The sequence below is a fragment of the Sphingorhabdus sp. genome (assembly GCF_023910635.1).
In the GTDB taxonomy this organism is placed as follows: domain Bacteria; phylum Pseudomonadota; class Alphaproteobacteria; order Sphingomonadales; family Sphingomonadaceae; genus Sphingorhabdus_B.
Window position 1 is genome coordinate 57,672 of the sequence record NZ_JAAVVZ010000002.1, and the last position, 230,686, is coordinate 288,357.

Here is a 230,686-nt window from a genome sequence, read left to right on the forward strand (position 1 = left end):
GACATGACGACAAGCGGGAAGGTTTGCCCAGCGATCGGCTTGGCGTCGGCTACGGCGATGCCAGTTTCCGCAATATTCAGCGGTTGCTGGCCGGGCAATGCACGACGGTGCTTGTAAAGCGCTCTGGCGGAAGAGTCAGTAGTAACGGCAGGATACCAGAAGCGAACGCTTATGGTGCGATCTCCGACAGCCAGATCATGCATGCGCGTACCGATGCCAAAAGCACCGACTATTGCCAGTTCAGGCATTTCGGCTGAGTGACCTGCGGTCGGCTTTGTAGACTGGACTTGTCCTTGCGCCGTACCAGCAGAAATCGCTGCTATTAAGGTTACAAGGGCTATGATCGGTCGCGGCATGATTGAGATGGTCCCGTTACTGCTTCGTCGGAGCGGCAGGCGAAGGGGTTAGCTTCGCCTGCCCTGGCAGGAGGGGCTGCCAGTAGATCAATTTGGTCTGCTTACTGAAAGCCAACGCGAAGGCTTAGGCCGAAGGTCCGCGGATCCAGTAGGAAAGCACTACGGAAACTGCCAACCAATTCGGAGTTCACTTCCAGCCAAGTGATACTGTCTTGGTTCGTCAGATTCTTGACAAAAGCGGTTACGCTCCAATCTTTGCTGCTGTTGCCGATCTTGACCGAAGCATCGAGTTGGCTCCAGCTGCCAACTCGGTCTGCCGGTACGTTGAATTCGCGCGAGTGAAAGCCGGACTGCGAATAGAAATCGACGCGCGGGCGAACGGCCCAGTCGTTTCCTGCCTCAATCGTATATTCCGCAGCCAACTTTAGCGTACGGCGCGGCGCATTCGGAAGCTGATTACCTTGGATCTGGAACAGTGCCTTGCCGCGCGACGGATCAGACGACCGGAAATCGCTGCGGACCGTTGCGTCCAGCAGGCCCAGATTGGCTTCAAGACGCAGCGGCTCTATCGGCGTATAGACCAACTCAGCTTCTATGCCCCTTACCCGCGACTTTGGAATGTTGGTGTTCGCCACAGCGGTTCCGACAAGGTTGCCAACGATCAGGTTGGAGTATTCGTAATTGAACAAGGCCAGGTTCAATCGGCCCTTTCCGTCCATGAACGTATTCTTGGCGCCAAGTTCATAGGCATCGATGACCTCGGATTCGAAAACCGGAATAGTGTTGTTGCCCGGGTTGAACCCACCGGATTTAAACCCGCGCGAGAACGACAGATATATATTGGTATCCTGCGTAAATGAAACCGCCGGCTTCCAGTTTAGGATCGCGCGTCCAGTGACCTTATCAAAGTCCGCATCCCCGATGAAAAACGGGCTTAGTGCAAAAAGGCCGGAAGCGGTTTCGATATGCTTTTTATCATGGGTGTAGCGTAATCCACCGGTAAGCTTGAGATTCTCTGCAAGATCGACATAGGCTTCGCCGAATACGGCATAAGATTCAACCTGCCCCAACCGCGTATTGAACTTTGAAACAGCGCCCGACAATCGGTTGGCCGGGGTCCATGTATCGACATAACCGGAGCCACGCGAGTTCAGATAAAAGCCGCCCAGGATAAAGTTAAAGCGCCCATCCAAGCGTGAAGCAAGGCGTAGCTCCTGGCTGAACTGCTTTTGCGTGCCGCCGCCAGTCTGCGACGTGCGGTATTCCGTTGTGGTTACCGGACGACCTGACAACAGGTAGGTCATCACGCCGTTGCCATTACCGGCATCGGGGATCACGTGGCTCCCGAACGTACCGGGATTAAAGGCATTGGGCCGATATCCCTGATCGAAATCACGCTCGCTTGAGTTGTTGCCGTCACGCAGACCGGTCACTGCAGTGAGCGTAAGACTCCCTAGCTCTTGATTAATCTCCAGAGTCGCGAGGAAGTCCTCGGCTTTCTGGAACGGTTTTACGTCGATCACAACTTCGCGCAGATTGGTCGGATTTGTCGCAAAACTATTAGGTCGAACACGCCCCGCGAGAAAAATGTTGTCGATGGTGAAGTTGGTTGTCGGGAACGCTGCTGAAACTGAATTTGGAGAACAGCCAAAGGCCGGATCGGGCGTGCAGAGCGACTTGGCAGCGTTCTGCCGGTCTGAATCTTCCTTAAAATATGTCAGCGTAAGGTCGACCGTTGTGGAACTCGATGGTTCAAAGCGCGTACTAGAACGCAAGGTGAACTGGTTGCGACCATCAACCATGGAACCATCAAGCAGGTTCTTTGTATAGCCGTCCCGATTGATGTAATTGGCCGCGAAGCGTTGAGAGAGGCCGTTAGCCAGAGGAATGTTGATAGCCGCATTGGTTCGAATGCCGCGCGGGCTTTCGCCCTGGAGTTCTAAATAACCTTCGAAGCTGTCCGTCGGTCGGCGCGTAACGAAGTTGATGGCGCCGCCAGTTGTATTCCGACCGAACAAGGTGCCCTGCGGGCCGCGCAGAACTTCGATCCGCTCCATGTCGAAGAATTCGCCGAAACTGCTACCGGACTGCAAGAACACGCCATTCACGAGAACGCCGATATTGGTGTCGCCCGTTCCGCCGTATGAGGCGGACCCGACGCCGCGGATGGTAATGTTACGGTTGGCCGAAAGCGTCACATTGGGTGCGTTGAACTGAAGGTCCTTGCTATCCTCTACGCGCGCCGCTTCGAGTGCCGCGGCATTCAGTGCCGTTATCGCGATCGGAACGTCCTGGACATTTTCGGCTTTCTTCTGTGCCGTTACTACGATCATATCACGATCGTCGGCGGAGTCATTATTTTCGGCCTGCGCGAACGCAGGTGCCGCAAAGGCAACCCACGCGATGGCCAAGGCAGATGCGCCGATTGACGAAAACTGGATTTTTGACATGCATTCCTCCCTTTGCTGTTGGCCATATGTTTAATATAACTGGAAGGTTAGTCAATAGCGATGATTTAATCGCATATTTCTAAGCGAAATAAACGAATTTTTCACATATTATGGTCATTTATTGACTGATATAACAATAATCGCATGCCGGTATGAGATCTGCTGATGGACGGGGCTATACCAAGTCTCATCGACTAAAGATGAATTGCGCTAACAGATGCATAAATCCCAAAATTGACATTCATCGGAATTTCGTTAACCTGTTCTTATCGCATGTGTTTTTTTACAGTTGTTCGGGGGACTTCGCATCATGTTACGCAGCAACGCAAAGGCGGACGCAGTGCAAAGCTACTTGGGGGATGACGGACTAGATGCCGGAATTCTAGGCCACGGCCCTATACCAACGGTTCGTATACGAAGCAGCCGACTTGGACGGATATCGCACGCAGACTACACCGTAGAGTGTCGAAACACCAATCCTGTTTCGTGAAGCGATCTTCGAAAATAGAAAACAACGGGTGGGTGATGATGATCAAAATGAAAGGTCTCATATTCTTCATAATGGCTTTGTGTATTCCGGGGCAAGCTTATGCCGAATGGCATGAGGCAAGCAGCGATAATTTCCTGGTGATCGCTGACCAGAATGAAAAAGACACCCGGGAATTCGCAGAACGGTTGGAACGGTTTCATACCGCCATGTACTATATTCTCGGCCGCGAAACCCAAAAGGTCAGTCCCTCGAACCGGGTGACAATCTATGTTGTTCGAAGCACCAGCGACGTGCGAAAGCTCTCACGCGACAAATCCGGTTTTGTGCTTGGCTTTTATCAACCAAGGGCAGGAGGGTCCGTCGCTTTTACCGCAAGAGTCGAAAGTGATGGCGCGGATGTTTCCCAGAGCGAGCAAGTGCTTTTGCATGAATATGCCCACCATGTCATGCACAGCACAAACCAATGGTCGACACCACGTTGGCTAAGCGAGGGATTCGCCGAATTTTTCTCAACAGCGCGATTTGAAAAGAAAGGGGGCGTTGGACTGGGATTACCTGCAAATCACCGCGCCGGCGAGCTGGCGCTTGCCAAGAATGTTCCCATTCAGGCCTTGTTAGACGCCAGCGTTTACAAAGAGCCAAGGAAAGGCGTTTATGATGAGTTTTACGGGCGTAGCTGGCTGCTGTACCATTATCTGCTGCTGGGCGGGAAACGACCGCGTCAGCTCACCAATTATCAGGTAGCGCTTGCCAATGGCGCGTCTGAATCGGACGCTGCGAACACCGCATTTGGCGACCTCAATCTGCTTGAAAAGGAGATGAACGGGTATCTTGCCCAACGGCGCCTGAAATATATCCCGATCCCGGGTGAAAAGCTAAAAGTAGGTGCAATCTCGGTACGCAAAATGCGTGATGCCGAAGCGGCGATCATGCCGGTAGTCTTGCAATCAAAGCGCGGGGTTGACTCAGAGTCGGCCAAGACGCTTCTACCGCAGGCACAAAGCATTGCGAACGGCTATCCCAACGACCCATTTGTTTTGGCGGCGTTGGCCGAAGCGGAGCATGATGCTGGAAATCATGAAGTTGCAGTGCAAATTGCCGACAAGGCGCTGGCGGCTGACCCTGCATCCGTAAATGCGCATGTGCAGAAAATATTTGCGCTGTCACGCCTTGCAGAAGATTCCGACGAACCGGACTCTGCGTGGACACTCGTGCGAAAGGCCGTTGCTGCCCTTAATAAGGTCGAGGTCGATCACCCCATTCCATTGATCTATTATTACCGTAGCATGAGATTAGCGGGTAAGGACATTACCGAAGTTGCAGCACAGGGTCTTGAGCGCGCATTGCAACTCGCGCCATATGACAAAAATGTTCGTTGGGAGCTCACGCAGCAGCTTGTCGTAGAAGAAGAATATGCGACAGCTTATCAGACATTATTGCCGCTGGCCAATGACCCGCATAATCGGGGCGATGATAACCCTGCCATCAAACTGCTCGCGCAGATTAAGCAAAAATGGGAGCAACAGCCGAAAGCAGATTGACCGTGGCAGAATTACGGTGAGGAATTACGGGAATTGAATTGCGGTGACAGGTGCATAACCCCCGACATAACCCGTTCAGCACAAAACACCGTCGCACCAGCGAAGGCTGGTGCCTATGACGTGTGTATGGGTGGGCCGACAGGCGTGATAGGCCCCAGCCTGCGCTGGGGCGACGAGGTTTTTGTAGGGATTGTCGAGGGTTTAAGCGCGGTAAACCACTCTCGTCACCCTGAACTTGTTTCAGGGTCTTACTTTTCAACGTCCCAGAATCAAGATCCTGAAACAAGAATTCCGGTGACAATTGCCATAACCCCGAAACAGGTTTCGCTTGCAATGTAGGATTTGGTTTGAGATTCTGTGCGTCACGCCCGCAATTGTTGGGCGACCGGCTCTTTGAATGTGTTGAACCCCAGCCAGACTTTCGTACCCGGAAAGCCAACGTCGCAAAGTCGAGGTAAGTTTACAGAAATGTCGCGTTTTGCATATATGTTTGTAAACTTAGAACTCCGATGACAGGCATGAGCGGACTTTTTTGAAGAAGCCGCCTATGCGCCCAGCATCTGGCGCAAGCGGGCCCGTCGCGCTTGCGTGCCAGTGATGAAAAACTGGCGGAGACGGTGGGATTCGAACCCACGATAGAGTCACCCCTATACACACTTTCCAGGCGTGCGCCTTCGACCACTCGGCCACGTCTCCGCATTCCCCTTGGGGACGCACGCCCCTAGCCGCTCCTTTGCGCTTTCGCAAGGCACAGTGATTTGCCATAATGCATCTGATGAAAAGATATCTGCCTTTGGTCGCCATCGCCGCTTTATGCGCGTCCTTCCCGCTTTTGGCGCAGGAGGCCAAAACCTTCCCGGCGCCGTCGGAAATTGTCGCTGCGGCAAAGGCGGACGAATGGGTCGCCATCGCGCCGTCGGACCTGATGATCATGGACCTCGCGCCCGATTCGAAAGGCAGACCGCGCCGCGTGGTCATCCAGTTAATCCCTGAACCCTTCAGCCAAGGCTGGGTCGGCAATATCCGCAAACTGGCGGCGGCCAAATTTTGGGACGGCACGAGCATCAACCGCGTGCAGGACAATTATGTCGTGCAATGGGGCGACGCGACCGAGAAGAAGGCTTTGCCGAATGGGTTAGCGGTGGTGCCGGAGAGTGAATATGCTGGACACGGTGCGGCGCTCAACGACTGGATGGAACAGCAGGCAGCTGGACCATTCGGCCTGACGCTTAAAGATATTTACGGGACCAGCCACCCGATGATGGGATGGCCACTAGCAAGCGCCAACAAAGAGATGTGGCCAACCCACTGCTACGGCATGGTCGGCGTTGGCCGCAACCTCTCGCCCGACACGGGCAGCGGTGCCGAACTCTACACCGTCATCGGCCATGCGCCGCGCCACCTCGACCGCAATATCGCGCTCGTTGGCCGCGTGATTGAGGGCATTGAACATATGTCGAGCCTGCCGCGCGGCACCGGCGCACTCGGCTTTTACGAGACGGAAGGGGAGCGCGTGCCGATCCTGTCCGTCCGGCTGGGTAATGACGTGAAGGACGTGCCAGCGTTCGAATATCTGAACACCGATAGCGCAAGTTTTGCGGCTTATGCCGATGCGCGCGCAAACCGACGTGACCCGTTTTTTAATGTGCCAGCGGGCGGCGCGGATATTTGCAATATTCCGGTGCCCATACAGCGCAAGGCCAAGTAAAAACGGCTTAATCCATCATCATCATCTTCATCTTGTCGAGCGCAGCTTTCTTAATCTGGCACACCCGCGCCGCACCGACGCCCAAGGTCTCACCGATTTCATCAAGGTTCAATTCCTCGACAAAATATAGTTGGAGAATAAGCGCCTCACGCTCGGACAGTTTGGAAAGGTTTTCCACCAACGCCGCCCGCAATTGCGCCTTTTCCAGCATTGTGTCCGCCGCTTCTGACATATCGGCAAACCACATGTCATGGTCCGAATAGCTGTCTTCTATCGATTCCTGCCCCACCGGCTGCGTTGACGCGACCATGTTGTGATAGGCCGCAGGATCAAGCCCCGCCGCCGCCGCCATTTCGGCATCATTTGGCGGGCGCATATTTTCTTGTTCTAACCGCGCACGGATTCCCGCCAGATAACGGCGGTTGGCCATGCCCGCGCGGCCCATGCGCGCATCACGGCGCAACGCATCGACCATATTGCCGCGAATGCGCGTTGCCGCATAAGGTGCAAAGGCAATGCCCCGGTCTTCAAAATTCTGCGCCGCCTCAACCAGCGCGACGAGGCCGATCTGGATCAGATCTTCCACCTCAATTGCCGACGACATGCGGCTGTGCACATGCCACGCGATCCGGCGCACCAACGCGCTATGCGCCTCAACCAGTTGCGCCGGATGCACCGTTTGCGGGGTGGCATAAGCATTTCGAGCTTCAATCAGCATAAGGTTCTCCAATTTCTTGCGGTGCATCAGGTTCGGGCAGTTGCCCGATGCCGCCAACCACGGCGATGACTTCGACTTTTTTGGTTTCAGGGATTTCGAGGAAGGACAGAACCGCAACGTCGCTATATTGTGCGCGCAATAATCGTCCGACGGCCGCGCGGCACAATGGTGAGGTGATGATGGCAAAGCTGCGCGCGGCGACGAGCATGGGTTGCACCGCCTCATCAATCACCGAAATGATCCGGCGTGCGAGCTCTGGTTCAAACGGCCAGCTTGCCTGCGGGGCCGATTGGACCGACTGCACCAGAAGCGATTCCAACGCGCTGTCAAAGGTAATCGCGGGCAGCGGCATTTTGACAGGCACAATCGTTTGGACAATCAATCCGCCAAGCCTTTGCCGGACCGCCTCGACCAACTCGTTCATCTCCAGATTGCGCGGGGCGAGGTCGACCATGGCTTCGGCAATGCGGCGGAAATCGCGCAACGGCACCCGCTCGGCCAGCAGCGCCCGGCACAAGGTCGTAACCGCCGCCAGCGTATAAGGCATAGGTGTGAGACCAGCGGCGAGTTGCGGGTAGCTTTCCTTGAGATTGTTAATCAACGCTTGCGCATCATCCATGCCGAACAGCTCCGCCGCCGACGTGCTGACCAATTGGTTCAAATGCGTGGCAATGACGGTGGCCGGGTCCACAACGGTGTAGCCCGCCGCGACGGCATCGGTGCGGTCGCGCTCTGCGATCCAAAGGGCATCCAGGCCAAAGCTTGGGTCCTTGACCGCGCGCCCAGTTATGCCTTCGAGACAGTCGCCGGAATCGAGAGCCAATAATTCATTCGCCCAAGCCTGATCTTCGCCCACCAACACGCCCGATATGCGAATTTGATACGCGTTGCCGGGCAAGGACAAGTCATCGGCGACCTTGACCATGGGCATGACAAAGCCGAATTCGCGGGACAATTGGCGGCGGATAGCAGTCACGCGACCCATCAAAGCTGCGCCCTTGCGTTCGTCGACCAAGCTTACAAGTCCATAGCCAAGATCAAGCGTGATGGGTGCGACGTCCGCGACTTCATGCCATTCGATCAGGTGGCTTGGTGCCGCATCCGTGATCGGTTCGACCACACGCAATGGTGCCTTTTCCGCCTTGCGTAATGTCCAATAGATTGCGCCCGCCACCGCAGCCGCAGGAAGCACGACGAGCTGCGGCATGGCAGGAACCATACCCAGCAACATTAAGATGCCGGCAACAGGCCCCCAAGCGCGTGAGAAGCCAAATTGGCTTGATATCTGGCCTGCAAGATCAAGCGGCGACGATACGCGTGTGACAATGGCTGCTGCTGCAATGGATAACAATAACGCAGGCACCTGCGCCACCAACGCATCACCAACGGCAAGCATGATGTAAGTTTGCGCAGCCTCGCTAAAGCTCAGGCCATGGCTGACCATGCCCAAGATGAGACCGCCGAAAATGTTGACGAATAAAATGAGCAGCCCCGCAACAGCGTCGCCTTTTACGAATTTGGACGCGCCGTCCATCGACCCGTAAAAATCGGCCTCAGTTGCGACCTCTTGACGGCGGGCCTTCGCTTCGTCTGGGGTGAGCAGGCCTGCATTCAAGTCCGCATCAATCGCCATCTGCTTGCCGGGCAAGGCATCGAGCGTGAAGCGTGCCGAAACCTCGGAAACGCGGCCGGCACCTTTCGTGATGACGACCAGATTGATAATCATAAGAACCGCGAACACGAACAGGCCAACGATATAATCGCCGCCAATCAGGAAGGCGCCAAACGCCTCAATCACATGCCCTGCCGCCGCCGGACCATTATGGCCATCGACGAGCACCACGCGCGTGGAAGCGACGTTCAACGCGAGGCGAAAAATAGTCGCCAGCAGCAACACGGTTGGAAAAGACGAAAAATCCAGCGGCTTTGCCACGTTCATCGCGACCATCAGAACGGCCAGGCTGATCATGATATTCACGATGAAGCCAACATCCAGCAACACCGCAGGGACCGGAACGATCATCAACATGACCAGCAACAATATGGCCACGGGCAGGGCGTTGCCCTTCAGCACCGCCATCGGCACGGCGAACACAGGGTTGCGCATCATGCCGTGACCCCAGACAGACGCTGATACGTCCTGCGGGCAAAATCAAGATCAAGACCCTTGGGCATTTTTTCCATCTCGGCCATGGCCAAGGGCGCGCGGCGAACCGCGTGGGTTGCAAAATGCTGCTGTATGCTTGGCGACATTTGGCCATTTGACGGGGCCGCAGCCATCTTCGCAGAAAAACCGTCGCGGATTTCGATCAGGCTGCGTTGCGCACCGTCCGGACGATAGAATATCGACCTGTTCGCCGCTGCGGCGGACGGAAACAAGGACGCAGCGGCCTGATTGGGGTCGGTCTGCATCGCCGCCAGAAAGTCGCCTGCACCTTTTGCCCCCAGAAAATGCGCAAGATAAAGGTCAACCGCTTCCGGGTTGCCGTGCATACGCGATTGCAGATAATCATTGTTATCCGACGCCAGTTCAGCGGCCATGACCGCCGCCGTTTCAGGGTGCGTGCGCAAGCCCAAGATCTGGGCCCGCATATCGGGGTCAGCTACCGTAAAGGCACCGTTGCGGTTTTGCGTGATTGCGCCCGATGCCCAATCAAGCCCATGCGCAGGGCCATGCTGTTTCAGCGTGGCAAGCCAGGTCTGGTTGGTAAACTGATACAGTCCAGTGGCGCTGGATGTCTGGGCACGGGCATCTGGCCGCATGCGGCTCTCAAGTTGTGCCTGATCCATCAGATACTCAAAGCCAACGCCCGTACGCGCCGATGCATTGGCGATCGCCGACGTCACGCGCTGCTGCGTCGCGGTTGCGGTAATGGGGCCAGTCATGAGGGCGTCTTTGTGTTCATGCCCTGACTACAGCAACGCTCATGCCAAATGAAAAAAACGATGCATTTGCGCGCTATCGCGGTCGGTCTGTGTAGGTATGCGGCGATGATTGGCCCCGTAATTCCGCCAATCGGTCAATTTTCTGGCGGTTCCATGCCGTCAGATATTTGACCCTGATACGCGCTGCCTCTGCCTGTTTCATGCCATATGCCAACTGTCCGGGATCGACCCCATCCTCGTCCTGAGGCAACACCGCCAGCACCTCAGCCAACGCGCGCGACGCGACAAGAACAGCGTCGGCATCAAACGCATCCAGCGCCGCGATAAGATCGGCCTGGCGAGCAATGATGCGGTCGATCATGAAATCAGCCCGGGCTTTTCGATCCGAAACGGATGACGCCATCTGCAATAGCGCCCAGATCAATACGGTAGTTGCCGCTGGCGATCGCTTCTTTCAACGACGCGATCCGTGCGGCATCAAATGGGGGACCTTTTTGGGCAAGCGCGCTCGCAAGACTAATATTTTGCGCGATGGGTTGAATATTTTGTATTTTCTCTGGGCGTAACTTTGGAATGTCCGAAGCCATCTTTTGCCCAACACCAGCCAATATGGGCGGTTTTGACGTGACCGAATCAACCATGTTTATCCCTTTCCGCTTTGCTGTCGGAAATCTGACAGCAACAACGAAGGTAAAAACGGCAGATTGTTCATTCTCTTTAATATTAAAATATGGCCAGCCCGCGCGCTTTGGCCGTGGCGGTCATCGGCGTGGGCGATGTCAGCGATTTGACACGCAAGGATTGGCCAATTCTGGCATCATCCAACGCGATCATTTGTGCAGATACGGCAAAGCCCGGCCCAGTTGTAATACATTCAATTACATCGCCTTTGCGGATAATGATGGCAGCGCCTTCATCCATCGCATTGGGCGCACGCACTGGCACACGCAACCGCCAGCCAATGGCCGGACACCGCACCACAACAACCCCGTCAACTGCTGGCATGATGATCGGTGCATCGGAACATTTTGCGAGCTTCAACCTTTTGTCCACTGGCTCTGCATTGGCATGCATTTGAATATTCTTGTCGAGAAGCGCTAGGTCTTCAAATTGGACTGGCGCGGCAGCGGACATTATCAACAATAGGCTAAGCATAAACATTCCCTCGGATTTGATAGTCCGAAGGCAGCAATCATCGTGCCAATTGCTCTAGGGTCAGGACCACTTAAATCCACCTTCGCGGTTTGAGGCCATGCTGTTCAGTGCCAGGCGGCAAGCGCAGGACTTAGTGGTTCTAAGTGCAAGCTTGCCAACGTGGCAATGGACAAAATGGGTCAAATCCGAAGGACGCCAAAATGCCTTCGATCTCGAAATAAAATGCCCTTGCAGGCAGAATAACTGCCTGCGGCGGACATTTTCCTTCGATATCTTTGCCATTTTGACGCCGCGAAGGTGGATTTAAGTGGTCCTGACCCTAATCCCAAATATTCTGTGCGATGCGCCGGATAAGGTTCAGGTCAGCAATCAAACCCGGCGTTGTTTCGGTACTGGAGGAGGGCGCAAAGGGAACGGATGCGCGTCACGACGCTGCTGAAGCCCCGACGGCAGCCGCCTGCGCGGGTGCTGGCAGGGTTACAGGCAAGACCACAGGGCGGATCAAGGCCATTTGTTCCAAACGATCAAGCGCCTTACGGGCATCGGCATAGCGTTTCGCGCGGATCATCCACGACTGAGCCGCAGAGGCACCCGGCATCGCGGCGACTTCCAACATGGCCGCTGACAGATTGCCCGCCTCAACAAACGCTTGTGCGCGGATCAGGCGCTGTTCGGGGGTGCGCGTCGACCCGTCATCCCGGCGCAGCACAAAAAGCTGCGACAGCTCGCCTTTTACGGTTTCCCAGACGCTACTATCGCGATTACCAGAGACCAATAAAGGCGCTAGTCTGCTAAGCTCTGTCTGCAGTTTGTCGATGGTAACCGGTGCCTGCGCTGCAGATATAATAGTTGCAACCGCCTGCGGCTGCGTTGCGCCAAAGCGAAGCCGGAGCTGTTCCGCCAGATATCCCAAGGATGCGCCATTATCGAGCGTCCGGCGCACGGCAAATGTCAGCAGCAGCCCTTCACCACGCACCGCGTCACCCGATATCGCGGGGTCCGTTACATACACCGGAACCGTTTGGCCTTGGACCTGCGCCGTTGTGCCAGCGGCAGGCAGCATTGCGGGCGTGACTTTGCCCGAAGGCAAAGGATCAGCGATGTTTTCTGCTTCCGCCGTTTCCTGTGCCGAAGGCGCGAGAATACCAAAGCTATCCGCCAGCCACCATGTCGCCGCCCCGCCGCCGGTAAAGGCGACCAGAAGCAGCAACATGAAATGCTTGAATTTCATCCCGCCAGCCGAAGCGGGCTGTGCCGTTGGATAATCGCTCATATCAGTCCTTAATAGCCGCGCCGCGTTCGTCTTTGCAATGCGTGGGTGTAAACTGTCCTTGGATCGCTTTCAACAATGCAGCATCATTGGGCGCGTCCGCTATGATCATCGCCCCCCAATTCTCCCCAGACGCCTTGGCAATAGCGTTCGAAAATGCCGCGAGCGTGACGTCGGCGCGCGGCACGCCCATGATAGCACACAGATCTGCAAAATGCCGGGCAGCGCGCGACGAATGCAGGATCACGGCATCGCTATCGGTTACTTGACGCACAAAGTCATCTGGCGTGCTGACGGTGGCGCTTCTGTAAACGATTTCAATGTCGATACTGACACCATGGATATGCGGAATGGGGCTATGATCTTCGCCTGCCAGCCATAACAGGCGTTGATGGCCGTCGGCGACGGCGCGCCGCACCAGCGTGTCAACGCCTTCAGACCCGGTTTTAGCAACTGGCACGGACAAGCTGTGCAGTGCGCTGGCGGTTGCGCTGCCCACGGCATAAACCGGCTTGGCATGGTCATGGGTCAGAAATTCTAATGCGGCGCGCGCGGCGTTTCCGCTGGTCAACAATATCGCGTCATAACCATCTGCCGAGATGCGCTGCACGGGCAGATGCTCGATGGAAAACAACGGCATGAGAATGGGCTCGTGCCCCGCGGCGCGCAGGCGATGCGCAGTCGCATCCGCCCCAGGCTGCGGCCGGATAATCAATAGCTTCACGATGCGAAAATGCCTCTCAGCTCCGCGCTTGCTTTGCCCAATAATTGCTGCGCAAGCTGCGCGGGGCCATCGCTACCAATCGCATACAGACATTCGCCCGATTGCAGTTCGCTCCCATTTGCCGTGAAAATCTCGGCACGCAGCCGGATCTGCGTCCCTTCAACCCGCGCCAGCGCGGCAACCGGGGAATGGCAATTGCCCCCGACAGCGGCGAGAAACGCGCGCTCGGCATTAACGGCAACAAATGTATCGGCGTCGTTAATTGCCTGTGTGATGGGGAAAAGGTCTTCACGGCTTGCCAATCGATCAATACCGACGGCGCCTTGCGACGCGGCCGGCAAAAACGCGTCGAGCGATAGTTCAGCGCCCACTTCGGCCATACCCAAACGGTCAAGCCCTGCGGCAGCAAGCAGGGTGGCATCGGCGTCCCCTGCGTCAATATGCGCAAGACGGGTCGCGACATTGCCCCGCAGTGGCACAATCTGTAAATCAGGCCGCACCCGTTGCAGCTGCGCCGCGCGCCTGGGGCTCGACGTGCCGACACGCGCGCCTTGCTTCAAATCACCAAGCGACGCAGCCCCAATCAGCCGGTCATGAACGTCAGCGCGCGGCAACATCGCAGAAATGACAAAAATGTCTGCGCGCCATGTTTCGACGTCTTTCATCGAATGGACGGCGATATCAATCTGATCATCGATCAGCGCGCGTTCCAACTCCTTGGTCCAAAGCGCTTTCCCGCCAATATCGGCGAGCGGCCTGTCCTGAATCTTGTCGCCCGTCGCCAGCATTGGAACAAGCGTCACCGCGTCATCGGGCAGATTATGCGCCGCTTTCATAGCCGCCTTGGTCATCTTGGCCTGGGCCAAAGCCAGCGGAGAACGACGGGTTCCGATGCGTAAAGGGCGCTCGGCTGTGAATATTGGACATGTCATGCGGCTTGTTCATAGCGGCGCGTCCAACTATGGGAAAGCACAATGGCAATCATTCTGGGTCTTGAATCAAGCTGTGACGAAACCGCAGCGGCAATCGTGCGGTCCGATCGCACAATCCTAAGCCATGCCTTGGCCGGGCAAGAGGACCATCACCGCGCATTTGGTGGCGTTGTTCCCGAAATCGCGGCGCGCGCGCATGCCGAGTTGATGACGCCCCTGGTCGAAACGGCATTAGCCGATGCCGGACTTACCCTAAACGACGTTGATGCCATTGCCGCGACCGCTGGCCCGGGCCTTATTGGCGGCGTGATGGTAGGTTTAGTCACGGCAAAGGCGCTCGCGATGGCATCGGGCAAGCCGCTGATTGCCGTCAACCATCTTGAAGGCCACGCCTTGTCGCCCCGCCTTATCGATGCGGATCTGGAATTTCCCTATGTGCTGTTGCTTGTGTCGGGCGGCCATTGCCAGTTGCTGCGCGTCAACGGCGTTGGCGATTATAACCGTCTTGCGACCACCATCGATGATGCAGTGGGCGAGGCGTTTGACAAGACCGCGAAAATCTTGGGTCTCGGCTTTCCTGGCGGGCCCGCGGTCGAACGCGCCGCCGCCATCGGCAACGCCAACAACGTGCCCCTGCCAAGGCCGCTAAAAGGCGCGGATGAACCGCATTTCTCCTTTGCCGGTTTGAAAAGCGCTGTCCTTCGCGCGCATGCATCGGGCCGGTATAGGATACAGGATATTGCCGCGTCGTTCCAATTGGCGGTCATCGACTGCCTCTATGACCGCATAACCTATACGCTGGATCGCATTGATGCGCCTGCTGCCTTGGTGGTGGCTGGCGGTGTTGCGGCCAATGTGCCAATCCGTGAGATGCTGGAAAAGCTCGCTGTGCAACGTGGGATGCGCTTTGTCGCCCCGCCCTTGTGGTTGTGTACCGACAATGGCGTTATGATCGCTTGGGCCGGTGCAGAGCGGTTTGGCATGGGCCTCACGGACGGGCTGGACTTTGTCGCGCGGCCGCGTTGGCCGCTTGACCCCCATGCCGCACCCGCTCGCGGCGCAGGCGTCAAAGCATGAGCGTGGGCAGATATCCCGTCGGCATCATCGGTGGCGGCGCATGGGGCACTGCGCTTGCGGCAGTCATGGCACAAATCCATGATGGTGTCTTGCTGTGGGCCCGCGAAGAAGATGTCGTACGCAGCGTGAACGTCCAACATGAAAACACCCTGTTCCTGCCCGGAATGCCGCTGTCGCCAAAGATTGAAGCTACAGCCGACCTTACCCATATGGCCAATTGCGATGCGTTGCTGATCGTCACGCCGGCGCAGCATGTGCGCGCGACTTTATCCGCACTTCCCGATACGCAAGCGCCGATGATCCTGTGTGCCAAGGGTATTGAGGCCGACACACAAATGCTGGTGTCCGACGTCGCAGCGCATATGCGGCCGCAAAATGCTTTGGCTGTGCTTTCCGGCCCTACATTTGCGCATGAGGTCGCGGCTGGAAAGCCAACCGCCGTGACGCTTGCGACCGCAAGCCCAGCGCTTGGTTCGGCGCTGATGCGCAGTATCGCCACCCCCTCTTTCCGTCCCTATTGGTCCGATGACGTCGTTGGCGCGGAAATTGGAGGTGCCGTTAAAAATGTGCTCGCCATTGCCTGTGGCGTAGTCGACGGCGCTGGCCTTGGCCTGAATGCGCGCGCTGCGTTAATCGCGCGCGGCTTTGCCGAAATGCAGCGTTACGGCCTCGCGCGCGGTGCAAAAGCCGAAACGCTTGCGGGGCTGTCAGGGCTGGGCGATCTGGTGCTGACGTGCAGTTCGGAAAACTCGCGAAACTTCTCGTTGGGCCGGGGTCTTGGACAAGGACGAACCGCGCAAAACCTGCTCGCCGACCTTAAGACCGTGGCCGAGGGCGCGTTTACCGCACCAGTGCTTTTGAAGTCGGCCACATCTCTGTCTGTCGAAATGCCAATCGTTTCAGCCGTTTGCGCGTTACTCGCTGGCACAGCCACCGTGGAGGCTGTAGTGAAGGAGTTATTGGCCCGTCCACTCAAGTCCGAAAGCTGGTAACTTCGGCCTGAATCCGCTAGTTCACGCACAAAGGACCGCATTTGACCACAGCCAGAACCGATGAAGAAGACATTCAAGCGCTCGCCAAGGGCGGTCGTACAAATGTCTTTGGATTCGTGCTGCGGCTGGCGGCGCGTATCCCATTCTTGTTCATCGCAGGACGGCTGTATGGTCCCGAGGCACTTGGCCGCTTTGCTTATGCGATTTTGATCGTTGAATTTGCAGCCCAGCTTGGGTCGCTTGGCCTGCGCCGGGGTCTTGCGGAGCTGCTGTCCAAGGATGATCGGCCGCATGCCCATATCATCGCGGATTGCTTACTCGCCGCGATGGTCGCTTCGGCGCTGGGCGCTGCATTTTTGATCGCGTTGCCGCAATTCATGTTTCCCAATAGCGGCATCAACGGGTTTGATCGGTTCTTGCCGCTGGCGATTTTTGCGATTGTGGTGACGGATATATCGCTGTCTGCGCTTGCCTATAAATTTGACATCCTATCCACCGTACGCGCACGTGCAGTTGTCGAGCCTTGGACGATCAGCATCGCTGCGGGTGTATTTTATTTCTATTCCGCCCGTGACGGCCTGATCCTGGCTTATATCGCCTCTTTAGCGGCGGCATTGGTCTTTGCGCTGTGGCCCTTATGGCGCAGCTATGGCCTTCCGCGCGGCTGGCGCCCAAGCCCGACGCGCTCGTTTGGCATTGCGCGGCGCAACCTGCCGCTCGCTGCTGCTGATGCAGCCGAATGGGGCAGCCGGCGGCTTGACCTTGCCATATTGGGCTTGTTCGCCGCGCCAGCCGTCGTCGGAATTTATTATGTCGCGCAACAAGTCGCGAGCCTGCCGCAGAAGTTGAAAACCAGTTTCGACCCAATTTTGGGGCCAGTCATTACCCGCAATTTGCAGACGCAAAACTATGCGGAAATCGCCAAGCAAGTGGGCCAAGTCGGCTTTTGGATCATAGCGGCGCAGGCGGGGATTGCATTGGCGCTTGGTATCCCGGGCGAGGCCGTGATGGGGCTGGTGGGCCCTCAATTTGTTGGCGGCGCTATGGCGCTTGCCTTTTTGCTCGCCGCAGAGGTTACCGCCGCCACCGCCGTCGTGAGCGAATCCGCCTTGGTGTATATGGCACGCCACCGAAATCTTTTGATCTCGCTCGGCATGCTCATGGTACAGGCATTGGTGAGTGTTGGCCTGATCATACTCGTCGACGATTTACCCATTAAGCCTGAACATGTCGGCCTATATCAGGCGGCAGCGGTGGCGTGCGGCCTGACGATCTCGCTTGGGATCGGGTCGCTTATCAAATCCCGGCTTCTGTCGCATTTGCTTGGGCAGAATATCCGTGTCTGGCGCTGGCCGCTGCTTATTGCCGTCGCCGCTGCTGCGCTGCTTGGATTCATTATCGTCAGCGTGCCCGCCCGATTTGAATGGGTCGAACTCACAATCGGTATTCCCGCAATTCTTGGTCTTTATGGCTGGATCGTCTGGCGCTGGGGCTTTGGCCCCGAAGACCGGGTCCTATTCCGCAAGAAACGCGATTAACGTAAACGCTTGGCAACCAAATCCGCAATGTCTGCTTCCGGCCGCGCGCCATAATGCGAGATGATTTCCGCTGCGCACACCGCACCCATGGTCAGGCATTCCGCCATTGGGCGCCCCTGCGCAAGGCCGGCAAACACACCGGACGCAAACAGGTCGCCTGCGCCTGTGGTATCGACCAACTGCGCCACTGGTTCCGCACCGACTTCCGTCCGTACACCATTTTCGACGGCAATCGCGCCATGTGCGCCGCGCGTGCAGACCAGCAATGGAACCTTGGCGGCGATAGCGGCGACCGAAGCTTCGAAATCATCGCTGTTGTTCAGCGCGCAGATTTCAACTTCGTTAGAGAATAAAATGTCAATACGGCCAGCGTCCATTTCGGCCAGGAAATCAGGACCATGACGCGAAATCACAAATGCGTCTGATAAGGTTAAAGCCACCTTGCGACCAGCCGCCCGCGCAACATCAATGGCGGTGCGCATGGCAGCACGTGGTTCTTCAGGGTCCCACAAATACCCTTCAAGATACAAGATCGCCGCGCTTTCGATCAGCGATTTGTCGATTACCGTTTCAGGCAGATATTGGGATGCACCCAAAAAGGTGTTCATCGTGCGCTGCGCATCGGGCGTGACCAATATGTAGCAACGCGCTGTCGATGGCGCGCCGTCGCGGGCAGGAATGTCGAAATGAATGCCGCCCGCGCGAATGTCATGCGCGAAAACTTCACCAAGCTGATCGGTTGCAACTTGCCCGATAAACGCCGTCTTGTGTCCAAGCCGTGCAAGGCCAGCCAAGGTGTTCGCCGCCGAACCCCCGCTAATTTCCCGGGCAGGTCCCATATGCCCGTAAAGCGCCTGTGCGCGTTCCTCGTCGATAAGCTGCATGCTGCCCTTATTGAGGCCTTCGCTTGCGATGAAAGCATCATCGGTATCGGCAATGATATCAACAATGGCATTGCCAATTGCGAGGACGTCGAAGCGGGTATCGGTCATAAAGGTTCCTATTTAAGCCAAGCGCGCCCTAGTTGGATTGGACATTTCCGGCAAGCGCTTTAGAACGGTCGCATGATCCAGGCGTTGATGCTTTCGTTCCAAAGTCTGTCCGACAGGCGTATCTTTGCTGTCTTGGTCAAGGTAATCCTTCTCACCATCGTCAGCATCCTCATTCTGGGCGTTGGCCTCTGGTTCGCCCTGCAAGGGTTGTTCGGATGGTTCAATGTGAATGATGACAGCCTTTGGTCGGGCCTGCTCTCAGGTGCCATTACCGTCCTGTCCGGCTTCTTGCTGTTCCGCGTTGTCGCCGTTGCGATAACATGGGTTTTTGCCGATGACATCATCGATGCCGTCGAGGATCGGCATTATCCACGGCAAGCCGCATTCGGCAAACGGCCAAGCCTTGGCGCTGGTGTGCAGTTGGCCATGCGGTCGATAATGCGCGTGCTGGGCTATAATCTCCTCGCTTTACCGCTTTATGTGCTTCTGCTGTTTACCGGCTTTGGCACCGCCATCGCGTTCCTGTTGATCAACGCGTTGCTTTTGGGCCGGGACTTGGAGGATATGCTCATCGCACGTCATGGCGCAAAGGGCGCGATGAACAAGCTACCCCGTCTGATGCTGGGACTAATGGGAACTGCCGGAATGCTGGTGCCGCTTGTCAACCTTCTGGTGCCCATTTTGGCAACAGCCACGGCGGTCCATTGGGTCCATTCAGGAAATTCGAATTTATGAAGCATGCACTCCCCCTCACCGCAATCGCGCTGTTGCTGGCGGGCTGTGTCTCGGCGCCTGAGGCACGTGCGCCAGCGCGTCAGCCCGCACCGGCCGAACGCACGGCGGCGTCTTTCCCGCCCCGTCCTGTTATTGTAGCGCGCGGACTTGAAGGCGTGATTGGTAAAGACGCCAATGCTATAAAACGCTTATTCGGCGAACCACGGCTGGACGTTGTCGAAGTAAATGGTCGCAAGCTGCAGTTCGTCGGTAAGCCCTGCATCCTTGATGTGTTTCTCTATCCCGAACGCAAAGGCGCGCGCGAAGTCGTCACTTATGTCGATGCACGCAGAAGCGACGGAGCGGCCGAAGACCGCGCCGCCTGCATTGAGGCCCTGCAACGCCGCTAAGGTGGATTTAGGGTCAGGACCTATTAAATCAACCTTCGCGGTTTGAGGCCATTTTGTTCAGTGCAAGGCGGCAAGGCGCAGGCTTAGTGGTTCTAAGTCTAGCTTTGCCAACGTAGCAATGGACAAAATGGGTCAAATCCGAAGGACGTCAAAATGGCTTCGATCTCAAAGCAAAATGCCCTTGCAGGCAGAATGACTGCCTGCGGCGGACATTTCACTTCGATATCTTTGCCATTTTGACGCCGCCAAGGTGGATTTAATAGGTCCTGACCCTAAGTGGTCCTGACCCTAACTGGACCGTTCATATCCTACGCCCCCCATTCGGCAAGAACCGACGCATCTTGCTCCGTAGCAAACAAGTCCTGCCGCCTTTGCGCAAACACCTCAGGCGACAGCCGCCCCAACGCCCAAATCGCCGCGCCGCGCACCACAGGCGAAGGATCAGCCAGCAACACCTCAATCTGCGCAATAAGCCCGGCATCCGTGCCATTGCCAGCCGCGATCAGGACATTGCGAACAAACCGGTCACGTCCGATCCGTTTTATGGGCGATCCGGAAAAAAGTTGGCGGAATGCGGCATCATCCAATGTCAATAAATCCGCAATCTGCGGCGCAACCAGTTCCGCGCGCGGCAAGAAAGCCTTATGCGCGGCGGCCGTTTCGGCAAATTTGTTCCACGGACAAACGGCAAGACAGTCATCGCAGCCATAGATATGATTGCCCATTAATGGCCGAAGTTCCAAGTCAATCGGCCCCTTATGCTCAATCGTCAAATAAGAGATGCAGCGGCGGGCATCGAGGCGATAGGGCGCGGGAAAGGCATTGGTCGGGCAAATGTCTTGGCACAAACGGCATGATCCACAACTGTCTTCGGCAGGTAAGGCAGGCGCAAGCTCAGCGGTGGAATAAATCGCGCCCAAAAACAGCCAACTGCCATGTTCCCTGCTCACGACATTGCTATGCTTACCCTGCCAGCCAAGCCCTGCGGATTGCGCCAAGGCTTTCTCCATCACGGGCGCGGTATCCACAAAAACCTTAACGCCTGCACCTGCTTCATGGGCCAGCCAGCCCGCCAGCCGCTTGAGCGCGCCCTTCACAACATCATGATAATCGCGCCCTTGTGCGTAGACCGAAATGCGTGCGCGCGTGTCTTGGTCGGCAAGGACCATGGGATCCTGCGGCGGGGCGTAGCTCATCCCCAGCATGATGACGGATTTGACCTCGGGCCATAAGATGTCCGGATTGGCGCGCTCATCGGCGCGGCTTTCCATCCAAAGCATGTCGCCATGCAAGCCTTCGCGCAGCCATTGTCGAAGTCGCACGCCTGCCGCCGGCGCAAGACGGCCAGGCGCGATGCCAAAGGCGACAAAGCCTTCGTTTTTGGCACGATCTTGCAAGGCGTAAACTAAATCTCTATCTTGCAAGGCGTTATCTAAATTTCTATTTTCTCTCTCCACGCGCCGACCTTATTCAACACCCTCCCACACTCCAGGGCACATCAAAATGTATGCAATAGAGGCAAAAGGCCTAGTAAAGCAATTCGACGGCTTTCGCGCGGTCGATGGTGTGGACTTGAAAATTCCCGAAGGTAGCATTTTTGGCATTTTGGGACCAAATGGCGCGGGCAAAACAACCATGCTGCGGACCTTGCTTGGCATCATTGATCCCGACGCTGGAACGCGGACCTTGCTTGGCGCCGACCGCCCCATCTTACAGTCGCGTAACGTGGGCTATTTGCCCGAAGAACGCGGGCTTTACCAATCGATGCGCGCCGTTGACACTATTGCTTTCATGGGGGCGCTACGCGGCCTTTCGCTCAAGGAAGGCACGAGAAAAGGCCGCGCCTTGCTCGAAGAAGCTGGCCTTGGTTACGCCGCAGACCGGCAAATCCGGCAGCTGTCTAAAGGTATGGCGCAGACGGTGCAGTTGATGGGCACCATCGTCCATGACCCGAAGCTGATTGTTCTCGATGAACCTTTTTCCGGGCTTGATGCCCTAAATCAAGCGAAGCTCGAAAAAATGATCCGTGCCCAGGCTGACAAAGGCGTTACCGTTATTTTCTCCACCCATGTCATCGCCCATGCCGAACGCTTGTGCGAACGCATCGCGATTATTGCAAAGGGCAAGATCAGCTTTGACGGGCTGGTGTCGGAGGCCCGTGACCGTTTGCGTCCGCAAGTGCATTTGGAAACCGAAACACTTGATGGCCCGTGGCGCTCGGCTCTGCCAGCGCGGACAAAGGCAGAAGGGCATCATTGGCACTTCACCTTGCCTGAAACAGGCGTGGAGCCCCTACTGACTGCCTTGGTCGAGGGCAAAGCGGGCATCCGGTCGCTATCCATTGAACGGCCTGGCCTGCACGATGCCTTCGTCGCGATTGCAGGCGAAGATGTGGCCGCCGAAATGGATGGGGCCGCCATGGGAGACGCAAAATGAGCGAGACTTTCCGCGCCGCCTTCGTCATTGCCCGCCGCGATTTTATCGCGATTGTCTATTCCAAGGCGTTCATCTTCTTTCTGCTGGGTCCCTTATTACCGGTGCTGGTCGGCTTCGCGGCAGGCAATTTGGGTGAGCAGATGGCGCGGGACGTGTCGCGGCCCTCTGTCGCTGTCGCGCTTACTACAGCTGATGCTGACAAGCTTTTGGCCGCGCGCGCTGCGTTGTCCAAAACATTTGGCGATGGTTATTTTGCCGATATGAAAATCGTCGGCGACGGAGCCGCAGAGCAGATACGGCCCCAAGAATATCTCCGCAAAAAAGCGGATAATTTTAGCGTGGTGGTCACAGGGACGCTGGCGAAACCCATCATAACAGGAACCGCAAGCAGCATCGAACGGCAACGCGCCGACATTGAGCTTCTTGCCGGTTACGCGTCTAGCGGCGGCAGTGTACAACTGCCCACAGCCACGCCTGATATCGTTGCCGAAAGCGCCAATAATGACAAGCAACTACGAACCATCACCGGGCAAATCGGTCAGGCGCTGATATTCTTCCTCACAACATTGCTGGCGGGCATGGTGCTGTCCAATCTGGTCGAGGAAAAATCGAACAAGATTATCGAAATTTTGGCTGCGTCGATCCCGATGGAATCGGTGTTTCTGGGCAAGCTGGTTGCCATGCTCGCCATGGCATTGGTTGGCATCACCATGTGGTCCATTATTGGCTTGATTGGCTTTGTGGCCATTGATCCTAATGTGCCGAGCATTCCGACGCCAGCGGTCGGATGGCCGACATTTGTGGCGCTATGCTTCACCTATTTCATCATGGCTTATATGATGTTTGGTGCCTTATTCCTTGGTATTGGCGCAATGGCGTCAACGGTGCGCGAGGTACAGACGATTTCGACGCCAGTCACCATGGCGCAAATGGTGAATTTTTTCTTCGCCGCCTACGCGCTGACCAAGACTGGCGAACCCATAGAAATATTTGCGGCCGTCTTTCCGTTCAGTTCGCCCTTCGCGATGATCGGGCGCGCTGCGCTTGAGCCAACATTATGGCATCATGGCGTAGCGATTATCGGCCAACTGTTATTCGCGGTGCTGCTGCTGCGCCTTGGCGTATATCTGTTCAAGAAAAACGTCATGAAGTCCGGAAACGCTGGCCGCGCCGAGGATGGCGGCAAGCGCAAGCTTTGGGGGCTGATGAAAATTTCCCGATAACACCCTACATAACAATTAAGTTGCGGTTCGAAACTGGATTGACATTTTTGTAAGTAGTGGCACTTTCCTTGGTGAGAGGAGTCGAAAAAAATGGCCACTGCCCCGATATTTGAAAGCGATTCGCTACCCTATGAGATCAATCAGGCACCGCACCGTTGGGATGTAACCAAAGCCGATATTTACCTTGAGGATCGTTGGCATCCTATATTCAAGGAAATGCGGGAAAAGGCCCCGATTAACAAAATCGAAGGCTCCGATTTCGGTAGCTATTGGAATGTCACCACGCTGAAAGCGATCCAGCATGTTGAGGCATTGCCAGATATTTACTCGTCTTCATTTGAACATGGCGGCATCACGCTGATCGACGACAACGCGCTCGCCGAACCCATTCCGGAAGACGAAAAAGTCGTCATGCCAATGTTCATCGCGATGGACCGGCCCAAGCATACCGAGGAACGCCGCGTCATCGCGCCAGCATTTACGCCGGGCGAAATGGACCGCATGTCCGGCGACATCCGCCGCCGCACGGCGGAGTTACTGGATTCGTTACCCGTTGGCCAAACATTTGACTGGGTTGATCTGGTTTCGATCGAACTGACGACGCAAATGCTTGCCTTGCTATTCGATTTCCCTTGGGAAGACCGCCGCAAACTGACCGAATGGTCCGATTGGGCTGGTGACGTCGAATTGTTCCGCACCGAAGAAACCCGCAAAGCGCGGCTCGCCAAAATGTTCGAAATGGGCGCCTATTTCCAGAATCTCTGGAACGAGCGCAAAAATAAGGGTGAGGCCCCTGACCTAATCAGCCGGATGATCCATTCGCCGATGAAGGACATGGCCCCGTTGGAATATATGGGTAACCTCATCTTGCTGATCGTCGGCGGTAACGACACGACACGCAATTCCATGTCGGGCTATGTTTATGGCCTACATAGCTTCCAAGATGAACGAGAGAGACTGGAAAAGAACCCTGCCTTCATCACCAACGCCGTCAGCGAAATCATCCGCTGGCAGACGCCGCTGGCGCATATGCGGCGGACCGCGACGCAGGACCATGACCTGTTCGGAGCGCCAATCAAGGCGGGCGACAAGATCGGCATGTGGTATCTGTCTGCCAATCGCGACGAAAGCGTGTTTGAAAATCCGAACAAGTTGATCGTTGACCGCGAAAATGCCCGGCGGCAATTGGCGTTCGGCTATGGCATCCACCGCTGCGTCGGTGCGCGGCTTGCCGAACTGCAAATCCGCATCCTACTCGAGGAAATGGCCGTGCGCCGCCTGCGGCCGAACGTGGTTGCAGAGCCAGAACGCGTCGCCGGTTGCTTTGTCCATGGCTATCGCAAGATGGATGTGGAGCTGTCGCGTTATTGATATGAAACTTTTTGGGCGACCGCAGCGTATGTACTGCAAGGGCTTTTAAAGGAAAATGTCATGCAACTGAGCAAGCGCCAACTTTTGTCCTTCTTGAGTGCAGGCGCGGCTGCGTTCGTCTTGGGCTGTGGCCGCGGTGCGACCGCCAAGGCGCGCTTTGCCGTCAGCTACAGCGACGCCGAGTGGAAGAAACGGCTGTCGCCAGCGGCGTATCGCATATTGCGCCAAGAGGACACCGAGCGGCCCTATAGCAGCGCGCTGAACAACGAAAAGCGCAAGGGCACTTATGTCTGTGCTGGCTGCAATAAGCGGCTGTTTTCGTCGGCCACAAAGTTCGAAAGCGGTACAGGCTGGCCGAGCTTTTACACGCCATTGGCAGGCGGAATTGGTACAAAAACCGACTATAAAATTGGTTTGCCACGGACAGAAGTGCACTGCGCGCAATGTGGCGGGCATCTTGGGCATGTCTTTGATGACGGGCCTAAGCCCACCGGCAAACGCTATTGCATGAACGGTGCCGCCATGACGTTCGTGCCCGGCTGATTCAGTCGGATGGGATCGCGAAGCGCTTCATTTTGGCCCTTCAATGCCCGAAAAGTCCAGTTCAGCAGGCTTTGATGCGGCATCTGCTTTGCCATGACTTTCAATGATGGCCGCAATTTCCGACGCACGGCCATCCTGCTTGGCATAATCGCGCGCCGAATATCCGGCACGGCTGTCGGATTTATCCGGGTTGGCCCCTGCCTTTAACAAGGCCCGCACGGCGTCTATATTACGGAGTTGGACGGCCAGAATGAGCGCCGTTTCACCCGCTCGATTGCTTTGGTCGACCTGCGCTTTTCTGCGGGTAAGCACGTCTATACCCTCCACATAGCCCAGTTGCGTGGCGAGCATTAAAGGGGTCGTACCTTTTTTGTCGGCCAAGTTCGGATTGGCACCCTTTTGCAGCAAATAGCCGAGCCACGTCGAATCGCGGCGCTGGATCACGATATGCAAAGCGGTTTCACCAGACGTAATATCGCGCGTATTGATGATGACCGAGCCGGGTTCTGCCAGAAACTTTTCGGCATCCTCACCTTTGCGGTCTTTAACCGCTTTCAGGAAATTATAGCTGTCCGAAAACTGCGCCATGGCAGCTGGCGCAACTACGCCGCTGGTTACTGGCAAGATGAGACCAGCCGCTGCGGCGAGAAAAAATGTCTTTTTCAACAGAATCTGTCCCATATTTATGTCCATTATCCTTGTATACTCCGCCTTAGCAGACCATGACTGGCCTCGCTATGAACAAAACATCACTTTTTGCCGCATCCGCCCTTCTGCTCTTATCCGCATGTGACTCTGGCCCCGCGCAACTGCCGCTGAGCGAAGCACCGCTGGCGGGGGCCACGATCGGAGGCGATTTTCTGCTGACCGATCAGGATGGCCAAAAGCGCAGTTTTAAGGAATTCGACGGTTCCTATCGGATCGTCTATTTCGGCTATACCTATTGCCCCGACATCTGCACGCCCGATATGCAGAACCTCATGGCTGGCCTGAAATCTTTTGAGAAAAAATACCCTGATTTGGCGGCCAAGATCCAACCGATTTTCATTACCATTGATCCCGCGCGCGATACGAGTGCGGTGCTGAAACAGTTTGTCGGTGCCTTTCATCCGCGCGCTATCGGTCTGACCGGCACAGATTCAGAAATTGCCGACGCCGCCAAGAAATTCGCCATCTACTCCAGCAAGGTCGACGGCAGCTCGCCGGAAAATTACCTGATAAGCCACAGCCAGACGCCCTATTTGATGGGGCCAAAGGGTGAACCATTAGCGATCATGCCAGCCGATGTCCCGAACACCGCCGCCAATGAAGGCGCGCCTGCCCTCGTAGAGGCGGAACTGGCCAAATGGGTCCGTTGATGTGACCAAAGTTCCCTTTTGGGAGGCGCCGTTAGATAGCCTGGATCGCGCGCAGTGGGAGGCCTTGTGCGACGGGTGCGGCAAATGTTGCCTCAACAAGGTGGAGGACGAAGATACCGGCCGCATCTATCCCACTAATGTCGCCTGCAAATTGCTTGACCTGCAAACCTGTCAATGTTCGGATTATCGCGGGCGCAGGGCCATCGTGCCGGAGTGTCTGCGGCTCACACCCAACAAAATCGATGATTATGTCTGGCTGCCGTCAACATGCGCTTATGTGCTCCGTGCGGCAGACAAGCCTTTACCCAAATGGCATTATTTGGTCAGCGGAGATCGCCAGACGATACATCATGCTGGCATGTCGGTGAAAAATAGGGCTATATCGGAACTGCATGCTGGACCGCTTGAAAACCATATTGTCGAAAAGCCTCTCTGATCCCACTGTGGTAATCGAAGGCGAGCGCCTACCCGTGCGCATCCACCGGAACAGCCGCGCAAAGCGCATTTCCATGCGTGCCGATGCCATCAAACGCGAAATCCGGATTACGATGCCGCATTACACCCCCACCAATATCGCGCTCGATTTTGTCGATAAGAAGCGGGAGTGGATTGCCACGCGGTTGAACAGCGTGGCGCAGGCCGCCCCCATCGCCCCAGGCAGCGACATTGCGGTCGAAGGTGAGGGCCATGTCATCGAATGGCGCGAGGAATGGCCGCGCAGCGTCCAGTGTGATGAGGGCCGACTGCGTCTTGGTGGCCCGGCATCGTCGGTTGAAGCGCGCATCCTGCGTTGGTTGAAAGCCGAAGCGCGCGCCATATTTACTAAGGAAATCGCATTTTATTGCGCCAAGGCAAATGCGCCAGTCCCGCGCCTGTCGCTTGGTGATCCACGGAGCCGTTGGGGCAGTTGCTCAAGCCATGGCACTATTTCGCTTAGCTGGCGACTGATCATGGCCCCCGTCTATGTGCGCCGCTCCGTCATCGCGCATGAAGTCGCGCACATCCGCCATATGAACCATAGCGCCGATTTTTATGCGTGGCTCGACACGTTGTACGAAGGCAACCGCAAGGCCGCGGACCAATGGCTCAAAATGCATGGGACCGGGTTGCAGCGCGTCGGCAGATAGGGATAGCGCGCAAGCGGTGCCGGTTACCCAGCGCGCCCGTTCCGTCGGTTTATATATTCAACCCTTGGCACCACTTCCCAGCGCGCCATATTTTTGTTCAAAACCGGCAATGTCCCCTGCCGCAAGCAATTGGGCTTGGTCGATCCAGTTGTCCCGTGTGATCCGGCCAGCAAAGGCGCCAAGCTTGGCATCTATGTCCGCCACGTCAGCAGCGGTCCAGTTGGCGACCTGCGCAAAGCTGGTTACGCCAAGGCCCTTGAGCAGATTGTTGACCTTGGGGCCCAAGCCCTTGATCAGCTCAAGATTGTCAGGGATTGATGATGTTGGAGCAAGTTTTGCGGCCTTTGCCTTTGGCGCTTTCTCCGCCTTTGCTTTTTCTACTTTCTCTGCTTTCGCTTTTGGTGCTTTCTCCGCTTTTGCCTTTTCAACAACAGGCTTGGCCGCAGCTTTTGGCGCAGCGGTTTTGGGCGCGGCTGCTTTTCTCGTTGCAGCGGTCTTCACCGGAGCCTTAGCTTTGGCAGTCTTCGCCGCTGGCAAAGCGGCCTGAACAAGCGGCGCGACTGGCGCCACTGGCGGTGCAAGAACAGCCGCAGGAGACGGCAATATGTCTTTAGGCGCGCTGTCCGTTTTCTTCTTCACGCCGCCCAGCGAAAGCAGCCACCACAATAAAATAGCAGCGATCAAAACCGCACCGATGATAATGATTAGATTGTTGGACAATGCTTTCCTCCCTGGAATCCCAAAAAACAGGACGTTCAATTACGCAATAACATGGACGCGTGAAACCATGAAGCCGCCAAATGAATATTGCAGGTTAATCCGTGCCGGATGCTGCTTCACGCGCCACTTCGCGCCAGCCAATGTCTCTGCGGCAGAAACCGCCTGGAAAATCGATGCTGTCCAATGCGGCATAGGCGACGGCTTGCGCGTGCGTTACGGTATCGCCGGTTGCGGTAACGTTGAGCACGCGACCACCGCTGGCGACCAATTGGCCGCCGACTTCAGCCGTGCCCGCATGGAATATCTTTGCATCCTTCACATCCGCAAGGTGAATGACACCGCCTTTTTCCGGCAAAGCCGGATAGCCATTTGCCGCCATGACAATTGTTAACGCCGCTTGGCGCGAAAATGCCGGAGCCGCAGCTTGCGCAAGCGTCCCTGTCGCAACCGCCAGCATCAAAGCGGCCAGATCGCCCTCAAAACGGGTCATCAACACCTGGCATTCAGGGTCCCCAAAACGGGCATTATATTCAATAAGCTTTGGCCCCTCGTCGGTGAGCATCAGCCCTGCAAACAGGACACCCGAATAGGGCATGTCGTTCGCCGCCATATAGGCGACCGTCGGCCGAATGATACGGTCCATGACGTGCGCTTGCAGTGCATCGGTTAGCACAAAGGCGGGCGAATACGCACCCATGCCGCCGGTGTTGGGGCCCGTATCGCCATCGCCCACGCGCTTATGGTCTTGCGCGGAGCCAAAGGCGACAACATCACGGCCATCGGTCAGTGCGAAAAAGCTCGCTTCTTCGCCCGTCATAAATTCTTCGATCACGACAGATGCACCAGCATCCCCAAAACCGCCACCGAACATATCGTCGATCGCGGCCTCCGCCTCCGCCCGTGTTTCGGCAATAATCACACCTTTGCCCGCCGCCAGGCCGTCCGCTTTGATCACATAAGGCGCTTCGAACACATCTAGGCCAGCCATGGCCGATGCCTTGCTGTCATATCGGGCATAGCCAGCGGTCGGAATGCCAGCGGCGGCGCACATATCCTTGGTGAAGCCCTTTGACCCTTCCAATTGCGCGGCTTTTTGATTGGGGCCAAAGACCGGAATGCCTGCATCGCGCAAGCTGTCGCCCAAGCCGCTGACCAACGGCGCTTCGGGTCCGACCACCACTAGGCCGATATCATGGCCCGCGCAAAAGGCGATGACCGCGGCGTGATCAGCGATATGGATATCCACCAGTTCTGCCTCTTGCGCGATCCCGGGATTGCCCGGCGCGGCAAAGAGTGTATCGCAGTTTGGCGATTGCGCGAGCTTCCACGCCAGCGCATGTTCGCGACCGCCCGAACCGATGAGCAAGATATTCATGTCCGCAAATGACCCCTTTGAAACTGCCGACCCACAGGTCGCTCGCCTGTTAGCCGAGGAGCGGCCCGGCGACAATGCCCAGGCGATGAGCGTGTCGGAACTGTCGCTTGCCCTGAAACGCACCGTTGAGGACCGATTCGGCCATGTCCGCGTGCGCGGGGAGATTTCGGGGTTCAAGCGCGCGGCGTCGGGGCATATCTATTTTTGCCTGAAAGATGATAACGCACGGCTCGACGCGGTGATGTGGAAAGGCGGCGCGGCCCGGCTGCCCTTCGCGCCGGAGGATGGGCTTGAGGTTGTCGCCACAGGCAAGCTCACCACTTATGCGGGCCGCTCCAATTATCAGATCGTCGTCGATAGCCTTGAGGTGGCAGGCGAAGGCGCGATGATGCTTTTGTTTGAAAAGCTGAAAGCGCGCCTTGCAGCAGAAGGGCTGTTTGCGCCCGAACGTAAGAAGAAACTGCCGGCACTGCCCCGCGTTATCGGTGTGGTTACATCGCCCACGGGCGCAGTCATCCGCGACATCTTACACCGGCTGGCCGACCGCTTCCCAACACATGTCATCATCTGGCCCGTATTGGTGCAAGGCGAAGGATCGGCGGCACAAATATCGCGGGCAGTGAACGGATTTTCCGCGATGCCGCAAGATGGCCCGGCCACGCGCCCCGACCTTGTGATTGTCGCGCGCGGTGGCGGGTCGATTGAGGACCTATGGGCATTTAACGATGAAGCCGTGGTCCGCGCAGTCGCCAATTGTACGATACCGATTATCTCGGCGGTAGGGCATGAAACTGATACCACCTTGTGCGACTTCGCGGCTGATCTGCGTGCGCCAACGCCGACGGCTGCCGCCGAAATTGCGGTGCCGGTGCGCAGCGATCTGTTACAACGCGTCGGCCAATTGGGCCTGCGCATCGCGAACATAGTGCGCAAGCGGGTGGACCTGGCGGCGGAACGGCTTGAGGCGCAACGCCGACTGATGCCGCGTTTGTCCGACCTTGCCGCGCCGCACCAGTTACGCACCGATGATCTTGCCGAACGCCTGCGCCAGTCGCTGCGCACGCGCGTCGGCAAGGCGGAGATCGCCTATTCCGGGCCAGCGATGATGCTGCATCCGCGCCTTTTGACCCGCCGTGTCGAACAAGGGCAGCAACGGCTGGATGCGCTGACCCGGCTTGCCGGTAGCCTGCATCCCGAAGCCCCGCTGAAGCGCGGTTTTGCCCGCGTAACCGATGCAGACGGCAAAACCATTATGTCGCGGGCCGCAGCGGTGAAGGCGGGCGACGTGACCCTGCGGTTCGTCGATGGCGAAGTCCGCAGCGTCGTCAACGGCTCTGCTCCGCCGCGATCCTCGACGCCCAAACCCAACATACCAACGGTTAATCAGGGCAATCTGTTCGACGGCTGAAGCGACGCATTGCCCATTGCGCGTCGATGCGCCATAATGCAGCCATGCTGATGTCTTCCAAAAACAAAGTCGCCCGCCTGCATTATATGGCCAATAGCTTCCGTCTACTGACCGCAGGCGACCATGTCGTGTGCGCGGTGACTGGGCAGGCCATTGCGCTGGAAGAGCTGCGTTACTGGAGCGTCGTTAAGCAGGAGCCGTATGTGAGCGCAGAGGCATCCACCCGCGCGGCATTGACCAAAGGCTGAACGGTTGGCGGGCATAAGCCGGGTTTTGCGCGCAACCATCCCGGCTTTGATCGGTCTTGCCTTTGCGGTGGCACCAGTTTCCGCGCAGCCGCAGGTTCCTTCCCAAACAAACCCGGCCGAGTTCTGGATGTCCGGCACTGCTGTGCAAGGCGGCCTTGTCATCGGCCGCGCGCCCAAGGGGGCAAGCAGCGTATTTTTAAACGACGCGGCGGTAGAGCTTAGTCCGGACGGGTTCTTCCTGATCGGTTTTGACCGTGACGCACCGATGGAGGCAAGGCTGGTCGCGATGCTGGCCGATGGCAGCAAGATGGAGCGCAATATCGCCGTCGCTCCGGGCAATTGGCGCATCGAACATGTTGCCGCAAACATCACCGGCGGCGCGACAAGCTCCGCCGAATTTCAGGCCCGGCGCAGCGCGGAGCTCGCACGGATTACGGCAGCGCGCGCCGTCCGCAGCAATAGTGCAGGCTGGCGGCAAACATTCATCCGCCCCGTATCGGGCCGCATATCGGGGCTATTTGGCGCGCAGCGCATTTATAACGGCACGCCGGGCAGCTATCATAATGGCATGGACATCGCCGCTGCCCAAGGCCAGGATTTCGTCGCGCCAGCCGACGGCGTAGTAACCCTTGCCGCTAATGATGCCTTCACTTTGGAGGGCCATTTGCTGATGATCGACCATGGCATGGGGTTGAACAGTGCATTTTTACACGCGTCCGAATTATTGGTCAAAGAAGGCGACCTTGTGCGCCAAGGCCAAGTCATTGGCCGCGTCGGCGCCACGGGCAGAGCCAGCGGGCCGCATGTGCACTGGGGCATGAGATGGAACAGCGCCCGGATTGATCCGAAGTTATTGTTGCCATCCAATTGACGCGGCTTGATCGATGGATCGGGAAACAAAAGGAAACACCCCGGCGTTTAGGCCGGGGTGTTAGGTCGCTGGCCTAGAAGGGGGGGCGGCCATCTGGTCAACATTTGCTTTTACCCATTTGTTGACTTGGAAATATTGTTTCGAAAAGCAAACTATAGTGTCGAGACATTGTTCCCAAAAAATTATGCAGCCTTTGAACTCATGTCGACATCCCGGTGCATCAGCAACGCCTGACCAATGGTGGCGATGACAGTTTCCGGTTCAAAAGGCTTGGTGATCAGATAGGTCGGCTCGGGACGTTCGCCGGTAAGCAGGCGTTCGGGAAAGGCTGTAATGAAGATCACAGGCACCGTCTGTTCAGACAATATGTCTTTAACGGCATCAATGCCACTTGAACCATCGGCAAGGCTGATATCGGCCAGTATAAGCTCTGGCCGTTCGTCACGCGCCTTGGCCACAGCTTCTGCCCGGGTGCGCACAATGGCGATTGTTTCATGGCCGAGGCTTTCTACAATCTGCTTAATGTGCAGCGCGATGATCGATTCATCTTCAATGATGAGCACGCGCGCAGACAGTGCATCTTCGATCGCACTGCGTGCCGCCTGAACATGTTGGCGCACATCGTCTTGGCTCATGCCCAAAATCACGCCCACATCGGCGAAAGTAAAACCTTCAACCGTGGCCAGCAGCAAGCTTTGTCGGCGCTTTACCGGGAATTGCGCGATCACACCGCTGCGCCCGCGCGATTCGAGTGGCGCAATCATTTCGCTGTTCCAGATCCGATGAAATGTTTTGAACAGCTCGGTTTTGGCCGGAGCTTTTTCATCCCATTCTTCAGGAGCTTCCAATAACGCTTCCAATGTTTCGCGCACGGCCGCGTCACCCAGTGATTGTGACCCGGTCAGTGCCCGTGCATAACGCCTAAGATATGGCAATTGTGATGCCAGTTGCTGTCTGAATGACATAATTGCTCCCTTTGCTAGCGAAACTAATACGTTCGAACTGCAATTTTGTTCCCGCTTGATGGAACAATATCATCTTTAATTGCTTAATTGCCTATGATAAAAAATCTTCGCCTGCCCGAATTGTGGTATTGAGCCATGGGTATAACGACAGAAAATGGTCAGCCTGGGTCCGACACGTTGCCGGGCGTTTGGAATGACGGAGGGGGTCAATTGGCTATCAATAAAGGCAAGCGGCAAGCGGGGGAAGCAATGGACCCGGAATTTGATTCACTCACTGCGGCGTTACGCCAGATGCATGACAGCATTGCCAATGAACCTGTCCCTGACGACTTTCTTGACCTTCTGGACCAAATCGATGCCAAAATATCGGCCTCCAAGAAAATATCGTGAGCGCCTTGCCGGTGGAATCGCGTCCTATATCTGAAAAGCGCGATGCATCCGATGATTTTCGAGCGCAGATGGTCGCGCTCATCCCATCTTTGCGTGCTTTTGCACGCGGACTATGCGGCAATCGGGAACTTGCGGACGATCTTGCGCAAGAGGCTATGATGCGGGCATGGGCCGCGCATGCAAGCTTTACCCCTGGAACCAATTTCCGGGCGTGGATGTTCATGATATTGCGCAATCAGTTTTATACAACGATGCGGAAAAATTCGCGGATGACGAGTTGGGACCCCGAGGCCGCCGAACGGCTGCTGGTGGAGGCGCCGCCGCAGCAACACCACATCCACATGAGCGATGTTGAAAAGGCGTTACAAAAGCTGCCCGCTGAACAACGCGAGATACTGATGCTGGTAGGCGCAGGCGGTGCCAGCTACGAAGAGGCAGCGGTTATTACGGGCTGCGCCATCGGTACGGTCAAAAGCAGGCTAGCGCGCGGCCGCGTGGCATTAGCAGCGTTGATTAACGGTCCCGACGAAGCCGTCTTGAAGAAGCCCGCCAGATCAAAGCCGGTTCGGAGCACATTGCCCAAGCACCCTGACCCCATGCCGAGCATTTGAGTGTGAAGTTACCATCCGCCCGGGATTAGGCCGTAGACACAAGAATACCACCTTCGAGGCACCAAAATGGCATTTTTGCGACCAATGACCATGCGACGCGGGCTTATTCTGGTCGTGTTCGCCGCATTGCTGCCTGTGGCTGTTGCAAGCTTTATCCAAGGCATGTCGACTTTGGAAAATACGCGAAAATTGGCCTTTGATCGGTTGAAAGGAACGGCAAGCGCGGTTGCCGAACGGCAACGCGACCCGTTTGTAATTGCACAGCATCTGTTGCTCGCGCACACAACGAACAGTGATGTCATCCGCATGACCGATGATTGCGATTCTGCGTTGCGCATATCTTTAAGCAATTATCCGCCCGTTACTAATATAGCCCGAACAGCAGCAGATGGCACGGTGCGCTGCTCTGCCATGCCGCTTTCCAAGCCCGTTAATATTGCGAACGAAGGTTGGTGGCAACGCGGGGTCAGTGCGAATGGTATGACCATTACAAAGGCGCCCATTTTCGCGACCATAGCCCAAAGGAATGTCTTGTTCCTTATCCTGCCGTTGCGCACCGCCGATGGTCAATCGGACGGCACAATCACTGCGGCCATTGACGTAAAATATCTACGCGACGGGTTGCGCCAAGCCGCGCGCGGCGGCGCGGGGGCGTTAGCGATTGTGACCCGCGACGGCATGAATGTGGCCAGTGGCGACCGGCCGCTGCCCTTTTCGCCCGACGTCACAGCGCGCCAGAACCAACCCGTCGAGATCCGCGATAGCAAGGGTAGATTATGGATTTACACGCTGCATAAGCTCTACAGTTCTGACCTGTTTGTCGTCTATGCAGAACCGCGAGATACATTAATGGCAGCGGCGGTGTCGCAAGTGCGCGCCAGTATCTTGTTACCTTTGATTTCCATATTGCTTGCATCCATTGCCATCTGGGTCGGAACCAATCGTTTGGCCTTGATATGGTTGCGCGAATTGCGGATTGTTTCGAGGCGCTTCGCCCAAGGTGATTTCACAGGTGACCGCCACAAATTTGATAGTGCGCCCCAAGAAATAGCCGCATTTAGCGCAGATTTGCACAGCATGGCCGACGTCATCGACCGCCGTAATACCGATCTGACGCAAGCGTTGGAGGCCAAAACGCTGCTGACGCGTGAAGTGCACCATCGGGTCAAAAACAACCTGCAGATCATCAACAGCCTGCTGACATTGCAATCGGGCCGTGTGCGTGAAGGCCCCGCGAAGGAGGTGTTGGCACAAACCCGTGCGCGGATAAATGCTTTGGCGCTAATCCACCGGCTTTTGTACGAAAGAGATAATGGCTATGAACGCGGCGAAGTGCCGATCAATAGCCTCCTGGCTGAACTATGCGCGCAGTTGCGCGGTGCGAGCCGGTCAATGACTCAAGTCCAGTTGATCTGCCACGCAAGCAATGTCCCGGTTCCCATCGAATATGCCGTACCATTGACTCTGTTCGTGGTTGAAGCGGTCACCAATGCCTTTCGCCATGCATTCCCCAAGGGCATGCGTGGAGCAATCATCCTTCGCTTCGATCTGGATGGCGAGAGTGCCATTTTGGACATTTCGGACAATGGACAAGGGTATGTTGTCAGCGACGAAGCCGCACAAATGGGCACGGAATTGATGCGCGGATTTGCCACCCAAGTAGACGGCAAGCTGTCGATATCAAGCAGCGAGGGGAACGGGACAAAAGTCGCGTTGAGTTTCCCGCTGCCAAATACGCCGGCAGCTTCGACACTTTAGCGCCTGGGGTCAGGACGTAGGGTCAGCATGAAAAAGGGCCCGCCGGTTACCCGACGAGCCCTGATTACGACACGAAGAAAGGACTATTTTTTGTCCTGTGCGTCTGCATTATCTTCCATGGCATCAGCCTTAGCATCGCCTTTTTCACGGACAGCTTCAGCTTTATCTTCCATGGCGTTTTCAGCCGCCGTGTCCATGCCATCTGTCTTGTTATCCAGGGCTTCGGCCTGAACTTCCATGACGTCAGCTTGCACTTCGGCATTGTCGCGGACGGTATCAGCCTGTTGCTCTTGTGCATTTTCCGCACCGGAATCGCAGGCTCCCAACGTCGCCAAAGACACAGAAGCGGCTAGAATCATAATGGTCTTTTTCATAAATTTTTCCCTCTTATAATGATTAGCGGACACTGCCGCGACGGAACAGATTGACGATCGCCAACAGAACGACTGCACCCAAAAATGACGCGACCAACGAGCGGATATCGAAATTGCCGCTGGTGATTGGTGCGCCACCAATCAGGGGGGTGATGACAAAGCCAGCCAAAAAAGCACCCACAATGCCAATAACGACGTTCAAGAAAATGCCTTGTTGGCCATCGGTGCGCATGACGATGCTGGCCAGCCAGCCCAAAATGCCGCCGACGATCAGAATGATGATAATATTCATGTCATTTCTCCCTTTCAGAGTGCGAAGGAAAACATCGCTCAGGCCATTTGGTTCCGATTTTGCCTAATCCCCGTTCAACTGGGTAATTTGGCGGCTGTTCAGAGGAACCACGCAGCGCCTTTTGTCGTTACCTATGCAGAGTTAGGGTCAGGACCACTTAAATCCACCTTGGCGGCGTCAAGACGTCCTTCGGATTTGGCCCATACTGTCCATTGCCGCGTTGGCAAGCTTGGACTTAGAACCGCTAAGTCCTGCGCTTGCCGCCTTGCACTGAACAGTATGGCCTCAAACCGCGAAGGTGGATTTAAGTGGTCCTGACCCTAAACTTCGAAAAATAACGAAAGTGAGAATGACATGACGCAGTCAGTAAGCCCCAAAAAAAATATGGCTAATGGAAGCCTAAAGAATTCAAACGGATCGGCACGCGCCAATGCAAAGCCCGCCGGAAAGCCCGGCCCAAAGCCCACTCAAGCGCGCAAAGCACAACGCAGCCGCCCATCAGCATATGCCGTGCCATCATGGCTCGGCGCATTGGCCTCTGTCATTGGCGTCGGCGTTGCCATAGGCGCAGGACTATACGCGACGCGCGATCAATGGATGCCAAAGGCCGACAAATGGAAGGATGATTTTTCTGCCGCCTTTGCCGATGATGAAACCGATCATGAGAATTTCGACCAAACCCGCCACGCCGGCAAGGATTCGATGCGCGACCCGTCGGGCGATGATTGGAACGAGGTTGATGATATGTCCGATGCGTCCTTCCCCGCAAGCGACCCGCCGTCTTTCACGCCCGCGACCGCGTCATGAACGAAGGTCAGCGCGATGTTGCACCCCGATGGTGGCACCGTCGTTAATATCTGACGCAAAAAAGGGCTGTCCGCTTCACTGCCGACAGCCCTTTTTTAGGCCGTAAATACACAAAAAGAACCTGCGCGGCTTGGGGTCAGGACCTAATTCAGCAATGTTGATTCCGGCTGGGGTGATTCCACCGGAGTCTCATTGGGAATGCTCCCGGGATAATCGGTATCGCCCAAATCACCTGGCGAAACTTCGTCTGGTGTGGTGCCTGGTACTTCGTTCGGCGGGCTGTAAGGCTTGGGATCGGGATCGACGCCATTTTGCATATTCATCATCATATTACTCCTAGGGTCAGGACCAATTAAATCCACTTTCGCGGTTTGAGGCCATTTTGTTCAGTGCAACGTGGCACCGGACAAAGGTAACGCCCGAAGCGCTGCTTGGTTCAACCGGCGCGGCACCAAAAATTGCAGACTGCACCAGACAAAATGGCCGCAAACCGCGAAAGTGGATTTAATTGGTCCTGACCCTAGCTTGGCGTTTCAAGATACGCGATCAGGTCCGCCCGCTTTTGCGCATCTGGCAGACCAGCGAAGATCATCTTCGTCTGCGGAATGACGCGCTGTGGCTTTTCCAAATATTGGAACAACTTTTCCTTGGTCCAAACAAAGCCAGCGCCCGCATTTGCCGCAGAATAAGTATATCCTGGAACTGTTCCAGCCGTGCGTCCGATAATATTATGCAAGGATGGACCGATTTTGTTCACGCCAGCGTCGGTCACATGGCAGGTGCGGCATTGTGCGAATACCAGCTTGCCGTTGGCGGCATTGCCGGTGACGTTGGCAAAACTGGAGCCATCAAGCGTGCTTATGTCGGTTGCGGCTAGGGGACCCGCAGGTGCGGCCGGGGCCGATGCATCTGCCTGCGTTGATGTATCCGTTTCGCCTTCCGAACCACCCGAGCATGCGGCAAGCATTGCAGATAAAGCGAGGCAAGCTATTGCTTTTGTGTTGACCATAGATTCTCCTGTCGCGTCTTTATTGGCCACATAGCCGATTTCTTACATACGCCATTTCGTGGTAAGTATAGTCATCAACGACCCCCATGGAAAGGCGATGATGCAGTCATATCAGTGCTTTTCTATATGCGCATTTTCCGCGCCGCTTTCCATCAGCACCTTGTGCCTGAGGCGGTTTACGAAGAGGTAAATCAGCAACACTATGGGTAAGGTCACAGCGCCGACAAACATCTCGCTGTTCGACCCGCCTTTGGTCGCGGCCACGCCCTTTGTCATATAGGCAATGAGCCCAATGAGATAATAAGCAGCCGCAATAACCGACAACCCCTCCACCAAGGTTTGCAGGCGAAACTGAAGCTGCGTTGAGCGCTCCATCGACCGCATCAGAACGAGGTTCTGTGCCTTTATCCGACTGTCAATGCGCACATCGAGCGTGTGCATGACGCCAGAGATACGCTCGGCAATATCGCTAAGGCGTTTCCGGAATACCGAACAGGTCCGCGATGCCGGGACCAGCCGTCGTTCCGTAAAATCGGTCAGGCTTTGGAAATTCAATATTGGCTGGACATCCAACGCGGAAAGCCTGTCCGCCGCGACTTCGGCATAAGCTGCCGTCGCACTGAGCCGGAAACCTGTGGCCGAACGAATGAGTTCAAGTTCGGACGAAATGGCAGCAAGATCATTGAGCAAGATTTCATCATCTTCATCCGCAGAGGCAACGCGCCGGGCATGGTCCGACAAACGATGCTCCAACTGGTCAAGCTGGGGGCCATATTGCTGCACCACCGGGAACCCAAGCAAGGCAAGATTCCGGTAATTACCCAGTTCCTGAACCCGCTGAATGATGCGGCCCCGCTCGCCCTCTCCAACATCACCTGCGGTAATAAGCAATCGGCCATAGCCGTCGCCATGAATGCTGAAATCGGACCAAAGCCGAATGCCGGCGTTGATATCGCAACAGACCATTTCATCGGTCGAAATGCCAATTGCGGACAATTCAGCCGCAATATTTTCTGCGCTTGGTACGATGCGTATTTGCGTCGCGCGCACAACGCCCCCCGGCCAATTTTCCAACCATTGAATATAATTATGACGAACGGGTTCAGGCGTTTCTGGCGGAAAAATCAGCGTTAACGTGCTGGCTTCGGTGTGGCGTTCCCACAGGAAATGAATGCCGCCGAGCGTATGCCCCGAACCATGTCGCGGCGCGAGGGCCCAGTCATCAAAATCGGGCCGCGCGTTTATCAGCCAACGATCCTCCGCATTGCGTTCATCAGCTTCGATGAGTCGGACAACCTGATACACTTCGCTATGGGCGGAAACGGGGGCGAAACGACGCAACCGCATTTCGTCAACGGCCCAGCGGCGCAGCGGATGTTCAGTAAAGCTCATAGCGGATTATTCGCACAAATTTGCCGAAAGTCCATAGGCTTGGGCCACGGTGTAAAATTATCGCCAAGCGCTGTTTCGCGCGCCGCCTTTCACCCATGCAAAAAACGTCCGCCCGCATTGCCCGTCAGCCCCGGTCCAGCAGCCGCCGCAATCGCGCGCACCACATCATTGGCCGGCATTCTAAGTTTACAAACATATACGCAAAACGCGACATTTCTGTAAACTTACCTCGACTTTGCGACGTTGGCTTGCCGGCTACGAAAGCCGAGCTGGGGTTCAACACATTCAAAGAGCCGGTCGCGCAACAATTGCGGGCGTGAAGCACAGAATCTCAAACCAAATCCTACATTGCAAGCGAAACCTGTTTAGGGGTTATCGCAATTGTCACCGGAATTGAAGGCGAAATAACTCCTCCCCGGCACGGGGGAGCCGTAGGCGTTGCGGAGCAACAGCGGGACCATGCGAAGCATGGGGGAGGGGCACCCGCTGGTTGTCGCAATCTCGCGGTCATGCCCGGTCGAAACGCTGCGCCAATATAATCTCACGCAGAGGCGCAGAGGCGCAAAGAAGGTGTGGCCCGATCCGTCATAATGCAAACCTATTTCAGGGATGACGCACCTGTCACCGGAGTTCAATTCAATTCCAACGACGACTAAGCGCGTTCAGTTCTGTAATTTAGTGCACTGTCACCGTAATTCCGGCACGGGGGAGCCGTAGGCGTTGCGGAGCAACAGCGGGACCATGCGAAGCATGGGGGAGGGGCACCCGCTGGTTGTCGCAATCTCGCGGTCATGCCCGGTCGAAACGCTGCGCCAATATAATCTCACGCAGAGGCGCAGAGGCGCAAAGAAGGTGTGGCCCGATCCGTCATAATGCAAACCTATTTCAGGGATGACGCACCTGTCACCGGAGTTCAATTCAATTCCAACGACGACTAAGCGCGTTCAGTTCTGTAATTTAGTGCACTGTCACCGTAATTCCCAGTTCTGTAATTTAGTGCACTGTCACCGTAATTCTGAAAGCGATGGTCGGTATACACGGTGGGCCATTTACCAAAGAGATGATCGATGCGATGGAATTACCTAATAAAGCAAGAAAAAACCTTATTTTAGCCAATGACGCGTTTGAGAAATTTTATTCAGAAAACGGCCTTCCAATTGAAATAACCTATGATTTTCCTGACGAAGTCAGGAAGGATTTTGGGCCAGGAAAAGTTGTAATGTGGTCACCCAATCAGAAAGACTATGACCGATTTGGTATTCCTGTGTCATATTGCAAATAATCATCCAATTACGGTGATGTTGTGGTATTCTGGCAATTACGCCAACAGGTGCGTCTTCCCCGAAATAGCTTTGCTTTGCGGCCGCCTTTGCATTGCTGCGTAAAATAATGCGAAGCCCCCCGAACAACTGTAACGAAAACACATGCGATAAGAGCGGGTTAATGAAATTCCGATGAATGTCAATTTTGGGATTAACGCATTTGTCCCCTCATTACGGGGATGACGCACCTGTTAGTGGAATTCTCACCGGAATTCTGTCACCGGAATACCGCTTTATCGATAGACGACATCGGCCCCGGCCTGCGCCGGGGCGACGGGATGGTGTTGCGCCAAACGGCGCGGCTTACTCCGTCGTAAACTTCAGTCCAATCCACAAGATGCGCGGCGTTCCAAGGTCGATGGAACTGTCGACCTTGCGGGTTACGACCGCCTCGTTGAAGATGTTTTCGACGCGGCCGGTCAAGGCGATCTGACGCGTTATCGGGACTTGCGCAAAGCCATCGAATGTCAACGCGGAGGACAAGATGTTGCTTTCCAGATCATCCTCAAACTGCGCGCCGATATAGCGGGCGGTTGCAGAGAATATTGCGCCTGCATTTGGCGTCCAACGCACATTTGCGTTGGCGGCATGACGCGGGCTTTGCGCCGGGGACAGGCCGTTGAGTGCGGACGCGCTGCCAGAGGCGCGCACTTTGCTATCGCTATATGCGTAGGAGCCCGAAAGCGCGACGTCGCCAAAAACGGCTTCACCCGACAGCTCAAGTCCCTTGGCCACGACCGCATCAACATTGCCGCGCTGACGCAGATTGGGACCAATGGTGATATTGGCAATGGCGTTGTTCAGGCGGTTGTAAAACATTGTCGCGCCAAAGGAGATGCCATTGGCCGGACGCAGATCAAAGCCGGCCTCAACACCGCGCAGTTTTTCAACGTCTAATGCGGCGTTGGCGCGGGTGGCGACGGGGAACACAGTAAAGGGGCGGTAAAGCTCATTCAGCGTGGGCACGCGAAAGCCGGTATAGGCCGCCGCGCGCACGGCAAAGTCATCGCGCGCCGCGAAAAGCGCGCCGACACGCGCGCTTGTTTCCCAATTTGCCCGGTTGGCAAAATTGTCATCGCGAATGACATTGCCATTTGCGCTGCGCTCGGCAAAAAAGCCGTTGTTTATTTCCCAACGGTCGGCGCGCAAGCCACCGGTCAACGTCAATGCGCCCAGCTTCCAGTCATTTTCCGCAAACACGCCAAAGGTCGCATTATTGCCACCCGCGTTGCGGCGTGCGGTCACTAATCCGGTGACTTGGCTATAGGCATCTTCAAACAATTCGCCTTCGGCCAAGCGGATATCCGCGCCAATGCGCAAGGGGTGGTCGTTGCCAACGGGCGGGCGGACTTCGATTTTGCCGCCAAGCCCCGTGGAGGGCGTATTGCGTTGGTCCAGCGTCTTGCGCAAGGACGTGGCGCTGATCACGATATTGCTGAAATTACGTGCCTGTAGATAAGCCAATGCGTCGATTTGCCAGCGGCCTTGTGACACGATGCGGATGCTGGCGTCTTGCCCTTCGGAACTGCTGTCCGCGCCGCCAAAGCGCAAGGTCCGATTGTCTTGGAAGAGCAATCCGCGAAATTGCATTTCAACAGCATCGGCCAAGGGTGCAACCGCGCGCACGCCAGTGGACCAGCTATCATAAGCCGCGCGCACATCGCTTGGTTGTCGTGTCGCAGATGGTGCGGTGAAGAAGCCGTCGCCGCGGTCCCAGCGACCCGAAAGGCTTACAAAACCAGCTTTAAGGTCGGTCGTGAGGCCCGCCGACAATTCGCTGGCATGGTCGCTGCCGTAAAAGGCCGAAAGCGATGCATCGGGCAAGTCGTCAGGCCCGGCGCTGTTCAGTTCAATCGTGCCAGCCACTGCGCCTGCCCCAAAGGCACCATTGCCGCCGCCGCGTGTCACGCGGACGGAGGACAGGCGTTCGGGCGCAATCGCGCTAAACGGGATATAGCCGAAGAACGGGTCGGCTTGGGGCACGCCGTCCAGCAATATGAGCGTCCGGCTGGAGGCATTGCCGCCCAGCGCGCGCAAGGTTGCGCCTTGGGCAGAAGGGTTGGCGGAACGGCTGTCCGAACGGCGGAACTGCTGAAAACCTGCGACATCGGCAAGGATGTTTTCGATGCGTCCCGATGCCTCGCTGGTCAGGCGCGCGCGGTCGATTTCAACCGAGCCATAAGCGGGATCACTTTTGGTCTGATCAAGGCCCTTACCCGTTACGACAATGATGGGTTCGGCGGCGTCTTGCGCATAAGCGGCAGGTGCACCAATGGCGATTGCCACGCATGAGGTCCGGGCCAAAAGGGTAAACATGTGCGTTCCTGATGTGTGAAGAAGACGGATATTAGGGTCAGGACCTATTAAATCCACCTTCGCGGCGTCAAAATGGCTTCGATCTCAAAGCAAAATGCCCTTGCAGGCAGAATGACTGCCTGCGGCGGACATTTTACTTCGATATCTTTGCCATTTTGACGCCGCGAAGGTGGATTTAGTAGGTCCTGACCCTAAGCGTTGCCTTACCCATATATGCGCTGGCCGCTATTTTTGAACTGTAATACGCCATGGTTGCAATAATGTATTGATACGCGCAAGGCACGCGGACGGAATCAGGAGAAGATATATGCGTCACATCGATCATTTCATCAGCGGTGGCACGGGCACAAGCTCGGCGCGTTTTGGCGATATTATGGACCCGAATAATGGCGGCGTTCAGGCGCGCGTGGCCTTGGGTGATGCAGATGTGCTTGAACGCGCGGTGCAAGCGGCATTGGCGGCACAGCCAGCCTGGGCGATGACCAACCCACAGCGCCGTGCGCGCGTGATGTTCGAATTCAAACGCTTGGTTGAGGCCAATATGGATGAACTGGCGCATATGTTATCGGCTGAGCATGGCAAGGTGATTGCGGACTCAAAGGGCGACATTCAGCGCGGGTTGGAAGTCATCGAATTTTGCTGCGGCATCCCGCATGTGCTGAAGGGTGAATATAGCCAAGGCGCTGGCCCCGGCATTGATGTATATTCGATGCGTCAGCCAATCGGTATCGGCGCAGGCATTACCCCGTTTAACTTTCCCGGCATGATCCCCTTGTGGATGTGCGGTCCTGCCATAGCGACGGGCAATGCGTTCATTATCAAACCAAGCGAACGCGACCCAAGCGTGCCTGTGCGCTTTGCGGAACTGTTTATCGAAGCTGGCTTGCCAGAGGGCATTTGCCAAGTCGTGCATGGTGATAAGGAAATGGTCGATGCCATTCTTGACCATCCAGCCATCGGCGCGGTCAGCTTTGTCGGCTCGTCCGACATTGCGCATTATGTCTACAATCGCGGCGTTGCCAACGGCAAGCGTGTGCAGGCCATGGGCGGCGCGAAGAACCATGGCATCGTCATGCCAGATGCCGACCTTGACCAAGTCGTGAATGACCTTGCAGGCGCGGCCTTTGGCTCGGCTGGTGAACGCTGCATGGCGCTGCCCGTTGTTGTCCCTGTTGGCGAAGACACAGCAGAGCGGCTTAAGGCCAAACTCATTCCCGCAATCGAAGCATTGCGCGTGGGCATCTCGACCGATGCCGAGGCGCATTACGGCCCGGTTGTCACCGCGCAGCATAAGGCAAAGGTTGAAGGCTGGATCCAGACCTGCGTTGACGAAGGCGGCGAGCTGATCATCGATGGCCGCGGGTTCAAGCTTCAGGGACATGAAGAAGGCTACTTTATTGGCCCAACCTTGTTTGACCATGTCACCACCGACATGGAAAGCTACAAGGAAGAAATCTTCGGCCCCGTGCTGCAGATCGTCCGCGCTGCAAACTTTGAAGAAGCCTTGGCGCTTCCGTCGAAGCACCAATATGGCAATGGCGTTGCGATCTTCACGCGCAATGGCCACGCAGCCCGTGAGTTTGCGGCGCGCGTCAATGTCGGCATGGTTGGCATTAACGTGCCGATCCCCGTGCCGGTTGCCTATCACAGCTTTGGCGGCTGGAAGCGGTCTGCCTTTGGCGATACCAACCAGCACGGCATGGAAGGCGTGAAGTTCTGGACCAAGGTGAAGACAATCACCCAGCGTTGGCCAGATGGCTCGCCTGATGGCGGCAATGCCTTCGTCATTCCAACAATGGGGTAACCGACATGAAAGTGACGTTTATCGGGCTTGGCAATATGGGTGGCGGCATGGCCGCAAACCTTGTCAGGGCGGGGCATGCGGTTAACGCCTTTGACCTATCGGGCGAGGCGCTATCGCGTGCGCGGGATAATGGGTGTGCGACCTTTACGTCAGTACGCGAAGCGGTCGATGGCGTGGACGCTGTCGTATCGATGCTGCCAAACGGCAAAATCGTGGCCAGCGTATTTGAGACGGACGTCTTGGGCCACGCACCCAAAGGCGCGATATTGCTCGATTGTTCAACGATTGACGTTGGCACTGCGCGCAGTGTGACGGCGGATGCTGTCGCGGCGGGCTATGACATGGTTGATGCCCCCGTTTCAGGCGGGATAGCGGCTGCCAATGGGGGCACTTTGACCTTCATGGTGGGCGGCACGGATACCGCCTTTGCGCGCGCGGAACCGATTTTATCAGCGATGGGCAAAGCGGTCATTCATGCTGGTGCGTCCGGCGCGGGGCAGGCGGCGAAAATCTGCAACAATATGCTGCTTGGCGCGTCGATGATTGCGACCTGTGAAACCTTTGCCATGGCCGAAAAGCTAGGGCTGGATCCGCAGACCTTTTACGACATTTCGTCGAAAGCTTCGGGTCAAAACTGGTCGATGACAAGCTATTGTCCGGTTCCGGGCGTTGGGCCGACGACACCTGCCGATAATGATTATCAGGGCGGTTTTGCCACGGCGTTGATGCTTAAGGATTTGAAATTGGCGATGGAGGCGGCGCAATCTGTAAATGCCCATGTGCCGATGGGCGAACGCGCGGCGGAACTATATGCGCAATTTGACAAGGCGGGAAATGGTGGCCTCGATTTTTCAGCAATCATCCAAACCCTGAAAGACCAAGCGTAAAACGCACGTCGCTGGAATGCTTGGAGCAGCAGGATTGCAAAGCCTGCAGAAAACATATTAGGACTGCCGTAAGTTTCTTCATCACTCGACAACCGGCAAACGCGCCGAACCTTAAAAATTAGGAGTTGCCCGTGCAATCAGTAACCACGCAGAAATTTGACGACGTCCTTGTGGTGATTGTCGACAATCCCCCCGTGAACGCATTGTCTTGGCATGTCCGTCAGGGGCTGAACGACAGTTTTGAACAGGGACTTTCGGATGATAATGTAAAGGCCCTTGTGCTGCGCTGTGCAGGATCGACCTTTATCGCAGGCGCCGACATCACAGAGTTTGGCAAAGCCCCGCAAGGTCCGGATTTCAACGCCGTGTTGAATATGATTGAAGCTGCCGGCAAACCCGTTGTGGCTGCTATTCACGGCACGGCGCTTGGTGGGGGTCTGGAAACCGCCTTGGTGTGCCATTACCGCATCGCTGTGCCTTCCGCGCGGCTTGGGGTGCCAGAGGTCAAGCTTGGCCTTCTACCGGGCGCTGGAGGGACGCAAAGGCTGCCGCGCGTCGTGGGCGTCGAAGCTGCCGCCACCATGTGTTCGCTTGGCGAACCTTTGTCTGCGACGAAGGCGGCTTCGATTGGCTTGGTCGACCGGTTGGCTGGTGAAGACAGCCTAACCGAAGACGCGATTGCCTATGCACGCGAATTGATCGCTATCGGCCCACGGCCAACGCGTGATCGTCCGCTGGGTGGTGATATTGGGATCATTGAACAATTGAAGGCGGCCAATGCCAAGAAGTGGAAAGGCTTTGATGCGCCTTACGCCAATCTTGCCTGTGTCGAGGCGGCAACGCGGTTGCCCTTTGACGAAGGCATGCAGTTCGAACGCGCGGAGTTTGTGAAGCTGATGGGTGGATCGCAATCTGCGGCCCAGCGCCACATGTTCTTTGCCGAACGCCAGGCCGCAAAGATTGACGGGTTGGCCAAAGACATTGCGTTGCGTGATATCAAGAAAGTCGGCGTGATTGGTGCTGGCACCATGGGCGGCGGGATTTCGATGAATTTCCTGTCTAAGGGCATCGCCGTGACCATCGTCGAAATGGTACAGGAAAATCTGGAACGCGGCGTTGGCGTCATCCGCAAAAATTATGAAAACAGCGCCGCCAAGGGACGCTTCTCGCCTGAGCATGTTGAAGAAATGATGGCCTTGCTGACGCCGTCATTGACACTCGATGATCTGGCCGACTGCGATCTTGTCATCGAAGCCGTGTACGAAAGCATGGACGTCAAAAAAGAGGTGTTTGGAAAGCTGGACACTATTTGCAAGCCCGGCGCGATTCTCGCGTCGAATACATCCTATCTCGACATTGACGAAATTGCCGCCAGCACGTCGCGTCCGCAAGATGTCGTCGGCATGCATTTCTTCTCGCCTGCCAATGTCATGAAATTGCTGGAGGTCGTGCGCGGCGACAAAACCGCGCCCGACGTGCTGGCCACGGCCATGGCGATTGGCAAGAAAATCGGCAAGGTCGCGGTGGTTGCAGGCGTCTGCCATGGCTTTATCGGTAACCGGATGCTGTCCACGCGTCAGCAGCCAGCGATGCAATTGCTGTTGGAGGGGGCAACGCCCGCACAGATCGACAAGGTGCACACAGATTTCGGCATGCCCATGGGACCGTTTCAGATGAGCGATCTGGCTGGGCTGGATATTGGTTGGCACCGTGACCCGTCAAGGGTCGAAACCATCCGCGATGCGCTGTGTGCGGCCGGCCGTTTTGGTCAGAAGAACAGCAAGGGCTTTTACGATTATGATGAAAAACGTGTGGGCACGCCAAGTGGCGAGGCGTTGGCGATCATTGAGGAATTTCGCGCTACTTCAAACCTGCCGAAGCGCGAAATTAGTGACCAGGAAATCGTCGAACGCACGCTCTACCCGATGGTCAATGAAGGCTGTAAAATCCTCGAAGAAGGCAAAGCCCAGCGCGCGTCCGACATCGATGTGGTCTGGATCTATGGCTATGGCTGGCCAATCTATCGCGGCGGCCCCATGTTCTGGGGCGATTTGGAAGGCGCAGGCAAAATCGTGGAAGCGCTTGAGCGGCATGGCGTCAAGGTCGCAGAGAGCTTGAAAGCCAAAGCCTGATATTTGTGGTAACACGCCCGGCGTCAACGACGCGCCGGGTGGGGGGTTTTGGGGTTGCGAGAGGGTCAGGCCCTGGACGACAGCAAAGCTGCGTCGGAGGCCTGCACAGCCCAATTTCTGGGTACGCGAATCGGTGCCGTCAGGAGCAGTCGAGGCAGCAAGGCCAAATCATTGCCGCGGTAAAAGAGGGTGGGTGCCTTGCCGCCTGATCATTGGAAATGAATTTTCATCGCCATTTGCGCGGATAATGGCCGTTGCGCCATTGAAAAACCTGGTGGGCGCTAACGGGCTCGAACCGCTGACCCTCTCGGTGTAAACGAGATGCTCTACCAACTGAGCTAAGCGCCCCTCTCGGGAGACGGGCATTTGCCAAAGTGAATCACATTTGGCAAGGCCATTTAAATGATTGGCGAAGAGCGCGCGCTTATCGCTGCAAAATAATCATCCATTTTTGCCGATGTTTCGGCGGAAAGCTCAATGAATACACGCCGAGCGTCGGCCGGGTCCTGACGCCGCAACACCATACCGCTTTCGGTCATGGCGGATATCCATCGCAATGCGGTTGTCGGCGGAACTGCGGCGGCGATACAAAGGCTAGATACCGATACGCGCTGTCCCTCTTGTGCGGCTGCTTTGAGATCAAGCAGGATATCCCATGCAGGATCCGCGAATAGGTCAGGCGGGAAAAACCGTTCGCGCAACCGGCGCAGCTTTATGATTTCGCGCAGGCTTAGCTTCGCTGCGGCATCGTTGGCGACCGAATTCTCACTCGGAAATCCTTGAAAGCCACCAAGCGGCGCGGCTCTAAAGGAGATAGATTTATCCTTTATTGTGTCCTTAAGTTCGGGATCGGCCATGCGCGCCAGCGTTCGGGCGAATTCGGCCAGTTCGTCGCTGATCCGGTGGAGCGATCGAAATTCTACTTCTTGGTCCCTATCATACAGTCGATCCATGCTGTTCCGTCCAAATGCCCCCGCCAAAACTGGCATTGCTTCGACGTCATCTGCATCGACCAGAAAGTGACATTGGCCGTGCGGAAGCGCCGCATAAATTACTTCCAGCGACTCCATCTTGGACCAAATCAATGCAGTGCTGCGATGTGTTTGGAGATAAAGCGTTATCCGCGATACGGTATCGCTGAGCCTGTCCGTTTCGGAGGAAAGGTCGATCAGCAGAAAATCTGCGGGTTGCGTATCGTCCATTAGCAAGGGCGTATAACCGGCCAATGTTGCCAGCCGCGCAAGCTTGGCATCCCGCTCCAATGACCCACCGGCGATCATCGCAATGCGTCCATTTTGGCCCGTGGCGGGGTTAGGTGAGATGTCTGGCATAATCTTTTGAACAAATGCCTGATAAGATTATGCTTTTGCGAACGCACGAAAAAACGACGCCGAATATGTAAAACTTACCTCCATATTGGAGGAAACAGTTTTGGCGAACAGGAGGTTTGCTTGCGCTGCGCGATGCGCTATCCCCATCTTAATGAAGCGCCAGAATAAAAGCGGCATGAGCCAGAGGAGCAAAATTAGTGAGAAAACAGCACATCATAATGAGCGCAGCGGCGCTTTTATTGTCAGGAGTATCAATGACAGCGGTTGCACAAGCAAAAGAAATGAATGCTGGCCAGGCTGCGAATGAACCCGCCTTGCTGCAGGAATGGACTGGCTCTTATGACGGTGTGCCACCATGGGATCAGGTTAAAGTGTCGCAATTTCCGGCTGCATTCCAAGCCGCGATGGATGCATCAAAGGCTGAATTTGAAGCCATGCTTGCAAAGCCCGAGGCCATTAGCTTTGACAATACGATCACTGCCAGCGAGCTGTCGGGTGAAAAAATTGGCCGGTTATTCTCCATATGGGGCGTCCATTCGTCTAACTTGTCCAGCCCTGAAGTGCGCAAAATTCAGGCCGAGTGGGAGCCGAAGTTGAGTGCGTTCTTCTCCGAATTGTCGTTGGATGCGCGTTATTTCCAGCGCGTAAAATATGTATATGACCAGCGCGCCAATCTGGGTCTCGATGCACAACAGATGCGGTTGTTGGAGCGGACCTATGACGGCTTGGTCCGGAATGGCGCGATGCTTGATGCGGCACAAAAAGCGCAAGTCATCCGCATTGAGACCGACCTGTCGAGCAAGTTTTCCGCTTTTTCCGACAAGGTTCTTGCCGATGAGGAAACCTTCATTCTGATGACGCAGGAGGCCGATTTGGCTGGCCTACCGGAAAGTTTTGTCGCGTCATTGCAGGCTGCGGCCAAGGCGAAGGGCCAAAGCGGGTGGGCCGTCGTCAACACCCGTTCAGCGGTACAGCCATTCCTTGAAAATTCAACGCGGCGCGATTTGCGCGAAAAAGTCTGGCGTGCTTTCACCAAGCGCGGCGATAATAAGAATGCCAATGACACGAACGCCACCATCGCCGAAATCCTGAAACTGCGTCAGCAGCGCGCTGAAATTTTGGGTTTTGCCACCCATGCGCATTTCCGGATGGCCGATACCATGGCGCAGGACCCGAATAAGGCGATGGAGCTGATGATGAAGGTTTGGCCCGCCGCGGCAGCGCGCGTGCGTGAAGAAGTCGAGGATATGCAGGCGATTGCCAATGCGGACAATATTACGATCGCGCCGTGGGATTATCGTTTCTACGCCGAGAAAGTGCGCAAGGCGAAATATGACCTCGATCAAGAAGCGGTGAAGCCATATTTCCAATTGGATAATATGGTCGCCGCGATGTTTGACGCCGCAGGCAGACTGTACGGCATGAGTTTCACCGAGAACACGGGCACGGTTCCGGTGTTTGAACCCAAGGTGCGGACGTTTGAAGTAAAGCGCGATGGCAAGGTTATTGGCCTATTCTATCTCGACAACTTCGCACGCGCAGGAAAGCGTTCGGGCGCGTGGATGACCACCTATCGCAGCCAGCATAAACTGGGCGGTAAGAACAATATCGTGCTGGCGTCGAACAACAACAATTTCGTACCGGGTGCCGATGGCGTGCCCACGTTGATCAGCATTGATGATGCATCAACCTTGTTCCACGAATTTGGCCATGCCATCCATTATCTAAACTCCGACATCACCTGGCCGGGCCTTGGCGGGACACCGCGCGATTTTGTAGAATATCCAAGCCAAGTGAACGAAAATTGGCTGCTGACGCCGTATATTCTCAATACATATGCCAAGCATTATAAGACCGGAGAGCCCATTCCAGCCGCCTTGGTCGAGAAAATCCGGGCAAGTGACACGTTCAACCAAGGATTCTCCACGGTTGAATATCTGTCGAGCGCAATATTGGATATGAAATTGCATAACCGAAGCGCGCCTGTGACTGATCCCGCCGCCTTTGAACGCGATACGCTTGCAGAAATCGGCATGCCAAAGGAAATGGTCATGCGGCACCGCCTGCCGCAGTTTAACCACCTGTTTTCCAGCGACAGCTATTCGGCGGGCTATTACAGCTATCTTTGGTCCGAAACGATGGATGCCGACACTTGGGCCGCCTTCACCGAAAAGGGTGATGTCTGGGACAAGGAAACGGCAGAGCGTTTCCGCTCCATGCTGATGGCGACTGGTAATGAAACCGACCGGATCGAGGCCTATCGCGCGTTCCGTGGTCGTGACCCCGACGTCAAATTTATCATGAAAAAGCGCGGATTTCCAACCGGCGAATAAGCCGCTGTGATGACATTAAACAGGGTCTGCGCAGGCGATAATCTGCGTCGCCCCTTTTTTGTTGATTTCCGGAGATTTTGGCGCTTAGCCCAAAGCCCCGTCCAACAACCGCGCCAAACGGATGCCGCCACGTTCCACCTGTTGGCGCAATGCTGCGCGCGAGGCCGCGACATCGGCTTCGTCAATGACAACAGGAGAGGTTGGCTTTGCGCCACAAGGGTCGCCATCCATCGCGCGCGGATAGGCAATGTTTTTTGACACGGCCCAATTCTCTTCACTCCAGCCGCGCACGTCGCCTTGCACGACCGCTGCTTTTTCGGTTGGCGAAAATACGCGGACAATAAAGGGTGCGGCTGACAGCGCGCGGTCGGCCAAAAGCCCGTCCCACACCGCATGGAGATTATAGCCGGGCATCACACCATAAGTGGTCTTCAGGTCATTGCCGCCGCGATCGGCTCGGTCGCCAGCATGTAATGGCTGATGGATGTCGCCGACAAAATGGATCAGGAAAGCAAGCGCCTCCAACCGGACATGCGCGGGCAGGGCCTTGTTCGATAGCAGCGCAAAGTTGCGGTCAATTTGCGCTGAAACGCAATTGCCGTCGGCACAGGCGCTTTTCAGGTCGAACGGCTTGCAGATGTCGACATTTTGGTAATGCCAGCTGTTGGTATAGCCCCAGCGCACACGATCGCCCTTGATGCAATCCGCCCAAACGCTGACGTCCGCGATATTGCGCATTGCACATTTCGGTGTGCCAAGCATCGGTGCCGCGCGCAACAGGCGCTGCATATGCGCGCGCGCCTTGGGCGACATATTGGCTTGGGCGACGTGCGCCACCGTTTCATGGCCATATTCCCAATAAGCCTGGGCAGGTGCCAATGGTGCGAACAAGAGGACGAGCGAAATAAGGAAGCGTTTCATAAATGCGCCTTAGTTTGTATCCATGCGTAAATCAAAGCAGTAGGCGCATGCATTGCGATTTGGTGCCACTAGCGAAAACATTGGAGGGCGGGTGATGGATATTGATAGACGCGGGCTCATGGCAGGTGCTGCGGCGTTGACGATTGCCGGCTGCGCTGGGCCGCGGCAAGTGCGCCCCTCCGTTTCCGCCAATGCCGCGTTGGCGGCGCTAGAGGTGCGCGCTGGCGGACGGCTAGGGGCGTTGGTGCTCGACACGGCATCGGGGCGTATGATGGGGCATCATTATGATGACGCCTTTGCCATGTGCTCTACCTTCAAGCTCGCGCTCGCCGCAGCGGTTTTGCAACAGGCGGATCAAGGCAGGCTGAAACTGGATACGGTGTTGCCTTATTCGCAAGCGGATATGGTCCCACACGCCCCCGTCACAGGGCCGAATTTGGCAAAAGGTGCGATGCGCATCATCGATTTGGCTGAAGCTGCGCAAAAGACCAGCGATAATGTGGCGGCCAATCTGCTGATGAAACATCTGGGCGGGCCGGCCGCCATTACCGGCATTTTCCGTAGTTGGGGCGATGACGTCACGCGGCTTGACCGGTACGAGCCGGACGTGAACAACGTCCCGCCCGGCGAGGTCCGCGATACGACTTCGCCGCGCGCATTTGCGTGGATGATGGCGCGACTTTTGACAGACGACCGAATATTGCAGCCGAGTTCGCGTGATATGTTGATCCAATGGATGGTCGATACCGCTACGGGTATGAAGCGGATCCGAGGCGGCCTCCCCGCTTCTTGGAAAAGTGGCGATAAAACCGGAACCGCCAACAGCGCATATTTCAATAACAAGACCAATGATGTCGCCATTTTCTGGCCGCCCGCACGGCCTCCGGTCATTGTGACGGCCTTTTATGAAGCGGACGGGAAATATGAACAGACCCGCGATTCTGATCAGGCCGTGCTTGCCGAAATAGGCAAAATTGCTGCAGCGCAAGCAGTGGCGTGGCACGGTGTTCTAGACTGATGAGCGTATCGCATTGTCCTGAAAACAGTTCAGGATGATGATTGCGGGAAAATGCCAAGCCGCCTATATCACGTCCATGTCTTCTATTCGTCCTTGGCGCGACATTGCGCGCCGTCCGTCCCGCCAGATCATGGTCGGTAAAGTCCCTGTCGGCGGCAATGCCCCGATCTCGGTGCAAACCATGACCAATACGCTAACCAGCGATGCTGCGGCCACGATCGACCAGATCCGCCGGTGTGAGGATGCAGGCGTCGATATCATTCGCGTATCCTGCCCCGATGTGGAGAGCACGGCGGCGCTGAAACAGATTGTCCGTGCGGCCAATGTACCCATCGTCGCCGACATTCATTTTCATTACAAACGCGCGCTGGAGGCGGCGGACGCTGGCGCGGCATGCTTGCGGATCAACCCCGGCAATATCGGTTCGTCCGAGCGTGTGAAGGAGGTGGTCAACGCCGCCAAAGCCAATGGCTGCGCGATCCGGATCGGCGTGAACGCAGGCAGCTTGGAAAAAGACTTGCTCGAAAAATATGGCGAGCCTTGCCCGGAGGCGCTGATTGAAAGCGCGCTTGACCATATCAAGCTGCTGCAGGACCATGACTTCCACGAATTTAAAGTCGCGGTGAAGGCATCGGACGTTTTCCTCGCGGTTGCCGCCTATATGGGCTTGGCCGACGCCGTCGACTGCCCCTTGCATTTGGGCATTACCGAAGCGGGCGGGTTGATTGGCGGCACGGTCAAATCATCCATCGGCATGGGCAATTTGTTGTGGGCAGGGATTGGCGATACGATCCGCGTCAGCCTGTCTGCCGAACCCGAAGAAGAAGTGCGCGTTGGCTATGAAATTCTGAAGGCCTTGGGCCTGCGCACACGCGGCGTGCGCGTCGTAAGCTGCCCAAGCTGCGCCCGCCAAGGCTTTGACGTCATCCGCACGGTGCAAAAGCTTGAGGATGCGCTTGGCCATATCAAGACACCCATGTCGCTCTCGGTCCTCGGCTGCGTCGTCAATGGCCCCGGCGAAGCGCGCGAGACCGACATCGGCATAACTGGCGGCGGCAATGGCAAGCATATGGTCTATCTGTCAGGCGTCACCGACCATCATGTCGAGGATAACGACATGATCAGCCACATCGTGCGTCTGGTCGAAGCCAAAGCCGCAGAGATTGACGCGGGAACCAGCGTGAGCATGGATACGCTGCACGGAAAAGCGGCTTGAGTGTTTTCTAGAAATATTGTATAAAATTCTAGAAAGGGGATATCATGGGCCTCAGCATAAAAAATGACGTAACCGAACAATTGGTGCGCGAGCTTGCCCGCCGCAAGGGCGTGGGTGTAACGTCCGCGGTCGATCTTGCTGTCCGCAACGAATTGGCGATTACGCCGCCGCTGAAGAAAGACCCGGCCGCGATTATGGAAGCGGTCCGGAAGATTCAGGAACGCGTGGCAAAACTTCCCATGTTGATGTCTGATGCAGATGTCGACGCGTGGATGTATGACGAGAATGGCCTGCCACATTGATTGTTGTCGATACTTCAGCGCTCGTCGCCATTCTTCTCAATGAAGACGGGTGGATGGAATATTTCACAAAAATTGTTGAGGCTGACCGCGCAATAATTGGCGCACCAACGAAGTTTGAATTTTTGATGGTGAGTAAAGGCAGGATATCTGAATCTGGCATCGCTGATGCGGACGCGTTAATATCTGCTCATCACATCAATGTGGTGGACTGGACTCCCAAATTTGCCGATGTTGCTGGTCAGGCGTTCGTGCGTTTCGGCAAAGGACAGCATAAAGCCGCTCTTAACTTTGGCGATTGCATGGCCTACGCGCTGGCAAAGTCGCTGGATGCTCCATTGTTGTTTAAGGGCAATGATTTTTCACAAACCGATGTTAAATGCGCTCTGTGACCCTATCCATCCGCTCCGCCACCGCCGAAGACATCTCGCTGATCGGGCAATTCATCCGCGACCTTGCGGAATATGAAAAGCTTGCGCATTCCGTGCGCTTTGACGAGGTGGTATTGGCGCAAAAGCTGTTTGGACCGCGCCCTTATGCCGAGGTGTTGATTGGCGAGATTGACGGCGTGGCGCAGGGCTTTGCTTTATTCTTCCACAATTTTTCGACCTTCGAAGGACGGCCCGGAATCTATCTGGAGGATTTGTTTGTCCGTCCCGATGCGCGCGGGTCGGGGCTTGGCAAGGCGTTGCTGGGCAGGCTTGCCGCGCTGGCGGTCGAACGCGATTGTGCGCGGCTTGAATGGTCAGTGCTCGACTGGAACACGCCAGCGATTGATTTCTACAAGGCGTTGGGGGCCGTACCCATGGACGAATGGACCGTCTACCGCGTCGATGGCGCAGCGCTCCAAACCCTTGCCATACATAGCCTGTAAATATGGCTGAACTGCATCCGCGCCCGTTCATCCCGTTCATGGTGGCGGCGGCGGGCATCGCCACATTTTCGTTGATGGACGCGGCGATGAAGGATCTGGCGCTTTCGCTGGGTGCCTATAATGCCGTCATGTGGCGCAATTGCTTTGGTGCGTTTTTCATGGGGCTATTGTTTGTTGGAACGCGGCAGAAATGGCCGCCTGTACATATCCTGAAAATGCATTTGTGGCGCAGCATAATCGTGTCGGTCATGGCGGTCAGTTTTTTCTGGTCACTGACGCAACTGCCGCTGGCCGAGGCCATTGGACTTAGCTTCATCGCGCCGGTCATCGCGCTCTATCTGGCCGCCGTTATGCTGGGGGAGACGATAGGTCGTTCCGCCATCTGGGCGTCGCTGGCGGGGCTTGGCGGGGTGGTGATCATCATGGCTGGCCGGTTGAGCGGACACTATACCAGCGGGCATCTCTGGGGCGCTGCGGCGGTGTTGTTTTCGGCGGTGGTGTTTGCGTATAATCTGATCCTCGCCCGGCGACAGGCGCAGGTCGCGGGGCCCATTGAAATCGCCTTTTTCCAGAATCTGTTTGTCGCGGCAACGCTTGGCCTTGTCGCGCCGTGGTTTTTGCAGCCGATCGGCATGTCCGATGCGCCCATGATCGGCGGTGCCGCGGCGCTGGCGGTCATTTCACTGTTGCTGATGAGCTGGGCCTATGCCCGGGCGGAGGCACAGATTTTGATTCCGGTCGAATATACCGCCTTTGTCTGGGCGGCATTTTTCGGCTGGCTGTTCTTTGCCGAGCCGGTGACATGGCCGGTGCTTTTGGGCACGGCCTTGATCGTGGCCGGAAGCCTGATCGCGGCAAGGGCAAAGCCGGAGCCGATCAATCAGGTCGAGATTGCGACGGTTTAGGGGGGGGGCTCCCCCACTTTCGTCATCCTGAACTTGTTTCAGGATAGCGAACCGCCCCATGTTATCCTGAAACAAGTTCAGGATGACGAGGGATTGGTTAAGGGCGCTACCTACGCCGCCAGCGCGGAATAAATCATCGTCTTGATCTCGCGGCGCACGGGGTAGGTGGTCGATGGCAGCAATTGCGTCATGAAAATCATGATGATGTCCTCAACCGGATCGACGAAAAACGCGGTGGAATACATGCCGCCCCAATAAAAATCGCCGTTGGAACAAGGCGCAAGTGTCGCGGCACTGTCGATGGTCGTGGCAAAGCCAAGGCCAAAGCCAATGCCGGCCATTTCGGCCTCACTGAACAAAGATTTCGACATTTGCGTCAGGTCTTGACCGCCGGGGATATGATTGGCGGTCATCAATTCTATCGTCTTGGGGCTCAAGATTTGTGCGCCGTCAAGCGCGCCGCCGTTCAGCAGCATCCGGCAGAACCGATGATAATCCGCAACGCTCGACGCTAGGCCGCCGCCGCCGGAATTGAATGACCAGCCCTTGGCCCACATGCTGTCGGCCCCTGCTTTGTCGATCAGCTTCATTTTCGCTTCGGGGTCAAAGCCAAAGCCTTCGGGGATTCGCGCTGCCTTGTCGGCGGGCACTTGGAAGAATGTATCGGTCATGCCCAAGGGCGCGAAAATATGCGTCTGGAAATATTCAGGCAATGACCGCCCGCTGATCCGTTCAACCAATATGCCGACTATGTCGGTGGCAACCGAATAATTCCACTGCGTGCCTGGGTCGAATTCCAGCGGGATTTGCGCGAGTGTGTCAATCACGCTTTGCGATGTATTTTTGGTCCAGCTTTCCAGTTCGGTCTTGCGATAGGCCGCATCGACATTGCCTTGTTCCTGAAAGCTATAGGTGAAACCGGCTGTATGCCGCAGCAAGTCAACCACCCGCATTTGGGTGGATGGTGCGCGCGTCATAAATGGCACATTGCCGCCGCCGCCCACAAACACACCCAATTTCGCAAATTCGGGGATATATTTGGCGACCGGATCGGTCAGCGCGATTTTGCCCTGTTCTACCAACTGCATGAACGCGACCGAGGTAATTGGCTTGGTCATTGATGCGATCCGGAAAATAGCATCTTCGGCAACGCCCGAGCTCCATTGCAACGCGATATCGTCGCCACGGCCAACCAGCACCGACGCAAACGGCAATTTGCCGTTGTCGAGATAATTGGCCTGAATAAATGCGGGAATCCGCGCGAGGCGGTCGGGCAGGAAACCTAAATCTTCGGCGCTCATACTGCGGTTTGCCCTGTTAATTGGCGCGTTACGGGGTGCGAGCTGGAGAGCCCGCCGTCAACAGCGATGGCTTGTCCGTTGACATAAGAGGCCTGGTCGCTGGCGAGGAACAATGCGACATTGGCCAGTTCCTCCGGCTGCGCGCCGCGGCGCAACGGGTTCAGGCGGCCGATTTTTTCAGTCACGCCCTTTTCACGGGCATAATCAAATGTCGGCTTGGTCATGCCGGTTTCGGTAAGGCCAGGGCAAATCGCGTTGCAGCGGACATTGGTGCCCGACAATTGCTGCGCACTGACCTGTGCCAGATTGATGACGCCAGCCTTTGACGCCGAATAAGGCGGCCCGCCTGCGCCCGAACGAATGCCAGCAACGCTTGCGGTCAGGATGATCGAACCGCCATTGCCTGCATCGGCCATGACCTTGCCCGCATGCTTAACCATCAGCCATGGGCCAATGAGGTTGACGCGCAAGACGCTGGTGAAATTTTCCACGGTGTTGTCGAAAATCCCCTCCATGCCGCCGGAGATACCCGCGTTTGCAAAGGCGACATCAAGATGGCCGTGGAGCGTGATGGCCTTGGCGACCAAAGCCGCGACATCACTTTCGTCGCCTGCGTCCATTTGGACGGCGGTCGCGGCGGCACCGATCATCGCAGCGGTGTCATGTACCGATGCGGCCATGTCGCCCAAAACGACCTTCGCACCCTCTGCCGCAAAACGGATGGCGGATGCACGGCCAATGCCTGAACCCGCGCCCGTGATAATGGCGACTTTGCCCTCTAATGCACCCTGAGCCTGCCGAAGGGTCATACGACTACACCCCCATCAACCACGATTGTTTGACCCGTCATAAATGTTGAAGCATCGGAGGCCAGATAGACCGCTGCCCCTGCAATCTCGCGCGGCTCGCCAATACGCCCCAATGCCGCGCCCGCGGTGGAGGCTTTCAGATTTTCGGGATTCTCCCACAGTGCCTTGGCAAAATCGGTCTTCACCAGTCCCGGCGCGATCGAGTTAATGCGCACATTGTGCGGTCCATATTCGCGCGCGAGATTCTTGGTCATCTGGATATCCGCCGCCTTGGTAATCGCATAAGCGCCCAAGATCGGCGACCCGCGCAGGCCGCCAATGGACGACACGATTACGATGGAGCCCGATTTGCGTTCGATCATTTCGGGTACGACCATCTGGATCAGCCAATGTTGCGAGACGATGTTGTGATCGAGCGTCTTGCGCAGTTGTTCGTCGGTGATGGTCGCCATCGGGCCATAATGCGGGTTCGACGCCGCGTTGCAGACCAAAACATCGACCTTACCAAATGCCTTGTGCGCTTCATCAACCAGGTTTTGCAGGCTTTCCTTGGACGACAGGCTTGATGCCACCGCAATTGCCGCGCCCGTATGCTTGGCATTGATGCCAGCGGCCACCGCTTCGCAATCATCGATATTGCGGCTGGAGATCACAACCTTTGCGCCATGCTCCGCCATTTCTTCGGCGATTGCCTGGCCGATGCCGCGCGACGACCCTGTGATGATGGCGACCTTACCGGTCATATCGAATAAAGACATTTGTATTCCTCTCACTCATTCCTCCCTATCGACTTGCGATGGGGAGGTGGCAGCCAAAGCGGCAGCTTTGGATGACGGAGGGGCGGCGACGTTTCATTCCCCTCCACCATCCTGCGGATGGTCCCCCTCCCCATCGCAAGTCGATGGGGAGGAACTTATTTCTACGCCCCGGCCTTTTCCGCGAATTTCCATGCGGATTCCGCCAACGGGAACACGCGTTCGGCCATGGCTTGCGCATGTGACGAACTTGCGGTGCCGTCTATCACGCGTTTTTTGATGCCCTGAATAATCCCGGCGAGCCGGAAGAAATTATAGGCAAAATACCAGTTCATATCGGGCACGCCGTCACGGTTCGTGGCAGCGCAATAACGCTCTACCATCGCGTCGAGTTCGGGAATGCCTAAGCCCGCGCGGTCCAAATCCATGACGCCCGACCGGCCTTCATTCTGCGTCACCCATGCCATTGCGACATAGGTGAAATCAGCCAGCGGGTCGCCCAAGGTCGACAATTCCCAATCCAACACCGCGACGACCTTTGCTTCTTTGGCATCGAAGATCATATTGTCGATGCGATAGTCGCCATGGACGACGCTGGTGCGCGTCTGCTCCGGCAGCGTCTTTGGCAGCCATTCAATCAGCCGTTCCATTTCGGGCATATTGTCGGTTTCGGCGAGCCGATATTGCTTCGTCCAACGTTCGACCTGCCGCCCGAAATAATTGCCCGGTTTGCCAAAGTCGGAAAGACCGGCACCTTCAACATCCACATTGTGCAACGCTGCCAAGGTGTCGATCATCGCCTCATAAGTGGCGCGACGTTCAGGCGGGTTTGATCCCGGCATGGAACCGTCCCAGATAGTGCGCCCTTCGACCATATCCATGATGTAGAACATCGAACCCGCGACACTGTCGTCGGTGCACAGGCCAAAGGGTTTGGCGACGGGAAAGCCCGTTGGGTACAAGCCCGCAATGACCTTATATTCGCGGTCAACGGCATGTGCGCTGGGCAGTAGAACGCCGAAAGGCTTGCGGCGTAGGACGTAGGAACCGCTTTTGGCGTTCAACCGGTAGGTCGGGTTTGACTGCCCACCTGCGAATTTCAGAACCTCGACCGGACCTTCAAATCCTTCTACATTATCCGACATCCATGCCGCCAATTTATCGGCATCGAGGATGTCCGCTCCGCTTGGCGCAACGGTGCCGGTAAAGGCCGTCTGCGCGTCAATCGGGGTTGGGGCGGAACTCATTGGTCAAAAACGATGACCGAACGCGCCGAATCGCCGCGCTTCATCTGGTCAAAGCCCTCGTTGATCCGCTCCAGCGGAATGGTCTCCGAAATGATGGTATCGAGGTCCAAAAGGCCACGCATGTAGAAATCCACAAGACGCGGAATATCAACAGGGAAGCGGTTGCCGCCCATGATCGCGCCTTGGAGTTTCTTGCCGGACAACAGGTCCATCGCCGACAGGCCAACCGAATGCTGTAATGGCATCATACCAAGTATGGTTGCTGTCCCGCCGCGCTTGAGCGACTTGACGGCAAGCTCACCCGACGCAGGACGACCTACAGCCTCAATCGCATGATCGACGCCGCCCTTGGTCAACTCCTGAATCTGCTTGGCTGCGTCAGCATCCATTGGGTCGATAACATCCGTCGCACCCAGCTTCATTGCAAGCGCCCGCTTTTCCGGTATTGGATCAGCAGCAATGATGCGGCCAGCGCCAGCAATTTTCGCAGCATTGATAGTCGCAAGTCCAACGCCGCCACAGCCGATAACGGCCACGGTTTCGCCGGGTGTGACTTTGCATGCGTTGAAAATGGTGCCAGCACCTGTGGTGACTGCGCAGCCGATAACGGACGCTTGCGGCAAAGGCATGTCGGGGTGAATGGCCACGCAAGCATGTTCATGCACCAGCATCATTTCGGCATAAGCGGACAGGTTCAGCATCTGGTTCATGATGCTGCCATCGGGGCGTGTCAGGCGTGGTGCTTCGCCTGCTTTACGCCGTGTGTCGCCGCCAAGGCACAAAGACATCCGGCCAGTAACGCAATATTCGCAATGGCCGCAGAACGCGCTCAGGCACGTAACAACGGCATCGCCGACCTTAACCGTGCGCACTTCGCTGCCCACAGCCTCAACAATGCCCGCCGCCTCATGCCCGGGGATCGCGGGCAAAGGATGCGGATATGTGCCTTCGATAAAGTGCAGGTCGCTATGGCACAGCCCGCAGGCCGCGGTGCGGATCAGCACCTCATGCGGCCCGGGATTGGCGATGTTGATCTGCTCGATCTGAAGCGGCTTACCCGCTTCGATCAGGACTGCTGCTCTCACCGGGTTGCTCCCATGTCACCGCTCGATAGGCCTTCTTTGCCGCGGCCGCCATGCTTGCCAAGCTCCATACGCGCAATCGCGCGGGCATGCACTTCATCGGGACCATCGGCCAGACGTAAGGTGCGCTGATGCGCCCAAGCAGATGCGAGACCGAAATCGTCGGACACACCGCCGCCGCCATGCGCTTGAATCGCATTATCGATGATGCTCAGCGCCATATTCGGGGCCTGCACCTTGATCATCGCGATTTCAGCCGCTGCCGCCTTGTTACCGACCTTGTCCATCATATCCGCTGCCTTCAGGCACAGCAGACGTGTCATTTCGATGTCGATCCGGGCACGGGCAATACGTTCTTCCCACACGCTATGCTCGGCAACGGTCTTGCCAAAGGCGACGCGCGATTGCAGGCGCTTGCACATTTTCTCCAGCGCCTCTTCGGCAGTTCCAATGGTGCGCATGCAATGGTGGATGCGGCCTGGTCCAAGGCGTCCTTGCGCGATTTCGAACCCGCGACCTTCGCCCAGCAACATGTTCGATGCCGGAATGCGGACATCCTTCAATTCGATTTCCATATGACCATGCGGCGCGTCGTCATAACCGAATACAGGCAGATGGCGCAGAATGTTCACACCGGGGGAATCGAGTTCCATCAATACCATCGACTGCTGCGCATGGCGCTTGGCTTCGAAATCAGTCTTGCCCATGACAATCGCGATCTTGCAACGCGGGTCGCCTGCGCCTGATGACCACCATTTCACGCCATTAAGGACATATTCGTCGCCTTCACGGCGGATCGAGGTTTCGATGTTGGTCGCGTCGGACGAAGCAACGGCTGGCTCCGTCATCAAAAACGCCGAACGGATTTCGCCGTTCATCAACGGGATCATCCATTTTTCTTTTTGTGCGGCCGTGCCGTAGCGCAAGAACACTTCCATATTGCCGGTGTCTGGCGCCGAACAGTTATAGACTTCAGATGCAAAACCGATGCGGCCCATTTCTTCGGCGCACAATGCATATTCCATGTTGGTGAGGCCGGGGCCATCAAAATGCACGCTGTCGTCGACATGCACGCGGCCCGACGTTGGCGGCATGAACAAGTTCCAAAGGCCAGCGGCCTTCGCGCGCGCCTTTTCCTCTTCAACGACTTGAAGCACTTTCCAACGGTCGCCCACTGCCTGCTCGGCATAATAATCGGCGACGCGTGGACGCAAGAAGCGTTCATTATGGTCGCGGATCCGGTCCCGCCAGTAAGTTTGCTTGTCGTTGAGATCGAAATCCATGGCTCATTCCTCTTTTCAATTTTAATTGATCGGTTAACTGGCAGACTCTGCCGATGTGTTCAAGGCGCGCAAGCGTTCATTATGACTTTCGCGCGAAATCGGGAAATGCCGCAGGATCAGGATGCCGATAATGCCGAGGACCAAGACCGTGCCCATATAATATAGCGCCAGCCCATCGAGGACGGCGACATCGACTTCGCCGGGTGCGGCATTTTGTGGGAAATTGGCAAAGCTCAGAATCATCCCGGCGGCAAAGGTGCCAATGCCAACGGCGCATTTTTGCATGAAGAAATAGCCCGCGAAAAACAGCCCTTCAGAACGCCTGCCCGTTTCTTGCTGCGATGCCTCCACCACATCGGCCATCATCGAGGACGTCAGCATCATCATACTCACCGCCGCGCTATTGGCTAAAGTCATTAAAGCAAACATAAACAGGATCGACGGGTTCGACGGCGCCCCGGGCACAAGGTCGAGCATCCAGCTACCATATAATGCCGTCGTGAAGGTCAGCGAGATAATCGCAAACAGAATCGCAGCATGCTTCTTGCCCAATCGCGCGGAGACGGGGGGGACAATGATGAAGGCAATGATGACCGTCGCAAACAGGGTCAGCGCATAATAAAGCATTTCCATCTGTTGCAGCTGCCATAGAAAGGCGAGCTGGTAATTGGTGAGCGCAAAGGTCATCCCTTGGTTGATCAGCCCGAACAGAGCCGCGAAGACGAGCCAGAGAAACGCCCGGTTAGATAATGTCGCCTTCACTTCGGCAAAAGCATGGCTAAGGCCAGCTCCGCGTGGGGCAGGGGGGGATTGCTTGGCCACATGCCGATGCTGACCAAACGCGGAGATGAGCACCGCACCGCTCATCATCAGCGCGCCCCACACCGAATAGGCGTCATACCCCGCAGGGTCGCTCACGCCCTTTTCGCCTGTGAAGAAAATGCCATAAGCGAAAATGAGCATCAGCAAGCCGCCCGCCCAGCCAAACAGGAAACGATAGCGCATCAAACGCGTGCGCTCGTCATAATCGCCCGTTAGTTCAGGGACGAGGGCAACGGACGGCACTTCGCACATCGCCACCAAGGTGCGCGCCAATACGGCGGTGCAGAACAGCCAAATGATCGTGCCCGTCTGGCCCATTTCGGGCGGGTGCCACAGCAATAGCCATATGATGCCAAGTGGAATGGCGGCGGCGTATAGCCAGGGCAGGCGTCTGCCCCATTTGCTTTGTGTCCGGTCGGACATCTCGCCAATAATCGGGTCGGCAAAGGCATCGAATATCAGCGCGGCCATGATGACGATACCAACGATGCCAGCGTCAATTCCCAACACCTGATTATAAAAAATCAGCAGGAATACTGAAAAGCCATTATCCTTGACGCCATAGGCGACAGAGCCAAGGCCGTGCATGACTTTTAACGATCGGGGAAGCGCGACGACTGGTGCCATATCGGATTAAATCACAAAATGCGAAAAGGCGTGTTTTCCGGCGAATCGCACGATGTTTCTCTCCTCTATCCCGCCCTTATGCTAGGCGCACTGCCCAGCCTGTCAATCGCGATACAAATGACGTTACGGCATGCATAACTCACCGATAAAGGCTTGCGTTTCCATGCGTGACCGCCCAAAAATTCATCAAGCAATTAAGCAGGAGAGTGTTATGTCCGACCTTGATACATTCCGTGCCGAGGCGCGCGCCTGGCTGGAGGAAAACTGCCCCGCCGAAATGCGCACACCGGCCAAAGGCGACGAAGACGTCTGCTGGGGCGGACGCAATTTCGTGTTCCAATCCGAAGCCCAAAAATTGTGGCTCGAGGCTTGCGTCGCCAAAGGCTACACCGTGCCCGATTGGCCCAAGGCATATGGCGGCGCTGGCCTTAGCCCGCAGGAAACAAAAATCCTGCGTCAGGAAATGGCAAAGCTGGGCTGCCGCTCACCGCTCAACAGCTTCGGCATCTGGATGCTTGGACCAGCCCTGCTGAAGTTCGGCACGGAAGAGCAAAAAGTGCATTATATGGGCCAGATCGCGCGAGGCGAAATCCGGTGGTGTCAGGGCTATTCCGAACCGGGCTCAGGCAGCGACCTTGTGTCGATGCAGACCTTTGGCGAGGATAAGGGAGACCATTGGGTCGTCAATGGCCAGAAAATCTGGACCTCTTATGCGGATAAGGCCGACTGGATTTTCTGTTTGGTCCGCACCGACAAGACGAACAAATATCAAGGAATCAGCTTCCTGTTGTTCGACATGGAAACGCCGGGTGTTTCGACCAAGCCGATCAAGCTGATCTCTGGCAACTCGCCTTTCTGCGAGACATTTTTCGACAATGTTGTTGTTCCCAAGCACCAGATTGTTGGCGAAATCAATCGCGGCTGGGATGTGGCGAAATATCTGCTTGGCCATGAACGCGAAATGATTTCGGGCATGGGCGGCGATGGCGGCGTGACCTCGATCGGCGCGGCGATGAAGGCGACCTTGTCGCAAGAACCAGTGCTGCGGGCGCAAATGGCATTGTTCGATGTCGATAACCTGACCTTCCGTGCCCATGGCGAACGTTTCATGGACGAATGGAAAACGGGTAAGGCGCACCCGGCTTATTCCAACCTGATGAAATATGTCGGCACCGAATTGAACAAAAAACGCAATGAATTGGTCATGTCAATTGGCGGTTCTCAAGCGCTTGAGTGGGAAAGCGAACGCGCCAATGGCGGGTCGAAGGCGCGCAATTGGTTGCGGACCAAGGCGAACTCAATTGAGGGCGGCACCAGTGAAGTGATGCTGAACGTCGTGTCGAAGCGCATCCTTGAGATGCCGGGCGGTTAACAGCAACCGTCACCCCCGCGCAGGCGGGGGCCCAACTCCTGACAGCTAAATTTACGGCGCAGGGGTTGGATTCCCGCCTGCGCGGGAATGACGAGATAAATCGTCGGAATGACGAGATAGATTTGGAGAGGCTTTAACATGGCAATGACCTTAAACGATGACCAGAATATGCTGCGCGACACCGCGCGGGATTTCATGGCGAGCGAAGCGCCCGTCACCCATTTCCGCAAGTTCCGCGACATGGGGTGCAAAGACGGTTTCAGCCACGGCTTGTGGAAGCAATTTGCCGAAATGGGCTTTACTGGCATCCTCATCCCCGAAGCCGATGGTGGCATGGGCATGGGCCAGATTGAGGCTGGCATACTGCTGGAAGAAATCGGCCGTAACCTGTCACCCTCGCCATTTTTGACAACGTCAGTTGCGGCGGTTGCGGCGTTGAAGCTGGCGGACAAGGCGACGCGTGACCGCTGGTTCCCTGGCATCTTGGCTGGCGAAACCGTGATCGGCATTGCGATTGAAGAAGGCGTCAAGCACCGGCCGGAGAAAATCGCCTGCGTTGCGGAACGCAGCGGCAATGGCTTTAAGCTGACGGGGCAAAAGCAATTTGTTGTGCAAGGCGCGTCATCGGACATGCTGATCGTTGCGGCGCGCACCGCTGGTGCGGCTGGCGAAACCGATGGCCTGACCTTGTTCGCGGTGGACAAGGACGCAGCTGGCCTGTCGATGGAGGCGGCGCGGCTTGTCGATTCCGCAGTTGCTGCGCATGTGAAACTTGACGGTGTTCAGGTGGATGCCGACGCTGTGATCGGCGATGTCGATGGCGGTTGGGCTGTGCTTTCCAAGATGCTCGACGCCGGACGGGTGGGTGCCGCTGCCGAAATGGTCGGCGTTGGCACAGGCGCGATGGACATGACTTTTGAATATCTCAAGACGCGCAAGCAATTCGACCGTGTCATTGGCGAATTTCAGGCGCTCCAACACCGCGCCGCGCATCTTTATGGCGAAATGGAAGGCGCGCGTTCGATTGTGCTGAAGGCGCAATCCTTAATGGATGAAGGCCATGCCAAGGCCGAACTTTATGTTGCGGCGGCCAAGGCGAAAGCCGGGCTTGCGTGCAATCTTTCGGTGCGGGAGGGCGTTCAAATGCATGGCGGTATCGGCATGACTGACGAATATGACATCGGCTTGTATATGAAGCGTGACCGCAGCTTGAACGAGTTTTTCGGCGACGCTTATTACCACGCAGACCGCGTGGCGACGATGAACGGTTATTAAAAGGACACCGCAAATGGACATTCAAACCTTATTCAACCTCAATGGCCGCGTTGCCCTTGTCACCGGCGGTTCGCGCGGGATCGGCAAGATGATTGTCGAGGGCTATTTAAAGGCTGGCGCGGCGCGCGTGTATATCAGCGCGCGCAAGATCGACCAGATCGAAGAAACCGTTGCCGAATTCGGTAATCAGGTCATTGGTCTGCCTTGCGACTTGTCGACCGTGGACGGTTGCCTGTCGCTTGCTGCGCAAATTGCCGAGCGTGAGGAAAAGGTGGATATTCTCGTGAACAATGCGGGCGCAGCATGGGGCGCGGATTTTGGCCAGTTCCCTGAAGCTGGCTGGGACCGTGTGATGGACCTGAACGTCAAATCCTTGTTCTTTTTGACGCAAGCCTTGCATCCGCAGTTGAAGGCAGCCGCCACATTTGATCGCCCCGGCAAGGTCATTAACATCGCATCGATTGATGGCCTGCGCATCAACCCTTGGCAAACCTATAGCTATCAGGCATCGAAAGCCGCCGTCATCCATTTGACGCGCCGTCTGGCGGCGGAGCTTGTTAAGGACAATATTCTTGTGTCGGGCATTGCGCCGGGTGCATTCCAGTCGGACATGAACAAGGCTGCGCGCGACCATGCCGATGCCGTGGGCAAGAATATCCCGTTTCCACGAATTGGAACGCCTGAAGATATGGCCGGCCTTGCGATCTTCCTCGCCGCGCGTGCTGGCGATTATATCGTGGGCGAAACCATCGCCTGCGACGGCGGCATCGTTAACGCGTCGCTGCCGGGCAATGGAATCGCCCCTTAACTGCTAATTTCATGATAATTTGGGAACGAAATTAACGCGTTTCCTGCGGAAATGGGGCTAGTTGCAAAACACGCAACTGGCCCCATTCTTTTCGCAATTGCAGCAAATTCATCGGCCCCCTATCTGGTTGTTAACGGCAAGCGATTGTCGAAACGCATATTGACCGGGCGGCACCCTCCTCCTCTCCCCCTCGCCCCCGGACAATTTTTACGGCCTCCATGCACTGCGTGGGGGCCGTATCGTTTTGTGCTCCAAACTTGTCCTCCATTTTGTCCACCACGAAGTGCGCGCCCTGTGGATAACTCTGCAAAACATGCTTGGAGCGACTCGAAAGTTATGAGAACTTCAACTCATCAGGCAGGAACGCTACGAAGCAAAGCCGGACCGGAAACGGAAAAGCAGAGCGGATATAGAAGGAATGCAGGATCGCCAAACGGACAGGCAACCCGTCGCAAGACAGGAAATGCAGTCAAGATGGTGGGTACGAAGAAAACGAATATCGAGTGCGGCATCACGCAAGTGATGCAACGCCGGATAGGATACCCACGGTACCAAGGCGAACCAAGGAAACCTTCGGGTGACGTTGGGGAACCGGACGTCAGACAGAGGAAAAAATGGCCCTTGTGGTCACGAACTTCCAAACTCAGACGCAGTGGGCGCTGGTAGCGATGCCAGCGCCCATTTTATTTTGTGCCTGCCCCTTCCCAATTCGCGCTTAATCAAAACCAAACAGGCTGGATAAATACAGATGGTCTCGCTAAGGCCGTTCCATGTCCGAAATCACGCCCCAAATCGTCGCCGACCATGGTCTAAATGAAGATGAATATGCGCGTATCTTGCACGCGATGGGGCGCGAACCCAACATCATCGAGCTTGGCATATTCTCGGTGATGTGGTCGGAGCATTGCTCTTATAAATCCTCACGCATCCATTTGAAGAAATTGCCGACGCAGGCCCCTTGGGTCATTTGCGGTCCCGGCGAAAATGCGGGCGTTATCGACATTGGCGAAGGTCCAAATGGCACCAAGCTCGCCGCAATCTTCAAAATGGAATCGCATAATCACCCGTCGTACATCGAACCTTATCAGGGCGCGGCAACGGGCGTAGGCGGCATCTTGCGCGATGTGTTCACCATGGGCGCGCGGCCAGTGGCCAATATGAACGCGCTGCGTTTCGGGCGGCCCGACCATCCGAAGATGAAGCATCTGGTGCAGGGCGTCGTTGCGGGCATTGGGGGCTATGGCAATTGTGTTGGCGTGCCGACCGTTGGCGGTGAGACCAATTTCCATCGGGCCTATGATGGCAATATCCTTGTGAACGCGATGACCGTTGGCGTCGCGGACCAAGACAAGATTTTCTATTCCGCCGCGACTGGCCTTGGTAACCCCATCGTCTATGTCGGGTCAAAGACCGGCCGCGACGGTATTCATGGCGCGACGATGGCTTCGGCGGATTTCGGTGCGGATATTGAGGAGAAGCGCCCCACGGTTCAAGTGGGCGACCCGTTTACGGAAAAGCTGCTGATTGAGGCGTGCCTTGAACTGATGGCGTCGGATGCAATTGTCGCGATTCAGGATATGGGCGCGGCGGGTTTGACCAGCTCCAGCGTCGAAATGGCGACCAATGGCAAGGCGGGTATCATCCTCGACATGGACAAGGTGCCATGCCGCGAGGAAGGCATGACGCCCTATGAAATGATGCTATCCGAAAGCCAGGAGCGCATGCTCATGGTCTTGAAGCCCGGCCGTGAGGAATTTGCCAAGGCGATTTTCGACAAATGGGAACTGGATTTTGCGGTGATCGGCGAAGTCACCGACACAGGCCATATGGTGCTGACGTGGAAGGGGGAAATTGTCTGCGACATCCCGCTTGGTCCGCTCGCCGAGGACGCGCCTTTGTATGACCGCCCAGCCGCGTCGAAGGATGAATATAAGGCATGGGCCAAGGTTCAGCCCTTGGGCGACGTGCCCGCCAGCCATGACCTTGGCGCGGATTTGCTGAAGCTGATGGCCTGCCCTGATCTCGCCAGCCGCGCCTGGATATGGCAGCAATATGATAGCCAAGTCGGCGGCGACACGGCGCAGCTTTCGGGCGGCGACGCAGCATTAGTCCGCATCCACGGCACCAACCGCGCGCTGGCGATGAGCACCGATTGCACCCCGCGTTATTGCTACGCCGACCCATATGAAGGCGGCAAGCAGGCGGTGGCCGAAACCTATCGCAACATCAGTGCGGTTGGCGCAACGCCATTGGCGATCACCAACTGCCTGAACTTTGCTAACCCGCAGCGCCCCGAAATCATGGCGCAGATTGTCGGCTGTCTGGAGGGCATGGGCGACGCCTGCCGCGCGCTGGATTACCCGATCGTGTCAGGCAATGTGTCGCTATATAATGAAAGCAAGGCAACCGGCGGCGGCAGCGCGATCTTGCCAACACCCGCCATTGGCGGCGTTGGTGTGCTTGAAGATATCAGTAAGATGGCGACCATTGCGTTCAAGGCAGACGGCGACGGCATTTTTGTCATTGGCGACAATGATGGACATCTGGGTCAGTCCTTGTGGCTGCGCGAATTACATGGCCGCGAAGACGGCGCGCCGCCGCCCGTCGACCTCGCCAAGGAGCGCGCGCATGCGGAATTTGTCCGTCAACTGATCCAAGATATTAAGGTGAACGCCGTGCATGATGTTGCCGACGGCGGCTTGCTTGTTGCGCTAACCGAAATGGCGCTCGCCAGTAATATGGGATGTGCGCTCGAAGAAATCGGCGACGCCTTCACAGCGTTTGGCGAAGATCAGGCGCGCTATGTTGTGACCAGCGCCGCTGCTGACCAAATTCAGGCCGCAGGCATTCCGATGACGCGGATAGGCACTGTTGGCGGGACATCGGTCGCAGGGCCGGGGTTTGACGTGCCCATTGCGACACTGCGCGCTGCGCATGACAGCTTCTTCAAGGACTGGATGGAAGGCTAGGGGATTTTCGTCTTCGCCCGCGGCGAACGGGAAGGCGCACACCAGTGCACACCACCCCCATATTTGTCACCCTGAACTTGGTTCAGGGTCCATTTATTCTTTCTGGCTCTGGGTTTGATGCACGATGGACCCTGGAGCCGAAGGCGTGCAGAGCACAAACAAGTTCAGGGTGACGTTGGGGGGTCAGCGTAACGAAGCGTATACTCCACCCGTCCCTGCCGAACGAAGTCGAAATTCGTGTCGGCTGCTCCCGCCCTCAACCACGGTCGAGGCACAGCGAAAGAGCGTCTCGCGTTGTTAAGCAGTCGCAGCCAGCAAATTATACGGGTCAATACCTTCCGACCGCATCGCGGCATGGGCCGCTTTATAGCTCACTGGTTCGGCAATCCCCAAGCGCTTGCGGGCATCGACCAGCGGTTCGCGTAACAAGGCTGCGATATCTTCCTGCACGATGTTCTTCGCCGCTTTGCCGATACGATAGCCTTCGTGGACCGCTTTCATAATCGGTGCCGATTTCGCGACCCGGTATTTCAACTCTAATCCGCCAGCGTACGCAATGAAGCCAACGCCAAGATTGTGGTTTTGCGCATAGGTAAAGCCAAGCACGCATTGTTCACCCAGCGCGTCGCGGCCATAGCCGGTGAGGATGTGCAGCATGTCATGCGTATCGCGCAAGCGGTTGCCATAGCGTTCAACCACATCGCCGAACATGGGATATGTCGTCTGGAACTGGGCATATTCCGCCTCAAGACCCGCAGCGCTTAGACCTTCGCGTTCCATGAACTCGACATAAAAGCGGCCAACGGTGCCCGCTGGAAGCTTCTTGATGCTGTCATGATCATCGAGCATGTCAATCAGGCGCTCATTGCTTTCAAGCAACGCCCTGCCCTTTGGTGTTTGCCAGAATTTCTGCGCCATCTTACCGAACTTGCTACCGCTTAAGGCCGCAATGATGTGAAAGACCTGCTCGGTGTCTTCTTTGTTGGCAATCAGCTTGCGAAAATGATGCCACGCCTTCAGCGGCCGAATTTTAGCGGGCGGTCGGTCAGGGTGCGAAAAATAAAGTTCAGTCATGGCGAATCCTAAACAATGTATATGCAACAATTAAAAACTACCTACATGAGTGTCAATAACAAATGTTAAACACACTGGACGCGCATGTAAGAGAACTATATTAATGTAATAATACAGGGGGTGAAGCATGCAGAGCACCGAACAACGGCATATCAGCTTGGACGCGATGCGCGGCTTTGCGGTGATGGGCATATTGGCGATGAACATCATTGGCTTTGCCATGCCCGAATGGGCCTATGTCACGCCTGTGGCTTATGGCACCGACACGTTGGCTGACCAAATTGCATGGGCATTTTCCTTCATTTTCATTGATGGCAAAATGCGTGGACTATTCTCGCTTTTGTTTGGCGCGAGCATGATGCTGATCATCGACCGCGCCACGGCAAAGGGGGAAAGCGCAGCGCAGGTTCATTACCGCCGCATGGCGTGGCTCGCGATGTTTGGCCTCGCGCATTATTTCTTCATCTGGTTCGGTGATATCCTGTTTCCCTATGCGATTATCGGGATGATCGCCTTTTTGTTCCGTAATTGGCCGCCAGCGCGGTTAATCAAGGTCGCTTTAATCATTTTCGCGGTTGGCCTGGCGTTCTGGGGCGTGCAATTTGGCGGACTTCAGGTCTTTCAATATTTCGCAACCCAGCCAGACGCCAGCGCCGACACGGCCCGCCAGTTTCGCGAGCTGATGGCGAGTGCCGACTTTGCCTTTAACATTGCGCCGGACGTCGCCCTGCACAGGGGCAGCTATGCCGCGATTGTGATGGACAAAATCGACGAGTGGAACGCGCCACTTATCTTGGTGGGGCAGTCAATTAGTGAGACTTTGCCGCTGATGATGGTTGGCATGGCGATGCAAAAAAGCGGTTTCATCACAGGTGATTGGGGCGCGGCTGATTACCGTCGCTGGGTGAAGCGAATGCTGCCAGCCGGGTTGCTGCTAACCATGGTCTTGGCGGTTTGGATAGTCGCCGTTGATTTCGACCGGATCACCCCGCTTGCGGTTCTATACTTCTGGGGCGGAGTTCCGCGTATGATGCTGACGATTGGCTATGCTGCGCTCTTGATCATGCTCATTGGCCGTTATCGCAACCACCCGATGCTCGCGCGGGTCGCTGCGGCTGGACGGGCCGCGTTCAGCAACTATCTCGGCACGAGCATTGTCATGACGACGATTTTTTATGGCTACGGCTTTGGCTTGTTCGGGCATGTCGGCCGTGCCGGATTGTGGCTGTTTGTGCTGGGGGCGTGGGCGGTGATGCTGCTGTGGTCAAAGCCATGGCTGATGAAATTTCATTACGGGCCGCTGGAATGGCTGTGGCGCAGCTTGGCGCGCGGAAAAGTGCAAGCTATGCGTCGTTAATGCTATTGCAATCAGTTCGCATTAACGGTAAGTCGATTCCATAGGAGTTGATCCATGGTCGTTTGCATCTGTAATGCCATCAAGGAAAAAGACCTGCGCGCTGCGGTGCGTTGTGCCTCGGAACGTCCTAATGACGTGTATGCGCGCCTTGGGCGTAAGCCAAAATGCGGCCAGTGCCTGTCGTTCGCGCGAAACATTATCAGCACCACAACTGCAACCGCTTAGCAATAGCGCCCTGAAAAAGGTAGCTTTTCTGCCATTTTCCGGCTTCACGGCCATCAATTAACGCGCTAATATATTTGCAAATAACCTAAAGGAAATGGTGATGAAGGGTGATGCAAAAGTCATAGAATTTTTGAACGAGGCGCTCAAAAATGAACTGACTGCGGTCAATCAATATTGGCTGCATTACCGCATGCTCGACAATTGGGGCGTATCGCGTCTGGCACATTTTGAACGGCATGAATCGATTGACGAGATGAAGCATGCAGACAAACTGTCGGAGCGAATCTTGTTTCTGGACGGCCTCCCCAATTTCCAAATGCTTGGTCGCTTGCGTATCGGCGAGACCGTTGAGGAAATCCTGAAAGCCGATCTTGAGCTCGAATATGAAGCGCTCCCGTTGTTGAAAGACGCCATCGCGCACAGCGAAAGTGTCCGCGACTATGTCAGCCGCGACCTGTTTGCATCGATCCTCGAAAGCGAAGAAGAACATGTCGATATGCTCGAAAAGCAATTCGACCTGATCGCGCGTATGGGCATGGAAAATTACGTCCAGTTGCAGTCAAAACCAATCGAGGACTGATATCGCGCTGGCCAATCCTAAGCGTCAGGACAACTTGAATCCAAAGCGGGCCGGAGTTATCCGTTGTCCGCGAACGGGTTCTTCGACGAACGGAAGTTGATCCGCACGGGCACAGCGCCAAAATCCAGATCGCGGCGAATACCGTTGAGCAAATAGCGCGCATAGCTGGCGGGCAACTCGTCAGTCCGGTTGCCAAAGATGACAAAGGTCGGCGGACGGTTACGCGCTTGAGTCATGTACCGCAGCTTAATCCGCTTGCCGCCTGGGGCAGGTGGCGGGTTCGCCGAAATCGCGGCTTCAAACCAGCGGTTGAGTATGCCCGTTGGTACGCGCTTGTTCCACGCTTCACGCGCTTCGAACGCGGCGGAAATCATCTGGTCAAGGCCCTTGCCGGTAAGCCCGGATACAGCGATCATCGGAACACCCTTCAACTGCGACAGGCCTTCTTCGAGCGCGGCACGAATGCCTCTGAACAGGCCAGCGCCGTCCACGGCTACGTCCCATTTGTTGATCCCGATGATCAGCGCCCGGCCCTCTTGAATGACATGATCGGCAATTTTCAGGTCCTGCACCTCAAGCCCCTTGGTCGCATCGAGCAGCAGCACGACAACTTCGGCAAAGTCGATCGCGTGGCGCGCGTCAGCGACCGAAAGCTTTTCCAACTTGTCCTGCACCTTGGCGCGCTTGCGCATTCCGGCGGTATCGATCAAGCGCACGCGGCGCTCGGTTAGTAACGGCGGGATGTTGCCGTCTTCATCGGGCTCGCCTTGTTTCGGGCTTGGGTCTGTCCAGATCCAGTCCACCGAAATACTGTCGCGGGTAATCCCGGCTTCAGGGCCCGTAATCAGGCGGTTTTCACCCAATAACTTGTTGATCAGCGTCGATTTACCGGCATTTGGACGCCCTACAATCGCAAGCTTCAATATCGCATCGGGCGCTTCGGGGTCAGGCACTTCAAACGCGCCGCCGTCAATATGCGGCAGCAAAGATTGAAACAGATCCGCCATGCCTTCGCCATGTTCGCCGCTGATTGCAATGGGGTCACCAAAGCCAAGCGCATAGCTTTCCAATATGCCATTATCGCCTTGCTTGCCCTCGGCCTTATTGACCGCAAGCACGACCGGCGTCGCACTGCTGCGCAGCCAGCGGGCAATTTCTTCGTCAAGCGGGGTTACGCCAACGCGGCCATCGATCAGGAACAGGGCAACTTGCGCACCTGCAATCGCCGCCTCTGTTTGCATCCGCATTCTGCCGGGCAGGGTGTCGGGATCTTCATCCTCATAACCCGCCGTATCGACAATAGTGAATTCCAGGTCAAACAAGCGACCTTCGCCTTCACGGCGGTCACGCGTGACGCCCGGCGTGTCGTCGACCAGCGCGAGTTTCTTGCCAACCAGCCTGTTGAACAAAGTGGACTTGCCGACATTGGGCCGACCGATAATGGCTACCGTCGGCAACATGCCGGTACTTCTCCTTTTTAGGCCTAACCGCGGAAAGCGGAAATGCGGCCGGAATCATCCAGAATATATAAAGTGTTATTGGCGACAATCGGCGGAAGCGACAGTTCGGCTTTCAGGTCGGCAACCTCAGTCGCTGTGCCGTCTTCCGGCGCAACCGCCCAGATTGCACCGCGCGAATTGGCAATGATCAAGCGGCCACCGGCGAGTATCGGGCCATACCAGCTAATGGGGCCCTTTTTCTTCTTTTCATTATCGTAACGCTGCAGCTTTGAAATCCAGCGGATTTTGCCGCTTGAACGCGCAACGCTCAGCAACCGTGCTTCGTCGGTCATGACGAACACCCATTCGCCCGCCGTCACGGGTGTCGAAATACCCGCAATGTTGATTTCCCAAATACGTTGGCCGGTCACGAGTTCATAAGACGCCATGCGTCCGCCTTTACCCAATGCGAAGACGCGGCCACGGTCGATGACCGGGTCGGCATCAATATCGGTCAGCGTCGAAACCGACGTCGACATCGCGGTGCGCGACAAGGTGTCGTTCCAAAGGCTGCGGCCATTTTCATAACGATAGGCGGCAAGCTCACCACTGGAATAGCCAGCGATGACGGTGCCTTGCGCCGCAGCAGGCGCGCCAACGCCGAATATGCCCGACGCGGCAACTGGGCCAGCTTCTTTCCATTGCGGCTCCCCATCGCTTTGGCGCAGCGCGTAAATCTGGTTGTCCTGCGTCATCACATATAGGTTGCCGTTGGACAATGTCGGGGCACCGCGCAATGGTCCGGCTGGACGCTTTTTCCAAACAAGCGCGCCAGTGTCCGCCGCAAGCGCGGCGACATCGCCGACGCCATTGGTGGCAAAAACATTGCTGCTGGTGGCGCTCACGCCGCCGCCATAACGTGACGGCTTGCCATCGCTCTCAACCTCAAGCGCGTTCGACCAGATTTGTGCGCCCGTGTTCGCGTCAAATGCCGTAACGCGCGCCGTGGTGTCGACGACATAGAGGCGGCCATCGCTCATCACTGGGCTGGCGGCAAGGCGGGCGCGCGGGTTGGCACCAGTTACATCTGCGGTCCAAATGCGTGTCAGGTTTTGACCAAGCGCGGCATGACCGGGCGATTTCGACGCATTGCCGCCGGGTTGTGCCCATGCTTCGTTGACTGTCGCTGGCGGCAGGGTGACGGCTACGTCCGCCAAGGACGCATCGACCTCGGTGTCACGCTCTGTACCCAAAATGCTGACGCGTGCGCCGACGGTCGGCGTGTTGTTCTTCTTACCAGCATCACCGCGCACGCCATCAAGGACGGCGCAGCCACCAAGCGTCGTTGTCGCGGCGAGCGCCAAAAGCAATTTGGATAGGGTCTTCAATGTCACTCTCCTTTGGCGGCGGATTCGCCAGCCTTCGATGCCGCATTGCGGTTTGCCTCAAGCTGAACGGTATCAATACCAAGCGCACCTGCCATTTGCTGCGAACGGCTGCGCAAGGTCTGCGGCGCGTCATCCTGTTTCGCAATCTGCGCAAAAATGGGGCCTGCCAAATTGTCCTTACCCATTTTCATATAGGCTAAGGCCGTTAATTCGCCCGCGCTGCCGAAATAGGGGTGGCCAGCGGTGGCCAGTGGTTTCAACCGGTCAATCACTTGCTGCGGCGGGATGGAGTCAAACTCTGCGCTTATTTGGCGGATCAGGGCCAGATCGCGAAATGTCTGCGGCAGGCTGTCGTCGCCTGCAACCTTTGCATAAATGGCAATCGCCTTCTTGGTCTCCCCATCTTCGCCGAGCAGATTTGCCTCCACCAATTGCGCCATGGCGCGATATCCGGGTTGATCGGCCTTGGCGAGCGTTGCCAATTTGGCGCGCGCCTCTTTTTCCTGCCCAGCGCGCAACTTGTCCATTGCGTCGACAAATTCTTCGCTTTGCAGGTCTGCGGCGGCTTGCACCTGGTTGTTATAGACTATCCAGCCCGCAAAGGCCAAAAGCCCGGCCACGACAGCCGCCAAAAGCCAGCGGCCATAACGCGTCCAGAAACTGCTGAGATCGCTCGCGCGGACGGCATCGTCAACCTCACGCAAAAATGCCTCGTCGCTGCCGCTCCGGTCTTTGCCTGCGGGCTTTTCAGTCGGTGTCAAAGCCAAAAAGGGCCTCCGAATTTGTTCAGTCAAAATTGGTCAGTGCCGTCCTTAGCCCGACTCGGCCCGATAGGCCAGCCTGCTTTATACAGGCTGGTATAGCTGGTCGGGCCCCGGGAAGCTGCGGTCGCGGACGCCCGCGGCATAAGCGCGCACGGCGTCTTCGACGCTAACACCCATTTCACCGAATTTCTTGACGAATTTCGGTACGCGGTCAAACAGGCCGAGCATGTCTTCGGCGACCAACACTTGGCCGTCGCATTGCGCAGACGCACCAATGCCGATGGTTGGACAGGCGATTTTCTGCGTGATTTCGATGGCGATATGTTCAAGCACGCCTTCAATCACCATGGCAAAAGCGCCCGCGTCCGACATCGCAACCGCATCATCGACAATTGATTTTGCTTCTTCCGGGCTTTTGCCGCGCACGCCATAGCCGCCAAGCATGTTCACCGCCTGCGGCGTCAATCCCACATGCGCCATGACCGGAATGCCGCGTGAGGTCAGGAATTCCACAGTAGGCGCGAGCACCTTGCCGCCTTCCAGCTTCACCGCCGCGGCGCCGGTTTCTTTCAACAGCCGCGATGCGTTGACAAACGCTTGTTCAGGCGACGCTTCATAGGAACCAAAGGGCATATCGACGATGACTGCGGCGTGATAGCTGCCGCGCACAACCGCCGCGCCATGCGCCGCCATCATTTCCATTGTCACGGCAACGGTGTGCGGCAGGCCGTAAATCACTTGCCCCAGCGAATCACCGACCAACAGCATGTCGCAATGCGGGTCCATCAACTGCGCCATGCGGACGGTATATGCCGTCAACATCACCAGCGGCTCCTTACCCTTTTGCTGCCGGATGCGCGGCACGGTCAGGCGTTTCATCGGCGACGGCGTCGGGTTCGCGCGGCTGGTTGAGGTGTCGAAGGTGAGCGTTTTTGAATGTGTGGACATAAGGCGAGGGCCTAGCCGCTAAACGTGCTGCACGAAAGGAAGAACGGGCGATATGTTACTTAGAGTTGACTCAATGTTAAAAATAAATAACATTAAGTGCGAATCAGATAACATTGGGATTTGCTAATGGCATTTCAGGAAAAGATTGAGTGGCTGACATTGTCGGCGATGGCGGTCGCCTATGGAATATATTTCAGCCTTGTGGCGGCCTATCCTGCTGGGCCAACGCTTATCGAAACATTGTGGCTTTTCGCTAAGATTTCCGGGGCGCAAATCATTGTCGTTACCTTTGGTGCGATCATCCTTGCCTTGGCCTTTCGCAAAGAAGGGCAAGCAAAGTCGGACGAGCGTGATCGCGCAATTTCTAGGCGGGGAGCTAGCATTGCTTATTATGTTTTGCTCATCGGGGTCATTCTCGTTGGCGTTGTCATGCCCTTCGAACAACCACCGGCTGCCAAAATGATAAACGCGACTTTATTTGTTTTGGTGATTGCCGAAGCCGTACGCCATGTGGTCATGCTGGTTAGTTACCGGAGGGGCTGGCATGGCTAACCCACCATTCACCAACGACATCAGGACGCTTCGGTTCCTCGCTGGCGAAATGACGCAGGGCGATCTGGGCGACACAGTGGGCGTCACGCGCCAGACGATTGCCGCAATCGAGCAAGGCAAATATTCCCCCTCGCTGGAGGTCGCGTTTCGCATTGCGCATGTCTTTGGCAAGCCATTGGAGGAGGTATTCCGCTGGCAGGCCGACTGAGGCGCGCGCCTTAATGCGAACGCGCCGCCACCGCTTCGGTCACATTGTCGCTGAAAATGCCGTCAATGCCGGTGGCGAGGAATGCTTTTATCTCTGCTTTCAAGTCACCATGCCCGCGTGGATCAATGCCGGATTTTTGCGCGAGCGGCAGGAAATAATTTTCGCGGCGGAATGTCCAGGGGTGGACCGCAAGGCCGACCTTATGTGCGTCCGCGACAAGGGTCGTCGGAGTGCCCAGATTGCCCAGCAAAGTGCGTGGGATGATGAGCGCCTTATTGGGGCCAATACCATCGGCATAAGTTGCAACGATTTTCAGGCCTTGCGCGCTTGCCATTTGGGGATAGGTCAGGTCGCTGCGGTCGGGCGGGCTTCCCTTTTCATCCATCAACTGGATCAGGCGCAATTTCGTCTTGGGCCGCAAGGCCTTCAGATAATCAACCTCGAACGATTGAATGAACACAGGCGCGCTTTTTTCGACATGGCCAAATTTGGTCAGCGCCGCCAGCAACGGCCCCGCATGCGGCAGGCCAATCGCGGTGAAATAGCTTGGGTGCTTGGTTTCGGGATAGACGCCAATCGCCCGCCCCGTTGCCGCGCTTTGTGCCTTGGCCAGCGCGAGGATCTCGTCAAAGGTCGGGATTTCAAACTGCCCGTCATAGGCCATATTGGCCTTGCGCAATTGCGGCAGGCGTTCTTTCGCGCGCAGGGTTTTAAGTTCGGCGAGCGTAAAATCCTCGGTAAACCAGCCCGTCATTTTCTCGCCATCGATGGTCTTGGTAGTTTTGCGGTCGGTAAATTCGGCCTTGTCCGCAACGTCGGTGGTTTCCGAAATCTCATTCTCATGCCGCGCGACCAAAATGCCATCCTTGGTCAGCACAAGGTCCGGCTCAATATAATCCGCACCTTGTTCAATCGCGAGGGTGTAGCTTGCCAGCGTATGTTCCGGCCGCTCGCCCGATGCGCCGCGATGGGCGATGACGATCACTTTGCCTTCAAGCGGTTGTTCCATGGCTTGGCTTTCCGAAATGGAGAAGGGCGACAATAAGAGGGTGGCGATCAAGAGGGTGTGCAGGTGTTTCATAATGCCTCCTTGCCCCCGCGACGTTTCAATTCTGCGACAAAAGCGCGTCCCATTCGGTTGGATTAAAGCCGACGAGCAAAGCCCCGCCGCCTTCAACCAGTGGCCGTTTAATCATCGACGGGTTGGCAACCATCAACGCAATCGCCTTGGCTGCGTCTATATCGACCTTGTCGGCATCGGGCAGCTTCTTAAACGTAGTGCCCGCCTTGTTGAGCAGCCTTTCCCAACCAACAACCTCGCTCCACCGCCCCAAATCCGCCGCCGTCACACCCGCCTTTTTATAATCATGAAAATGATAGCCAAGCCCGCGCGCCTCAAGATAATTGCGTGCCTTTTTGACAGTGTCGCAATTTGGGATGCCGTAGAGGGTGAGGTTTGACATTGTTTTCCTTGTAGTTTGCCAATTGGCTATGGATAATGAGCAACAAATCATGTTGCTATTTTGTTCTTGAAATTGATTCATACTTTCGATACGTCGCCATAGCTGAGAGGTCAATGATGGCGGGAATAGGTTTCACCTTTTACGAGTTTTTTGCCGGCGGCGGCATGGTGCGTGCGGGGCTAGACAATGGCAATTGGGACTGCCTATTTGCCAATGATTTTGATCGAAAAAAATGTGAGTCATATGCGCGCAACTGGGGCAGTGACACGTTGGTCTGCGACGATGTCGCGGCATTACAGACTTTCGACTTACCGAGTAGGGCAAATTTGGTTTGGGCTTCGTTCCCTTGTCAGGATCTGTCCTTGGCTGGGGGTGGCGCAGGCCTCGGGGGTGATCGTTCAGGGACGTTCTGGCCATTCTGGCGATTGATGGATGCTTTGATTGCCGACGGTCGTGCACCGGACATATTAGCTCTTGAAAATGTTAGCGGGACGCTGACCTCGCACGGCGGCAAAGATTTTGAGGCAATCTGCCGATCCTTCGTGAAGTCGGGGTATCGTGTCGGCGCGGTTGTGGTGGACGCAGCTCTTTTTGTGCCGCATTCGCGCCCGCGATTGTTTGTTGTCGGTGTCCGGGAAGGCGTTGCAATTCCACGAGGACTCATTGGCGATGGTGCCTCGGCGCAATGGCACCCCAAGGCACTCCGCACCGCATATGATAGGCTGCCCAGTGCCTGCAAGGATTTTTGGCTGTGGTGGCGAATTGCACCTCCTGCTCTTTCGGACATACGCTTTGCTGATCTGATTGAAGAAACCCCAGTTAGCGTTAAGTGGCATTCTGAAATTGAGACGCAAAAGTTGCTTTCAATGATGAGTACCATCAATTTGGCGAAGGTGCACTATGCCCAACGCGCTGGCCTAAAAATGGTAGGCACTATCTACAAACGAACACGGCATGATGCGCTCGGCCAGAAAGTGCAGCGCGCCGAGGTGCGATTTGATGACATTGCCGGATGCCTCCGCACTCCTGGCGGCGGCTCTAGCAGGCAAACTATTCTTGTCGTTGACGGCAACACAGTGAAGTCGCGCTTGATTTCAACGCGCGAAACGGCTCGTCTGATGGGCCTGCCCGAAGACTATTGCTTGCCTGAAAATTATAATGAGGCATATCACTTAACGGGAGATGGGGTCGTCGCGCCAGTTGTGCGCCATCTTGCAGAACAATTATTTGAACCACTTCTTCAGGCGACAAAGTGGCGACGGGCAGTGGCATGACGATAATCCCTTGCGAACAGAACGCGAAACTTCGCGAGCAAATCGAATCTTTTGCTGAAACCCTAAAGACTGAGGCGCACAGGCTAGGCGATCACGGTTTGGACGAAGCGGAGTTTTACAACAGCGGTCTTTTCCGTGGTGCGGTTGAGCGTATTCGAGGACAGTTTTCAGCTACTATGCGCGAAAAGCGGCAATTTGTTTCGCATATTCTTAATTTTATGACGGACGGCGGATATATTTCCGATTGGGCATCGGCTGGTGAAAATAATAGGCATGACTATTCGGTCCGTCTGAACTCCGGCAAGATTGCGGCCATTGAGCTCAAAGGCTGTCTTGATGGCAACAACACCAACATTTTCGAACGTCCTCCACACGCAAATGAGTTTGTGCTTTGGAGCGTTTGCACGAACCCGGGCGCCGATCCACGCCACAATGCATGGTCAGGAATTCACACCCGACTAAGCGCCGAAATCATTTCACGGTCACAACGTGTCGACGGGCTTATCATCTGGGACATGGTCTGCGGCACAATTGGGCGACCTTGCCCTAGGTGTTTAGTCCCGGCATTTGATGGGTTGGGTTTAGGCTAAATCTTTCTGGTTCGCTTGTCCATATTTTGCAGATGTATTCGAAGGGTGTTAGGCCCTTGAGTGTTTTCAGTCGCCGCCCGTAATTGTAGGCATCAATGAAGTCTTGGAGGTGGGTAGTCAGCTGGGCATGGCTGTCATAGTGATAGCGTTTGACGGTGGCCTCCTTGATTGTCCGGTTCATCCGTTCGACCTGGCCATTGGTCCAGGGATGCTTGATTTTGGTAAGCCGGTGCTCGATCCCGTTCTCATCGCAGCGCAGATCGAACATGTGCGACATACAGGTCGCAGTCGGGCCCTTGGCGTATCGCGGCGGGAAGGTGAACTGGATGCCATTGTCGGTCAGCACGGTGTGGATTTTGTAGGGCACGGCTTTGATCAGGGCGACCAGGAAGGCTGAGGCTGTCATCCTATTTGCCTTGGCGACGAGTTGGACGAAGACGAACTTGCTGGTGCGGTCGATTCCCACATACAAGTACAGCTTGCCTTCGGCAGTCCGCACTTCGGCGATGTCGATGTGGAAGTAGCCAATGGGGTATGTCTTGAACTTCTTCTTCGGTTCCTTGTCTCCCGTCACTTCGGGCAATCGGCTGATCCCGTGGCGCTGCAAACAGCGGTGCAGAGATGAGCGCGTCAGGTTCGGGATCGTTGCCTGCAAGGCGTAGAGGCAATCATCCAGCGGCAGCAGCGTGTGCCGACGAAAGGCGACGACGATGGCTTCTTCCTCGATAGTCAGGACGGTGGACTTGGCATCCTTGGGGCCAGTAGGATGATCGGTGACAGACGTGCGCCGCTTCCATTTGGCTACCGTCTTGGGGTTAATGCTGTAACGCTTCGAAAGCACAATCAGGCTCTCTTGACTATGTTGTATTGCTCGACGGACCGCCGCTGTCGTGCGGGCGCTCCCGTGTAGAATTTGTCCCATAGCGAGTCCTTCCATTGATGGCTGAATAATACACCATCAAATGCCGGGACTAAACACCTAGGTCACATACTCATAAATTGGATTCCCAAAGTGATTGATATCTGATTCAATGCTTTTTCTGGAAGGGAGAAGCTGATGGCACGGTTTGATTTGACAGATTTCGAGTGGTTGGTGATCCAGCCTTTGTTGCCGACCAAGGTGCGTGGCGTGAAGCGGGTTGATGATCGGCGGGTTTTGAACGGGATATTCTGGCGGTTACGCACTGGCGCGCCTTGGGCGGATATTCCGGCGCGATACGGTCCGTATACGACCTGTGTGAACCGGTTCAACCGCTGGCGCAGAGCCGGTGTGTGGAAGCATATATTGGATGCAGTTTCCGTGGCTTACGAAGGCAATATCCAGATGATCGACTCGTCTTCGATCCGGGTTCATCAACATGGAGCCAATGGTAAAAAAAAGACCAGCGATCCCGTTGCATGGGTCACTCGCGTGGCGGCCTGACCACCAAGATACATGCACTGGTCGATGCGATGGGCATGCCGATCATGCTCAAGCTGACCGAAGGGCAAGCCGCCGATGGTCGCAGTGCAGCAGACATGTTCGATACCGTCGGCAAAGGGGATATCCTGCTCGCCGACCGGGCTTATGACTCCGATGCGTTGCGCGCCGAAATGGAGGCGCGCGGTGCCAGGGCCAATATCCGCGCCATGCCGCAACGCGTGATCAAACCGGCATTTAGTCACTTCCTCTATAAGCAACGCAACCTCGTCGAGCGCTTCTTTAATAAACTCAAGCATTTCAGAGCAGTTGCCACGCGATACGATCAAAGAGACGATAATTATCTCGCCTCTGTCCAACTCGCATCAATCCGGATCTGGTTGAGACATAATGAGTCTGTGGCCTAAAGTGCTAGCGAATGAAGGGCGTTTGAACGAAGTCGGCCCCTATCGTCTTCCACCTCCTTGCATCTACCTGTTCCCGGCTACTATCCCTGCACCGCGCAATAACCCGAACCCAAAAGCCCAGAGTTTAGATGCAGTTGAACTGCTAACCGCTTTTCATGCCTGTTTCGGCGGACAGGCAGACGAAATCAATTTGGTCGATTTTGATGTTGAAAATCGTGACGCAGACATGCTGCGGACCACGAGGGTTTCACGCGGAGGCTTGGTTGTTCAGGAGTCAGGTGCAACTGCTATCAGACGAACATGATATAGAAGCATTGGAATTTAGATAGCGCAGTGAGGCTTTGATTGAAGCTCGCTAAGTACCATTTGGACGGCCAGTGTGGAAATTCCGGCCATTTCTAAAACATATCACTATTTCCGGCCTCTGGTCGCCCACCGTCAACGCCGCCCATCCTACCCTAACCCTCATTTATAATGCGCCCGCCGGTCCCCGAAATCGCGGACGCGCTTGCGCCATGCGCGATAGCTTCCGGGTTTTAACTCGGTGCGCATGATGACTTTGACCTCGTCGGGCGAGACCCCATGCTGCGCCGAAATCTGTGTGAAACTGACATGGTCGGACAGCGCCATTTCGACGATCTCGCTGATTTGCGCAGGCGATAGCGTTGTGGGCATCAATTCTGCGGCGGCCATTGGTCGGTATCATGGTCGGGGTGCTGATGGTTACTCAACTTGATGGCAGGGACGTGTTCGGCCATCGTTTCCTCGGTGGTGCCTTCGTCTGGAAGGCGGCAAATGTCGTCAAACCAGGGCATGCGCGCTTCCTTTCCAAATTGCACCTGCGGCGGAAATGCTGCCGGATTGTCAAGCGAACCAATGGTTACATTGAGATGCTTACTCGCGGTGTAATCATATAGCAGCGGGGTTCCGCAATCTCCGCAGAAACCGCGCAAGACGGGATCAGAGCTTTGGAACAAAGACGGCGTGCCGCGTGTCCAGCAAAAGGCGTCGCGCGGAATGCCAATCAAGGCGGCAAAGAGATTGCCCACGGCCTTTTGGCACATGCGGCAATGGCAGATATGCGCGCTGTCGAGCACGGTATCCGCACGATAGCGCACCGCGCCGCATTGCCATCCACCCGTGATGATGACCGCTATTGCATCCATGCATTGACTTTGCCCTATTTCGTGAGCGGTGCAATATATATTGCAAATGTGGGCGGAACGCCCCTGCTCTGAACGGTTTTAGACCCCGAACAAATCCTGCTAGCGCGGGTCGGGTTGGTAAGAGATTGTCATGTCACACCGCCGACATGATATCGGTATGGGCAAAATCATGCCCTTTGAACAGCAACGGTATGTCGCGTGATTTGGCCAGCGCATAAGCGAAGAGATCGCCAAAATTGAGCTGCGCCCGATGACCGCTGCCTTTGCCGTAACGCACATTGGCGGCATGGGCATAATCCGCCTCGGGCAACCCCGGCGGCGCGATTTCAATGCCATAAGCCACCACCAGCGCATTGACCTGGTCAACAAGCAATTCTTGTCCCCGCGCCCAGGCAACCAATCGAGTTTCGACCAATGAAGGCGCGCTCATCACGATAGCAGGGGCGTTATCAAGGATATCCAAAAACGAAGCGCGCTCCGCCTCGTTCAACATGATCGCGATCAATGCCGACGAATCGACTGCGATCATATGGGCAGGCCGTTTTCATCCCATAACAGCGGATCGGCCATGTCCCTGTTGATCGGCAGCGCGTCGACCCGCGCCAAAATGGCATCAACGCGCTTGCGACGCTCCGCCCGGTCGACGTCCATGGCCAATTGCAGCGGGACAAGTTTCAGTTTCGGTACGCCGGCATTTTGCACAATCACCTCTTCCCCGCGCAGCGCAGCGGCGCACAGTTCGGAAAAACGTGTTTTGGCTTCGCCAATGTTGACGTGAATGGTCATAATAAAGGAAAGTTTAGCTTGACCAAGCGGGTTGGTCAAGGTCGCTGCTGCGCCCGATGGGGTGTCTTGTCACTCCCACTCAATCGTCCCTGGCGGTTTCGACGTATAGTCATAGACCACACGGTTAATGCCCTTCACCTCGTTGATGATGCGCGTGGACACACGGCTGAGAAACGCGCTTTCGAAGGGATAAATATCCGCCGTCATGCCGTCGGTGGATGTCACTGCGCGCAAGGCGCAGACATTGTCATAGGTGCGGCCATCGCCCATCACGCCCACGGTGCGGACGGGCAGGAGGACGGCGAACGCCTGCCAAATTGCGTCATAAAGTCCCGCATTGCGGATTTCTTCGAGGTAGACCGCGTCCGCCTTGCGCAGCACGTCGCAACGTTCCTTGGTCACTTCGCCCGGAATGCGGATCGCAAGGCCGGGGCCGGGGAAGGGGTGGCGACCCACAAATTGGTCGTTAAGGCCCAATTCACGGCCCAAAACGCGGACCTCATCCTTGAACAATTCGCGTAAAGGCTCAACCAATTGCATGTTCATCCGCGCGGGCAGGCCGCCGACATTATGGTGGCTTTTGATCGTGACCGATGGCCCGCCGGTGAAGCTGACGCTTTCGATCACATCGGGGTAGAGCGTTCCTTGTGCTAGGAAATCCGCGCCGCCAACTTTCTTGGCCTCTTCGTCGAAGACGTTGATGAATTCCGCGCCGATAAACTTGCGCTTCGCCTCCGGGTCCGTAACGCCGGACAGGCCGGCCATGAACCGTTCCTCGGCATCGACGACGACCAACGGGATATTATAATGGTCGCGGAACAGGGTTTCGACCTGTGCGCGTTCGTTCATGCGCAGCAAGCCATGGTCGACAAACACGCAGGTAAGCTGATCGCCAATGGCTTCGTGAATCAAGATCGCGGCGACCGAGCTGTCCACGCCGCCCGAAAGCCCGCAAATGACGCGGCCGGAGCCGACCTGCGCGCGGATTTCGGCGATTTTGGTCGCACGAAACTCCGCCATGGTCCAATCACCCGATAGGCCGCAGACTGTGTGGACGAAGCTGGAGATCAGCTTTGCGCCATCGGGGGTATGCACAACTTCGGGGTGAAACTGGATGCCATAATATTGCCGCGCTTCGTCGGCGATGAAGGCATAAGGCGCACCATCGCTGGTGGCGACAACTTCAAAGCCCGGGGCAAGGCTGGTGACCTTGTCGCCATGGCTCATCCACACCTGATGCTTGTCGCCCGTCTGCCAAAGGCCATCGAAAAGCGCGCAAGGTTTGTTCACCTCGATAAAGGCACGGCCAAATTCGCCGCCTTCGCCTTCGCTGACATCGCCGCCAAGCTGCATCATCATCGTTTGCTGGCCATAGCAAATGCCAAGGATGGGTAAGCCGCTGTCGAACACAATTTGCGGCGCGCGCGGGGAATCGGCGTGCGTGGTGGAGGCTGGGCCGCCCGACAAGATGATGCCCTTTGGCTGCATCCGCGTAAACGCCGCCTCGGCATTGTTGAACGGGGCGATTTCGGAATAGACCCCCGCCTCACGCACGCGGCGCGCAATAAGTTGCGTCACCTGCGATCCGAAATCGATGATGAGGATGGAGTCGGACGGTTCGCTATGTATTTTGGATTCTGGCATGGTCCGCCGATAGGGGTTGCCGCTGTCGCTGTCCATATCGGTCCAGAGATAGCGGCAACTTATCTGTGAATGCCACTTAGTCGAGCAGGCTGTCGTTCCGGGCCGGTTGAACGGTATGGGCCTGCACGCGTTCAGGCGCAGCCGCAGGCGCGGGTAACTGACCGTGCATCCAGTCTGCGACCTTGCGTCCATGCCGAGTCACCGCGCTCATGTTGAAGAAATGCATTGCACCCAAAACCAATGTTGCGACTCCGACATACCAGCCGAGGAAGCGCATAAGTTCGGCCGTTGTTTTGACCGTTCCGGCTGCGCTCAACGCCAAAGCGATGAAGCCGAAGTTTACAAGGTAGAAACCGACTACCAGCAAATGGTTCACTGATGTCGCCAGTTCGGCGTCGTGACCGAAACAGCGAATCAGATATATTTTTCCGTTGGTGCTGAGCGTCCACGCGACCCAGATAGTCATGCTGATCGCGATGAACAGGTAAAGGCTGTAAGCTAATATGGTCATGATCAAGTCCCTTTCCGTGGGTTAGAATTTTTGTATTTTCAGTAAAAATCGAAATTAATGGATACACGGTCGGTAGGGTGGCATTTTCTTTCTCCTTTTTGGATCAGTCCTTGGCGTAGCCGGGGATGAAGCGGGCGACCTTGGCGCCCATTTTCATGAGTGAAATCAGCGTCGATTTTTTGAGGCCGCGCACCTGTTCGTACCAACTAGTCAACGTCGATATGAATTCATGCATCCGACCAATCCGGTCACGGACGTGTGCGGGTAAATCCGTGTTCGCGGCCATCCGGTCCTTGAGTTCGACGAGTTTTGCGATCGTTGGGTCGATCTCGCGCCGTTTGCGCTCTGCGGTTATGGCCATGAACAAATCCCATAACTCGGTTTCAGCGACAAATTGGTCGCGCCGGTCGCCGGCGACATGAGTGCGTTTCACAATCCCATAGCTCTGCAATTCTTTCAGTGCATTAGAAACATTGGACCGAGCCAGATTGAGCGCTTCACAAATCGCTTCGGCATCAAGCGGCTTGTCGCTCAGGAACAGCAAGGCATGGACCTGCGCGACAGAACGGTTCGCGCCCCAATGGGTCCCCATTTCGCCCCAATGAAGAATGAACTCCAGTGCTTCGGGATATTTTTCAACGCCCATAACGATTCGTCCTTTTCGTTATTTCTGTTTTTACAGAAATTATATGAATTGTCAAGACATCAGTTTTTGTGCGAAAGCTTCTCGGTGCAAAAAACCGACTCCCGCCGTGCTGAAATCATCCAGCGACTGACTGATTATGTTCTGGCGGAGGGGCTTTCGGCGGCGAGCCTGCGTCCATTGGCCAAGGCGGCGGGGACAAGCGACCGGATGCTGCTTTATTATTTTGCTGACAAACGCGCAATTATCACGGCGGTGTTGGAACAGATTTCGGCGCGGTTGATGGGGCTGATTTCCGAACGGACCGCAACTGAGCCATTGCCCTTGGAGGAACTTCGCCGCCTGTTGGCAGAGCTTTTGTTTGAGGATGCGTTATGGCCTTATATGCGCATCTGGCTTCAGGTCGCGGCGCGTGCGGCGATGGGTGACGAACATTATCGCGGCGTCGGCGAACAGATTGGCCGTGGTTTTCTGGACTGGGGCAAAATGCAGTTGAAGGCGGACAGCGCGGCGCAGTTGGAGGTTGATGCCGCGCGCCTGCTGGTCAGCATGGAAGGCATGCTGTTTCTGAAAAGCATTGGCCTTGATGACGTCAACGCCAAGGCGCTTTAACGCCGGTTTGCGGCCCGTGCTTTGCCCAACAATATGGCGGCGCTGTCGCCTTTATTCCGGACGCTTTCGACAAGCAGATAGGCCGCCAAAAACGGCGCGCCAAGGTTGAACGCCGCAAATCCCAAGATTAGCCCGCGCACCGAAAATGCGTGTCGCCACGCGACCCAGACGCCAGACATTATAAGGAAGCACAAAAAGTCGAGATTAAACTGCCCGCGCCATGTCATATCGGCGATGTCGGCGAAAAAGATCGGATACAGCCCCATGCCATGGTTCGCGATCACAATGGCGGTGTAGACGCCGACAACGGCAATGATTGTGACGAGAAATATGCGGAACAAGGTCATGGCTCGGCTCCTGAAACGGGAGCATTTTCATAACAAAATGTAGCGAGTGCTACAATGATTGTTTTAGTCCGTCAGCTCCACCCAAGTCGGCGCGTGGTCGCTGGCTTTTTCGCGGCCACGATGGTCCTTGTCGACGCCGCAACTATGGAGGCGGTCGGCGATGGCCGGGCTTAATAACAAATGGTCGATGCGAAAGCCATGGTCGCGTTGCCATGCGCCGGCTTGAAAATCCCAAAAGGTCCATACCCCGCCCTGCGGATAATGCGTGGCGAGCGCGTCGGTCCAGCCTTGGCCAAGCAATGCGCGATAGGCAGCAATGCTTTCGGGCTGACGCAACGCGTCATCCAACATCGCCGCCGGAGCCCAAATATCATGGGCATGCGGAATGACATTATAATCGCCTGCTAACACCGCAGGGATTTCCGCCGTCAGTAACGCTGCCGCACGGGCGTATAGTCGTTGCATCCACGCCAGCTTATAGTCGAATTTTGGTCCCGGTTGCGGGTTGCCATTGGGCAAATAAATGCTCGCGATGCGGATGCCGAAAACATCGGCCTCCAAATAACGCGCATGTTCGTCCAACGGATCGCCGGGCAAAGTGCGCTGCGCCTCAATCGGCTGCGCGCCCTTGGCGAGGATGGCGACGCCATTGAATGACTTTTGCCCATGCCAGATCGCGCCATAGCCAGCGCGTTCAAAGTCCGCGACGGGGAAACCCTCATCCTGCGATTTGACCTCTTGCAAACAGGCAATGTCAGGCTGCGTTTCCTCCAGCCATTCCAGCAGACGGGGCAGGCGCGCCTTGACGCCGTTGATGTTGTAAGTCGTGATACGCATGATGGGGCTTTAGCCGGAAAACTGGAATAACGAACCTGTTTTTGGGACTGCGGACGTTTCTAACTGGCTTCTTTACGTCTTCGTGTCTTTGTGCGAACCCAACAAGTTTGAAGGTTCGCACGAAGACACGAAGATACGAAGAAATGAAGAAAAGTTCAAAATCGTCATGCTGAACTTGGTTCAGCATCCATCGAGCAGCATAGGCCTCGCTTGAAGGGCAAAATGGACCTTGGAACGAAATGACCGCAGGTCAAACGTGTTAAGGGTGACAGAGTTGGAGCACCGCTGTCGCACCGAACTGCCTCTTTGTGTCTTTGTGCGAACCAACCAAGTTTGAAGGTTCGCACAAAGACACAAAGATACGAAGAAAAGTTCAAAATCGTCATGCTGAACTTGGTTCAGCATCCATCGAGCAGCATAGGCCTCGCTTGAAGGGCAAAATGGACCTTGGAACGAAATGACCGCAGGTCAAACGTGTTAAGGGTGACAGAGTTGGAGCACCGCTGTCGCACCGAACTGCCTCTTTGTGTCTTTGTGCGAACCAACCAAGTTTGAAGGTTCGCACAAAGACACAAAGATACGAAGAAAAGTTCAAAATCGTCATGCTGAACTTGGTTCAGCATCCATCGAGCAGCATAGGCCTCGCTTGAAGGGCAAAATGGACCTTGGAACGAAATGACCGCAGGTCAAACGTGTTAAGGGTGACAGAGTTGGAGCACCGCTGTCGCACCGAACTGCCTCTTTGTGTCTTTGTGCGAACCAGCCAAGTTTGAAGGTTCGCACGAAGACGGGAAGAAAAGAAGCCGCGCCCTCAAACCGAAAAGCTGGATCCACAGCCGCAACCGGCTTGCGCTTGCGGGTTTGTTACCTTGAAGCTTTTGCCGCCAAGCGATTCTACGAAGTCCACCGCAGAGCCGCGGACAAGATCAAGGCTCATGGGGTCAATGACCAGCGCCGCGCCGTCGCCCTGCGCCTGAATATCGTCGGCCTCAATCGAGTCGGCTAAGCCGAAGCGATATTGAAAGCCCGAACAACCGCCACCTTCAACCGACAGACGCAGCACAGGGTCTTTGCCCAACTTCGTCGCGATTTCGGCCACGCGGCGCGCGGCGTTAGGTGTCATGAAAATGACTTCAGTTTCGGTCATAGATTTTATGTAGGCCATGCTAGGCCCAAAGGAAAGTAGTAGTAAAGAAAAGGGGCGGCAAAGTTTCCGATGCCAGCCCCCAAGATTACACCCTCTCCCAAAGGTGATGCGTTAGCCTGTCCGCTTACTCGCCTTCAGCAGGACCGCCAAAGGCTTTGCTATCAGCAGTTTTCGAGGCAAGCAAGAATTTTGAGCCGCTTGGGTCTGATTTCTGCGGGGCCAAGAAAGCAATCGGGTTGATCGCTTCACCGGCGATGCGCACTTCATAATGCAGATGGCTTCCGGTGGAGCGGCCAGTTGAGCCCATATAGCCCAAAATGTCGCCCTTGCGGATGCGTTGGCCGGGTGTCACGTTCATCGCCGACAAATGGCCATAACGTGTCTGCACCGCGTTGCCGTGGTTGATTTCTACAAATTTGCCATAGCCACCAACCCATTCGGCGCGGCCAATCGTGCCGTCTGCAGTTGCGAAAATGGGTGTGCCCACTGGACCGGGAATGTCCAGGCCCTTGTGGTTACGGCTGGCGCCACGTGTGGGGGCATTGCGATATCCAAAACCGCTGGAGAATTTCATGATCTCGACAGGGTTGATGGAAGGAACGGCAACTTCGACCTTATGCACGGCGCCGTTGATGCGGCCCCAGCTGTCGTTCAAGGCGCGAAATTCAGGGTCGGAAACGCCAAGAGCGGTTTGGTTGGCCTTCAAATCTTCGGGTGAAATGCGGAAAGTGTCAGATGAAGCGGCAGCTGAATTTGCGATAGCAGGTGTGGCGGCTGATACAGCGACCAAAATGCCAATCGCGGATGCAGCTTTCAGGATCAGTGATTGGCACGAAGCCAAAGCGCTGGATACCATGTGTGTCATTACCTTGTTGTTGCGACCCGCACCGTTTCTGGCGCAGTACCGAAGTTTGACCAAGGCAGTTGATCTGCCCACCCCTTATGAAAAGGGTGGTGTCCGATGGCTCAAACGAATGCAACAACTGTGTAATAATCGCGGGACAAGCCGCCGCTCAAACGCGTTGAGTCGTTGAATCGAGGCTATAGCGACTGGCAAAATGACGGTTTACCGATGTTCTTAACGCAGTCAGCACCGATTTGTTCCGGTGGAAAGCCGCAGGTGATGAACAGGATTCGACGCGCGTTCAGCGCATGACGCAGGGGCCTTTTAGGGTCACGACTCTATAAAGCCTTCGCTGCTGCCAAAACCTCGGCCGCATGCGCCTTGACCTTCACCTTGCGCCAGACCTGCGCCACCTTGCCGTCCTTGCCGATCAGATAGGTCGACCGGTCAATGCCCATATAGAGTTTGCCGTACATTGATTTTTCGACCCAGGCGCCCATTTGCTCGGTGGCATCGCTCGCTTCGTCGGATAGCAAATTGACGGTAAGCGCATATTTTGCGGCAAATTTTGCGAGCTTGGCGGGCTTGTCCTTCGACATGCCGTAAACCGGGCAATTCAGCGCCGCAAATTCGGCTGCCAATTCGGTAAAATCCTTCGCCTCATTGGTGCAACCGGGCGTGTCGGCTTTGGGGTAAAAATACAGCACAAACGGGCCGGAAAGCGCCGCCAGATTGACCATATTGCCTGCGCTATCGGCGACGGTCACGTCGGGTAGCGTATCGTTGATATCGGTCATATTCTCGTTCCTTTTCAAAAATCGCGTGGGCCAAATAAGCTGTGCCATTGGTGCATGACAACCCCGCGATAATCCCTAAGCGCGTGCGTTAATCCATCCCAACCGTCAAAACCTAAGCTGTGCGCAATCAGATATTGTGCCGCCTCGGGCGGGGCTGCGCAATCGGGCGCGATCAGGCGCACCATCACCAACAACCGCGCCATCAAGGCAAAGGCCTTGGCAAAATCAGCTTGCAGGTGCCCCGCCGCCACCAACGCGTCAATCGCCGGGCCAAGCTGCGGCCGCATGCCGTCATGCGTTTCCAACTGAAGCGCGTGAATGATGAACTCCATATCCACCAATCCGCCGGGCAGCAGCTTTACATCCAATGCCCCCTTTGGCGGCTTATGCGCGGCCATGTCCTTGCGCATCGTCGCAATATCGTGGCGCAGCTTTGCGACATCGCGCTTTGTATGCAAAACATCGCGGATGATTTTGGCGACTTGGCCGCGCGCGCCTACTGATCCAAAAAGCACCCGCGCCCGTGTGAGCGCCATATGTTCCCACGTCCATGCATTTTCGCGCTGATATTGGTCGAAGCTTTTTACAGACGCGCACAATAGCCCGTCCGCGCCCGATGGCCGAAGTCGTGTGTCAATTTCATACAAAGCGCCCGAGGCCGTTGCCACGGACATTGCCGCAATCACCCGCTGCGCCAGTCGGTTAAAATATTGCGTTGCGCCAAGGCTGCGCGGTCCATCGGACTCCGCCAGATGGTCGCCAGAGAATAGCAGGATGATGTCCAAGTCCGATGCATGTGTCAACGCCTCACCACCCAGCCTGCCCAAAGCCAAAATGATCAGCTCCCCGCCTGGAATCTTGCCGTGCGCCTTTTCAAATTCGGCCAATGTTGCCGTCGTCAGCGTCTCCAGTGACGCCTCCGCCAAATGCGCATAAGCCTGCGCGATGGCGAGCGCGTCGCTGCGCCCCTCAATCAACTGAACGCCTAAAGCAAAGCGTTTTTCGCCAACATAATCGCGCACAATGTCGAGGGTGGATTGATAATCGGCGTTGCCAATCCGGCGCTGCATCGCGTCCTGCAATGCCGACACGTCGCCGGGCAAATGCATGGCGCTGGTATCGATCAACGCATCGAGATAGCGGCTTTGGCGGCCCAGATCGTCGGCCAAAGTCGGCGCGTAGCTTAAAATATCGGCGACCAGTTGCACCAGGCCGGGACGCGCCTCCAGCAATCGGAAGACGTTAATCGCGCTGGGCATCGCCTCAATCATATTGTCGAAACGGGCGATGGCGCGATCCGAATCGGGTGCTTGCGCCAGCGCCGCCATGATCGCGGGCAACACTGCCTCAAATGCATCACGCGCCGATGGGCTGCGGATCGTGCGAATTTTGCCGCTACGCCAGCGGGCCAATCGCTGCATCACAGCAAAAGGGTCGGCATAGCCAAGATCGGTGAGCTGTTCCTCCAGCGGCAGACCTTCGTCCGCCAATCGCGGTCCTTCGCTGCCCCCTGCATCGACCATGCGGTCATAGATGGCCGCGACCACAGCGGTGATCGGCGCAATCGCCGCAATGAACGCGTCGGCATCGGTTAAGCCATGCAATCGCGCGACAGCATCGGCAGTGTCTCGATTGGCGGGTATCTCATGCGTTTGCCGGTCACTGTGCATTTGCAAGCGATGTTCGAATATCCGCAACTGCGTATAAGCCGACGATAAGGTCTCCGCCTCTTGCGCGCTGATCGGTCCAGCCGCCGCCAGCGCCTGTAATGCTGCGCGCGTGTCTGGCACGCGCAATGCCGGGTCGCGGCCGCCGTGGATAAGTTGATGCGCTTGGGCAAAAAATTCACATTCTCTTATGCCGCCATGGCCACGCTTCAGATCAAACCCAAGGCCCATTTTCTGCCCCTTGGCATAATGGTCACGGATTTGCGCGGTCATCGCACTGATATTCTTCAACTGCCCGAAATCGAGCGACTTGCGCCAGATGAACGGTACAATGGCATTCAGGAAATATTCGCCCAGCGCGCGGTCGCCTGAACTCACTCGTGATCGGATGAATGCGGCTTGCTCCCACGCCAAGGCGGACGATTCATAATAGCCGATAGCTGCCTCGACCGGCAGGACGATGGGGCTGACCTCTGGCGACGGACGCAACCGCATGTCGACGCGAAAGACATAGCCGTCCCCGTCGAGCGCGGACAAAAGCTCAATGACGCGCCTACCATAACGCACCGCCGCCTCCGCCACATCATCACGTTCGCGGTGGGGCAGGGTTTTGGGATCGAACAGGAATATCGGGTCAATGTCGGACGAATAATTCAACTCCCGCCCGCCATGTTTGCCCAGCGCAATGACGGCAAAGCCCTGATTAGGCGCACCTGGCACGCGTTCTTCGATGGCGGCGGCGATAGCTTGATCCAGCGCGTGGTCGGCAAAGTCGGAGAGGATGCGCGTGACGCGCGTCAGGTCCCAGACATCGGATAGGTCCGCAATGGCGGTCACCAAAGCAACCCCTTGGCGCTGTTTACGCAATGCGGTGCCGACCGAATCTGCACTGCGGGCAAGGGCAGCGGCAAGCGCATCGTCGAAATCGCCTGCGTGGATCAGCGGCATCAGGTCGGCATTGCGGTCGATCAGGCCAGCGAGAAACGGGCTATACGCCTGCGCTCGGGCGATGGCATTTGCGATGGCGGTCATGATTTAACCTCCACTACACACTCTTCATCATTCCAACCTTTCCCCTCGTCATTCCCGCGCAGGCGGGAATCCAACTCCAAACCCTGTGGTTCTAAAGCGCTGGTCGCTGCAACGGTTAGGCTAGGAGTTGGATTCCCGCCTACGCGGGAATGACGATGGTGTGAGAGACGAATCCACAGATTGGTTTTTGGCTGTCCGCTGCCTCCACCTGCGCGGGAATGACGATATGGGAGAAAAAACCCGCTCACCGGCCCAGATAATCCCGCCGGAAATCTTGTGCAAAGGCCGCAAAGCGCCCTTGCTTTATCGCCGCGCGCATGCTGGCCATCAGCATCTGGTAATAATGTAGATTGTGCTGCGTCATCAGCATCGCGCCCAATATTTCGCCCGAACGGATCAAATGATGGACATAAGCCCGCGTCCACGTCGCGCATACCGGGCACGTGCAGCGGTCATCAATCGGCCCTTGGTCTTCGGCAAATTTGGCATTGCGGATGTTGATCGGGCCATGATGGGTAAAGGCTTGGCCGTTGCGGCCTGACCGTGTGGGCAGAACGCAATCGAACATATCAATCCCCCGCTCCACCGCGCCGACAAGGTCATCGGGTTTGCCAACGCCCATTAAATAGCGTGGCCGGTCGGCGGGTAATTGGTCAGGCGCATAATCGAGGCAACCCAACATCGCCTCTTGCCCTTCACCCACCGCAAGGCCACCCACGGCATAGCCGTCAAAGCCAATGTCGATCAACGCATCGGCGGACCGCTTGCGCAATTCTTCGTCCAATGACCCTTGCTGGATACCGAACAAAGCCGCGCGCGCCGCATGGTCGCCGCCGCTGTCAAACCCGTCGCGTGAACGCTTTGCCCAGCGCATCGACAGCTCCATAGATTTGATTGCCTCGTCCCGCGACACGCCATTGGCAGGGCATTCGTCAAACGCCATGACAATGTCGGAACCCAATAGACGCTGGATTTCCATCGAGCGTTCGGGCGACAGCATATGTTTCGACCCGTCCAAATGGCTTTGGAACGACACACCTTCTTCGGTGATTTTACGTAAAGCCGATAGGCTCATCACCTGATAGCCGCCACTGTCGGTCAGGATTGGCCGGTCCCAGCCCGAAAATTGATGCAAGCCGCCCAACCGCGCCAACCGCTCCGCGCCGGGACGCAGCATCAGATGATAGGTATTGCCCAATATGATGTCCGCACCCGTCGCCCGCACTTCGGCAGGGCGCATGGCCTTGACGGTCGCAGCAGTGCCCACGGGCATGAAGGCGGGCGTACGAATTTCGCCGCGCAGCATGTGAATGCTGCCGGTGCGGGCCTTGCCATCGGTGGCGGAAATGGAAAACTGGAATCGCGTGGTCATGTGGAGGCTTTAGGGACGTAATGCGTTTGAGAAAACCAACTTTTCTGAACGTTCAATCACTGGGGACATCGTCTCTTCATAAACCGCAGCCCTAAGCAGCAGGTGCGCAGCGCCTGCGACCGTCGAAGGGTGTCCAAAGTGAAGGCGCTTTGCCGATAGACGCCCTTCGACAGGCTCAGGGCTGCGGTGATGTTGAATCTGTCAGCGCAGCCCCTCCACCCTTCGCTGCGGGAGGAATATACAAATTATCCTTTCAACCGCCGCCGCGCCGTCCCATATACGCAACATGACTTACACTGATCCGCGCTCCTATCTCTACCAACCCGGCCTTCTTGACCCTGACGCCGCAATACGCATCACGCGGGACGCACTGCGCGCCTGCGATGACGGGGAACTATATCTCCAATATAGCGCGACCGAGAGCTTCGGTTTCGACGATGGCCGCTTGAAAATGGCGGATTATTCGACGGGATCGGGCTTTGGCCTGCGCGGTGTTTCGGGCGAGATGACCGGGTTTAGCCACGCCAATGACATGAGCGAGACCGCGATTCGCCGGGCGGGGGAGACGCTGAAGCTGCTTGATCCTGCCAAGGATCAACCCGCGCCGCCACCGCGCCAGAACAACCGGCATTTATACACCGATGGCAACCCGTTGGAGCTGGTGCCCTTCGCGCAAAAGGTCGCTTTGTGTCAGCAAATCGACGCCGCCGCCCGCGCGCGTGATCCGCGCGTTGCCCAAGTCAGCGTCAGCCTGTCGGGTAGTTGGAGCGTGGTTGAAATCGTCCGCGCCGATGGCTTTGTCGCCACCGACGTCCGGCCTTTGGTCCGCCTCAATGTCGCTATCGTCGCGCAAGATGGCGAACGTCGCGAAACCGGAAGCTATGGTTTTGGCGGGCGCTATCTCTACGACAAATTATTTGCAGAACAGGAATGGGAACATGCGATTGACGTCGCCTTGGCGCAGGCGCTGACCAATTTGCGTTCGGTCGCCGCGCCCGCTGGCGAAATGACCGTGTTGCTTGGCCCCGGCTGGCCCGGCGTGTTGTTGCATGAGGCAGTTGGCCATGGCCTGGAAGGCGATTTCAACCGCAAGGGCAGCAGCGCCTTTTCCGGCAAAATCGGGCAGCGCGTTGCCGCGCCCGGCGTTACCGTGGTCGACGATGGCACGATGCAGAACCGGCGCGGGTCGCTCTCGATTGATGATGAAGGCACGCCGACTCAGGAAAATGTCCTGATCGAAGACGGCATACTGCGCGCTTATATGCAGGACCGCATGAATGCCCGCCTGATGGGTGTGGAGCCCACCGGCAATGGCCGCCGCGAAAGCTTTGCCCATGCACCGATGCCGCGCATGACCAACACCTTCATGCGCAGCGGTAATGACGACCCTGCCGAACTTTTAAGCCGCGTCAAAAACGGCATTTTCGCCAAAAGCTTTGGCGGCGGCCAAGTCGATATTGTGTCAGGCAAATTCGTGTTTAGCTGCACCGAGGCCTATTTGGTCAAGAACGGCAAGCTTGGCGACCCGATCAAGGGTGCGACCCTGATCGGCGATGGTCCAACCGCGTTGAACAAGATCATTGGCCTTGGCAATGACATGGCGCTCGATGAAGGCGTTGGCGTCTGCGGCAAGGCGGGGCAAAGTGTTCCCGCGGGCGTCGGGCAACCCACCACTTTGGTGAGCGCGCTGACAGTGGGCGGGACGGCGGGGTGATCTGCGCATATTTCGGTCAGAATGGCGCTATGTCCGAACTAACCGCATGATCCTGATATGAGCCTCGCGATCAAGGTTGCGACCTATAATATCCGCAAGGCGGTGGGGCTTGATCAACGCCGCGATCCGGCGCGCATCCTGTCGGTGCTGAATGAAATTGATGCCGATATTGTGACGCTGCAAGAGGTGGACCGCCGCTTTGGCGCGCGGGTCAGTGCGATTCCCTTGGCGATGTTGGCGGCAGAGACGCCTTATGTGCCGGTGCCGTTAAACGCGCATCCGGCGGCGATTGGTTGGCATGGCAATGCGATTTTGGTGCGCAAGGGCATTGAGGTGCGCCATACCCAGCCGATCGACATGCCAACGCTGGAACCGCGCGGGGCGGTGATGGCGGAGCTGTCGGTGAACGGGCATAGCTTGCGCGTGATTGGCGTGCATCTCGATCTGTCGGGCCTGTGGCGGCGCAAGCAAATCCGCGCTTTGTTGGCTGCCGTTGACGCAAGCCCCCGATTTATGCCCACGGTGATGATGGGAGATTTCAATCAATGGTCGGACAAAGGCGCGCTGAGCGAGCTTGCCTTTCACCATCACCGGTTGGTGCAAACGCCCAAAAGCTTTCATACCTCGCGCCCCGTTGCCCGGCTTGACCGCATCATCGTCAGCCATGAGGTGAAAGTGCGCGCCGCCGATTGCCATATTTCGCCTTTGTCGAAACAGGCGTCGGATCATCTGCCCTTATGGGCAAACATGCAGATTGGTTAGGGTCAGGACCACTTAAATCCACCATCGCGGCGTCAAAATGGCTTTGAGATCAAAGCCATTTTGGCGTCCTTCGGATTTGACCCATATTGTCCATTGCCACGTTGGCAAGCTTGGACTTAGAACCACTAAGTCCTGCGCTTGCCGCCTTGCACTGAACAGTATGGCCTCAAACCGCGAAGGTGGATTTAAGTGGTCCTGACCCTAATGCCTAAATATTAGGCAGCTAAATATGGCTGATTAAATAATAGGCATATACTGTCCCTGCGTCGCATGGCGTCAGGCCCCAAATATCCGAATACCGACGCTTTTGCGTGCTTTGTGCTTTCTGGCACGGCGTTTGCATATTGCAGTGCACAACCATCGGGGGGTCTGCATGAAATATATTATCGCCGTGATTAAACCGCACAAGCTGGATCCGGTGCGCGAGGCGCTGACCGCGCTGGGCGTGTCGGGCATGACTGTGACTGAGGTCAAAGGCTTTGGCCGGCAAAAGGGTCAAACCGAAATCTACCGTGGTGCTGAATATGCAACCAACATGGTGCCCAAGGTGAAAATCGAGATTGCTTGCGCGTCCGATCAAGCCCCTGCGGTCATTGAGGCCATTCAGCACGCCGCCGAAACCGGTGCCATTGGCGATGGCAAAATTTTCGAATTCGAGCTCGCTGGTGCGTTACGCATCCGCACGGGCGACACCAACGAAACCGCGCTTTGACGCGGTAGTATTAAGCTAGGGGAACCAAATAATGTCAAAGACACTGAAATTTTTGGGCGCGGCGGGGGCGATAGTGTTCGCCGCCTTGCCCGCCTTCGCGCAGGAGGCTGTGGAGAAAGCAGCCGACGGCGCAGCGGCGGCTGGCGCTGCTGTAGCCGAAGTTGCGGCCGCTGCCGCTGTTGCCGACGGCCCGATCAAGGCCCCAACGGTCGAACAAATGGCCGGCATGGTCGACAAGGGTGATACAAGTTGGATGCTGATTAGCTCGGCCTTGGTATTGCTGATGTCGATCCCGGCATTGGCATTATTCTATGGTGGGCTTGTCCGCACAAAGAATATGCTGAGCCTGTTGATGCAGGTGTTCATGATCGTATCGGTCGCGGCGCTTGTCTGGGTCACTTATGGCTACAGCCTGGCCTTCACCAGCGGCAACGCCTTCATCGGCGGCTTTTCCAAGATGTTCTTGGCCGGCGTTTCGACAACGACTTATGCTGCGACCTTTAGCAACAACGTCTATATCCCCGAATATGCCTTTGTGGTGTTCCAGATGACCTTTGCCTGCATCACGCCGGCACTGATCGTCGGCGCGTTTGCAGAGCGGATCAAGTTTACGCCGTTGATAATTTTTACGGTATTGTGGCTGACCTACGCTTATTTCCCTATCGCGCACATGGTTTGGTATTGGCCAGGGCCAGATTTCCTCGTCGATGCACCAAATGATGTCGGCTTCTTATGGGGCAAGGCAGCGCTCGATTTTGCGGGTGGCACCGTTGTGCACATCAACGCGGGTATCGCGGGCCTTGTCGGCTGTCTTATCATCGGCAAGCGCGTTGGCCATGGCAAGGAAGCCACCCCGCCACATTCGATGACCATGACGATGATCGGCGCGTCGCTTTTGTGGGTGGGCTGGTTCGGCTTTAACGCTGGCTCCAATTTGGAAGCCAATGGCCTTGCGGCTCTGGCGTTCATCAACACCTTTGTCGCGACGGCTGCTGCCGCAGTGGCATGGTGCCTGATTGAACAATTCCACCATGGAAAGCCTTCCTTGCTTGGTGCAGTTACTGGCGCGGTTGCTGGCCTTGTCGCCATTACGCCTGCCAGCGGCTTTGCCGCGCCGATGACCTCGATCCTGCTTGGCTTTGCGGCATCGGGCCTATGCTATGTCTTCGTCGCTTATGTGAAGAACAAACTTGGCTATGACGACACGCTTGACGTCTTTGGCGTCCACGGCGTTGGCGGCATCGTCGGCGCACTGGGCACCGCAGTTGTCGCCGACCCTGCGCTTGGTGGCCAAGGATGGGTTAATTACACCGTTTTCCCTGCCATTCCGGGCGAATATGTTATGGCTGATCAGTTCGTCTCGCAGCTTTGGGCCGTGGGTACGACGGTATTGTGGACGGGCGTTGTTTCGGCCGTTTTGTTCTACGCACTGAAATTCACCACCGGCCTTCGTCCAACCGAAGACGCCGAGCGTGAAGGCCTTGACCTTACCGAACATGGCGAGCGTGCTTACAACTATTGAGTTTTACGACTTGGCGGCGGGGCGTTCTCTCCTCTCCTTTTACGCCCCGCCACCTCCCGATGTTCCTCCCGCGAACATCCAACTCATGGCCCGGACCCGCGATGGTCCGGGCCTTTTTTGTGCGGTGCGAACAGGTGCGGGCCGTCATCCTCCCACCTCGTCACCCTCTCCACCCCGTCCCCCACGTGACCCTCTCCCCCACGTCACCCTCCCCCATAACCGTCATCCTTCCCCCACAACGTCACCCTGAACTTGTTTCAGGGTCTATCGTGCAGCAAGCCCAGAGCTAGAAAGGCTAAATGGACCCTGAAACAAGTTCAGGGTGACGTGGGGGAGAGGGTGACGTGGGTGGGGAATGTTTACCTTCCTTTCTTCCTTCTCTCTCTGCGCCCTCCGCGCCTCTGCGTGAGTCCATTTTGCACGCAAAGGCGCAGAGGACGCAGAGGGTATGCACTTGGATAAAAGTCGTTCGTGTCGCGCGAAGACGAGACAAGGTGTCGTCACAAAAATCTGCGTCGTACAAAAAACCGCTTTCCTACAAATAACCATATGGGTTATCTGATTCGCGTCAGCCAGGCCGCGGTCTAGAACGTGGGTCGGGATGATGGGAACGCTGGCGGGGGAACTCGCTGGCACGGCCGGCGCGATAGGGTGCTTGCTTCAGCCTTTAAAAGGGCCTGTTGCATCAAGCTCTGAACAGCGCACAAGCGGCTGGGTGTGGCGGCGCGATCCGTCCCGTTCGTCATGGACGGCCTTGGGGGCTTTAGGAACCTTCATCCCAAGGAAAGCAGCCCAGCCAAGATAAGGCGGCTCCTAGAATAAGACTGATGGAACAAACGAGCCTTAATCACCCAACGCCATCAGCCGGAAGCAGCACCAGCGCTTCCGCGTCGGCCGTCCCTTTTTTCTATGCGTGCACACGCGCGACGAATTTGTAGGAAATAATATTGCGCGTGTTGGAAACTTTGTGTGTGAGTTCGCGGGATATCGAATATGCACGACACGAACGGATGTGGAGGGTGTTACTCTTCACTCCGTCACCCTGAACTTGTTTCAGGGTCCATTTACCCATTCTGGCTATGGGCGTGCTGCACAATGGACCCTGAAACAAGTTCAGGGTGACGGGAATTAGAGAAAGGCGGGCGCTCCTACCCGTTTATGTTGAGCCGTCCGACCGGCAGAGGGTTCGAGACATCCCTAAAGCACGCACCCCACACAAACGAAAGGGGCCGGAAGTTCCCCTCCAGCCCTCACGTAACTCCAACAGACCAGTTGGCATGTAGCGCAATCCCCGTTTACGCGACCTTCGAATCGGTTGTTAGGATAAAGGGATCACCACCGGTGCCGACATGCCCCGATGCGGCTGAAATGCTTGGCTTGGCCGTGGACTTGTGGCTGAACTTGCCTTCAATTTGCCCGCCGGGTGCGATGGTCAGGTTGCTGTAGACAACGTCGCCTTTGATACGCGCGGACGATTCGATGACGAGGTCATTGGCTTCAATCGAACCTTCGACATGGCCCGAAAGCTTGGCCGAATCGGCGGTGACTTTGCCCGCGATAAAGCTGCCTTCGCCCTGCACCAAATTGCCGCAGGTCACGTCGCCCTGCACCTTGCCGTCGATATGAAGGTCGACCCGCGCCGACAAATTGCCGACGATTTCGACGTCGGATGCAATGATCGAGAATGTGTGACCTGAATTGTTGCGCACGCTTACATTATTCCTTTGCGGCAGAGTCGGCACGGTATTCGGCGACTGTTTGGACCTTGAGAACATCTGGATTTGCCTCCAAAAACTTACGCGGGTTAATCGCCTGACCGTTTAGGCGCACCTCGAAATGCAGATGGCTGCCGGTCGACCGACCCGTGCTGCCCATCCGTCCGATTTGAACGCCGCGTTCAACCATCTGACCCCGTCTGACATGTACGCCCGATAAATGCGCATAGCGTGTAACCAAGCCATTGGCATGTCTAATTTCGACGCTGTTGCCATAACCGCCATTAAAACCGGCCAACACGACCTTGCCTTTGGCTGCGGCAAGGATGGGGGTTCCAACGGGGCCTTTAAAATCGAGACCGGCGTGCATTGCGGCGGCGCCGGTGAATGGGTCGGCGCGATAGCCAAAGCCGCTCGACATCATCATCGATGCAGCAGGCATGGCGGTGGGGATTGCGGCCAGAGCGCGCTCCATCGCGTCCATGCGGCCAAGCGCGGCGGCCAGATTCAAGAAACGCGGGTCGCGCGCTTCCTTTTTCCCTTTGCCGAAAAAGGGTTCGAACAGGCCACCTTGCGCGTTGCGGGCTTGGCGGGCCAAGACTTCGGGGTTCAACCCGAATTGGCGGATTGCGGTTTCTGCCTGTAATGTTCGCGCTTGCGCCACTTTCGTCATTTTTTCGGCGAAGCGAATTTGCCGCACCTCGATACGGGCAAGGCCAGCGGCTTCGGGCACCATCGCGCTAATCGTCTTCACGGCCTTTTCTTCCTCGCGCGAGTCGGCGGAGGCGGAGGGTGCTTGCGCTTCAGCCTCCGGTAAATCACCGAGATATTGGTCGCCCAGGCTTTCGAGCATTTCCTGTCGACGTTCCAAATCCTGCGTCACTTCGTCGATAGAGCCACGATAGCTGGCCACGCGTTCTTCGGCGGATTCAACCTTTGCCTCTTGCTCGATCAACGCAAGGCGCTGTGCGGAGACGGTCACTTGATTGATGGCCATGCCAAAAGTGACCAACAACCAAACACCGATGACGGACGCGAAAGTAGCCGCGGCACGGCGTTGCAATTGCGCCGATATTTTTAAAAACCGGACTTGGCCATTGGCCCGCATGAAAAATTCGCGGTCAATAAACCATCCAGCTATCCGGTTTTTCCAACCGGACATTCTGATTTTTAGCGACACGACCCACCCCGTTATTTTGTAACAAGCCGCCTAGCAGAGGAGATGGGCCACGGCGAATCACGCAAAGCTGAACCGTGACGAGTCGGTTGAGTCGTGCGATGAGCTGTGGAAAACCCCTCAAATGCAGCTCCGGATAGGCCCGAATCGGCGCGCATTGTTTAAATCAAAGGTGTAAAACTACGTAAATTCAAACATATATGGTCGATTCGCATTTGTTCCACATGCGATGAACGCGAAATGGGGACGATCGCTTTCCCTTTTGGCACCCTTTCTCTAATAGTATCAGGCAATGACAGGCAGCAACATTTTGATAACCGATCTCACGGCCAAGGCGCGCACTGCGGCGCGGCATTTGGCTGGCGTCGATGATGCGGCGAAGACGGCTGCGTTAACGCGCGCGGCGCAGGCATTGCGTGATGGCATGGCGGATATCCTCAGCGCCAATGCCAAAGATGTCGATGCTGCGGTGGCGGCCGGTATTTCGCCCGCGATGCTAGACCGGCTGAAGCTGGATGAAGCCCGCGTCGCGTCGATGGCGTCTGCGGTCGAAGTGGTCGCAACGCTGGCAGACCCGGTGGGGCAAATCATCGATACCCGCGCTCGTCCAAATGGCCTACTGATGGAGCGCGTCCGCGTGCCGGTCGGCGTGTTGGGCATCATTTATGAAAGTCGGCCTAATGTGACCGCCGATGCGGCGGCCTTGGGGCTGCGGTCGGGTAATGCCGTTATCCTGCGCGGCGGTAGCGAGGCGGTATACAGCAACCGCGCCATTCATGCGGCGATGGTGCAGGGCATTACGCAAGCTGGCTTGCCCGCAGATGTTATTCAGCTTGTTCCGACGCAGGATCGTGCGTTGGTCGGTGACATGCTGCGCGCACAAGGGGCGATTGACATGATCATCCCGCGTGGCGGAAAATCGCTTGTGGCGCGCGTTCAGGACGAAGCCCGCGTGCCCGTGCTCGCGCATCTCGACGGCATCTGCCATAGCTATGTGCATAAGGACGCCGATCCCGACATGGCGCAAGCGATTGTGGTCAACGCCAAAATGCGGCGGACGGGCATTTGCGGTGCGACCGAGACGGTGCTGATTGATCAGGATTATCCCGCGCCTGCCGCGTTGATTGCGGCGCTCATTGACGCAGGTTGCGAAGTGCGAGCGGACGATGTGCTGATGGAGCTGGATGCGCGGACCGTCTCTGCCGATGCGCAGGATTGGGATACCGAATATCTCGACTCAGTCATTTCGGCCTGCGTCGTTTCCGGCCTTGATGCAGCCATGGACCATATCGCCCGCCATGGGTCGCACCATACCGACGCGATCATTACGCAAGATGCCGCCGCCGCTGCCCGTTTCTTGGCAGAGGTCGACAGCGCGATTGTCATGCACAATGCCTCCACCCAATTTGCCGATGGCGGCGAATTTGGCTTGGGCGCAGAGATTGGCATCGCTACGGGCCGCCTGCATGCCCGTGGCCCGGTCGCGCTGGAGGGGCTGACAACGTATAAATGGATCGTGCGCGGGCAGGGCCAAACTCGCCCTTGAAAACAATCCCGCTCTTGAAAACTGTTGGCCTCATGGGTGGATCGTTCAATCCCGCGCATAAAGGGCATCGCGCGATCAGCCTGTTCGCGATGGATTCGCTTGGCCTTGATGAATATTATTGGATGGTGTCCCCGGGCAACCCGTTAAAGCCCAAATCGGACATGGCCCCATTGCCCGCGCGCATGGCATCGGCAAAGGCGCAAGCCCGCCGCACCCCGATTAAGGTCACCGCCATCGAACGCGACCTTGGCACCGTCTACACCGCAGAAACCCTGACAAAACTGGTCGCACGTTATCCGAAAACCCGGTTCATCTGGATCATGGGGGCGGACAATTTGTTGCAATTTCAACATTGGCGGCGGTGGCGCGATATAGCGCGGTTGATGCCGATTGCAGTTATCGCCAGACCCGGCTATAAGGAGCGCGTCGTTGCGGGTCCCGTAATGGCCTGGTTCAGACGGTTTGTCCGGCGTCCGGAACAGCGTCATCACTGGACGAAATGGAGTACGCCAGCGCTTGTCTTTTTGCGCTTTCGTCCAGATCCGCGTTCGGCCACCGCTCTTCGGCGTGCCGACCCATATTGGTTTCACCGATATAAGGAACTTGGAACGCGTGACGGCGTTACCCGAAATATTGTGCTTTAAGGAGCCATCTTGATCGACACTGCTTCCGTTCCTGCGCCGACTGCAAAGTCCAAGGAACCCACATTGACCCCCGACGCGCTGCACGCGCTGATTCTCCAATCGCTCGACGATGATCAGGCGCAAGAGGTGGTCACCATCCCGCTTGAAGGGAAAAGCAACATTGCCGACCATATGGTCGTCGCATCTGGCCGTTCGTCGCGCCAAGTCGCGTCCATGGCGCAGAAACTTGCCGAGCGTATCAAAAAGGCCGGTCGTCATGCCCGCATTGAAGGTCTGCCATCGGCGGACTGGGTGCTGATTGATGCCGAAGATGTCATTGTGCATCTGTTCCGCCCCGAGGTCCGCAGTTTCTATAATCTGGAACGCATGTGGGCCTTTGGCGACGCGCCCGAAGTCGCGTCGCAATAAGACCGATTGCCCGCGCCGATGGCGATGCGCCTGCACATCATCGCGCGCGGCAAGATTGGCCGTTCCCCCGAATCGGAACTGGTCGACCGGTATCTGAAACGGATTAGCTGGCCCACCAAGCATAGCGAACTGCCTGATCGGGGCGGGGAGCTTCCGGCGTCGGACAGCCCGCACAAAACCATCATTTTGGATGAAAAGGGCGCGCAGCTAAGCTCGGTTGAACTGGCGGGATTGTTGGAACGCTGGCGCGACGATGGCGTGCGCGAAGTGCGCTTTCTCATTGGTGCAGCCGACGGCTTTGATGATGCGGCGCGTGCCAGCGCAGACAGACTCATCGCTTTTGGCAAGGCAACCTGGCCGCATTTAATGGCACGCGCGATGCTCGCCGAACAATTGTTCCGCGCGACATCGATTATTGCCAACCACCCTTATCATCGTGAGGGATGAGCGCCATGCGGTTCTGGCTTACCCTCGCGACGTTGACTTTGGCACCATTTGCCATTGCAGGTGGGTTAATGGCGCAGGCGTCGGTTTCGGACGATGCGCAGCAACGGGCATTCCGCGCCGCGAAACAAGGCGCGCTTGCCGCCGAACGACGCAGCGAAACATTGCGGCAAGAGGCCGGCAATGCCGATAAAGCCACCGACCGCTTCTTGGCGCAGCGTGCAGTGCTATCCGCAGAAATTGACGCCGCCGAGGCGCAGATTGATTTAGCGGCCGCACGCTTCGCGATTATTTCGCGCCGTCAAAAGGCACAGCAATCGCAGTTGAATGCCCAAAGCGCGCCCGTCCTGCGCCTCAACGCTGCGCTTCAGCATATGGCCGGAAAGCCTAGTTATTTCCTGATGATGCAGCCGGGGCAGCGGGAGGATTATATGCACCTGCGCGCTATCATGGCGACATTGCAGCCAGCGATCATGCGCCAGACCAGCGCGCTGCGTCAGCAGATTGCCGCGCAAAATGAATTACAGGGTCAAGAAATATCCGCATTGAAATCGCTCCGCGATGCCCGCCGCCAGTTGAAAAGCCGTCAAGCGGCATTGGCAAAGCTGGAGGGCGACGCGCGCGGCAATGCAGGTGCCTTGTCCGCAAATGCCGCCATCGCCTTTGAACAAGCCATTGCGCAAGGCGAACGGGCGCGGGACATTGTCGGGCGGATCGATAGCCAGCGATTAAGCGCGGCAAAGGCATCGGAACTCGCTGCGCTGGATGGACCCTTCATTCGTCCCGGACGCGCCAATCCGCAACCTTCGGGTAAGCGCGCGTATATCCTGCCAGTGGCAGGCAGGCTATTGACGGGCTTTGGTGAACTCAGCAACACGGGCTATCGCGAACGCGGCCTGCGGCTGGCAGTGACACAGGCAGCGCGCGTGATGGCACCAGCGGCGGGCACCGTGACCTTTGCCGGGCGCTATCGTAGCTATGGCCAGATTGTCATTATCGAACATGGCCAAGGGTGGGACAGCCTGATTACCCATCTCGATTCTGTCCAAGTCATAAAGGGTCAGAAAGTGGACCAAGGCAGTCTGCTTGGTCGCGCCGGAAAATCTGCACCCGAAATTGGCGTCGAACTGCGCAAAAATGGTCGTTTCATGGACATTGCCGCCTTATTGGGGTGACCCGCGTAAACACGCTTTCACACAAGGTTAAGGCAGGATATACGAAAACGATATGATGAAATGGAAATTGTCTATGAAGCACCGTTTGCTGCCCTCCACCCTTGCCATTGTCGTGGCAATCGCCGTGCCCGGCACGATGCTCGTTGCGCAAAATATGCAGCAACAACAATATCAGGCGCAGCAGATTGAGGATCTTGACCAATTCCTTGCTGTTTATCGCAAGGTCAAATCCAGCTATGTCGACAAGGTCGACGACAAAAAATTGATGGAAGGCGCAATTCAGGGGATGTTGGCCAGCCTTGATCCGCATAGCGGCTTTCTGGATCAATCTGATTTTAGCGCACTCAATACCCAGATTAAGGGCGAATATGGCGGCCTTGGGCTTTCCGTAACGCTTGAGGATGAAGCGGTAAAAGTGATGACGCCGACCAAGGACACGCCCGCCGACAAGGCAGGCATTAAGTCCGGCGACTTCATCACCCATCTGGACGGCAAGCTGATTGTGGGCGGCACCTTGGATGAAGCCGTTAAGGCCATGCGCGGCGCGCCGGGTACGACGATTAAGCTCACAATCTTCCGTCCTGGCCGCGATGCGCCATTTGACGTCACACTGACGCGCGCGATTATCGACCTGAAACCTGTGCAATGGGAAGTGAAAGACCGCATTGGCGTTATCTCCGTCACGGGCTTTTCCGAAAAGACCGGGGATGACGTTGTTGCAGCGGTCGCTGGCATAAAGAAGACGCTCGGCGGCAATCCTCTGGGTTACATCATTGACATGCGGTCCAACCCCGGCGGTATCTTGGATGAGGCGGTGGCCGTGTCCGATGCGTTTTTGACCAAGGGTGAGATTGTGTCCGAACGGGGCCGCGACCCGCGCAATGTGGGCCGCTGGTGGGCGGAACGCGCCGTTCCCGGTGACGTGACCGGCGGCGCGCCGATCATTGTGTTGGTGGATGCCGGGTCGGCTTCGGCCTCTGAAATCGTTGCGGGCGCCTTGCAAGACCATCACCGCGCCTTGGTCATGGGGGAACGCAGCTTTGGCAAGGGGTCGGTGCAAGATGTGCTCCGTTTGCCTGGGGATACGGGTGTACGCCTCACCATTGCGCGTTACCATCTGCCATCGGGCCGTTCGGTGCAGGAAGGCGGTATCAAGCCTGACATTCGCGTGCCGCAGTTGACTGACCCTGATTATAAAAGCCGTGTGTCAATCCGCGAATCTGACCTGCGCCGTCATTTGGTTAATGAATTGAAAGACAACAATAAGGATCTGGAACAAGACATCACCGACGATCCCCGCTTCGCCATGACCGCCGAACAGTTGAAGGCAAAGGGGATTGAGGATTTCCAACTCTATTACGCCATGGAAACGCTTCAGCGGCTTGGGCCCCGGACGATGAAACTGGCGGCAAAGCCGGTGAAGAGCAAAGCCAAGAATTGAGGGCGACGGTGTAGGTGGTTTTTGGTCATCCCCGCGAAGGCGGGGATCCAACACCCACCCTCTCGTAAAACCACAGAGTCTTGGGCAAGATCATCACCGCGTGATGGATCCCCGCCTTCGCGGGGATGACGACCAAGGGGCATTGAGAATCCGTTATGCTGGAGCCAAAGAGAACTTAAACCCACGTCATGCTGAACTTGTCTGTGCGCTGCACGCCTTCGGCCCCAGGATGACGAGATTCGTTCAGGATGACGAATTTGCTTTTAACACCCCGTCATGCTGAACTTGTTTCAGCATCCATCGTGCAGCAAACCCAGACGATGCGAGGCGAAATGGACCCTGAAACAAGTTCAGGGTGACGGTTTTGGGGCCGTGGCACCGTTGAGTCATCTTGGAGCCAAAGGCGTGCAGCGCACATCTTGCTTCTCCATTTTACTTTTGCTGCGACGCTGTAGTAAGATGCTCAAATACATTCATCATAACAGTTCTCTAGGTATCACCATATATGACACCAAAATTCGACAAGGCCCATATGCTGGCATTTTTGTTACCCGCTGCGTTGCTGGGGGGCGCTTATGGGTCGCAATATATTGGCGGGCTTTTCCCGTGCGAAATGTGCTGGTGGCAGCGTTATCCGCATTTTGCGGCCGTGGCGATTGCGCTGGTCGCCTTTGGCGTCAGCAACGCTGCCTATCGCAACGTCTTGGTCGCTTTGGCGGCATTGGCGATTGCCACCAGCGGCCTCATTGGCGGGTTTCATGCGGGCGTGGAATATGGCTATTGGGAAGGGCTGACGGCTTGCACCGCGACAATTTCGGGTAGCGGCGATGATCTGCTTAAGTCGATCATGAACGCCCCCTTGGTACGTTGTGACGTTGCCCCTTGGACCTTATTTGGCATTTCGCTTGCGGGGTATAATTTTCTCTTGTCGTTTGGCGGCGCAATGCTCATCTTGGCAATGATATGGCGCAGCAAGAAAATCTGAAAACCTCCGCACAGCGGACACGGGCAATGGAACGCATGATCCGCGTGAACCAAGCGGGCGAGTTTGGCGCGAAACGGATTTATGCGGGTCAGCTTGCGGTGATGGGCGACCGAACCCCTGCGGCGCGCAGCATTGCGCATATGGCCGAACAAGAGGAACGCCATCTGAACGCCTTTGACAAGATGATGGCGGAACGCGGCGTTCGCCCCACGGCCTTACACCCTATCTGGAATGTCGCGGGCTTTGCGCTTGGCGCTGTGTCTGCGGCAATCGGGCCGGAGGCGGCCATGGCGTGCACTGTCGCCGTCGAAACCGAAATCGACCGCCATTATAGCGAACAACTCGCCGAAATTGGCGACAGTGACCCCGAACTATCGGCGATGATATTGGATTTCCAAGCCGATGAGTTGGAACATAAGGCCACAGCTTTGGCGCAAGGCGCGGAACGCGCGCCTGCCTATCCGTTGATGAGCGCGTTGGTCCGCATGGGTTGCCGCACCGCCATTGCCGTGTCGAAACATATATAAGCTTCATCGCGCATTCAGCCTGCGCCGTTCAAAACAGGCCGACACATTCTTGGAGATGATCCCGTGAAAGCAATGGCCAGAATATCGCTCGTGAGCATCGCCTTGATGCTATCGGTTCAGGCGTCGGCGCAAGATGCACCGACGGCGAAGCCTGGCGATGAAAAAATTAACCAGCTTATCATCTATGGCGACGACAAATGCCCCGAAAGCGTTGGCGATGAAATCGTCGTCTGCGCGCGCATGGGCGAGGCGGACCGTTATCGCATTCCTTCATCCTTGCGCGGTAACCCCAATGACCCGCGCAACGAAGCGATGTCAGAGCGGATTAAATCCTACGAATATGTCGCGGCAAGCGGCACGATGAGCTGCTCACCATCTGGCGCTGGCGGTTTTACCGGCTGCGGCTTGGCGGAGATTAACAAGGCTTATGCCGAAAAAGCACAAGACCCCGGCATCACTTTTGGCCGCTTGATTGCTGCCGAACGCGCCAAGCGCATGGCGGGCATTGATGCCGAAGCCGCCGAAGTTGAGGCGCGCGTTGTCGAATTTGAAAAAGGCCGCGCCGAACGGGAAGCCAAGTTGCAGGCTGAGTTAGATGCCAAAGAAGCGGCCAATGCAGAGGCCGATCCGCTTCCGCAGCCGAAAAGCTAAAATTAGCGCGTCGCTTTTTCCGCCGCGACCCAGTCCTTAATCTGCTGCTCAAGCACGTCCAGTGGCACAGACCCTTGTCCAAGCACCGCATCATGGAACGCGGCCAGATCAAATTTCGGCCCGAGTTCCTTGTTCGCCATATTGCGCAATTCGCGGATTTTCAGCTCGCCCAATTTGTACGCGAGCGCCTGACCGGGCCAGCTGATATACCGGTTTACCTCCGCCTCGATATTCGCGGCGGACAGGGCGCTGTTGTCGGTCATGAAGGCGATGGCCTGCTGTTTGCTCCAACCCTTGGCATGAATGCCGGTGTCAACCACCAGGCGGCATGCGCGCCACATTTCGTAGGACAGCCGGCCCATATCCTTGGCAGGCGTATCATATAGCCCCATTTCGATGCCAAGCCGTTCGGAATACAGCCCCCATCCTTCGGTGAACGCCGTGAACGATGCGCCATATTTGCGGAAATCGGATAAGGGCAGCTCCTGCTGCAACGCGATTTGATGATGGTGCCCCGGGACCGCCTCATGCACAGAAAGCGCTGGAATCTCCCAGAACGGGCGCTGGTTCAACTTCGACGTGTTGACAAAATAGGTGCCGGATATCCCAATTTCGGGCGACCCTGGATTATAATAAGCCGTCGTGGTTCCTTCAGCAGTCTCCGCCGGAATTTCCTTTATGCCATATGGCAAGCGGGGCAGGCGGCCGAACAGGCTGGGCATTTTGCCGTCGATGATCTTGGTCATGCGCGCGACCTTTTCCATCAACTCCTCTGGCGTTTTGGCATAATATTGCGGGTCGGTACGCAGATGTTTGATAAAGGCTTCGCGGCTGGGATAGCCTGCCTTTTTTGCGACATCGACCATTTCGGCGCGAATGCGTGATACTTCGCTCAGGCCAATTTGGTGGATTTGCTCTGCCGTCAGATTGGTGGTGGTTTCTTCGCGGATGCGAAAGGCATAATAAGCCGCGCCATCGGGCTGCGCTGACACGCCGGGGGCCTTGGCACAAGCGGGCTTGTAGCTTGCGGTGTACCACGCCAATTGTGTGTTGAGCGCCGGGTGGATGATATTGCGGATGGTTGCCTCGGCACTGGCCGCCAGCGCCGCAAAGTCACTTTCCGAAATGCTATCGGGGCGCTTGGCGGCATAAGGACCGTAGAAACGCGACCGGCGAATGTCCGACGCGATCAGGCCGCTAACGGTTCCTTCAAATCCGGTCAGTGTTTCGCACGGCTGCGTAAACCTGCCCTTGATCGCGACATTGGCGACCGCGATATTCTCGTCATTGACGCGACCATATTGCGCAAGCCGGGCATTGTAGCTTTCAAAATCTGTCTTGGTTTTGAACGGCAAGTTTCGCGACATGCTGGCGAGTTGTTGGTGCCAGCTCGAATAGGTCGTGAAGTTGATGGCGCGCTGGCCGAACTGATTGCCTTCGATCGTAGATACCAGCGACCGCCGTAATATGCCCGCCTCCACCTTCGACGCAGCGCTCAACGCATGTGCCGGAATGGCGTTCAGGCGGGTTAGAAACTTTGCCGCATCGGCGGCCCTGCGGTCCTGCGCCGCTAGGGTATAATCGCCAAGCTCATCGGCATAATCATTCACGCCGAGCGCGCTGGCGTAGACAGGCGCTTCTTTTAGCGTCGTCGCCCAGACGTCATCGACCAAAGCCGTGAGATCATCATTGGCATCGGCATAAGCAGGCGTTGAAAGCGCAAATAAGCACCCGGCGATGAATAGGCTACGCATGAATAAGGCTTCTCCGTCACAAATTGAGGTGACGCATAAAGCAGGGAAAGCGGCAATTGGCCAGCGGCGATTCTTTGCGCGCATTGGCGCGGCGGGCTGAACAGCGATGCTCAGCCTGCCGCAGTTCTTTTTTACTCCGCCGCTTCCAATGCTTCATGGTCGGACAAAGGTTGGCTCAGGCGCGTGAGCATTTCCTTTGGACAAATCTGCCAAAATTCGCCGCGCCTGCGATCCCAATCTTCCATGATTGATTTCGACCAAGCGCTGTCGGTTTTTTCGGCATGCGCGGTGATCAGGGCTTTCAGCGCCTCTTCCCAATAGACGCTTTCAAGGCGTTGCCATATGATGCTGTCCGGGTTCGCCATTTGGGTGAAGTCGCGTTCGGTATCGAGCACGAACGCCATGCCGCCGGTCATGCCAGCGCCAAAATTGCTTCCGACCTTGCCCAAGATAACTGCGATACCGCCGGTCATATATTCCAAACCATTGGACCCGCAGCCTTCAACCACGACATGCGCGCCCGAATTACGGACCGCAAAACGCTCCCCGGCTTGTCCTGCCGCGAACAAATGGCCGGATGTTGCGCCATACAGAACGGTGTTTCCGATGATGCTATTTTGCTGGCTCGCCAGCGGGCTGCTGACCGTCGGACGCAAGATGATTGTCCCGCCCGACAGGCCCTTGCCGACATAGTCATTGGCGTCGCCAAATACTTCGAGCGTAATGCCTTGGCACAAAAATGCGCCAAGCGATTGGCCAGCGGAACCACGCAAACGGACATGGACATGCCCTTCGGATAGGCCCTTCATACCATATAGCCGCGTGATTTCGGAGCTGAACCTTGTGCCCACCGCACGGTGCGTGTTGCGGACATTATAGGTTAGCTGCATCTTCTCACGCCGTTCAAACACGGGCCGCGCGTCATGGATCATCTGCGCGTCAAGGCTGTCGGGCACTTCATTGCGGAATGTCGGGATGTTGAAACGGCGCGCGCTGTCGGGCGCGTCCACCTTGGCCAATATCGGGTTGAGATCGAGATCATCGAGATGCTCGGCACCCCGGCTGACCTGGCGCAGCAGCTCTGTGCGGCCAATGACTTCATCAAGGCTGCGATAGCCAAGCTTCGCCAGTATCTCGCGCACTTCCTCGGCAATGAAGGTCATCAGGTTGATGACTTTCTCCGGTGTGCCCGTGAATTTCTTGCGCAAGGCCTCATCCTGAACGCACACGCCAACAGGGCAAGTGTTTGAATGGCATTGCCGCACCATGATACAGCCCATGGCAACAAGGCTGAGCGTGCCGATGCCAAATTCCTCAGCGCCCAAAATCGCGGCGATGACGATATCGCGTCCGGTTTTCAAACCGCCATCGGTGCGCAACTTCACGCGGTGGCGAAGGCCGTTGAGCGTGAGCACTTGGTTCGCCTCGGACAGGCCCATTTCCCATGGCGTGCCCGCATATTTGATGCTGGTTTGCGGGCTTGCACCCGTGCCGCCGACATTGCCGGAGACCAGGATGACATCGGCATGCGCCTTGGCCACACCTGCCGCAATCGTGCCAATGCCCGCCGCACTGACAAGCTTCACACAGACCCGCGCGCGCGGGTTGATCTGCTTAAGGTCGTAAATCAACTGCGCCAGATCTTCGATCGAATAAATGTCGTGATGCGGTGGCGGTGAAATCAGCGTCACGCCCGGCGTCGAGTGTCGCAGACGTGCGATCATTTCTGTCACCTTAAAGCCCGGCAACTGCCCACCTTCACCCGGCTTTGCGCCCTGCGCGACCTTGATTTCGATTTCCTCGCACGCGCCCAGATATTCGGCGGTAACACCAAAGCGGCCGCTGGCAATCTGTTTGATAACGCTGTTGGCGTTGTCGCCATTTTCATAAGGCTTGAAACGCTTGCTATCCTCGCCGCCTTCACCCGAGACGGCCTTTGCGCCGATCCGGTTCATGGCAATGGCGAGCGTTTCATGCGCCTCTGGCGACAACGCGCCAAGCGACATTCCGGGCGTGACAAAGCGTTTGCGGATTTCGGTGATCGCCTCAACCTCGTCAATCGCGACGGGTTCTTTGGCGAAGTTGAATTCCAGCAAATCGCGCAAGTAAATCGGCGGCAATTCCTTCACGCCTTGCGCAAATTGCGTGTAAGTCGAATAGCTGTCATTCGCGACGGAGCTTTGCAGCAAATGCATAAGGCCCGCAGAATAAGCATGTTCTTCGCCGCCGTCGCGTTGCTTGTAAAATCCGCCAACCGGCAGGCGCGCAACAGCCGCATCAAACGCGTCATTATGACGGTCGCGCGCGTTGACATATAATGAGTGATAACCCTCGCCCGAAATCTTGTTCGGCATGCCGGGGAAGAAGTCGTTGACCAAAGCGCGTGACAGGCCAACCGCCTCAAAATTATAACCGCCACGGTAGCTGGAGATGACCGCGATGCCCATTTTGGACATGATCTTCAACAGACCTTCGTTAATCGCTATGCGGTAATTTTCGACGGCTTGGGTCAGCGTATAGCCGCCAAGCAAGCCGCGAATATGCCGGTCGGCAATCACCGCTTCGGCAAGATAGGCGTTCACCGTGGTCGCGCCAACGCCGATGAGTACGGCGAAATAATGCGTGTCCAAGCATTCGGCAGAACGGACATTGATCGACGAATAACTGCGCAGGCCATTGCGGACCAAATGCGTGTGCACAGCCGCCGCCGCGAGGATCATCGCGATACCGACGCGGTCGGGACCGATATTTTGGTCGGTCAGGAACAGTTCGGATTTGCCCATCCGCACGGCGGCCACCGCTTCTTCGCGAATACGCGTAATGGCGGCGCGCAGGCCCTCTTGCCCGGTAGAGATATCATAAGTGCAATCAATCTCGGCACCCAATGGCCCGAACGCAGCCTTCAACCTGCGCCAATCGCGCGCCGTCAGGACTGGGCTATCCAGAACCAAGACATCGGCATTCTGGCTCTTTTCCTCCAGGATATTGGCGAGGTTCGAAAAACGCGTTTTTAGGCTCATCACATGCCGTTCGCGCAAGCTGTCGATCGGCGGGTTGGTGACTTGGCTGAAATTCTGGCGGAAGAATTGGCTGATCAGGCGGGGTTTATCGCTGATGACGGCCAGCGGGGTGTCGTCGCCCATGGACCCAATGGCTTCCTTGCCATCCTCGATCATCGGCGCGAGGATCATTTCGACATCTTCCAATGTCATGCCAGCGGCGATCTGGCGCTTCGTCAATTCCGCGCGCGACCAAGCGGGCGCGCTATCGTCGCCAGCCTCGGGCAAGTCGGTGATGCGGCGGAAACCGCCGACCAATGCGCCATAATCCTGCTCGGCAGAAATGCGGTCTTTTAATTCGCCGTCGCGGTATAATTTGCCTTCATCCAGATTGACGGCAATCATCTGCCCGGGACCAAGGCGGCCTTTTTCCAATATCGTCGTTTCGGGCAGGACAACCATTCCCGTTTCGGAGCCGATCACCAGCAAATTATCCGACGTCCGGCTGTAGCGCAACGGACGTAGCGCGTTGCGATCAACGCCAGCAACGGCCCATTGTCCATCGGTCATCGCCAAAGCGGCAGGGCCATCCCATGGCTCCATGACGCTGGACATATATTCATACATGGCGCGGTGGTTGGCGGGCAAATTGGGGTTCGACTGCCATGCTTCAGGAATCAGCATAAGCTTTGCCGTCGGCGCTTCCTTGCCCGAACGGACCAAGGTTTCGAACACCGCGTCCAATGCGGCAGTGTCCGATGATCCGGCTGGAATGACAGGCTTGATATCATCCGACTGCGCGCCAAAGGCGATGCTGGCCATCTTGATCTCGTGGCTTTTCATCCAATTCTGGTTGCCACGAATGGTGTTAATCTCGCCATTATGCGCAAGGCCGCGAAATGGCTGCGCCAACCACCATTGCGGGAAAGTGTTGGTCGAATAACGCTGATGGAAAATCGCAACGCGGCTTTCAAAGCGGTCATCTTGCAGGTCGGGGTAAAATACCGACAGCGACTCCGCAAGGAACAGGCCCTTATAGACAATCGAGCGGCACGACAGCGAACATATATAAAAATCGCGGATTTGCGCAGCGATGATCTTCTTTTCGATCCGGCGGCGGACGAGGTAGAGATTCTTTTCAAATTCGGTTGCGCCGACCTCTTCGGGCATTGGTCCGGCAATCATGATCTGCTCGATCTCGGGCCGCGTCGCTTGCGCTTTATCGCCGATCACGGAGACATCAACCGGAACCTGCCGCCAGCCATAAATGGTGTAGCCAGCGTCGATAATCTCCGCCTCAACAATCGTGCGGCAATTCTCTTGTGCGCTTAAATCGGTGCGCGGCAGGAACACCATGCCAACCGCCAACCGGTTGGGCATAGGGCGGTGGCCGCTGTCCGAAATGGCATCGTCAAAGAAACGGACCGGCAAATCGATATGCAGGCCTGCGCCATCGCCGGTCTTGCCGTCGGCATCGACCGCGCCGCGATGCCATACGGCCTTCAACGCCTCAATCCCCGCCGCCACAACCCGCCGTGAAGGCTTGCCATCGGTCGCCGCAATCAACCCAACGCCGCAGGCATCGCCTTCGGACTCAGGATGATACATGCCTTCACGGGCAAGACGTTCATGTTCGGTTGTGGGGTAGAATATGGTCACTTGGGGGTTTCAAGGTGTTTCTGGGCTTCTACCATCAATTGCATCGCTGCTTGCACGCCCGCTTTTGCACCAACGCCTTGTCCAACGGTGGTTAATTTTTGCTGTATTTTGGGCTGTGCTGCGGTCATAGATTTGCCTGCGCTCGATTCCATAAATCGGCGCATCATAAGCAAATCCGCAGGTTGAATTTCCAACACATATTGCTGTGCCGTCTGCTCAATGATGTTGGGAATTTCTGCTCGAATGCTGGCCATCATGAGTTCGCCGAATCGCTTGCCAAATGCGGCCTGCCCGCCTGGATATTTCTCACTTACTTGCTTGAGTATCTCTGCGCCATCTTCCGTTTGCCCCAATTGGCCAAGATAGCTCGACTCCATCACCGGCAGCATCTGCGCAAACAACGCGTTCAGCATTTTTTCTGTATCGCTCGCTATGAGAATTGCACGCGCATCTTCCACCGGGGTTGATGCCGCCTTAGCTTCATTTGCCGTTGCCGCTTCTGGTATGGTTGCCAGAAATAGCAGCCCAAATGCTGCCTGCTGGACGCTTTTCACTAACTTCATGCTGCAATCCTTTCATCACTGATTTTCGATTTCAAATAAGTGTGCATATGCTGCGTGACATCGCGCCCGTCAAGGATTGCCCAGACGACAAGGCTTGCGCCGCGCACGATGTCGCCAATGGCGAATACGCCGTCGAGGTTCGTCATCTGCGTATTATGGTCCACACGCACGGTGCCCCAGCGGGTGACGTTGAGGTCGGGTGCGTTGAATAACACGGGCAGGTCTTCGGCCTCAAAGCCCAAAGCCATAATCACCATATCGGCGTTCAATGTGAAGTCGCCTTCGGGGTCATTTTCCGGTGTGCGGCGGCCGGAGGCATCGGGGGCCGCAAGCCGCATCTTCGCCACATGCACGCGCTCGACTTTGCCATTGCCGTCAAAGCCCTTGGGACCCGACAGCCAGACAAATTCGACGCCTTCTTCTTCGGCATTGGTCACTTCGCGCTGTGAACCCGGCATATTCTCACGGTCGCGGCGGTAGAGGCATTTGACCGACTTTGCGCCTTGGCGGATCGCGGTGCGGACACAATCCATCGCGGTATCGCCGCCGCCAATGACGACTACGTCTTTGCCATGTGCGTTCATCGCGCCGCTTTCAAAAGCAGGCACAATGTCGCCAAAGCCCTTGCGGTTGGAGGTGGTGAGGAAATCCAGCGCCGGGACAATCCCCTCCAGCCCGATACCCGGCGTCGCAATTGCCCGCGCCTTATAGACGCCGGTCGCTATCAACACCGCGTCATGCTTTGCGCGCAAATCATCCAGCGATGCATCGCGGCCAACCTCAAAATTGGCGTGGAAGTGAATGCCTGCATCCTCCAACCGTTGGACACGGCGCATGACAATGTCTTTTTCCAGCTTGAAACCGGGGATGCCATAGGTCATCAACCCGCCCATGCGGTCATAGCGGTCATATACATGGACGTCATAACCCGCGACGCGCAGATATTCTGCGGTCGTCAGCCCGCCCGGTCCAGCGCCGATGATGCCAACCGATTGGCCGCGCGATGAACCAACTTCGACGGGTTCAACCCAGCCCTGCTCCCACGCGGTATCGGTGATGTATTTTTCAACCGAGCCAATGGTGACCGCGTCATGGCCCGAAAATTCAATAACGCAATTACCCTCGCACAAGCGATCCTGCGGGCAAATACGGCCGCAGATTTCAGGCATGGTGCTGGTCAGGCTGGACATCTCATAGGCTTCGCGCAAGCGCCCTTCGGCGGTCAGGCGTAACCAATCTGGAATATGGTTGTGCAGCGGGCAATGGACCGAGCAATAGGGCACGCCGCATTGCGAACAACGCGACGCCTGATCCGCTGCTGCGGCGGGCGCATAGCGATCTGCGATTTCGGCGAAATCTTCGGCGCGCAATTCGGCTTCCCGCTTATGCGGATAAGCCTGCGGCTTCGAAACAAATTTCAGCATCGGATCTTTTGCCACAACACGCTCCTTCAGAAGCGCTGCGCGTAACGCGGCAAACATACGCTGTCACGTGAAAATCCAATAATAGGGCAGCTTTGTTGACTAAACTAACTCATTTTGAGACGATAATTTACGCGCGCGCAATAATATTTCAAATTAATAGGTCCGTATCGGCACCTACCGCATCGTCAGCCATAGCAACGCGGCTGTTCCAACGATGATTCGGTAATAAGCAAAAGGGGCAAATCCATATTTGCCGACAATGGCGACAAACGCCTTCACCACAACCACCGCGACCAGAAACGCCATGGTAAAGCCAATGGCGATCATCCCCATGTCGTCCGCGTTCAAAAGCGCCCTGTCTTTCCACAAAGCATATACCGTTGCGGCCATCATCGTGGGCACGGCCAAGAAGAAGGAAAATTCTGCGGCGGTCTTGCGTTCAACACCCATCATCAGCCCGCCCATGATTGTCGCGCCCGACCGGCTCACACCCGGCAACATCGCGGTGCACTGGACAAGGCCAATCGCCAAAGCCGTGCCAAAGGGGATTTCCTCAACCGTGTTAAAGCGCACCGTCTTCACCACGCGCTCCAGCAATAATAGGATGATGCCGCCTACGATCAACGCGATGGCAACAATCTGCGGTGTCTGCATCGCGGCGCGAATGGCATCATAAGCCACCACGCCAATCACCACAGCAGGGGCAAAGCCCAAGAGGATGTTGCGCGTGAACGCAACGGGCCCAGCCTGCCGCTTCAACAGCCCCGTGCCCACCGCCCAAAATCTGCGCCAATATACCAATAGCACCGCCAAGATCGCGCCGAGCTGGATCGCGATTTTAAAGGCGACTGAGCTATTATCGGTGAAACCAACCAGCTCGCCCGCCAAAATAAGATGCCCAGTCGATGACACCGGCAAAAACTCAGTCAGCCCCTCAATAAAGCCGAGGAGCAACGCGATCATCGTATCGCTCATGCTGTGGGGCTACTGCCAAAGCGGCCATGCTTGCGGTAAATGTTTAACCAATCGTCGGCAATGACATCCAACGGCGTCGGCACGATGCCATAAGCGGCAAGCCCGTCGGTGCCCGTCACCACATTGTCATGGCCCAGCATCTTAAACTGGTCATCGGTAATCGGCGCGCCGGGCATCCACCCTGTTCCCTTGGCGAGCATCTTTGCAGCAATATCGGGCACTTCGATGAACAGGGGGTCCCGGCCAATCGCTTTGGCGATCCAGCGGTTCAGCTCCATCATGGAGAATATCTCCGGCCCGCCAAGCTCAAGCACGCGGCCATCCTGATGCACCAAAGCGGCGGCAACAGCTTTGGCAACGTCGCCTGCAAAGACAGGCTGGAACTTTGTGGCCGCACCGATGACGGGCACAACAGGCAACATGCGGATCAGCCCGGCAAAGCGGTTGATGAACTGGTCTTCGCGGCCGAACACAATTGACGGCCGCAAGATGACGGCGGCGGGAAATGCCGCATGCACCGCCGCTTCGCCGCCCGCTTTGCTTTGGCCATATTCGGCGTCGCTTTGTGCGTCCGCACCAATTGCGGAGATGTGGACCAAAGCGCCAACGCCGGCGTCTGCGGCGGCCTGTGCCACGATGCCCGCGCCAATATTCTGAACCGCATCCATATCGGCAAAGCTGCCCACCAGATTGACGACAGCATCGGCATCCATCACCGCGCGTTGCACGCTGGCGGGTTTGCGGATGTCGGCTGCCATTAATTGCACCTGGCCCAAATTGCCCAGCGGCTTGATATGATTGGCGCTATTGGCGTTGCGGCCCACAATACGCAGCCGCGCGCCTTGACCCAGCAGCGCCTGCGCGACGTAGCGGCCCAAAAACCCGCCGCCACCAAAAACCGTTATCAACTTGCCCTGCATATATGCTCCGTCAGCCAGCGTGAAACCCTGCGCGCGCTTTGCACCACCGCTAAGCAGCTTTCAAGGCCGACCTGTGTATGGCGGTCGCGGCGCGTGGATTTAATCCACCGCGCGCGCCGCACAGCCGTTGACAATATCACCTAATCGCTTAAAGGAGCGCGCCTACCCGACATGCGGAAATTTCCTGCATGTCTTGTGCCCGGATGGCGGAATTGGTAGACGCACCAGCTTCAGGTGCTGGCGCTGGTAACGGCGTGGAGGTTCGAGTCCTCTTCCGGGCACCAGAAATTCTGAACACATTGAACCGGATATTCTGGTTTCAGTTCAGAAACTGTCCCCGGGGCAACATCCGTTTGCATGGCAAGTTTTGGGGGAAAATCTCGTGGCTGGGAATGACCTAATTTGGGTGGAAGGGGGACAGCGGACTGGCTTCGTTTTCCGGCTTGTTTTGGGCCAGAAACGGCGTGGCAGCTTTTGGGTGTACATGCGGTAAACCGACATTATCAAACAATCATAAGCAACAACCGTTTATCCTAACGGAATTTTTAGTGCCTGCTTGTGTGACGGAAACCTCGCCGCTTGACTGGCAATAAATGCATCTATTTCGGTAAGGTTCGCCAAATCCAGTCCCTCCAAAGACACCAAAAGTTTGTCATCTGATGGGAACGTGCCATAGCCTGCAAATAGGCAGTGCCAAGACAAAGCGCTGTAATAACGGCCAATGCCAAGGCTGTGAATTTCGGCAGTGAGATCGGCGCCTGTGAACCAAGCGGTCATCAGAGTTTTTAAATTGTCCGACAAGGCATAATTGCCGGCGTTGTCGCGCCAATAATCCGAGTCATGCCGTTGGTTCATGCGATAATGGGCAACAATGTAATCACGGATGCCTTCCATGCGATCTGCCAATCCCCAATTCAGTTCGTTTGCATATTGGTTGGTTGCCCCACCTTTCTCAAAGGCTTCGATAAAGCCTTCTACTGTGGCTTGCACAATATGCAGCGCGGTCGCCTCAAGCGGCTCAATAAAACCTTGCGAAAGGCCAACAGCGAGGCAGTTGCCAACCCAGCACCGCTCCAGCCGACCAACGTTCATTTTCAGGTGTCGAGCCGGTGTTTCGCTGTCCAATAGTCCCAAATGACGCCTAAGCTCTGTTTCAGCCACGTCTGGGTCGATGTAGCGCGAGGAATACACATAACCATTACCCGCGCGGTTTGTCAGCGGAATGCGCCATGCCCAGCCTGTCGACAAGGCGGTTGCCTTTGTTTCGCTGGGAATGTCCCCAGCATCATTTGGCGTCGGCATGGCAATTGCGGAATCGTTGAATAGATTGTCGCCAAAGCTGATGAAACGTTCATTCAATGCCTTTTGAATAATCGTCCCGCCAAAGCCGCTGCAATCGACAAAGAAGTCGCCTTTTATCGCCTCATCATCCCCTATGTGCAGAGCCTTTACATGCCCTGTGTTGTCGATCTGTACATGGTTCACAGTGCGTGCGAGATGGGTGACACCAAGGACGCCAACAGCATGGTCACGCAATGTCCGCCCGACCAACGTGGCGTCAAAATGATAGCCATAGCCAATTGCGTGCGGATAGTCCGTCGCAGCTACAGGGGCGCGGCGTTCGGCGGCTATCCGGGCGAGTAAGAAGAAACGGTCGGGATGTGCCTCGACATCGCGGCCAGTGCGGCGAGCGCGGGTTTGGAAGAAAAATTTATTATCCGTAAGGTGATCCAATGCCGAATGAAACGGATGAAAATATTTTTCGAAACCAGGGCGTTCGGACCAGTTTTGAAAGCTAATGCCGGCTTTGTAGGTCGCGTAGCACTTGGGCATCCAATCAGCTTCAGCGACGCCGAGCGTATCGAAAAATGCCTTCAACTGCGGCGTTGAGCCTTCGCCCACGCCAATGATGCCAATGTCGGGCGATTCCACGACAACGATGTCATACTGCGGCCATTTCTGCGCCAGCAAGCATGCTGTCATCCAACCCGCAGTGCCGCCACCCAATATCACAAAGCGAAGCGGTGCGTCAGCCATTAGCGCCCCTGAAGCATCCAGCCAAAGATATCATCCATACGCGCAGCCCACGCATTTTCCTCATGCGGTGTGCCGACATAGACTGTGCTTTGAAAATCCTTACCCTTCTTCCATCCATTGGCGACCAAAGCGGCGTCGAGATTTTCTTGATAGGGCTGGTAAAAGGCATCCAGCGTTTCTGTGCCATGGTCAAACCAGATCCGGCGACTCTTTGGCTTGCCCAAGTCTTGCTTCACAAAGTGTCGCCATGCTGCAAAAATGTCCTGCCGCTCTGCCTGTGCCCAATTGGGATCGTCCAACGGCAAATGCGTCGAAACCGCGCCCGCCGTGCCAAACACATCGGGATATTTGCTGATCGCATAAAGCGAGATGAGACCACCCATGCTGGAGCCGATAATTCCAGTGTGCGACCGGTCTTTCTTGGTCCGAAACATCTGGTCGATTTGGGGCTTAAGGTCGAACACAATAAACCGCAGATAAGCATCGGCAATTAATGACTTGCTATTGCCCCGTGCCTCTAGCTTTGCGCGCGTTTCTGGCGAGACATAATCGAGCATTGACCGAGGAAAATACTGCCGCCACCGGTCTTCGCCGGGTTGGTCAATGCCAACGATGATGAACGGCGCGACTTTATTGGATGCAATCAGCCGCAAAGCCGATTTATCCGCTGCCCACACCTTGTTGAAGCTTGACCGCTTCGGATCGAACAGATTCTGGCCGTCATGCATATATACAACGCCATAGCGGCCTTTGCTTGCGTCATAGCCTGGTGGAAGCCAGACAACGACCTTGGGCGGTGCGATCTGGCTGGTTGTGACGGGGCCCAAGTCAACAAAGCGTCCCTGATCCTGTGCCAAAAGTTGCGTCGAGGGCCCGAACGGCAGCGCTGCTACGAGCATGGCTGTCGCGGCTAACAAAGACCGACGGCGTAACCTAATCATTAACCCTCGACCAAGCGGATTGCAAACCCGCCGCCGGGTGCGATGCGCATGTTAAGGCTGTCAGCGCTCGTCAACGTGCGGCGTTCAATGGCTATCGAGTGGCGCTTTTCAGTGCGGTAATCCGCATCGTCGCCATCGCGGTAGATTTCCGCAGTGTATTTCTTGCCCGGCGTCAGGAAATTCAGGTTGAAGGTCACATTGCGTTCTTCCTCATCGCCCACGGCACCAACATACCAGTTTTTACCGCTACGTTCCTTGCGCGCAATAGTCACAAAATCGCCTATCTCACCATTGAGTACGCGGGTATCTTCCCAATCAGTGGGTACATCACGAATGAACTTCATGGCCTCGGGATATTTGGCGTAATTTTCGGGCGTATCGGCCACCATCTGCACGGGCGAGTAAATGACGACATATAGTGCCAACTGCTTCGCGATGGTCGACAATATGTCGCTGTCGCGTTCACCCTTCAAGCTCAAGATGCCCGGCGTGAAATCCATCGGCCCTTCAAGCATGCGCGTGAAAACAACATTTGCTTCATGCTCGGGCGGGTTTTTGCCGCCCCATGCGTTATATTCCATCCCACGCATGCCTTCGCGCGCCACCCAGTTTGGATACGTACGGTGCAGGCCAGTGCCTTTCACTGGCTCATGGCTGTCAATGCCGACCTTATATTTTGCTGCGGTCTGAACCACGCGAATTTGGTGGTTCACCATCCACTGGCCCTGATGCCATTCGCGATATTGCTTGCCGTCCGCATCCTCGCGTTCCATTTGTCCAGCGTCGGTTACATAGCCTGTTTTAACGACCATGTAATTGTGGTCGGCAGCGAATTTGAACGCTTTGTCGAACTGGTTTTCATAATGCGTCGCAGCGCCGCCGGTTTCATGATGGCCAATCAGACGCACGCCCTTTTTCTTGCCATAAGCGACCAGCATATCTACATCGAAATCGTCTGTTGGTTGGGCAAAATCCATGTCATGGCCGTTACCAAACCAGTCGCCGTCCCACCCGACATTCCATCCCTCGACCAACACATGGGGAATGCTGTTCTCGGCCGCGAAGTCGATGTAGCGTTTGACATTCGCATTGGTCGCACCATGCTTTGGACCTCGTGCCCAACTCCATTCGCCCTTGATCATGTTCCACCAGACGCCAGCAAATTTGCCTGGCTTAATCCAGCTAACATCGCCTAGCTTATTGGGCTCATTCAGGTTGAGCATGAGATGGCTGTGGTAAACACCCGCTGCATCATCAGCGATGATGAGCGTGCGCCAAGGGGTATTCCATGCGCCTTTTTTTTGCACCTTGGGCTCGCCAGCGCCGGGATGGAGTGCCGCACGCAGCGTGTTGCCCTCCGTGCGGGCGACCGCCATGCCCGAATAATCTACCAACGCTGCCTCATGCAGTGCGACATGTGTGCCATCTTCGAACTTGATCGTGATTGGGGTGTCTGCATTCGCTACTGATGAAAGCGGTGTTTTATTGTAGAGATATTCTTCGCGGTTCCACAGGAAAGCTGGCTTCCACCATGCGGTTCCCGCACTCGCAAAGGAAAACTCCGTCAGTTCGTCCGCAATGTTTGCTTGTGCGAGATTGGGCTGATCGGGAAATTCGTAGCGAAAGCCAACGCCGTCGTTGTACAATCGAAAGTTGACCGTAAAGCCACGCGCCAGCGTCGTCGTCTCCTTCAGATGGACTTTTAACGCACGGTAATTGTTGCGGATGCTTTTCCATTCACCCCATGGCTGAGTCCAGCTGTCGTCATGGTCGTACGTTTCCTGTCCAGTTACGGAAAGCCTGCGGTCAATTTTTACAGCATCTGTGAAAAGGAAACCAAGCTTGGAAGGCGCGAGAACGGGCTTTCCCTTGCGGGTAATGGCGTAAGCTGCGCGGCCATCACCATCTATTGTGACATCGACCTGAACAGTACCATCTGGCGATGTTGCTGATGCCACTGACTGTGCATGAGCGACCGCAGGCACCAACGATGCCCCAAGTGCAATAGCGATCATCAGTTCGAACCGACGGCCGCTGTGGCGCATTTGAGAGATGTCGTTACTTGTCATGCGATTTTCTCCAAAATCTTCGCGCCAAAGGCAGGCAGTCCTGACGGTGTTGTCTCATTCACAGCAGCTATCACGCGCCAGCGATCTGGCTGTGCTGGCTGCCACGCAATGTCTTTGCGGCCCATGTTAAACGCGCAGATAAGGTGCTGCTGCGGACTGCGCCGTTCGAACACAAGCAAGTCACCAAGGGCTTCAACGATTTCGAGGTCGCCAATTTGCAGAGCGTCGTTAGCGGAGCGTGTCGCCAATAACTTTCTTGTCAATGCCAGCATCGATTGTGGGTCGGCTTCTTCCACATCTACCGACATGGCGCGGTGATCCACACCCAAAGGCAACCATGGCTCGACACTGCTAAAGCCGCATTGCGCTGCATCGGCCATCCACGGCATGGGCGTACGCGTACCGTCACGGCTTAACGTCAACGGCCAATTGGCAATTGCCTCCGGATCCTGAAGCTTTTCAAAGGGTATGTCGACTTGCGTGAGGCCAAGTTCTTCGCCCTGCCAAAGGATTACATTGCCGCGCAGCGAGATAAACAACATCATTGCCATCGCGGCATAAGCGGTCCGAGAATCCTCGGGTGCCCAGCGGCTAATCCAGCGTGGGGCATCATGGTTAGAGAACGCCCAGCTTGGCCAACCGATGCCCTCTTGATCCGGCCATGCTTCCAATGCTTCGCGCACGAGTGCTGGGGTCAGACTTTCGGCGTAAAGGAAGTTGAAGCCGTATGCGCTGTCGAAATGGCGATTGTCTGCGGTAAAGGCCTTCATTTCCCGATCAGGTTGGTCGCCACCAACCTCAGCGACTGAAAAACGGCCGGGATATTTGTCCATCAGGGCCCGCATCCGTGCAATGAAACCCGGGATGTCAGGGTGGGATTGGTTGTGGATTTTTAGTTGGAAATCAAACGGTCGAGTGCGTACGCCATTGCCAAGTGGTGCAGGTGGATTGTCCTTGAGGTCCGGGTCATGCATGGCGAAGTTGATGGCGTCGACGCGGAAACCATCGACCCCGCGATCAAGCCAGAATTGTGCAACACCCAACATCGCGTCCTGCACTTTCGGATTGTGCATGTTCATTTGCGGCTGGCTGCTCAAAAAATTGTGCATGTAATATTGGCAGCGCCTTGCGTCCCATGTCCATGCAGGCCCGCCGAAAACAGATTGCCAATTATTAGGCGGTGATCCATCGACTTTTGGATCAGCCCAAACATACCAATCTGCCTTGTCATTTTCGCGACTTGACCGGCTTTCGGAAAACCAGCGATGCTGATCCGACGTATGCGAATAGACTTGGTCGATCAGAATACGCAGACCCAATTCATGCGCCTTTGCAATCAAATCGTCAAAGTCGGAGAGGCACCCGAAGATTGGGTCAACGCCGCAATAATCAGCAACATCGTAACCGAAATCCTTCATCGGCGACGTGAAAAATGGCGAGAGCCAAACCGCATCGACGCCAAGTGAAGCAATGTAATCCAGCTTGGATGTTATGCCCGGCAAGTCGCCGATGCCATCGCCGTTAGAGTCGCAGAAACTGCGCGGATAGACCTGATATATGGTAGCGCCCCGCCACCATGGTCTATCGACTGTTACTGCAGGTAAAGGGCGTATCTCGCTCATTGGACTTTACATACCATATAACCAAATGCGGGAAGTGAAATCGCCACGGAACCCGGCAGACGCGGTGCGCTCGGGCAGGGGCCACGCAGTGGCGTCAGTTGAGTTGCAGTCTTGGCGATCTCAACATTGGCGGTCAGCGGCGTGTTGGAGGTGTTGAAGACTACCAAAAGGTCATCACCCGTTGCTGCATCAATGCGGGACACCGCAAACAGCCCAGGCTTTTCGCTATAATTCCGCACAACCTGGTCACCCCGGCGAAGTGCGACCTGTTCGCTGCGAAGCTTGGAGAGGTCGGCAATCGCGGCGTATATCGGATGTGTGACGTCGAAGTTACTTTGCGCCGTCGTGGCCTTGGTGCCGACAAGAATATTGTCATTATACACTGCAACCTTCGACGGGAACATATCCTCGCGCGCATCCTGATCATTGCCATCACCGGCAAAACCCTGTTCATCGCCGGAGTAAATCGTGGGCACGCCCCGCAACGTCATCAGCATCGCATGGCCCAGCAATACGCGCCGCAATATATCGGCATCATCGGCGTTGGGATGGGCAACGCGCATTTCACGCGCGAAGCGCCCGAAATCATGATTGCCCAGGAAGGTAGGAAGTTGCTTGGCGGTTGCCTTGCCGCCTTCATATAAATCGTCGCCTTCAAACATGGTTGCAAGCAATTCAGTACCCGCGCGGCCCGATACCGTTTCAATCGCAACCCTGCGGAAAACGAAGTCCAACACGGTGGGCAACTTGCCTACCCTTGTATGGAGTGCCTGCGCCTGAATGTCCAAACCATCTGATGCAACCTCACCAAAGATATGGAAGTTCGGTATGCCCTTGGCCTTTGCATGCGCCATGATGGCTGGGGCAAAAACAGCCCAGAATTCCGGGTTAACATGCCGTGCGGTATCAATGCGATAGCCATCGATACCGAATTTGTCGATCCAGCCCTTGTATACGTCGATAAACCCTTCAACCACCCGGGGGTTTTCAGTTGCAAAGTCGTCGAGCCCGACAAAATCACCCATAATCGAATTTTCGCCGCGAAAGGTCGTGTTGCCGCGGTTGTGGTAATATTGGACGTCATTCATCCATGCGGGCACTTTGACCCGTTCTTCGCCTTTTGGAATGACTGGCGTGTATGCGCGATCCGGATAATCGGCGCGGCTGCGATATGCGCAGGCGCTCTTGGGGCATTCCGCATATTGAATGACGTCTGCACTGTGGTTGGTAATGATGTCCATATAGACTTTCATCCCCCGACTATGCGCGGCATCAACGAACGCCTTAAATTCGTCGTCGGTGCCGAAATGCGGATCGACAGTCGTGAAATCTGTCACCCAATAGCCATGATAGCCTGAAGACTCTTCCCCTTTGCCACCTTGCACCGGCTTGTTTTTGAACACGGGCGCAAACCAAATTGCGGTTGCACCCATGCCCTGAATATAATCCAGCCGCTTGATAAGCCCTGCAATGTCGCCGCCGTGATAAAAGCCTTTATGCGTGGGATCAAAGCCATGTTTGAATTTATCACCCTTGATGCCCGCGGTGTCATTGCGGACATCGCCATTTTCAAATCGGTCTGGTAGCACAAAGTAAATGACTTCATCTTCGGGAAGGCGGTCGCGATAGGTTTGCGCCAATAATGGCGACGCGGCGGTCATCGCGAAAAGGCTCGCGGCGAGACAGAGCGACTTTACTTTCATGACATGGCTCTCCGTTTTTCTTGGGGAGGTGCAGCGCAATGCACCGCGATATATTGTTGGTGCAGGGGCATTTGGTCCGCGACATGGCGCGCGTGCTGCGCCGCGATACTCAAGAATTCCTGCAACTGTTCGGCGCTCAGGAGATCGGCAAGCGGACTATATCCTTTGGGCTGTAGCCCTTGCCCTAGCATGACCTGAAGCCAACCAAGCTCTGTAAAAAGTTCCTCGTTGAACCGCATTATCCGGCCATTACTGAGAAATAGGTCCATTTTTTCGGCCAGACTTTCGGGTATATCCATGTCCCGGCATCGCTTCCAAAATGCGCCGGGGCGGTTGGTGGCCTTGTAATGGAGGATGATGAAATCACGGATTGAATGAAACTCGAAATCCATCCGCTTGTTGAATGCGTCGATATCAGGTTGCAGGAAACCCGCCGATGGAAAGAACTCAAGCAGCTTGGCAATACCGGTTTGGATCAAGTGAATGCTCGTTGATTCCAGTGGTTCCAGAAACCCGCTTGCAAGGCCAAGTGCGACGCAGTTTTTCTTCCAAATGTGCCGCCGCTTGCCGGTAACAAACCGAAGCTGTCGGGGTTCGGCTAGAGGTGCTCCATCCAATGTTGATAGCAGCATGTCCTGTGCATCGGCATCGCTGATGAAATCGCTGCAATACACATATCCGTTACCCGTGCGGTGTTGCAACGGGATGCGCCATTGCCAACCGGCGTTGCGCGCAGTCGAACGGGTATATGGGGTCAAGGGATCAACCGATGCGCAAGGCACCGCAATCGCCCGGTTGCACGGGAGAAAATTCGACCAGTCTTCATATCCGCTCTCAAGAGTTTCTTCGATGAGCAGGCCGCGAAAACCGGAGCAGTCAATGAACAGGTCTCCTTCAACGATTTGACCCGAGGCCAGCGTGACGCTTTCGATATGTCCGTTGGTTGCGTTGACGGTTACGTCATTTATGCGACCTTCAATTCGTTTGACGCCGCGTTCTTCGGCATATTTGCGCAAGAACTTAGCATACAGGTCCGCGTCGAAATGATAGGCATAGGCAACGCCGCTGGGCAGGCTACCCGGTTTGTCATTGGGTCGCGCGAAATGGTTCTGGTTTGCTGCCCGCGCGCTGGGTGCATAATCCCACAATGACGACATGCCTCCTTCATGGCGATGGCGCAGCCAATATTGGTGGAATGGTAACAGGCCAAGGGGGCGACCAATAGCGCCAAATGCGTGCAGATAATGATGGCCGGGTTCACGCCAGTCCGCGAATTCGATGCCGAGCTTGAACGAGCCTTGTGTGGCACGAACGAATTCATTTTCGTCGATGCCGAGGCTTTGGTTGAACAATTGAATGGCTGGGATGGTGGCTTCGCCCACGCCGATGGTACCAATCTCTTCGGATTCGACTAAAGTGATGGCGTAGGATGGACCTAAAAAGCGCGCAAATGCAGACGCGGCCATCCATCCAGCGGTCCCACCTCCTGCAATCACGATCCGTTTAAGAGATCTCTCCATCATCCCCACTCACGACAAAAAAGCCCCCGCTACGTCAGGTAATCCTTCCGTGGCGGGGGCCTTCGTTAGTTCATTAGAACTTATAGTTGAAGCCAGCGAGGAAGCGACGACCGTAAATCTGGTAATCAATGACCTGATTACGGTTTGCGCCGACCGATGCAAAGCGTTCGTCGGTCAGGTTCTGACCCTGCAGATAGAGCGAGAGACCTTGAAGCGAGCTGCCTTCCTGGAAGTCGTAACCGATTTGGCCATCCACAATCATTTCGGCAAGCGCGGTACGACGCGTGGGTGAACCACCAAAGCCAGTGAAGTCTCCCAAGAAGGTCGAACGGTACCGAACCGAACCACGTGCGTTGAAGCCCCATTTTTCGAAATAGGCGGTCGCGTTGGCAACCCACTTCGAATAGCCAGGGATGGTCGTAACATTGCCACCTGCGTCACGGACCTTCGACTTCGTGTAGCCCACGCCGCCCGTGATTCCGAAACCATCAAGCGCGGTCGAAAACGTGCTGAACGGTACGGTCGCAGCCAGTTCACCACCATAGAGCTTGCCACCGCCGGTATTGATTGGCGCGTCAAGCGTTCCGATGGTTGGCAGGTTCGGATATCCCGATGCGCCTGTTGGCGCGGGGAAGCCAGAATAATCAAAAGGAATTCTGCCACCAAAAATGAACGACTTAATGTCCTTATAAAACAACTGCGCAGAGATTAGGCCGGCGTTTCCGAAATACTTTTCGAAGTTAAGATCGAAGGCATTTGCGCGATATGGACGCAAGAACGGGTTGCCGCCACCGCCGCGGATAAGGCCGCGCGGAACCGACGTATCAATGCCATAACCGATGGAAACCTTAAGGTCATCAAGCCGTGGGCGCTGAATCTGGCGTGACGCAGCAAAACGAATGACGTAGTCGCTTTCGAAGCGCATCGAAAGGTTGAGGCTTGGCAAAACGTCCCAGAAATTGTCGCCCAAGGTAATTGACCGAGGGCCGCTTGGCGGGAAGATGAAGCCACGACTGTTTTGCTCTGTGTTGATGACCTGAACGCCGACATTGCCGGTCAACGTTTTATTACCCATTTCCTGCTCGATGTCCGCCTGCACATAGGCGGTCATCAAATCTTCTGATACCGAGTAAGTTTTCGACAAAACATCATTGGCCGCATTCGGGCCAGTGGCTACCCGCTTTTCCAAGACCAGCGCGCCGCCGGCGAGCAGGTCGCGTGTATCATAGCTGACAATTGGTCCCAAACCGAGATACGACAAATTCGTTGACCGGAGCAGATTCTGCGCAGGAATTGTTGCTTGCAAGGCAGTGCCCGGCAACCGCACGAATGCCTCGTCCGGCGTCAAAGATTTTGCACGATCGGTGTAATTGAAACCAAATTTGACTGCCGAGAAGAAGCCGTCCAACTCCTTTTCAACGCCAACGCGATATTGCTTCAGCTCATCTTCCACGATGCGGTTGTTGTAATAACCCGCTTGCGGAACTGTTCCGCCGCCCCAGCCCAATGGGTCTGTGAGGCGAATGACAGCTGGGTTGCTGTAGTCGATATTCGGGCTGAAAACGGTCCCGGTTGGGCCAGATTTGAATCCGATTGTTGCTGCGGCACCATTGCCGGTGTCGTCACCATTGAAACCGGTGCCGGCATAACTCTCGATGCTTAGCTCGTTACGGTCGGTGCGCGAATAGCCGATGTCGATAAATGCCGTCCAGCCATCGTCGCCGGTATATTCAGCGTTATAGCCAAACGAGTACAGGTCAGCCTTGCGCTGATAGATGTCGTTGCGGACAACGCCGCGCACATTGGTGAACGTACCCGCCGTTACAAATCCGTCGCTTGCTGTGGCGGTTGCTTGGTTGAAAGCCGTGCCGAATGCACCAAAGCCCAAGGGCAGTTCGATGCCGCGTTTTGACTGGTCGTCGTTAAAGTTTGAATAGAACGCGTCCAAGGTCATGCGAACCGTGTCCGAAGCCTGATATTGCAGCGTGCCGTTGAGACCCAGACGCTTCAGTTGCGTGGAAGTGACATAGGATTTCGAACCACCGATAACGGCAGGCGATGCGGTCGTGCCAGATCCTGCATAACCCCAGGCGTTGAATTCCTGAAGTTGGTAAGGCTCGTCGACATAGGATGCCGACAGGGCGATGCCGATTGTGTCATCTGCGAACTTATCAATGAAGGTTCCGTTTGCGCGATAGCCATATTTTTTCGAACCGGCATTCAGCGCACCCAAATCAGCATAAGTGCCACGCGCTCCAACCGCCAGAACGGACTTGCCATAATCGAGTGGGCGAACCGTACGGATATCAATGGTGCCAACAAGGCCTTGACCAACCAGCGAGGCTGTTGGCGACTTGTAGACAACAACCTGGCTGACGATTTCAGATGGATATTGGTCGTACTCAACCGCGCGGTTATCGCCAGTTGACGTCTGCTCACGGCCATTGAGGGTCGTTTGCGAGAAATCAGGACCAAAACCGCGGATGGAGATGTTGTTCGAACGGCCATTGAGGCGCTGCGACGTTACACCGGGAAGGCGCGCAATGGATTCACCAATCGACGCATCAGGCAGCTTGCCGATATCTTCAGCCGAAACTGACTCAACGATCTGGTCATTGTTTTTCTTTTCATTGACTGCGTTTTCAAGGCTGGCACGGAAACCAGTGACCACAATCGCATCTTCTTCGCTTTCCGCTGAGCTCGCGTCCTGTGCAAATGCAGGCGCGGCAAATACAGCAACCATTGCAGCGCCAAGTGCAAGGCGGCTGGTACCCTGCGCACATCGGCGCGTCGAATTAAACTGGAACTTGGCCATCATTCACTCCCCTAAATGGCTCCATCCAATTTACGCGGACGGTAACCGGCTTCGTTGAAGCATCCATGCGAACAAGCGCTGGATGCATTTATGATGTTGCCAAAATGCGCCTCGCCTTTTGAATTGACCAGAAATCCACATACGTATTCAAAATATGTATTGTTTATTGTGACGAATTGGCAACAGCCGGTGCCGTGCCGTCCCCCTCAAACCCGCCCTCGCCTAATATTTTTGGTGTTGTTGCGCTGTTTGCTCTTTCCTTATACGTTGTAAGTAGGAGCTGGAAAGGCGCGGAACGGCGATGGCAGTCAAAGCCACATCATTTGATATTGCGCAGCTTGCTGGCGTGTCGCAGCCGACGGTATCGCGTGCACTGCGCGGTAACTCAAACGTATCAGAGCAAACGCGGCTGCGGATTGAAGCAATTGCAAAGCAGCTCAATTACAAGGTCGACAAAAACGCCTCCAATTTGCGTCTGCAAGAGACAAGGACGCTGGCTTTGTTGTTCTTTGAAGAGCGTTCGCCGGACGATACCCGTATCAACCCATTTTTCTTGTCTATGCTTGGGTCTCTTACCCGAACCTGCGCGCAGCGTGGATATGATCTGCTAATCTCATTCCAGCAACTGTCGGCTAATTGGCATGTCGATTATGAAGACAGCCGCAAGGCGGACGGTATAATCTTACTCGGTTACGGCGATTACGAACTCTACCGCGCCAAACTTGAGCAACTCGTTGAACAAGGGACCCGTTTCGTCCGTTGGGGCTTCGCGCAAGAGGGACAGCCGGGCACGACAATCGGCTGTGATAACTTCCGTGGCGGCATTGATGCTGCACGGCATCTGTTACAGCATGGTCGGCGCCATATCGCCTTTCTCGGCGATGCCAGCAGCCATTATCCGGAGTTTCAGGATCGCTATCGCGGCTCTTGCGAAGCTCAAGGTGGAGAAGGCATCATTGCGAACCCAAAATTGCAGGTCGATGCCCTAAACGCTCAAGACGATGGTTATGAGGCCGCGATGCGGTTGATTGAAAGCGGGGAGAAATTCGACGCCATATTTGCGGCAAGCGACACAATAGCCATTGGCGCCATGCGCGCCTTACGGGAGCGTGGGCTTGATATACCTTCTGACGTCGCGATTATCGGGTTTGACGACATTCCAGCAGCTAGCCTAACGCATCCACCATTGACCACGATCCAACAGGATTATCGCCTCGCCGGCGAAATATTGGTTGACGGTGTGCTTAAGCAAATCCGTAACGAACAGGTGCCCACTGCGGTGCTGCCCGCGAAGTTGATCGTGCGCAAGTCGTGCGGGTCACAGTGAACGATTCAACTCCTTATACGTATGCGTAAGTTGCAAATCCCGCGCTGAGCATTGCGAGGGCGTCTATATTCTGCCAGCCTAAGCGCATAAAAATATGTTCGGGAGAGGGTGATGGAAAAGCCGCGTCAGGGCTTTTGGGGGCTGTGGAACATCAGCTTTGGATTCTTCGGAATTCAAATCGGCTTCGCGTTGCAGAATGCAAACATGTCGCGAATATTCCAGTCCTTGGGCGAGAGCCTCGATAACTTGACTGTCTTATGGATTGCCGCGCCGCTAACCGGGCTCTTGGTGCAGCCTATTATCGGCCATATGAGCGATAGGACATGGTTGGGGAAGCTGGGCCGAAGACGTCCCTATTTCTTGGCGGGATCAATCATGGCGTCTTTGGCGCTATTTATTATGCCGCTGTCTCCCGCTTTGTGGGTAGCTGCAGTTATGTTGTGGATCTTGGATGCGGCAATTAACGTATCAATGGAGCCATTTCGTGCATTTGTGGGCGATATGCTGCGCAAGGATCAGCATACCGTGGGCTATTCGCTGCAAACGGCATTCATCGGCGCAGGCGCCGTCGTAGGTTCGATTTTTCCTTGGGCGCTTGATCAATTTGGGGTTGCCAACGAAGTTGTGGGTGGCGGCATCCCCGACACCGTCAAATATAGCTTCTGGTTCGGCGGCCTTGTTTATCTGCTATCTGTATTGTGGACCGTTTTCACGACCCAAGAATATAGTCCAGACCAATTGCGTGCGTTCGATACCGATGGCCATGAAGACGCGCAGTCAACCGTCCGCGCACTTGCGGCCCGTTCACAGACAAGTGCATTTGTTTGGATTGGCGCAGGGTTATTGGTCGCAGCTCTTGTCGAACTGTCTGGCCTTGAAAAAGAAATGTTCCTGCTTGCGGCTTTATTGGCAACTTATGGCTTAGCCAGCATCATCGCTATTCAGCTTGCGAAGAGTGGCCGTGGCAACAATATGTTGAGCGACATTGTCGGGGATTTTTCCGGCATGCCTGACATCATGAAAAAGCTCGCGCTGACGCAGTTTTTTTCCTGGTCGGCTTTATTCATCATGTGGATATACACCACCCCAGTCGTTGCCCAATATGCGTTTGGTTCAAATGACCCAAATTCTGCTGCTTATAATGAGGGTGGAAACTGGGTTGGGATATTGTTCGCGGTGTATAATGGCGTGGCCGCTTTGGCAGCCTTGTTCCTGTTGCCAACTATGGCGCAGCGTTTTGGTAAAGTGCGTACGCATATGATCTGCTTGCTTGCAGGTTCCGCTGGTTTTGCGGCATTCTTGTTCATCCGCGAACCGCAAATCCTCCTGTTCGCCGAAATCGGCATCGGCATCGCGTGGGCCTCAATTCTCGCGATGCCTTATGCCATTCTTGCGTCGAGCCTGCCGCAGCAGAAACTCGGCATATATATGGGATTGTTCAACGTATTCATCGTCGTGCCACAGCTTTTGGTGGCGACAGCCATGGGAACAGTGCTGAAGCATTTTTTCCCAACAGAACCCATCTGGACTATGGCGTTTGCCGCAATTGTTATGGCACTGGCGGCGCTGGCGATGTTGCGTATCAAGGAAACACCGAACTAATTTCTGGGAATCAAATATGCCATAAGGCTTCAAAAATAGGAGAGAGTGGATAGCATTGGCACCCGGCGCACCTGCGTCAGCAGACTTGATTTATAACGGTTTTGCACCGGTCACTTGAGAGTTAAACACTCATACAAGGAGACCGAAGAGATGATGAGGCATATGGAAGATTTCAAGCAAGAGGCCGTCCGGATTGCGCTGACCAGTGGCTTGTAGTGACCGGCGCAAAGCCGTTACGCACAACGCCATGCGTGCGCTCGACACCCGCCATTCACCGACCTCCTATTTTCCGCAAGTCGACGTGCCGATGTCAGCACTTCGTCCGACAGACGGCGCAAGTTTCTGCGCGTGGAAAGGGCACGCCCGATATTTAGATGTCATTGTTGTTGGGTAGGTTTTGACACAGGTTGCTTGGCCTGCGTGACAGCGGACTGCGTAAAATATCTGCCGGGTAATTTTTCCCACACCGTATATCGAAGCCCAGTGACCAGTTTTTCATGAGCGTTTTAGGCGCAGCCGCCGCTGGCGCCGTGTCTCAATAGCGCTTTGCAACCGTGCATGCATGCGTCGGTCGATAGGATAAAAGCTGATTGCGAAGGCTGCTATAACTGCAAAGCCACCGGCCCCCAGGATCATAATGAGGCGCATCCTTTCAAGGGTTTCGGCTCCTTGAGCAACATTAGCACGATAGCCGATCGCCGATAAAAGCTCACCCAAAAATGCGGCCGCTAGGCCAAGCGCCGCTTTTTGGACGAGAGACACAAAACCAAAAACAGCGCCTTCAGAGCGGATGCCGCTTGTCCATTCGCCAAACTCGACCGTGTCGGGCATCATGGACCAAAAGCCCAGATAACTTGCCCCGGCACCAAAACCGATAACGGCAATGGGTATAAACATTGCCGTACCATGCGAGGGCGAGAACCATAGAAGCACATAGCCTGCTAAGCCTATAGCTGCCCCTGATAGCCACATTGTCCGTTTGGACGTTCGCTTCATAACGGCTGTCCATACAGGCATCGAAATAGCAACCGCAGCAGTAAGCATCGTCAACGCCAGACCAATCAGGTCAGGCCGATCAACCGCATATTTGAAGTAATATGGCAATGTTTTCGAAAACAGGGTGCTGCCGAAAGCGCCAGCCAGCATTGCAGCGCACACAACCCAAAATGCGCTGTTACGGCGGAGCATGACAATCATCTCTCGCGCAGTGGGCGACACCTCATCAGGCGCATCTGCGATTTCGCGCGTGGTGGCAAAGACGACCGTGAAAACAATCGAGGCGATTAATCCGTAAACAATTGCGGTCCAGAAGAAACCTGTGCTGCCTCCGCCGAAGAGCTCGACGAGCTTAAGAGTGGAAAAAGCTGCGAAGAGACCACATGAAGTTGCAGCGATCATGCGAATGCTTGCCAGAACGCCACGTTCGTGGCTGTCGCCAGTCATAGTCGCGGACAAGGCCAGATAGGGCATCGAAACCACCGCATAAAGCGTCCTGAAGACGATATGGGCGGACGCCGCAAACAAAATAAGCGCCGATCCTTCAAGATTAACTGGAAGAAAAATCAGCGCCCAGGACGCAGCCAGAGGTAAGCCTCCAAAAATCAGATATGGGCGGTAGCGTCCCCAACGGGTTCGCGTTCGGTTGGCTACATAACCCATAACTGGGTCGAACACGGCATCCCACACAAGCGCTCCTGCAAAAACCCATCCTGCAGTCGACGGTGAAAGGCCCAGCACGTCCGTGTAGTAAAATAAGAGGTAAAGCGACGCCGTGGTAAAAAACAGGTTGAACCCAAAATCACCCACTCCATAGCCAAGCCGGCGACCGAAGGGCAGAACGGGGCCAGATATGCTCACAACGCAAACTCGCGCATTAAGTGACTCCCGGTCGACGACCCACCAACCAAGATCTTGTGCTGACCCGCCTCAAGCTGCCATTGGTGCGTTGCGGGGTCCCGATATTGCAGGTCCGCAATGTTGATCGTCATATATACGATCTTTGTTTCGCCAGGCTCAAGCCTAACCCTGGCAAAAGCTTTCAGTGATTTTTTAGGTCTGGGTGTAATGCTCCCCGGAAAACCGACATAACATTGTACGATTTCATCTGCCCCAATACTGCCGCTGTTGCAGACCGCAACAGACACATGGATTGCGTCGCTTGCGCGGGTAATTTTTAAAGCGCGATATTCGAAACTTGCGTAAGACAACCCATGGCCAAAGGCGTATCGCGGGATTAATTGATCCTGTTCAAACTTCGCATAGCCATGCCAATATTGGTATTCGATAGATAGAGCGTCCCGGTCAAAATGCGGATAGTCGGACGCGTTTTGTGCTACGGTAAACGGCAATTTGCCTGAAGGTGAAATGTCTCCAAACAACAATCGGGCAAGGGCCGCGCCGCCTTGCATGCCTGCATAAAATGTTTGCATTATCGCATTTGCATTAACGCGCCACGCTTCGACCATGACCGCAGATCCCGCCACAATGACCACTATCACAGGGGTTCCGGACGCGGCGGCAGCATTGATCAACGCGATTTGGGACTCCGGTAGACCAAGGTTAAGACGATCGCCGCCTATAGACTTCGGGCGAGGAGGAGCATTTTCACGCGCAGCGACAATTTCAGGTGGCAAGCTGGCTTCGGAGCCAGCTTGGCCCAATGTAATATCGCCGGGAATAAATTCACCTTCATCCTCGGCTGTATAACCAACCACCACAACCGCTACATCCGCTGCTGCTGCAACAGCCGTAGCTGTAGATAAATCGTCTTCGTCAGCTGTGGTGATCGTTCCCGTCGAAGGATGGCCCTTTATTCCTGCCAAGATCGAAATGATGTGTGGCGCACGAACGCGGCTTGACCCATTGTCGCCTGTGTTTTCAATTGCTGCTAACTTACCTAGCAGGGCAACATTAGAACCAGATGTTAAGGGCAGGACACCATCGTTTTCCAGCAAGACTGCTGACTTCTCAGCGGCCTCTCGCGCAAGTGCGATATGGGCCGGGCATGCAACCAGGTCCAACGGATATTCAGGCAGCGGGTCTTCAGCTCTGGAAAAGCGCAGCTGCGTTGCAAGGATTCGGCGGCATGCCGTGTCGACCACATAAGGCTCAATTAAACCCCCTTCGACGGCGGCAATAAGCCTGTCTCCCCAGCGCAAGGGCTCTGGGTTTTCTATGTCGAGCCCCGCGGCTGCGCCATATGGCTCATAAACACCCTTCACCCAGTCAGAATGCACAAATCCTTTAAAGCCCCACTCGCCGCGCAAAATATCTGTCAGAAGATGTCTATTTTGGCCGCAATATTCGCCATTCACCTTATTGTAAGAACTCATGACGCTCGCAACGCCGGCATCTAAACACATTTTAAAATGCGGAAGATAGACTTCGTGCAACGTGCGTTCGTCCAGCCTCACATCAACAAAGAACCGGGCATTCTCCATGCTGTTGGCAGCAAAATGTTTGACGGTAGCGATGACATTATGCGTCTGTATCCCCAACCCAAGTGCAGTCCCCATAGCGCCTAGATGAAACTGATCTTCACCATATGTCTCCTGCGCTCGGCCCCACGCCGGGTGCCTCAGCAGGTTTATACAAACCGCGCCCGACAAGGTGCAGCCCTGCGCCCGAATTTCTCTCCCCATTGCCTCCCCGATCCGGTGCTCAAGATCGACATCAAAGCTTGCCCCACGGGCCATTGTACAAGGAAAACATGTCGATTGTCCGCGCGCAACACCGCGCGGCCCGTCCGTAAAAAAAAGGGGTGGGATACCGAGTCTTTCGATGCCTGATCCTGCGCGATAAGGGCGAGCACCCCATAACCCGCCATCTTCGGCATAAGCCTTGAAAAACCCGTTACCCGACATCATTCCAACTTTTTCTGTCAGGGTTGCCGTGTTTAGCATTTCGTCGGCTTCTGCTTCAAAATCCATAATCATTCCTTGTGGTTGAGCCATTTGCGGCAAAATAATCCGACTTCTTTAACGGACGCTGCTGCTTCGGGAACTAGGTCGCCATAGGCGGGCCATGCATGGGTCATACCCTGCCAAATCTGCAAACGCACATTGCGGCCAGCAGCTTCCATTCGGTCTACTATCATCTGAGCGTCATCATACAAGATTTCATCGCTACCCACTTGCACTAGCAAAGGTGGCATGTCGTGAAGATCAGCTAACGCCGGCGATACATTTGGATCACAAGTTGGAACGCCTCCGCAGTAACGCTCGGCATCCAGCGTCAACCCGCGCTTTGACAGCATAATTTCTGCTGCAGACTTTGTGTTGATAGAGTTATTTGCAAGCGTAAGATCAGCCCATGGGCTCACAAGTGCTATTGCTGCGGGTCGTGATAGCCCTTGGCTTAGAACGCGCCGAACTAACGCCAGTGCCAACCCTCCGCCTGCGGAATCGCCGATTATCGCGGTAGGCATATTCTCACTGACACCCTTCCAAACATTCGTCGCGTCATCGACTGCTGCAGGATATGGATGCTCAGGCGCTAATCTGTAATCGATAGACCAAACCCGTGCCCCGCTAGCTAGGGCATATTTTGCTGCCATCCGTAGATGCGTATCAGCCGATCCAACCACATATGCACCGCCATGCAGATACACGGCTTGACCCGACCATGAAGGAGGATCGATTTGCAAGACCCTGATGGCGTTAATTACCGTGTCAGTTACCGTAACATCTCTGGGTCGGGGGACGGCGGCGGCCATAGCTTTGAGCCGGGCACGCCGGATTTCGAGGTCCGTGTCTGCATCGTCGCCATGCATCGCCAGCAATGCCCGAAAATGGGCCAGGCCTCTCAGTCCTTCCGGTGTGGCCAAAACAGTCTCGGTGGTCATGGTTAGCTAGCCGACGGGACGGAATCAGGAACCTGATTGACGCCGAGTGGTTCAAACATATCACGCGCGGACTTGAATTGTGCCGCCATTTGCGCAGCTATTGCAGGATATCTCGGCGCAAGGTTGATTGTCTCACCTGGGTCGCGGGTAACATCAAACAATAAGGGGTATCCAATTGCGGCAAGAGGCACATTATAGGGACGATAATAACTACGACCAACATACTTCCACTGTGGTGTCCGTAATGCGGCCACGCGTTCGTTATTAAATAGGATCAATTGGGTATGTGGCGAAGCTGCACCGCCTTGCCAGGTTGGTAGCAAATCGCGCCCGTCGATCGTTACCCCCGAGGGCAGCGGTACGCCCGCAACGCTGGCGATGGTTGGCAGCAGGTCAATGTTCATGCCGATGGCGTCGGTTGTCCGCGCGCGAAGCGTTCCCGGCCAACTGGCGATCATCGGTACCAAATAGCCGCCATCCCATCCGGCCCCGCCCTTGCGTCCCTGATGCGGACCGGCCGAGCCTTCGAACCAGGGACCGTTGTCGCTGGTAAACATTATGAGGGTATCACGCGTGAGACCAGATTTGGCAACTGCCGCTACGACGCGTCCTACAGCAGCGTCGAGTTCTTCCACGACATCACCGTAAACCGAAGCTGCGGACCTTCCTGCATGTGCGGGTCCCGGACGGAGTGGAATATGGGGGGCACTTGGCGTGAGCATAAGGAAAAAGGGGCGCGCCGCATTGGCTTTAATGAAGTCGATGCCAGCATCAAAAAACTGTTCCGTCAGCTTCTCCTGCACCGCAGGTTCATCCGAAAGGCTTCCATCCTTGTTACTTCGGTAGAAGTTTAGTGGCCGCATATCATTTGAGTAAGGGATGCCGGCAAAGCTATCGAACCCGTGCACCATCGGAGGCCACGACGGCGCAGCATGGCCAAGGTGCCATTTGCCCGCCAGCATCGTTTTGTAAGTAGGACTAAGCAGGTCAGCTATGGTTACTTCACTAAGTGGCAACCCTTTACTGTCCTTGACCGCGATGACTTCATGCGCGAGTCCCGTTCGAATGGGATAGCGCCCAGTTAACATCCCTGCTCGTGAAGGTGTGCAAACGTTGGCCGACGCGTAAAAGTCGGTCATCCGCACCCCGCGCCGGGCCAAGGCGTCCAGATGTGGGGTCTTGATAAACGGCGAGCCATAGCAGCCAACGTCGCCCCAACCGAGATCATCGGCGACAATTAGAATAATGTTCGGTCGGCGCCGCGACCGTGCCTGCAACGGAATTGCCGACGCTGCCGTCGCCAACCCCATCGTTGCAAGCACCGATCTGCGATCAATGTTCAATACGTCCCGCGAGTCAGTCTCCAGTCGCTTACTCTGGCGGTCATTGTCCAAATTTAATCCCTAAGGAAACGCCGACAAGCCGCCGAGAATCCGGAGTGTAGAATTGCGAATATACACCGGGTGCGTTCAGCACCGGCTGGCTGATGATGTTCGTCGCGTAGAATTTGTCAAAAAGGTTTTTGACAAAGAACGTCAGATTCCATCGATCGTCAGGTCCATTTACACCAACACTGCCATTAAAAATGCCAAAGCCTTTCTGTTGCAGGTTTGGATCGCCCGCCGCTGAAAAGCTCACTTTGTCGCGGAACTGGAAACTTGTCTGAACAAAACCAGTCAGGTCACCAACGGGCTGTTCGTAACGGCCAAATAGCGAGAGCGTGAGTTCGGGTGCGTTGGTAAGGGCGTTACCCGAGCCATTTGTCACGGCTGTGGCTGAAGGGGCCGCACTAACTCGGATACACTGACGGTCGGATGTGCGCGGTGTTCCAAAAGGCAGTATCGTTTGCCCAGTATAACACGCTATGTTCTCAAAGTCGGCATACTTCGCGTCAAGATAGCTTGCGTTGGCCGACAGGGATAGTCCGGCGGTGGGTCGTACACCAAGTTCAACCTCAACACCTTTGGTGTCGAGCTGACCTGCGTTGGTAACCCGAAAGCGGCCTGGGACAACGCCTTGGTCGAAAACCTGAGCCTGAAAATTTTCATATTTGGTCTGATAAGCAGCAATATTAAAGTTTAAGCGGTTGTTCAACCATGCGCCACGACCCCCAATCTCATATGTGGTCGGTATTTCGGGTTTAACGACTTCTGTCACAGAGGTGCTGACGCCTAATGTATTAATACCGGGCCCCTTGAACCCCCGAGCGTGTGTTGCGTAGACCATGAATGACGGCGTTACGTCAACTTGAGCGGTTAGTCTGTAAGACCAGTTGTTAGCGCCAGTGTTGCCATTGATCGTACCACTGAAGCGACCAGGGATTGTTGCAACGGTACCCGGTGCCCGTAACTGGGTCAGATCAAGGTCGATTTCTTCTTCGGTGTAGCGGAATCCGCCAATCAATTTCAGGCCGTCAAGAGGTCGCACGGTGATCTGGCCAAAAGCAGCCTTGCTCACATTCTTCGTGTCTGTGTCGAGTGTCGTTCCAAGAAGTGATGGAAGCGCCACGGCACCCAGCGTTCCTGTCTGGTTACTTTTCGTACGGTTTTGCTGATTGTAGTAGAAAAGCCCGGCGACCCATTCAACAGGCCCTGCTGGCGATGTTAGCCGTAATTCCTGAGAAAACTGGCGAAGATTGGAAACCCCGTCATTGATATCAAGTATGTTTATTGGCAACAAATCGGGATCATTATTGTCCGCATTTTTCCAACGCCGATAGGCTGTGATTGAGGTAAGTGTAGCGAAACCGAAGTCATAATCGATCTGCCCTGATGTGCCCCAGGCATCTACATTTTGAAAGAATGGCGCTCCTGCGGCTATTTCGCGATTTCCGATAGATGGAATAACCCCAGATGCAGCATTCAATGCACCAAATGGGGAGCTTGCAGGCGCCGATCTCGCGGTCCAAGCACAACATCTCGACCGTCGTTTTTGCCAGTCGCCGGAGATATTGATGACAAGCGCGCTATTGGGTTCGATCAATAGTCTAGCACGCGCATTCTGCTCATTCCGGTTATTTACATCAACATCGAGCTTGCGGTTGTATACTGTGCCATCGGCTGTTTGGCCCCCAACGGCTATGCGGATTGCCGCGATGTCACCCAACGGGAGGTTGCCCACCGCCGATAGTTTAATTTCATTAAGTGTCGCGTAGGAACCCTTCAGCTCCATAGTCGTCTCGCCAAGCTGCGGGCGCCGCGTGTTTATTGAAATCAAACCAGCACTGGCGTTTTTTCCAAAAAGCATCCCTTGAGGTCCACGGAGAATTTCAACGCGCTCAAGATCCAGCAGGTCACCCGTCGCTTGCCCTGAGCGTCCGACGACAACACCATCGACCACAACGCCAACGCTTTGTTCAACCGTGTCCGAAAAAATTGCGGTACCGACGCCGCGGATAGCAAAGCCTTCACCACGTGCGTTTGCGGATGGCGTAAAATTAAGGCTGGGAGATACCAAACGAAGATCCGTAGCAGTTGTTATCTGCTGTGAAAGCAATGCGGTCCCACTCACTGCGCTGACAGCAAGTGGTACGTCGCGCAGCCGTTCCTCGCGCTTTTGGGCTGTTACAATAATTTCGCCTTCGTTGGCGGTTTCGTCAGACGAAGTTGCCGAAACATCCTGAGCATATGCCGGCAGCGCGGCAAATAATGCAGTCATCAGCGCGGTCTGCGCCAGTAAATGTGAACGCATAGTCTCTCTCCCTTGCACCCGCCCTTTGTAAGCGGTTGATTCGGAATGTAGATCAGCAGATTTCAGTTGTCTAGTTATTTGTCCGTTCGGTCAGACAATGATTCTGACATCATTAAATCAACAACCAGTTTCATATTTTCCCGCAGATTTGCTGCGTCGGTTAGTTGGCGTGCAAACGTGCGATTCCACATAGCGCTCTGCGCAACCAAAACGTTTACGCTACTCGTCAGCAACGCCTGATAATGCGCGGGGTCACCTGGCCCAAGGAGCCCTTCATGCTGCATGGCGCGGATCATTTTGTCGTTCATTGAAACATGTTTGCCAAAGTGCCGGTCAGCCAGCCATTCGCTGCGCCATGACGGAGTTGCACCTTCAATAAAAGGGATCCGTACGTAAGCGGGCCACATGATCGACGCCTCAATGAAAAGTTCGATCCGAGCTTCCAGCAGCTCTCGAGACGGCGAAAGACCTGTGGGATGTCGCTCTTTAAAAAACGCATCAACATCCGCCCACAATCTATCTACTGCCAGCTTCCAAAGCGTTTCCTTGTCCTGAAAATGATACAACACGCTTGGTTTAGAAACACCTGACGTCGCTGCAATATCTGCCAGCGAGACGCCCTCATAACCCCGCTCAGCGAACAGGCTGGTTGCTGCTGCCAACACTGCGGCGTTGGCAATTTTACCTTTGACGTTTCGGGTGCGCTTAACTTTTTCAGGAATCGAGTTCATGCGCGTTCTTACCATGTCAAAAGTAAAACTCCACCAGACACAGACAATATCTATCATGACATCTATCATGACAATTGAGCATCGGCGGCCCCCCTTATTGCCTTGCATCACACACCAATAAGCCTATTATCTGACCGACTGGTCAATAATCGCGGGAACAATTGAGAATGCTTAGCAAACAGCAGATGGTGGACTGGGAAAAAGACGGCTTTGTCGTAATTCGAGGTTTTTTGGATCCCAAGGTCTGCATTCAAATGGAGGCAGAGGCCATTGCAGCCATCCGCAATGACCCGCCATCTGCGCATCAGGGTGAACCAGCCTATATTTTAAAAAATGGGATGCTGGTTCAGCCCGAAGCGCAAGTACCCGTCGGGGCCAATAATCCAGAAGATTTTGTCGCTAAAGTTTTCAACACGCACCTTCAAGGTGCCGCGCATGATTTTGCGATAAGTGGCGGCGCGGCTTCATTGGTCTCGTCCATACTTGGCGATGACATCGACGTTTTTCAGTCCATGTTTATTCTCAAAAACCCAGGTGCCTGGGGGCAGCCATGGCATCAGGACAGCTATTATTTTAATTTTGATCAGCAGCCGCAAGTAGGTTTATGGCTAGCGATCTCCGAAGCGACACTTGATAACGGTTGCTTATCGGTTTTACCCGGGTCGCATACCAACGCAGTTTTGGAACATGTGCCAGATCTTCGGGAGGGCGCAAACCAGGGCTATTTAGAAATATTGGGCGTAGACGAGGGTAGCGCGATTCCTGTGCTTATGAACCCTGGCGACTTACTTGTGTTTAATAGCTTCCTGCTCCATCGATCATTGGACAACCGCGGCGGTGCGCGCAGATCAGCTATGGTCTACCATTATGGCCGAGCGGACAGTGTGAATTTGGCCAGTCCTGAAGTGCAAGCAATGCAACAGAGGGTCACGAAGTGGATACCGGTACGGCGATCGTCAGCAAAATAACCCAAAACTTTTGAACCCATGCGCCAAAACGCGGCTAAACACATAAATTTTAGATGAAAATTCTGAGTTCCGCTGCTTGAGCACGTTAAAGAGACATAGGACAGTTTCATAATTATGGGAGGTTTGAGGCCATTTTGACGCCGCGAAGGTGGATTTAAGTGGTCCTGACGCTGGTCCCACAAGGGAGCTATGCGTGGCGAGGGCAGGTCATTCCATGTTCGCCCGTTAAGGACATGGCGTGGGCGGTTTGAGCCTGCTTCCGGCACGCTTTACACCCCACCGTTGCGTTCTTGTTTGCAACATTTGCCTTTCGCACTATCGAATGTTCCCGGGCCAAGCGGAACCTTTTTGCATAAAGGGGCGTTGGGGCCGGGGAATGCCTGATTGATCCGAACAATTGCCTTTTTATATTTGAGCAGCGCAGCCGCGCCCTTGCTTGCCCAAAATCCGGCGGCTGAGGCGCCTGCAACGGGTCCGCGTGCCCCTATCATAACCGACACGGAGTTTAACGCCGCCATTCCGTCGCTGGATGATGCCCCGTTGGAAAGCATCGAAGCGTGGCAGGCCGATCAGGATAATCGTGCGGCAGACAGCTCTGCGGCGCAGCAGGTGGCGCAGACCGCTGCTGACCCGGCGATATCAAAAGTGCAAGATAATGATGCGGTGGAATTACTGCCCGATCCGCCCTTGACCGACCCGTTGTTGGACGATCCCTTGTCGCCTATCGCAAATTTTGATGCAGAACCCCCGCCTGAACCCACGCAGGCTGGGGAACGTGATGTGGGTGCCGTGCGCTACATCCTGCGCTTGGATGGCTTGGATGCGGCTGCAACGGCAGAGCTGGCCAAAGACGCCGATGGCATTGCGGTTGAGGCGGCGGCCTGGAATGATGTCCGGTCGCGCTTTCACGATCTTTCGTCGCTAAAGGAGAAAGGCGGCCGCGCAGATAGCCGCGCCGAGATTGGCCAACGTGCGCGTGCGGACCGGCAACTGCTGCTGGACATTTTGAACGGGCAGGGCTTTTTTGATGCCGATGTTCAGGTGAAGACCGAACCATCGGCAACACAAGGCGGGCCAGTCAATGTCGTCCTGACCGTCCTGCCTGGCCGCCGTTATTATCTGGGGCAGATCGCTTTTGCAGGCCCAGCGGTGCAGCCGGCTAACCTTATAAGCGCTAACTTCGTGCCAAAAACGGGTGACGCGATCGTTGCGGATGTCATTTTGGCGGCCGAAGCGAACCTTTCTGTCGCATTGCCGCAAAATGGCTATCCCTTCGCCGCCGTTGGCCAGCGCGATATATTGTTGGATAACGCAAATGGCCTTGGCGACTACACCTTGCCGGTGGACCCCGGCGCACGCAGCTATTTCGGGCAATTGCGCACGGAAGGTAGCCCAGCATTTGGTGCGCAGCATATCGCAATATTGCGACGCTTTAAGACGGGCGATCTCTACGACAGCCGCAAAGTGGATGACCTGCGCGCTGCGTTGATTGCCACAGGATTGCTGTCTACTGTTTCGGTCGAAGCTGTTCCGGGCGAAGGTGTGGCACCGGACGGAACGCCTTATGCCGATTTGCTTGTCCGCCAAGAGGCCGCACCGCCGCGCAGTTTGGCGGCAAGTGCGGGCTATGGGACGGGGCAGGGCTTTCGCGCAGAGGGCAGTTGGACGCACCGGAACCTGTTTCCACCGGAAGGTGCCTTACGGGTAGCAGCGCTGCTTGGCATGCAGGAGCAGGCAGCAAGCGTCGCTTTTGACCGCGCCAATGCCGGACGGCGTGACCGCAATATCGAGATATCCTTGTCGGCATTACACAGCAATTATGATGCGTTTGAGGCATATACCGGACGGTTGGGTGTGACGATGGCGTTGGTCTCGACCCCAATTTGGCAAAAGAAATTCACATGGTCGATAGGTGCGGAAATCTTAGGCACGTCCGAGGATGCGTTTGAATTGGCGCGCGGTGCCCGCGACCGGCAGCTATATTATGTTGCCGCCTTGCCGGGCCAGGTCGGTTTTGACCGATCAAACGACTTGCTTGATCCCATTCGGGGCTATCGCGTTAATTTGCGGGTCTCACCTGAGGCATCGTTGGGAACGGGCACACAGATTTACGTCCGCGCCATATTGGACGGTTCTTATTATTATCCGGTGCAGGACAATATCGTGGTGGCGGCCCGCGCGCGCGTTGGAACCATAGCCGGCATTTCGCGGGATAATCTGGCGCCATCGCGCCGATTCTACGGCGGCGGCGGCGGATCTGTTCGCGGTTTTGGGTATCAACGGCTCGGTCCCTTGGACCCGAACAATGATCCCATTGGCGGCAGAAGCGTGAACGAATTCGCACTTGAGGGACGCTATCGCTTTGGCAATTTCGGCGTTGTTGGCTTTGTCGATGCGGGCCAAGCCTATGAATCGAGCATCCCCAAATTTAACGACTGGCGCGTGGGCGTTGGCATTGGTGGCCGCTTCTATACCAATTTCGGTCCGGTCCGGCTGGACCTTGCAACGCCGTTGAACGGGCGACCGGGGGATTCCCGCTTCAGCGTTTACGTGTCGATTGGGCAGGCATTTTAATGGTGTGGCGACGGGTCGCCATTGGTGTAGCTGCCGTTGCGGCGTTAATGCTCGCGATAGTGATGGGCAGCTATGTGTGGCTTGATAGCCAGTCCGGTCGGAACTTTGTTGCACGCCAGATTGCGGCTTTTGAGATGGAAAATGGCCTCAACATCCGGATCGGTAAAATCAATGGGTCGATTTATGGCCACGCAGTTTTGTCCGACGTCCGTTTTCGTGACCCCAAGGGCGAATTTGCGCGCGCGCCCGAAATCCGGCTGGACTGGAACCCTTTGTCCTATTTTAGCCGCGGTATCGCTATCAATGCGCTGACGGCCAAAGAACTCAAGTTATCGCGCTTGCCCGCGCTTCGTATTGTCCCCGACCGAGGCGACCCGCTGCTCCCTGATCTAGATATTAACATCGAACGGCTGCAGGTGGACCGCATCGTCTTTGCCAAGGCCATTACGGGGGAGACGCAAGTCGCCTCATTGTCTGGCAAAGTGAAGATTGCCGACAGGCGCGCAATAATTGACGCGACCGCAGGCAGCCTGCGCGGTGACCGCATCGTTTTAAAACTCGATGCTGTGCCTGACGATAATCGTTTTGATGTCGACTTGAAACTCGATGCACCAGCAAAAGGCTTGGTTGCCGGTCTAGTTGGCCGCGAAGTGCCGATGACGGCCAGTTTAACTGGTCGCGGCAGCTGGCGGAAATGGGATGGCGCGTTGACTGCGCAATTGGCGTCTGAGGACGTTGCGGACCTTGCGCTTACCGCGCGCGAAGGGACGTTTACGATAAAAGGCACCGCAGCTTTGGCCAAAGTCTTAGCCGACAGCTTGCTGATGCGGGCGCTATCGCCAGTGGCAATGTTGGACATGGCGACAAGCTTCGACAACCGCGTTGCGAAGATCACGGGCAGCATCCGTTCGGCTGCGGTCGCGGTAGATGCAGACGGCGTGGCCGATTTGGGCGAAGGCAGCTTTGATGACCTCGCGCTGGATTTCCGGATTCTCCGCCCCAGCATCATCGGGTCGAATGTCAGTGGCGCAAATATACGCGGCAGGGCATTGCTCAATGGCGCCTTTGTTGGTCCCACGGTCGCCTATTCCGCCAGTGCAGGTCGTTTGGCATTTGATGCCACAGCATTTGAGGATGTGACCGTCACCGGCGAAATGCAGGCGAAGGCGGATCGCTTCATCATCCCGGTTAACGCGACGGCGCGCCGTGTAACGGGCGTCAACCAAATCGCGGGCGGTTTGCTGACCAACGTTCGCGTCAATGGTGATATTGCTATCGCTGACGGCCGTGTGCTCTCCGACAATTTAAAAATCCGTTCCGACCGGATCAACGCAAAAGCGTTGCTGGTCGGTGACATTGATAAAGGCGTTTACACCACGGCGTTAGACGGAAAGGTCGATGGATTTCAGGTCAACTCGGTTGGCCTGTTCAATGTCGTTGCGGATGTCGATGTCGAAACCACGCGTGGCCGTGGCTATGCGCTGGTCGGCACCGTAAAGGCGCGTTCAACAAAGCTATTCAGCCAGGGCTTCCAGAATTTCCTTGGCGGCCAAATGTTCGTTAATGCCGGCATCCGTTATGGCACCAATGGCATATTGCGGATCACGCGCGCTACATTGGTGTCGCCCTTATTCCGGTTGAACAGCGGCGACGGAACATATGTGATGGATGGCGGGCGGATCATGTTCAATGGCCGGGGTTATTCCAACCAATATGGCCCAGTGCTCGTGGGTATGACGGGGACATTCGACCGTCCGGAATATCGCATTACGGCAACCAATCCCGGGTTCGGCATCGGCATGTCCAATGTCGTTGGCATCGTGACGGCTAGCCCGCGGGGTTATGCCATCGCGATGACGGGTTCGACCGATTACGGCCCGATCAGCGGCGATGTCGATGTGCTGTCGGGGAAGGGGCCGCTGACCATGGATATCTTGCGCGGCAATTTTGCAGGCATCGACTTAACGGGCCGTATCCGGCAGGCCGCGTCAGGACCATTTGTTGGGACATTGAAGGGCGCAGGTTCGGGCTTTGACGGAACCATCGCTTTGTCGGCGCAAGGCAAGTTTCAGCGCGTGGGTATTGACGCTGTTGCTTTAAATGCCAGGCTTTCCGGCGAACGGAAGCTGGCCATTGGGCGTGGGATCATCAATGCGGACATCATATTATATGACAGCCCGCAGGTCATTGCCGATGTGCAAGTTGAAAACGCTGTTGTAAATGACATCTCGATCGCCGCAGCACGCGCAAAACTGGATTATCGTGCAGGTATCGGTACGGCACAAATATTGGCCGAAGGCCGGAGCCAGGTTCCTTTTCGCCTTGCCGCCAATGCCCACTTCACCCCGCAATTGTGGCGGATTGCCGCCAAGGGCCGCGCCAATGGCGTCAATTTCGCTACCGATGGCCCAGTGCGCATTGTCCCGCGCCGGAACGGCTATGATATTTTACCGAGCAATATCAAAGTCGCGGATGGCAGCTTGCGCATCGCGGGCAGTTATGGCGACGCCCTTGTCCTTCAATCGCGCTTCGACAAGGTCGATATTGCCGTGCTCGATCCCCTCCTGCCCGGACTTGGCCTTGGCGGGCGAGTGAGCGGCAGTCTGGATTGGTCGCAAGCGTCATTGGCGGCCTTCCCGAATGCGGACGCGCGGCTGGAGATCAGCCGCTTTGCCCGGACATATCTGGGTTCCCGGTCGCAGCCTGTGGACATCAGCTTCGTCGCAAGATTGCTTCCGACCGGAGGCAATGCGCGCTTTATCATCCGACGGCGTGGGGCAGCGGTCGGTCGGATGCAGATTGACTTGACGCCATTGCCCCCCGGAAATGCCCGCTGGACCGAACGGCTGCTCGCTGCGCCCCTGTCGGGCGGCATTCGCTATAATGGACCTGCCGACACATTGTTTTCCTTGGCCGGACTTGCGGACCAAAGCCTGACTGGCAACATCGGCGTTGCGGCTGATTTTTCGGGGAGGGTGCAGACCCCGATATTGACGGGCGTCGTCCGCGCCAATGACCTTGTGTATGAAAATGACAGCTATGGCACGCGATTGACCGATTTGCGTGTGCGGGGCGTATTCACAAATGACCAGTTGGAAGTCACAGAGCTGAGCGCAAAGGCGGGCGATGGGACAGTGACGGGCAAAGGCATCGTCAACTTAAGCGCGGCCAAGGGCTTTCCTGTGCAACTTAACCTCGACCTCGACCGCGCCCGCGTTGCGCGCAGCGAATTGATTTCGACAACTGCGACTGGCCGGATCAGCGTCACCAACACGCCCGACGGCGCGGCCTTGATTAGTGGCACATTGCGTCTGCCAGAAACGCGGTTCAAGATTATCAGGCAAGGCGCGGCCAAGGTGGCAACCTTAACCGGCGTTCGCCGCAAGGCGCCAACGGGCCGCGCGCGTGTGTCCGGCGATGCCGATGCGATCAGCAGTCTTCCAAGCAATTGGAAACTCGACATCCGGCTGGAGGCCCCCGACGAATTATATGTGAGCGGCATGGGACTAGAGTCCGAATGGGGGGCAAGTTTGCGGATCACAGGGACCAGCGATGCACCATTGATTTCGGGCGATATGGGACTTGTGCGCGGTACGCTTGGCTTTGCAGGCCGATCCTTTGAACTGGAAAGCGGACGCATTTCCTTCAACGGCGGGCCTGCAAGCAATCCATCCATCAGCGTGACGGCCGCAAGCTCGGTTGATGGGACGACGGTGCGCGTGAATATTGCCGGTACCGGTCAAAATCCTGCGATTAGCTTTAGTTCAACGCCTGCCTTGCCGCAGGATGAAATCATGGCGCGGATCTTGTTTGGAAACTCCATCGCCGAATTGTCTGCTATTCAGGCGGTCCAGCTTGCAGGGTCACTCAACAGCTTGCGCGGCGGGTCGGGCGGGCTAAATCCGCTTGGGGTGCTGCAATCGGCGACGGGTCTTGACCGCTTGCGCCTGTTGAATGCAGATGCGAATAGCGGGCGCGAAACGGCGGTTGCATTCGGCCAATATATTACCAATGACGTCTATGTCGAAATCGTAACTGACGCCCGCGGCTATACCGCAACGCAATTGGAAATCAGTCTGACCCGCGCGCTTTCCGTGCTTAGCCAGATTGGCACCAGCGGGACATCGAACGTCAATGTTCGGTATAAAAAGGATTATTGATGCGCCGATTCCTGTGTTTACTCACTCTGACCGTATCTTGCCTGCTGGCGGCGGGGTGTCAGCAGGATTTCAACACGCAATATGCGGAGACGGAGCGCAAGGTAAAAGCGGCTGAAGCAAAAATCGATGGTGAAATGGCAAAGGAAGCCAAGCGCGAACCGGGTGAAAATGGTAATTCGGATTAATGCCTTTGCTTTTGGGGCGACGCCCCCTTCACTTTCTGTGTAACCAGCCCTAACAGATGCAAATGTGGCAACTCCATCAATATCCGCTCTGTCCCTTTTCGCGCAAAGTGCGTCTGCTGCTTGGCGAAAAAGGCGTGCCATACAGCTTGGTGCGTGAGAATCCGTGGGAACAGCGCGACGAATTTGTGCAAATGAACCCAGCGGGCCGAACGCCCGTAATGCGCGATTCCGAACGCAATATTACTTTGTCCGATTCGGTGGCGATATCGGAATATATTGACGAAACTGTTCCAACGAACCCGATGATCAGCGGCACCGCGCAATATCGCGCCGAGATTCGTCGCCTTGTGTCTTGGTTCGACGAACAATTTTATGGCGACGTGACTCAGCCGCTTTTGCATGAACGCATGAAGAAGCGACTGATTGATCGTCAGCCGCCCGAAGCCAAAGTACTACGCGAAGCGATGAAGTTGGCGAACGGCCATCTCGATTATATCGACTATCTCATCGACCATCGCGCGTGGCTGGCGGGTTCAACAATGACGATGGCTGATCTGGCTGCAGCGGCACAGATTTCGGTAGCTGACTATCTTGGCGGCATTGATTGGAATGGGCATGAGCAGACCAAGGCATGGTACGCCATGTTTAAATCGCGGCCCAGTTTTAGGCCCTTGCTATCCGAACGGATGGAAGTCATCGCGCCACCCAAGCATTATGAACAGGTCGATTTCTAGGGTCAGGACCACTTAAATCCACCTTCGCGGTTTGAGGCCATACTGTTCAGTGCAAGGCGGCAAGCGCAGGGCTTAGTGGTTCTAAGTCTAGCTTTGCCAACGCGGCAATGGACAGTATGGGTCAAATCCGAAGGACGCCAAAATGGCTTCGATCTCGAAACAAAATGCCCTTGCAGGCAGAATGACTGCCTGCGGCGGCCATTCTCCTTCGATATCTTTGCCATTTTGACGCCGCGAAGGTGGATTTAAGTGGTCCTGACCCTAAGTCCGGAAAACGCCCGACTCTTCGACTGTTTCTTGCGCGCTTTAAGTGGTCCTGACCCTAAGGATAACGTCAAATTAGATATACCAACCGTTGGTATACTAACCGGCAGCAGTTGCCATTGGAGCCGTTCGCGGCGCATTGGGTCTTATCGACCTCTGGACCGGTCGACCGGACCTCCGCTGAAACGATATCCCAGTGCGGCGGAGGTCCAACCTTGGGGACATTATATGGTGTCGATTGTTTCCACAGTCGCGTATCTCGGCTTGGAAGCCCGCAGCGTAGAAGTCCAATGCCAAGTCGCGCCAGGTATGGTAAGCTTCGCCGTTGTGGGTCTTCCCGACAAGGCTGTCGCCGAGAGCCGCGAGCGGGTTCGCGCCGCAATCTCTGCGCTGGGTCTGGCATTGCCGCCCAAGCGGATCACCATCAATCTCTCACCTGCTGACCTACCCAAAGAGGGCTCGCATTATGACTTGCCAATTGCTTTGGCATTACTCGGTGCAATGGGTTTGGTGGATGCAGAGGCGTTAGCGCAATTTGTTGTGGTCGGTGAGCTAGGTTTGGATGGCAGGGTGGCGGCATCACCTGGCGTGCTTTTGGCGGCGCTACATGCCTCGTCACGCGGGCTCGGGCTGATATGTCCGGCGATGCAAGGGTCAGAGGCGGCTTGGGCTGGTGAAATCGAAGTCGTGGCCGCACCCGACTTACTGGGCTTGCTGAACCATCTAAAAGGGCAATCCTTGCTGCGCCCGCCTGAGCCAGGGCGCGCCGCGCCGCGCCAAACGGGCCCTGATCTGAAAATGGTAAAGGGGCAAGAGACCGCAAAGCGCGCGCTGGAGATTGCCGCCGCTGGCGGTCACAATTTGGCGATGGTTGGCCCACCGGGCGCGGGTAAGTCGCTATTGGCCTCGTGTTTGCCGGGCATCCTGCCGGAGCTTTCGCCCGCAGAAGCATTGGAAGTGTCCATGATTGCATCCGTCGCCGGATCTTTGGATGGTGGACGCTTATTGCGGACACGTCCGTTCCGTGCACCGCATCATAGCGCGTCCATGCCAGCCTTGGTCGGGGGCGGTCTGCGCATTCGTCCGGGCGAAGTCAGCCTTGCGCATCTGGGTGTCCTGTTCCTCGACGAACTGCCCGAATTCCAGCGTGGCGTGCTCGACAGTTTGCGACAGCCCTTGGAAACCGGCGAAGTCAGCGTCGCACGGGCCAACAGCCATGTGACTTTCCCCGCCAACGTCCAATTGGTCGCTGCGATGAACCCTTGCCGCTGCGGGCATCTTGGCGACGCTGCTTTGGCATGTAGCCGGGCGCCGCGTTGCGCTGCGGACTATCAGGCGAAGATATCGGGGCCCTTGCTTGACCGGATCGATCTGCATGTCGATGTGCAGGCCGTCCGCGCCGCAGACTTGGTCCTTCCGCCCCCCGCCGAAGGTTCGGCTGAGGTGGCCGCAAGGGTGCAGGCCGCGCGTTTCCTGCAAAGCGCACGGCTGCAAGGCACGGACTTGCGAACCAATGCAGATCTTGATGGCGATACACTTGCAGAATTTGCCACGCCGGACGCAGCGGGGCAGAAGTTACTGGCCCAAGCGGCAGAAGCGATGCGCCTATCGGCGCGCGGCTACACACGCATATTGCGCGTTGCCCGCACCATTGCGGATTTGGCTAACGTCACTGACGTTGGCCGCATCCACATTGCCGAGGCACTGAGCTACCGAAGGCAGCCCCCACGCAACTGAGCAGCAATGTGGGGCGGGCCTTGCATTAATCATGAAGTGATTCAAAGGGCGCCTAAGGCCAATTGGTGCGGATGGCGGGACTCGAACCCGCACGCCCAGAAGGACAACAGATTTTAAGTCTGTAGCGTCTACCATTCCGCCACATCCGCTTAGCCATGCGCAGACAGCATTACGCCCGCAGGGTCAAGTGCCTTTGCACAAACGGGTTATTTGTTGAGGCTTTCGCGGACCTCTTTGCCCGGTTTGAAATAGGGTACGCGCTTCGATGGCACTTCGACCGATGCGCCGGTGCGCGGGTTGCGGCCCTTGCGTGGGCTGCGGGCGCGGGTCGAAAAAGCGCCAAAACCGCGTAATTCAACACGCCCACCATCGGAAAGACGTTGAATGATCTGGTTGAAAAACAGATCGACGATCTTTTCGATTTCCTCTGTTTTGAGCTCCAGATTCTCGGCTTCAAGCTTTTTGATCAACTCGGAACGGATCATATTGTGTCCCTCTCTTACGGTTTTTTAATGCGACGCAGCGCGATTATCAAAGTTCACGTTACAAAGCTTTACAATAATTTCGTGACGTTGCCATAAATTTTTCATTATTACAACGGTCTTCCAATCATTTCGTGCCAAAAGCATAAAAAAACCCGCTCCTCTTGCAAGGAGCAGGTTTTTATTACGGCATTTTGGATGATAGCTTTAACCGAAGCTTACTTCTTCACGCCCTTGAGTGCTTCACCCAAGATGTCGCCAAGCGATGCGCCGGAATCGGACGAACCATATTGCTCAACGGCTTGCTTTTCTTCGGCCAGTTGGAGCGCCTTGACCGAGAAGTTCGGCTTTTTCGAGCGGTCGAAACCGGTGACCATCGCATCAAACTTCTGACCAACCTGAAAGCGGTCGGGACGTTGCTCGTCACGGTCACGGCCAAGGTCGGCGCGCTTGATGAAGCCAGTTGCACCATCTTCGCCCGCTTGCACTTCAAGTCCGCCATCGCGCACTTCAAGAACGGTCACGGTGGTGGTGCCACCCTTCTTCAGGCCGCTTGCCGAAGCAGCGCCGGCTGCCGATGGTGCACCCTTTTCAAGCTGCTTGATGCCAAGCGAAATGCGCTCTTTCTCGGCGTCAATGTCGAGAACGATTGCCTTGACGGTTTCGCCCTTGCGGTGAAGGTGCAGGGCCTCTTCGCCGGTGATGCCCCAGGCGATGTCGGACATGTGGACCATGCCGTCAACGTCGCCGTCCAGACCAATGAAGAGACCAAATTCGGTCGCATTCTTGACTTCGCCTTCAACGGTCGAACCAACTGGGAACTTGTCCGCGAACGATGCCCATGGATTGTCGTGCGCTTGCTTGAGGCCAAGCGAAATGCGGCGTTTCTCCATGTCGATGTCGAGAACGACAACGTCGACTTCTTGTGAGGTCGAAACGATTTTGCCCGGGTGCACGTTCTTTTTTGTCCATGACATTTCCGAAACATGGACCAGACCTTCGATACCGGCTTCGAGTTCGATGAACGCACCATATTCGGTGATGTTCGTGACTGAACCCTTGAGCTTTGTACCGACTGGGTACTTGGCAACCGCTGCATCCCAAGGATCGCTTTCCAGCTGCTTCATGCCCAGGCTGATGCGCTGCGTGTCCTTGTTGATACGCACGATCTGAACCTTGACGGTATCACCAATGTTGATGACTTCGCTTGGGTGGTTGATACGCTTGTAGCTGATGTCCGTGACGTGGAGCAGGCCATCAATGCCGCCCAGGTCAACGAACGCACCATAATCGGTGATGTTCTTGACAACGCCGTCGATGATTTGCCCTTCGGCGAGGTTCTGGATGAGGCCAGTGCGCTGCTCTGCGCGGGTTTCTTCCAATATGGCACGACGCGATACAACGATGTTGCCACGCTTGCGGTCCATTTTAAGGATGACGAATGGTTGGGCGATGTCCATCAATGGCGCAACGTCGCGCACGGGACGGACGTCAACCTGGCTGCCGGGCAAGAATGCCACTGCGCCGCCCAAATCAACGGTGAACCCACCCTTCACACGGCCAAAGATAACGCCGTCCACGCGATTGCCCGCGTCGAATTCGCCTTCAAGCACATCCCAAGCGGCTTCGCGACGGGCGCGATCGCGGCTGAGCATGGCTTCGCCGTTCATATTTTCTACGCGGTCAACGAAGACTTCGACTTCGTCGCCAACCTTCAGGTCGGCTTTTTGGCCGGGCATAGCGAATTCACGCAGCGCCACACGGCCTTCGGATTTGAGACCCACATCGATGACGGCATGGTCATTGTCGATTGCGGTTACGGTGCCTTTTACGACGCGGCCTTCAAAGCCACCGTCTGCGCCACCAAGTGATTCGTCGAGAAGTGCCGCGAAATCGTCGCGGGTCGGGTTTGGCGAAGTTGCCATAGGTTAGAGTGTCCTTACGTACATTTTGTCCGGCCAGTCGGTTGGTTCCGACGGTCTTTGACCAGAGTTGCCCTGATGCCCGAATAGCAGCAAAGCGTTCAAAAACGGTGCATATCGAACCAAATCACCACGTCATGCTGAACTTGTTTCAGCATCCATCCATCAACTTAGACCAAGGGTCAGCGAGGCGAAATGGACCCTGAACCAAGTTCAGGGTGACGGTGTGTTCTATCGATACACGCCGGCTACTTAGCTCTTGCGAAGTTGAGACTCCACCAAAGCAATCGCAGCTTGAACGGCGTCGCCTATAGTCAAATCGCCGGTATCAAGCAATAGCGCGTCTTCCGCCGGTTTTAACGGCGCATCGGCGCGGCCCGTGTCGCGCGCATCGCGCGCCTGAATGTCGCCGAGGATATGGGCAAATGCGACATCGTTACCGTGCCTTTGCATTTCATCATATCGGCGGCGTGCGCGGACCTCTGCGGGCGCGGTGACGAACAGCTTCACGTCAGCATGTGGCGCGATGACCGTCCCGATATCGCGCCCGTCAAGCAACGCGCCGCCGGGTTGATTGGCAAAGTCCACCTGCCGCTTGTTGAGCGCCGCGCGCACCACGGGGTGGATCGATACCCGGCTAGCTAACCCGCCAACTTCTTCGTTCCGCAAGCTGGGGTCATCAAGCAAGCTGTCCGGGAACCCGCATCCCGCCAAAGCGTCCGCCGGGTCGTCGGCGTTACCCTGGTGCAATTGCACCTGCCGTCCCACCGCGCGGTAGAGCAGGCCCGTATCCAGAAACGGCAACCCAAAATGCGCGGCGAGGGCCTTTGCCAACGTGCCCTTGCCCGAGGCAGTTGGCCCGTCAACGGCGATGATCATTCGGCCGCGCCTGTATCGACACGGTGCTTCATCAGCGCCTTGGTGATGCCAAACAAAGCAATCGCCATCCAGACGATTTCCAATACCATTGTCGGCAGATTGAAATTCACCGTCAGCGAAATGGTCAGCAAGGCCGCGCCAAGGAAGTTTGCGACGTTGAACCACAATGCGTTCATCTGCGTCGTGAGGTTGCTATACGCAAACGCCGCAACGATGAAGAAGCTCCCGGCAAACCCAATGAGGTCAGCGGCGAAAGGCGATAGATATTCGGTCAATGTTGAACCTGCAGATTATGTAAGATGTTTTCAAATGTCGGAAAACTAGTCGCAATGGGCGACACGTCATCCACCGTTACCGACTGATAACAATGCTGCCCTGCCACGGCGAAGCTCATCGCGATGCGGTGGTCGAGGGCGCTTGTTACCGTCGCGCCGCCTTCTAACGGTTCTCCTCCGCTGCCGTCGATGACAAGGCCGTCTTCGCGTTCTTCGACCCGTGCGCCAATCGCTTTCAAGCCCGCCGCCATGAGCGCGAGCCGGTCGGATTCTTTGACGCGCAGTTCGTCCAGCCCGCTGGTCGTTGTTCGGCCTTGCGCCATGCTGGCCGCGACGAAAAGCACGGGAAACTCATCGATCATACTGGGCGCAACATCGGGTGGCACGTCGATGCCGCGCAACGCCGAGTGCCGCGCAGTGATGTCCGCCACTGGCTCGCCGCCAACCTCGCGTTGGTTCGAATAGGTCAGGTCAGCGCCCATCGCCTCCAGCATCTTGTAAATGCCCGTGCGCGTCGGGTTCATGCCGACATGGGTGACGGTGACTTCGCTACCCGGTGTAATTAGTGCGGCGACAACGAAAAAGGCTGCGGAAGACGGATCGCCGGGAACCTCAATCTGTTGCGGCTGTAACTCTGCTTCGCCCATCAGGCGGATATGCCGCACACCATCGGCATCAACATCGACGGTTAAATCTGCACCAAAACCGCGCAGCATGCGTTCGCTATGGTCGCGGGTGGGCACTGGCTCGATGACTTCGGTGATGCCCGCGATGTTCAACCCGGCCAGCAAGACGGCGCTTTTAACTTGCGCAGAGGCGACCGGCAGACGGTAGCTGATCGGTATGGCAGGCACCAATCCGCGCACCATGATCGGCAGCATCCCGCCGGGGCTTGCCGTAAACTCGGCGCCCATTTGGCTGAGCGGATCAATCACGCGGCCCATCGGGCGTTTGGACAGGCTGGCATCGCCAATGAAGGTCGCGGTTAGCCGGTGGCTGGCGACCAGCCCCATCAATAACCGTGTCGAGGTCCCGCTATTGCCCATGTCGAGCGCGCCAGATGGCTGCATCAAGCCGCCCACGCCAACGCCGTTGACGGTCCATTTGCCTTCACCAGTGCGTTCTATATGCGCGCCCATTGCCCGCATAGCAGTCGCGGTGGCGAGCACGTCTTCGCCTTCTAGCAACCCTGAAATTTTGCTTTCACCCACCGCAAGCGCGCTCAACATAAGCGCGCGGTGCGAAATGGATTTGTCGCCAGGAACCTTAAGCGTGCCGAATAACGCGCCGCTGGGCTGGAAACTGCCGGGTCTGGGTTGTGCGCTGTGCATGATGTTTTGCGCTTTGCGGATGATGCGCGTTCAAGTCAACGACCACAGTAATTTTTGACAGCGGCGCGTCGCTGTGGCAAAGGCCGCGCCAATTAACGGTGATTCACAGATGTGCGTTGCCTTTCCAAACCAGTTTAAAAGGATTTAAGCCCGCCATGATCAAGGCTGAATGGGGAACCAAGCGCACTTGCCCGAAATGTGGCGTTCGTTTTTACGACCTGACCAAGGACGAGCCGGTTGAATGCATCGAATGCGGCAACCAGTGGACGCCAGAGCCAGTTTTGAAATCGAAGCAGCCAATGCCATTTGAAGAAGTCGAAAAGAAAAAGGACGACTCAGATCTGGCCGATGACGACCTCGACATTGACGTCGATGCGGTTGATGGCGACGTTTCGCCGGACAATGATGTTGACTTGGGCGGAGACGAAGATCTTGGCGTTGCCGGCACCGAAGGCGAACCCGACGACATCTAATCTTCGGACTTGATATATACAGGAGCGCCCGCTAGTGGCGCTCCTCACCAAGGCTGTCCAATGGACGGCCAGATGGGGCCTTAGCTCAGCTGGTAGAGCGCTACACTGGCAGTGTAGAGGTCAGGGGTTCGACTCCCCTAGGCTCCACCAACCTTCGACACACGTCATGCTGAACTTGTTTCAGCATCCATTTGCCAGCTTAGCCCGAAGAGTTGAGACGCATGATGGACCCTGAACCAAGTTCAGGGTGACAAGCTCGGGTATTGAACCCAACACTGGCCAAAACCAGCATTCTCCCCTAAAGGCCAATATATGCATTTTCTTGACCAAGCTAAGATTTTTGTCCGTTCCGGCGCAGGTGGCCCGGGCGCGGTCAGTTTTCGGCGGGAGAAATATGTTCAATATGGTGGCCCCGACGGCGGTAATGGTGGCAAGGGTGGTGATATCGTTATTGAGGCAGTGGCCGGGCTGAACACACTCATCGATTTCCGCTATGCGCAGCATTTCAAAGCTATGCGCGGCATTCAAGGGATGGGCCGTGATCGCCATGGCGCTTATGGTGATGATCTTGTCATTCAGGTTCCTGTGGGCACGCAGGTGCTGGCCGATGACGAGGAACGCACATTGTTGCTTGATCTGACTGCAGTGGGACAGCGGGTTGTGTTCCTGCGCGGTGGCGATGGCGGCCGTGGTAACGCATCGTATAAAAGCTCAACCAACCGCGCCCCGCGCGAACATGGTCCAGGCTGGCCCGGCGAAGAAAGATATATCTGGTTGCGGTTGAAACTGTTGGCTGATGCGGGCCTTGTCGGCATGCCGAATGCGGGCAAATCGACGTTCATCAACCAAGTGTCGAATACCAAGGCGAAGGTTGGTGATTATCCGTTCACCACCACGCGCCCGCAATTGGGCGTTGTTGACCATAAGTCGCGTGAATTCGTGCTGGCCGATATTCCAGGCCTTATCGCTGGCGCTGCCGAAGGCGTTGGCATTGGCGACCGTTTCTTGGGCCATATTGAGCGCTGCCGGATCCTCATTCACTTGATTGATGCAACGCAAGATGACCCCGTGGCCGCATGGCACATTGTGTGTGACGAATTGAGCGAATATGGCGCGGCCTTGGATGAAAAGCCCCAGATTGTCGCGCTCAACAAGGGCGATTTGCTTGACCCTGAATTAATGGCCGACATCGCACAGCAGCTTCAGGCCGCTGGCGCGCAGGATGTCATCGCGATTTCCGGCGCGACGGGCCAAGGCGTTGACCTGGTCCTCGACCGGATATTAGAGGCGCTGCCTGCCAAAAGCGGGATTGAAGGCGCAAAGGCCGATGGCATCACCGAGGATGGGACATGGTCGCCGATCTGAACGCTGCGCCCGGCATTCACGCTTCCGTCACCCTGAACTTGTTTCAGGGTCTATCGTGCAGCGGAACCTGCGCTGGAACGGATAAATGGATGCTGGAACATCAGTCACCACCGGTGAAACAAGTTCAGCATGACGCCCGTGGATAAACTCTCACCCGCATCCTGCCCCTTATTGGTGGTCAAAGTCGGCTCATCGTTGCTGGTGCAGCCAGACGGGACTGTGCGGCGGGAATGGCTTCAGACGCTCGTTGCGGACATCAGTGCGCGGCATAAGGCGGGGCAGCGGTGCATCATTGTCACCTCGGGCGCAATTGCGCTGGGCGCCCGCCGCTTGGGCTTTGACAAGGGTGGCCGCGCCAGCCTTGCCGATGCGCAAGCCGCCGCGTCGGTAGGGCAGATTGTGTTATCGGGCATCTGGGCGGACCTGTTGGAAGGTCAGTCCTTGGCCGCAGCGCAGATGCTGGTGACGCTCGATGATCTTGAGGACCGCCGCCGTTATTTAAACATCGCGGCCACGCTTGATCGCCTCTTGGGGGCAGGGGCAGTGCCCGTCATCAACGAAAATGACAGCGTCGCTACCGAAGAAATTCGCTTTGGCGACAATGACCGTTTGGCCGCACGCGTGGCGCAGGCTGCGGGCGCGACGGGCGTGATATTGCTGTCCGATGTTGACGGCTTGTTCGACCGCGCGCCACATTTGCCTGGCGCGGTGTTGCTACCGACGATTGAGAAGATTGACGGCCGCGTGCGGGTGATGGTCGCCGAAGGCTCCTCTTCTGGCATGGGGTCCGGCGGGATGGCATCCAAATTGGATGCCGCAGATATTGCGACGCGGGCCGGGATTGGCCTGGTAATCGCATCAGGCCTGCGCGACCATCCGCTTATGGCGTTGGAGCAGGGTGGGCTTTCGACCTTCTTCGCCCCACGCGAAGGCGCATCGGCCCGCAAAAGCTGGCTCGGCGGACGGCTGACGGTCAAGGGGCGGATCCGAATTGATGACGGTGCGGTACAAGCGCTCCAGAACGGCAGCAGCCTGTTGCCCGCAGGCGCACTGTCGGTAGAGGGCGAATTCAAACGCGGCGATGTCATCGACATCAGCGCCGATGACGGCGTTGCGATTGCACGCGGACTTTCCGAATATGACGCGGTTGATGCGGCGCGTATCTGCGGGCACCGGTCAAGCGAGCTTGCCGCCATATTAGGCACCGTGCCGCGCTCTGTGCTCGTCCACCGCGATCAATTGGTCCTGCTGTGAAGACAGTTGCGCTGACGGGGGCGACGGGGTTTGTCGGGCGGATCACGCTGGATCGATTGGTCGCAGATGGCTGGCACGTGCGCGCATTGACGCGGCGGGACCAGCCCACGACAGCAGGCGTGACATGGGTTCATGGCCGTCTGGATGATGTGGCCAGTCTCAACCTATTATGCAAAGGCGCAGATGCGGTGTTGCATGTCGCTGGCGTCGTCAACGCGCCCGATGCGGCTGGTTTTGAAAGCGGTAATGTAGCTGGCACGGAAAATATGCTCGCCGCTGCCCAAATGGCACATATTGACCGCTTCGTCGCTGTCTCCTCACTCGCCGCGCGCGAACCGGCGCTGTCCTTATATGGCGCGAGCAAGGCCAGGGCCGAAAATCTTGTGAAAGCTTCGCCGCTCGACTGGATCGTCATTCGACCGCCGGGTGTCTATGGTCCTGGCGACACCGAAATGTTTGATATGTTCCGGATTGCGGCCAAGGGCTGGGCTTTGCTGCCGCCGCGCGGGCGCGTGTCCGTCATCCATGTCGATGATCTGGCCCGCTTGCTCGTGACCTTGTTGTCGGCTGAAAATGTGTCGAAACGCGTGTTCGAAGCCGATGACGGGACGGCGGGCGGGTGGAGTCATGAAGCCTTTGCCAAAGCCATCGGCGCGGCGGTCGGCCGCAACATTACGGCACTGCATGCACCGGGCTTTCTTTTGAAATTTGCCGGATGGGCCGATCGTGCGATCCGCGGGCCAATGGCAAAGCTGACGCCGGACCGCGCCAATTACCTTGCGCATCCCGACTGGACTATTGACCCGGACGCTGCGCCAGCGTCGCAGCTTTGGCAGCCGAAAATTCCAACGACTTCGGGCCTGAAAGACACCGCAGGCTGGTATCGCAAGCATGGGTTGATGTAGCGCCTTAACCTTGCCCTTTTGCCGCCTTATTCGCTTGCAATAGCGCGAACAGGCGAGGCATTGGCCGCCAATCATATCGAGGATTTAAGAATGACTGACCGGAGCGAAATGTTTGATCGCCTGAAGGGCTTGATTGAACCATTTAACAAAAAAGGCACCGAAGTTGGTGAAGCAACGACGTTTGCAGGCGACCTTGAATGGGACAGCCTGACCGTTATGGATTTTGTCGCTGACGTCGAAGACAGCTTTGACATCATCATCAGCATGAATTTGCAGGCTGAGATCGAAAATGTTGGCCAGTTGGTCGACGCCGTGACCAAGCTAACTGCTGCTTAAATTTTTCACGAGAGACGGTAATGACTGACTTATTTTCAAAATTTGACGCCTTAATCGCCCAGCGCGAAGGTCTGCTCGCCACCGGCGTAAAAGACCCGTTCAGCCTGGTGATGGAAGAAGTGAAATCGCCCACCGTCGCTGTCGTCAATGGCAAGGAAACGATCCTGCTTGGCACCTATAATTATATGGGCATGACCTTTGACGATGACGTCATTGCGGCAGGCAAGCAAGCATTGGACGAATTTGGCGCTGGTACCACCGGCAGCCGCGTTCTGAACGGCACCTTTCAGGGTCATAAGGAATGCGAAGACGCATTGAAGGAATTTTACGGGATGGACCATGCCATGGTCTTTTCCACGGGCTATCAGGCGAATTTGGGTATCATCAGCACGATCGCTGGCAAGGGCGATTACATCATCCTCGACATTGACAGCCATGCATCGATTTATGATGGCTGCAAAATGGGTGACGCCGAAATCGTCGCCTTCCGTCACAATGATGTTGAGGCACTTGAAAAACGCCTGAAACGGCTTCCTTCGGACGCAGGTAAGCTTGTTGTGCTTGAGGGCGTTTACTCCATGCTGGGCGACGTTGCGCCGTTGAAGGAAATGATCCGCGTTTCGAAAGAGGCCGGCGCAATGATCCTAGTCGATGAAGCGCACTCAATGGGCTTTATCGGCGAAAATGGGCGCGGCGTGGCGGAAGAGCAAGGCGTGCTGGATGATGTCGATTTCGTCATTGGTACCTTTTCCAAATCGGTTGGCACCGTGGGTGGTTTCTGCGTGTCGAACCATCCCAAGTTTGAAATCATGCGGCTGGTTTGCCGTCCTTATGTGTTCACCGCATCGCTACCGCCTTCGGTTGTTGCCTGTTCGGCGGCAAGTATTCGCAAGCTGATGCATAATGGTAACAAGCGCGCGCATTTGTGGGAAAATTCAAAGAACCTGCATCAGGGGCTGCGCGATCTGGGCTTCCAATTGGGCACGCCCAATGCACAAAGCGCCATCATCGCGGTCATCATGCCCGATCTGGAAAAGGGTGCGGCGATGTGGGCAGCGTTGCTTGAAAACGGGCTGTATGTGAACTTGGCACGCCCACCGGCGACGCCCGCAGGTATGACCTTGCTGCGCTGCTCGCTTTGCGCGGAGCATACGAGCGATCAGGTCGCAGATATTCTCGACCGCTTCGAACGCGCCGGCAAGGCTGTCGGGATCATCTGACGGAAAGCTCGTGAACAGGCTTGACCGTAACGCCCGCCTTTTGGCCGTCAGTTTCGCGGCCATGGCGGGCATGGTCGATGCCATTGGGTTCCTTGCCAGTGGCGGGTTTTTCCTGTCTTTTATGAGCGGAAATTCCACACGGCTCAGCGTCGGTCTGGTGGAGGCCGCGCCTTATGTGGGCATGGTTGCTGCGTTGCTGACAAGCTTTGTAACCGGCGTCGTTGCAGGGTCGCTTATTGGCCGCAAGAACACGCTCTCGCCTTCGCGGCGTCAGGCATTCATCCTCATCATCATATCGCTGTTGCTATTTGCCGCGCCACTCATTGCAAACTTTGGATTTCTGCTCATTGGGCTGTGCTTTGCGGCATTCTGCATGGGGCTGGAAAACACGCTTTTTGAACGCGAAGGCTCCGTATCGTTCGGGCTCACTTACATGACAGGAGCGCTTGTTAAAATCGGGCAGGGGCTTGCCACGATGATCAGCGGCGGTCCGCGTTTGGAATGGGTGCCATATCTGTTGCTATGGCTTGGCCTGATCAGCGGCGCTGCGGTTGGCGCGTTGATGTTTGGCATCTTTGGATATAACAGCCTGTGGTTGCCTGCGGCCTATGCCGGCATTTTCGCGCTTGTGCTGTTGGCTCCGCATAACCGATTTGGCGGTTAACGCACGGCCCCTTTTGCCCATAATTTCGGCACCAGAAACAGCGCCGCGACCAATGGCCATTTGCGCTGCCATGGCTGGATGATGATCTGCGTTCCGGCGTGGCGGTTTATCTTCCACGCCAGATAATCAATCCCGCCTGCATAAGTAAACGCGGCCTTGGCAAGCCGTGCGATGGTCAGCAATTTGCCGCGTCGGCGCAATCCCGGCCAACGATTTTTCTCTTGCGCAATTTTGGCGTCCACATCTGGAAATAACAGGATTTTGTCGCCGCGATGCTCGTTCGCTATACGGGTGTGACACAGCGCAGCGATGCCAAAACGGCCATAGCGTTCGGGGTCGAATGCGATGACGGACGATGGCCGGTCTTTGCGTTCGGCGCGCAGTTCGGCGCTATATGTCATCTGGAACCCCAACTGCCACAAATCGAGGACGTCCACCTCACGTTCGGCAAATGCCAATGCTGCATTGAGCAAAGTTGGGGCTGCCCCCGAAATCGCGATTACCGCTGCTTGTCGCGCCTTATCATCGGCGCACCAGGCGAGGCGTGCGGGCTGTGCAAATCTGGCCCAGACCGAAACGGCGGATGCGGCGGGCCGGTTAAGGTGATGAAAGTCGCTTTCGCTTAACACCGCGACTTTGGCGATGAGGCCATTATGTTGAAACGGAAAGACGTTGGGCGGTAGACGGCGGTTCCATTTCGCGAGCCAGCTTTCGCCATAAGCGGCCTTATAGTCAGAAACGATCAGGTAAAAGTCGAGCATCTCGCCCTGCAATTGCTCCGACCGTAAACATGAACCGTAGAATAACACCGCGCGTGCCGCGCCATTAAATTGCGCCGCGATATGCGATGCAAATTCGCTTACGCCCTTCTGCACTGGGATAGCCAATTCTTCAGCGACAAGTTGCGTAAGCGAGAGCATGTCTGTGGCCTTAGCCGCCTTTATGGGCGCTTGTTAAGCGGCCAGTTTCAGGAACGGGACAGGCGGTGTCGAGCGCAGAACGATTGGGCTACCGCGATGGGCCTGAAAAACTTCGCCGTCCAGAACGACATTGCTTTGTTCGCTGTCAATGCGAATGACGTCGCCTTGTTGGAAATGCACGCCGCTCATGGTTGTTTGCCCTAATTTGCCACGCAATGACGCCGCAATCATTTTCAGCATGGCTAATGGTTTTTGGTCAACCGCCAGAAATTTCATCAGCCCGCGTTGCTTGTTGTTGCCCGCTTGGCCGCCCAGCAACAGCTTTTCCAAAGTCGTCACAATCAGCACAGAAAACGTGCCGTGCAATTCACCATTGCGGATGAACGTTATGCTGACCGGCTTGGATCGCGCGGGTAGGAAACGGGATTTTACGCTGACGATTGCCGAAAACATGACGGCAAATACGGTCAAAAAATGGCTAAGCCCATTGGGTAGGCCCAAGGGATAAATTTTGTGCCGACAATATAAAATCGTTTCGGCAAGTCCTGCTCCACCAAGAAACATGCCCAGCACCGGACGCGCACCTTCGCTGCCATCGCTCAGGGCAATGAGTTCGCGCACCACGATATGCTTCGTCATATCGCCTTTTGCGACCTCAATAATCCGCGAAAGTGCCTCCAACGGATCGCCTTCTGCACCCAAGTCCAAGGCGATGAGGTTCGTCTTGCCGTTGGGCAATACAGCCACTGGCGGTGGGGTGCCTTCAAAATGGCCACCATGATAAAGCTCGGTCAGGGCGGATTGAACCGTGCCATCGCCGCCGTTGATGACCAGTACCTTGGGCTTCACGCGGGCAATCATCTCCAACGCCTTGGCAATCTGGCCGATCTCCTCGACCTCATAATGGAATATATCGGGATTTTTGGCGCAATAGGTTCGAACCTCTGGCAACATAGATTTGTTGCCAGTTGAATGCGGGTTAGAAAGGAGCGCCACTAAAGCCAAATAAGAACCCTCACATATATTTCAGGTTGATTGTGATCCGCGTGACCCCGGGGCCTGCGTCAAAAGCGACCTTGTTGACCGATGGCCTGCCCAAGTTCAGAATGCTGATGCTTGGGTTATTCGAAAAACCGCCGCCGTCTTGGCTAATGTCGGTCTTGCCATTGCCATTGCGGTCATGTCGGACAGCGATGCCATATTTGCCTTCGGAGGGAACCGGGACGCAGATATTCATGCTGCCTGCGCTTGCTGGGGTTTCGATGCGGTGGAGCCAACGGCCCTTGGCCAACCAAACGCCGGCAATTGCGGGGTAGGATTGCACACGGACTTTCCCGGTCGCTTCCTTAATGCCGCGCACTTGGACGAGCACGGCCGGCCCGTTGCCCGACGTGCACCGCGACATATCATTATTCAGCTCTTGGCTCGCGACTGCTACACCTGAAACCAGCACCAGACCAACCATAGCCACAAGGGCGACACATTTCTTCATCTGTATACTCCTGGAACTTTATGTCTGTTATCCGCACTTTTTTCGGATAGCATCGATATTGCCCCTGAACCTGTAACCGTCTATCGGGTGAGTTTGCGGCCAAATTAGGGTGACAGGGCGACGATAAATTGAAATTTCTAACTGCCACCGACCGCTATATCTTCCGGCTTGTGATGTTGCCGCTGCTTGCCACACTCGCAATCGCCGCGTCATTGCTGTTGCTGGAAAAGATGCTGAACCTGTTTGACTTTGTGGCAGCAGAGGGCGGGCCGGTCAGCGTCGTTTGGCGGATGCTGGCCAACCTCATGCCCGAATATCTCTCATTGGGTATCCCCATCGGCCTGCTGCTAGGCATCTTGTTGGCCTTCCGTCGATTAGCAACATCTTCAGAACTCGACATTTTCCGCGCAGTGGGCATGAGCTATTTTCGCCTGTTGCGCGTTCCGTTCATGTTCGCAATCGCGCTTGCCGCTATCAATTTCGCGATCGTTGGCTTTATTCAACCAAGTTCGCGCTATTTGTATGAAGAACTGCGCTTTGAACTGCGTTCAGGTGCCTTTGGCGCGAAAGTGCGGGTGGGGGAGTTTAACAATGTCGGCAAAAACCTGACCGTCCGTATCGACGAAAGCCGCGATAACGGCAATGCTCTGTCGGGCTTATTTGTTTTCGCGCAAAGCAACAGCGGGCAGACTATTGCAGTGACGGCGGAGCAAGGCCAGTTTTTGCGGACCGACGACCCTGATACGATCTTGCTGCGGCTCGAAAAAGGAACGCTTGTTCATGACGCGCCAAGTTATGAATCTCCTCGGGTGTTGAGCTTTACGAGCCATGACATCCCCATTCCGTTGCCAAAGATCGAAAATTTCCGCACGCGCGGTGGCAAGGATCGTGAATATCTGATCACTGAATTGATCCAGATCGGCGGTGATGCCCAGAAACCTGCGCTGGACCGCAACCGGGCTTGGGCCAATTTTCACTTCCGCCTGGTGGAAGTCGCAATGATGCTCTTGCTGCCTTTGCTTGCACTGGCGCTGGCGATCCCGCCGAAGCGGTCAACGTCCGCGCTTGGGGTGTTTTTATCAATTGTCATGGTGGTGACCTATCACAAGGTCAACGAATATGCCGAAGGCGTGGGCGGGATGGGCATCGTTGATCCCTTCATTGCCTTGTGGTTGCCATTTTTGATTTTCACAGCGCTGATCCTGTGGATGTACCATATCATTGCGCATGTGCCCGGCGGGCAGCCGATTGGCGCGCTTGAGGTGTTTGCCACAAAGGCTGGCAAATGGGTCAAGGGCGTATTTCGGTTCGGTCGAAAGTCGCGGCTGGCGACCCTTGGCATGCCCGCGTCATCGGCGGAGACGTAGATCATGCATTTTTTCCCGTCGCGTAACATTACAATATATATGGCAAAGCTATTCATCATCCGCAGCTTTGCGGTGCTGATGATGCTCGTTCTTATATTGATGACGCTCGATTTGTTGGGGGAAAGCGGCAAAATTCTGTCGGTTCCCGGAAATGATCAGGGCGATGTTCTGCATTATATTTCGATGCGCGCGCCGCAGATTATTGCACGGTTTCTGCCTTTTTCGGTGTTGCTCGGCACTTTGATCACTTTTGCGGGGCTAAGCCAGAACAGCGAAGTCGTGGCGATGAAGGCCGCTGGATTATCGGCGCATCAGATTTTGGCGCCGATGTTCGTCGCCAGCCTTGGTGTTGCGGTGATATCCTTTGCCTTTAACGATGCCGTCGTTGCGCCCAACACTGCCCAGTTAAAAGTGTGGCAGAAAGCGGAATATGGCGCGGTGGCACCTGATGGCAACGCCCGCAACAATATATGGGTGCGTGAGGGCGATGACCTTATCAATGCGGGCAACGTTGTGGGTTCTGGCGATGATACGGTGCTAGAGGACGTTCGCATATATCTGCGTGCCAATGGCGGATTGCGACAAGTTATCACCGCCACCCGCGCGCGTTACATCGGCGATGCTTGGCAACTTGAGAAAACCAAATCGTTCAATGTGGCGACAACAATCGGAACGACGGCAGATAGCCTCATCATTGGAAAAGGTATCACGCCTGACAGGTTCAATTTGGTTAAAGTCGATGGCGACAGCCTTGCCTTCCTGCCGCTCATGCGCGCAATCGACGATTTAAAGGCCGCTGGACGCCGCACGGATAATCTTGAAGGCATTTTATGGCACAAGCTATCCGGGCCTTTGTCCACATTGTTGATGCCATTGCTTGGCGCAGTGGCGGCCTTTGGCCTTGCCCGCTCCGGCGCGCTCTTTTTGCGGGCGGTCATCGGGATGGCCTTGGGCTTTACCTATTTTGTGGCCGATAACTTTGCGTTGGCAATGGGGAACCTCGGCGCTTATCCGCCATGGATTGCAGCATGGGGGCCTTTTTTGTTGTTCTTCTTGATAGGTGAGACGGTTTTGGTCCGCACCGAAGAATGAACGGTGCAGGACGTACAAGCTTTCAGGGATAGTGTATGACAGATATCAAAATTCGCCTGATTTCGACAAAGGCTGACAAGCAAGCCTTTGTCGATCTGCCTTTCCGCTTATACGCTGGCGACCCGAACTGGGTGCCACCTTTGAAAAGCGACGTCATGGCGACGATCACGCCGGGCAAAAACCCGTGGTTCGAGCATGGCGAAGCACAGCTTTTTCTAGCTGAGCGGGATGGGCATATTGCTGGCCGCATTTCGGCGCATTTGGACTATCTCGCTTTGGCGCAGCCTCCGGAACAGGGCATGGGTCCGGGCGTCGGCAATTGGGGGTTTTTCGAAGCCGAAGACGCCGATGTTGCAAAAGTGCTGTTGGAAACAGCGGAAGGCTGGCTGCGCGACAAAAAAATGGTCCGCGCGCTTGGGCCATTGAGCCTATCGATCTGGGAAGAGCCGGGATTATTGGTGCAAGGCCATGATCACCCCCCGACGGTGCTGATGGGGCATCATAACCCTGCCTATGGCGCGTGGATACAGGCGGCGGGCTATGCTGGTGTCAAAGACCTGTATACCTATCAAATACCGATTGATGTGCCGTTCCCACCCTTGGTGCAACGTATCGTCGCATCGGGTGAGCGTAATGAGCGGATTGTCATTCGGAAGGTCAACAAGGCCAATTTTGATGCCGAAGCGGCCATCATATTGTCGATACTGAACGATGCATGGAGCGGCAATTGGGGCTTTGTGCCGATAACGGATGCAGAAGTCGCCCATACCGGAAAGCAACTTAAGCCCATCGTGTTTAACGATTTGATCCGCATTGCCGAGGTTGATGGGGAGCCCGTGGCATTCATGATGACATGGCCCGATATCAATGAGAAAATCGGCAGTTTCGGGGGATCATTATTCCCGTTCAACTGGGCAAAACTGCTTTGGTGGCTCCGCGCCCCCAAGGTCCGCAGCGTTCGGGTACCGTTGATGGGCGTGGTCAAGAAAATGCAGGCAACACGGTTGGCCAGCCAATTGGCGTTTATGATGGTCACCTATATTCGCGATGCTTCGACTGCCAAATTTGGTGCCTCGCGCGGGGAATTTGGTTGGGTACTGGACGACAATGGCCCGATGCGTTCGGTGGGTGAGGCCATCAATGGTGAGATCAACAAAGTATATCGCATTTACGAAAAGCCGTTGTGATGTCGCGCCCGGAAAATTTATCCCAAAGCGGCCATAAAGGCTGACAGGTGGGCATCACCCGGGCCTATCGGAACAAGATATGTGCGTAGTGTCGATTGCATGGCATGCGCATCCGCGTTGGCAATTGATCGTTGCAGGAAACCGGGATGAATTTCACGCCCGGTCGGCAGCGCCGTTGGGGCCATGGCCAGACGATCCGTCGATTATGGCTGGGCGCGATATCTTATCGCAAGGCACATGGATGGGGGTGAGCAACACCGGGCGCTTTGGCGTAGTTACCAATATCCGAACTCCAGACAGCACGGATCCGCAAAAGGCGTCACGTGGTGCGCTGGTCACTGATTGGCTTGCGCGCGGGGCGTTTCCTGACAATCTGGACAACTTCAACCCGTTCAGTCTGATGATTGGTGATCAACAAGGCCTGCAATATCTGTCGAACCGTCCTGATGAAGTCCGCGCCTCATTAGGGCATGGTGTGCATGGTCTCTCCAATGCGGTGCAGGGCGAACGCTGGCCGCGCAAAGAACGGTTGAACCGTGCGCTCATAAGCTGGCTTGGCGGCAGCGCAGAAGACCCCATGACTTTATTCGGCGTTTTGGGTGATGCCGATGCCACCCAACTGGACGCGCATCCGATATTCATCCGCAACGCTGTCTATGGTACGCGTTGCAGCACAATATTGGCGGTCGGGCGTGATGGTGTCGGGCGCATTATGGAGCGACGTTTTGATAAAGCTGGGAATGGCCTTGGGGAAAGCGCCGAAGCCTTTAACTGGGCACCCTGAAACGCCTGAGGGAACCGTCCTTCTTTATGCGCGTTTGCGTCTATCGACTTTCAGGACAGGATGCCTCCATGACCGAAACAGAAAAGAGCCGACCCATCGGTAAGCCGCCTATAACCGACGCAGGCACCGACAATGCGGGCCCCGTTGACCAAGCGGAGAATACGCCGGAGAGCTTTAACAGCGAGCAAGATGACGAAGCGGCGCAGGCGCAAACCGTGTCCGACGATGCCATCCGGGCTATTGCCGATCGGTCAGCCAATCTGGAAAGCGAACATGGGGGAACCACCAATCCCGCGCAGATCAATCCCGATGATACGCAGGATGTGTTGGACCATATGAACCAGATGGAACGCAGCGGGCAAATCGACATGGACGCCTATCGCGCAGAGCGCAGCGACGACGACGAACCGGACAGCTTTGGTGAGTCGGCGCTGGACCCCGACGACATCGACAGCCGCGACAATCGTGGCGGCAATCCTGACCCTAACGTTTGATAACGTCGCCCACAGTGATGACGAGCATGATGACCGCAAATGATGTGAGCATGCCGGTGAAAATGGCGACGGCGGGAATTTGTACAATGTCCATGTCAGTTTCCTTCAGTTAAGAAGGTCTTTATGGCGTAAAAAATTCCGTCATGCTTTGATCTGGGTCAAATGTCCGATGATCGCGTGCATCGGCAAGTCACCGTAAATATGGGGGAAAAGCGCGCCGCCGCGCGATGGCTCCCATTTGATCACATCCTTAAGTGCTGCTAAATCAACCTCGGCAATGATCAATCCATCCTGACCGGCAAAATGCTTGTCCAGCGTGCCCTGAACCTGATCTTGCGTCGACAGATGGATATAGCCATCCGCCACATCAACTGGCGCGCCTTGAAAGACACCGTCCGCTTCAAATTGTGCCCATTGCGTTGCGGTCAGGATTTTGAATGCGGTGGCTGGTTGCGGCGTGTGTTCCATGCGCCATCCATGTCCAAATCGGACCATTTGGGCAAGCCGGTTTGTGGCAGACCCAAAGCGTGTCTATGATGTCACAGCATTTTGGTTGTTTTATATTCATGAAACTATCCGCGCCGCTGCGGCATTTGGTTAACGACGTCGCAAGTATGGCGTCAGTTTTAATGAAAATGGACACTGAAAATGCGTAAACTTTTAATTGGTGCAGCCTTCCTCTCCACTGCACTTGCAACCCCAGCCTTTGCGCAGGAAGACGCGCCGTTCACAGGGCCACATATCGAAGCGCTCGTCGGTTATGACGATGTGGCCGATGGCGACGGTGATCTCATGTATGGCGTGGCCGCTGGGTACGATTTTCAACTGGGCGGCGTGATTGCCGGTATCGAAGGTGAATTTGCCGATTCCGACGTTAACGGCGCGGCGAATGACTTGGTGACCACGGGCGACTCGTTCCGTTTAAACACTGACCGCGACCTGTATGTCGGCGCGCGTCTTGGTTTCGCCGTTTCGCCTTCAACGATGATCTATGCCAAGGGTGGTTACACCAATGCAAAGTTCGAGGGCCGTTTTGACAATGGCGCGGGCACGATTTTCAACAATGGTGTGACAGCCGACGGCTACCGTATTGGTGCCGGGATTGAACAGAAGTTCAACCTGCTCGGCCCAAGCGGCTTCATCAAGGCGGAATATCGGTATTCTAACTACAAAAATCTCGACATTGGCCAGGATGATTTCGACCGTGAAATCGACGTTGACCGTCATCAGGCCGTTATCGGCCTTGGCGTCCGTTTCTAATCCTTCGGCACCGCCATCTGGCTAGGGTCAGAACCGCCGGGGGCAACCCCGGCGGTTTTTGTGCGACTCACAACGCTGTGGCTTGCCCGTCGTTCAGTCTTTGAAACACCCCATCAAGCAGCGACAGCCGCTCCTTCTTCAAGGCCTCGGTCCGGTCGTCAGATGCCGGTTCAATGCCGCTGTCGATACGGTGTATTTCACGGTTCAACACATGGTAACGCTCGGCCAGCGTCGCAAAATGCGGGTCATTCCGTTTCAGATCATGGATTTTCTGCGCAGCGTCAGGGAATTCTTCGTGAAGCTCATGTGGGGTATGCGACATGCTTTATCCTTTCTTCGTTGATGTTAGGGTCAGGACCTATTAAATCCACCTTCGCGGCGTCAAAATGGCAAAGATATCGAAGCCATTTTGGCGTCCTTCGGATTTGACCCATTTTGTCCATTGCCGCGTTGGCAAGCTTGGACTTAGAACCACTAAGTCCTGCGCTTACCGCCTGGCACTGAACAAAATGGCCTCAAACCGCGAAGGTGGATTTAATAGGTCCTGACCCTAGGCATAGGGGTAACGCGCGGGCGGCCGTTCCGCCTTGCGCTGGATCAAAAACCCCACATTAGGGTCAGGACCGCTTAAATCTGACCGCGACCCTGATTGCACCGAATCCGACATAACAGACCGCGACTTTAACCAGTTGTTGAGCCTAACATGTAAAAGATGGTATCATCCGGCGGCAGTGTCCGAACGTCTGCGGTGTTTACGAAGCAATGCGTAAATACCCGGCGTGTGTGCCCTGCTGTCATACGCAAAGGTCCAGTGCAGTTATGAACCGATTTCTTCCGCTTACCGCGATGCTGTCTGCCGCCGTTTTTTGGGGCGTCTGGACGCTATCTGGCCCAGCCCCGGTTGGCGGCGTCGCTGCCTTTGCCGCAAGCGTCACCGATACCGAAACCGCCGCATTTGGCATATGCAAAAGCGGTGGGGGTACAAACTGCGTCGTGGATGGCGATACGATTTGGTATCGCGGCAGCAAAATCCGCATCGCCGATATTGATACGCCTGAAACCCATCAACCGCGTTGCGCAGCGGAGGCGGAACGCGGCGCCGCAGCAACACGGCGGCTACACGAACTTGTGAATGCTGGCCCCTTCACACTGCAAAGCATTGACCGTGACGAAGATCGCTATGGCCGCAAATTGCGCATCCTGACGCGTGACGGGGAAAGCCTGGGCGATGTGTTGGTCGACGAAGGGCTCGCCCGTTATTATGAAGGCGGTAGGCGAAGCTGGTGCTGACCTGCGCCTATCGCCGCCCCAGACGGGCGACAATCGTTACAAAAAACGCCGTTGACCAACCGAGCAACAGCAGGCCCTCAATCCCCTCAATCGCCGCGACAAGCCGCCATTCGGGCACAATGTAACGGTCGTCAAAGCCGATACCGGCATAGCTTATCGTTGAAAAATACACCGCCGTTTCGAGATTCGCCACCGCCCCTATGCCTTCGTATAAAAAGGCGTAGAGCCAAATTTCAATGCCATGCAGCACAAACAGCGCCAGCACCAACGCCAGCGTAAAGCCCATCGTCCGCAACGAAACGCCCGGCACATGATGCGCGCGCTCGGCATGCACCTCGCCGCGTAACATCCGCCCAAGTATGGCGAGCCCGCCACCATGGATAACCACCGTGAGCAGTACCGTGATGGTCGAAACGGCAAGCTGAAGGATCATGCGGAAGATGTCGCACGAAACGCGCGGGCGGGGAAGGGGGTATAATGTGGGCGACTACAGCGTTGATATGCCGCGACCTGCGCAAAAAGCACTTTCCTACAATAACCCATTTGGCTCATAACAATCTCCATTTTATCCAATGGAGTAAAATATGCGTAATAAAGTTCCCGTTTCCCGCGAAAACCGTCCGCCACTTCCAGATTTTGCGCCTGTGCCGTTGCGATATCGGCATGACGGCTGGACACCCGAGCGCCAACGCGGCTTTATCGAGGCGTTGGCCGACACGGGTTGCGTGTCGCGCGCCACCGCCATCGTCAACATGTCGTTAGAAGGTGTCTATTATCTACGCCGTCAAAAAGGCGCGGAGGAGTTTCGCGCCGCATGGAATGCCGCGCTCGATTTCGGGGTGCAAAAATTGAAGGACATCGCCTTTGAACGCGCGATTGAGGGCGAAATGATCCCCGTTTTTACACAGGGAAAGTTGATGGGCTATCGCCGCAAACGCAATGACCGCCTGTTGATGTTCTGCCTGCGCCATTATGGGCAGGATGAAAATGGCAAGCGCACCACCATCAACTATTTCAGCAGCCGTGCGCAAGCGGGGGCAACCAACGGAGAGGGATCAGGCAGCATATCGGCGGCAGAGGCAAGCACCACAACCGTGCGGACCGTGATCACCGGCAATGGCAAAGCTGCCGAACCCCATGAAGCCGCGAAAGCGCTCGAAAATTTCGAAGGGATCGAACTAGATGCAGAGGCACAGGCGGCAATCACCGCCGCGCTGGAGGCATGCGCCGAACGTTACCGCGCCGATAAAGAGATGATCAATGCCGACGACCATGAAGCCGTGGCTATTTTGGTTGATGATCCGGCAGAAAATTATGTCCCGGCCTGTAAAGATGGCAACCCCTATCACGGCGAACTTTACCCGCCGACCATAATGACGGAGTTCGTGCCGTTTCAGGAAGGCGAATCGCATTGGACCCACACCGGCGCAGAGCTGCCTTATTGGGCGCAGCCGGAGGAGGTGCAGCAAGCGCGGCGGGAACGCGCGGCGCAGGAAGCGGCGGAGCTTGCAGCGGCAGAGGCGGCGGCAGAGGCGGCGGCAGAGGCAGAGTTGCTTGGGCCGCCTGATGCACCGGATACGCCATCGGGCGCGGCGCAGAAGCCGAAGGGGCCAGTCATAACGTCATAACGCGCCCGCCAGCATCCAGCCCCCCGCCAGCGCCGCGGCAACGGCGTGCAATATCGCGGTCTGGTGGAGGTGGCTGGAAAAGGGCTGCTTGCGCGTCTTGTGCCGGAATATAGCGCGGCCGGCATAGGCGCCGATGGTCCCCCCCAAAAACGCCCAAGTCAGCAACGTCCCCTCGGACACCCGCCACGTTCCCGCCTCAGCGCGGATCTTGTCGAGGCCGAACAATATGAACGTCCACAGGTTGACCAGCGCAAACAGGCCAAGCGCGTTGGGGAGGGTGAGGAGGGTGTTGAAGGTCAGTGCGCGTCCAAGCTAAGGCGTGGGATTAAAAGACCCGCTTAGTGTGCATATCCTGATGAACAGAGGCCTAGCGAGTGCAATTAATTATGATGTAGCCGATCAAATCTCGCATTTCAACTTAGTAAGCGCGGGGGAGATGCCGATGGCGGGCAAGTTGCAAAGACCCAAGCTTCAGTCCATTACGTCACCCTGAACTTGTTTCAGGGTCCATTGTGCAGCACGCCCTGCATTTTGCGGCAAAATAGACCTTGAACCAAGTTCAGGGTGACGGTGTTGGGGTAACTAAAGGCCAATCCCCACCCGCACCCCGCGGGATCGCCGGGAAATTATACACCGCCAAGAAGGTCAGGACGACTAAGGGTGCAGCGGTTTTAAGGAATGAGTCGCGGGCCATTTAGGGAGAATAAAAGGAGGTGGTTAAGGAAAGATTATCTTAATATTTTCGAATTACACCCATCCGACGGTGGCCAACAATGAAACAGAAACATGCTGGGATAAGCTCTACTCCGAGGTCAACGCTTGGCGCGGGGAGTGCATGCACCATATTGCTGCTGCAGAAAAGGCCGTGACCGAAACCCTATTGCTGCTAGATGGCGTCAAACCAGAGGGTGCGAAAATCAAGCTACGGCATTTGATTGGCCAACGGTTTGAGGATCTATCGGCTGCCACTGGCCCCGATGGCCCGTTTGCTGAAGCGGGTGAGGCGGCGCATAAAGCTATCGAGAATTACCGTCAGCACGAGGCGTTTCGGACCTTATTGTGTCACGGCGTGGCGCAGGTTACGGCAACGCGAAATGGCGCTTGGGTGCTGGTCATACGAAGCCTTTCAATCCGCGCGAGACAGGCAGAGGAAACGACGGCCGTTTTTGAAAAGGCCGACGCGGAAAAGAAACTGGCCCAGTTGAAATCGGACGGGCAAAAGCTGGCTTCGAATCTTGGGCAGTTGCGGAAGAAGTTACAGGCGAAGATACCAAATTAGCGGGTGCGGTTAGTTAGTACTATGCCCCATAGTTTAACGTCACCTTCAATGCGGTTGTTCTAGGGGCACCGTCGGCATTGATCGCATTGCCGTCGCCACAACTCTACGGCTGTCACAATACATCAGATCGTCACCCTGAACTTGGTTCAGGGTCCATTGTGCAGCACGCCCTGCATTTTGCGGCAAAATAGACCCTGAACCAAGTTCAGGGTGACGGCTTCGGGGTGGCTAGAGCGGCGCACTGAAAATGTGAATCATGTAATTCTTGGGATTCCCTTTGATTGAGAACTGTGATTCACTGCTCATGGAGGTGGATCATGGGCAAAAGCAGTTCGTCGGATTTACGGGTTCGGATCGTTGGAGAGATTGAGAGCGGTCATTCATGCCGGGCAGCAGCTCGCCGATTTGGGGTGAGTGCTGCCACTGCGGTTCGGTTGGCGCAACGCAAGGCGCGGACGGGATCGATCACGCCGGAGAGGCAAGGTCGTCCGCCGGGCAGGGGGCCGCTGTCGGCGCATGCGGATGTTCTGATCAGCTGGGTCGATGCCGAAGGCGACGTTACGATGCCGGAGCTGGCGGACCGGTTGTTTAAGGAGCACGGGGTGAAGGCGCATCCAGCTTCCCTGTCCCGGTTGCTGCTTGCGCACGGATTTACCGTCAAAAAAAACTCTGCTGGCGAGCGAAACCGATCGCGCTGACATTGTTCGTGCCCGGCGCGTATGGCAGACACACCGTCAGCCTTGGATGAAGAGGCGCCCGGAAAGGCTGGTCTTTATTGACGAAACCGGGACCACAACCAAGATGACACGGCTGCGGGGGCGTGCCCGCCGGGGACAGCGGCTGAAGATGAAGGCCCCGTTCGGTCACTGGGGAACACAGACCTTCATCGCGGCCTTGCGCCATGACGGCCTCACCGCTCCGTGGGTCATTGACCGTCCCATGAACCGAAAAATCTTTGAAACCTATGTGGAAACCCAGTTGGCGCCGACGCTCCAGCGCGGTGACATGGTCATCCTCGACAACCTATCGAGCCACAAAAGCGAGAAGGCCAAAGCCATCCTCAAAGAGCGCGGGGCGTGGTTCCTCTTTCTGCCGCCCTACAGTCCAGACCTGAACCCAATCGAGATGGCGTTCGCCAAACTCAAGGCGCATCTGCGCAAAGCAAAGGCCCGCACCATCGATGACCTGTGGAAGGCCGTTGGATCAATCTGCGACCTTTACACCCCAGAGGAATGCTGGAACTATCTCAAGCACGACGGCTATGTTGCAGATTAAATGCACGAAGCTCTAATGAAGAGCAGATTATTAGGATATTGAAGGAGCAGGAGTCGGGTTTGGCCTCAGTGCTTTATTGGGACACATATATACGACAGCGAGCCATTTAAGCAGAACTGGCAGTTTCAGATCAACTAAACCTACTGCTGTTGGGGGTCTGATGTGCCACGAAACAGAAAACCTAGATAAGGAGTTTTCGGAGCGGCGGACGCATCACCTAAACGGCTGCAAGCGCTAACTTTGCAGACATTACTCCTCTGGATATCGGCAAACGATACGTTCCATTCGTTCATCAAAGCTCACAGAATTCGTAAAACTGCGCAAATCTGGCGTTATTCGGTCAGGGCGTTGGCCACAAATTCCCCGCCCATACGCAAGCCGACGGGATCGACGCTGTGCCCGACCCCTGATGATATGTGAGTTGTCACATTAATGCCGAGATGTTCGAGTTCCGTTTTAGCCGCATGGAGCGCGGTAACGGGTACGATCGGATCCGCCGAACCGTGGACTAGAAGCACGGGCGGTTTGGTGATCGGCAAGTGCGCAAGCTCGTGCCCGCCGGTCAGCATCCCGGAGTAGCCGATGATCGCGGCGACCTGGCGTGGCCTACGTAGTCCAACATGAAGGGCCATCATCGTTCCCTGGCTGAACCCGACGATGGCGAGGTTTGCTTCGGTCAGTTCGTATTGATGGAGTTTTCGCTCGATAAATGCTTCTATCGCTGGTGCTGCGCTTGCCGCACCTGTTGCCAAGGCCTGCGGTGTAAAGGCCGACAATGGCCACCACTGATATCCAGACGACAGATAGCTCAATCGCTGCGGCGCATTAGGTGCCAGAAAAAGAGCATCCGGCAGTGCGCGTTGCCAATGCGGCGCCAGCGCAATTAAGTCGGCACCGCTGGAACCAAATCCGTGTAGTAGCAGCACAATCTGTTTGGGGCTGCCACCTGACAATGGTTGCAGGCTCGACCCATTTACGATTTTGGACAAAAGTATCGCCTCATTAGAACAGCGGTGCAGATTATCCCGCATCGTCGACATGGAATATAGTGCCGACCTTGTTACGATCCAGATGGAGGGGATAATTCAGGTTTTGGCTTTAAGCTTGTCGACATCTTCCGCAAACATTACGGACATTCGACTGCGCAACCTCGGTCCCTTTAACCCGCCATTGGTTCATCGCCCCTCGGCCACTGGTTCTGGCCGAAGGCTGAAGTTCGTTTTGTTGCGGCGAGGCCCGCCCTTATCGCGAATCCCGAACTTCACCCTAAGGAGGGCAAGTCAAAGTGGGTCACACGATTTACGTGAGTGCTTTCAAAAAAGCTGCCTTTTTGCTGTAAATCGGTACCGAGACTGGTAAGAGCTAGCCGATTCAGCTTGTTAAGGGGATTAAGTAATCAATGCCGCCGAACTATGCCAATCAGATTCACGCGCTAGATGACGATGATCTTGAACGGCTGGTAGATGCTTGGCAAACCCGAAAAACCGCAGAATATGATGGAACAGAACGATTTTCTGGTGCCAGAGATATGGGCCGAGATGTTGTTGGTTACATCACAAGTCAAAGATTGGATGGCCCTTGGCATAATTTCCAATGCAAGCAATTGAAAACCCAGCTCACAAAACCGGCGCTACTGCGAGAACTAGCAAAAATTATCTTTCATAGTTCTTGCGGTCATTTTCAACTCCCAGAGAGATTTTATTTTGTCGCACCACGCGGCTTGAACCGCAAAGCGAAAGAGCTCATTTCACAACCATCAAAATTAGCAGCTGCAATGATTGACGAATGGGATGAAAGTTGTGCGCAATATTTGGTGCAAAATGAGACTCATGAGCTAACTGACAAATTGCGTAAGGTTATCAGCGCATTCGATTTCACATCAGTAGATGCGATCGATAGCCGGAAGCTCGTTGCTGACCCAGCAATGAAGGCTGTGCTCGTTGAGTGGTTTGGGGCTGATCCCGGCCCTGCACCCAGCGGGGTGGTTCCCGAGAGCGTTGCAGGTGAGGAGTTCGGCTATTTTGATCAACTGGCCAAAGCTTACGGTGCGCGATCCGGAACGGTTTATGCAAGTCGACAAGCAGCGCTCGATTGTGAAAAGCATGGAAAACAGTTAAGCGTTCAGCGCACACGCTTCTTCGAAGCGTCTTATTTCAAGCGCTATTATCGAGATAACACACCTCGTGGCGTCGTCGAAGCCTTTGAAACCGACGTCTACTATGGAGTTTTGGATATCCACCAAGGCGCCCACGCTGACTCACTAGCCAAAGTCGATGCGGTGATGTCGCAAGCGGCTGTGATCCAAGTGTCCGGTGTACTTGGCCCTTACGCGCGCGTTCCAGTTAAACAAGGAACCTGTCATCATTTGGCCAACGATGGAATCCTTCCGTGGACGGACTAACACCCACGTCGCGGCCCAAGTCTGCTCCGCTTTTCAATTCCCCAGTGGAAACCAGCTTGCGCACATTGATTGTGCTCGAAGCCATGTATCCCCGACCGTGTCGATTGAGCGAATTGACTTGGTTCGATCATGCGGTGGTGCATACTAACGACTTTGGCGGACCGCCAAGCCTCCATCCGGATTTGGATTCTAGCGTTGGTGAACTACTGGTCCGAAGGAAGCTAATTGAAGAGGCGCTCAACCTGCTCCAACAGCTTCATCTCGTCGAAGCCTGTTTTGACGAACAGGGCGTAACCTATTTGCCCGGCGAAGAGTCTCCAGCGCTAGTCGATATGCTAAGCTCATCTTACAACCAAAGGTTAAGGGAATGTGCGGAATGGGTTGCAAGCAATTTTCGTGAACTAAAGTCAGATGAAATTGAAGACGTGTTCGCAGATCGTGTCGGCCGTTGGACGGCAGAGTTTCAGCAGGAAGCAGCGATGCAATGACGAGTAAGCGTATTATTCTCCGTCGATTGGCCTTCAGTGGTCCCACAGTGCCGACTGCCGAAATCCAACTCATCGATGGCCCTAATGTCATTTTCGGTGCGTCCAACACTGGCAAGTCATTCACTATCAAAGCGCTGAACTACATGTTCGGTGGATCGTCGCTGCTGCCGGAAATTGAGCAACGTGAGGGCTATGAGGGCATATGGCTGGGGCTCACTCTACCCGGCGGGATTGACGTGACGCTCTATCGATCGCTTGCTGGGGGCGGCTTCAACGTGTTCGAAGGGTTAGAAGCACCGGCAGGCGAACGCGAAACTGTCGTGGAATTGGCTCCGAAATACCACGCTGGACATCCCGAAAACATCTCAACTTACTTACTCCATCCTATCGGTCTGGATGGAAAAATTCTTGTCAGAAATGAAAATGGCGAAAAGGCCACTTTTACGATTAGGACACTTGCGCCATTCCTATTTGTTGATGAAGGAAATATTATATCAGAGGGGAGCCCTTTTCTCTCTGGGCAACGAGATTCGGCAACACTGGAAAAGAACGCTCTTCGTCTGCTACTAACCGGAGCAGACGACAGCTCAGTTGTTCCCGTTTTGCCGCCAAAAATTAGGAAGGCACAGCAAGCCGGCCAGCTCGCGCTTGTCGAGGAGATGATCGCGAATATCGATAAGGAGCTGGGGGAAGGCGGTCCAGATCGCCAGCAACTGCACGATCAACTTTCGAGGATCGAAATGTCTTTGCAATCTCTTCAAACCGATCTGATTGCTAGGCAGGACCGCATTGACCAGCTGACAGTAGCACGCAGGACTGGCCTCGATGAGCTTAATTTGGCCAAGTCGAAGCGACGAGAAGGTTTAGTCACAATCGCTCGTTTCGAGGAGCTTGAACGAGTCTACGGCTCTGACATAGAACGACTTCAGGGACTTGAAGAAGGAGGGGGCCTTTTTGCGGTTCGCGCAGGCAGAGCCTGCCCATTATGCGGGGCGTCGGCTGAAGCGCATACGATGACTTACGACTCAAGCCAAATCGCAGAAGTCCGAAACGCAACTTTGCGGGAGATTGCCAAAATACAGAGTGAGCGGGACGATTTGCGCTACACCCTTGCATCTGTGCGCGCTGAGCTTGACATCAACGAACAAGAAATCCTACGGATATTGGCCAAAATCGACGAAGCGGAAAATTCCCTATCTCAAGCGCGACCGGACGAAGCAGCATCACGTAAATTATACGAAGAGCGCGGTGATGTCAGAGACTCTTTAAGAATAACGCTTGAACTATTCAGGCAAAGGGACAAATTGCAGGTCCGCTTTTCGCAGTTATCCGCTTCGATCCCGAGAGGCCGTGGTGATGACAAACTATCTGTGGGTATCGACGGGCCGACCGGACACGCTTTGGCTGCCAAGGTTCAAGAAGTGCTGTCCGCTTGGCAGTTCCCTAATAGTCCGACAGTTTCATTTAACGATGAAACACAAGACATTCGCTTGAACGGCAAACCACGCGCAGCGAATGGAAAGGGCGTCAGGGCTATCCTTCACGCGGCTTCAAAAGTGGCTGCGCTACTGCTGTGTCAAGAGAAGGACCTCCCTCATCCTGGCTTTGTGGTGCTCGATACCCCGCTGCTAACTTATCGGGAACCTCTCAAAAATCCTAAACACGGTGAGCTGGCTGATGATGAAGCTGCTTTGAAGGCTACTTCGCTTCACGAAGCTTTCTATCAGCATCTGATTAGCCTGAAAGATCAGGCTCAAATCGTCGTCTTGGAGAACGCGGACCCTCCGTTATCGTTACGGGAGGAAATGAATATCATCACTTTCACCGGTGGAGGCGAAAATGACAGGTTTGGTTTGTTCCCTGCCCAAATACCCAGCTAACAAGCGCCCCAATGCGAATCCAGCCGGTCAATAACTGACACCACAACAGCGACCAATGTCGGATTTGGAGCAAAACTCCTGCTCGTTCCAATGTCGCAAATGTCTCGTTAGCGGAATTAGCCCTGCGATGAATGAACGTCCGTATTGGCCGCTTTCCTTGTAACACCAGACTGTCGGCACAGTCCAACGAAGCTGCCATATCAACTTTTCTGATGCAATGTCTGCTTCGGCCAATTAGGGTGCCAAAAGTGGACAGGCGGGAAACAGCCAATTTTGTCGTACTTCATAGGTTTTGTTGGTCTGGGACTGCCAGTTCTGCTTGAATAACCCAGTATGGTGGAGTTGTATATTTGTGTCTAAATAATGCACTAAGGCCTCCTTGCCAAATGAACGGGCCAAGTCTATTATTTAACATAAGATATATTATCGAACTTATTGATTGTAAGCGCTGGTCGAAGGAGCGCCGCGTGGAATCGCATTATATGTCCCCTGGCAACCTGACCCAGAATGCGTTTGTCGAGAGCTTCAATGGCAAACTGCGCGACGAAAGCCAAACGAGACGCTGTTCACGTTGCTGGCTCACGCACATGCTGAGCTGGCCGAATGACAGCACTATTACAACACGGTCAGGCCGCACCCTCGCCGAGATCGCAAAACAATCAGGGCGGTGACTTCACTCTGGTTCGCGCTCTTCGTTGTGCGCGCCAGCTGCCTCAATGCCACTTCGTCAAAGTCGTTTCGCCATCCTAAAAGAAGACATAGATTTATACCTTTGGCGCTTTGGGAATATCTAAATTGAGTCAGACTCAACGCAGGTTGGTATCACATCACGTTTCGGGCTTTAGATTGTGTCCAAAGTTCATGCCGACCATTGCGTTGAGTGCGGCGACGAGTTTTTCTTTCTCGGCTACCGGAATCGATTTGCCCATAATCTCGCCCATGATCTCGACCACGTCATCGGCTGCGTGGGTGTTGCGTTCGACCGGCGTTGACGCAACAACTTGATGTGCTTCAGGATTGACTGTGATTTCATCGGAAAGCTGGATCGTTGCTGCGCCGGGCGAACCTGCTCCCAGCGGAATGAACCAGAAGGAACAATCCGGGTTGCATTCGTTGGCTGGAAGTTGACTTATCGAGACCGAATAGCTCTCGCCATTTCTGATCGGTAGCATCGCTGATTGCGCATTTGTGAACGTAGTCTGCTGCCAGTTGGAATAGAATGCGCCAGCATTGCCCCCAGTTGCGCGGGCCACCGCTCCCGAGCTGTTGGTTATGATGGTAGACGCCACCGCAAGTCCCCACTGACCTGCGAAGCCGGGTGAACCGACATAGCCGACAACAAACCCATCGGTATTAGCTTGATGCGTGCCCGCACCAATCGCCTGCGCTGAAGCCAAGGCAGCAACCGGGCCGCCATTGAGCGTCGTGCCTGTGATAATGGCTCCGCCATTGGCATAGAGGGCCCCGTTGACTTTCGCCGTCCCTAATGTTGAGCTTCCCGTGACGTTTAGATTCCCGCTGACTGCGGCAGTTGATAAATTGGTGTTGCCAGCAACTGAAAGCGCTCCAGAGAGCGTTGCGCTCTGCAGGGCAGATGCCTCTGTTACTGTAAGTGTACCGCCCACAGTCGCGACGCCCGATACGGCAAGGCTGGACGCGACAAGATCGGGATTTTGGACGGAAACCGCGGTGGAGAGCGAGGCGGTGATTGGCCGCCCTCCGCAAAACGCCGCTGTAACTACAACGGTAAACACCGTATCGGCAGTCAAAGGCACACCGGACCATTTTCCAATCTCTGCCGGTGTGACCTGTTGCTGGCCCTGACTCGGGTCGCTGTAATAAATGGTGACAGCGGTGGTATCGACAACCGACGAATTCCATACCAGCGCCACAGTCGTACCATGTGGTACCTGCGACACCGCATTAAAGGCACTGCCCTGCTGCACCGTCGCGGTCAGGCTGTCGAAGAAAAAGCCATAGGGAAAGGTGGTGATGGTGAAAGAACCAAAACGGGGCGCGCTGCCGCTGACCATCTCTTTGATTTGCACCGTGCTGGAGGCAGGCGTTGTTACCGTGGGGAAATCGTAGATTTCAAGCGTGATCGAGGCACCTGCCGCCAAAGCGACAGAATCGCCGGTTTCAGGTGCCAACACGAATAAAGCAGTCCCACTTTTGATTGTGCCTGATGTGTTGGTGAAGGACCAGTTGGTGGTGTCTGATACTTGCGTTTCTACATTGCCGGTCGATTGCATCAACGCGGCACCCGAACCGACCAGGATGCTTAAAGAAACCGAAGCAAGATCGACCGTAGCACTGGTCGAGTTGGTGATAACGATTTGCATCCGGCCCATGGTTGCATTTTCATTCGGCAGGCTTACGGTCAGTGGCATCGGATCGGTATAGACCGCATATGTCAATTGTGTGTCTGTGCCAGCGTCAAAGGATATCCAGCTGTTGGGAATATAGGTCATAAATTCTCCTGGTTTTCATTGCTTTTCTGTATGTGCGGCGGCACTGGAAATGCCCGAAGACAGTTGCAGCATGCCCCGGCGAAGCACCGGGGCGACGTTCGACAGCCGCGCCCGATTGTCGATCTTTGCAGTCGGATAAGACGTCCAACCGCTCGATTCATTTTCCAGCCAGGTCCAGTTGCCGACTTTCAGCTTAGGCGTTGGCAGCATCAGCGTTACATCGCCTTCCGCACTGATGATTTGATCTGTCATCACACCGTCGATGCCAAAGCAGATATTCATCGCAGCCAGCGCTGCATCGACGAAATGGAGTGGCGGAGTGACGCTGACCGTCGGCAGAATCGCACTGGTCGCATGCACAGCAGCGCGCGGATCAACCAGCATCGAGATATAGCTTGCCGCGCCTGTGGGTTGCAGGAACAAATAATTGCGCGCTGTTCCACGGATCGGGTTCAGGTAGCCGTCAGCGGCTGCACCCGATTGTTCGACGATATTGAACTGATTATAATTATCGTCGGCGAAATAGCCGATCAGTCCGTCATCAACGCGCGCAATGTCGCCAAGCTCAACTGCAAATTCATAATCAGGCAGCGGCGAGGGCGCAGGGGCAAACGTAAATTGCCAGCTGGGATCGGGCAGAACGGGGCCGTCAAGCATCAGATCCAGCCGCGCCCGCACCATGGCCAGCGGGCGACCGAAGAGCGCAGCAAGGCTGTTGTCAAAGTTTGCACCCATCGGCACGGTTAACCACAAGGTTTCATCGATACTCTGCAGAAAATCGGCAAATTGCGCCAAGGTCCTTTGGCTCAGCGCCAGCAGGAACGGCCCGAAATGCGGCAGGTTTGTCGCAATGTCAGCAAGAGAGGAATAGGCGCTATTGGGCGCATTGCGCCAACAAATGGTCGCCGCACCGCTGATCGGCACGCCCACCGCCATTTCGCCCAATGCCGCGCCATCAGCATCATAGACCGAAAGCGCGCTATCAAGATGATTGGGCAGAACCCAGCCGCAAATGGGGTCGGCATCCGGATTGGCCGGGCCGAAAATCAACTGATCATCATTGGCCGACACCATATCAAAGTCCAGCCGCGCCGGTTGTAACAACACAGGCGGCAGTTGGATCAATGTTTCCGAGGCGGTCGGCAGTACTTTACTGCCCTGACTTTCCACCACTTCAAACGCGCCGGCGGTGGCAACCAGAGCCGCAGGCACTGTCGCTGTTAATTGCGTTGCGCTAACAAATTGAGTGGCAAGCGGCGTTGCCGCTGAATTGGGTGGGCCCATCTGTAACCCGGAAAAGGGCGAGAAACCAACGCCGTTCACGGTTAAGGTAAAGGTAGCTGCGCCTTGTTGCACGCTAGCCGGGCTAATCGATCCAATAGCGGCTCCGGCTGAGACGATGAACGGCATGGTAGCCGATGTCGATCCGCCGCTGGCGACGCTAATCTCCGCCTGTCCGGGAACGGCGAGCAATGCCGCAGGCAGATCGGCGATCAGCGACGTGGCACTGACAAAGTCGGTGGCTAGCGCGACAGTGTTCCAAAACACCACCGAATCCGCTGTAAAACCATTTCCGGTAACAGCCATGGGTAACAATGCGGTTGACGCTGTTCCCGCCTCGATCAAATCGGGCGACAGCGCGGTGATCGAGGCGGTAGCACCTACTGCCTGCGGCTCCATGTCGGTTGTTGTCCCAGTGCTGGCCTTTGTAACGGTCAATGTAGCGGGCGTTGATGTCAAAACCGGCGCAAGATCGTCGGGCAGAAAAACCTGTTCGGTCGCTTGGGATTGTTGCGTGATCGGCCACAGCGCCTGCCCCCATTCGTCGATCACGACCAGAGTGGAAAAGGAAAATTGGCCTGCACGCCATGACTGAAAGGCGCTGGTCGGAAAGGGTGTCGTTTCGGGGATATTGCCAAGGTCGGGCGGATAGCTGCCGATGCCGCCAAGTAGGTCGGGCAAGGAAGGTGTGGTAACAACCGTGGTCGCTGTCGGCCCCAGAAACACACCCGACATGCCAAGCTGCAGCTGATTGTTAAAACCATCAAGCGTTTGGGAAAGCAGATCCCATGCATCAGCATTTTGAACCTGACTGAGTAGCGCGTTCAGCGCGTCAAGTTCATCTTGCGGTAAATTGGGGTTGCTGGTCAGAAACGCATTAAGCCGCGCGCCCATGTTGAACGTCGCTGCTGGTGTCAGCTGAATCAGCCCGCCGATGGTTTGCACGTCTTCGACGCCGGTGCCGCTGCTCCAATGATATTGCCCGTCTTCATAGACCCAATTGGGTGTCGCCGCTGTACCCATGCTGACCGGATAATAGTTTGCCTCCCAGATCAGCAACAGCGGGTGCCAGGGATTTTGCGTCCAGCGATTGACGCTGGCAACAGGGTAGCAATTGACGGGCACTGCTACACCCGGATCGCCCATCGCGGTTGCAATGCCCTCTTGATCCGAACTGCTGAGCGCCTGCGCAATGATCGCTGCATTATAGGGATCGGTCAGGAAAAACTCATCAACCAGCGACGCGATTAAGGGCGCCGTCCAGGGAGCACCTGATGCCTGTGACACATCAGGCTGTGGAATGGTCAGATGCGGCGTGGCCGCGCTGATCGTTGTACCAGCATAGCTGATCCCGGTCAGCAATTGCGTGGGAAAGCGGCAGAGCAGGCTGAACGGGTTTTTGACAATGCCCGACGACCCGGCACCGGCAATCAGCACCACCGGATTATTAGGCAGACGAAACGGCGTTTTGGCGATGCGTTTAAGGATGCGTGTGGCCGGCAACGCCTGAGCCCGTGCATGGGCCATGATTGCGGAGTTAAGCGCATCAGGCGTGTCGCCTTGGGGAACTGTCTGCAAGTCTGCGTTCACGATGGCAAGCTGAGCTGCGACTTTCCCGGCAAGCGAGGTGGGATCAGCAGGCTGCAGCGCTGCACTCAGCTTGGTATCATCTTCCAGCCCCGGCACCGCGCATGTCGGCCCAATAGCCTGTGGCCAGCGCAGAAATTTCCACCACATGACGTAAAGCTGCGCTTGCAGCGCGGCCAATGTGCGCAAATCATCATCCAGCTTTTGCTGGTTCTGGACCAGCACAGCCAGCCATTTTTCTTCTTTGGCCAGTTCAGCAGGCGCAACCGGGTCGGCACCAGGGGCATCGACGATATCCCAGCTAAACCCACCATTAAAGCGCTGGTAGAAGCTGGATTTCAGTTTGTCGGCCAGCCGTGCCGCGCCATCGGGCTCATCCATGACGTCCAGCATGTCGAGCTGGAATGCTTCGAGCAGTTCGGGCTGAACGTCTGTTCCCTGCGACTGTGCTGTGACCAAGGCTGTCAGAGCTTCTATGGAACTGTTGCCGACCGCGATTGACACAGGTGTCTGGTTGGGCGCTCCACCCGGCGGCAGCGCGCCTGATTGCCAGGCGACACCTGTGACGCTGCCAGTATACAGCGACCAGCTGGCGAACGCATCAGCTACGGTGCCATCAGGTAACGTCCAGCCGAGCGCGGCGATGGCATCCAAAAAATTGGCAGCCGTCAGTCCAGCAAGCGGATCGTCTTTCCCGGAAGAAAACCAGCCGATCACCTGATAGCTCATTGTGCCGTCGGCTTCGCCGTTCAGCGGATCGATGAACGAGAAGACGTTATTATTATGCGGTTGATAGGCGGAAAAGGCAGGATTGCCCGGGCCCATCGCGGTCAGGCCCAGCGACTGACCGCTTTCACTCCATGACCCTAGCAAGATATTGCGGCCAATATAAGTGGATTCAGCTTTGCCACTCCCGCCTGCCGCAACCATATATAGTGATCCGACCGTAGATGCGGACGCAGGATCGCTGGGACCGCTTGGCCAGATATAATCACTTTCTATAATCCAGGCGGTGGAGATACGTGCGGTTTTCGGGCCGCTATAGCGTACAACCAGCCAGCGATTGGGCACCAGCGGATAGTTTGTCACCGAATTTTGCGCGTCCTGCGTCCCTGTCGTCAACGCGCGCGGCAAACGCCATTTCAGATAGACGCCATTATAATAGTCGGATGCCAAAACAGAGCCGACATAGCCTGAACTGGTAAAATTGGTATCGTTGCTAGCCGCCCCAGCTTGGCCATTAAGCCCCAATTTGAGCTGGCCATATTGCATTTGCGAGCGGACAAAAACGTTGCCGCCTTCGCGAAGATGATCATTGACCACAACCGCCTCGACAGTGATAGGAACGATTAAGGGGCCCTGGTCAGTCATAAAATGCCTCGTCAGCTGGGCAGGAATGTTTGGGATTCGGGGGCTTTGACCAACTGGATGGCTAAGCCGCCTGGTCCAAACCCGCCATAAACGGTAAGCTTGATTGAGCCGCTGCCGACTGGCGCGATCACAGGATCGAGCAATCCGATAACCGGTTGCGGCGTCAATACGGAGACAGTCACACTATTGGATTCGGTTCCGCCAGAAAGTACAGTCACTGCAGCATCACCTGCAGTGGTGAGCAATCCAGCAGGCACGGTTGCGGTTAACTGACCTGAATCATCGACTGTCGTTGAAAGTGGATTGCCGTTCCATTGGACAACCGCTGTGGTGGCGAAATTTACCCCGTCAACAACCAGCGTAAAACCGCTTCCATTCTGCATGGCAACCGCCGGGCGGGCAAAACCAATTGTTGGCTTGCTGGCCGCCACCGTAAAGGGCAGCACATTGGACGTTGCACCGCCGCTCTGCACCGCGATGCTTACGGCACCCGCATTGGCAATCACAGAAGCCGGTACCGTTGCAGTCAGCGATTGGTCATCCACAAAGCTGGTGGCAAGCGGCGAACCATTCCATTGGGCAACAGCAGAGCCATCAAACTGAGCGCCGGAAAGATAAAGCGTGAAGCCCACAGCCCCTGCAACCGCAATATTGGGCGTAACCGTCTTAAGTATCGGATCAGATGCCAGGATCGGCAAGGACACAGCATTGGTTGTTGCGCCATCAAGCACAACGGTGATCGCAGCAGAACCCGGGTCAGCAATCTGTGTCGCGGTTACACTGGCCTGAAGCTGCGTGACAGCGACGAATTTGGTCGGCAGCGCTGTGCCGTTCCAGCTCACCACCGCACCAGAAGCAAAGCCTTCGCCTTCGACAAGCAGCATAAAATCGCTGCTGCCGGCAAGCACAGCAAGCGGTTCCAGCCCGGTGGTCGCAAAGGACGGGTTGATTGTAAAATTGGCTGGTTGAGAGGGTATGCCACCACTGTTCTTGACGACAATGGCTGCAGTACCGACACTGCCCAGGCTGCTGGCATCAATCGTCGCAGTCAGTTGATGCGGGCCAACAAAAGTGGTCGGCAGCGCCGTCTGGTTCCAATTCACCACAGCACCAGCATCAAATTCCAAAACTCCGCAGGCCGTTGCCAATGCTGGCGCAAGCGAGGTGAGATCAAGCACGCTGGGAGGCGACGACAGGCCGGTTGCCGCGCGCAGCGGTGCGGTCACAGGCGCTACATCCAGCAGCTGAGCACCGACATTGGCTAGCGACGTGACTGCGCGGGCATAGATTTGATTGCTGTCTTCGACACCAAAACGCAGGCCCTGATAAGGTTCGGCCAGCGTCACCGCATCAGGAATGCCCTGAAATAAACAGAGCCGAACGCTTGGTGCCAACCGATCATCGCGGATCATCGCCACCGGTGCACCGTCAAGCGTTGCGGACACGACAAGGTCGGGCCAATCATCAACCAATTGCGACCGGATGAGCACCCCGGTCATCGCCACTGTCGGCTGTGGGGGGGCCATGGCCGTCAATGGATGCGGCCGCGCCTGCATCGTGCGCTCGGCGTTGCGGATTGCAGCAGACAGCGAAGGCACCATCGCCCGTCGGACGGCACTGTCCCCGGCATGGTGCACAGCGATGCTGGTTGCGCCCGCGGTCAGCGCGTCGAGCCACTGCTGATCCACATAAAAAAACCGGATCGATTCGGTCGGCAGCATCGCTGGATGGGGCACCAGATAGGAAAAAGGAAGCGGTTGCAGCCGGCGCAATGCCGCCAGCCATTGCGCGGCCGATTGCGTCTTTTCCGCCAGATTTTGGCTCAGTGCTTCGCCTGCACTAGCGGTGGTGAGCATGACATGACCGGCCACAGCGCGCGGTACCCGTCGCCTTACGCGCGTTCGGCGGTGCTGGTTCATCGGCGTCGCCAGCGGATGATCATTGCTACGCGCCGCGTTCAAAGCATCGGTCCAGCGCTGCCCAAGACCGCCTGCGACATGGCCAGTAAAGGCCCGCTTTGCCGCATCACGCGCCAAAAGCTGCCGCGGCTCAGTGATACCGGCCATATGTGTCAACGCGGCCTTTTGCGCGATTGTGGTGACAGCACAATTGGCCGCGAGCCGCGTGGCATTAATGTCTTGAGCAAAGCTCGCATCGGCAAGCGCCAACGCGCGACCAATGTTCCATGCCGACGAATAGCTGAGGTCGAACAGACCCGCCCCTTGATCGTAGATCAGCAATTCATCGGCATTTTTTGCCAGTGCCACGGGCGTTGCCGGATCGCCAACTTCGGGCAAGGGTTGCGGGACAACCGGTGAAAGCGGCCCGCGATACCAGGCAAAGCTTTGATCGCCCGAACCAGCAACAAAGGTGATCGGGGCATAGCCATCGTTCAACCGTCCGGCGACCGCAGCTGGTGGCGACGCGCTGGACGGTATCGGTAGCGCCAGACTGGCCGTTGCCTGTTCGCTGGTAATCAGGCCGGCAAGCAACGATTTGAAACTGATCGCCGTTGCCGGGAGCGAGGAAAACGACCAGTTGTAAAGCGACACCAACTGAACATCAACCACGCCACCGCTTGGCTTCTCCGGCAAAGCCTGACCGTTCGGGCCGAGATAGGGCGCAAAACCCTCCAGCGACACAAGATGCGCATAATAGCGGGTGGTGCCGCTGCTGTTGGCGATCGCCAAGCGATTGCATAACAGTACAGAGGCCAGCCCAACCCGCTCGTCCAGCGCATTCACGCCGCGGCAATGGGCCGTCAGGGCCAGTTCGTCAGCAGTCGGGGTCGTCGCCCGAAATGCCGCACCTGACACGATGATTGTCTGGCACTGCGACGCCAATATGTCAGGATCGGTGACAGCTAGCGGTGGTTTCAGAAAATTGGGATCAGCCGTGAGCAATTGAGCTACGGTCATCGTCTGGATCGGACTGCTGGTGCTAGGCTGTAGAGTAAGTTCACCTTCGGCGAAAATCAGCAGCGCCATCCACGGTGTTGGCTTCGCCGGATCGGCTTCGCCAGGGCTAGAAGGATCAAGATCACGCTCCCAGGGCAGCGCCGGCTCGGCAAGCACAATGAAAGGCAATGTTTCGTCATATAGGTCGGCACCGCCAGCCGGCGGAAAGACCGATTGGACAATATTTGTGTCGATCGAAAATTGTGGTGCCACCACCTCGATCGCCTGCGTCACGCCATAGCTGCCGGCGGTTTCCCCGGCGGGCGGATTGACCGCATGGTTGAGTGTCAGCGTGTAGTTTTTCGCAGGAAGTGCCGGGAAATAGCCGTCGAAAATCTGCAGCGCGCCAAGCGGCTGCGTCGGTGCTGTGGCGGGGGCACGCAAGAAAGTGGCTTTTGTCATAATCTATCCAGAGGCAGCGACAAGCAGGGGTACAGACGCCAGAGCACAGCTGATCGCACCAGCAAAAGCTGACATATCGCTGTTGCTGGTCTGCGGCGCATAGCTAAGCGTCTGCAGCGCGTTAAAAACGGCCAGACGGGCGCTTTGGGTGGTCGGTGCTGCGATCCCCGACGCCGGGTCGGCGATGATGCCCACACAATTGTTGTTGACGGTAGCGCTCGGCCCCTGTGGGACCGCGAGATTGCTCACCGGAAGGATTGCTTCCGGTAACTCCAAATCGACAGTTGACAGGTTAACGCGAACGTCGATCGGGCCAGCCGAGCCGCCCAGCTGTGGCGGATTGACGGTAATTGAAAGTCCCGAAATCTGTCCTTGAACTAGCTGTTCATCGGCGCTGGGCACTAGTGGACCATTTTGCCCCTCTGGCGGCGATCCCCAAAGCGAGGCGGGCATGTTGGACCGTTGCACTGTGACCTGGAAAGACGCTGAATAATCATTACTGGCATCATCTTCTATGGTGACGCTGTGCGACGCAGTTACCCCGGTCCAAGCCGCAGGGTTGTCGGCATTGGTCAGCGGATGAACGTTGAAGCTGCCGCCTGTAAAGCTGTGTGCGCCGCCCACTGTCGCTTGGCTAATGGGTGTTGCCGCGCTCGTTGAAAAGGCAAAACGGGAGGCGCGCACTTTCCAAGGTGCCGATGCCGCGCCGCTGAGCATCGCTGAGGCAGCACCTGCACCCGCCGATGGTGCCGTCGTGCTGTTGGCAAGCCCAGCAACCGGCGCCAGCTTGACGATGTTGACCTGGCCGCCATTGGCTGCTGCGTTGGGCAACATTGCCTCCACATCGCTCCAGCCGTTGATCGACTGGCCGCTGGATTTGCTGCTGCCAAAGTAGATGGTAAAGCTGATAATATACCAGTCAACGGACACGCAGCCACCTGTAGGCGGACCCCATAACTCAAGATCGCAGCCCAGCTCGACCGAGAACGTTACTGACGTAAACAGCAGATCAAGCTTATAAGAGGCACCCACAGTGATGCCAACGCCAGCATCTATCCAAAATGGTTTCCAGCGGATGGTGACATCGGCATGGGCATCGAACCAGGCCTTTAAATTGCCGGTCTGATAGGTTGCATTCAACCTGCCACCGATCATCAGCACCGATGGCGTCAGCGCCAGATAGGCACTGCCCACGACGCTGATCGAGGAATCCAGCGACCAGTTAAAACTAACCGCTGGTACCGATGGATAATAATCCGGCGGGACAAAGCCCGAATTATAACCGCCCAGGCTGAGCACAAAATCGCCCTCATACGGGCTGGTATCATACCAGACATAGAAGGCAAAGCCACCGGTCAACAGGCAGGCAGGATCCAGCAGAAAGGAACTGCGTGCCAGCGCTGCTTCCAGCGAAAACACCCCTTGGGCCGGCATGAAGCGAACATCAAGGTCAAGTTCTACATAAGCATAGCGAATGTCGCCGGTTTGCGGAAACTGCGCGCGCGATGTACCGAGCAACGCGATCTCCAACCCGTCAGCACCGCCAAATTCAACAACGACCATCGCTTGCGAATTGAGCAGTTCATAAGTGGTGAAGGTGATCCCGGCGGACAGCCATATCTGCCCAGCCTCAGACGACACCCAAGGCGGGGTGGTTTGCAAGATGGTATCCAGCACCGTCAGCGGCGTGGGATTATTGCCGAAAAGTCCCGGATTGGCTGATGTTGACCCCGGCAGCACTTGAACAAAGGGGAAATTGGGTATTTCGTCGATCGACGGCAGGCGTAAATCAGAATTATAGCCCAAACCAAGCGACAGCCCGGTGACGAAGAAAGCCGGCGGGCCGCCCAGCGGATAGCCGATATCGCCATAGAGGAACAGCGAGGGGAACCCCGGCCGGTTGCCATAATAGCCAAATGCTTCGAGCGAAAAATCACCGGTAGCGACAGTCACACCGCCTTCAAATTCAACATATTGCGCACCCGGCGGCGCAAGGCTGGCAAAGGCACCGCCAATGGTCAGCGGTGGTGCCTGATATTGCAGGCCAAAACCGGCCAGCGAAAATTGCGGATCAAAAGAGGTCAGCGGTGAGCCAATGCCCAGCCCCTCCATGGTCAACGTCATCGGCCCAAATGCAACGGACGCATCGATTTCAAACCACAGCGTCTGCGTAGCCGGTTGATAAAGCGCACCTATCCTTTGCAGCGATACCGGACCGAAACTTTTTTGGATGGCAAACCAGACGGTGCCGCCATCATTGCCAAATCCAACGGTGGCCGCCAGCGCATTATTATCGGCGATCATAACCGCGCGGTCCGCAGATGTAGCGCCACCCGATCCGTCACCCAACGGCACAACCAAGGGGAGCAGCTGACCGTCCATCGCCAGTTGCGCTGATAGCAGCAGGGTGCTGGCGACGCCGGTCGTCGGCAATTGCGGATAGCCAGAACCAAGCTTTGCAATCGCAGCATTGATCGAAGCCGCCTGGGATGCGTCGATTGTTGCCGAGGCGATAATTGCGGTCAGATTCTGAAGCTGGATATCTTCAATTGCCGCCAGATCATGGCCGATGAGCGGCAGGTTAGAAAGACTGAAGCTTTGATTGGCATCCAGGATAAAAACCTGCGTGCGCGCCGATCCATTGCTGACCGAAATAAACACCGCCTCGCCATAGTTTTTAGAGGTCAAGGCAAAGGCTAGCAGCCCGGTTGCGCTATCATAAGTGAAACTGGCTTTGGTCAGATCAAGATCAAGATCAGGCGGTACATCGGTCAGCGACAGGCCAAAAACGCCGGCGATATCTTCAAATGTCAGCCCGTTGCCTGAATCCGAATAGCTGGCGCTGAACTGCTTAGATGCGGCGTCCTCAGCAAAGGTCAAGCCGAAATCGATGATTTCGCCCGACCTTGTTACCAGGCGCAGCGTGCCGCCGAAGTCGACCGACCAGCCTTTGTCGCTGTGCGTCATCGTGATTGTCGGATAGAAATCCACATTGACGCCGGCGACGGTGGTTGTGGCATCAAAAGCAAATGTAAAGCTGTCGGTTACCCCGGTGTTCAAATCGACACGAACAAACGCCAGCGTCAAATCCCGGATCGGCGCCGGTATGTCCGATGCTTGGATACCAAATCTTGCCGCAATATCGGTGATAATCTGACGCAGCGGTACATTCTGGATCAGTCCGGCAAGGGCAAGGCCCGATGATGTATAGCTGCCAACCAGCGACAATGACGTCTGGTTCAGCGAAAAGGCCGCGGACAGCGTGCCTTCCGCTGTGAAGGTGCCGCCCGTATAGGTGACCATCATTTCAAAACCAAAATTGTCGAGCGCAATGCTGCCAATAATCTGAATTGGCTTCGTGATCCCGATATCGAAAAACACTGAACCCTGGCTGGGGTAAAACATAAAGCTCAGCGTATCGATTTGAATATCCGGAAATCTTGACGGCAAATCGGCGTTGAAAAATTCCAGCGCCGCGGTCAGATTTAGCGGTGTTGATGGGTCAAGGATTGCAAAGACGGTATATTCCGGAAACTGCATGCCGACATCAATGGTCGGGCCACCACTGCCGATCTGCATTTCGGCATAAACAGTCGCTTCGAAACCCGAATTCTTACTAAAGGGCTGGATGGCATCAAACTGGAAGCCCAGGTTTTCAACGGTGAAATGGCCATCGAAAAACGACCAATTAGCTTTGTAGCCAAGGCCAACACGGATCAACGAGCAGCTGGGCGAGGCCACAACCGGGTTAAACGCCATCTCAAAATCATCAAGCGTGAAATTGTCAAACGAAAAATTGCCGGGCAGCGAAGCGGTTTGCGGCAATATCGACATCACATCGTTGCCTCCCGCGAGCGACGCGATCGCAGTTTTATTCAGCTTGGGGACCGGGGTGCTGATGCCTGCTTGTAACATCCACTCACCGGCCACTGACGGGACCGCGAGGGTAATCGGCAGCGACATCACATCCGGGGCCGTGCCAACCACCAGATCGGCGCTGATCGACAGGCCGACTACATCAGTATCGGGATCGGTTGCAAAAACCGCTGAACCGACTTCAAAACTGGCATTAAAGTCTGACAATAAGGTCCAGGAGAGACCTGTTGGCGAAAAGGCGAAACTGGTCAGTAATATCGCGTCCGGCTCGGTAAAGGTGAAGGTTGCGGTGCCGGCATCGCCCAGCAGCGATGTTGTTCCCGACAGCGTCGCCGCCGCTGAGTCCACCGCTGTAATGTGCAATGCAACTGGGTTGGCATCGGGAATGACGGTGAAAATGCCCTGAATCCCAAGATCAGAAAATAAAGTCGCCCCCACCGAAACACTGGTTCCGACCGAAAGCGTCGCCAGCCATGCCTTAATATCCGCCAATGTGGTATAAGGAGGAGCGGGTGCGGCCATTTGCATCCTCCCTTAAGAAATAACGCGGATAAACGGCCAAAAGGCTGTATTTCGATAGGCTGCGGGCAGCGCAATGTGATTACCGATTCGGATATTGCCGCGATGGATCACAGTGGGCGCGCCCAGGATAGGCGCCTCGGGCGTTGCTGCCATTCTCGCCCATCCTGCATTTCCATAAGCATTCACGGCCGCCTGGACCGGGAAATTATAGGGACGATTCATCGCGGCGGTGATGCCATAGGAATAAACGTTGGCACCAGGCGGCGTCGCCGCTGGTCTGGGCGGCGGCGTTCCCGCGCCATGCGCGTTCGATCCATGATGCACAGCAACAACACCGTTGACATTGTTAAAGGCAGCAACCGGCATCGTCGCATAATTCGCATCGCCGGTCAGAATCACATCATGCGGATTTGCGTCTGCAATGGGCAACAATGATGGCACGCGCAACGCCAAGCCGCTATTGTTCAGCAAAGCCGCAGGCGGCATGCCCGCAGGCGGCATACATAGATAAATGTCATAGGCTGCACCCGACACCATCGAAATGTTCGGTTGATGCAAAACAAGATTGCGGAGTGCTTTGGCGAAATTGGTCGTCGCTGGTCCCATTGGCTGCGTTGGCGCATAGATGGGTAGATGGATCAGCCCGGTGATCGCGGCATAGCGATAATGATCCCAATCCCAATGCGACAGTATAATTCGAAGGTTATTGTTGGCATTTTGAAGGATCGGTCCCTGATAAGCAGGGGTGCCGACGCGGATATTGGCCGGCGCACTGCTGACAAAGAACCACAGAGGATAGCCGCAATCATAATAAACCACCGGTTCCCCGACCGTATCGATCAGCATGTTGCAATTGCCGATGCCGATATCATTCACCGCAATGGCCGCGATAATCGGTGGCGGCGGCGGTGGCGGTGGCGGTGGCGAAGCCGGCGGCGGCACAACCGCAATCTTTGGCACCGCTTTAGGCTCCCGCCTTCCCGCAGGCTGGCGCGCCAATGTTTTCCCGGCACGAAAGCGAGCACTGGCTCTCTTAACATTGTTGATACGACGAAGGCGGGCCGCAACTGCCGAGGTTGCCGCCATTGCAAAAGGCTTCGGCGCAGTCGCGTCCACCGCTTCGCCAGTCGTACCACCCGCTGGAACCAGGCCTAAGGCCCCACCGATCATCTGGGGAAGTGCATAGATTTCCGCGGACTCTATGCTGTAATTACCATGATCATATGTCTTGCCGGACATCGCAGCGCCTTTCTAAATCAGGGACGAAGGTGACCGGATCAGCCATTGGGCGGCGCTTTTCCGGACATATCGATATCGGGATCATAGAGGTCGCCATAGACTTTGCCGGTCTTCCCCCGGCCAAGCTTAAGCAAGTACCAGGATCCTTCGGCAACATAGTCGGTGTTTTTCACACCCAACATCGTGACGACCATTGACGCATCGGCACCTCTGATATGATAGATGAGCGCCGGACTGTTCGGCGCTGGGCTGTTAATCGATATGGTTGGCGCAACAATCGCTGGAATCATCCATTGGACCGGGACCATTTCGAACGTAAGATCAAAGCTATCGGATCCCGGATCCAAATCCGCTTTAGAAAGAAAGGCACAGAACATATCATCGCTGGGGACCGGCTCCACTGGTGCCAACCTACCAATATTGCCAAACATTCCAGCCCAAGCCGGAGATGGTGCCGCCGGAGCATTGCGCAGGAGCCGTTTTTCAGTCACAGATTGATAAAATTATTGTGCATTGCGATTCTGTCACAACATAGCTTCTTTCTTATCCATTCAAAAAACAGAAAAAACGACGCTAAAATGATAAAGGCGTATCTTTAATCAATTTATCATTTATTTTTTTAACACATTTAAAAAATAGCATAGAGAATGTCATAATTTTCTATGCCTAATTTCTTAATTTGATAGATAACTTTTTAAAAAGGTCAACTTGCAAAGTTAATAGTAAATGTAAAATATTCCATCATTAATGTAAAATAATGTATTAAGACTATAGCTACCAACCACCGCAAAACACTTGAGCCGTAGTCTTGCGGCGGCGAATTTGAGGAAGCTTTCAAACGAGAGTATTGCTTTGTCTTAGCAGTTAGCGATGCGGCGATGTTGTTTGAGGCGATGTTGTTTGAGTTTGGCTAGCATGCGCTCGACGCGGCTGCGGTCGTTATAGCACCGATATTCGGGGTGTTCGGGGATTTTGCGGTTTGATCGTGGCGGGATGACTGATAGGATGCCGCGCATCAAGAGGTTCTCGCGGAACCTATCGCCATCATAGCCTTTATCGGCGAGCAGCCCTTTTGGCGTGGGCAATGGCAGGGCCATCAGATCGTCTGCAGCGGTATAATCATTGGACTTGAAACGCTTTTGCGCCGGTCGCTCGAGAGTTAAGCACGCACACAAGGAGACCCAAGAGATGATGAAGCATACTGAAATTTTAAGCAAGCGCGGGCGCGTTAGCGCCTGCCCTCAGTCAAGCCTTGTCTCTGAGCCTCATAGCCCGTTCACGGACTATTGCTTCGACTGTCGAAAAGTCAGCATCGGGCGATAACGCCCTCGCAAATCCGCCATCAATTGCGGCAATGACGGCGCTGCACAATTGCCCGACCCGCGTTCGCACATATGGCGCGCCGAGTTGGGCATCGGCGGCAAACCGTTCCCAGTGGCGCGGCTCGATGTCTTCAAGCACGGCTTTACCGCCGATCTTCATTGCCAGCTTCACATGCAGATTGGGATAGATGACCGTCGATAGCAGATCATAAAGCGGCGCGAGGGTGATCGCACCGCCGCCGCTACCGCCGCTATGCAGCAAGCTGAAATTCTTGGCATGAGCATCGGCATTGCCAATAATCAGATTGAAGATCGCAGCATCGAGAAGCTTCAGAATTTCGCGCGCGGGGCGCGTTGCTGCGCGGCGCAGCAGCGCGAAACAGTCTGGGAAGATGGGCCCGCCTTCGCTGGCATATTTGCGGTGCGAAGGCACACCAAGGGCTTGCGCAAAGTCTTCCTGATGGAGGCGGGTAACGCTTCTGTCTGTACCAACTGCACGGTCATAGCGAGTGACGAGCAGGAAAGACCGGTCCGCAACGCTGCGCATCTCAACGGGCGCAACATCCATTCCAATGGCGCTTGCCAGTGACATACAGAAATATTCATTCTCAGTGGTGCCTTCAAACCGCGATATGGGCGGTTTAAGGATATGGCTTGTCGGTTGCCCCGGCGCAGGGAGCGCGATCTGCCCGTCTATCAGGAGCACTGGCAGTTTGGATTGCGCGCCCGCCAGCGAGAGCCGCAATCCATCTTCGCCTGCCAGCATTGGGCGGAGCGGGAGATGATCGAGCAATTGCACGAGCGCATCGTCATCAAGCAATTTTGGCGCGGCTTCGCTTGGTGACGCGGGCGTTTCCCCTTCGGGCAATAAAGTCAGTGCGCCCGCGACTTCGCCTCCGAGATATTCGAGCAGCCGAAATTCATTGTCAGCAGACACGCCGAGCGCACGCGCAATCGCGGTGCGCTGGCCTTCCTCTGGCAATATGCCGCCAAAAAAGGCTTGGACCGCGCTGCGTTTGAAAGGTTCGGCTTGCTTGGGAAGCGAGCAGGACAAGGCCGGTGCTTTAGGATCGGCCAGCCACGCGGTATCATAAGCAAACAGCGTTTCACCATCTGGGCCAAGATAGAGGCAGCCGGAAATACGGCCCTCCCACCAGACAGACAGGCGGTTGGTCATAGGTCACCCGCAGGTGGCACGATGGTCACAACGCAACCAAGCGTCGCCAGAACATGCAGTACCTTTTCAAGCTGGAGCGTGGGCTTGCCCGCTTCGAGATCGACGATGAAGCGGATTCCAACCCCAGCTGCCGCAGCAAGCTCCGCCTGCCGCAGCTTTTGCGCTTTGCGTTCGCGCAGAACGATCAGTCCGAGTGCCTTACTATCCATATTACCGATCGGGACATTATTGAGGTTGGCGGTCAATTGCAAGGTAATTATTACCGACCAGGAATAAATACGGCCTTTACGACTACAGGCATAATAATATTCCCGCTCGGGATTTCTGACAAACGCCTGAATAGACTATTTTGCGCACCCTCTGAGCAGGCTTAGCCTTTTGTTTTGCGCCGTCGTTCGCCTTTGTCGCGATTGGGTTTGATCATCCATATCAGCTTACTGCGCATAATGGTGCGACCGCTCTTGCCAGTGGATCGTATTCCATCGTCCGGTCGACACCAAGCGCATCGCACGCACGCCGCTGACTGACATCAAAGACCGTCTGAAGATGCAAGACCGCCTGCCGCTTGGCGGCAGGCGTCACCACTTTTTTGCTCCAATCTCCTTGAGCATCGCATTATCAAGCATCGTGTCCGCCAAAAGCCGCTTCAGTCGCGCGTTCTCTTCTTCGAGTTGACGAAGCTTACGGGCATCAGAAACCTCTAACCCACCAAACTTGCCCTTCCACTTGTAAAACGTCGCTGGGCTGATCCCGTGACGCCGACAAACTTCGGCCGTCACCATCCCCGCCTCTTGCTCCTTCAATATCGCAATGATCTGCTCTTCGGTGAATCTACTTCGCTTCATTCGTCCGACTCCATACTGGATCGGACTCTACTCAAATCTGGAGGAAATCTAAGGGCTCAGACCAAGATGTACGTTAATTTCCTAGCATTACTATACTTGCGGCATCTGCGTTAAGCGCAGTAATGCCTAAAAACGGACAGTCCGCTACCGACCCAAACGCTGCCCTTCATTAACAAGTGTATTCTTCTCGCGGCCATTCCGGCCAAAGGAGAAGTGTTATGGGTATTTCTAATCTCGATCCTGGTGCGCATGAGCGTAGACCTTGGAATGCTGGAAGTTTGGTTGGTGCCAAGCTGCCACTTAAACCACGCGACGTATGAGCAATTCGTTTCTTTCTGGATGAGCATCGACGAATGCGCGATCGAGCGCTTTTCGATCTAGCGATCGACAGTAAGTTGCGAGGTTGCGACGTCATGAAATTAAAGATTGGTAATGTTGTGAGTGGTGGCAGTATCCGAAACCGCGCAACTGTCGTTCAACAAAAGACCAGGCGACCCGTGCAATTTGAATTGATGGCAGATTGCCGCAAGAGCCTTCTTGCTTGGCTTGAAAGGCGCGGCGGGTCCGTAGACGACTTTGTTTTTCCAAGTCGTGTTAACCGCGCCGGGCACCACAGCACTCGGCAATACGCTCGTCTTGTCGACGAATGGGTGTCTGCGGTCGGACTGAACACGAGAGAATTCGGTACGCATTCACTGCGTCGGACGAAGGCTTCGTTAATTTGCAAAGCGACTGGCAACTTGCGTGCTGTGCAAATATTGTTGGGGCATAGAAAAATAGAGAATACGATCCGTTATCTTGGAGTCGACATCGACGACGCTCTCACATTGGCTGAACGAGCGGAAATATGAATGTCTGGTCCCTCGTAAATTTCGGGGGGCCAGTTTCGCCAGCAAATCGCGTGGCTGAAACTGGGCCGTATCCTGACAGGCAGTTTTCAGTGCCAAATATTCTTACGACGGGGAATAGAGGCAACTTCGTCGAGGCAATCGATCATTAGGCGCTGGCCCCCGAAATCGCTGCCGTCCGGCTGTCGCAGCAGGCTGGTGGCGCCGACGAATTGGAGGCCGTCCGCTTTGCCGAACTCTTCCATCAACCAAGTTTTGCCGATACCCGGGTCGCCAAGAATGACGACTGGCTCCGAAAATCGCGAGAATATCTCTTGATCACGCACTGTCTGAGTTTTGAGCGCTGCATCGACCCAGCTAAGGGTACGCGGAATACAGTCCCACACCTCCATCATGCCTGCACCGCTGAACTGATTTCGTCCATTGCCACGGTCAGTGGCATCGCCTCCACACCGCCGCGCATCGGGAAACGCTCGCTTCCCTTGTAAACGAGCAATCGGCGCTCTGCTCCCAAATCGTCGGCCGCGTTGTGAAAGCCCCGGTCAATGGTTGGTGCACTGGAAAGTTTGATTTCAATTGCCCAGCATTTTCCTGGCGCAAATTCAAGCACCAGGTCGGCTTCAGCTCCGCCGCTGGAACGGTAGAAATATGGTTTGGCCCTGCCAAGTGACGCGCCGACCAAATTTTCGATGACAAAGCCTTCCCAGCTTTTTCCAGCAACGGAGTGGCGGCGAATATCGTCGGTATTTCGAAGGTCCAGTAGTGCGTGCAGTAGCCCGCTGTCGCGCACAAATGGCCGGGGTGATTTGACAAGCCGTTTGCCGCTGTTAACGGACCACGGTCGTAAGACGCGAATTAGTAGCAGTTTTTCCAGCATGTCGAGATACCGCGTCACCGTATGGCCGCTGACGCCTAAGGATCGTGCGTATCGTTCCGCGTTGAAGAGTTCACCTTGGTCATTGGCAAGCATTCGCCAGAACCTATCAATCTGCTCGCTGTCCACATTGAAACCGAATTGGGGAAGGTCGCGCTCAAGATATGTCTGTATAAAATCGCGGCGCCATTGCAGGCTTTCCTCCCCATCATCGCGAACATAGCTCGGGGGAAAACCGCCCTGCAGCCACAGTCGGTCAAGCGACGCTTCATCCTCGCGGTCCACTTCGCGCGCATTCAGCGGTCCCAACTCAAGGTAGCTAATTCGACCAGCAAGGCTTTCCGACGACTGCCGCAGGAGGTCCATTGAAGCCGACCCAAGAATCAGAAACTTCCCACCTGCACCACCCATTCGCCGACGTTCGTCGATCTGTCCGCGCAGCACGCGGAATATCTCAGGGGCGCGCTGAATTTCGTCCAAAACGATTAGATGTTGGGCATGGGCAGCGAAATAGGCATCAGGGTCATCTAGCAGCCGACGGTCTGCCGGGCGTTCGAGGTCAAGATATTTTGCCCTATCCCCAGCGGTATCAGCGATTTGACGAGCAAGTGTGGTTTTGCCAACCTGACGCGGCCCAAGCATCGCCACGCTATCAAACTGCCCAAGCCGTTTAACCAGCAACGGAAAGATTTCACGACTCAACATTCGTGTAAAATAGACAAAAGAGTTCCGATTTGCAAGGATATGAATTGATTTTAACTTAGCATCACCCGCGCGCGCTGGACGTACCAAATCAAGCGACTAATGTCCGCTTACCGCAACCTTGCTTGCAATGGCGGACGGTCAAAACACGACAACATCCCAGACATTCATGACGGCTAAGCCACATCCCAAAAGCGGACATTTGTCTAAGTAATCGGAACGGGCGGGAGTGAGCCGGGAGCGGTCAGGCCGCTTAAGGATACGAATGTAGGGAAAGAGGACATTAATGTGACCAAATACATCTGAGCACGCATATGGTTCTAGTAATCACAATCTACTGACCAGAAAAGCTATTCTCAAACAACGCTGCTAGTGCGTAAGCTATAAACTGCGGCTTGCCAAAAGCGTCAAACGCCATCGACAAGCCACAAGAAATCCAAATTACTGTGCCAACCTGATTGACAGCATGGCGCGGTTATCTTTTCCCGTCATCGCAGTGAGACCCCGATTTGCTTCAACAGCAAGCTCAAGATTGTTGTTTTCACCAATGCGATAGGCATAGCCGACCCCAATCAGTGAACGACGCATGCCTGCTACGCTTTCCCAATTATAGTCAGCGTAAAATCGTCCGCGTACGCCATCATTTGATACGAACTTGGCGCCAAGTTGATAACCGCAACGTAGACCCGAACTTTGCACGTCGTTGTCTTCGCACAGCAGACCGGGGCTAAGCAGCAAGCGTGACCAGGAACCGTAATCAGGCGACCCGCTAAGGCTTAAAGGCGCAGTGACTGGGATGCTTATGCGCGTAACATCAACGGTGCCTAATGCAAACGCTATACCAGAGCGGTCTTCGCCAAGATAGCGAGCAGCCAAAATGGCAGATCCAATCTTCTCACGTGCATGCGAAATAATGGCATCTGTCGTGACAACCGTTTCACCTAGGTTGAAATCACCGCTTAGCATCCAGCCATAGACCTGACGTTTACCAGTCATAGAACCGTTGAGGTCAAATCCATCACTTTCGGTCAAAGCAAAATCATACGATGTGTGACCAAAGCCAATAAATGCTCCGGTTTTTAGGGTGTCGCTAATTCTGTAGCGCCCATAGGCGTTTACCTGCAGGCTCTTGTCTGAGATTGAGCTGCTGTCGAAGCCAGTCAACTCATCACTTGAGCGAGACACAAGAGCTGCAAGGCCAAGAGTGATTTCATCGTTGACTTTTGTTTCGAAGCGCAGCGCACCAAAAATGCGCGAGTTCCAATTTCCGCCCATACGAGAAGAGCTTAGGCCAGCGTCAGCAAACAGCTGATGAGGGCGGCTGCATTCCGAAAGTCTTTGAGCGTATTTCAAATCTAGATTTGCACCGTTTTCATTAGCGCGTGCAGATCCTGAAAGGGCCTTTTGCGTCTTTGGGTCTGCGCAGAAATCATCATTGCTCGCCATCAAGGACTCATTGAACGCCAACATGTCACTTAGGCCATGTGCTGCGTAATTCCTCAGGCTGCCGCGTAGCTTGTCACCAATTTCCCCCAACTTACGTGCAATCTCGTCAACGTTGGTGATCGTCACGGTCAATGTCTGAAAGCTTACGTTACCAGCTGCATCGACTGCCTTGATCCGAACAACATAGGTGTTGTTTCGATCACTGTCGGTTGGGTTCTCGAAATCCGTTGCAACGGCTAAAACTATTGTTCCTGTTGCAGCGTCAATTCTGAACTTTGCTGCGTCTACCCCACTGTCAATGGACCAAGTCACGGATTCGTTTGCCGTAAAGCGGGTTACAGCCGTCAACCCTTCCGTGATCGTGAGAGCAGAGGCTGCCGCACCTGGGCCACCGCTTGGACCAGTGATAGCAGGAGCAGTATCATCGATGTTAAGTACGGTCACAGTAATGGTCTGGGTGCTGCGATTACCCGCGGCATCTGTTGCATTTACGGTCAAAACATAAGTGTTGTTCGTGTCTGTGTCCGTTGGGCTTTCAAAGTCGGGGGCCGCTACAAATGTAATTGTGCCGTCAGCCGCAATTTGAAACTTACCGCGATCATTACCACTTGTGATCGTCCACGTGACGGCTTTGCCCGCAGTGAGGCGAACCACTGTCGTCTGCCCCTCGTTCACTGAAAGCGAATCGACTGCTGAACCGGATGTGCCGCTTGGACCAGTAATTGCCGGGGCGATATCGTCTACATTGGTCTCGTTTAACCGTACCTCAATGTTGGTCGCCGCCGTACCGTCAGTCGCAGACACCGTTAAGGTCTGCAGGTTAGGCGTCGCTTCAAAGTCGTTCGCAAGCGATGCCGCGCCAGCACTGGTCAACGTAATCACACCAGTGCTCGGATTGATTGCGAACCAGCCATCAGCGTTGCCAGCGGTAATGCTGAACGTCACCGCAGTGCCATCAAGATCGGTCGCAGCAACCGTACCAAGCGTTGCACCAACCGCAGCGTTCTCCGCATAGGCAAAGCTATACGCAGGCGCATTGCTTGCACCCGTCGCATTGGTACCAGTAAACGCAGGGCCACCGTCGTTCACATCAAGCACCGTGACCGTGACGGTCTGAAGCGAAGTGTTACCCGTCGTATCCAGTGCAGTCACGGTTAGAACATAAGTGTTGTTCCTGTCAGTGTCCGTTGGGCTTTCAAAGTTGGGAGCCGCTACAAATGTAATTGTGCCATCGGCCGCAATCGCAAACTTAGAAACATCCAAACCACCCGTGATCGACCAGGTCACCGTCTCATCAGCTGCTAGCTGCGTCACTGCGGTCTGGTTCTCATTAACCGAGATCGCCGAAGCCGCCGCACCCGCCCCGCCGCTTGGACCCGTGATAACAGGACCAGTGTCAATGACTTCAAGCACGGTAACCGTAATAGTCTGCAGCGAGAAGTTCCCCGCCGCATCCAGCGCCTTCACCTGAACGATATAGGTGTTGCTGCCAGAGGTCGTGCCGTCGGTCGGTGTTTCATAATCAGGTGCTGCAACAAAGCTAAACGCGCCTGTGGTCGAATCGATAGCGAACTTGGCCACATCCTCACCGCCGACAAGGCTCCAGGTTACAGTTTCGTCTGCGGTCGGGGTGGTCACTGCGGTCTGGTTCTCGTTGACCGAGATGGCAGATGTCGTGGCACCTGTAACACCGCCGGGGCCAGTGATGACGGGCGGCGTATCATCAACATTGGTCTCGTTGAGCTTGACCTCGATGGTCGTGGTGCGCGTGCCGTCAGACACCTGAACGGTCAACGTCTGGATGTTGGCTTGCGTCTCAAAGTCGTTGGCAAGCGACGTGCTGCCCGCCGCGGTTAGCGTGATCGCGCCGGTAGCTGCATCGATAGCGAACCAGCTGCTGCCGTTGCCGGACGTGATGCTGTAGCTCAGCGTGCCCGTACCTGTGGCAGACACAGTGCCAAGCGCTGCACCGCTCGCGCGGTTCTCGTCATAGGTAAAGCTGTAAGACGGGTTGCTGCCTGCGTCAGTCGCATTGGTGCTCGTAAACACAGGCGCTGCTACCACGGGATCAATCGGAATGTGGTTGTTAATTACGCCATTAGACGTGCCCGCCGCATTTGCTCCAATGGTGAAGTCGAAGAACAGATGATAAGTCGTTGGTTGCGCGCCAGTTGGCGCGGTCGATTGGGCCTGAATTAACTCCAAACCACCACCAAGACTGGGCGTGTAGGTTCCGCTTGGCGCGATTGCCGTACTTGGCGTGCCGGTAAAACCGGTCGGGGCGACAACCCGAAGTTCGTATGTCCCTGACGAAGCAGTGCCATTCAAAATGAAAGAGTAAGCGCCATCCGCTCCGGTCGTCTGGTCGTTGGCGCCGCCAAGTGTGGTGTCGAGTGCGCTATTGCTGACTTTTGCATCATTAAAATAGAGCGACGCAACGGCATTGGCAACGGGCGCACGAGTCGTGCTGTTGTAGATCACACCTGCCGGGTCAATTACAACCGCGTCGACGTTGGATATGGTGCTTGCTGACCCTACCGTAACGCTGCTGACCACGTTGCCTTGGTTGAGGCCTGTGGATGACTTCGCTTTAGCCTTGAAATTGCCCGATCCTTCGAATTGGATTGAATAAGTGCCCGGCGCAACGGCGGTGAAGCTATATGCGCCACTTCCGCTCGTCGTTGCCGTTGAAACAACTTGGCTTGAAGCGTTTACCAGATTGACGGAACGCCCGCTAACCGCGCTGCCATTCGCGCGGACCAATGTGCCAGACACTGACGATGTGCTGACAAATTGCACTTGAGCATCGTCCGAAATCGCGAGGCCTTCGACGGTACCGGTGATCGTCGCAGTCACCACGCTTGTCGAAGACGTTAGCGTCGCACTGTACGTTCCGTTTCCGTTGTCTGTGATTGATGACAAGGTTCCAGCAGTCGTCGCAACTGTGACACTGTTCCCGCCTGTCGTCAGGTTGTTACCGTTGACGTCCTTCAGTTGAACTGTAATGTTTGTGGTCGACGTCCCGTTAGCAGAAATCGACGGCGTGGCTGCGGTGATTGTGGAAGTCAGCCCGGACGGTGTCGTGGACGCAGGGGCGGAAGTTCGGTAGGTATTCAACGCCTCTAGCAGCCCGTTGGTCGCAGCATTGCCGCTCACGACGTTAGATGAGGCATTGGATGCCGTGTCACTATAGGTGCGAGTGCTTCCGACGAACTGAAGAAGGTAAGTTTTACTGAAACCGTTACGCGCCGTGTATGTTGTTCCGTCGTTCACGCCAGAAGCAACAGTCAAGCCGATGCCGTGGATCGTGCTACCTTGCGTGTCGCGCCAATTCACAGCTGCTGGAAAGGTCGAGGTTGTGCCGTTCGAGAACTGGATTTTGACGCTGACTGCATAGTCATTGCCTTGGCTGCCACCGAACGCTCCATTATCGGTGGTTTGCGAGATAGTAACCGAATCTATGCCGAGCGTTTGTAACGTTTTGATGGAAACCGGCTGGTGGGCGTTGTTTGAATATTCCCCAACGAAGCCGCTTTCGAACCCGACGCTGACAGTTGTGGCCGCCATTGCCACCTGAGTCGTGAAGGCAAGAAGCAATATCAACAACGCTAATTTAACAGATTTACGGCAAAGTTGGAGCGGCATTGTCGAAAGCTTTCAGAAATATTAAAAAATGTGAGGATGATGAACGGGTGTCGTGTGGTCACGACCGGGCTAGCAATTTGCATCCCGGATTTGGGCTAGTATCCACATCGGGTGAAAAACAGCCCGTCAAGATGAAGCTCACGATGCCTGATCGGCATCTTTGATATCGGCAGAAAATGCAAAAAAAACAATGTTAACAATTGAAAACAGAAGCTTTGTCAGAGATTAGCTTAGTGCCCGACACCACAGCGGCCGCACCAAGGGATAGCCTGTAATCCTAATCGTCCAACGGGGCGTCATGTTAAAATTGTTACAGCGCCCTCCATTGGTAATCGAACTACCACATGGAACAGACATTCGCAGAGGGTGTAACGAGCTAGTCTCCGTCGAGCCCAGGTTTACAGAGCTAGACCAAACGAAAAAGTGCTTTTCCAGGCCGCTTTCGGCAGCATTCGTTGAGTGGCGGAACGTCGGGTTTTGGGCGCGAAGCTGTCGCGACCTCAGCTGGACCAAACGGCTGCTTTTGGCTTCGGCCACCTGAAAGCTGACGGTCTGCTCTCCACCCATAATCGGTCTTTTTTGAGCGCTCTAGGTGTTTAGTCCCGGCATTTGATGGGTTGGGTTTAGGCTAAATCTTTCTGGTTCGCTTGTCCATATTTTGCAGATGTATTCGAAGGGTGTTAGGCCCTTGAGTGTTTTCAGTCGCCGCCCGTAATTGTAGGCATCAATGAAGTCTTGGAGGTGGGTAGTCAGCTGGGCATGGCTGTCATAGTGATAGCGTTTGACGGTGGCCTCCTTGATTGTCCGGTTCATCCGTTCGACCTGGCCATTGGTCCAGGGATGCTTGATTTTGGTAAGCCGGTGCTCGATCCCGTTCTCATCGCAGCGCAGATCGAACATGTGCGACATACAGGTCGCAGTCGGGCCCTTGGCGTATCGCGGCGGGAAGGTGAACTGGATGCCATTGTCGGTCAGCACGGTGTGGATTTTGTAGGGCACGGCTTTGATCAGGGCGACCAGGAAGGCTGAGGCTGTCATCCTATTTGCCTTGGCGACGAGTTGGACGAAGACGAACTTGCTGGTGCGGTCGATTCCCACATACAAGTACAGCTTGCCTTCGGCAGTCCGCACTTCGGCGATGTCGATGTGGAAGTAGCCAATGGGGTATGTCTTGAACTTCTTCTTCGGTTCCTTGTCTCCCGTCACTTCGGGCAATCGGCTGATCCCGTGGCGCTGCAAACAGCGGTGCAGAGATGAGCGCGTCAGGTTCGGGATCGTTGCCTGCAAGGCGTAGAGGCAATCATCCAGCGGCAGCAGCGTGTGCCGACGAAAGGCGACGACGATGGCTTCTTCCTCGATAGTCAGGACGGTGGACTTGGCATCCTTGGGGCCAGTAGGATGATCGGTGACAGACGTGCGCCGCTTCCATTTGGCTACCGTCTTGGGGTTAATGCTGTAACGCTTCGAAAGCACAATCAGGCTCTCTTGACTATGTTGTATTGCTCGACGGACCGCCGCTGTCGTGCGGGCGCTCCCGTGTAGAATTTGTCCCATAGCGAGTCCTTCCATTGATGGCTGAATAATACACCATCAAATGCCGGGACTAAACACCTAGGTCACATACTCATAAATTGGATTCCCAAAGTGATTGATATCTGATTCAATGCTTTTTCTGGAAGGGAGAAGCTGATGGCACGGTTTGATTTGACAGATTTCGAGTGGTTGGTGATCCAGCCTTTGTTGCCGACCAAGGTGCGTGGCGTGAAGCGGGTTGATGATCGGCGGGTTTTGAACGGGATATTCTGGCGGTTACGCACTGGCGCGCCTTGGGCGGATATTCCGGCGCGATACGGTCCGTATACGACCTGTGTGAACCGGTTCAACCGCTGGCGCAGAGCCGGTGTGTGGAAGCATATATTGGATGCAGTTTCCGTGGCTTACGAAGGCAATATCCAGATGATCGACTCGTCTTCGATCCGGGTTCATCAACATGGAGCCAATGGTAAAAAAAAGACCAGCGATCCCGTTGCATGGGTCACTCGCGTGGCGGCCTGACCACCAAGATACATGCACTGGTCGATGCGATGGGCATGCCGATCATGCTCAAGCTGACCGAAGGGCAAGCCGCCGATGGTCGCAGTGCAGCAGACATGTTCGATACCGTCGGCAAAGGGGATATCCTGCTCGCCGACCGGGCTTATGACTCCGATGCGTTGCGCGCCGAAATGGAGGCGCGCGGTGCCAGGGCCAATATCCGCGCCATGCCGCAACGCGTGATCAAACCGGCATTTAGTCACTTCCTCTATAAGCAACGCAACCTCGTCGAGCGCTTCTTTAATAAACTCAAGCATTTCAGAGCAGTTGCCACGCGATACGATCAAAGAGACGATAATTATCTCGCCTCTGTCCAACTCGCATCAATCCGGATCTGGTTGAGACATAATGAGTCTGTGGCCTAAGGATGCCCTTGAGCGGACCGGCAGTTTTGAAGGGTCCGTCACAAAAAGCCACCGGTCCGGATACGGCAAGATTGCGGACATTCCCGGTCGCGCTAATACCCAACTTTGCGAAGTATGAGCGCCACACAATGGCTCTTAGCGTCTCTTTCACAAACCACATGGGCGGCGACGTAGTAGAGCCGAAATTTACATGGCCCTTTTCACTAAAGGAAAAGTGGGGCTTGACTAGTCGCGTCGCAGCAGGGGGCGATCGATCAGTACTGCGAGGAGCAGGGCCGGCCCGTTATGCGCTTCCCATGCGTGGTTGGTGCCGCGCTGGATGACAACCTGGCCGGGCTTTATCCGCGTTTCGCTGCCTTCGAGGATTAGCGATACCTCCCCCTGCAACAGACAGATGATGTCGAGCGAGTGGGTCTCGTGCATCCCCGAATGGCGCGTCTGGTCGATAATGTGCCCCTCACCGCCAACCGTGGCAAAGGCTGCGCGGGTGGCGGCGTCCAGCGCGGGTTTGGACACACCGGGCGGGGTCGGTTGCATGACGAACCAGCGGACCTGAACATTGCCGGGGCGCGGGCCGAGGACCGCAGTGCTATTCCCGCGGTCGCTGTGGTCCTTTGGGTCGAGCGGGCCGGAAGCGATGTCTTCCCATATCTCGAACAGCCCGCCGACATCCGGATCACCAGCGCTGGCGGAAGGGCCGCCGTCGAGGATGATGACCGACTGCCCATCGTCATCGTCTCCGGTGATGATGCGGCGCATCACGGCTTTGAAATCGGTCATGGCTTCTCTCGCTGTTATCGTGGCTCATGCTTAGTGTCTGACCCGAAATTAAGTTGAGTAGTGTCAGCGAGTTAGCTTGACGCCTTTCCACATCATTGATTCAGCGGTTTTGCAACAACCCGAAGGATTTCAACGATGTGGACCGACACCACTCGCGCGCATCATGCACGCAACGGATTGGCTTTGCCAAGTGATTTAACTGATGAGGAGTGGGCGGTTCTGGAACCGTTTTTTCCGCTGCCGTCCTTTGTCGGCCGTCCGCGCAAATGGCCGATGCGGCGGATAGTAGAAGCGATGCTGTATCTGCTACGCGGTGGCCTGCCATGGCGGATGCTGCCGCCGGGCTTTCCACCTTCCTCGACGGTGCAGCGTTGGTTTTACGCTTGGCGCGATGATGGCACATGGCAACGGATCAACCATTATCTGATCCAGGATGCCCGGGTGGCGCAGGGTAGCGAGGCTTCACCCAGCGCCGGAGTGATTGACAGCCAGTCTGTCAAAACGACGGAAAGCGGCGGCATACGCGGCTATGACGCGGGCAAGAAAGTTAAGGGGCGCAAGCGCCATATCATCACCGATACGAACGGCTTTCTGGTACACGCCATTATTCACAGCGCCGATATACAGGACCGCGACGGCGCGCCGATCGTGCTCTCCGACATCCGTTATAGCTTCCCTTGGCTGCGCCATGTCTTTGCCGATGGCGGCTATGCCGGTGACAAGCTCAAAACCGCGCTGACCAAGATCGGCGACTGGACCATCGAAATCATAAAGCGTTCTGACCGGGCAAATGGCTTTGTTGTTCTACCGCGCCGCTGGGTCGTCGAGCGAACGTTCGCATGGCTAAACCGCAACCGGCGCCTTGCCAAAGACTTCGAGCGCAGCATCGCTTCCGCAACGGCATGGCTGTTCATGGCCTCCGTCCAGTTCCTCGCTAGACGAATCGCAAAACTATGATATTAAACACGATAATTATGAGTCAGACTCTTATTTATATCAAAGGTCGCGTCGTCCGAGTTACCGGGAAGTTTGTCTTGTGGCATGGTATTAGCAAACGCTCGATAAAATCACTTGGTGGCACTCCCGCCTGTTCGAACATGTTAACACCGTCATTTTCGGCCGCAGGCTCAATGCCGATTATCTTCTTTTTCGGTTGTTGAAGCTTTTCCATAATTTGTCCCAATTACTGCGTGCGGGAGCTAGGGGCCAACATATTGTAAAAAAATGTGAAGTCAAATCCGATTTGGAGGTTTTACACAACGTTACCAGTGATATGACTGCAACATGCTTTACGCCGCAGCTTGGCGCGCCAATGTCTGATCCCCGCGCCCGGATACAATATGCACAAAAAACTGCCGCGCCTCTTTGCAGAAGCGCGGCAGGGTGAATGTCTAACGCGATGGCGTATAAATCAGATCATGGAGAGTGCTTACTCCGCCGCAACCCCAGCCGCTTCAAACATGTCCATGCCGTCATTTTCGGCGATGATGATCTCGGTCACGTCTTTCTTCTTACGGTTGTCGAAGCTGTTCCATACTTGGCCCCAATCGCCGCGTGTCGACGCCTTGCTGTACTCGGTGGCGCGGGTTTCGAAGAAGTTGGCGTGCTCGACGCCGTTCAACAATGGCGCGAGCCATGGCAGCGGGTGGTCTTCGACCATGTAGATGGGTTGAAAACCAAGCTGGCCCAAACGCCAATCGGCGATGTAGCGGATGTAGCGCTTAATTTCCTTGGCGGTCATGCCGGGGACGGGACCCATTTCGAACGCGAGGTCGATGAAATTATCTTCCAAACGGACGACCTTTTGACAGCAATCGATGATGTCTTCCCGCACCGATTTGGTGAGGCAGCCGCGTTCGGCGCAGAAGGCGTGGAACAGCTTGGTAATGCCTTCGCAGTGTAAGGATTCGTCGCGGACTGACCAGGATACGATTTGGCCCATGCCCTTCATCTTGTTGAAGCGCGGGAAGTTCATCAGCATCGCAAAGGAGGCGAACAATTGCAGGCCTTCGGTAAAGCCGCCGAACATCGCGAGCGTGCGGGCAATGTCTTCGTCGCTGTCGACGCCGAATTGGTGGATATAATCGACCTTCGCCGCCATTTCTTCATATTCGAGGAACGCCGAATATTCGGACTCGGGCATGCCGATGGTGTCGAGCAAATGGCTGTAGGCCGCGACATGGACGGTTTCCATGTTGGAAAAGGCGGTGAGCATCATCTTGACTTCGGTCGGCTTGAACACGCGGCCGTAATTTTCGTGGTAGCAATTCTGCACCTCGATATCGGCTTGCGTGAAGAAGCGGAAAATCTGCGTCAAAAGATTGCGTTCATGGTCCGACAATTTCTGCGCCCAATCGCGGCAATCTTCGCCCAAGGGCACTTCTTCGGGCAACCAATGGATCTGCTGCTGGCGTTTCCAGAAGTCATAGGCCCAAGGATATTCAAAGGGCTTGTAGCTGTTGCGCGCTTCTAACAATGACATCTTCGTTGCTCCAATATCTCTTCATTTCTGTTCCCTCTCCCCTTGCGGGAGAGGGGTGCGCAGACTTGGCAATATCATTGCCTAGTCGTAGCTGGGTGAGGGGGCTGCTACGTAGAAACCCCTCACCAACTTTGCCTAGGTCGCTATGCGCCCAAGGCTTCGTATCCTCTCCCGCAAGGGGAGAGGAGGATAACTTACTGACACGCCAAACACTCTTCATAATCGGTTTGCGCCGCAAGCTCGATAACGGGCGCTTCGGCGGTATTGTCCGCTTCAACACCGCCGGCAAAACCGGCGCGCTGGATTGATTTTGAACGCAGATAATATAGCGACTTCACGCCCAATTCCCACGCACGGAAGTGGAGCATGAGAAGGTCCCATTTTTCCACATCGGCAGGGATATAGAGGTTCAGCGACGTTGCCTGGTCGATATAAGGCGTGCGGTCCGCAGCCAGTTCAATCAACCAACGCTGGTCAATTTCGAAGCTGGTTTTGAACGTATCCTTTTCCTCTGGCGTGAGGAAGTCGAGATGCTGAACCGAACCGCCCTTTTCCAATATGCTGTTCCAGACGTTGGTCGAATCCTTCGACTTTTCCTGCAACAGCTTTTCGAGATAGGGGTTCTTGACGATGAAGCTGCCCGACAAGGTCTTGTGCGTGTAGATATTGGCCGGAATTGGCTCAATACACGCGCTGGTGCCGCCGCAGATGATAGAAATCGATGCGGTCGGCGCAATCGCCATCTTGCAGGAGAAGCGTTCCATCACGCCCATTTCTTCGGCGTCGGGGCAGGCACCACGTTCGTTGGCGAGCATCATCGATGCCTCATCCACTTGCGCACGGACATGTTTGAAGAACTTCATGTTCCATGATTTGGCAAGCGCGCTTTCAAAGCCAACGCCGCGTGATTGTAGGAAGCTGTGATAGCCCATGACGCCAAGGCCGATCGACCGTTCGCGACCCGCCGAATATTTCGCCCGCGACATTTCGGGAGGCGCACGATCAATGAAATCCTGAAGCACATTGTCGAGCATGCGCATCACGTCTTCGATGAAGACCTTATCGCCGTTCCATTCGTCCCATTTTTCAAGGTTCAGCGATGACAGGCAGCAAACTGCCGTCCGGTCATTGCCCAAATGGTCGCGGCCCGTTGGCAAAGTGATTTCCGAACATAGGTTCGATGTCGAGACCTTCAGGCCCAAATCTCGGTGATGCTTGGGCATTGCGTTGTTCACGGTGTCGCTGAAGATGATATAAGGCTCGCCGGTTGCAAGGCGGGTTTCGACGAGTTTCTGGAACAAGGAACGGGCATCGACGGTGCTGCGGACTTCACCTGTTTTGGGGCTGCGCAGGTGGAATTCTTCGCCAGCGCGGACGGCTTCCATAAATTCGTCGGACAGCAACACGCCATGGTGCAGGTTCAACGCCTTACGGTTGAAGTCGCCCGATGGTTTGCGGATTTCGAGGAACTCTTCGATTTCGGGGTGGCTAACATCCAGATAGCACGCCGCCGATCCGCGACGCAGCGAACCTTGCGAAATCGCAAGTGTCAGGCTGTCCATGACGCGGACAAACGGAATAATGCCGCTGGTCTTGCCATTCAGGCCAACAGGCTCGCCAATGCCACGGACATTGCCCCAATAGGTGCCAATGCCGCCGCCGCGCGACGCCAGCCAGACATTTTCGTTCCAGGTGTTGACGATGCCTTCAAGGCTGTCATCTACGCTGTTCAAATAGCAGCTGATCGGCAGGCCACGGCCCGTGCCGCCATTGGACAATACGGGCGTTGCCGGCATGAACCACAGGCGCGAGATATAGTCGTAAAGACGCTGCGCATGCGCCTCATCATCGGCATAAGCCGACGCAACACGTGCGAAAAGGTCCTGATAGTTTTCATCGGGCAACAGATAACGGTCCCGCAACGTATCCTTGCCGAATTCGGTCAACAAGGCATCGCGTGCGGAATCAGTGACGACATTGAAACGACGCACATCAACGGACTTGCTCGACGCAGGTGCCTTGGCTTCAACGATCTCCGCCTTTGCCGCTTCAGCTACTTTTTCAAGCATATCTGTCATCATTCCTGCGGTCATGTCGTCCGCCCCTTGGCCTGTATCCCTGAAATCCATTTTAACCTGTAGCTCCATTCATTGCGGCGCCCCGAAACTGGTTGTCGGTTTTGCGACATCCAGCGACCAGCTGTATCTTTGCGGGAACCCATGTTCCCATCTTGTTCGACTCAGGGCGCGAAACTCCCTGTTAGCATTTTTTGACCTTGTCAGGGGGAGTATTTTGACTTGTCCCCAGCTTATCGACGGAAAAAAAGTCCCCGCCGACACATTCGTCTGCTGAAGCATAAAGCACAATTTGTGGTAATGCCCCCTGTGGCCAACCGCTACCTATAGTGCCTTATTCATCTTCAGACGCAAGGGATAAATGTAAAATTCTGATCTCAATTCGTCGCTAATCTGATTCCATTCGTCGCACCTTGGCGCGTGTTAACAGCGCGCGACGCGCGGATCTCCTAAGTGAAATTCAGAGCGCAAGATGCAAAATGGAGCAATGCCTATTTTTTATATGCCAAAGTGAATGTACCGGTTGGGGGTCGCATATTCGGCGTTCTGGCTGTGCTTGCAAACTAGGATTTGCAATGACGCTTGAATAGGCGCTCCAGCCCGTTAAGGGGCAGGGCATACTTAAAGCGTAGGGGCCGATATGACTGTAATCATCCGCAATGCCGACTTGATCGAAAGCGTGGCCGACGCGTTGCAATATATCAGCTACTTTCACCCGATGGATTATATCCGGGCCTTGGGCGACGCCTATGCGGCGGAGCAATCGCCTGCTGCCAAGGACGCCATTGCGCAGATCCTAACCAATAGCCGCATGTGCGCAGAGGGGCATCGCCCGATTTGCCAAGATACGGGTATTGTTAACGTCTTCGTCAAATGGGGTATGGATTGCCGGTTGGAAGACACTTCCACACCCTTGCAGGACGTGATCGACGAAGGCGTCCGCCGCGCCTATTTGCACCCTGAAAACAAGCTGCGCGCGTCGGTGCTTGCAGACCCAGCATTCACGCGGCGCAATACCAAGGACAATACGCCGTGCGTCCTACATGTCGACCTCGTGCCTGGCTCTAAAGTGTCCGTCGATGTTGCCGCCAAGGGCGGTGGCAGCGAGAATAAGTCGAAGTTCAAGATGATGAACCCGTCGGACAATATCGTCGATTGGGTCGTGGAGATGCTGCCGCAAATGGGCGCAGGCTGGTGCCCGCCCGGCATGTTGGGCATTGGCATTGGCGGCACGGCGGAACATTGCGTGTTGTTGGCCAAACAAGCGTTGATGGAGCCCATCGACATGGGACCATTGAAGGCACGCGGGCCGCGCAACGATATTGAAGCCATGCGCATCGAGATTTTTGACAAGGTCAATGCGCTTGGCATTGGCGCGCAGGGGCTTGGCGGACTTTCCACCATTCTGGATGTGAAGATCATGGATGCGCCCTGTCATGCCGCTGGCAAGCCCGTGGCAATGATCCCTAATTGCGCTGCCACGCGCCACGCCCATTTCACGCTGGATGGGGCTGGCCCTGCCTATCTTGAAGCGCCAAAGTTGGACGAATGGCCCAAGGTGGATTGGAAACCCGACGCTGCGGCGATTCGCGTCGACCTCGATATGTTGACGCCTGACATTGTGGCCGGCTGGAAACAGGGCGACCGCTTACTTCTCAACGGCAAGATGCTGACTGGCCGCGACGCCGCCCATAAGCGCATTGCCGATATGCTGGCCAAGGGTGAGGAATTGCCCGTCAGCTTCAAGGGGCGGATGATCTATTATGTCGGGCCTGTTGATCCGGTTGGCGAAGAGATCGTCGGACCAGCAGGGCCGACTACCGCGACCCGAATGGACAAGTTCATGGACATGATGCTTGAGCAAGGCCTGCTCGCTTGCGTCGGCAAGGCCGAACGCGGCCCGGCGGCAACGCAGGCCATCGCCAAGCATAAGAGCGCTTATCTCATGGCCGTTGGCGGCGCCGCCTACCTCGTCGCCCGGGCCATTAAGGGCAGCACAGTCGTCGGCTTTGCAGATTTAGGCATGGAAGCCATTTACGAGTTTGAAGTGCAGGACTTTCCCGTAACCGTTGCGGTCGATAGCGACAGCAACAATGTCCACCAACTCGCGCCCGCGTATTGGCAAAAACGCATCAAGGATGAAGGTTTGTTGCAGGGGGTCTAAACCCCGCAATTACTGACCGCGCATTTGGGCGTCGATTTGCGCCTGAATTTCGGGTGGCAGGCCCTGCGCCGCGCCGCCGCCTTGGCCGCCAGCGCCGCCTTGTTGTTGCTGCATCTCCTGCATCTGCCTTTGCATTGCTTCTATTTCCGCGCGCGACTTGAACTCAAGCAGCTCGACATCGAATGTCAGTTCGCTTCCGCCCGGAATGGCAACTTCGCCTGTTTGCGGGTTGCGCTGATCCTCTGGCCCATAACCAAGCTCAGCTGGAATCCACAGGCGATATTTGCCGCCGCGCTGCATGATCTTCAGGCCTTCGGAAAAGCCGGGAACGACGCCCGTTACAGGAAAACCAGCTTGTGGGTTTTGGTCAAAAACGGTGCCGTCCTTAAGCATACCCTTATAACTTACAAGGACCACATCATTGTCCGTAGGGTTGGGGCCTTCGCCAGCTTCCATGATTTTGTAGCGCAGGCCAGATGGCGTTGTCACAACATCACCAAATTCCTGCCGCACGTCGCTGGTACCCCAATATGCCAAGCCACCACCCGCAGCGAGAACCAACGCAATCGCAGCCCAATATTTGGTGAGCGAACCTTTTTTAAGAGGCTGAATGGGAACGGCGGTGACAGACATGAAGAAATTCCTATTGGCTGGGTTGCGCGCTGACTAGCAGAATGCGGCGCGGATTCTAGACACAAAAAAAGCGCCAGTTAAAGGCGCTTTCCTTGTTGCAGAGTGCGGACGCCTATTTCGCGCCGTCACGTTCCTGTTGCTTACGCTCCATCTTGCGAGCGCGACGTACGGCAGCAGCCTTTTCACGCGCGCGCTTTTCCGATGGCTTTTCAAAATGACGACGAAGCTTCATTTCGCGATACACACCCTCACGCTGCAGCTTCTTCTTCAGCGCACGTAGGGCCTGATCAACATTATTGTCGCGAACCATGATTTGCATAAAAAACTCAACTCCGCATCGAATCGGCAAAATGGCTTAAAACCGCCACTTTGAAAGGCTAAAAACGAAAATCGCCGCGTTCACAGGCGGCGTGTTGATGTGGCCCCTACCCATGTCGTCGCCAAATATCAAGCGAAAATGGCGCTTTTTGTGGGCTTGGTTGGTGTTTGAAGCCGTAGCTTGCTGGAAAACTATCTGCCTTCGTCCAATCGCCTAACACTTGCCCTCACGCCTTGTTCGTTTCATAATGCAACGCAACTGGCGAGCAGGAGAGAGCACATGGCCACCCAATTAAAGTCGAATAGCAGGTATAGCGAGGCGGAGTGGACCGCGCGGCAAGAGCTTGCGGCCTGTTACCGGATATTTTCGATGTTCGGCTGGGATGAGCTTGTGTTCAACCACATTACGGTCAAAGTGCCTGATGAGGACGGCGCGTTTTTGATTAACCCTTATGGCATGCATTTCGGTGAAATTACCGCGTCGAGCCTCATCAAAATCGATATTGATGGCAACAAGATCGACGTAGATAACCCGTGGCACGTAAACAAAGCAGGCTTTGTCCAGCACAGCCTGTTCCATCGCACCTTGCCCGACGCACATGCGATCATCCACACGCACACCACCGCAACCGTTGCCGTGTGCAGCCTTGAGGGCGGCTTGCAACCCGTGAACTTTTACGCATGCAACTTCATGGGACAATTGGCCTATCATGACTTTGAAGGCGTCACCGTGCGCGAGGAAGAGGGTGCGCGGCTGGTTGAGCATCTCGGCGACAAGCGGATATTGATGCTGCGCAACCATGGCCCTGTCGTCATGGGCAAGACGCTCCCGGATGCCTTTATCAAATATTGGGCGCTCCAGCGCGCGTGCGAGCATCAGATGGCGACGCTCCAAATGGGTAAGCCGATCATGGTGTCGCCAGAGGTGATCGCCGTGCATCAGCGCGATTTGTACATGGCATCGCCCCCCGGCGGATCGGGCCGCGTTGAATTTGACGCAATGGTGCGTAAGGCCGACCAAATCGACAAAAGCTGGCGGGATTGATTTGACGTCGACCAAATGACCGTAGTCCTGAGCAGCCGTTGCGAAGCAACTGCGTCCGTCGAAGGACGCTTATCAGCCTAGCGCGTTGCTCGGCGGAAAATCGCCCTTCGACTTTCGCCAGCGCTTACGCGCTGGCGGCTCAGGACTACGGTTTTATATTGACGGTTTTTTAAGGCCACTTACAGCAATTCCTGCATGACCAAATTCACCGTCAACGACCGTCCGGTCCAATATAAGATGGACCCGCAAACGCCGTTATTGTGGGCGTTGCGCGACGCGTCGAACTTGACGGGCACCAAATATGGCTGCGGCATTGGCGATTGCGGTGCGTGCATGGTCGAAATTGATGGTGAGGCTATCCGTTCCTGCCTTGTGACTATAGCAGAGGCGGAGGGGCGCTTTGTCACGACGATTGAGGGCCTAAGCCGTGACCGGAGCCATCCGTTGCAACAGGCGTTTGTGGCCGGCAATGTCCCGCAATGTGGCTTTTGCATTTCCGGCGTCATCATGGCGGCGTCGGTGTTGCTGAAGAAAAACAGCAATCCCACCGATGCTGAAATTGACGCCGCGATCACCAACCTGTGCCGTTGCGGCATTTATCCACGGTTGCGCGGCGCGATCAAGCGTGCGGGCCGTGTCATGCGCGGCGAAGAACGCATCGCCGCCGCCCCGCCGCCGGGTATCACCCCTGAAGACGCGGCACGCGCCGTGCCGGCTTTAACGGTCACGAAATAAGGGTTTAGCCCTCCAACTCAATATCCCAGTATAACCAGTCGTGCCATGTCTCGTGCAGATGGTTCGGTGGAAATGCGCGGCCTCGGTCTTGTAATTGCCAGCTTGTCGGTCGGATCGCCGCCATGTTGAGCTGCATATGCGCTTGCTTGGGCGTGCGGCCACCCTTTTTAAGGTTGCAGTGCAAACAGGCGGTGGTGACATTTTCCCAACTGGTAATGCCGCCCAGGCGACGTGGGACGATGTGGTCAAAGGTCAGATTGTCACCTGACCCGCAATATTGACATTCGAACTTGTCGCGCAGGAACAGGTTGAAACGCGTGAATGCCGGATATTCCGACGGCTTCACATATTGGCGCAGCGCAATCACCGACGGAATTTTCATGTCCAGACTTGGACTATGCACATGCCGGTCATAGTTGGAGACAATGTCGACCTTGTCGAGGAAAACCGCCTTAATCGCGGTCTGCCATGGCCAGAGGCTCAGCGGATAATAGCTTAATGGCGTATAATCCGCATTCAGCACAAGCGCAGGACAGTTTTCCGGGTGCCTTGCCCGGCCCGCCGCCTCGAAAGTTCCGGTATGCAACATCAGTCGAACCCTACTCCTTTTTTGTCATACATGCTTTAAGCTTATTAGCGTTACAGCATTCTGACAGTCGCCAACCTATTTACACATATTGTGACGTCAATAGGGTAAAGCTACTGAATGTGGTATAATTGGGGATAATTTTTTGACGGCATTGGACTTCATCTATTCCTATCTGGGCCTGATTCTGGCGCCGAAGGGCCCGGTGGTCACCAGATTTGCCCCGAGTCCCAACGGGCAGTTGCATTTGGGGCATGCCTTTTCGGCGCTGTGTGTCCATGAATTTGCGCGCGCCTTTGGTGGTCAGTTTCGCCTTCGGATCGAGGATATTGACGGGACACGCAGTCGGCCTGAGCATGTTCAGGCGATCCTTGCCGATATGCAATGGCTGGGGCTTGCGTATGACGGTGACGTGCAGTTCCAATCGCGACATACCGCCCGTTATGCGACCGCGCGTGACCGGCTGAACGCCGCTGGCTTGTTATATCGCTGCGGCTGCACCAGAGGGGACATCGCCGAAGCGTTAAAGCATAAGCCGGTGCCCCATGGCCCCGATGGTCCGCATTATCCGGGCACCTGCCGGGAACAGCCCTTTGTGGGAGACGCTCCCTATAGCTGGCGGCTCGACG

202 protein-coding genes, 5 tRNA genes and 3 pseudogenes (2 of these 210 only partly in view) are annotated in these 230,686 nt (G+C 55.8%); 98 read left to right on the top strand and 112 right to left on the bottom strand.

Annotation, left to right across the window (positions count from 1 at the left end; translation table 11 throughout):
- On the bottom strand, window positions 1–356 hold the 5' portion of the coding sequence (locus HEQ34_RS00690) for an alpha/beta hydrolase (RefSeq protein WP_296196064.1). The gene continues 928 nt to the left of window position 1, outside the view; 356 of the gene's 1,284 nt are visible here — the first part of the coding sequence; its start codon is at window positions 354–356; its stop codon lies beyond the left edge, outside the window.
- A gap of 101 nt (window positions 357–457) precedes the next feature.
- Window positions 458–2,806 (bottom strand): TonB-dependent receptor, encoded by a 2,349-nt coding sequence (locus HEQ34_RS00695; RefSeq protein ID WP_296196066.1) that lies wholly within the window; start codon window positions 2,804–2,806, stop codon window positions 458–460.
- 525 nt (window positions 2,807–3,331) lie between these two features.
- Here HEQ34_RS00695 and HEQ34_RS00700 point away from each other — a divergent pair.
- Window positions 3,332–4,837 carry a hypothetical protein gene (locus HEQ34_RS00700; RefSeq protein ID WP_296196069.1) on the top strand — a complete coding sequence of 502 codons (1,506 nt, stop codon included), beginning with the start codon at window positions 3,332–3,334 and terminating at the stop codon, window positions 4,835–4,837.
- Between the two features lie 606 nt (window positions 4,838–5,443).
- Here the strand turns inward: HEQ34_RS00700 and HEQ34_RS00705 are convergent.
- A tRNA-Ser gene (locus HEQ34_RS00705) sits at window positions 5,444–5,533 on the bottom strand.
- A gap of 79 nt (window positions 5,534–5,612) precedes the next feature.
- Here HEQ34_RS00705 and HEQ34_RS00710 point away from each other — a divergent pair.
- Window positions 5,613–6,545: a peptidylprolyl isomerase gene (locus HEQ34_RS00710; RefSeq protein ID WP_296196072.1), complete on the top strand. Its 933-nt coding sequence runs from the start codon at window positions 5,613–5,615 to the stop codon at window positions 6,543–6,545.
- A 7-nt stretch (window positions 6,546–6,552) separates the two neighbouring features.
- Here the strand turns inward: HEQ34_RS00710 and HEQ34_RS00715 are convergent, their stop codons facing one another.
- The 10 genes from HEQ34_RS00715 to HEQ34_RS00760 form a co-directional block, all read right to left on the bottom strand.
- Window positions 6,553–7,263 (bottom strand): FliA/WhiG family RNA polymerase sigma factor, encoded by a 711-nt coding sequence (locus HEQ34_RS00715; RefSeq protein ID WP_296196074.1) that lies wholly within the window; start codon window positions 7,261–7,263, stop codon window positions 6,553–6,555.
- Complete coding sequence (gene flhA / locus HEQ34_RS00720) at window positions 7,253–9,373, bottom strand: flagellar biosynthesis protein FlhA (protein ID WP_296196075.1); 2,121 nt, start codon at window positions 9,371–9,373, stop codon at window positions 7,253–7,255. Before flhA ends, HEQ34_RS00715 begins: the two co-directional genes overlap by 11 nt.
- A complete protein-coding gene (locus HEQ34_RS00725) occupies window positions 9,370–10,149 on the bottom strand; it encodes a lytic transglycosylase domain-containing protein (protein ID WP_296196077.1) in 780 nt (259 codons plus the stop codon). The genes flhA and HEQ34_RS00725 overlap by 4 nt, the downstream gene beginning before the upstream one ends.
- A gap of 73 nt (window positions 10,150–10,222) precedes the next feature.
- Window positions 10,223–10,510 (bottom strand): hypothetical protein, encoded by a 288-nt coding sequence (locus HEQ34_RS00730; RefSeq protein ID WP_296196080.1) that lies wholly within the window; start codon window positions 10,508–10,510, stop codon window positions 10,223–10,225.
- Between the two features lie 4 nt (window positions 10,511–10,514).
- Window positions 10,515–10,790, bottom strand: a complete 276-nt coding sequence (gene flgM / locus HEQ34_RS00735) for a flagellar biosynthesis anti-sigma factor FlgM (RefSeq protein WP_296196083.1) — start codon at window positions 10,788–10,790, stop codon at window positions 10,515–10,517.
- An 82-nt stretch (window positions 10,791–10,872) separates the two neighbouring features.
- Window positions 10,873–11,304, bottom strand: coding sequence for a flagella basal body P-ring formation protein FlgA (locus HEQ34_RS00740; RefSeq protein ID WP_296196085.1), 432 nt, complete (start codon window positions 11,302–11,304; stop codon window positions 10,873–10,875).
- A 424-nt stretch (window positions 11,305–11,728) separates the two neighbouring features.
- Window positions 11,729–12,577: a hypothetical protein gene (locus HEQ34_RS00745; RefSeq protein ID WP_296196088.1), complete on the bottom strand. Its 849-nt coding sequence runs from the start codon at window positions 12,575–12,577 to the stop codon at window positions 11,729–11,731.
- Window position 12,578: 1 nt separating this feature from the next.
- A complete protein-coding gene (locus HEQ34_RS00750) occupies window positions 12,579–13,298 on the bottom strand; it encodes a uroporphyrinogen-III synthase (RefSeq protein ID WP_296196090.1) in 720 nt (239 codons plus the stop codon).
- Window positions 13,295–14,149 carry a hydroxymethylbilane synthase gene (gene hemC / locus HEQ34_RS00755; protein WP_296196093.1) on the bottom strand — a complete coding sequence of 285 codons (855 nt, stop codon included), beginning with the start codon at window positions 14,147–14,149 and terminating at the stop codon, window positions 13,295–13,297. The genes HEQ34_RS00750 and hemC overlap by 4 nt, the downstream gene beginning before the upstream one ends.
- A complete protein-coding gene (locus HEQ34_RS00760; RefSeq protein ID WP_296196095.1) occupies window positions 14,118–14,243 on the bottom strand; it encodes a hypothetical protein in 126 nt (41 codons plus the stop codon). The genes hemC and HEQ34_RS00760 overlap by 32 nt, the downstream gene beginning before the upstream one ends.
- 29 nt (window positions 14,244–14,272) lie before the next feature.
- Between HEQ34_RS00760 and tsaD the strand changes: the two genes are divergently transcribed.
- From tsaD to HEQ34_RS00775, 3 genes are read left to right on the top strand one after another with little or no spacing between them, the layout of a single operon-like run.
- Entirely contained in the window at window positions 14,273–15,307 is a 1,035-nt protein-coding gene (gene tsaD, locus HEQ34_RS00765) for a tRNA (adenosine(37)-N6)-threonylcarbamoyltransferase complex transferase subunit TsaD (RefSeq protein WP_296196099.1), read from the top strand.
- Window positions 15,304–16,299, top strand: a complete 996-nt coding sequence (locus HEQ34_RS00770; RefSeq protein ID WP_296196102.1) for an NAD(P)H-dependent glycerol-3-phosphate dehydrogenase — start codon at window positions 15,304–15,306, stop codon at window positions 16,297–16,299. The genes tsaD and HEQ34_RS00770 overlap by 4 nt, the downstream gene beginning before the upstream one ends.
- Before the next feature lie 41 nt (window positions 16,300–16,340).
- The gene (locus HEQ34_RS00775; protein WP_296196104.1) at window positions 16,341–17,837 is read left to right on the top strand and encodes an oligosaccharide flippase family protein; all 1,497 of its coding nucleotides are present in this window, start codon (window positions 16,341–16,343) and stop codon (window positions 17,835–17,837) included.
- On the opposite strand, the gene HEQ34_RS00780 is transcribed toward HEQ34_RS00775, so the two are convergent.
- Window positions 17,834–18,829 (bottom strand): adenosine kinase, encoded by a 996-nt coding sequence (locus HEQ34_RS00780; protein WP_296196107.1) that lies wholly within the window; start codon window positions 18,827–18,829, stop codon window positions 17,834–17,836. The genes HEQ34_RS00775 and HEQ34_RS00780 overlap by 4 nt on opposite strands.
- A gap of 72 nt (window positions 18,830–18,901) precedes the next feature.
- On the opposite strand from HEQ34_RS00780, the gene HEQ34_RS00785 reads away from it, so the two are divergent.
- Together HEQ34_RS00785 and HEQ34_RS00790 are read left to right on the top strand one after the other, a co-directional pair.
- Window positions 18,902–19,564, top strand: a complete 663-nt coding sequence (locus HEQ34_RS00785) for an EI24 domain-containing protein (RefSeq protein ID WP_296196109.1) — start codon at window positions 18,902–18,904, stop codon at window positions 19,562–19,564.
- On the top strand, window positions 19,561–19,953 hold the full coding sequence (locus tag HEQ34_RS00790) for a hypothetical protein (RefSeq protein WP_296196113.1): 393 nt from the start codon (window positions 19,561–19,563) through the stop codon (window positions 19,951–19,953). The genes HEQ34_RS00785 and HEQ34_RS00790 overlap by 4 nt, the downstream gene beginning before the upstream one ends.
- A 308-nt stretch (window positions 19,954–20,261) precedes the next feature.
- Here the strand turns inward: HEQ34_RS00790 and queG are convergent, their stop codons facing one another.
- Complete coding sequence (queG, locus tag HEQ34_RS00795; protein WP_296196116.1) at window positions 20,262–21,377, bottom strand: tRNA epoxyqueuosine(34) reductase QueG; 1,116 nt, start codon at window positions 21,375–21,377, stop codon at window positions 20,262–20,264.
- Window positions 21,378–21,456: 79 nt separating this feature from the next.
- Between queG and HEQ34_RS00800 the strand changes: the two genes are divergently transcribed.
- The 4 genes from HEQ34_RS00800 to msrB all read left to right on the top strand — a co-directional run bounded on the left by HEQ34_RS00800 (window position 21,457) and on the right by msrB (window position 25,526).
- Window positions 21,457–22,389, top strand: coding sequence for an ATP-binding cassette domain-containing protein (locus HEQ34_RS00800; RefSeq protein ID WP_296196120.1), 933 nt, complete (start codon window positions 21,457–21,459; stop codon window positions 22,387–22,389).
- Window positions 22,386–23,612: an ABC transporter permease gene (locus HEQ34_RS00805; protein ID WP_296196123.1), complete on the top strand. Its 1,227-nt coding sequence runs from the start codon at window positions 22,386–22,388 to the stop codon at window positions 23,610–23,612. The genes HEQ34_RS00800 and HEQ34_RS00805 overlap by 4 nt, the downstream gene beginning before the upstream one ends.
- A 90-nt stretch (window positions 23,613–23,702) precedes the next feature.
- Window positions 23,703–24,983: a cytochrome P450 gene (locus HEQ34_RS00810; protein WP_296196126.1), complete on the top strand. Its 1,281-nt coding sequence runs from the start codon at window positions 23,703–23,705 to the stop codon at window positions 24,981–24,983.
- Window positions 24,984–25,043: 60 nt separating this feature from the next.
- On the top strand, window positions 25,044–25,526 hold the full coding sequence (msrB, locus tag HEQ34_RS00815; RefSeq protein ID WP_296196130.1) for a peptide-methionine (R)-S-oxide reductase MsrB: 483 nt from the start codon (window positions 25,044–25,046) through the stop codon (window positions 25,524–25,526).
- Between the two features lie 27 nt (window positions 25,527–25,553).
- Here msrB and HEQ34_RS00820 read toward each other — a convergent pair whose 3' ends face one another.
- Window positions 25,554–26,207, bottom strand: coding sequence for an ankyrin repeat domain-containing protein (locus HEQ34_RS00820; RefSeq protein WP_296196134.1), 654 nt, complete (start codon window positions 26,205–26,207; stop codon window positions 25,554–25,556).
- A 56-nt stretch (window positions 26,208–26,263) separates the two neighbouring features.
- On the opposite strand from HEQ34_RS00820, the gene HEQ34_RS00825 reads away from it, so the two are divergent.
- The 3 genes from HEQ34_RS00825 to HEQ34_RS00835 are packed head-to-tail and all read left to right on the top strand — an operon-like array spanning window position 26,264 to window position 28,011.
- Complete coding sequence (locus tag HEQ34_RS00825) at window positions 26,264–26,884, top strand: SCO family protein (protein WP_296196136.1); 621 nt, start codon at window positions 26,264–26,266, stop codon at window positions 26,882–26,884.
- 1 nt (window position 26,885) lies between these two features.
- Window positions 26,886–27,320, top strand: a complete 435-nt coding sequence (locus HEQ34_RS00830; protein ID WP_296196137.1) for a YcgN family cysteine cluster protein — start codon at window positions 26,886–26,888, stop codon at window positions 27,318–27,320.
- Window positions 27,277–28,011, top strand: coding sequence for a SprT family zinc-dependent metalloprotease (locus HEQ34_RS00835; protein WP_296196138.1), 735 nt, complete (start codon window positions 27,277–27,279; stop codon window positions 28,009–28,011). The genes HEQ34_RS00830 and HEQ34_RS00835 overlap by 44 nt, the downstream gene beginning before the upstream one ends.
- Before the next feature lie 57 nt (window positions 28,012–28,068).
- On the opposite strand, the gene HEQ34_RS00840 is transcribed toward HEQ34_RS00835, so the two are convergent.
- Window positions 28,069–28,731, bottom strand: a complete 663-nt coding sequence (locus HEQ34_RS00840; RefSeq protein ID WP_296196140.1) for a hypothetical protein — start codon at window positions 28,729–28,731, stop codon at window positions 28,069–28,071.
- Between the two features lie 94 nt (window positions 28,732–28,825).
- The gene (gene purD, locus HEQ34_RS00845; protein ID WP_296196141.1) at window positions 28,826–30,106 is read right to left on the bottom strand and encodes a phosphoribosylamine--glycine ligase; all 1,281 of its coding nucleotides are present in this window, start codon (window positions 30,104–30,106) and stop codon (window positions 28,826–28,828) included.
- On the opposite strand from purD, the gene xseA reads away from it, so the two are divergent.
- From xseA to HEQ34_RS00860, 3 genes are read left to right on the top strand one after another with little or no spacing between them, the layout of a single operon-like run.
- Window positions 30,105–31,514 (top strand): exodeoxyribonuclease VII large subunit, encoded by a 1,410-nt coding sequence (gene xseA, locus HEQ34_RS00850; RefSeq protein ID WP_296196144.1) that lies wholly within the window; start codon window positions 30,105–30,107, stop codon window positions 31,512–31,514. The genes purD and xseA overlap by 2 nt on opposite strands.
- A 44-nt stretch (window positions 31,515–31,558) precedes the next feature.
- Complete coding sequence (locus HEQ34_RS00855) at window positions 31,559–31,762, top strand: DUF2093 domain-containing protein (protein ID WP_296196564.1); 204 nt, start codon at window positions 31,559–31,561, stop codon at window positions 31,760–31,762.
- Window positions 31,763–31,766: 4 nt separating this feature from the next.
- Entirely contained in the window at window positions 31,767–32,633 is an 867-nt protein-coding gene (locus HEQ34_RS00860; protein ID WP_296196146.1) for a M23 family metallopeptidase, read from the top strand.
- 182 nt (window positions 32,634–32,815) lie between these two features.
- Here the strand turns inward: HEQ34_RS00860 and HEQ34_RS00865 are convergent, their stop codons facing one another.
- Window positions 32,816–33,598 (bottom strand): response regulator, encoded by a 783-nt coding sequence (locus tag HEQ34_RS00865; RefSeq protein WP_296196149.1) that lies wholly within the window; start codon window positions 33,596–33,598, stop codon window positions 32,816–32,818.
- 135 nt (window positions 33,599–33,733) lie between these two features.
- Here HEQ34_RS00865 and HEQ34_RS00870 point away from each other — a divergent pair, with 135 nt between their 5' ends.
- The 3 genes from HEQ34_RS00870 (at window position 33,734) to HEQ34_RS00880 (ending at window position 36,357) form a co-directional block, all read left to right on the top strand.
- Window positions 33,734–33,988, top strand: a complete 255-nt coding sequence (locus HEQ34_RS00870) for a NepR family anti-sigma factor (protein WP_296196151.1) — start codon at window positions 33,734–33,736, stop codon at window positions 33,986–33,988.
- Complete coding sequence (locus HEQ34_RS00875; protein WP_296196153.1) at window positions 33,985–34,599, top strand: sigma-70 family RNA polymerase sigma factor; 615 nt, start codon at window positions 33,985–33,987, stop codon at window positions 34,597–34,599. Before HEQ34_RS00870 ends, HEQ34_RS00875 begins: the two co-directional genes overlap by 4 nt.
- 66 nt (window positions 34,600–34,665) lie before the next feature.
- Entirely contained in the window at window positions 34,666–36,357 is a 1,692-nt protein-coding gene (locus HEQ34_RS00880) for a histidine kinase dimerization/phosphoacceptor domain -containing protein (protein WP_296196155.1), read from the top strand.
- Window positions 36,358–36,440: 83 nt separating this feature from the next.
- Here the strand turns inward: HEQ34_RS00880 and HEQ34_RS00885 are convergent, their stop codons facing one another.
- Window positions 36,441–36,731 carry a hypothetical protein gene (locus tag HEQ34_RS00885; protein ID WP_296196158.1) on the bottom strand — a complete coding sequence of 97 codons (291 nt, stop codon included), beginning with the start codon at window positions 36,729–36,731 and terminating at the stop codon, window positions 36,441–36,443.
- 22 nt (window positions 36,732–36,753) lie between these two features.
- On the bottom strand, window positions 36,754–37,023 hold the full coding sequence (locus HEQ34_RS00890) for a GlsB/YeaQ/YmgE family stress response membrane protein (RefSeq protein ID WP_296196160.1): 270 nt from the start codon (window positions 37,021–37,023) through the stop codon (window positions 36,754–36,756).
- Window positions 37,024–37,377: 354 nt separating this feature from the next.
- Here HEQ34_RS00890 and HEQ34_RS00895 point away from each other — a divergent pair, with 354 nt between their 5' ends.
- Complete coding sequence (locus HEQ34_RS00895) at window positions 37,378–37,830, top strand: hypothetical protein (protein ID WP_296196161.1); 453 nt, start codon at window positions 37,378–37,380, stop codon at window positions 37,828–37,830.
- Between the two features lie 143 nt (window positions 37,831–37,973).
- Here HEQ34_RS00895 and HEQ34_RS00900 read toward each other — a convergent pair whose 3' ends face one another.
- The 3 genes from HEQ34_RS00900 to HEQ34_RS00910 all read right to left on the bottom strand — a co-directional run bounded on the left by HEQ34_RS00900 (window position 37,974) and on the right by HEQ34_RS00910 (window position 40,231).
- Entirely contained in the window at window positions 37,974–38,159 is a 186-nt protein-coding gene (locus HEQ34_RS00900; RefSeq protein WP_296196163.1) for a hypothetical protein, read from the bottom strand.
- Between the two features lie 191 nt (window positions 38,160–38,350).
- On the bottom strand, window positions 38,351–38,839 hold the full coding sequence (locus tag HEQ34_RS00905) for a cytochrome c family protein (RefSeq protein ID WP_296196165.1): 489 nt from the start codon (window positions 38,837–38,839) through the stop codon (window positions 38,351–38,353).
- Window positions 38,840–38,950: 111 nt separating this feature from the next.
- Window positions 38,951–40,231, bottom strand: a complete 1,281-nt coding sequence (locus HEQ34_RS00910; RefSeq protein ID WP_296196167.1) for a DUF3422 domain-containing protein — start codon at window positions 40,229–40,231, stop codon at window positions 38,951–38,953.
- Between the two features lie 1,060 nt (window positions 40,232–41,291).
- Between HEQ34_RS00910 and HEQ34_RS00915 the strand changes: the two genes are divergently transcribed.
- Window positions 41,292–41,513 carry a hypothetical protein gene (locus HEQ34_RS00915; protein WP_296196170.1) on the top strand — a complete coding sequence of 74 codons (222 nt, stop codon included), beginning with the start codon at window positions 41,292–41,294 and terminating at the stop codon, window positions 41,511–41,513.
- 343 nt (window positions 41,514–41,856) lie between these two features.
- Here the strand turns inward: HEQ34_RS00915 and HEQ34_RS00920 are convergent, their stop codons facing one another.
- Entirely contained in the window at window positions 41,857–43,869 is a 2,013-nt protein-coding gene (locus tag HEQ34_RS00920) for a TonB-dependent siderophore receptor (RefSeq protein WP_296196172.1), read from the bottom strand.
- 307 nt (window positions 43,870–44,176) lie between these two features.
- On the opposite strand from HEQ34_RS00920, the gene HEQ34_RS00925 reads away from it, so the two are divergent.
- The 3 genes from HEQ34_RS00925 (at window position 44,177) to HEQ34_RS00935 (ending at window position 48,692) form a co-directional block, all read left to right on the top strand.
- Window positions 44,177–45,673 carry a CoA-acylating methylmalonate-semialdehyde dehydrogenase gene (locus HEQ34_RS00925; RefSeq protein ID WP_296196174.1) on the top strand — a complete coding sequence of 499 codons (1,497 nt, stop codon included), beginning with the start codon at window positions 44,177–44,179 and terminating at the stop codon, window positions 45,671–45,673.
- Window positions 45,674–45,678: 5 nt separating this feature from the next.
- A complete protein-coding gene (mmsB, locus tag HEQ34_RS00930; protein ID WP_296196175.1) occupies window positions 45,679–46,560 on the top strand; it encodes a 3-hydroxyisobutyrate dehydrogenase in 882 nt (293 codons plus the stop codon).
- Between the two features lie 131 nt (window positions 46,561–46,691).
- Window positions 46,692–48,692, top strand: coding sequence for a 3-hydroxyacyl-CoA dehydrogenase NAD-binding domain-containing protein (locus HEQ34_RS00935; protein WP_296196177.1), 2,001 nt, complete (start codon window positions 46,692–46,694; stop codon window positions 48,690–48,692).
- A 272-nt stretch (window positions 48,693–48,964) separates the two neighbouring features.
- Here HEQ34_RS00935 and HEQ34_RS00940 read toward each other — a convergent pair.
- Both HEQ34_RS00940 and HEQ34_RS00945 read right to left on the bottom strand, forming a co-directional pair.
- Window positions 48,965–49,040 (bottom strand) — tRNA-Val (locus tag HEQ34_RS00940).
- 50 nt (window positions 49,041–49,090) lie between these two features.
- Window positions 49,091–50,023 (bottom strand): hypothetical protein, encoded by a 933-nt coding sequence (locus HEQ34_RS00945; protein WP_296196178.1) that lies wholly within the window; start codon window positions 50,021–50,023, stop codon window positions 49,091–49,093.
- Window positions 50,024–50,277: 254 nt separating this feature from the next.
- Between HEQ34_RS00945 and HEQ34_RS00950 the strand changes: the two genes are divergently transcribed.
- Window positions 50,278–52,356, top strand: coding sequence for a M3 family metallopeptidase (locus HEQ34_RS00950; protein WP_296196181.1), 2,079 nt, complete (start codon window positions 50,278–50,280; stop codon window positions 52,354–52,356).
- Window positions 52,357–52,440: 84 nt separating this feature from the next.
- Here the strand turns inward: HEQ34_RS00950 and HEQ34_RS00955 are convergent, their stop codons facing one another.
- Window positions 52,441–53,277, bottom strand: coding sequence for a S1/P1 nuclease (locus HEQ34_RS00955; protein WP_296196183.1), 837 nt, complete (start codon window positions 53,275–53,277; stop codon window positions 52,441–52,443).
- Between the two features lie 94 nt (window positions 53,278–53,371).
- Between HEQ34_RS00955 and bla the strand changes: the two genes are divergently transcribed.
- From bla to HEQ34_RS00985, 6 genes are all read left to right on the top strand, one after another.
- On the top strand, window positions 53,372–54,295 hold the full coding sequence (gene bla / locus HEQ34_RS00960; protein WP_296196185.1) for a class A beta-lactamase: 924 nt from the start codon (window positions 53,372–53,374) through the stop codon (window positions 54,293–54,295).
- A 76-nt stretch (window positions 54,296–54,371) separates the two neighbouring features.
- On the top strand, window positions 54,372–55,511 hold the full coding sequence (gene ispG / locus HEQ34_RS00965; protein ID WP_296196566.1) for a flavodoxin-dependent (E)-4-hydroxy-3-methylbut-2-enyl-diphosphate synthase: 1,140 nt from the start codon (window positions 54,372–54,374) through the stop codon (window positions 55,509–55,511).
- Window positions 55,512–55,555: 44 nt separating this feature from the next.
- Window positions 55,556–55,813, top strand: coding sequence for a type II toxin-antitoxin system VapB family antitoxin (locus HEQ34_RS00970; protein ID WP_296196187.1), 258 nt, complete (start codon window positions 55,556–55,558; stop codon window positions 55,811–55,813).
- Complete coding sequence (locus HEQ34_RS00975; RefSeq protein ID WP_296196191.1) at window positions 55,810–56,202, top strand: type II toxin-antitoxin system VapC family toxin; 393 nt, start codon at window positions 55,810–55,812, stop codon at window positions 56,200–56,202. The genes HEQ34_RS00970 and HEQ34_RS00975 overlap by 4 nt, the downstream gene beginning before the upstream one ends.
- Window positions 56,199–56,684, top strand: coding sequence for a GNAT family N-acetyltransferase (locus tag HEQ34_RS00980; RefSeq protein ID WP_296196569.1), 486 nt, complete (start codon window positions 56,199–56,201; stop codon window positions 56,682–56,684). The genes HEQ34_RS00975 and HEQ34_RS00980 overlap by 4 nt, the downstream gene beginning before the upstream one ends.
- Before the next feature lie 2 nt (window positions 56,685–56,686).
- On the top strand, window positions 56,687–57,589 hold the full coding sequence (locus tag HEQ34_RS00985; protein WP_296196192.1) for a DMT family transporter: 903 nt from the start codon (window positions 56,687–56,689) through the stop codon (window positions 57,587–57,589).
- A gap of 110 nt (window positions 57,590–57,699) precedes the next feature.
- Here HEQ34_RS00985 and HEQ34_RS00990 read toward each other — a convergent pair whose 3' ends face one another.
- The 7 genes from HEQ34_RS00990 to HEQ34_RS01020 form a co-directional block, all read right to left on the bottom strand.
- A complete protein-coding gene (locus HEQ34_RS00990) occupies window positions 57,700–58,890 on the bottom strand; it encodes a serine hydrolase (RefSeq protein WP_296196195.1) in 1,191 nt (396 codons plus the stop codon).
- A complete protein-coding gene (locus HEQ34_RS00995) occupies window positions 58,887–59,699 on the bottom strand; it encodes an SDR family oxidoreductase (protein ID WP_296196199.1) in 813 nt (270 codons plus the stop codon). Before HEQ34_RS00995 ends, HEQ34_RS00990 begins: the two co-directional genes overlap by 4 nt.
- A complete protein-coding gene (locus HEQ34_RS01000; RefSeq protein WP_296196203.1) occupies window positions 59,696–60,457 on the bottom strand; it encodes an SDR family NAD(P)-dependent oxidoreductase in 762 nt (253 codons plus the stop codon). Before HEQ34_RS01000 ends, HEQ34_RS00995 begins: the two co-directional genes overlap by 4 nt.
- Before the next feature lie 161 nt (window positions 60,458–60,618).
- Entirely contained in the window at window positions 60,619–61,701 is a 1,083-nt protein-coding gene (locus tag HEQ34_RS01005) for a phosphotransferase family protein (protein ID WP_296196206.1), read from the bottom strand.
- Window positions 61,698–62,786 carry a Zn-dependent alcohol dehydrogenase gene (locus HEQ34_RS01010; protein ID WP_296196208.1) on the bottom strand — a complete coding sequence of 363 codons (1,089 nt, stop codon included), beginning with the start codon at window positions 62,784–62,786 and terminating at the stop codon, window positions 61,698–61,700. Before HEQ34_RS01010 ends, HEQ34_RS01005 begins: the two co-directional genes overlap by 4 nt.
- Window positions 62,783–64,066, bottom strand: a complete 1,284-nt coding sequence (locus tag HEQ34_RS01015) for an acyl-CoA dehydrogenase family protein (RefSeq protein WP_296196210.1) — start codon at window positions 64,064–64,066, stop codon at window positions 62,783–62,785. Before HEQ34_RS01015 ends, HEQ34_RS01010 begins: the two co-directional genes overlap by 4 nt.
- Before the next feature lie 33 nt (window positions 64,067–64,099).
- Window positions 64,100–65,515 (bottom strand): MFS transporter, encoded by a 1,416-nt coding sequence (locus tag HEQ34_RS01020; RefSeq protein ID WP_296196212.1) that lies wholly within the window; start codon window positions 65,513–65,515, stop codon window positions 64,100–64,102.
- A 211-nt stretch (window positions 65,516–65,726) separates the two neighbouring features.
- On the opposite strand from HEQ34_RS01020, the gene HEQ34_RS01025 reads away from it, so the two are divergent.
- The 4 genes from HEQ34_RS01025 to purL all read left to right on the top strand — a co-directional run bounded on the left by HEQ34_RS01025 (window position 65,727) and on the right by purL (window position 71,939).
- Window positions 65,727–66,887, top strand: coding sequence for an acyl-CoA dehydrogenase family protein (locus HEQ34_RS01025; RefSeq protein WP_296196214.1), 1,161 nt, complete (start codon window positions 65,727–65,729; stop codon window positions 66,885–66,887).
- A gap of 138 nt (window positions 66,888–67,025) precedes the next feature.
- Window positions 67,026–68,162, top strand: a complete 1,137-nt coding sequence (locus tag HEQ34_RS01030) for an acyl-CoA dehydrogenase family protein (RefSeq protein WP_296196217.1) — start codon at window positions 67,026–67,028, stop codon at window positions 68,160–68,162.
- 13 nt (window positions 68,163–68,175) lie between these two features.
- Window positions 68,176–68,970 carry an SDR family NAD(P)-dependent oxidoreductase gene (locus HEQ34_RS01035; RefSeq protein WP_296196221.1) on the top strand — a complete coding sequence of 265 codons (795 nt, stop codon included), beginning with the start codon at window positions 68,176–68,178 and terminating at the stop codon, window positions 68,968–68,970.
- Between the two features lie 770 nt (window positions 68,971–69,740).
- Window positions 69,741–71,939 carry a phosphoribosylformylglycinamidine synthase subunit PurL gene (gene purL / locus HEQ34_RS01040; RefSeq protein WP_296196225.1) on the top strand — a complete coding sequence of 733 codons (2,199 nt, stop codon included), beginning with the start codon at window positions 69,741–69,743 and terminating at the stop codon, window positions 71,937–71,939.
- A 297-nt stretch (window positions 71,940–72,236) separates the two neighbouring features.
- Here purL and HEQ34_RS01045 read toward each other — a convergent pair whose 3' ends face one another.
- Window positions 72,237–73,013: a Coq4 family protein gene (locus tag HEQ34_RS01045; protein ID WP_296196227.1), complete on the bottom strand. Its 777-nt coding sequence runs from the start codon at window positions 73,011–73,013 to the stop codon at window positions 72,237–72,239.
- Window positions 73,014–73,140: 127 nt separating this feature from the next.
- Between HEQ34_RS01045 and HEQ34_RS01050 the strand changes: the two genes are divergently transcribed.
- The 3 genes from HEQ34_RS01050 to bfr all read left to right on the top strand — a co-directional run bounded on the left by HEQ34_RS01050 (window position 73,141) and on the right by bfr (window position 75,175).
- Window positions 73,141–74,370, top strand: coding sequence for a DUF418 domain-containing protein (locus HEQ34_RS01050; RefSeq protein WP_296196229.1), 1,230 nt, complete (start codon window positions 73,141–73,143; stop codon window positions 74,368–74,370).
- A 54-nt stretch (window positions 74,371–74,424) separates the two neighbouring features.
- Entirely contained in the window at window positions 74,425–74,595 is a 171-nt protein-coding gene (locus tag HEQ34_RS01055; RefSeq protein WP_296196231.1) for a (2Fe-2S)-binding protein, read from the top strand.
- Window positions 74,596–74,695: 100 nt separating this feature from the next.
- On the top strand, window positions 74,696–75,175 hold the full coding sequence (gene bfr, locus HEQ34_RS01060; protein WP_296196234.1) for a bacterioferritin: 480 nt from the start codon (window positions 74,696–74,698) through the stop codon (window positions 75,173–75,175).
- Window positions 75,176–75,231: 56 nt separating this feature from the next.
- Here bfr and der read toward each other — a convergent pair whose 3' ends face one another.
- The 4 genes from der to panB form a co-directional block, all read right to left on the bottom strand.
- Window positions 75,232–76,635: a ribosome biogenesis GTPase Der gene (der, locus tag HEQ34_RS01065; protein ID WP_296196236.1), complete on the bottom strand. Its 1,404-nt coding sequence runs from the start codon at window positions 76,633–76,635 to the stop codon at window positions 75,232–75,234.
- 23 nt (window positions 76,636–76,658) lie between these two features.
- Window positions 76,659–78,002 (bottom strand): PQQ-binding-like beta-propeller repeat protein, encoded by a 1,344-nt coding sequence (locus tag HEQ34_RS01070; RefSeq protein ID WP_296196238.1) that lies wholly within the window; start codon window positions 78,000–78,002, stop codon window positions 76,659–76,661.
- 2 nt (window positions 78,003–78,004) lie between these two features.
- Window positions 78,005–78,769, bottom strand: coding sequence for a tetratricopeptide repeat protein (locus HEQ34_RS01075; protein WP_296196241.1), 765 nt, complete (start codon window positions 78,767–78,769; stop codon window positions 78,005–78,007).
- A gap of 78 nt (window positions 78,770–78,847) precedes the next feature.
- Window positions 78,848–79,714: a 3-methyl-2-oxobutanoate hydroxymethyltransferase gene (gene panB, locus HEQ34_RS01080; protein WP_296196245.1), complete on the bottom strand. Its 867-nt coding sequence runs from the start codon at window positions 79,712–79,714 to the stop codon at window positions 78,848–78,850.
- 126 nt (window positions 79,715–79,840) lie between these two features.
- Between panB and HEQ34_RS01085 the strand changes: the two genes are divergently transcribed.
- Together HEQ34_RS01085 and HEQ34_RS01090 are read left to right on the top strand one after the other, a co-directional pair.
- Window positions 79,841–80,266 carry a hypothetical protein gene (locus tag HEQ34_RS01085; RefSeq protein ID WP_296196248.1) on the top strand — a complete coding sequence of 142 codons (426 nt, stop codon included), beginning with the start codon at window positions 79,841–79,843 and terminating at the stop codon, window positions 80,264–80,266.
- The gene (locus tag HEQ34_RS01090) at window positions 80,259–80,474 is read left to right on the top strand and encodes a helix-turn-helix transcriptional regulator (protein ID WP_296196250.1); all 216 of its coding nucleotides are present in this window, start codon (window positions 80,259–80,261) and stop codon (window positions 80,472–80,474) included. The genes HEQ34_RS01085 and HEQ34_RS01090 overlap by 8 nt, the downstream gene beginning before the upstream one ends.
- A 10-nt stretch (window positions 80,475–80,484) precedes the next feature.
- Here the strand turns inward: HEQ34_RS01090 and HEQ34_RS01095 are convergent, their stop codons facing one another.
- Together HEQ34_RS01095 and HEQ34_RS01100 are read right to left on the bottom strand one after the other, a co-directional pair.
- Window positions 80,485–81,483, bottom strand: a complete 999-nt coding sequence (locus HEQ34_RS01095) for a glycerophosphodiester phosphodiesterase (protein WP_296196572.1) — start codon at window positions 81,481–81,483, stop codon at window positions 80,485–80,487.
- A gap of 97 nt (window positions 81,484–81,580) precedes the next feature.
- Window positions 81,581–81,937 carry an arsenate reductase gene (locus HEQ34_RS01100; protein WP_296196252.1) on the bottom strand — a complete coding sequence of 119 codons (357 nt, stop codon included), beginning with the start codon at window positions 81,935–81,937 and terminating at the stop codon, window positions 81,581–81,583.
- A 113-nt stretch (window positions 81,938–82,050) separates the two neighbouring features.
- Between HEQ34_RS01100 and HEQ34_RS01105 the strand changes: the two genes are divergently transcribed.
- Window positions 82,051–83,211 carry a DNA cytosine methyltransferase gene (locus tag HEQ34_RS01105; RefSeq protein ID WP_296196254.1) on the top strand — a complete coding sequence of 387 codons (1,161 nt, stop codon included), beginning with the start codon at window positions 82,051–82,053 and terminating at the stop codon, window positions 83,209–83,211.
- On the top strand, window positions 83,208–83,801 hold the full coding sequence (locus HEQ34_RS01110; RefSeq protein ID WP_296196256.1) for a hypothetical protein: 594 nt from the start codon (window positions 83,208–83,210) through the stop codon (window positions 83,799–83,801). The genes HEQ34_RS01105 and HEQ34_RS01110 overlap by 4 nt, the downstream gene beginning before the upstream one ends.
- Here the strand turns inward: HEQ34_RS01110 and HEQ34_RS01115 are convergent.
- Complete coding sequence (locus tag HEQ34_RS01115; protein ID WP_296196574.1) at window positions 83,758–84,723, bottom strand: IS481 family transposase; 966 nt, start codon at window positions 84,721–84,723, stop codon at window positions 83,758–83,760. The two genes, HEQ34_RS01110 and HEQ34_RS01115, sit on opposite strands and share 44 nt — an antisense overlap.
- A gap of 135 nt (window positions 84,724–84,858) precedes the next feature.
- Between HEQ34_RS01115 and HEQ34_RS01120 the strand changes: the two genes are divergently transcribed.
- A protein-coding gene (locus tag HEQ34_RS01120) for an IS5 family transposase (RefSeq protein WP_296195893.1) occupies window positions 84,859–85,628 on the top strand; the annotation gives its coding sequence in 2 pieces (ribosomal slippage) (window positions 84,859–85,173 and window positions 85,176–85,628; 768 coding nt in all).
- Between the two features lie 22 nt (window positions 85,629–85,650).
- Window positions 85,651–85,932: a hypothetical protein gene (locus HEQ34_RS01125; RefSeq protein ID WP_296196257.1), complete on the top strand. Its 282-nt coding sequence runs from the start codon at window positions 85,651–85,653 to the stop codon at window positions 85,930–85,932.
- A gap of 161 nt (window positions 85,933–86,093) precedes the next feature.
- Here HEQ34_RS01125 and HEQ34_RS01130 read toward each other — a convergent pair whose 3' ends face one another.
- From HEQ34_RS01130 to HEQ34_RS01160, 7 genes are all read right to left on the bottom strand, one after another.
- Window positions 86,094–86,321 (bottom strand): DUF2805 domain-containing protein, encoded by a 228-nt coding sequence (locus tag HEQ34_RS01130; RefSeq protein WP_296196258.1) that lies wholly within the window; start codon window positions 86,319–86,321, stop codon window positions 86,094–86,096.
- Entirely contained in the window at window positions 86,303–86,794 is a 492-nt protein-coding gene (locus tag HEQ34_RS01135; RefSeq protein WP_296196261.1) for a GFA family protein, read from the bottom strand. The genes HEQ34_RS01130 and HEQ34_RS01135 overlap by 19 nt, the downstream gene beginning before the upstream one ends.
- Before the next feature lie 133 nt (window positions 86,795–86,927).
- Window positions 86,928–87,323: a type II toxin-antitoxin system VapC family toxin gene (locus HEQ34_RS01140; RefSeq protein WP_296196263.1), complete on the bottom strand. Its 396-nt coding sequence runs from the start codon at window positions 87,321–87,323 to the stop codon at window positions 86,928–86,930.
- Window positions 87,320–87,580, bottom strand: a complete 261-nt coding sequence (locus tag HEQ34_RS01145) for a hypothetical protein (protein WP_296196265.1) — start codon at window positions 87,578–87,580, stop codon at window positions 87,320–87,322. The genes HEQ34_RS01140 and HEQ34_RS01145 overlap by 4 nt, the downstream gene beginning before the upstream one ends.
- Before the next feature lie 69 nt (window positions 87,581–87,649).
- A complete protein-coding gene (guaA, locus tag HEQ34_RS01150) occupies window positions 87,650–89,224 on the bottom strand; it encodes a glutamine-hydrolyzing GMP synthase (protein ID WP_296196579.1) in 1,575 nt (524 codons plus the stop codon).
- A 76-nt stretch (window positions 89,225–89,300) separates the two neighbouring features.
- Complete coding sequence (locus tag HEQ34_RS01155; RefSeq protein WP_296196267.1) at window positions 89,301–89,735, bottom strand: hypothetical protein; 435 nt, start codon at window positions 89,733–89,735, stop codon at window positions 89,301–89,303.
- A 103-nt stretch (window positions 89,736–89,838) separates the two neighbouring features.
- Window positions 89,839–90,381, bottom strand: coding sequence for a MarR family transcriptional regulator (locus HEQ34_RS01160; protein WP_296196269.1), 543 nt, complete (start codon window positions 90,379–90,381; stop codon window positions 89,839–89,841).
- An 84-nt stretch (window positions 90,382–90,465) separates the two neighbouring features.
- On the opposite strand from HEQ34_RS01160, the gene HEQ34_RS01165 reads away from it, so the two are divergent.
- On the top strand, window positions 90,466–90,990 hold the full coding sequence (locus HEQ34_RS01165; protein WP_296196272.1) for a TetR/AcrR family transcriptional regulator: 525 nt from the start codon (window positions 90,466–90,468) through the stop codon (window positions 90,988–90,990).
- Here HEQ34_RS01165 and HEQ34_RS01170 read toward each other — a convergent pair.
- The 7 genes from HEQ34_RS01170 to tgt all read right to left on the bottom strand — a co-directional run bounded on the left by HEQ34_RS01170 (window position 90,987) and on the right by tgt (window position 99,033).
- On the bottom strand, window positions 90,987–91,337 hold the full coding sequence (locus tag HEQ34_RS01170) for a hypothetical protein (RefSeq protein WP_296196274.1): 351 nt from the start codon (window positions 91,335–91,337) through the stop codon (window positions 90,987–90,989). The genes HEQ34_RS01165 and HEQ34_RS01170 overlap by 4 nt on opposite strands.
- 63 nt (window positions 91,338–91,400) lie before the next feature.
- Window positions 91,401–92,174: an exodeoxyribonuclease III gene (gene xth / locus HEQ34_RS01175; RefSeq protein WP_296196276.1), complete on the bottom strand. Its 774-nt coding sequence runs from the start codon at window positions 92,172–92,174 to the stop codon at window positions 91,401–91,403.
- A gap of 811 nt (window positions 92,175–92,985) precedes the next feature.
- The gene (locus tag HEQ34_RS01180; protein ID WP_296196278.1) at window positions 92,986–93,321 is read right to left on the bottom strand and encodes an iron-sulfur cluster assembly accessory protein; all 336 of its coding nucleotides are present in this window, start codon (window positions 93,319–93,321) and stop codon (window positions 92,986–92,988) included.
- Window positions 93,322–93,445: 124 nt separating this feature from the next.
- Window positions 93,446–94,186, bottom strand: a complete 741-nt coding sequence (locus tag HEQ34_RS01185) for a M23 family metallopeptidase (RefSeq protein ID WP_296196280.1) — start codon at window positions 94,184–94,186, stop codon at window positions 93,446–93,448.
- Between the two features lie 317 nt (window positions 94,187–94,503).
- Window positions 94,504–94,962 carry a peroxiredoxin gene (locus HEQ34_RS01190; RefSeq protein WP_296196286.1) on the bottom strand — a complete coding sequence of 153 codons (459 nt, stop codon included), beginning with the start codon at window positions 94,960–94,962 and terminating at the stop codon, window positions 94,504–94,506.
- 14 nt (window positions 94,963–94,976) lie between these two features.
- Window positions 94,977–97,661 carry a bifunctional [glutamate--ammonia ligase]-adenylyl-L-tyrosine phosphorylase/[glutamate--ammonia-ligase] adenylyltransferase gene (gene glnE / locus HEQ34_RS01195; RefSeq protein WP_296196289.1) on the bottom strand — a complete coding sequence of 895 codons (2,685 nt, stop codon included), beginning with the start codon at window positions 97,659–97,661 and terminating at the stop codon, window positions 94,977–94,979.
- 244 nt (window positions 97,662–97,905) lie between these two features.
- Window positions 97,906–99,033, bottom strand: coding sequence for a tRNA guanosine(34) transglycosylase Tgt (tgt, locus tag HEQ34_RS01200; protein ID WP_296196291.1), 1,128 nt, complete (start codon window positions 99,031–99,033; stop codon window positions 97,906–97,908).
- 286 nt (window positions 99,034–99,319) lie between these two features.
- Between tgt and tldD the strand changes: the two genes are divergently transcribed.
- From tldD to HEQ34_RS01220, 4 genes are all read left to right on the top strand, one after another.
- Window positions 99,320–100,747, top strand: coding sequence for a metalloprotease TldD (gene tldD, locus HEQ34_RS01205; protein ID WP_296196293.1), 1,428 nt, complete (start codon window positions 99,320–99,322; stop codon window positions 100,745–100,747).
- 57 nt (window positions 100,748–100,804) lie between these two features.
- Window positions 100,805–101,509 (top strand): endonuclease/exonuclease/phosphatase family protein, encoded by a 705-nt coding sequence (locus tag HEQ34_RS01210; protein ID WP_296196294.1) that lies wholly within the window; start codon window positions 100,805–100,807, stop codon window positions 101,507–101,509.
- 373 nt (window positions 101,510–101,882) lie between these two features.
- Window positions 101,883–102,221 carry a P-II family nitrogen regulator gene (locus HEQ34_RS01215; protein ID WP_296196297.1) on the top strand — a complete coding sequence of 113 codons (339 nt, stop codon included), beginning with the start codon at window positions 101,883–101,885 and terminating at the stop codon, window positions 102,219–102,221.
- A gap of 31 nt (window positions 102,222–102,252) precedes the next feature.
- On the top strand, window positions 102,253–103,743 hold the full coding sequence (locus HEQ34_RS01220) for an ammonium transporter (protein WP_296196299.1): 1,491 nt from the start codon (window positions 102,253–102,255) through the stop codon (window positions 103,741–103,743).
- A gap of 1,295 nt (window positions 103,744–105,038) precedes the next feature.
- Here the strand turns inward: HEQ34_RS01220 and HEQ34_RS01225 are convergent.
- Window positions 105,039–105,452: a polymer-forming cytoskeletal protein gene (locus HEQ34_RS01225; RefSeq protein WP_296196301.1), complete on the bottom strand. Its 414-nt coding sequence runs from the start codon at window positions 105,450–105,452 to the stop codon at window positions 105,039–105,041.
- Between the two features lie 7 nt (window positions 105,453–105,459).
- On the bottom strand, window positions 105,460–106,620 hold the full coding sequence (locus HEQ34_RS01230) for a M23 family metallopeptidase (protein WP_296196304.1): 1,161 nt from the start codon (window positions 106,618–106,620) through the stop codon (window positions 105,460–105,462).
- 307 nt (window positions 106,621–106,927) lie between these two features.
- On the opposite strand from HEQ34_RS01230, the gene HEQ34_RS01235 reads away from it, so the two are divergent.
- From HEQ34_RS01235 to HEQ34_RS01275, 9 genes are all read left to right on the top strand, one after another.
- Window positions 106,928–108,181 carry a glutamate-5-semialdehyde dehydrogenase gene (locus HEQ34_RS01235; RefSeq protein WP_296196307.1) on the top strand — a complete coding sequence of 418 codons (1,254 nt, stop codon included), beginning with the start codon at window positions 106,928–106,930 and terminating at the stop codon, window positions 108,179–108,181.
- Window positions 108,182–108,195: 14 nt separating this feature from the next.
- On the top strand, window positions 108,196–108,825 hold the full coding sequence (locus HEQ34_RS01240) for a nicotinate-nucleotide adenylyltransferase (RefSeq protein ID WP_296196583.1): 630 nt from the start codon (window positions 108,196–108,198) through the stop codon (window positions 108,823–108,825).
- Between the two features lie 63 nt (window positions 108,826–108,888).
- The gene (rsfS, locus tag HEQ34_RS01245) at window positions 108,889–109,233 is read left to right on the top strand and encodes a ribosome silencing factor (protein ID WP_295491618.1); all 345 of its coding nucleotides are present in this window, start codon (window positions 108,889–108,891) and stop codon (window positions 109,231–109,233) included.
- A gap of 24 nt (window positions 109,234–109,257) precedes the next feature.
- Window positions 109,258–109,680, top strand: a complete 423-nt coding sequence (locus HEQ34_RS01250) for a 23S rRNA (pseudouridine(1915)-N(3))-methyltransferase RlmH (protein ID WP_296196587.1) — start codon at window positions 109,258–109,260, stop codon at window positions 109,678–109,680.
- 5 nt (window positions 109,681–109,685) lie between these two features.
- On the top strand, window positions 109,686–110,852 hold the full coding sequence (locus HEQ34_RS01255; protein WP_296196310.1) for a peptidoglycan DD-metalloendopeptidase family protein: 1,167 nt from the start codon (window positions 109,686–109,688) through the stop codon (window positions 110,850–110,852).
- A gap of 136 nt (window positions 110,853–110,988) precedes the next feature.
- On the top strand, window positions 110,989–112,293 hold the full coding sequence (locus HEQ34_RS01260) for a S41 family peptidase (RefSeq protein ID WP_296196590.1): 1,305 nt from the start codon (window positions 110,989–110,991) through the stop codon (window positions 112,291–112,293).
- 505 nt (window positions 112,294–112,798) lie between these two features.
- Window positions 112,799–113,278, top strand: coding sequence for a disulfide bond formation protein B (locus HEQ34_RS01265; protein WP_296196312.1), 480 nt, complete (start codon window positions 112,799–112,801; stop codon window positions 113,276–113,278).
- A complete protein-coding gene (locus HEQ34_RS01270; RefSeq protein ID WP_296196314.1) occupies window positions 113,257–113,805 on the top strand; it encodes a demethoxyubiquinone hydroxylase family protein in 549 nt (182 codons plus the stop codon). Before HEQ34_RS01265 ends, HEQ34_RS01270 begins: the two co-directional genes overlap by 22 nt.
- Window positions 113,806–113,877: 72 nt before the next feature.
- Window positions 113,878–114,456, top strand: coding sequence for a hypothetical protein (locus HEQ34_RS01275; RefSeq protein ID WP_296196592.1), 579 nt, complete (start codon window positions 113,878–113,880; stop codon window positions 114,454–114,456).
- A gap of 2 nt (window positions 114,457–114,458) precedes the next feature.
- Here HEQ34_RS01275 and HEQ34_RS01280 read toward each other — a convergent pair whose 3' ends face one another.
- From HEQ34_RS01280 to HEQ34_RS01305, 6 genes are all read right to left on the bottom strand, one after another.
- Complete coding sequence (locus HEQ34_RS01280; protein ID WP_296196315.1) at window positions 114,459–116,210, bottom strand: DUF885 family protein; 1,752 nt, start codon at window positions 116,208–116,210, stop codon at window positions 114,459–114,461.
- A gap of 131 nt (window positions 116,211–116,341) precedes the next feature.
- On the bottom strand, window positions 116,342–120,817 hold the full coding sequence (gltB, locus tag HEQ34_RS01285; RefSeq protein ID WP_296196595.1) for a glutamate synthase large subunit: 4,476 nt from the start codon (window positions 120,815–120,817) through the stop codon (window positions 116,342–116,344).
- A gap of 47 nt (window positions 120,818–120,864) precedes the next feature.
- A complete protein-coding gene (locus HEQ34_RS01290) occupies window positions 120,865–121,326 on the bottom strand; it encodes a hypothetical protein (RefSeq protein WP_296196318.1) in 462 nt (153 codons plus the stop codon).
- A gap of 101 nt (window positions 121,327–121,427) precedes the next feature.
- The gene (locus tag HEQ34_RS01295) at window positions 121,428–122,870 is read right to left on the bottom strand and encodes an NAD(P)-dependent oxidoreductase (RefSeq protein ID WP_296196320.1); all 1,443 of its coding nucleotides are present in this window, start codon (window positions 122,868–122,870) and stop codon (window positions 121,428–121,430) included.
- A gap of 159 nt (window positions 122,871–123,029) precedes the next feature.
- Window positions 123,030–123,830 (bottom strand): undecaprenyl-diphosphate phosphatase, encoded by an 801-nt coding sequence (locus tag HEQ34_RS01300; protein ID WP_296196323.1) that lies wholly within the window; start codon window positions 123,828–123,830, stop codon window positions 123,030–123,032.
- Window positions 123,827–124,750, bottom strand: coding sequence for a complex I NDUFA9 subunit family protein (locus tag HEQ34_RS01305; RefSeq protein WP_296196326.1), 924 nt, complete (start codon window positions 124,748–124,750; stop codon window positions 123,827–123,829). The genes HEQ34_RS01300 and HEQ34_RS01305 overlap by 4 nt, the downstream gene beginning before the upstream one ends.
- A 197-nt stretch (window positions 124,751–124,947) precedes the next feature.
- Here HEQ34_RS01305 and HEQ34_RS01310 point away from each other — a divergent pair.
- A tRNA-Leu gene (locus HEQ34_RS01310) sits at window positions 124,948–125,034 on the top strand.
- Window positions 125,035–125,278: 244 nt separating this feature from the next.
- On the opposite strand, the gene HEQ34_RS01315 is transcribed toward HEQ34_RS01310, so the two are convergent.
- From HEQ34_RS01315 to HEQ34_RS01345, 7 genes are all read right to left on the bottom strand, one after another.
- Window positions 125,279–126,787, bottom strand: coding sequence for a tryptophan halogenase family protein (locus HEQ34_RS01315; protein ID WP_296196329.1), 1,509 nt, complete (start codon window positions 126,785–126,787; stop codon window positions 125,279–125,281).
- Window positions 126,787–127,728 (bottom strand): alpha/beta hydrolase-fold protein, encoded by a 942-nt coding sequence (locus HEQ34_RS01320; protein ID WP_296196333.1) that lies wholly within the window; start codon window positions 127,726–127,728, stop codon window positions 126,787–126,789. Before HEQ34_RS01320 ends, HEQ34_RS01315 begins: the two co-directional genes overlap by 1 nt.
- Window positions 127,728–129,743, bottom strand: coding sequence for a glycoside hydrolase family 97 protein (locus tag HEQ34_RS01325; RefSeq protein WP_296196598.1), 2,016 nt, complete (start codon window positions 129,741–129,743; stop codon window positions 127,728–127,730). The genes HEQ34_RS01320 and HEQ34_RS01325 overlap by 1 nt, the downstream gene beginning before the upstream one ends.
- 50 nt (window positions 129,744–129,793) lie before the next feature.
- On the bottom strand, window positions 129,794–131,419 hold the full coding sequence (locus HEQ34_RS01330; RefSeq protein ID WP_296196335.1) for an alpha-amylase family glycosyl hydrolase: 1,626 nt from the start codon (window positions 131,417–131,419) through the stop codon (window positions 129,794–129,796).
- On the bottom strand, window positions 131,416–133,122 hold the full coding sequence (locus HEQ34_RS01335; protein ID WP_296196338.1) for an alpha-amylase family glycosyl hydrolase: 1,707 nt from the start codon (window positions 133,120–133,122) through the stop codon (window positions 131,416–131,418). Before HEQ34_RS01335 ends, HEQ34_RS01330 begins: the two co-directional genes overlap by 4 nt.
- Complete coding sequence (locus HEQ34_RS01340; protein WP_296196340.1) at window positions 133,119–134,645, bottom strand: tryptophan halogenase family protein; 1,527 nt, start codon at window positions 134,643–134,645, stop codon at window positions 133,119–133,121. Before HEQ34_RS01340 ends, HEQ34_RS01335 begins: the two co-directional genes overlap by 4 nt.
- Window positions 134,646–134,715: 70 nt before the next feature.
- The gene (locus tag HEQ34_RS01345) at window positions 134,716–137,460 is read right to left on the bottom strand and encodes a TonB-dependent receptor (RefSeq protein WP_296196343.1); all 2,745 of its coding nucleotides are present in this window, start codon (window positions 137,458–137,460) and stop codon (window positions 134,716–134,718) included.
- 298 nt (window positions 137,461–137,758) lie between these two features.
- Between HEQ34_RS01345 and HEQ34_RS01350 the strand changes: the two genes are divergently transcribed.
- The 3 genes from HEQ34_RS01350 to HEQ34_RS14435 all read left to right on the top strand — a co-directional run bounded on the left by HEQ34_RS01350 (window position 137,759) and on the right by HEQ34_RS14435 (window position 140,780).
- Window positions 137,759–138,784 carry a LacI family DNA-binding transcriptional regulator gene (locus tag HEQ34_RS01350; RefSeq protein ID WP_296196347.1) on the top strand — a complete coding sequence of 342 codons (1,026 nt, stop codon included), beginning with the start codon at window positions 137,759–137,761 and terminating at the stop codon, window positions 138,782–138,784.
- Window positions 138,785–138,895: 111 nt separating this feature from the next.
- Entirely contained in the window at window positions 138,896–140,386 is a 1,491-nt protein-coding gene (locus HEQ34_RS01355) for an MFS transporter (RefSeq protein ID WP_296196350.1), read from the top strand.
- Window positions 140,387–140,633: 247 nt separating this feature from the next.
- Window positions 140,634–140,780 (top strand): DUF427 domain-containing protein, encoded by a 147-nt coding sequence (locus tag HEQ34_RS14435; RefSeq protein ID WP_366934830.1) that lies wholly within the window; start codon window positions 140,634–140,636, stop codon window positions 140,778–140,780.
- A gap of 101 nt (window positions 140,781–140,881) precedes the next feature.
- Here HEQ34_RS14435 and HEQ34_RS01360 read toward each other — a convergent pair whose 3' ends face one another.
- The 6 genes from HEQ34_RS01360 to HEQ34_RS01385 all read right to left on the bottom strand — a co-directional run bounded on the left by HEQ34_RS01360 (window position 140,882) and on the right by HEQ34_RS01385 (window position 149,707).
- Window positions 140,882–142,243, bottom strand: coding sequence for an MFS transporter (locus tag HEQ34_RS01360; protein ID WP_296196352.1), 1,362 nt, complete (start codon window positions 142,241–142,243; stop codon window positions 140,882–140,884).
- On the bottom strand, window positions 142,240–144,315 hold the full coding sequence (locus HEQ34_RS01365) for a glycoside hydrolase family 3 C-terminal domain-containing protein (RefSeq protein ID WP_296196355.1): 2,076 nt from the start codon (window positions 144,313–144,315) through the stop codon (window positions 142,240–142,242). Before HEQ34_RS01365 ends, HEQ34_RS01360 begins: the two co-directional genes overlap by 4 nt.
- A 2-nt stretch (window positions 144,316–144,317) precedes the next feature.
- Complete coding sequence (locus HEQ34_RS01370; protein ID WP_296196358.1) at window positions 144,318–145,229, bottom strand: alpha/beta hydrolase; 912 nt, start codon at window positions 145,227–145,229, stop codon at window positions 144,318–144,320.
- A 2-nt stretch (window positions 145,230–145,231) separates the two neighbouring features.
- Window positions 145,232–146,572, bottom strand: a complete 1,341-nt coding sequence (locus HEQ34_RS01375; RefSeq protein ID WP_296196361.1) for a sulfatase-like hydrolase/transferase — start codon at window positions 146,570–146,572, stop codon at window positions 145,232–145,234.
- Window positions 146,573–146,612: 40 nt separating this feature from the next.
- Entirely contained in the window at window positions 146,613–148,919 is a 2,307-nt protein-coding gene (locus HEQ34_RS01380) for a TonB-dependent receptor (protein WP_366934831.1), read from the bottom strand.
- A gap of 74 nt (window positions 148,920–148,993) precedes the next feature.
- Complete coding sequence (locus HEQ34_RS01385; protein WP_296196363.1) at window positions 148,994–149,707, bottom strand: TetR/AcrR family transcriptional regulator; 714 nt, start codon at window positions 149,705–149,707, stop codon at window positions 148,994–148,996.
- A gap of 110 nt (window positions 149,708–149,817) precedes the next feature.
- Between HEQ34_RS01385 and HEQ34_RS01390 the strand changes: the two genes are divergently transcribed.
- From HEQ34_RS01390 to HEQ34_RS01415, 6 genes are all read left to right on the top strand, one after another.
- The gene (locus HEQ34_RS01390) at window positions 149,818–150,618 is read left to right on the top strand and encodes a phytanoyl-CoA dioxygenase family protein (RefSeq protein ID WP_296196367.1); all 801 of its coding nucleotides are present in this window, start codon (window positions 149,818–149,820) and stop codon (window positions 150,616–150,618) included.
- A 384-nt stretch (window positions 150,619–151,002) separates the two neighbouring features.
- Window positions 151,003–153,192 carry a BamA/TamA family outer membrane protein gene (locus HEQ34_RS01395; protein ID WP_296196369.1) on the top strand — a complete coding sequence of 730 codons (2,190 nt, stop codon included), beginning with the start codon at window positions 151,003–151,005 and terminating at the stop codon, window positions 153,190–153,192.
- A complete protein-coding gene (locus HEQ34_RS01400) occupies window positions 153,192–157,352 on the top strand; it encodes a translocation/assembly module TamB domain-containing protein (RefSeq protein WP_296196372.1) in 4,161 nt (1,386 codons plus the stop codon). Before HEQ34_RS01395 ends, HEQ34_RS01400 begins: the two co-directional genes overlap by 1 nt.
- The gene (locus HEQ34_RS01405) at window positions 157,352–157,537 is read left to right on the top strand and encodes a hypothetical protein (RefSeq protein ID WP_296196375.1); all 186 of its coding nucleotides are present in this window, start codon (window positions 157,352–157,354) and stop codon (window positions 157,535–157,537) included. The genes HEQ34_RS01400 and HEQ34_RS01405 overlap by 1 nt, the downstream gene beginning before the upstream one ends.
- A 62-nt stretch (window positions 157,538–157,599) precedes the next feature.
- Window positions 157,600–158,271 (top strand): glutathione S-transferase family protein, encoded by a 672-nt coding sequence (locus HEQ34_RS01410; protein ID WP_296196376.1) that lies wholly within the window; start codon window positions 157,600–157,602, stop codon window positions 158,269–158,271.
- A 492-nt stretch (window positions 158,272–158,763) separates the two neighbouring features.
- Entirely contained in the window at window positions 158,764–160,272 is a 1,509-nt protein-coding gene (locus HEQ34_RS01415; protein ID WP_296196378.1) for a YifB family Mg chelatase-like AAA ATPase, read from the top strand.
- Between the two features lie 63 nt (window positions 160,273–160,335).
- Here HEQ34_RS01415 and HEQ34_RS01420 read toward each other — a convergent pair.
- The 6 genes from HEQ34_RS01420 to aroA form a co-directional block, all read right to left on the bottom strand.
- A tRNA-Leu gene (locus tag HEQ34_RS01420) sits at window positions 160,336–160,421 on the bottom strand.
- Window positions 160,422–160,478: 57 nt separating this feature from the next.
- Window positions 160,479–160,757 (bottom strand): integration host factor subunit beta, encoded by a 279-nt coding sequence (locus tag HEQ34_RS01425; protein WP_296196381.1) that lies wholly within the window; start codon window positions 160,755–160,757, stop codon window positions 160,479–160,481.
- A 215-nt stretch (window positions 160,758–160,972) separates the two neighbouring features.
- Window positions 160,973–162,679, bottom strand: a complete 1,707-nt coding sequence (gene rpsA, locus HEQ34_RS01430; protein ID WP_296196383.1) for a 30S ribosomal protein S1 — start codon at window positions 162,677–162,679, stop codon at window positions 160,973–160,975.
- 249 nt (window positions 162,680–162,928) lie between these two features.
- On the bottom strand, window positions 162,929–163,555 hold the full coding sequence (locus tag HEQ34_RS01435) for a d(CMP) kinase (RefSeq protein WP_296196386.1): 627 nt from the start codon (window positions 163,553–163,555) through the stop codon (window positions 162,929–162,931).
- The gene (locus tag HEQ34_RS01440) at window positions 163,552–163,830 is read right to left on the bottom strand and encodes a hypothetical protein (protein WP_296196388.1); all 279 of its coding nucleotides are present in this window, start codon (window positions 163,828–163,830) and stop codon (window positions 163,552–163,554) included. The genes HEQ34_RS01435 and HEQ34_RS01440 overlap by 4 nt, the downstream gene beginning before the upstream one ends.
- The gene (aroA, locus tag HEQ34_RS01445) at window positions 163,827–165,161 is read right to left on the bottom strand and encodes a 3-phosphoshikimate 1-carboxyvinyltransferase (protein ID WP_296196391.1); all 1,335 of its coding nucleotides are present in this window, start codon (window positions 165,159–165,161) and stop codon (window positions 163,827–163,829) included. The genes HEQ34_RS01440 and aroA overlap by 4 nt, the downstream gene beginning before the upstream one ends.
- Window positions 165,162–165,316: 155 nt before the next feature.
- Between aroA and HEQ34_RS01450 the strand changes: the two genes are divergently transcribed.
- From HEQ34_RS01450 to HEQ34_RS01485, 8 genes are all read left to right on the top strand, one after another.
- Window positions 165,317–165,634 (top strand): FYDLN acid domain-containing protein, encoded by a 318-nt coding sequence (locus HEQ34_RS01450; protein WP_296196393.1) that lies wholly within the window; start codon window positions 165,317–165,319, stop codon window positions 165,632–165,634.
- Between the two features lie 74 nt (window positions 165,635–165,708).
- Window positions 165,709–165,784: transfer RNA gene (locus HEQ34_RS01455), tRNA-Ala, on the top strand.
- A 162-nt stretch (window positions 165,785–165,946) separates the two neighbouring features.
- The gene (obgE, locus tag HEQ34_RS01460) at window positions 165,947–166,999 is read left to right on the top strand and encodes a GTPase ObgE (RefSeq protein ID WP_296196395.1); all 1,053 of its coding nucleotides are present in this window, start codon (window positions 165,947–165,949) and stop codon (window positions 166,997–166,999) included.
- 129 nt (window positions 167,000–167,128) lie between these two features.
- A complete protein-coding gene (proB, locus tag HEQ34_RS01465) occupies window positions 167,129–168,253 on the top strand; it encodes a glutamate 5-kinase (RefSeq protein ID WP_296196397.1) in 1,125 nt (374 codons plus the stop codon).
- On the top strand, window positions 168,250–169,158 hold the full coding sequence (locus tag HEQ34_RS01470; RefSeq protein ID WP_296196399.1) for an NAD(P)-dependent oxidoreductase: 909 nt from the start codon (window positions 168,250–168,252) through the stop codon (window positions 169,156–169,158). Before proB ends, HEQ34_RS01470 begins: the two co-directional genes overlap by 4 nt.
- Window positions 169,159–169,248: 90 nt before the next feature.
- On the top strand, window positions 169,249–169,494 hold the full coding sequence (locus tag HEQ34_RS01475; protein WP_296196401.1) for an acyl carrier protein: 246 nt from the start codon (window positions 169,249–169,251) through the stop codon (window positions 169,492–169,494).
- Window positions 169,495–169,514: 20 nt separating this feature from the next.
- On the top strand, window positions 169,515–170,714 hold the full coding sequence (locus tag HEQ34_RS01480; RefSeq protein ID WP_296196406.1) for an aminotransferase class I/II-fold pyridoxal phosphate-dependent enzyme: 1,200 nt from the start codon (window positions 169,515–169,517) through the stop codon (window positions 170,712–170,714).
- A 10-nt stretch (window positions 170,715–170,724) separates the two neighbouring features.
- Complete coding sequence (locus HEQ34_RS01485) at window positions 170,725–171,378, top strand: YoaK family protein (protein ID WP_296196409.1); 654 nt, start codon at window positions 170,725–170,727, stop codon at window positions 171,376–171,378.
- Here the strand turns inward: HEQ34_RS01485 and HEQ34_RS01490 are convergent.
- Genes HEQ34_RS01490 through HEQ34_RS01500 form a run of 3 tightly spaced genes read right to left on the bottom strand, consistent with a single transcriptional unit; the run spans window position 171,375 to window position 173,763 of the window.
- Window positions 171,375–172,298: a hypothetical protein gene (locus HEQ34_RS01490; protein WP_296196411.1), complete on the bottom strand. Its 924-nt coding sequence runs from the start codon at window positions 172,296–172,298 to the stop codon at window positions 171,375–171,377. The genes HEQ34_RS01485 and HEQ34_RS01490 overlap by 4 nt on opposite strands.
- 33 nt (window positions 172,299–172,331) lie before the next feature.
- Entirely contained in the window at window positions 172,332–173,303 is a 972-nt protein-coding gene (locus HEQ34_RS01495; protein WP_296196414.1) for a diacylglycerol kinase family protein, read from the bottom strand.
- 10 nt (window positions 173,304–173,313) lie between these two features.
- On the bottom strand, window positions 173,314–173,763 hold the full coding sequence (locus HEQ34_RS01500; RefSeq protein ID WP_296196602.1) for a DUF2141 domain-containing protein: 450 nt from the start codon (window positions 173,761–173,763) through the stop codon (window positions 173,314–173,316).
- Window positions 173,764–173,918: 155 nt separating this feature from the next.
- Here HEQ34_RS01500 and lptF point away from each other — a divergent pair, with 155 nt between their 5' ends.
- The 5 genes from lptF to HEQ34_RS01525 all read left to right on the top strand — a co-directional run bounded on the left by lptF (window position 173,919) and on the right by HEQ34_RS01525 (window position 178,714).
- On the top strand, window positions 173,919–175,157 hold the full coding sequence (lptF, locus tag HEQ34_RS01505; protein WP_296196417.1) for an LPS export ABC transporter permease LptF: 1,239 nt from the start codon (window positions 173,919–173,921) through the stop codon (window positions 175,155–175,157).
- Window positions 175,158–175,160: 3 nt separating this feature from the next.
- Window positions 175,161–176,249: an LPS export ABC transporter permease LptG gene (gene lptG / locus HEQ34_RS01510; protein WP_296196421.1), complete on the top strand. Its 1,089-nt coding sequence runs from the start codon at window positions 175,161–175,163 to the stop codon at window positions 176,247–176,249.
- Between the two features lie 35 nt (window positions 176,250–176,284).
- Window positions 176,285–177,436, top strand: coding sequence for an N-acetyltransferase (locus HEQ34_RS01515; RefSeq protein ID WP_296196424.1), 1,152 nt, complete (start codon window positions 176,285–176,287; stop codon window positions 177,434–177,436).
- 79 nt (window positions 177,437–177,515) lie between these two features.
- Complete coding sequence (locus tag HEQ34_RS01520) at window positions 177,516–178,220, top strand: NRDE family protein (protein WP_296196426.1); 705 nt, start codon at window positions 177,516–177,518, stop codon at window positions 178,218–178,220.
- Window positions 178,221–178,288: 68 nt separating this feature from the next.
- Window positions 178,289–178,714: a hypothetical protein gene (locus HEQ34_RS01525; RefSeq protein ID WP_296196427.1), complete on the top strand. Its 426-nt coding sequence runs from the start codon at window positions 178,289–178,291 to the stop codon at window positions 178,712–178,714.
- A 141-nt stretch (window positions 178,715–178,855) separates the two neighbouring features.
- Here the strand turns inward: HEQ34_RS01525 and HEQ34_RS01530 are convergent, their stop codons facing one another.
- Window positions 178,856–179,182, bottom strand: coding sequence for a DUF952 domain-containing protein (locus HEQ34_RS01530; RefSeq protein ID WP_296196430.1), 327 nt, complete (start codon window positions 179,180–179,182; stop codon window positions 178,856–178,858).
- Window positions 179,183–179,362: 180 nt separating this feature from the next.
- Here HEQ34_RS01530 and HEQ34_RS01535 point away from each other — a divergent pair, with 180 nt between their 5' ends.
- Complete coding sequence (locus HEQ34_RS01535) at window positions 179,363–179,974, top strand: outer membrane beta-barrel protein (protein WP_296196432.1); 612 nt, start codon at window positions 179,363–179,365, stop codon at window positions 179,972–179,974.
- A gap of 67 nt (window positions 179,975–180,041) precedes the next feature.
- Here HEQ34_RS01535 and HEQ34_RS01540 read toward each other — a convergent pair whose 3' ends face one another.
- Window positions 180,042–180,296 (bottom strand): DUF465 domain-containing protein, encoded by a 255-nt coding sequence (locus HEQ34_RS01540; protein WP_296196433.1) that lies wholly within the window; start codon window positions 180,294–180,296, stop codon window positions 180,042–180,044.
- 497 nt (window positions 180,297–180,793) lie between these two features.
- Here HEQ34_RS01540 and HEQ34_RS01545 point away from each other — a divergent pair, with 497 nt between their 5' ends.
- Window positions 180,794–181,264, top strand: coding sequence for a thermonuclease family protein (locus HEQ34_RS01545; RefSeq protein WP_296196436.1), 471 nt, complete (start codon window positions 180,794–180,796; stop codon window positions 181,262–181,264).
- A 7-nt stretch (window positions 181,265–181,271) separates the two neighbouring features.
- On the opposite strand, the gene HEQ34_RS01550 is transcribed toward HEQ34_RS01545, so the two are convergent.
- A complete protein-coding gene (locus HEQ34_RS01550) occupies window positions 181,272–181,697 on the bottom strand; it encodes an ion channel (protein ID WP_296196439.1) in 426 nt (141 codons plus the stop codon).
- A gap of 151 nt (window positions 181,698–181,848) precedes the next feature.
- On the opposite strand from HEQ34_RS01550, the gene HEQ34_RS01555 reads away from it, so the two are divergent.
- Window positions 181,849–182,892, top strand: coding sequence for a hypothetical protein (locus tag HEQ34_RS01555; RefSeq protein ID WP_296196442.1), 1,044 nt, complete (start codon window positions 181,849–181,851; stop codon window positions 182,890–182,892).
- Here HEQ34_RS01555 and HEQ34_RS01560 read toward each other — a convergent pair.
- Window positions 182,887–183,192 carry a DUF1294 domain-containing protein gene (locus tag HEQ34_RS01560; protein ID WP_366934833.1) on the bottom strand — a complete coding sequence of 102 codons (306 nt, stop codon included), beginning with the start codon at window positions 183,190–183,192 and terminating at the stop codon, window positions 182,887–182,889. The two genes, HEQ34_RS01555 and HEQ34_RS01560, sit on opposite strands and share 6 nt — an antisense overlap.
- A gap of 535 nt (window positions 183,193–183,727) precedes the next feature.
- Here HEQ34_RS01560 and HEQ34_RS01565 point away from each other — a divergent pair.
- A complete protein-coding gene (locus tag HEQ34_RS01565; protein WP_296196445.1) occupies window positions 183,728–184,171 on the top strand; it encodes a hypothetical protein in 444 nt (147 codons plus the stop codon).
- Between the two features lie 317 nt (window positions 184,172–184,488).
- A protein-coding gene (locus HEQ34_RS01570; protein WP_296196447.1) for an IS630 family transposase occupies window positions 184,489–185,446 on the top strand; the annotation gives its coding sequence in 2 pieces (ribosomal slippage) (window positions 184,489–184,814 and window positions 184,813–185,446; 960 coding nt in all).
- 332 nt (window positions 185,447–185,778) lie between these two features.
- Here HEQ34_RS01570 and HEQ34_RS01575 read toward each other — a convergent pair.
- Window positions 185,779–186,435 (bottom strand): dienelactone hydrolase family protein, encoded by a 657-nt coding sequence (locus tag HEQ34_RS01575; protein WP_296196449.1) that lies wholly within the window; start codon window positions 186,433–186,435, stop codon window positions 185,779–185,781.
- A gap of 410 nt (window positions 186,436–186,845) precedes the next feature.
- Between HEQ34_RS01575 and HEQ34_RS01580 the strand changes: the two genes are divergently transcribed.
- The 4 genes and pseudogenes from HEQ34_RS01580 to HEQ34_RS01595 form a co-directional block, all read left to right on the top strand.
- Window positions 186,846–187,847, top strand: coding sequence for an ABC-three component system protein (locus HEQ34_RS01580; protein ID WP_296196452.1), 1,002 nt, complete (start codon window positions 186,846–186,848; stop codon window positions 187,845–187,847).
- On the top strand, window positions 187,835–188,335 hold the full coding sequence (locus HEQ34_RS01585) for an ABC-three component system middle component 2 (protein ID WP_366934832.1): 501 nt from the start codon (window positions 187,835–187,837) through the stop codon (window positions 188,333–188,335). The genes HEQ34_RS01580 and HEQ34_RS01585 overlap by 13 nt, the downstream gene beginning before the upstream one ends.
- Window positions 188,332–190,215 (top strand): hypothetical protein, encoded by a 1,884-nt coding sequence (locus HEQ34_RS01590; RefSeq protein WP_296196456.1) that lies wholly within the window; start codon window positions 188,332–188,334, stop codon window positions 190,213–190,215. The genes HEQ34_RS01585 and HEQ34_RS01590 overlap by 4 nt, the downstream gene beginning before the upstream one ends.
- Window positions 190,216–190,661: 446 nt before the next feature.
- Window positions 190,662–190,801 (top strand): annotated as a pseudogene (locus HEQ34_RS01595) (integrase core domain-containing protein); the annotation flags it as partial.
- A gap of 241 nt (window positions 190,802–191,042) precedes the next feature.
- Here the strand turns inward: HEQ34_RS01595 and HEQ34_RS01600 are convergent.
- The 10 genes and pseudogenes from HEQ34_RS01600 to HEQ34_RS01645 form a co-directional block, all read right to left on the bottom strand.
- Window positions 191,043–192,686, bottom strand: a complete 1,644-nt coding sequence (locus HEQ34_RS01600; protein WP_296196459.1) for a hypothetical protein — start codon at window positions 192,684–192,686, stop codon at window positions 191,043–191,045.
- Between the two features lie 15 nt (window positions 192,687–192,701).
- Window positions 192,702–196,925, bottom strand: coding sequence for a hypothetical protein (locus HEQ34_RS01605; protein ID WP_296196463.1), 4,224 nt, complete (start codon window positions 196,923–196,925; stop codon window positions 192,702–192,704).
- A gap of 11 nt (window positions 196,926–196,936) precedes the next feature.
- Entirely contained in the window at window positions 196,937–200,284 is a 3,348-nt protein-coding gene (locus HEQ34_RS01610) for an IPT/TIG domain-containing protein (RefSeq protein WP_296196465.1), read from the bottom strand.
- A 3-nt stretch (window positions 200,285–200,287) separates the two neighbouring features.
- On the bottom strand, window positions 200,288–204,682 hold the full coding sequence (locus HEQ34_RS01615) for a DUF6603 domain-containing protein (RefSeq protein WP_296196468.1): 4,395 nt from the start codon (window positions 204,680–204,682) through the stop codon (window positions 200,288–200,290).
- A 12-nt stretch (window positions 204,683–204,694) separates the two neighbouring features.
- The gene (locus tag HEQ34_RS01620; RefSeq protein WP_296196471.1) at window positions 204,695–205,921 is read right to left on the bottom strand and encodes a hypothetical protein; all 1,227 of its coding nucleotides are present in this window, start codon (window positions 205,919–205,921) and stop codon (window positions 204,695–204,697) included.
- Between the two features lie 38 nt (window positions 205,922–205,959).
- Window positions 205,960–206,268, bottom strand: a complete 309-nt coding sequence (locus tag HEQ34_RS01625; RefSeq protein WP_296196474.1) for a hypothetical protein — start codon at window positions 206,266–206,268, stop codon at window positions 205,960–205,962.
- Window positions 206,269–206,778: 510 nt separating this feature from the next.
- Window positions 206,779–207,138, bottom strand: a complete 360-nt coding sequence (locus HEQ34_RS01630) for a transposase (protein WP_296196476.1) — start codon at window positions 207,136–207,138, stop codon at window positions 206,779–206,781.
- 28 nt (window positions 207,139–207,166) lie between these two features.
- Entirely contained in the window at window positions 207,167–208,420 is a 1,254-nt protein-coding gene (locus tag HEQ34_RS01635; protein WP_296196479.1) for a type II toxin-antitoxin system HipA family toxin, read from the bottom strand.
- Entirely contained in the window at window positions 208,417–208,629 is a 213-nt protein-coding gene (locus tag HEQ34_RS01640) for a type II toxin-antitoxin system Y4mF family antitoxin (protein WP_296196481.1), read from the bottom strand. The genes HEQ34_RS01635 and HEQ34_RS01640 overlap by 4 nt, the downstream gene beginning before the upstream one ends.
- 286 nt (window positions 208,630–208,915) lie before the next feature.
- Window positions 208,916–209,265: pseudogene (locus tag HEQ34_RS01645) on the bottom strand (transposase); the annotation flags it as partial.
- Between the two features lie 218 nt (window positions 209,266–209,483).
- Between HEQ34_RS01645 and HEQ34_RS01650 the strand changes: the two are divergent.
- Window positions 209,484–210,116 (top strand): annotated as a pseudogene (locus tag HEQ34_RS01650) (tyrosine-type recombinase/integrase).
- Between the two features lie 86 nt (window positions 210,117–210,202).
- On the opposite strand, the gene HEQ34_RS01655 reads toward HEQ34_RS01650, so the two are convergent.
- The 4 genes from HEQ34_RS01655 to HEQ34_RS01670 all read right to left on the bottom strand — a co-directional run bounded on the left by HEQ34_RS01655 (window position 210,203) and on the right by HEQ34_RS01670 (window position 218,334).
- Entirely contained in the window at window positions 210,203–210,508 is a 306-nt protein-coding gene (locus HEQ34_RS01655) for a hypothetical protein (protein ID WP_296196483.1), read from the bottom strand.
- Window positions 210,505–211,692: an ATP-binding protein gene (locus HEQ34_RS01660; protein WP_296196486.1), complete on the bottom strand. Its 1,188-nt coding sequence runs from the start codon at window positions 211,690–211,692 to the stop codon at window positions 210,505–210,507. Before HEQ34_RS01660 ends, HEQ34_RS01655 begins: the two co-directional genes overlap by 4 nt.
- A gap of 438 nt (window positions 211,693–212,130) precedes the next feature.
- Complete coding sequence (locus HEQ34_RS01665) at window positions 212,131–216,702, bottom strand: cadherin domain-containing protein (protein ID WP_296196488.1); 4,572 nt, start codon at window positions 216,700–216,702, stop codon at window positions 212,131–212,133.
- Between the two features lie 666 nt (window positions 216,703–217,368).
- Window positions 217,369–218,334 carry an IS481 family transposase gene (locus HEQ34_RS01670; protein WP_296196574.1) on the bottom strand — a complete coding sequence of 322 codons (966 nt, stop codon included), beginning with the start codon at window positions 218,332–218,334 and terminating at the stop codon, window positions 217,369–217,371.
- A 135-nt stretch (window positions 218,335–218,469) separates the two neighbouring features.
- Here HEQ34_RS01670 and HEQ34_RS01675 point away from each other — a divergent pair.
- Window positions 218,470–219,239, top strand: a protein-coding gene (locus HEQ34_RS01675; protein ID WP_296195893.1) for an IS5 family transposase whose coding sequence is annotated in 2 segments (ribosomal slippage) — window positions 218,470–218,784 and window positions 218,787–219,239 — 768 coding nt in all. Because the reading frame shifts where the segments join, the coding sequence is not laid out codon by codon here.
- Window positions 219,240–219,464: 225 nt separating this feature from the next.
- Here the strand turns inward: HEQ34_RS01675 and HEQ34_RS01680 are convergent.
- Complete coding sequence (locus tag HEQ34_RS01680; RefSeq protein WP_296196491.1) at window positions 219,465–220,019, bottom strand: hypothetical protein; 555 nt, start codon at window positions 220,017–220,019, stop codon at window positions 219,465–219,467.
- Window positions 220,020–220,154: 135 nt separating this feature from the next.
- Between HEQ34_RS01680 and HEQ34_RS01685 the strand changes: the two genes are divergently transcribed.
- Entirely contained in the window at window positions 220,155–220,976 is an 822-nt protein-coding gene (locus HEQ34_RS01685) for an IS5 family transposase (RefSeq protein WP_296196494.1), read from the top strand.
- A 472-nt stretch (window positions 220,977–221,448) separates the two neighbouring features.
- Here the strand turns inward: HEQ34_RS01685 and HEQ34_RS01690 are convergent, their stop codons facing one another.
- Together HEQ34_RS01690 and HEQ34_RS01695 are read right to left on the bottom strand one after the other, a co-directional pair.
- Window positions 221,449–222,501 carry a ribonucleotide-diphosphate reductase subunit beta gene (locus HEQ34_RS01690; RefSeq protein ID WP_296196496.1) on the bottom strand — a complete coding sequence of 351 codons (1,053 nt, stop codon included), beginning with the start codon at window positions 222,499–222,501 and terminating at the stop codon, window positions 221,449–221,451.
- 194 nt (window positions 222,502–222,695) lie between these two features.
- A complete protein-coding gene (locus tag HEQ34_RS01695) occupies window positions 222,696–224,630 on the bottom strand; it encodes a ribonucleoside-diphosphate reductase subunit alpha (protein ID WP_296196499.1) in 1,935 nt (644 codons plus the stop codon).
- A 586-nt stretch (window positions 224,631–225,216) separates the two neighbouring features.
- Between HEQ34_RS01695 and HEQ34_RS01700 the strand changes: the two genes are divergently transcribed.
- Window positions 225,217–226,740 (top strand): fumarate hydratase, encoded by a 1,524-nt coding sequence (locus HEQ34_RS01700; RefSeq protein WP_296196501.1) that lies wholly within the window; start codon window positions 225,217–225,219, stop codon window positions 226,738–226,740.
- A gap of 9 nt (window positions 226,741–226,749) precedes the next feature.
- Here HEQ34_RS01700 and HEQ34_RS01705 read toward each other — a convergent pair whose 3' ends face one another.
- Entirely contained in the window at window positions 226,750–227,373 is a 624-nt protein-coding gene (locus HEQ34_RS01705) for an FKBP-type peptidyl-prolyl cis-trans isomerase (protein ID WP_296196502.1), read from the bottom strand.
- 112 nt (window positions 227,374–227,485) lie between these two features.
- Window positions 227,486–227,692 (bottom strand): 30S ribosomal protein S21, encoded by a 207-nt coding sequence (rpsU, locus tag HEQ34_RS01710; protein ID WP_125231027.1) that lies wholly within the window; start codon window positions 227,690–227,692, stop codon window positions 227,486–227,488.
- Window positions 227,693–227,971: 279 nt separating this feature from the next.
- Between rpsU and HEQ34_RS01715 the strand changes: the two genes are divergently transcribed.
- Window positions 227,972–228,736 carry a class II aldolase/adducin family protein gene (locus HEQ34_RS01715; protein ID WP_296196504.1) on the top strand — a complete coding sequence of 255 codons (765 nt, stop codon included), beginning with the start codon at window positions 227,972–227,974 and terminating at the stop codon, window positions 228,734–228,736.
- 195 nt (window positions 228,737–228,931) lie between these two features.
- Window positions 228,932–229,471, top strand: coding sequence for a (2Fe-2S)-binding protein (locus HEQ34_RS01720; protein ID WP_296196507.1), 540 nt, complete (start codon window positions 228,932–228,934; stop codon window positions 229,469–229,471).
- A gap of 4 nt (window positions 229,472–229,475) precedes the next feature.
- On the opposite strand, the gene HEQ34_RS01725 is transcribed toward HEQ34_RS01720, so the two are convergent.
- The gene (locus HEQ34_RS01725; RefSeq protein ID WP_295497883.1) at window positions 229,476–230,060 is read right to left on the bottom strand and encodes an HNH endonuclease; all 585 of its coding nucleotides are present in this window, start codon (window positions 230,058–230,060) and stop codon (window positions 229,476–229,478) included.
- A gap of 151 nt (window positions 230,061–230,211) precedes the next feature.
- On the opposite strand from HEQ34_RS01725, the gene gluQRS reads away from it, so the two are divergent.
- A protein-coding gene (gene gluQRS / locus HEQ34_RS01730; protein ID WP_296196608.1) for a tRNA glutamyl-Q(34) synthetase GluQRS crosses the window boundary here: on the top strand, window positions 230,212–230,686 show its 5' portion. It continues 419 nt past the right edge of the window; the window shows 475 of its 894 coding nt (coding positions 1–475); it begins with the start codon at window positions 230,212–230,214; its stop codon lies beyond the right edge, outside the window.

Coding starts and splice junctions, on each gene's coding strand:
- HEQ34_RS00695 (WP_296196066.1), bottom strand. CDS start 2,806: ATGTCAAAAATCCAGTTTTCGTCAATCGGCGCATCTGCCTTGGCCATC.
- HEQ34_RS00700 (WP_296196069.1), top strand. CDS start 3,332: ATGATGATCAAAATGAAAGGTCTCATATTCTTCATAATGGCTTTGTGT.
- HEQ34_RS00710 (WP_296196072.1), top strand. CDS start 5,613: ATGAAAAGATATCTGCCTTTGGTCGCCATCGCCGCTTTATGCGCGTCC.
- HEQ34_RS00715 (WP_296196074.1), bottom strand. CDS start 7,263: ATGCTGATTGAAGCTCGAAATGCTTATGCCACCCCGCAAACGGTGCAT.
- flhA (WP_296196075.1), bottom strand. CDS start 9,373: ATGATGCGCAACCCTGTGTTCGCCGTGCCGATGGCGGTGCTGAAGGGC.
- HEQ34_RS00725 (WP_296196077.1), bottom strand. CDS start 10,149: ATGACTGGCCCCATTACCGCAACCGCGACGCAGCAGCGCGTGACGTCG.
- HEQ34_RS00730 (WP_296196080.1), bottom strand. CDS start 10,510: ATGATCGACCGCATCATTGCTCGCCAGGCCGATCTTATCGCGGCGCTG.
- flgM (WP_296196083.1), bottom strand. CDS start 10,790: ATGGTTGATTCGGTCACGTCAAAACCGCCCATATTGGCTGGTGTTGGG.
- HEQ34_RS00740 (WP_296196085.1), bottom strand. CDS start 11,304: ATGCTTAGCCTATTGTTGATAATGTCCGCTGCCGCGCCAGTCCAATTT.
- HEQ34_RS00745 (WP_296196088.1), bottom strand. CDS start 12,577: ATGAGCGATTATCCAACGGCACAGCCCGCTTCGGCTGGCGGGATGAAA.
- hemC (WP_296196093.1), bottom strand. CDS start 14,149: ATGACCAAGGCGGCTATGAAAGCGGCGCATAATCTGCCCGATGACGCG.
- HEQ34_RS00760 (WP_296196095.1), bottom strand. CDS start 14,243: ATGAACAAGCCGCATGACATGTCCAATATTCACAGCCGAGCGCCCTTT.
- tsaD (WP_296196099.1), top strand. CDS start 14,273: ATGGCAATCATTCTGGGTCTTGAATCAAGCTGTGACGAAACCGCAGCG.
- HEQ34_RS00770 (WP_296196102.1), top strand. CDS start 15,304: ATGAGCGTGGGCAGATATCCCGTCGGCATCATCGGTGGCGGCGCATGG.
- HEQ34_RS00780 (WP_296196107.1), bottom strand. CDS start 18,829: ATGACCGATACCCGCTTCGACGTCCTCGCAATTGGCAATGCCATTGTT.
- HEQ34_RS00785 (WP_296196109.1), top strand. CDS start 18,902: ATGATCCAGGCGTTGATGCTTTCGTTCCAAAGTCTGTCCGACAGGCGT.
- HEQ34_RS00790 (WP_296196113.1), top strand. CDS start 19,561: ATGAAGCATGCACTCCCCCTCACCGCAATCGCGCTGTTGCTGGCGGGC.
- HEQ34_RS00800 (WP_296196120.1), top strand. CDS start 21,457: ATGTATGCAATAGAGGCAAAAGGCCTAGTAAAGCAATTCGACGGCTTT.
- HEQ34_RS00805 (WP_296196123.1), top strand. CDS start 22,386: ATGAGCGAGACTTTCCGCGCCGCCTTCGTCATTGCCCGCCGCGATTTT.
- HEQ34_RS00810 (WP_296196126.1), top strand. CDS start 23,703: ATGGCCACTGCCCCGATATTTGAAAGCGATTCGCTACCCTATGAGATC.
- msrB (WP_296196130.1), top strand. CDS start 25,044: ATGCAACTGAGCAAGCGCCAACTTTTGTCCTTCTTGAGTGCAGGCGCG.
- HEQ34_RS00820 (WP_296196134.1), bottom strand. CDS start 26,207: ATGGGACAGATTCTGTTGAAAAAGACATTTTTTCTCGCCGCAGCGGCT.
- HEQ34_RS00825 (WP_296196136.1), top strand. CDS start 26,264: ATGAACAAAACATCACTTTTTGCCGCATCCGCCCTTCTGCTCTTATCC.
- HEQ34_RS00835 (WP_296196138.1), top strand. CDS start 27,277: ATGCTGGACCGCTTGAAAACCATATTGTCGAAAAGCCTCTCTGATCCC.
- xseA (WP_296196144.1), top strand. CDS start 30,105: ATGTCCGCAAATGACCCCTTTGAAACTGCCGACCCACAGGTCGCTCGC.
- purD (WP_296196141.1), bottom strand. CDS start 30,106: ATGAATATCTTGCTCATCGGTTCGGGCGGTCGCGAACATGCGCTGGCG.
- HEQ34_RS00855 (WP_296196564.1), top strand. CDS start 31,559: ATGCTGATGTCTTCCAAAAACAAAGTCGCCCGCCTGCATTATATGGCC.
- HEQ34_RS00865 (WP_296196149.1), bottom strand. CDS start 33,598: ATGTCATTCAGACAGCAACTGGCATCACAATTGCCATATCTTAGGCGT.
- HEQ34_RS00870 (WP_296196151.1), top strand. CDS start 33,734: ATGGGTATAACGACAGAAAATGGTCAGCCTGGGTCCGACACGTTGCCG.
- HEQ34_RS00880 (WP_296196155.1), top strand. CDS start 34,666: ATGGCATTTTTGCGACCAATGACCATGCGACGCGGGCTTATTCTGGTC.
- HEQ34_RS00885 (WP_296196158.1), bottom strand. CDS start 36,731: ATGAAAAAGACCATTATGATTCTAGCCGCTTCTGTGTCTTTGGCGACG.
- HEQ34_RS00890 (WP_296196160.1), bottom strand. CDS start 37,023: ATGAATATTATCATCATTCTGATCGTCGGCGGCATTTTGGGCTGGCTG.
- HEQ34_RS00895 (WP_296196161.1), top strand. CDS start 37,378: ATGACGCAGTCAGTAAGCCCCAAAAAAAATATGGCTAATGGAAGCCTA.
- HEQ34_RS00900 (WP_296196163.1), bottom strand. CDS start 38,159: ATGATGATGAATATGCAAAATGGCGTCGATCCCGATCCCAAGCCTTAC.
- HEQ34_RS00905 (WP_296196165.1), bottom strand. CDS start 38,839: ATGGTCAACACAAAAGCAATAGCTTGCCTCGCTTTATCTGCAATGCTT.
- HEQ34_RS00910 (WP_296196167.1), bottom strand. CDS start 40,231: ATGAGCTTTACTGAACATCCGCTGCGCCGCTGGGCCGTTGACGAAATG.
- HEQ34_RS00915 (WP_296196170.1), top strand. CDS start 41,292: ATGATCGATGCGATGGAATTACCTAATAAAGCAAGAAAAAACCTTATT.
- HEQ34_RS00920 (WP_296196172.1), bottom strand. CDS start 43,869: ATGTTTACCCTTTTGGCCCGGACCTCATGCGTGGCAATCGCCATTGGT.
- HEQ34_RS00925 (WP_296196174.1), top strand. CDS start 44,177: ATGCGTCACATCGATCATTTCATCAGCGGTGGCACGGGCACAAGCTCG.
- mmsB (WP_296196175.1), top strand. CDS start 45,679: ATGAAAGTGACGTTTATCGGGCTTGGCAATATGGGTGGCGGCATGGCC.
- HEQ34_RS00945 (WP_296196178.1), bottom strand. CDS start 50,023: ATGCCAGACATCTCACCTAACCCCGCCACGGGCCAAAATGGACGCATT.
- HEQ34_RS00950 (WP_296196181.1), top strand. CDS start 50,278: ATGACAGCGGTTGCACAAGCAAAAGAAATGAATGCTGGCCAGGCTGCG.
- HEQ34_RS00955 (WP_296196183.1), bottom strand. CDS start 53,277: ATGAAACGCTTCCTTATTTCGCTCGTCCTCTTGTTCGCACCATTGGCA.
- bla (WP_296196185.1), top strand. CDS start 53,372: ATGGATATTGATAGACGCGGGCTCATGGCAGGTGCTGCGGCGTTGACG.
- ispG (WP_296196566.1), top strand. CDS start 54,372: ATGTCTTCTATTCGTCCTTGGCGCGACATTGCGCGCCGTCCGTCCCGC.
- HEQ34_RS00970 (WP_296196187.1), top strand. CDS start 55,556: ATGGGCCTCAGCATAAAAAATGACGTAACCGAACAATTGGTGCGCGAG.
- HEQ34_RS00985 (WP_296196192.1), top strand. CDS start 56,687: ATGGCTGAACTGCATCCGCGCCCGTTCATCCCGTTCATGGTGGCGGCG.
- HEQ34_RS00990 (WP_296196195.1), bottom strand. CDS start 58,890: ATGAGCGCCGAAGATTTAGGTTTCCTGCCCGACCGCCTCGCGCGGATT.
- HEQ34_RS00995 (WP_296196199.1), bottom strand. CDS start 59,699: ATGACCCTTCGGCAGGCTCAGGGTGCATTAGAGGGCAAAGTCGCCATT.
- HEQ34_RS01000 (WP_296196203.1), bottom strand. CDS start 60,457: ATGTCTTTATTCGATATGACCGGTAAGGTCGCCATCATCACAGGGTCG.
- HEQ34_RS01005 (WP_296196206.1), bottom strand. CDS start 61,701: ATGAGTTCCGCCCCAACCCCGATTGACGCGCAGACGGCCTTTACCGGC.
- HEQ34_RS01015 (WP_296196210.1), bottom strand. CDS start 64,066: ATGGATTTCGATCTCAACGACAAGCAAACTTACTGGCGGGACCGGATC.
- HEQ34_RS01020 (WP_296196212.1), bottom strand. CDS start 65,515: ATGGCACCAGTCGTCGCGCTTCCCCGATCGTTAAAAGTCATGCACGGC.
- HEQ34_RS01025 (WP_296196214.1), top strand. CDS start 65,727: ATGTCCGACCTTGATACATTCCGTGCCGAGGCGCGCGCCTGGCTGGAG.
- HEQ34_RS01030 (WP_296196217.1), top strand. CDS start 67,026: ATGGCAATGACCTTAAACGATGACCAGAATATGCTGCGCGACACCGCG.
- HEQ34_RS01035 (WP_296196221.1), top strand. CDS start 68,176: ATGGACATTCAAACCTTATTCAACCTCAATGGCCGCGTTGCCCTTGTC.
- purL (WP_296196225.1), top strand. CDS start 69,741: ATGTCCGAAATCACGCCCCAAATCGTCGCCGACCATGGTCTAAATGAA.
- HEQ34_RS01045 (WP_296196227.1), bottom strand. CDS start 73,013: ATGACTGAACTTTATTTTTCGCACCCTGACCGACCGCCCGCTAAAATT.
- HEQ34_RS01050 (WP_296196229.1), top strand. CDS start 73,141: ATGCAGAGCACCGAACAACGGCATATCAGCTTGGACGCGATGCGCGGC.
- HEQ34_RS01055 (WP_296196231.1), top strand. CDS start 74,425: ATGGTCGTTTGCATCTGTAATGCCATCAAGGAAAAAGACCTGCGCGCT.
- bfr (WP_296196234.1), top strand. CDS start 74,696: ATGAAGGGTGATGCAAAAGTCATAGAATTTTTGAACGAGGCGCTCAAA.
- der (WP_296196236.1), bottom strand. CDS start 76,635: ATGTTGCCGACGGTAGCCATTATCGGTCGGCCCAATGTCGGCAAGTCC.
- panB (WP_296196245.1), bottom strand. CDS start 79,714: ATGTCCACACATTCAAAAACGCTCACCTTCGACACCTCAACCAGCCGC.
- HEQ34_RS01085 (WP_296196248.1), top strand. CDS start 79,841: ATGGCATTTCAGGAAAAGATTGAGTGGCTGACATTGTCGGCGATGGCG.
- HEQ34_RS01090 (WP_296196250.1), top strand. CDS start 80,259: ATGGCTAACCCACCATTCACCAACGACATCAGGACGCTTCGGTTCCTC.
- HEQ34_RS01095 (WP_296196572.1), bottom strand. CDS start 81,483: ATGGAACAACCGCTTGAAGGCAAAGTGATCGTCATCGCCCATCGCGGC.
- HEQ34_RS01100 (WP_296196252.1), bottom strand. CDS start 81,937: ATGTCAAACCTCACCCTCTACGGCATCCCAAATTGCGACACTGTCAAA.
- HEQ34_RS01105 (WP_296196254.1), top strand. CDS start 82,051: ATGATGGCGGGAATAGGTTTCACCTTTTACGAGTTTTTTGCCGGCGGC.
- HEQ34_RS01110 (WP_296196256.1), top strand. CDS start 83,208: ATGACGATAATCCCTTGCGAACAGAACGCGAAACTTCGCGAGCAAATC.
- HEQ34_RS01115 (WP_296196574.1), bottom strand. CDS start 84,723: ATGGGACAAATTCTACACGGGAGCGCCCGCACGACAGCGGCGGTCCGT.
- HEQ34_RS01130 (WP_296196258.1), bottom strand. CDS start 86,321: ATGGCCGCCGCAGAATTGATGCCCACAACGCTATCGCCTGCGCAAATC.
- HEQ34_RS01135 (WP_296196261.1), bottom strand. CDS start 86,794: ATGGATGCAATAGCGGTCATCATCACGGGTGGATGGCAATGCGGCGCG.
- HEQ34_RS01140 (WP_296196263.1), bottom strand. CDS start 87,323: ATGATCGCAGTCGATTCGTCGGCATTGATCGCGATCATGTTGAACGAG.
- HEQ34_RS01145 (WP_296196265.1), bottom strand. CDS start 87,580: ATGACCATTCACGTCAACATTGGCGAAGCCAAAACACGTTTTTCCGAA.
- guaA (WP_296196579.1), bottom strand. CDS start 89,224: ATGCCAGAATCCAAAATACATAGCGAACCGTCCGACTCCATCCTCATC.
- HEQ34_RS01155 (WP_296196267.1), bottom strand. CDS start 89,735: ATGACCATATTAGCTTACAGCCTTTACCTGTTCATCGCGATCAGCATG.
- HEQ34_RS01160 (WP_296196269.1), bottom strand. CDS start 90,381: ATGGGCGTTGAAAAATATCCCGAAGCACTGGAGTTCATTCTTCATTGG.
- HEQ34_RS01170 (WP_296196274.1), bottom strand. CDS start 91,337: ATGACCTTGTTCCGCATATTTCTCGTCACAATCATTGCCGTTGTCGGC.
- xth (WP_296196276.1), bottom strand. CDS start 92,174: ATGCGTATCACGACTTACAACATCAACGGCGTCAAGGCGCGCCTGCCC.
- HEQ34_RS01180 (WP_296196278.1), bottom strand. CDS start 93,321: ATGACCGAAACTGAAGTCATTTTCATGACACCTAACGCCGCGCGCCGC.
- HEQ34_RS01185 (WP_296196280.1), bottom strand. CDS start 94,186: ATGACACACATGGTATCCAGCGCTTTGGCTTCGTGCCAATCACTGATC.
- HEQ34_RS01190 (WP_296196286.1), bottom strand. CDS start 94,962: ATGACCGATATCAACGATACGCTACCCGACGTGACCGTCGCCGATAGC.
- glnE (WP_296196289.1), bottom strand. CDS start 97,661: ATGACCGCCATCGCAAATGCCATCGCCCGAGCGCAGGCGTATAGCCCG.
- tgt (WP_296196291.1), bottom strand. CDS start 99,033: ATGACCACGCGATTCCAGTTTTCCATTTCCGCCACCGATGGCAAGGCC.
- tldD (WP_296196293.1), top strand. CDS start 99,320: ATGACTTACACTGATCCGCGCTCCTATCTCTACCAACCCGGCCTTCTT.
- HEQ34_RS01210 (WP_296196294.1), top strand. CDS start 100,805: ATGAGCCTCGCGATCAAGGTTGCGACCTATAATATCCGCAAGGCGGTG.
- HEQ34_RS01215 (WP_296196297.1), top strand. CDS start 101,883: ATGAAATATATTATCGCCGTGATTAAACCGCACAAGCTGGATCCGGTG.
- HEQ34_RS01220 (WP_296196299.1), top strand. CDS start 102,253: ATGTCAAAGACACTGAAATTTTTGGGCGCGGCGGGGGCGATAGTGTTC.
- HEQ34_RS01230 (WP_296196304.1), bottom strand. CDS start 106,620: ATGTCCGGTTGGAAAAACCGGATAGCTGGATGGTTTATTGACCGCGAA.
- HEQ34_RS01235 (WP_296196307.1), top strand. CDS start 106,928: ATGACAGGCAGCAACATTTTGATAACCGATCTCACGGCCAAGGCGCGC.
- HEQ34_RS01250 (WP_296196587.1), top strand. CDS start 109,258: ATGCGCCTGCACATCATCGCGCGCGGCAAGATTGGCCGTTCCCCCGAA.
- HEQ34_RS01255 (WP_296196310.1), top strand. CDS start 109,686: ATGCGGTTCTGGCTTACCCTCGCGACGTTGACTTTGGCACCATTTGCC.
- HEQ34_RS01260 (WP_296196590.1), top strand. CDS start 110,989: ATGCTCGTTGCGCAAAATATGCAGCAACAACAATATCAGGCGCAGCAG.
- HEQ34_RS01265 (WP_296196312.1), top strand. CDS start 112,799: ATGACACCAAAATTCGACAAGGCCCATATGCTGGCATTTTTGTTACCC.
- HEQ34_RS01270 (WP_296196314.1), top strand. CDS start 113,257: ATGGCGCAGCAAGAAAATCTGAAAACCTCCGCACAGCGGACACGGGCA.
- HEQ34_RS01275 (WP_296196592.1), top strand. CDS start 113,878: ATGGCCAGAATATCGCTCGTGAGCATCGCCTTGATGCTATCGGTTCAG.
- HEQ34_RS01280 (WP_296196315.1), bottom strand. CDS start 116,210: ATGCGTAGCCTATTCATCGCCGGGTGCTTATTTGCGCTTTCAACGCCT.
- gltB (WP_296196595.1), bottom strand. CDS start 120,817: ATGTATCATCCTGAGTCCGAAGGCGATGCCTGCGGCGTTGGGTTGATT.
- HEQ34_RS01300 (WP_296196323.1), bottom strand. CDS start 123,830: ATGAGCGATACGATGATCGCGTTGCTCCTCGGCTTTATTGAGGGGCTG.
- HEQ34_RS01305 (WP_296196326.1), bottom strand. CDS start 124,750: ATGCAGGGCAAGTTGATAACGGTTTTTGGTGGCGGCGGGTTTTTGGGC.
- HEQ34_RS01315 (WP_296196329.1), bottom strand. CDS start 126,787: ATGGCTGACGCACCGCTTCGCTTTGTGATATTGGGTGGCGGCACTGCG.
- HEQ34_RS01320 (WP_296196333.1), bottom strand. CDS start 127,728: ATGATTAGGTTACGCCGTCGGTCTTTGTTAGCCGCGACAGCCATGCTC.
- HEQ34_RS01325 (WP_296196598.1), bottom strand. CDS start 129,743: ATGATCGCTATTGCACTTGGGGCATCGTTGGTGCCTGCGGTCGCTCAT.
- HEQ34_RS01330 (WP_296196335.1), bottom strand. CDS start 131,419: ATGAGCGAGATACGCCCTTTACCTGCAGTAACAGTCGATAGACCATGG.
- HEQ34_RS01335 (WP_296196338.1), bottom strand. CDS start 133,122: ATGAAAGTAAAGTCGCTCTGTCTCGCCGCGAGCCTTTTCGCGATGACC.
- HEQ34_RS01340 (WP_296196340.1), bottom strand. CDS start 134,645: ATGATGGAGAGATCTCTTAAACGGATCGTGATTGCAGGAGGTGGGACC.
- HEQ34_RS01345 (WP_296196343.1), bottom strand. CDS start 137,460: ATGATGGCCAAGTTCCAGTTTAATTCGACGCGCCGATGTGCGCAGGGT.
- HEQ34_RS01350 (WP_296196347.1), top strand. CDS start 137,759: ATGGCAGTCAAAGCCACATCATTTGATATTGCGCAGCTTGCTGGCGTG.
- HEQ34_RS01355 (WP_296196350.1), top strand. CDS start 138,896: ATGGAAAAGCCGCGTCAGGGCTTTTGGGGGCTGTGGAACATCAGCTTT.
- HEQ34_RS14435 (WP_366934830.1), top strand. CDS start 140,634: ATGCGTGCGCTCGACACCCGCCATTCACCGACCTCCTATTTTCCGCAA.
- HEQ34_RS01365 (WP_296196355.1), bottom strand. CDS start 144,315: ATGGATTTTGAAGCAGAAGCCGACGAAATGCTAAACACGGCAACCCTG.
- HEQ34_RS01370 (WP_296196358.1), bottom strand. CDS start 145,229: ATGACCACCGAGACTGTTTTGGCCACACCGGAAGGACTGAGAGGCCTG.
- HEQ34_RS01380 (WP_366934831.1), bottom strand. CDS start 148,919: ATGCGTTCACATTTACTGGCGCAGACCGCGCTGATGACTGCATTATTT.
- HEQ34_RS01385 (WP_296196363.1), bottom strand. CDS start 149,707: ATGATAGATATTGTCTGTGTCTGGTGGAGTTTTACTTTTGACATGGTA.
- HEQ34_RS01390 (WP_296196367.1), top strand. CDS start 149,818: ATGCTTAGCAAACAGCAGATGGTGGACTGGGAAAAAGACGGCTTTGTC.
- HEQ34_RS01400 (WP_296196372.1), top strand. CDS start 153,192: ATGGTGTGGCGACGGGTCGCCATTGGTGTAGCTGCCGTTGCGGCGTTA.
- HEQ34_RS01405 (WP_296196375.1), top strand. CDS start 157,352: ATGCGCCGATTCCTGTGTTTACTCACTCTGACCGTATCTTGCCTGCTG.
- HEQ34_RS01410 (WP_296196376.1), top strand. CDS start 157,600: ATGTGGCAACTCCATCAATATCCGCTCTGTCCCTTTTCGCGCAAAGTG.
- HEQ34_RS01415 (WP_296196378.1), top strand. CDS start 158,764: ATGGTGTCGATTGTTTCCACAGTCGCGTATCTCGGCTTGGAAGCCCGC.
- HEQ34_RS01425 (WP_296196381.1), bottom strand. CDS start 160,757: ATGATCCGTTCCGAGTTGATCAAAAAGCTTGAAGCCGAGAATCTGGAG.
- rpsA (WP_296196383.1), bottom strand. CDS start 162,679: ATGGCAACTTCGCCAAACCCGACCCGCGACGATTTCGCGGCACTTCTC.
- HEQ34_RS01435 (WP_296196386.1), bottom strand. CDS start 163,555: ATGATCATCGCCGTTGACGGGCCAACTGCCTCGGGCAAGGGCACGTTG.
- aroA (WP_296196391.1), bottom strand. CDS start 165,161: ATGCACAGCGCACAACCCAGACCCGGCAGTTTCCAGCCCAGCGGCGCG.
- HEQ34_RS01450 (WP_296196393.1), top strand. CDS start 165,317: ATGATCAAGGCTGAATGGGGAACCAAGCGCACTTGCCCGAAATGTGGC.
- obgE (WP_296196395.1), top strand. CDS start 165,947: ATGCATTTTCTTGACCAAGCTAAGATTTTTGTCCGTTCCGGCGCAGGT.
- proB (WP_296196397.1), top strand. CDS start 167,129: ATGACGCCCGTGGATAAACTCTCACCCGCATCCTGCCCCTTATTGGTG.
- HEQ34_RS01475 (WP_296196401.1), top strand. CDS start 169,249: ATGACTGACCGGAGCGAAATGTTTGATCGCCTGAAGGGCTTGATTGAA.
- HEQ34_RS01480 (WP_296196406.1), top strand. CDS start 169,515: ATGACTGACTTATTTTCAAAATTTGACGCCTTAATCGCCCAGCGCGAA.
- HEQ34_RS01490 (WP_296196411.1), bottom strand. CDS start 172,298: ATGCTCTCGCTTACGCAACTTGTCGCTGAAGAATTGGCTATCCCAGTG.
- HEQ34_RS01500 (WP_296196602.1), bottom strand. CDS start 173,763: ATGGTTGGTCTGGTGCTGGTTTCAGGTGTAGCAGTCGCGAGCCAAGAG.
- lptG (WP_296196421.1), top strand. CDS start 175,161: ATGCATTTTTTCCCGTCGCGTAACATTACAATATATATGGCAAAGCTA.
- HEQ34_RS01515 (WP_296196424.1), top strand. CDS start 176,285: ATGACAGATATCAAAATTCGCCTGATTTCGACAAAGGCTGACAAGCAA.
- HEQ34_RS01520 (WP_296196426.1), top strand. CDS start 177,516: ATGTGCGTAGTGTCGATTGCATGGCATGCGCATCCGCGTTGGCAATTG.
- HEQ34_RS01525 (WP_296196427.1), top strand. CDS start 178,289: ATGACCGAAACAGAAAAGAGCCGACCCATCGGTAAGCCGCCTATAACC.
- HEQ34_RS01530 (WP_296196430.1), bottom strand. CDS start 179,182: ATGGAACACACGCCGCAACCAGCCACCGCATTCAAAATCCTGACCGCA.
- HEQ34_RS01535 (WP_296196432.1), top strand. CDS start 179,363: ATGCGTAAACTTTTAATTGGTGCAGCCTTCCTCTCCACTGCACTTGCA.
- HEQ34_RS01540 (WP_296196433.1), bottom strand. CDS start 180,296: ATGTCGCATACCCCACATGAGCTTCACGAAGAATTCCCTGACGCTGCG.
- HEQ34_RS01545 (WP_296196436.1), top strand. CDS start 180,794: ATGAACCGATTTCTTCCGCTTACCGCGATGCTGTCTGCCGCCGTTTTT.
- HEQ34_RS01550 (WP_296196439.1), bottom strand. CDS start 181,697: ATGATCCTTCAGCTTGCCGTTTCGACCATCACGGTACTGCTCACGGTG.
- HEQ34_RS01555 (WP_296196442.1), top strand. CDS start 181,849: ATGCGTAATAAAGTTCCCGTTTCCCGCGAAAACCGTCCGCCACTTCCA.
- HEQ34_RS01565 (WP_296196445.1), top strand. CDS start 183,728: ATGCACCATATTGCTGCTGCAGAAAAGGCCGTGACCGAAACCCTATTG.
- HEQ34_RS01580 (WP_296196452.1), top strand. CDS start 186,846: ATGCCGCCGAACTATGCCAATCAGATTCACGCGCTAGATGACGATGAT.
- HEQ34_RS01590 (WP_296196456.1), top strand. CDS start 188,332: ATGACGAGTAAGCGTATTATTCTCCGTCGATTGGCCTTCAGTGGTCCC.
- HEQ34_RS01600 (WP_296196459.1), bottom strand. CDS start 192,686: ATGACCTATATTCCCAACAGCTGGATATCCTTTGACGCTGGCACAGAC.
- HEQ34_RS01605 (WP_296196463.1), bottom strand. CDS start 196,925: ATGACTGACCAGGGCCCCTTAATCGTTCCTATCACTGTCGAGGCGGTT.
- HEQ34_RS01610 (WP_296196465.1), bottom strand. CDS start 200,284: ATGACAAAAGCCACTTTCTTGCGTGCCCCCGCCACAGCACCGACGCAG.
- HEQ34_RS01615 (WP_296196468.1), bottom strand. CDS start 204,682: ATGGCCGCACCCGCTCCTCCTTATACCACATTGGCGGATATTAAGGCA.
- HEQ34_RS01620 (WP_296196471.1), bottom strand. CDS start 205,921: ATGTCCGGCAAGACATATGATCATGGTAATTACAGCATAGAGTCCGCG.
- HEQ34_RS01635 (WP_296196479.1), bottom strand. CDS start 208,420: ATGACCAACCGCCTGTCTGTCTGGTGGGAGGGCCGTATTTCCGGCTGC.
- HEQ34_RS01640 (WP_296196481.1), bottom strand. CDS start 208,629: ATGGATAGTAAGGCACTCGGACTGATCGTTCTGCGCGAACGCAAAGCG.
- HEQ34_RS01655 (WP_296196483.1), bottom strand. CDS start 210,508: ATGATGGAGGTGTGGGACTGTATTCCGCGTACCCTTAGCTGGGTCGAT.
- HEQ34_RS01660 (WP_296196486.1), bottom strand. CDS start 211,692: ATGTTGAGTCGTGAAATCTTTCCGTTGCTGGTTAAACGGCTTGGGCAG.
- HEQ34_RS01665 (WP_296196488.1), bottom strand. CDS start 216,702: ATGGCGGCCACAACTGTCAGCGTCGGGTTCGAAAGCGGCTTCGTTGGG.
- HEQ34_RS01670 (WP_296196574.1), bottom strand. CDS start 218,334: ATGGGACAAATTCTACACGGGAGCGCCCGCACGACAGCGGCGGTCCGT.
- HEQ34_RS01680 (WP_296196491.1), bottom strand. CDS start 220,019: ATGACCGATTTCAAAGCCGTGATGCGCCGCATCATCACCGGAGACGAT.
- HEQ34_RS01685 (WP_296196494.1), top strand. CDS start 220,155: ATGTGGACCGACACCACTCGCGCGCATCATGCACGCAACGGATTGGCT.
- HEQ34_RS01690 (WP_296196496.1), bottom strand. CDS start 222,501: ATGTCATTGTTAGAAGCGCGCAACAGCTACAAGCCCTTTGAATATCCT.
- HEQ34_RS01695 (WP_296196499.1), bottom strand. CDS start 224,630: ATGGATTTCAGGGATACAGGCCAAGGGGCGGACGACATGACCGCAGGA.
- HEQ34_RS01700 (WP_296196501.1), top strand. CDS start 225,217: ATGACTGTAATCATCCGCAATGCCGACTTGATCGAAAGCGTGGCCGAC.
- HEQ34_RS01705 (WP_296196502.1), bottom strand. CDS start 227,373: ATGTCTGTCACCGCCGTTCCCATTCAGCCTCTTAAAAAAGGTTCGCTC.
- rpsU (WP_125231027.1), bottom strand. CDS start 227,692: ATGCAAATCATGGTTCGCGACAATAATGTTGATCAGGCCCTACGTGCG.
- HEQ34_RS01715 (WP_296196504.1), top strand. CDS start 227,972: ATGGCCACCCAATTAAAGTCGAATAGCAGGTATAGCGAGGCGGAGTGG.
- HEQ34_RS01720 (WP_296196507.1), top strand. CDS start 228,932: ATGACCAAATTCACCGTCAACGACCGTCCGGTCCAATATAAGATGGAC.
- HEQ34_RS01725 (WP_295497883.1), bottom strand. CDS start 230,060: ATGTTGCATACCGGAACTTTCGAGGCGGCGGGCCGGGCAAGGCACCCG.